Origin of the sequence: Pararhodonellum marinum (assembly GCF_015354735.1) — a bacterium.
Classification (GTDB): Bacteria; Bacteroidota; Bacteroidia; order Cytophagales; family Cyclobacteriaceae; genus Pararhodonellum; species Pararhodonellum marinum.
This window is the reverse complement of sequence record NZ_JACEFJ010000003.1, coordinates 288,357-519,042: the sequence shown is the minus strand read 5'-3', so window position 1 is coordinate 519,042 and position 230,686 is coordinate 288,357. Positions and strand designations below refer to the sequence as shown.

Annotated in this window: 186 protein-coding genes, 1 pseudogene and 1 riboswitch (2 of these 188 only partly in view); of the genes and pseudogenes, 89 read left to right on the top strand and 98 right to left on the bottom strand. The window is 42.1% G+C overall.

All coding sequences use genetic code 11. The annotated features are described in order from the left end of the window. The 11 genes and pseudogenes from H1A14_RS09255 to H1A14_RS09210 all read left to right on the top strand — a co-directional run. Positions 1-2,079, top strand: the 3' end of a protein-coding gene (locus H1A14_RS09255; RefSeq protein ID WP_194775947.1) for a PAS domain S-box protein. It extends 2,256 nt beyond the left edge of the window; the window shows 2,079 of its 4,335 coding nt (coding positions 2,257-4,335); the start codon falls outside the window, past its left edge; the stop codon is at positions 2,077-2,079. A 55-nt stretch (positions 2,080-2,134) separates the two neighbouring features. Then, a complete protein-coding gene (locus H1A14_RS09250) occupies positions 2,135-3,457 on the top strand; it encodes a hypothetical protein (protein WP_228527697.1) in 1,323 nt (440 codons plus the stop codon). A 97-nt stretch (positions 3,458-3,554) separates the two neighbouring features. Continuing rightward, positions 3,555-3,654, top strand: a riboswitch (SAM riboswitch). A 66-nt stretch (positions 3,655-3,720) separates the two neighbouring features. Beyond that, on the top strand, positions 3,721-4,767 hold the full coding sequence (locus H1A14_RS09245) for a homocysteine S-methyltransferase family protein (RefSeq protein ID WP_194775946.1): 1,047 nt from the start codon (positions 3,721-3,723) through the stop codon (positions 4,765-4,767). Positions 4,768-4,774: 7 nt separating this feature from the next. Beyond that, the gene (gene metH, locus H1A14_RS09240) at positions 4,775-7,489 is read left to right on the top strand and encodes a methionine synthase (protein ID WP_194775945.1); all 2,715 of its coding nucleotides are present in this window, start codon (positions 4,775-4,777) and stop codon (positions 7,487-7,489) included. Then, the gene (gene metF, locus H1A14_RS09235) at positions 7,486-8,439 is read left to right on the top strand and encodes a methylenetetrahydrofolate reductase [NAD(P)H] (protein ID WP_194775944.1); all 954 of its coding nucleotides are present in this window, start codon (positions 7,486-7,488) and stop codon (positions 8,437-8,439) included. Before metH ends, metF begins: the two co-directional genes overlap by 4 nt. A 414-nt stretch (positions 8,440-8,853) precedes the next feature. Next, positions 8,854-9,438 (top strand): hypothetical protein, encoded by a 585-nt coding sequence (locus H1A14_RS09230; protein ID WP_194775943.1) that lies wholly within the window; start codon positions 8,854-8,856, stop codon positions 9,436-9,438. Positions 9,439-9,462: 24 nt separating this feature from the next. Continuing rightward, positions 9,463-9,579 (top strand): annotated as a pseudogene (locus H1A14_RS23415) (hypothetical protein); the annotation flags it as partial. A 9-nt stretch (positions 9,580-9,588) separates the two neighbouring features. Then, a complete protein-coding gene (locus H1A14_RS09225) occupies positions 9,589-9,996 on the top strand; it encodes a hypothetical protein (protein ID WP_262893963.1) in 408 nt (135 codons plus the stop codon). A gap of 187 nt (positions 9,997-10,183) precedes the next feature. Beyond that, on the top strand, positions 10,184-10,804 hold the full coding sequence (locus tag H1A14_RS09220) for a hypothetical protein (protein ID WP_194775941.1): 621 nt from the start codon (positions 10,184-10,186) through the stop codon (positions 10,802-10,804). A 526-nt stretch (positions 10,805-11,330) separates the two neighbouring features. Next, positions 11,331-11,873 carry a hypothetical protein gene (locus tag H1A14_RS09215; protein WP_194775940.1) on the top strand — a complete coding sequence of 181 codons (543 nt, stop codon included), beginning with the start codon at positions 11,331-11,333 and terminating at the stop codon, positions 11,871-11,873. Positions 11,874-12,491: 618 nt separating this feature from the next. After that, positions 12,492-12,671 carry a hypothetical protein gene (locus H1A14_RS09210; protein ID WP_194775939.1) on the top strand — a complete coding sequence of 60 codons (180 nt, stop codon included), beginning with the start codon at positions 12,492-12,494 and terminating at the stop codon, positions 12,669-12,671. A gap of 549 nt (positions 12,672-13,220) precedes the next feature. On the opposite strand, the gene H1A14_RS09205 is transcribed toward H1A14_RS09210, so the two are convergent. After that, positions 13,221-14,711 carry a M28 family peptidase gene (locus tag H1A14_RS09205; protein WP_194775938.1) on the bottom strand — a complete coding sequence of 497 codons (1,491 nt, stop codon included), beginning with the start codon at positions 14,709-14,711 and terminating at the stop codon, positions 13,221-13,223. Positions 14,712-15,093: 382 nt separating this feature from the next. On the opposite strand from H1A14_RS09205, the gene H1A14_RS09200 reads away from it, so the two are divergent. The 5 genes from H1A14_RS09200 to H1A14_RS09180 all read left to right on the top strand — a co-directional run bounded on the left by H1A14_RS09200 (position 15,094) and on the right by H1A14_RS09180 (position 20,119). After that, entirely contained in the window at positions 15,094-15,807 is a 714-nt protein-coding gene (locus tag H1A14_RS09200) for an esterase family protein (protein WP_194775937.1), read from the top strand. A gap of 14 nt (positions 15,808-15,821) precedes the next feature. After that, positions 15,822-16,778, top strand: a complete 957-nt coding sequence (locus H1A14_RS09195; RefSeq protein WP_194775936.1) for an ATP-grasp domain-containing protein — start codon at positions 15,822-15,824, stop codon at positions 16,776-16,778. A gap of 45 nt (positions 16,779-16,823) precedes the next feature. Next, entirely contained in the window at positions 16,824-17,930 is a 1,107-nt protein-coding gene (locus tag H1A14_RS09190; RefSeq protein WP_194775935.1) for a carboxylate-amine ligase, read from the top strand. 159 nt (positions 17,931-18,089) lie between these two features. Continuing rightward, positions 18,090-18,917: a type 1 glutamine amidotransferase gene (locus tag H1A14_RS09185; protein WP_194775934.1), complete on the top strand. Its 828-nt coding sequence runs from the start codon at positions 18,090-18,092 to the stop codon at positions 18,915-18,917. Positions 18,918-18,928: 11 nt separating this feature from the next. Continuing rightward, positions 18,929-20,119, top strand: a complete 1,191-nt coding sequence (locus tag H1A14_RS09180; protein ID WP_194775933.1) for a hypothetical protein — start codon at positions 18,929-18,931, stop codon at positions 20,117-20,119. 39 nt (positions 20,120-20,158) lie between these two features. Here the strand turns inward: H1A14_RS09180 and dprA are convergent, their stop codons facing one another. Next, positions 20,159-21,280, bottom strand: a complete 1,122-nt coding sequence (gene dprA, locus H1A14_RS09175) for a DNA-processing protein DprA (RefSeq protein ID WP_194775932.1) — start codon at positions 21,278-21,280, stop codon at positions 20,159-20,161. Then, entirely contained in the window at positions 21,261-21,614 is a 354-nt protein-coding gene (locus H1A14_RS09170) for a MerR family transcriptional regulator (RefSeq protein ID WP_194775976.1), read from the bottom strand. Before H1A14_RS09170 ends, dprA begins: the two co-directional genes overlap by 20 nt. Before the next feature lie 596 nt (positions 21,615-22,210). On the opposite strand from H1A14_RS09170, the gene H1A14_RS09165 reads away from it, so the two are divergent. Next, on the top strand, positions 22,211-23,689 hold the full coding sequence (locus H1A14_RS09165) for a S10 family peptidase (protein WP_194775931.1): 1,479 nt from the start codon (positions 22,211-22,213) through the stop codon (positions 23,687-23,689). Positions 23,690-23,834: 145 nt separating this feature from the next. On the opposite strand, the gene H1A14_RS09160 is transcribed toward H1A14_RS09165, so the two are convergent. From H1A14_RS09160 to gndA, 7 genes are all read right to left on the bottom strand, one after another. Further along, entirely contained in the window at positions 23,835-24,761 is a 927-nt protein-coding gene (locus tag H1A14_RS09160) for an SMP-30/gluconolactonase/LRE family protein (protein WP_194775930.1), read from the bottom strand. Positions 24,762-24,854: 93 nt separating this feature from the next. Next, entirely contained in the window at positions 24,855-25,823 is a 969-nt protein-coding gene (locus H1A14_RS09155) for a transketolase family protein (RefSeq protein ID WP_194775929.1), read from the bottom strand. Positions 25,824-25,897: 74 nt separating this feature from the next. After that, the gene (locus H1A14_RS09150) at positions 25,898-26,749 is read right to left on the bottom strand and encodes a transketolase (RefSeq protein ID WP_194775928.1); all 852 of its coding nucleotides are present in this window, start codon (positions 26,747-26,749) and stop codon (positions 25,898-25,900) included. Between the two features lie 11 nt (positions 26,750-26,760). Next, entirely contained in the window at positions 26,761-27,210 is a 450-nt protein-coding gene (gene bcp / locus H1A14_RS09145; protein WP_194775927.1) for a thioredoxin-dependent thiol peroxidase, read from the bottom strand. 33 nt (positions 27,211-27,243) lie between these two features. Next, positions 27,244-29,109 (bottom strand): M23 family metallopeptidase, encoded by a 1,866-nt coding sequence (locus H1A14_RS09140; RefSeq protein WP_228527695.1) that lies wholly within the window; start codon positions 29,107-29,109, stop codon positions 27,244-27,246. Then, the gene (locus H1A14_RS09135) at positions 29,096-29,707 is read right to left on the bottom strand and encodes a fumarylacetoacetate hydrolase family protein (RefSeq protein ID WP_194775926.1); all 612 of its coding nucleotides are present in this window, start codon (positions 29,705-29,707) and stop codon (positions 29,096-29,098) included. Before H1A14_RS09135 ends, H1A14_RS09140 begins: the two co-directional genes overlap by 14 nt. A gap of 123 nt (positions 29,708-29,830) precedes the next feature. Continuing rightward, positions 29,831-31,738: an NADP-dependent phosphogluconate dehydrogenase gene (gene gndA, locus H1A14_RS09130; protein ID WP_194775925.1), complete on the bottom strand. Its 1,908-nt coding sequence runs from the start codon at positions 31,736-31,738 to the stop codon at positions 29,831-29,833. 129 nt (positions 31,739-31,867) lie between these two features. Between gndA and H1A14_RS09125 the strand changes: the two genes are divergently transcribed. Continuing rightward, positions 31,868-33,616, top strand: a complete 1,749-nt coding sequence (locus tag H1A14_RS09125; RefSeq protein WP_194775924.1) for an ABC transporter ATP-binding protein — start codon at positions 31,868-31,870, stop codon at positions 33,614-33,616. Between the two features lie 57 nt (positions 33,617-33,673). On the opposite strand, the gene H1A14_RS09120 is transcribed toward H1A14_RS09125, so the two are convergent. Genes H1A14_RS09120 through H1A14_RS09095 form a run of 6 tightly spaced genes read right to left on the bottom strand, consistent with a single transcriptional unit; the run spans position 33,674 to position 38,637 of the window. Further along, positions 33,674-34,015 carry an L-rhamnose mutarotase gene (locus tag H1A14_RS09120; RefSeq protein WP_194775923.1) on the bottom strand — a complete coding sequence of 114 codons (342 nt, stop codon included), beginning with the start codon at positions 34,013-34,015 and terminating at the stop codon, positions 33,674-33,676. Next, positions 34,005-35,330, bottom strand: coding sequence for an L-fucose:H+ symporter permease (gene fucP / locus H1A14_RS09115; RefSeq protein ID WP_194775922.1), 1,326 nt, complete (start codon positions 35,328-35,330; stop codon positions 34,005-34,007). The genes H1A14_RS09120 and fucP overlap by 11 nt, the downstream gene beginning before the upstream one ends. Then, positions 35,327-36,121 (bottom strand): L-fucose dehydrogenase, encoded by a 795-nt coding sequence (locus H1A14_RS09110; protein WP_194775921.1) that lies wholly within the window; start codon positions 36,119-36,121, stop codon positions 35,327-35,329. The genes fucP and H1A14_RS09110 overlap by 4 nt, the downstream gene beginning before the upstream one ends. 24 nt (positions 36,122-36,145) lie before the next feature. Further along, a complete protein-coding gene (locus H1A14_RS09105) occupies positions 36,146-36,979 on the bottom strand; it encodes an amidohydrolase family protein (RefSeq protein ID WP_194775920.1) in 834 nt (277 codons plus the stop codon). Between the two features lie 2 nt (positions 36,980-36,981). Beyond that, positions 36,982-37,839 (bottom strand): fumarylacetoacetate hydrolase family protein, encoded by an 858-nt coding sequence (locus tag H1A14_RS09100; protein ID WP_194775919.1) that lies wholly within the window; start codon positions 37,837-37,839, stop codon positions 36,982-36,984. Positions 37,840-37,884: 45 nt separating this feature from the next. Continuing rightward, complete coding sequence (locus H1A14_RS09095; RefSeq protein WP_194775918.1) at positions 37,885-38,637, bottom strand: SDR family NAD(P)-dependent oxidoreductase; 753 nt, start codon at positions 38,635-38,637, stop codon at positions 37,885-37,887. Positions 38,638-39,164: 527 nt separating this feature from the next. Between H1A14_RS09095 and H1A14_RS09090 the strand changes: the two genes are divergently transcribed. From H1A14_RS09090 to H1A14_RS09080, 3 genes are all read left to right on the top strand, one after another. Continuing rightward, a complete protein-coding gene (locus H1A14_RS09090; protein WP_194775917.1) occupies positions 39,165-39,602 on the top strand; it encodes a hypothetical protein in 438 nt (145 codons plus the stop codon). Positions 39,603-39,726: 124 nt separating this feature from the next. Beyond that, positions 39,727-41,007 carry a metal-dependent hydrolase family protein gene (locus H1A14_RS09085; RefSeq protein ID WP_194775916.1) on the top strand — a complete coding sequence of 427 codons (1,281 nt, stop codon included), beginning with the start codon at positions 39,727-39,729 and terminating at the stop codon, positions 41,005-41,007. A 60-nt stretch (positions 41,008-41,067) separates the two neighbouring features. Then, a complete protein-coding gene (locus H1A14_RS09080) occupies positions 41,068-41,490 on the top strand; it encodes a hypothetical protein (protein ID WP_194775974.1) in 423 nt (140 codons plus the stop codon). A 70-nt stretch (positions 41,491-41,560) separates the two neighbouring features. On the opposite strand, the gene trpS is transcribed toward H1A14_RS09080, so the two are convergent. Further along, positions 41,561-42,535 carry a tryptophan--tRNA ligase gene (gene trpS, locus H1A14_RS09075; RefSeq protein ID WP_194775915.1) on the bottom strand — a complete coding sequence of 325 codons (975 nt, stop codon included), beginning with the start codon at positions 42,533-42,535 and terminating at the stop codon, positions 41,561-41,563. Positions 42,536-42,605: 70 nt separating this feature from the next. On the opposite strand from trpS, the gene H1A14_RS09070 reads away from it, so the two are divergent. The 9 genes from H1A14_RS09070 to H1A14_RS09030 all read left to right on the top strand — a co-directional run bounded on the left by H1A14_RS09070 (position 42,606) and on the right by H1A14_RS09030 (position 52,448). Next, a complete protein-coding gene (locus tag H1A14_RS09070; RefSeq protein WP_194775914.1) occupies positions 42,606-43,703 on the top strand; it encodes a DUF1573 domain-containing protein in 1,098 nt (365 codons plus the stop codon). A gap of 338 nt (positions 43,704-44,041) precedes the next feature. Beyond that, positions 44,042-44,863 carry a DUF1684 domain-containing protein gene (locus H1A14_RS09065; protein ID WP_228527694.1) on the top strand — a complete coding sequence of 274 codons (822 nt, stop codon included), beginning with the start codon at positions 44,042-44,044 and terminating at the stop codon, positions 44,861-44,863. A 213-nt stretch (positions 44,864-45,076) separates the two neighbouring features. After that, positions 45,077-45,547 (top strand): rhodanese-like domain-containing protein, encoded by a 471-nt coding sequence (locus tag H1A14_RS09060; RefSeq protein ID WP_194775913.1) that lies wholly within the window; start codon positions 45,077-45,079, stop codon positions 45,545-45,547. Then, positions 45,540-46,157 (top strand): TIGR04282 family arsenosugar biosynthesis glycosyltransferase, encoded by a 618-nt coding sequence (locus H1A14_RS09055; RefSeq protein WP_194775912.1) that lies wholly within the window; start codon positions 45,540-45,542, stop codon positions 46,155-46,157. Before H1A14_RS09060 ends, H1A14_RS09055 begins: the two co-directional genes overlap by 8 nt. 199 nt (positions 46,158-46,356) lie before the next feature. Then, positions 46,357-47,112, top strand: coding sequence for a DUF547 domain-containing protein (locus H1A14_RS09050; protein WP_194775911.1), 756 nt, complete (start codon positions 46,357-46,359; stop codon positions 47,110-47,112). A gap of 192 nt (positions 47,113-47,304) precedes the next feature. Next, positions 47,305-48,681: an NAD(P)/FAD-dependent oxidoreductase gene (locus H1A14_RS09045; RefSeq protein WP_194775910.1), complete on the top strand. Its 1,377-nt coding sequence runs from the start codon at positions 47,305-47,307 to the stop codon at positions 48,679-48,681. A 2-nt stretch (positions 48,682-48,683) separates the two neighbouring features. After that, entirely contained in the window at positions 48,684-50,228 is a 1,545-nt protein-coding gene (locus H1A14_RS09040) for a 4Fe-4S binding protein (protein ID WP_194775909.1), read from the top strand. Beyond that, positions 50,228-51,694, top strand: a complete 1,467-nt coding sequence (locus H1A14_RS09035) for a cellulose synthase family protein (RefSeq protein WP_194775908.1) — start codon at positions 50,228-50,230, stop codon at positions 51,692-51,694. Before H1A14_RS09040 ends, H1A14_RS09035 begins: the two co-directional genes overlap by 1 nt. Before the next feature lie 40 nt (positions 51,695-51,734). Next, positions 51,735-52,448: a glycosyltransferase family 2 protein gene (locus H1A14_RS09030; protein ID WP_194775907.1), complete on the top strand. Its 714-nt coding sequence runs from the start codon at positions 51,735-51,737 to the stop codon at positions 52,446-52,448. Between the two features lie 489 nt (positions 52,449-52,937). On the opposite strand, the gene H1A14_RS09025 is transcribed toward H1A14_RS09030, so the two are convergent. The 28 genes from H1A14_RS09025 to H1A14_RS08890 all read right to left on the bottom strand — a co-directional run bounded on the left by H1A14_RS09025 (position 52,938) and on the right by H1A14_RS08890 (position 114,946). Then, complete coding sequence (locus H1A14_RS09025; protein WP_194775906.1) at positions 52,938-54,977, bottom strand: S9 family peptidase; 2,040 nt, start codon at positions 54,975-54,977, stop codon at positions 52,938-52,940. Positions 54,978-54,990: 13 nt separating this feature from the next. Then, the gene (locus H1A14_RS09020) at positions 54,991-58,638 is read right to left on the bottom strand and encodes an ABC transporter permease/M1 family aminopeptidase (RefSeq protein WP_194775905.1); all 3,648 of its coding nucleotides are present in this window, start codon (positions 58,636-58,638) and stop codon (positions 54,991-54,993) included. Positions 58,639-58,649: 11 nt separating this feature from the next. Continuing rightward, the gene (locus H1A14_RS09015) at positions 58,650-59,537 is read right to left on the bottom strand and encodes an ABC transporter ATP-binding protein (protein WP_194775904.1); all 888 of its coding nucleotides are present in this window, start codon (positions 59,535-59,537) and stop codon (positions 58,650-58,652) included. 64 nt (positions 59,538-59,601) lie between these two features. After that, a complete protein-coding gene (locus H1A14_RS09010; RefSeq protein WP_194775903.1) occupies positions 59,602-62,025 on the bottom strand; it encodes a poly(ethylene terephthalate) hydrolase family protein in 2,424 nt (807 codons plus the stop codon). A gap of 74 nt (positions 62,026-62,099) precedes the next feature. Then, the gene (locus H1A14_RS09005) at positions 62,100-65,333 is read right to left on the bottom strand and encodes a S41 family peptidase (protein WP_194775902.1); all 3,234 of its coding nucleotides are present in this window, start codon (positions 65,331-65,333) and stop codon (positions 62,100-62,102) included. 172 nt (positions 65,334-65,505) lie between these two features. Next, positions 65,506-66,003: a DUF4199 domain-containing protein gene (locus H1A14_RS09000; protein ID WP_194775901.1), complete on the bottom strand. Its 498-nt coding sequence runs from the start codon at positions 66,001-66,003 to the stop codon at positions 65,506-65,508. A gap of 62 nt (positions 66,004-66,065) precedes the next feature. After that, entirely contained in the window at positions 66,066-66,392 is a 327-nt protein-coding gene (locus tag H1A14_RS08995) for a nucleotidyl transferase AbiEii/AbiGii toxin family protein (RefSeq protein ID WP_194775900.1), read from the bottom strand. A 245-nt stretch (positions 66,393-66,637) separates the two neighbouring features. Next, the gene (locus H1A14_RS08990) at positions 66,638-66,940 is read right to left on the bottom strand and encodes a DUF6922 domain-containing protein (protein ID WP_194775899.1); all 303 of its coding nucleotides are present in this window, start codon (positions 66,938-66,940) and stop codon (positions 66,638-66,640) included. A 187-nt stretch (positions 66,941-67,127) separates the two neighbouring features. After that, positions 67,128-69,329, bottom strand: a complete 2,202-nt coding sequence (locus tag H1A14_RS08985) for a carboxypeptidase-like regulatory domain-containing protein (RefSeq protein WP_194775898.1) — start codon at positions 69,327-69,329, stop codon at positions 67,128-67,130. A 169-nt stretch (positions 69,330-69,498) separates the two neighbouring features. Beyond that, a complete protein-coding gene (locus tag H1A14_RS23330; RefSeq protein ID WP_317174864.1) occupies positions 69,499-71,556 on the bottom strand; it encodes a sensor histidine kinase in 2,058 nt (685 codons plus the stop codon). 258 nt (positions 71,557-71,814) lie between these two features. Next, positions 71,815-72,750 (bottom strand): pepsin/retropepsin-like aspartic protease family protein, encoded by a 936-nt coding sequence (locus H1A14_RS08975; RefSeq protein ID WP_194775897.1) that lies wholly within the window; start codon positions 72,748-72,750, stop codon positions 71,815-71,817. 550 nt (positions 72,751-73,300) lie between these two features. Continuing rightward, positions 73,301-74,149, bottom strand: a complete 849-nt coding sequence (locus H1A14_RS08970) for a nuclear transport factor 2 family protein (RefSeq protein ID WP_194775896.1) — start codon at positions 74,147-74,149, stop codon at positions 73,301-73,303. Positions 74,150-74,387: 238 nt separating this feature from the next. Next, positions 74,388-75,374, bottom strand: a complete 987-nt coding sequence (locus tag H1A14_RS08965; RefSeq protein WP_194775895.1) for an MlaD family protein — start codon at positions 75,372-75,374, stop codon at positions 74,388-74,390. A 2-nt stretch (positions 75,375-75,376) separates the two neighbouring features. Continuing rightward, a complete protein-coding gene (locus tag H1A14_RS08960) occupies positions 75,377-76,111 on the bottom strand; it encodes an ABC transporter ATP-binding protein (protein WP_194775894.1) in 735 nt (244 codons plus the stop codon). Between the two features lie 10 nt (positions 76,112-76,121). Further along, positions 76,122-76,901, bottom strand: a complete 780-nt coding sequence (locus tag H1A14_RS08955; protein ID WP_194775893.1) for an MlaE family ABC transporter permease — start codon at positions 76,899-76,901, stop codon at positions 76,122-76,124. Positions 76,902-77,074: 173 nt separating this feature from the next. Then, positions 77,075-78,295 carry a radical SAM protein gene (locus tag H1A14_RS08950; protein ID WP_194775892.1) on the bottom strand — a complete coding sequence of 407 codons (1,221 nt, stop codon included), beginning with the start codon at positions 78,293-78,295 and terminating at the stop codon, positions 77,075-77,077. Positions 78,296-78,301: 6 nt separating this feature from the next. Beyond that, on the bottom strand, positions 78,302-79,939 hold the full coding sequence (locus tag H1A14_RS08945) for a hypothetical protein (RefSeq protein ID WP_194775891.1): 1,638 nt from the start codon (positions 79,937-79,939) through the stop codon (positions 78,302-78,304). Between the two features lie 509 nt (positions 79,940-80,448). Next, a complete protein-coding gene (locus tag H1A14_RS08940) occupies positions 80,449-81,819 on the bottom strand; it encodes an ATP-binding protein (RefSeq protein WP_228527693.1) in 1,371 nt (456 codons plus the stop codon). A 423-nt stretch (positions 81,820-82,242) separates the two neighbouring features. After that, positions 82,243-84,231, bottom strand: coding sequence for a sensor histidine kinase (locus H1A14_RS08935; protein WP_194775889.1), 1,989 nt, complete (start codon positions 84,229-84,231; stop codon positions 82,243-82,245). Next, on the bottom strand, positions 84,231-85,286 hold the full coding sequence (locus H1A14_RS08930) for a sensor histidine kinase (protein WP_194775888.1): 1,056 nt from the start codon (positions 85,284-85,286) through the stop codon (positions 84,231-84,233). Before H1A14_RS08930 ends, H1A14_RS08935 begins: the two co-directional genes overlap by 1 nt. After that, the gene (locus H1A14_RS08925) at positions 85,287-86,450 is read right to left on the bottom strand and encodes an FIST signal transduction protein (RefSeq protein ID WP_194775887.1); all 1,164 of its coding nucleotides are present in this window, start codon (positions 86,448-86,450) and stop codon (positions 85,287-85,289) included. After that, positions 86,447-94,618: an ATP-binding protein gene (locus H1A14_RS08920; protein ID WP_194775886.1), complete on the bottom strand. Its 8,172-nt coding sequence runs from the start codon at positions 94,616-94,618 to the stop codon at positions 86,447-86,449. Before H1A14_RS08920 ends, H1A14_RS08925 begins: the two co-directional genes overlap by 4 nt. A 1-nt stretch (position 94,619) precedes the next feature. Beyond that, entirely contained in the window at positions 94,620-102,263 is a 7,644-nt protein-coding gene (locus tag H1A14_RS08915; protein ID WP_194775885.1) for an ATP-binding protein, read from the bottom strand. A 29-nt stretch (positions 102,264-102,292) separates the two neighbouring features. Beyond that, positions 102,293-102,676, bottom strand: coding sequence for a response regulator (locus H1A14_RS08910; protein WP_194775884.1), 384 nt, complete (start codon positions 102,674-102,676; stop codon positions 102,293-102,295). An 11-nt stretch (positions 102,677-102,687) separates the two neighbouring features. After that, positions 102,688-106,578, bottom strand: coding sequence for a sensor histidine kinase (locus tag H1A14_RS08905; RefSeq protein ID WP_194775883.1), 3,891 nt, complete (start codon positions 106,576-106,578; stop codon positions 102,688-102,690). A gap of 748 nt (positions 106,579-107,326) precedes the next feature. After that, positions 107,327-110,632 carry an ATP-binding protein gene (locus tag H1A14_RS23325; protein ID WP_194775882.1) on the bottom strand — a complete coding sequence of 1,102 codons (3,306 nt, stop codon included), beginning with the start codon at positions 110,630-110,632 and terminating at the stop codon, positions 107,327-107,329. A gap of 124 nt (positions 110,633-110,756) precedes the next feature. Next, positions 110,757-114,554 (bottom strand): sensor histidine kinase, encoded by a 3,798-nt coding sequence (locus H1A14_RS08895; protein ID WP_194775881.1) that lies wholly within the window; start codon positions 114,552-114,554, stop codon positions 110,757-110,759. Between the two features lie 53 nt (positions 114,555-114,607). Beyond that, positions 114,608-114,946 carry a hypothetical protein gene (locus tag H1A14_RS08890; RefSeq protein ID WP_194775880.1) on the bottom strand — a complete coding sequence of 113 codons (339 nt, stop codon included), beginning with the start codon at positions 114,944-114,946 and terminating at the stop codon, positions 114,608-114,610. Positions 114,947-115,418: 472 nt separating this feature from the next. Here H1A14_RS08890 and H1A14_RS08885 point away from each other — a divergent pair, with 472 nt between their 5' ends. Both H1A14_RS08885 and H1A14_RS08880 read left to right on the top strand, forming a co-directional pair. Next, entirely contained in the window at positions 115,419-118,682 is a 3,264-nt protein-coding gene (locus H1A14_RS08885) for a S41 family peptidase (RefSeq protein ID WP_194775879.1), read from the top strand. Positions 118,683-118,839: 157 nt separating this feature from the next. Further along, positions 118,840-119,577, top strand: a complete 738-nt coding sequence (locus H1A14_RS08880; protein WP_194775878.1) for a hypothetical protein — start codon at positions 118,840-118,842, stop codon at positions 119,575-119,577. Between the two features lie 276 nt (positions 119,578-119,853). Here the strand turns inward: H1A14_RS08880 and H1A14_RS08875 are convergent, their stop codons facing one another. Then, the gene (locus H1A14_RS08875) at positions 119,854-121,074 is read right to left on the bottom strand and encodes an MFS transporter (RefSeq protein ID WP_194775877.1); all 1,221 of its coding nucleotides are present in this window, start codon (positions 121,072-121,074) and stop codon (positions 119,854-119,856) included. A gap of 320 nt (positions 121,075-121,394) precedes the next feature. Between H1A14_RS08875 and H1A14_RS08870 the strand changes: the two genes are divergently transcribed. The 5 genes from H1A14_RS08870 (at position 121,395) to H1A14_RS08850 (ending at position 125,807) form a co-directional block, all read left to right on the top strand. Next, positions 121,395-122,288 carry a hypothetical protein gene (locus H1A14_RS08870; RefSeq protein WP_194775876.1) on the top strand — a complete coding sequence of 298 codons (894 nt, stop codon included), beginning with the start codon at positions 121,395-121,397 and terminating at the stop codon, positions 122,286-122,288. Next, complete coding sequence (locus H1A14_RS08865; protein WP_194775875.1) at positions 122,285-123,625, top strand: glycosyltransferase 87 family protein; 1,341 nt, start codon at positions 122,285-122,287, stop codon at positions 123,623-123,625. Before H1A14_RS08870 ends, H1A14_RS08865 begins: the two co-directional genes overlap by 4 nt. Before the next feature lie 16 nt (positions 123,626-123,641). Then, a complete protein-coding gene (locus H1A14_RS08860; protein ID WP_194775874.1) occupies positions 123,642-124,418 on the top strand; it encodes a hypothetical protein in 777 nt (258 codons plus the stop codon). After that, positions 124,415-124,897, top strand: coding sequence for a GNAT family N-acetyltransferase (locus H1A14_RS08855; RefSeq protein WP_194775873.1), 483 nt, complete (start codon positions 124,415-124,417; stop codon positions 124,895-124,897). The genes H1A14_RS08860 and H1A14_RS08855 overlap by 4 nt, the downstream gene beginning before the upstream one ends. A 157-nt stretch (positions 124,898-125,054) precedes the next feature. Beyond that, on the top strand, positions 125,055-125,807 hold the full coding sequence (locus tag H1A14_RS08850) for a DUF6503 family protein (RefSeq protein WP_228527691.1): 753 nt from the start codon (positions 125,055-125,057) through the stop codon (positions 125,805-125,807). A gap of 7 nt (positions 125,808-125,814) precedes the next feature. On the opposite strand, the gene H1A14_RS08845 is transcribed toward H1A14_RS08850, so the two are convergent. Together H1A14_RS08845 and msrB are read right to left on the bottom strand one after the other, a co-directional pair. Further along, positions 125,815-127,161 (bottom strand): hypothetical protein, encoded by a 1,347-nt coding sequence (locus H1A14_RS08845; RefSeq protein WP_194775872.1) that lies wholly within the window; start codon positions 127,159-127,161, stop codon positions 125,815-125,817. Between the two features lie 283 nt (positions 127,162-127,444). Next, positions 127,445-127,837: a peptide-methionine (R)-S-oxide reductase MsrB gene (msrB, locus tag H1A14_RS08840; RefSeq protein ID WP_317174863.1), complete on the bottom strand. Its 393-nt coding sequence runs from the start codon at positions 127,835-127,837 to the stop codon at positions 127,445-127,447. Between the two features lie 303 nt (positions 127,838-128,140). Between msrB and H1A14_RS08835 the strand changes: the two genes are divergently transcribed. Further along, complete coding sequence (locus tag H1A14_RS08835; RefSeq protein ID WP_194775870.1) at positions 128,141-128,848, top strand: hypothetical protein; 708 nt, start codon at positions 128,141-128,143, stop codon at positions 128,846-128,848. A gap of 112 nt (positions 128,849-128,960) precedes the next feature. On the opposite strand, the gene H1A14_RS08830 is transcribed toward H1A14_RS08835, so the two are convergent. The 5 genes from H1A14_RS08830 to H1A14_RS23410 form a co-directional block, all read right to left on the bottom strand. Beyond that, positions 128,961-129,668: a LytR/AlgR family response regulator transcription factor gene (locus tag H1A14_RS08830; RefSeq protein WP_194775869.1), complete on the bottom strand. Its 708-nt coding sequence runs from the start codon at positions 129,666-129,668 to the stop codon at positions 128,961-128,963. Beyond that, positions 129,661-131,100 (bottom strand): sensor histidine kinase, encoded by a 1,440-nt coding sequence (locus tag H1A14_RS08825; protein WP_194775868.1) that lies wholly within the window; start codon positions 131,098-131,100, stop codon positions 129,661-129,663. Before H1A14_RS08825 ends, H1A14_RS08830 begins: the two co-directional genes overlap by 8 nt. A 111-nt stretch (positions 131,101-131,211) precedes the next feature. Further along, positions 131,212-132,678 (bottom strand): SLC13 family permease, encoded by a 1,467-nt coding sequence (locus H1A14_RS08820; protein ID WP_194775867.1) that lies wholly within the window; start codon positions 132,676-132,678, stop codon positions 131,212-131,214. 142 nt (positions 132,679-132,820) lie between these two features. Then, a complete protein-coding gene (locus tag H1A14_RS08815; protein ID WP_194775866.1) occupies positions 132,821-133,405 on the bottom strand; it encodes a DUF5034 domain-containing protein in 585 nt (194 codons plus the stop codon). A gap of 147 nt (positions 133,406-133,552) precedes the next feature. Further along, the gene (locus H1A14_RS23410) at positions 133,553-133,639 is read right to left on the bottom strand and encodes a DUF1731 domain-containing protein (protein WP_394355328.1); all 87 of its coding nucleotides are present in this window, start codon (positions 133,637-133,639) and stop codon (positions 133,553-133,555) included. A gap of 79 nt (positions 133,640-133,718) precedes the next feature. Between H1A14_RS23410 and H1A14_RS08805 the strand changes: the two genes are divergently transcribed. Next, positions 133,719-134,075, top strand: coding sequence for a YbjQ family protein (locus H1A14_RS08805; protein WP_194775865.1), 357 nt, complete (start codon positions 133,719-133,721; stop codon positions 134,073-134,075). A 69-nt stretch (positions 134,076-134,144) separates the two neighbouring features. Here H1A14_RS08805 and H1A14_RS08800 read toward each other — a convergent pair whose 3' ends face one another. Further along, positions 134,145-134,612, bottom strand: coding sequence for an RES family NAD+ phosphorylase (locus H1A14_RS08800; protein WP_194775864.1), 468 nt, complete (start codon positions 134,610-134,612; stop codon positions 134,145-134,147). 2 nt (positions 134,613-134,614) lie between these two features. Beyond that, positions 134,615-135,160 (bottom strand): antitoxin Xre/MbcA/ParS toxin-binding domain-containing protein, encoded by a 546-nt coding sequence (locus H1A14_RS08795; protein WP_194775863.1) that lies wholly within the window; start codon positions 135,158-135,160, stop codon positions 134,615-134,617. A 379-nt stretch (positions 135,161-135,539) separates the two neighbouring features. Between H1A14_RS08795 and H1A14_RS08790 the strand changes: the two genes are divergently transcribed. Together H1A14_RS08790 and H1A14_RS08785 are read left to right on the top strand one after the other, a co-directional pair. Then, positions 135,540-137,393: a WG repeat-containing protein gene (locus tag H1A14_RS08790; RefSeq protein WP_194775862.1), complete on the top strand. Its 1,854-nt coding sequence runs from the start codon at positions 135,540-135,542 to the stop codon at positions 137,391-137,393. After that, positions 137,394-138,047, top strand: coding sequence for a DUF2306 domain-containing protein (locus H1A14_RS08785; RefSeq protein ID WP_194775861.1), 654 nt, complete (start codon positions 137,394-137,396; stop codon positions 138,045-138,047). Between the two features lie 58 nt (positions 138,048-138,105). On the opposite strand, the gene H1A14_RS08780 is transcribed toward H1A14_RS08785, so the two are convergent. Then, positions 138,106-138,582 carry an SRPBCC family protein gene (locus H1A14_RS08780; RefSeq protein ID WP_194775860.1) on the bottom strand — a complete coding sequence of 159 codons (477 nt, stop codon included), beginning with the start codon at positions 138,580-138,582 and terminating at the stop codon, positions 138,106-138,108. 100 nt (positions 138,583-138,682) lie between these two features. Then, positions 138,683-139,144, bottom strand: a complete 462-nt coding sequence (locus H1A14_RS08775; protein WP_194775859.1) for a cold-shock protein — start codon at positions 139,142-139,144, stop codon at positions 138,683-138,685. Between the two features lie 340 nt (positions 139,145-139,484). Between H1A14_RS08775 and H1A14_RS08770 the strand changes: the two genes are divergently transcribed. Further along, entirely contained in the window at positions 139,485-139,841 is a 357-nt protein-coding gene (locus H1A14_RS08770; RefSeq protein ID WP_194775858.1) for a hypothetical protein, read from the top strand. Here H1A14_RS08770 and H1A14_RS08765 read toward each other — a convergent pair whose 3' ends face one another. From H1A14_RS08765 to H1A14_RS08755, 3 genes are all read right to left on the bottom strand, one after another. After that, a complete protein-coding gene (locus H1A14_RS08765; RefSeq protein WP_194775857.1) occupies positions 139,842-140,327 on the bottom strand; it encodes a hypothetical protein in 486 nt (161 codons plus the stop codon). Between the two features lie 94 nt (positions 140,328-140,421). Next, on the bottom strand, positions 140,422-140,706 hold the full coding sequence (locus H1A14_RS08760; protein ID WP_194775856.1) for a TIGR03643 family protein: 285 nt from the start codon (positions 140,704-140,706) through the stop codon (positions 140,422-140,424). Positions 140,707-140,962: 256 nt separating this feature from the next. Beyond that, positions 140,963-142,213, bottom strand: a complete 1,251-nt coding sequence (locus H1A14_RS08755) for a hypothetical protein (protein WP_194775855.1) — start codon at positions 142,211-142,213, stop codon at positions 140,963-140,965. A gap of 428 nt (positions 142,214-142,641) precedes the next feature. Between H1A14_RS08755 and H1A14_RS08750 the strand changes: the two genes are divergently transcribed. The 3 genes from H1A14_RS08750 to hrpB all read left to right on the top strand — a co-directional run bounded on the left by H1A14_RS08750 (position 142,642) and on the right by hrpB (position 147,711). Next, a complete protein-coding gene (locus tag H1A14_RS08750) occupies positions 142,642-143,787 on the top strand; it encodes a Gfo/Idh/MocA family protein (RefSeq protein WP_194775854.1) in 1,146 nt (381 codons plus the stop codon). 832 nt (positions 143,788-144,619) lie between these two features. Beyond that, positions 144,620-145,135 (top strand): DUF2911 domain-containing protein, encoded by a 516-nt coding sequence (locus H1A14_RS08745; RefSeq protein WP_228527689.1) that lies wholly within the window; start codon positions 144,620-144,622, stop codon positions 145,133-145,135. Positions 145,136-145,212: 77 nt separating this feature from the next. Then, positions 145,213-147,711, top strand: coding sequence for an ATP-dependent helicase HrpB (hrpB, locus tag H1A14_RS08740; RefSeq protein WP_194775852.1), 2,499 nt, complete (start codon positions 145,213-145,215; stop codon positions 147,709-147,711). Positions 147,712-147,737: 26 nt separating this feature from the next. On the opposite strand, the gene H1A14_RS08735 is transcribed toward hrpB, so the two are convergent. The 3 genes from H1A14_RS08735 to H1A14_RS08725 all read right to left on the bottom strand — a co-directional run bounded on the left by H1A14_RS08735 (position 147,738) and on the right by H1A14_RS08725 (position 149,653). After that, on the bottom strand, positions 147,738-148,331 hold the full coding sequence (locus H1A14_RS08735; RefSeq protein ID WP_194775851.1) for a hypothetical protein: 594 nt from the start codon (positions 148,329-148,331) through the stop codon (positions 147,738-147,740). 78 nt (positions 148,332-148,409) lie between these two features. Continuing rightward, positions 148,410-149,039 (bottom strand): hypothetical protein, encoded by a 630-nt coding sequence (locus tag H1A14_RS08730; protein ID WP_194775850.1) that lies wholly within the window; start codon positions 149,037-149,039, stop codon positions 148,410-148,412. Between the two features lie 83 nt (positions 149,040-149,122). After that, the gene (locus H1A14_RS08725; protein WP_194775849.1) at positions 149,123-149,653 is read right to left on the bottom strand and encodes a HEAT repeat domain-containing protein; all 531 of its coding nucleotides are present in this window, start codon (positions 149,651-149,653) and stop codon (positions 149,123-149,125) included. A gap of 90 nt (positions 149,654-149,743) precedes the next feature. Between H1A14_RS08725 and H1A14_RS08720 the strand changes: the two genes are divergently transcribed. Together H1A14_RS08720 and H1A14_RS08715 are read left to right on the top strand one after the other, a co-directional pair. Then, positions 149,744-150,451 (top strand): hypothetical protein, encoded by a 708-nt coding sequence (locus tag H1A14_RS08720; protein ID WP_194775848.1) that lies wholly within the window; start codon positions 149,744-149,746, stop codon positions 150,449-150,451. Between the two features lie 263 nt (positions 150,452-150,714). After that, a complete protein-coding gene (locus H1A14_RS08715; RefSeq protein WP_194775847.1) occupies positions 150,715-151,347 on the top strand; it encodes a hypothetical protein in 633 nt (210 codons plus the stop codon). 41 nt (positions 151,348-151,388) lie between these two features. On the opposite strand, the gene H1A14_RS08710 is transcribed toward H1A14_RS08715, so the two are convergent. The 14 genes from H1A14_RS08710 to H1A14_RS08645 all read right to left on the bottom strand — a co-directional run bounded on the left by H1A14_RS08710 (position 151,389) and on the right by H1A14_RS08645 (position 164,472). Continuing rightward, positions 151,389-151,823, bottom strand: coding sequence for a hypothetical protein (locus H1A14_RS08710; protein WP_194775846.1), 435 nt, complete (start codon positions 151,821-151,823; stop codon positions 151,389-151,391). Between the two features lie 9 nt (positions 151,824-151,832). Beyond that, positions 151,833-152,906 carry a 6-bladed beta-propeller gene (locus H1A14_RS08705; RefSeq protein ID WP_194775845.1) on the bottom strand — a complete coding sequence of 358 codons (1,074 nt, stop codon included), beginning with the start codon at positions 152,904-152,906 and terminating at the stop codon, positions 151,833-151,835. A 704-nt stretch (positions 152,907-153,610) separates the two neighbouring features. Beyond that, positions 153,611-154,024, bottom strand: a complete 414-nt coding sequence (locus H1A14_RS08700) for a hypothetical protein (protein ID WP_194775844.1) — start codon at positions 154,022-154,024, stop codon at positions 153,611-153,613. 280 nt (positions 154,025-154,304) lie between these two features. Beyond that, a complete protein-coding gene (locus H1A14_RS08695) occupies positions 154,305-155,783 on the bottom strand; it encodes a sulfatase family protein (protein WP_194775843.1) in 1,479 nt (492 codons plus the stop codon). A 69-nt stretch (positions 155,784-155,852) separates the two neighbouring features. Next, a complete protein-coding gene (locus H1A14_RS08690; RefSeq protein WP_194775842.1) occupies positions 155,853-156,518 on the bottom strand; it encodes an N-acetylmuramoyl-L-alanine amidase in 666 nt (221 codons plus the stop codon). Between the two features lie 62 nt (positions 156,519-156,580). Then, entirely contained in the window at positions 156,581-156,793 is a 213-nt protein-coding gene (locus tag H1A14_RS08685; protein WP_194775841.1) for a PLDc N-terminal domain-containing protein, read from the bottom strand. Positions 156,794-156,850: 57 nt separating this feature from the next. Further along, positions 156,851-157,420, bottom strand: coding sequence for an NADPH-dependent FMN reductase (locus H1A14_RS08680; RefSeq protein ID WP_194775840.1), 570 nt, complete (start codon positions 157,418-157,420; stop codon positions 156,851-156,853). A gap of 60 nt (positions 157,421-157,480) precedes the next feature. Further along, the gene (locus H1A14_RS08675; RefSeq protein WP_194775839.1) at positions 157,481-158,116 is read right to left on the bottom strand and encodes a chromophore lyase CpcT/CpeT; all 636 of its coding nucleotides are present in this window, start codon (positions 158,114-158,116) and stop codon (positions 157,481-157,483) included. 51 nt (positions 158,117-158,167) lie between these two features. Continuing rightward, positions 158,168-159,127: an aldo/keto reductase gene (locus tag H1A14_RS08670; protein WP_194775838.1), complete on the bottom strand. Its 960-nt coding sequence runs from the start codon at positions 159,125-159,127 to the stop codon at positions 158,168-158,170. Positions 159,128-159,438: 311 nt separating this feature from the next. After that, positions 159,439-160,386: an aldo/keto reductase gene (locus H1A14_RS08665; protein WP_194775837.1), complete on the bottom strand. Its 948-nt coding sequence runs from the start codon at positions 160,384-160,386 to the stop codon at positions 159,439-159,441. A 1-nt stretch (position 160,387) separates the two neighbouring features. Further along, entirely contained in the window at positions 160,388-161,770 is a 1,383-nt protein-coding gene (locus H1A14_RS08660; RefSeq protein ID WP_194775836.1) for an NAD-dependent epimerase/dehydratase family protein, read from the bottom strand. After that, positions 161,771-163,015: an NAD(P)/FAD-dependent oxidoreductase gene (locus H1A14_RS08655; RefSeq protein ID WP_194775835.1), complete on the bottom strand. Its 1,245-nt coding sequence runs from the start codon at positions 163,013-163,015 to the stop codon at positions 161,771-161,773. Positions 163,016-163,101: 86 nt separating this feature from the next. Beyond that, entirely contained in the window at positions 163,102-163,302 is a 201-nt protein-coding gene (locus H1A14_RS08650; protein ID WP_194775834.1) for a dodecin family protein, read from the bottom strand. Positions 163,303-163,590: 288 nt separating this feature from the next. Beyond that, complete coding sequence (locus tag H1A14_RS08645) at positions 163,591-164,472, bottom strand: bile acid:sodium symporter family protein (protein WP_194775833.1); 882 nt, start codon at positions 164,470-164,472, stop codon at positions 163,591-163,593. A gap of 382 nt (positions 164,473-164,854) precedes the next feature. Between H1A14_RS08645 and H1A14_RS08640 the strand changes: the two genes are divergently transcribed. The 4 genes from H1A14_RS08640 to H1A14_RS08625 are packed head-to-tail and all read left to right on the top strand — an operon-like array spanning position 164,855 to position 168,975. Next, positions 164,855-166,027 (top strand): alpha/beta hydrolase, encoded by a 1,173-nt coding sequence (locus H1A14_RS08640; protein ID WP_194775832.1) that lies wholly within the window; start codon positions 164,855-164,857, stop codon positions 166,025-166,027. Continuing rightward, complete coding sequence (locus H1A14_RS08635; protein WP_194775831.1) at positions 166,024-167,460, top strand: leucyl aminopeptidase family protein; 1,437 nt, start codon at positions 166,024-166,026, stop codon at positions 167,458-167,460. Before H1A14_RS08640 ends, H1A14_RS08635 begins: the two co-directional genes overlap by 4 nt. A gap of 4 nt (positions 167,461-167,464) precedes the next feature. Further along, positions 167,465-168,682 carry an ATP-grasp domain-containing protein gene (locus tag H1A14_RS08630; RefSeq protein WP_194775830.1) on the top strand — a complete coding sequence of 406 codons (1,218 nt, stop codon included), beginning with the start codon at positions 167,465-167,467 and terminating at the stop codon, positions 168,680-168,682. A gap of 5 nt (positions 168,683-168,687) precedes the next feature. Then, a complete protein-coding gene (locus tag H1A14_RS08625) occupies positions 168,688-168,975 on the top strand; it encodes a hypothetical protein (RefSeq protein WP_194775829.1) in 288 nt (95 codons plus the stop codon). A gap of 83 nt (positions 168,976-169,058) precedes the next feature. On the opposite strand, the gene H1A14_RS08620 is transcribed toward H1A14_RS08625, so the two are convergent. From H1A14_RS08620 to H1A14_RS08600, 5 genes are read right to left on the bottom strand one after another with little or no spacing between them, the layout of a single operon-like run. Beyond that, positions 169,059-169,748, bottom strand: coding sequence for a TrmH family RNA methyltransferase (locus H1A14_RS08620; protein ID WP_194775828.1), 690 nt, complete (start codon positions 169,746-169,748; stop codon positions 169,059-169,061). Between the two features lie 36 nt (positions 169,749-169,784). Further along, the gene (locus tag H1A14_RS08615) at positions 169,785-172,427 is read right to left on the bottom strand and encodes a DNA gyrase/topoisomerase IV subunit A (RefSeq protein ID WP_194775827.1); all 2,643 of its coding nucleotides are present in this window, start codon (positions 172,425-172,427) and stop codon (positions 169,785-169,787) included. 38 nt (positions 172,428-172,465) lie between these two features. Next, on the bottom strand, positions 172,466-174,373 hold the full coding sequence (locus H1A14_RS08610; protein WP_194775826.1) for a DNA topoisomerase IV subunit B: 1,908 nt from the start codon (positions 174,371-174,373) through the stop codon (positions 172,466-172,468). A gap of 15 nt (positions 174,374-174,388) precedes the next feature. Then, positions 174,389-174,796: a VOC family protein gene (locus tag H1A14_RS08605; protein ID WP_194775825.1), complete on the bottom strand. Its 408-nt coding sequence runs from the start codon at positions 174,794-174,796 to the stop codon at positions 174,389-174,391. Beyond that, entirely contained in the window at positions 174,793-175,287 is a 495-nt protein-coding gene (locus H1A14_RS08600; RefSeq protein WP_194775824.1) for a DNA topoisomerase IV, read from the bottom strand. The genes H1A14_RS08605 and H1A14_RS08600 overlap by 4 nt, the downstream gene beginning before the upstream one ends. Positions 175,288-175,409: 122 nt before the next feature. Here H1A14_RS08600 and H1A14_RS08595 point away from each other — a divergent pair, with 122 nt between their 5' ends. Together H1A14_RS08595 and H1A14_RS08590 are read left to right on the top strand one after the other, a co-directional pair. Next, positions 175,410-176,651, top strand: coding sequence for a sterol desaturase family protein (locus tag H1A14_RS08595; RefSeq protein ID WP_194775823.1), 1,242 nt, complete (start codon positions 175,410-175,412; stop codon positions 176,649-176,651). 1 nt (position 176,652) lies between these two features. Then, positions 176,653-177,042 carry a hypothetical protein gene (locus H1A14_RS08590; RefSeq protein WP_194775822.1) on the top strand — a complete coding sequence of 130 codons (390 nt, stop codon included), beginning with the start codon at positions 176,653-176,655 and terminating at the stop codon, positions 177,040-177,042. Here H1A14_RS08590 and H1A14_RS08585 read toward each other — a convergent pair. Both H1A14_RS08585 and H1A14_RS08580 read right to left on the bottom strand, forming a co-directional pair. Further along, positions 177,023-177,955 carry an ROK family protein gene (locus H1A14_RS08585; RefSeq protein ID WP_194775821.1) on the bottom strand — a complete coding sequence of 311 codons (933 nt, stop codon included), beginning with the start codon at positions 177,953-177,955 and terminating at the stop codon, positions 177,023-177,025. The genes H1A14_RS08590 and H1A14_RS08585 overlap by 20 nt on opposite strands. A gap of 47 nt (positions 177,956-178,002) precedes the next feature. Next, a complete protein-coding gene (locus tag H1A14_RS08580) occupies positions 178,003-178,491 on the bottom strand; it encodes a YkgJ family cysteine cluster protein (protein WP_194775820.1) in 489 nt (162 codons plus the stop codon). A gap of 107 nt (positions 178,492-178,598) precedes the next feature. On the opposite strand from H1A14_RS08580, the gene H1A14_RS08575 reads away from it, so the two are divergent. Then, positions 178,599-178,958: an arsenate reductase family protein gene (locus tag H1A14_RS08575; RefSeq protein WP_194775819.1), complete on the top strand. Its 360-nt coding sequence runs from the start codon at positions 178,599-178,601 to the stop codon at positions 178,956-178,958. Between the two features lies 1 nt (position 178,959). Here H1A14_RS08575 and H1A14_RS08570 read toward each other — a convergent pair whose 3' ends face one another. Then, positions 178,960-179,787 (bottom strand): CvfB family protein, encoded by an 828-nt coding sequence (locus H1A14_RS08570; RefSeq protein ID WP_194775818.1) that lies wholly within the window; start codon positions 179,785-179,787, stop codon positions 178,960-178,962. Positions 179,788-179,972: 185 nt separating this feature from the next. Between H1A14_RS08570 and H1A14_RS08565 the strand changes: the two genes are divergently transcribed. The 3 genes from H1A14_RS08565 (at position 179,973) to H1A14_RS08555 (ending at position 182,446) form a co-directional block, all read left to right on the top strand. Continuing rightward, positions 179,973-180,863: a 3-hydroxyacyl-CoA dehydrogenase family protein gene (locus tag H1A14_RS08565; protein WP_194775817.1), complete on the top strand. Its 891-nt coding sequence runs from the start codon at positions 179,973-179,975 to the stop codon at positions 180,861-180,863. 168 nt (positions 180,864-181,031) lie between these two features. Further along, positions 181,032-181,649: a deoxynucleoside kinase gene (locus H1A14_RS08560; RefSeq protein ID WP_194775816.1), complete on the top strand. Its 618-nt coding sequence runs from the start codon at positions 181,032-181,034 to the stop codon at positions 181,647-181,649. A 200-nt stretch (positions 181,650-181,849) separates the two neighbouring features. After that, positions 181,850-182,446 (top strand): YceI family protein, encoded by a 597-nt coding sequence (locus H1A14_RS08555; RefSeq protein ID WP_194775815.1) that lies wholly within the window; start codon positions 181,850-181,852, stop codon positions 182,444-182,446. Between the two features lie 81 nt (positions 182,447-182,527). Here H1A14_RS08555 and H1A14_RS08550 read toward each other — a convergent pair whose 3' ends face one another. Continuing rightward, the gene (locus H1A14_RS08550) at positions 182,528-183,142 is read right to left on the bottom strand and encodes a DUF7255 family protein (RefSeq protein WP_228527687.1); all 615 of its coding nucleotides are present in this window, start codon (positions 183,140-183,142) and stop codon (positions 182,528-182,530) included. A 44-nt stretch (positions 183,143-183,186) separates the two neighbouring features. Further along, positions 183,187-183,648, bottom strand: a complete 462-nt coding sequence (locus tag H1A14_RS08545; RefSeq protein WP_194775813.1) for a DUF2452 domain-containing protein — start codon at positions 183,646-183,648, stop codon at positions 183,187-183,189. A gap of 374 nt (positions 183,649-184,022) precedes the next feature. Between H1A14_RS08545 and H1A14_RS08540 the strand changes: the two genes are divergently transcribed. The 6 genes from H1A14_RS08540 (at position 184,023) to H1A14_RS08515 (ending at position 190,061) form a co-directional block, all read left to right on the top strand. Then, complete coding sequence (locus H1A14_RS08540; RefSeq protein WP_228527685.1) at positions 184,023-184,355, top strand: Hpt domain-containing protein; 333 nt, start codon at positions 184,023-184,025, stop codon at positions 184,353-184,355. A gap of 31 nt (positions 184,356-184,386) precedes the next feature. Then, the gene (locus tag H1A14_RS08535) at positions 184,387-186,750 is read left to right on the top strand and encodes a S9 family peptidase (protein WP_194775812.1); all 2,364 of its coding nucleotides are present in this window, start codon (positions 184,387-184,389) and stop codon (positions 186,748-186,750) included. Between the two features lie 5 nt (positions 186,751-186,755). After that, positions 186,756-188,453, top strand: a complete 1,698-nt coding sequence (gene ggt / locus H1A14_RS08530; RefSeq protein WP_194775811.1) for a gamma-glutamyltransferase — start codon at positions 186,756-186,758, stop codon at positions 188,451-188,453. A 259-nt stretch (positions 188,454-188,712) separates the two neighbouring features. Further along, complete coding sequence (locus H1A14_RS08525; protein WP_194775810.1) at positions 188,713-189,321, top strand: energy transducer TonB; 609 nt, start codon at positions 188,713-188,715, stop codon at positions 189,319-189,321. 26 nt (positions 189,322-189,347) lie between these two features. Next, on the top strand, positions 189,348-189,845 hold the full coding sequence (locus tag H1A14_RS08520; RefSeq protein WP_228527683.1) for a nuclear transport factor 2 family protein: 498 nt from the start codon (positions 189,348-189,350) through the stop codon (positions 189,843-189,845). Between the two features lie 24 nt (positions 189,846-189,869). Further along, positions 189,870-190,061 carry a hypothetical protein gene (locus H1A14_RS08515; RefSeq protein WP_194775809.1) on the top strand — a complete coding sequence of 64 codons (192 nt, stop codon included), beginning with the start codon at positions 189,870-189,872 and terminating at the stop codon, positions 190,059-190,061. Between the two features lie 41 nt (positions 190,062-190,102). Here H1A14_RS08515 and H1A14_RS08510 read toward each other — a convergent pair whose 3' ends face one another. From H1A14_RS08510 to H1A14_RS08490, 5 genes are all read right to left on the bottom strand, one after another. Beyond that, positions 190,103-191,764, bottom strand: a complete 1,662-nt coding sequence (locus H1A14_RS08510; RefSeq protein ID WP_194775808.1) for an OmpA family protein — start codon at positions 191,762-191,764, stop codon at positions 190,103-190,105. A 1-nt stretch (position 191,765) separates the two neighbouring features. Continuing rightward, positions 191,766-192,737 carry a deoxyhypusine synthase family protein gene (locus tag H1A14_RS08505; RefSeq protein WP_194775807.1) on the bottom strand — a complete coding sequence of 324 codons (972 nt, stop codon included), beginning with the start codon at positions 192,735-192,737 and terminating at the stop codon, positions 191,766-191,768. A gap of 102 nt (positions 192,738-192,839) precedes the next feature. After that, the gene (locus H1A14_RS08500) at positions 192,840-193,466 is read right to left on the bottom strand and encodes an OmpH family outer membrane protein (protein ID WP_194775806.1); all 627 of its coding nucleotides are present in this window, start codon (positions 193,464-193,466) and stop codon (positions 192,840-192,842) included. 1,217 nt (positions 193,467-194,683) lie between these two features. Continuing rightward, positions 194,684-195,586 (bottom strand): histone deacetylase family protein, encoded by a 903-nt coding sequence (locus H1A14_RS08495; RefSeq protein ID WP_194775805.1) that lies wholly within the window; start codon positions 195,584-195,586, stop codon positions 194,684-194,686. A 64-nt stretch (positions 195,587-195,650) separates the two neighbouring features. Further along, complete coding sequence (locus H1A14_RS08490; RefSeq protein ID WP_194775804.1) at positions 195,651-196,217, bottom strand: hypothetical protein; 567 nt, start codon at positions 196,215-196,217, stop codon at positions 195,651-195,653. A 145-nt stretch (positions 196,218-196,362) separates the two neighbouring features. Here H1A14_RS08490 and H1A14_RS08485 point away from each other — a divergent pair, with 145 nt between their 5' ends. After that, positions 196,363-196,863 (top strand): AlbA family DNA-binding domain-containing protein, encoded by a 501-nt coding sequence (locus H1A14_RS08485; RefSeq protein ID WP_194775803.1) that lies wholly within the window; start codon positions 196,363-196,365, stop codon positions 196,861-196,863. On the opposite strand, the gene H1A14_RS08480 is transcribed toward H1A14_RS08485, so the two are convergent. Further along, a complete protein-coding gene (locus H1A14_RS08480; protein ID WP_194775967.1) occupies positions 196,801-197,142 on the bottom strand; it encodes a phage holin family protein in 342 nt (113 codons plus the stop codon). The genes H1A14_RS08485 and H1A14_RS08480 overlap by 63 nt on opposite strands. A 67-nt stretch (positions 197,143-197,209) precedes the next feature. After that, entirely contained in the window at positions 197,210-197,920 is a 711-nt protein-coding gene (locus H1A14_RS08475; RefSeq protein ID WP_194775802.1) for a DsbA family oxidoreductase, read from the bottom strand. Between the two features lie 447 nt (positions 197,921-198,367). Between H1A14_RS08475 and H1A14_RS08470 the strand changes: the two genes are divergently transcribed. The 11 genes from H1A14_RS08470 (at position 198,368) to H1A14_RS08420 (ending at position 210,568) form a co-directional block, all read left to right on the top strand. Further along, entirely contained in the window at positions 198,368-199,642 is a 1,275-nt protein-coding gene (locus H1A14_RS08470) for an aminotransferase class V-fold PLP-dependent enzyme (protein ID WP_194775801.1), read from the top strand. Between the two features lie 453 nt (positions 199,643-200,095). Further along, on the top strand, positions 200,096-201,055 hold the full coding sequence (locus tag H1A14_RS08465; protein ID WP_194775800.1) for a hypothetical protein: 960 nt from the start codon (positions 200,096-200,098) through the stop codon (positions 201,053-201,055). 188 nt (positions 201,056-201,243) lie between these two features. Continuing rightward, positions 201,244-202,194 (top strand): HamA C-terminal domain-containing protein, encoded by a 951-nt coding sequence (locus H1A14_RS08460; protein WP_194775799.1) that lies wholly within the window; start codon positions 201,244-201,246, stop codon positions 202,192-202,194. After that, positions 202,191-204,701: a DEAD/DEAH box helicase gene (locus H1A14_RS08455; protein ID WP_194775798.1), complete on the top strand. Its 2,511-nt coding sequence runs from the start codon at positions 202,191-202,193 to the stop codon at positions 204,699-204,701. Before H1A14_RS08460 ends, H1A14_RS08455 begins: the two co-directional genes overlap by 4 nt. 162 nt (positions 204,702-204,863) lie before the next feature. Then, a complete protein-coding gene (locus H1A14_RS08450; protein WP_194775797.1) occupies positions 204,864-205,739 on the top strand; it encodes a CBS domain-containing protein in 876 nt (291 codons plus the stop codon). 578 nt (positions 205,740-206,317) lie between these two features. Further along, a complete protein-coding gene (locus H1A14_RS08445; RefSeq protein WP_194775796.1) occupies positions 206,318-207,247 on the top strand; it encodes a DUF5996 family protein in 930 nt (309 codons plus the stop codon). A 41-nt stretch (positions 207,248-207,288) separates the two neighbouring features. Beyond that, positions 207,289-208,242: an AraC family transcriptional regulator gene (locus tag H1A14_RS08440; RefSeq protein ID WP_194775795.1), complete on the top strand. Its 954-nt coding sequence runs from the start codon at positions 207,289-207,291 to the stop codon at positions 208,240-208,242. Positions 208,243-208,297: 55 nt separating this feature from the next. Continuing rightward, positions 208,298-209,053, top strand: coding sequence for an SDR family oxidoreductase (locus H1A14_RS08435; RefSeq protein ID WP_194775794.1), 756 nt, complete (start codon positions 208,298-208,300; stop codon positions 209,051-209,053). A 70-nt stretch (positions 209,054-209,123) separates the two neighbouring features. Further along, on the top strand, positions 209,124-209,480 hold the full coding sequence (locus H1A14_RS08430; RefSeq protein WP_194775793.1) for a DoxX family protein: 357 nt from the start codon (positions 209,124-209,126) through the stop codon (positions 209,478-209,480). Positions 209,481-209,590: 110 nt separating this feature from the next. Beyond that, on the top strand, positions 209,591-209,914 hold the full coding sequence (locus tag H1A14_RS08425) for a nuclear transport factor 2-like protein (RefSeq protein WP_194775792.1): 324 nt from the start codon (positions 209,591-209,593) through the stop codon (positions 209,912-209,914). A gap of 498 nt (positions 209,915-210,412) precedes the next feature. Further along, a complete protein-coding gene (locus tag H1A14_RS08420) occupies positions 210,413-210,568 on the top strand; it encodes a hypothetical protein (protein WP_194775791.1) in 156 nt (51 codons plus the stop codon). A gap of 93 nt (positions 210,569-210,661) precedes the next feature. Here H1A14_RS08420 and H1A14_RS08415 read toward each other — a convergent pair whose 3' ends face one another. From H1A14_RS08415 to H1A14_RS08405, 3 genes are all read right to left on the bottom strand, one after another. Next, positions 210,662-211,693, bottom strand: coding sequence for an HAD family hydrolase (locus tag H1A14_RS08415; protein ID WP_194775790.1), 1,032 nt, complete (start codon positions 211,691-211,693; stop codon positions 210,662-210,664). Positions 211,694-211,823: 130 nt separating this feature from the next. Continuing rightward, positions 211,824-213,170, bottom strand: a complete 1,347-nt coding sequence (locus H1A14_RS08410; RefSeq protein WP_194775789.1) for a metal-dependent hydrolase family protein — start codon at positions 213,168-213,170, stop codon at positions 211,824-211,826. A 107-nt stretch (positions 213,171-213,277) separates the two neighbouring features. After that, a complete protein-coding gene (locus tag H1A14_RS08405; RefSeq protein WP_194775788.1) occupies positions 213,278-214,030 on the bottom strand; it encodes an outer membrane protein in 753 nt (250 codons plus the stop codon). Positions 214,031-214,246: 216 nt separating this feature from the next. On the opposite strand from H1A14_RS08405, the gene H1A14_RS08400 reads away from it, so the two are divergent. From H1A14_RS08400 to H1A14_RS08350, 11 genes are all read left to right on the top strand, one after another. Beyond that, entirely contained in the window at positions 214,247-214,972 is a 726-nt protein-coding gene (locus tag H1A14_RS08400; RefSeq protein WP_194775787.1) for a hypothetical protein, read from the top strand. A gap of 182 nt (positions 214,973-215,154) precedes the next feature. Next, positions 215,155-215,862, top strand: a complete 708-nt coding sequence (locus H1A14_RS08395) for a class I SAM-dependent methyltransferase (RefSeq protein WP_194775786.1) — start codon at positions 215,155-215,157, stop codon at positions 215,860-215,862. 404 nt (positions 215,863-216,266) lie between these two features. Beyond that, positions 216,267-216,947: a GNAT family N-acetyltransferase gene (locus tag H1A14_RS08390; protein ID WP_194775785.1), complete on the top strand. Its 681-nt coding sequence runs from the start codon at positions 216,267-216,269 to the stop codon at positions 216,945-216,947. Positions 216,948-216,956: 9 nt separating this feature from the next. Beyond that, positions 216,957-218,150, top strand: a complete 1,194-nt coding sequence (locus tag H1A14_RS08385; RefSeq protein WP_194775966.1) for an argininosuccinate synthase — start codon at positions 216,957-216,959, stop codon at positions 218,148-218,150. Beyond that, positions 218,143-219,111, top strand: a complete 969-nt coding sequence (argC, locus tag H1A14_RS08380; RefSeq protein ID WP_194775784.1) for an N-acetyl-gamma-glutamyl-phosphate reductase — start codon at positions 218,143-218,145, stop codon at positions 219,109-219,111. Before H1A14_RS08385 ends, argC begins: the two co-directional genes overlap by 8 nt. A gap of 9 nt (positions 219,112-219,120) precedes the next feature. Next, the gene (locus H1A14_RS08375) at positions 219,121-220,275 is read left to right on the top strand and encodes an aspartate aminotransferase family protein (protein WP_194775783.1); all 1,155 of its coding nucleotides are present in this window, start codon (positions 219,121-219,123) and stop codon (positions 220,273-220,275) included. Positions 220,276-220,345: 70 nt separating this feature from the next. Beyond that, positions 220,346-221,287, top strand: coding sequence for a Rossmann-fold NAD(P)-binding domain-containing protein (locus H1A14_RS08370; RefSeq protein WP_194775782.1), 942 nt, complete (start codon positions 220,346-220,348; stop codon positions 221,285-221,287). A gap of 27 nt (positions 221,288-221,314) precedes the next feature. Further along, complete coding sequence (gene argB, locus H1A14_RS08365) at positions 221,315-222,115, top strand: acetylglutamate kinase (RefSeq protein WP_194775781.1); 801 nt, start codon at positions 221,315-221,317, stop codon at positions 222,113-222,115. Positions 222,116-222,154: 39 nt separating this feature from the next. Next, complete coding sequence (locus tag H1A14_RS08360) at positions 222,155-223,258, top strand: M20 family metallo-hydrolase (RefSeq protein WP_228527681.1); 1,104 nt, start codon at positions 222,155-222,157, stop codon at positions 223,256-223,258. Between the two features lie 77 nt (positions 223,259-223,335). Further along, the gene (gene argH, locus H1A14_RS08355) at positions 223,336-224,670 is read left to right on the top strand and encodes an argininosuccinate lyase (protein ID WP_194775780.1); all 1,335 of its coding nucleotides are present in this window, start codon (positions 223,336-223,338) and stop codon (positions 224,668-224,670) included. Between the two features lie 113 nt (positions 224,671-224,783). Beyond that, positions 224,784-225,875 carry a 6-phosphofructokinase gene (locus tag H1A14_RS08350; protein ID WP_194775779.1) on the top strand — a complete coding sequence of 364 codons (1,092 nt, stop codon included), beginning with the start codon at positions 224,784-224,786 and terminating at the stop codon, positions 225,873-225,875. Between the two features lie 675 nt (positions 225,876-226,550). On the opposite strand, the gene H1A14_RS08345 is transcribed toward H1A14_RS08350, so the two are convergent. Then, a complete protein-coding gene (locus H1A14_RS08345; RefSeq protein WP_194775778.1) occupies positions 226,551-227,570 on the bottom strand; it encodes a LacI family DNA-binding transcriptional regulator in 1,020 nt (339 codons plus the stop codon). A 266-nt stretch (positions 227,571-227,836) separates the two neighbouring features. Here H1A14_RS08345 and H1A14_RS08340 point away from each other — a divergent pair, with 266 nt between their 5' ends. The 3 genes in view from H1A14_RS08340 to H1A14_RS08330 are tightly spaced (at most 1 nt apart) and all read left to right on the top strand, a layout consistent with a single transcriptional unit that may run on beyond the window. Beyond that, on the top strand, positions 227,837-229,426 hold the full coding sequence (locus tag H1A14_RS08340; protein ID WP_194775777.1) for a sodium:solute symporter: 1,590 nt from the start codon (positions 227,837-227,839) through the stop codon (positions 229,424-229,426). Continuing rightward, positions 229,411-230,583: an amylo-alpha-1,6-glucosidase gene (locus H1A14_RS08335; protein ID WP_194775776.1), complete on the top strand. Its 1,173-nt coding sequence runs from the start codon at positions 229,411-229,413 to the stop codon at positions 230,581-230,583. The genes H1A14_RS08340 and H1A14_RS08335 overlap by 16 nt, the downstream gene beginning before the upstream one ends. 1 nt (position 230,584) lies before the next feature. Beyond that, on the top strand, positions 230,585-230,686 hold the 5' end (the start) of the coding sequence (locus H1A14_RS08330) for a carbohydrate kinase family protein (protein WP_194775775.1). 822 nt of this gene lie beyond the right edge of the window; only the first 102 of its 924 coding nucleotides appear in the window; the start codon lies at positions 230,585-230,587; the stop codon falls past the right edge of the window.

Genomic DNA, 230,686 nt, shown 5'->3' with positions numbered 1-230,686 from the left:
AATCAAAACAACAAAGGTATTCCGGCTTTTTCGGGAGAATATAGGTTCATGATGGCAGATGGAACATTTCGATGGATGGAAGATAAGAGCCGGGAGATCTGTGATCAGGATGGAAACATATTATTTCATGAGGGGCTCTTTCAAGACATAACAGAAAGAAAAAAAGATAGGGAGCAAATTGAAAAAAACGAAAAACGTTACAGGGTTTTGGCTTCCAATATTCCCTTTACCAATGTTTTCCTGATAGACAAAAACCTGAAATACATCGTTGCCGAAGGTCCAAACTTCAAAAACTGGGGATTGGAATCCAGGTTCTTTGAAGGAAAATCATTGGAGGAAGTACATCAGAATCACCTGGAAAGTGTGGAGCCGGTCATATTCAAAGCCTTAAAAGACAAAAAAACTGTTCAGAAGAATCTCACTTACCTTAAAAGAACCTACGAATTGACGGCCAAGCCTATTTTAGGCGGTAACGAAGTAGAATACGTGTTGGGTATTGTAAGGGATATTACAGAGGAATTCCAGGCCAAAAAAGCTTTGGAAAGAAGTGAGGAAAAATATAGAACGCTGGTAGAGGAATCTACGGAAATTATTTTTTCTCTCAACCTGGAACTGGAGTTGATTTACGTTTCTCCCAATGTCAGCCAATACATGGGTTTTAAGCACTTGGATGTTCTGGGTCATTCTCTTACTGAATTCCTTCACCCAGAAGATTTGGATGTTTTTTCCGAATTGCTAAAAAGCAGGGATACCCTTAATCTCAACAATCAATACCTGGAATTTAGGTTATTACATAGCAATGGAGACTACAGGATTTTCAGCTCAAACGGTAAAGTCATCAAAGATGAGTGGGGGGATTTTAAATATTATTCGGGAATAGCCAAAGACATCACCAAACTTAAGGAAGCTCAAAAGGAACTCTACCTAGCGAAAGAACGCGCAGAACAAGCCAATATGGTCAAGTCTCAATTTCTTTCCACCATGAGTCACGAGATCAGAACCCCTATGAATGCCGTGATCGGTATGGCGCATCTGCTGCTTGAAGGAAACCCCAGGCATGATCAATTGGAAAATCTGAGAACATTGCAGTTTTCCGCGGAAAATCTGCTTGGGTTGATCAATGACATTTTGGACTACAGCAAAATTGAATCCGGAAAAATTGAACTGGAGCACGTTCATTTTGATTTAAGGACAGTTTTGAACAGAATTACACATTCCCATACTTTTCAGGCTAGAGAAAAATCATTGGAGATAATTTGTGAGGTGGACGATGACATCCCTAATGTCATGGTGGGTGATCCAGTCAGGCTGAGCCAAATTTTCAATAACCTAATCTCCAATGCCATCAAATTTACTGATGAGGGTTTTGTAAAAATTTCCATTCATAAAATTTTTGATACCGCCAAGGAAGTCAAAGTCAAGTTTTTGTTCGAGGATACAGGAATAGGTATTCCTTCCCATAAAATAGAGTCGGTATTTGAAGCCTTTACACAGGCGAGTACGGATACCACCCGAAAATATGGAGGAACAGGTTTAGGCTTGGCCATCGTGAAAAAATTAATCAGGTTGTTTGATTCAGACATCAGGGTTATTGATAAAGAAGGAAAGGGTACCATATTTGAATTTGACCTTTCTTTTGAAAAAATATTGCTTGGTTCCTCACCTAAAACCGCTCCAGGAAGAGCAAAGGTCCACAACCTTAAATTGGCTAAAATTCTCGTCGCAGAGGATAATCTGGTCAATCAGATCATGATCAAAAAATTCTTGGATAAATGGGAGGTTGGGGAAGTCATCATTGCAAACCATGGGATAGAGGCCATGGAAGCGATCCATGCACATGATTTTAATTTGATCTTATTGGATCTGCAAATGCCTGAAAAAGACGGGTTTGAAGTCGCGAAGTATATGAGGCAAATGATGAATGATTCCAAAAAGAACGTACCTATAATTGCACTCAGTGCTTCATCTCTGATAGAGGTCAAGGATCAGATAGAAGAAGCCGGGATGAATGATTATATTCCGAAGCCTTTTAATCCGGATAACCTTTACGCAAAGATCATCAAATATATACGAGATTGATTTTTACTGGAATTCACTTTAAATATCCATTTTTTTCAGCTTATTTTTGCGAGCAATGAAACCTATCTATCACTTGATTGTTTTTTGTTTGGTTTTGGGGATGTTTAACCCCAATTCCACTGTGGCCCAATCGGATCTCGGGCAAAGGAGTACTTTATATTTTACCTACGGCCGATCTGGTGCGGTTTTAAGGGAATTCAATGAGCTTTTGGCTGATCGGAATAGAGGTCCCCTTACCAACGGATATTCCAATTTTGGTTTGGGTTACCAAAACAGGTTCAATGATTTTATCGTTGGGGTTGAGATTTTTCAAAACTCCGGAAGATCTTATGATTACGATCAATATCGGATAGATTACAGGACGTCCAGGCTTCTTCTCAATATCGGTTATTCTTTCACTGAGGAAGGCCGGTTTCAATTGATTCATTACATGTCAGTTGGAGCTGGTTTTATCAATTTTGAAATGATGAAGGATGCCAACAACCAAAGCATGGTTGACTTTTTGCAAAATCCTGCACAAGGTTATATCCTTAGGAAAAGAAACATTCACAAAGGAAGTCAGTTTTACGGAGGCTTTTTGACAGAAATAGGATTTCAAATGGGATATGACATCTATGTTCCTGGGATGGAGGAATCCATTGCTTTGATGGCCAAGTTTGGTTATTCTTTCAGCCCATTCGAAAGGGCTTGGGATATCAATGGGGTTTCTTTTGACAATTTACAGAGTGGGGCATTCTTACGTGTAGGAGCTGGAATTTCATTGCCCGATCATAATTTCTTTTACAAAGACGCCACTATCGGTGTGCATCTCACTTATAGTTTACATTATACTCGGCCCGAACAGCTCAATTCTTTTTTGGAATCCTATGGCTATGCCCCATTTATCGGAAGACCTAATAATTGGGGATTAAAGGTGCTCGGCAACAGTAAACAAATGCTTTATGGTTTGGACATTTTTAATGTGGCGCACCGGGGAAATGCGCGTTTCAATTATGAACATACACTAAACAGCATTCGGTTTTATGGAAATTATGGTTTAAAATTCTTTCAGAGAAAGAATCTAGAATTGGGCGCCTTGGGTGGGCTGGGATATGGAAATCTGAGGTATTCCCTTTTGGCCATTAATAAATTGAATTTTCCTGAGTTGATGGATGATCCGGATTTTGATGGTTACCTGAGAACAGGGGGACTGATGTTCAAACCTGAGGCATTCATCGGTTATGCCATGCCATTAAGCAAAAAAAACAACCTTAGCCTGGTGTATTCTGTCCATGCAGGATATGAATTCCCTATTGGTAATTACACCTTAGCGGATCTTAATATGTCCAAATTCATGGCAGGGCCATATTTGCAATTTGGTCTTGGGATCAGACCTTAATCTATTGTAATCAGTGAGTTTGGATGAGAAGTCCAAAGAATCTAATTTTTTTGACGATTTCCCGAAATTTATCGATTATATCACTTATTTTTGTTTTTGCTTATCGAGAAAGACTGAGGGATGGGCCCTGTGAAGTCTTAGCAACCTGAATGCAAGGTGCTAACTCCCATTTCGGATATGCCGAAAAAAGATGAGCGGTTATAGAAATACCTTCATTTTTGTATCCCGAGCTCGATAATGCTTTTTAATCAGATCGAATTATCATGTTGAGCAGAACAAATTTACTTCTTCAAAAACTAAATACCAGAATCCTTATTCTGGATGGAGCCATGGGCACCATGATTCAGCGGTATAAATTGGCTGAAGAGGACTTTAGGACCCCTTCCCTAAAAGACCATCCCAAATCATTAAAAGGAAACAATGATTTACTTTCCCTAAGCCGGCCTGAAATCATCAAGGAAATCCACCAAGCTTACCTGGATGCAGGATCAGACATCATTGAGACCAATACCTTCAGTGGAACAAGCATTGCACAGGAAGATTACAAACTGTCCCACTTGGCTTATGAACTCAATTATCAATCGGCCAAAATTGCCAAGGAAGTAGCCCTGGCTTACAGTGAGCAGACACCTGATAAACCACGATTTGTTGCAGGAGCACTTGGACCTACCAACAGAACAGCTTCCATCTCCCCGGATGTCAATGATCCCGGGTACCGGGCCATTACTTTTGACCAATTGGCTGAAGCCTATGCGGAACAGGTAAAGGGACTGTTGGACGGTGGTGCGGATATATTATTGGTCGAAACGATTTTTGACACACTGAATGCAAAAGCTGCCCTTTACGCCATTCAGGAGGTTTACGAGGAGCGGAACATTCCATTGGACCCCACCGAGGGCGGGATTCCCATCATGATTTCAGGTACCATTACCGATGCTTCTGGCCGAACGCTATCCGGACAGACCACCGAGGCTTTCCTGATTTCCATGTCTCATGTTCCCTTGTTGAGCATAGGCTTAAATTGTGCACTCGGTGCCAAGGAACTGAGGCCCTATCTCAAGGTTTTGGCAAAAAAAGCCCCGTTTTTTGTGAGCGCTTATCCCAATGCGGGATTGCCGAATGAATTTGGGGCTTATGATCAAGGTCCTGATGAGATGGGGAATCAAGTGGAAGTGTTTTTAAAAGAAGGATTGATCAATATTTTGGGAGGATGTTGCGGCACCACCCCTGACCATATCAAGGCATTGGCCGATTTGGCTGCAAAATATCCACCCAGGAAAATCTCTGATTTGGAGCTTACCGAAAACTAAATTTTCAATGGTTAAACATAATCACGACACTTATTTACAGCTTTCAGGGTTGGAGCCTTTAATCTTTACCCCTGAAATCAATTTTGTAAACATCGGTGAAAGGACCAACATCACGGGTTCCAAACGCTTCTCCCGTTTGATTCTCAATGGCCAATATGATGAGGCCTTAGAGGTGGCCCTGGATCAGGTAAGGGGTGGGGCCCAGATTTTGGATGTGTGTATGGATGAGGGGATGTTGGACGGGGAAGCAGCCATGGTGAAATTCCTGAATTTAATTGCTTCCGAACCTGAAATCAGCCGGATACCCATCATGATTGACAGCTCCAAGTGGCCCATTATCCTGGCCGGCTTGAAGTGTGTACAGGGAAAAGGGATAGTCAATTCCATCAGTCTCAAAAACGGAGAGGAAGAATTTCTCCATCAAGCCAAAACCATCAAGAAATTCGGGGCTGCGGTGGTGGTAATGGCCTTTGATGAAAAAGGGCAGGCTGATTCTTATGAAAGAAGGATTGAGATCTGTAAAAGAAGTTATGACCTCATGGTTGAAAAGGTCAAATTTAATCCGCAAGACATCATTTTTGACCCCAATATTTTCCCTGTAGCCACAGGCATGGAAGAACATAGGACCAATGCTCTGGACTTTTTCAGGGCAACCAAATGGATCAAGCAAAACCTTCCGGGTGCCAAAATAAGTGGGGGAGTCAGCAATGTGAGTTTTTCATTTAGGGGAAACAACCCGGTGAGAGAAGCCATGCATGCTGCTTTTCTGTACCATGCCATCAAACACGGCATGGACATGGGCATCGTAAATCCCACCATGCTGGAGGTATATGATGATATCCCTAAAGACCTATTGACCCATGTAGAAGATGTCCTGTTGGATAGGAGAGAAGATGCCACCGAGCGGCTTCTTGAATTTGCCGAAACGGTAAAATCAGGCGATAAAAAAGAGTTGGTCAATGAGGCTTGGCGCTCGGATCCTGTAGAGAAAAGGATCGAACATGCCTTGGTCAAAGGAATCTTGGATCACATCATAGAAGATACAGAAGAAGCCAGAGTAAAGCTTCAAAATCCCCTGAAGGTAATAGAAGGGCCTTTGATGGATGGGATGAATGTAGTCGGAGATCTTTTTGGTGAAGGGAAAATGTTTTTGCCTCAGGTGGTCAAATCCGCCCGGGTGATGAAAAAGGCAGTGGCTTACCTGGAGCCTTTTATGCCGAAAATAGGGGATGTGGGTTATGATGCCGAGCAAAGCTCCATCAAGAAAATTCTACTTGCCACGGTGAAAGGGGATGTGCATGATATCGGAAAAAATATCGTGGGAGTCGTTTTGGCCTGCAACAGCTACCAAATCATAGATTTGGGTGTGATGGTGGATGCTCAGACCATCATTGATGAGGCCATCAAAAACAAAGTACACATCATTGGATTAAGCGGTTTGATCACGCCTTCCTTGGACGAAATGGTCAATGTGGCGGCTGAAATGGAGAGACAGGGACTGCACATTCCATTGCTGATAGGAGGGGCAACGACCTCAAGAATTCATACGGCCGTTAAAATCGACCCCGTTTATTCAGGTACGGTAGTCCATGTGACGGATGCCTCAAAATCCGTCCCCATCGCAGGAGAGTCCATCCAAGAGGATACCAGGGAAAATTATCACCACAATATCAAAGCAACTTACCAACAGCTCAGGATTGATCATGAAGCCAAACAGCAGGCCAAGCAAATGGCCACCTATGAGGAAGCCAAAGCCAACCCTACTCTGATTGATTGGTCAGGCCATTCCCCAAAAATTCCGAACAAGTTGGGATTGAGTGTTTTTGAAGACCTGGATCTGTCTGAAATCCGAAAATTCATTGACTGGACGCCATTTTTCAGTACCTGGATGCTGAGCGGCAAATACCCTAAGATTTTAGAGGATCCGGTTATCGGTAAGGAAGCCAAAAAATTATACAATGATGCCAACACCATGCTCGATGCGATCATAGCTGAAAACTGGTTGCAAGCCAAAGCAGTGGTAGGTTTATTTCCTTGCAAAAGGGAAGAGGATGATGTTAAGATCCAGGATGAAAACGGAAAAGACATTACTTCCTTTCATTTTCTCCGTCAACAGGGTAAAAAAGGCAAAGGCGTTCCTAACAGGTGTCTCACTGACTTTTTGAACCCCGGTCAAAAAGATTATATTGGCGGATTTGCAGTCACGGCGGGAATTGGCATTGAGAAGAAACTGGAGGAATTCAAGAAAAAGGATGATGACTACAATGACATCATGTTGAAATCCATGGCTGACCGCTTGGCCGAGGCTGGGGCGGAGTACCTGCATCAGCTGGTGAGAAAGGAAATCTGGGGATATTCTCCTGATGAATCCTTGGCCAATGAGGATTTGATCAGAGAATCTTATACCGGTATCAGACCTGCTCCGGGCTATCCTGCTTGCCCTGAGCATTCGGAAAAAAGAACCTTATTTGAACTTCTGGAAGTTGAACAGCGCATCGGCATTTCTTTGACAGAAAGTTTTGCCATGTACCCGACTTCTTCTGTGAGTGGATTTTATTTTGGTCATCCGGAAAGCAAATATTTTGGACTGGGAAAAATAGCCCAGGATCAAGTGCAAAGCTATGCCCAGAGAAAAGGGATTAGTCTAGAACAGGCCGAAAAGTGGCTTTCACCCAATCTCGCCTACAACCCTCAAACCTTATCCGTCAATCAAGCCATATGAAAATAGTAGACTATATCCATCAAGCCAAAAAACCCCTTTTTTCTTTTGAAATTTTACCGCCACTTAAGGGGCAGTCTTTAAATGAACTGCTCGATGGGATTTCGCCTTTGATGGAATTCAAGCCTCCCTTTGTGGATGTAACTTACCACAGGGAAGAGTTTATTTATAAAAAGCATCCGAACGGCTTGCTTGAAAAAGTCAGTACCAAGAAACGACCGGGAACAGTCGGCATCTGTGCTGCCATCATCAGTCGTTTTCAGGTGGATGCCTGTCCCCACTTGTTGTGCGGTGGGTTTACCAAAGAGGAGACAGAAAATGCGCTGATAGACCTGAGCTTTATCGGGGTCCAAAATGTACTTGCCTTGAGAGGGGATGCCCCCAAATCGGAAAACAAATTTACGCCGGAGGAAAATGGCCACAGCTACACAAAGGATCTCGTCAAGCAGATTATCGGGATGAATCACGGCCGGTATTTAAATGAAGAAACGGAATCAGGTTTTCATACCGATTTCTGTGTGGGGGTGGCAGGTTATCCGGAAAAGCATTTTGAAGCCCCAAGTATGAAATTTGATCTGAAGTACCTGAAAGAGAAAATCGATGCGGGAGCAGAATACATTGTAACGCAAATGTTTTTTGACAACCGGAAATTCTTTGAATTTGTACGGAAGGTACGGGAAATGGGTATTGAGGTTCCCATCATTCCAGGATTAAAGCCCATCACCACCCTTTCCCAGATCACCATGTTGCCCAGAACCTTCTTTCTCGACCTTCCTGATGACCTGATGGACGAGTTGGAAAAATGCAAGAACAATGCAGATGTAAAAGCGGTGGGAATAGAATGGGCCATCCATCAGAGCAAAGAATTGCTGGACAACGGCGTTCCCTGCCTCCATTACTATACCATGAGTAAGGCGGATGCTACTTATAAGATTGCCAAGGAGATATTTTAGACCACTACCGATCGACTGAAAAATGAATGTAAGGCTTGGCATGGTAGAAGTGCATTGACAATTATCGGTGGTGTTCTATTACAGACATTATCGTTTAAGCTAATTAGGGAATGTATTATAGAATAATGTTGAAAAAATTTCGATCCATAATATTATTATTGATTGTGTCAACAATTATTCAATTTTACTGTAATGATTTCCGCCTTTCGAATGCAATTGGTGGAATAGTTTTTCAATTTATTGCATCAGGCCTTTTAGGTTGGGTTTTCACCCAATATTATAATAAATACTTTAATTCATCTAGGATTACGTGGTGGGCTAGATTTTATACATTGATGATTATAGGAACCATAGTTGTTTATTTTTTAGGGATATAACAAAAAAAGTAGATTGGACGTGAGTAAAATGAAGAAAATGAAAAAAATTAACTGTTTCTTTATTTATTCAATATTGTCAATTACTTTTTTAATATTTTCTTGTTCTAATACCACAACTCCTGATGAATATCTAAACGATTTTAAAATTTTAGATGATGAAACTTATGCTCATGATATTTCAATCATGGCCAATAGTATAATGGATTTTTACGATTCAATTCGTTTAGTTACGGTCGCAAAAGGTGGAAAGAAGAGTAAAACGGTAGAAATAATTGTTGATACTGTTTTTTATGGACCTGATAATAAAGTTGTATTTCTAGCCTTAAGGAAGGTTGAAAATATATTTGTTATTAATAATGATCAAAAAAAGCCATTTGAAATTACATATTCGGGAGAGTGCTATATAGGAATTAAAAACGGCTCAAATAATAAAATCAGTGATTTAAGAAAACTCAAATATTCAGTAACTTCCAGAAGTTATGAGGATGCAAAAAGAAGGCTGGAAACAATGTATCTCAAAGAGATGAAAGATATTGAAGATATGTATAATATTAACGATAAACGCATTTGGAATATCTTAGTTTGGGAAAACCTTCTCTACTATTGCAAGGAGGAACAGTAGGACTGGGCTGTTTTTGATTATGGGGCCAGGATGTACGATGTGCGGATAGGAAGGTGGCAGGTGATTGATCCATTGGCAGAGCAAATGCGAAGGCACTTACCTTACAATTATGCCTTCAATAATCCTATCAGGTTTATTGATCCGGATGGGATGAAGCCAAAAGACCAGACCCGTGAAGAATGGGTAGCCGAAAATAAAGCAGAATGGGAAGCTGTTGAAAAATACGGAAGTATTGCTTTTACAGGCTTATTTAATCTTAACAATGGTAATGATAAAAAGAAGAAAGAGAAGGAGGAAAAGGGTGAAACTAATAATGCTGATAACAGTAAACTAAATGGAGAATTAGATTTCCAGAAATATCCCGTAGGTGCTGACTTATATGATAAACCTGACAAATTACTTCAGAATCTTTTAGAAGTGTTTGATTGGCTACAACGCAAAAATGGGCTAATTAGGCAGCCTGGGAATGAAAATCCAGATGCTAAATTCTTTCATATTACTCAACTTATCAAAAATATACCAATCAATAAAAAAGGAGACACGTTTAATCAAACTTAAACTAGCGATATGTTGGTAACCTCCACAGGCATAAGGTTCACCTGGGCCATAAAACCAGCACAGGTTGCCATGCCAGGAGAATTTTATCAAAATGGTTATATACATAGCATTAAACCTCGTCCTCAAGGCCAATTAGGTCAGCTTTCTATGGAGAATTTCTCAAACTCATTATTTACATTGTCAATATATGATAAAAAATATGTTAGTCCTTGGAATAAAATATTTAAAGGTAAAAGACACTTTTAAAAATTTAATTTTTCTAATGATTTTTATTTTATCTTGTACTTCTTCACCTGTTGAAGATAAATACGAAGAAAATAAAGTTTTGCAGGAATTCCAGATAATTTATCCCTATTTGGGGATCATAGATTCAACCTGGAATATCAGTTATATATATGATTCTGAAGAACATGTTCAATTTGAAGCATCAAAAGAGGACAGTACACTTCAGTATAACTTTGTTAACCTATTAAAAATAAGGTTTGAAGAAGAAAGTTTTCCCTATCCGAGTACCTCATATTGCTACTATGTAAATTTTATTTCCTATAGATGGGAGGATGAAGAAATAGATATGCACATCGATTATTCTGACAAATTGGATACTATTTATCATTATTATTGGGAAAAAGGGAAGAGTTATACGGAGGATCCGATATTTATCCGAGGAAAATACACCTATTTATTTTATTACAATAGGCTTACAGGAGGTCAGATGGAGTATTATCAAGCTCATAAGGATTCTTTATCAAGAATAATGGGAAATGATGTGGCAGATTTACCGGAATATTCTACAAAAATGGAAGATTAAACAATGTACATACGGAGGAGGGGAAGCACGGACCACTCCAGCATAGCCCTGCACTCGTAGAAAGCCGCCCTCATCCACTCAATGCAAAATAGCCATCTCATCCGGGGAAGGGTCATCGTACTTCCCGAGATCACCCCTCCCACATCATCCTTTGAAAAACAGCAAAAACCGTTCAATAAAGTGCTCTGAGGGCTGCCGGAAAACCGAGGGGGAACAAGCTTGAAGGTAAAAGCTCAAAGCAGGTAACCAGTTAAACAGAGTAACAGATAAACTGGATAACAGATAAACAGTATATCATATGAAAAGCTTGAAGATGAAAGTTCCAAGAAGCCAAACCTAATCACCCCGGCCTTAAAGAATTATCTGGCTGAATTTGTGTATAAGCTCAACAGAAGGTATTTTGGTAAAAAGTTGTTCAACAGATTAATTTTTGCAGCCATTTATCCATACGTGCAACATTCCGAGAAGTCAGATTATACTATACTTTAAAACATTATGTCTGTTAATTTTTTTAGATTTTAATTTTATGAAAAAGCCAAAACAGGAAGAATTTCCGAGATCTGTGATTAAAGGAAGTGGTGTTGTACACGCTGACTTGAGTCCACTTAATGGAAAGGGAAGCTTACTTTTTGTGAGTCCTCAATGTGTTGTTGTAGGTCTGAACGATTTTCCCTATAAGCTGTTTACAACTCCTGAATTTAGGAAAATTGATTTACCAACAAACATCAAGGAAAGTATTTTTGAAGTAAAGGAACTTGTATTTCAGGCAACTTTTTCAATAGAAGGTTTGGATTCATTTATATATTGCCCAATACCAGATTGGGTAAAAAAATTTAAAGTAATTCACTCTGTCCGGTTTGAATATATCGAAATAGACAATTTAATCGCCGTAAAAGATTTGCCAATTCAACAATTAGTTTTGAAAAAAATCAGGTATAAAGATTGTAATTCTATACTAGCCACTATAAAGCAGTTTAAGGATTTAAAAGAAATTTTTTACGACCATTCTATTTCATCCGATTTAGAAGCGTCTCTCATAGCACTAAGTTTAAAAATGATTAAGGAGTAAACCGAATTATCCCGCAGTTTCTCGGGTCTGGAGATACTAAAGTCTATTGAAAATGATTTTGTTTGAGTATATATTTTACAGGGTGTCTTTTTATTATCTAAACAGGTGGAAAGAAGATACTGTGTAGGTGGTTCTGTTTTATCAAAGCCTGTCCCGTGGAACAACGGGAAAAAAAGAACAGAGGAATTTGCGTATCAGAAAACAATTTTTCCAATCAAAAAGAATTATGTTAATTGAAAAAAGGAAATTTAGCCATTGCAAATGGCCTAATACGGTTGATTTCTCAGCGATCGATAGTCTGATAGAGTAGTGTAGTTGCAAACTACACCAAGTGGGGATCACGGAAAAAAAAGGTGAGTTAGCGTATCAAAAACCAAATTTCCCAATGGAAAAAGTACTATGCCAATTGAAACAAAAAAATTAGCCATTACAAATGGCCTGTTACGCATGATTTCTCAGCGATAGATAGTCTGATAGAGTAGTGTAGCTGCACCCCAATGGCCATCTGGATACAGCCAGCTTTCCCCCAAGGGCTAGCCTGCACTGAGGAGCGATTATTTGGCCATCAAATTTTAAGTAAAATTGCCGTGTAGCATAATTATTTAGTAAATTGATCTTATGGAAATCCATTTTCAAACCAAAGAGGAAAGTAAAAAGCGTCAAAGGGAAGAATTCTTAAAACTGAGTCCGGGAGAGCGATTTATGGCATTTTTGGAGCTCAGCAGGAAGGTCAATCAATTCCCAACCTCAAGGAAAAAAGATAAAATCAACCAATACATCATCTCCAAACCGCAATAAATGATCAGTGGAAATCCAACGTGGACCAATTCATTTTTCTTTCTGAAAAGGTCGGGGTGAAAATGATCATGGTGGGAGGAGGTGCGGTGAAAAGCTGAAATTAGAAAATCGGTTAAAAAGATAAACTGGAAATCGGAGGAAAAGCTCGAAGCAAAAAGCTCAAAGCTCAAAGCTCAGAGTAAGTAAATAGATAAACAGATAATCAGATAAACTGAAAAACAGACATCCCGACAACTAGACAACAAGAATTAAGCTCAAAGCTGAAAGTAGTTAATCGGTTAAACAGATAAAATGGAAAACAGACAACCCGACAACTAGACAACAAGAATTAAGCTGAAAGCAGTTAATCGGTTAAACAGATAAACTGAAAAACAGACAACCTGAAAACCCGACAACTAGAGAACAGGAATAAGCTCAAAGGCGAAAGCTGAAAGTAGTTAATCGGTTAAGCAGAGAAACTGGAAAACAGACAACCCGACAACCCGACAACTAGACAACAAGAATTAAGCTCAAAGCTCCGAATTCGTAACTCGTAAATCATAATTCCATTCACTCCCCATACAAAGCCTTCCCCGCCTCCTCATATTTATCTCCGGCTACCCATTTTGGGCGCTCTTCCAGATTGGCGATGTTTTCTACCGAGAGCAAATAAGACTTCCAATACAGCATGGCATAATCCAGGTCAAAATTATCCACCTGATCAGAGGGCTGATGGTAATGTTGGGTGATTTCTTCATCAAAGGCCGTAAAACCCAGACTAAAGCTGGGAGCGGGGATGCCCTTTCTGGCAAAATTGACATTATCCGAACGATCATACAGACCTTGTTCAGGCGCAGGGTCCGAAATGGCTTTTAGCCCAAACTCATCCACTGCTTTGATGATTTGGTCATCAGCAGTAGTTCTTCCCAATCCGATCACCGTGATGATGGAAGTATCATTGTAACCGCCATTGTCAATGTTGAAGTTATAAATGATCTGTTCAAGGGGAATTAGCGGGTTTTCAGCAAAATAGCCACTGCCCAAAAGCCCTTTTTCCTCAGCCGTCCAAGCACACAGCAAAATGGATCTTTTCGGTGGGTTTTGGGCGAAGTATTTGGCGGCATTGATGACAGCCACCGTTCCCACTGCATTGTCTCTTGCTCCATTGTAAATGGAATCCCCTTCAGCATTGGGCCTACCTACGCCTACATGGTCATAATGAGCCCCCAGCATGACATACTCATGCTTCAAGACTGGGTCAGTGCCTTCTATGTAGCCCACCACATTCTTCCCCTGAATTTTTTTGTTGACTTTTCCTGTGATTTCAAAAGCAGCATTTTTTATGCTGCCTTCCCCAATGGCATTGACAAATTTGTTGTCCAAATCCTTGATCCAAATATAGGTCAGGGGATTGGTGTCATCAGGGTTTTGATCAATGGTCAACTGGGTTCGGTTAAGAAAATTGGCCGCAAGATTCCAAGGTACAGTAGGTACATTGTACATTTCCATGATCCCCTTTGCGCCTTTGGATTTAGCTAATTGCGTTTTCTCCCGACCCAATGAGAACAGATCATTTGGAGTCAGCCTATTGGGAGCGCCGACTTTTACCACCACAATTTTTCCATTGACGTCAAGATTTTGGTAATCCTCTTCTAAGCCAAAACCTGCAAAAATCAATTCATGGGTGCCTTCAAGTCCGGAACCATCCAATACCAGCATGTCTTCACCTTGTTGCAATTGCTTGTCACCTAATTTGATTTCCCCTTTGGTAGGTGGTGCAGACATTCTAAATGGAACAATTTGAAAATAGTCTTGACCTCCAGCTACCTCCTTGACTCCATATTTCCAAAACTGTTCGGAAATATATCTTGCTGCCAATTCAATTTCAGGCCTAATTGGATCCCGACCCATCATTTCGTCTGAGGCGAGGTAGCGAAAATGTGAAATGGCTTCCTTTTCATCGATGATTTCTTCTATTTTTTCCTTTTGGGCCATGCACAGCCCAGTATGAAACAAGAGGACAGTGATACTAAGCCACAAACACGCAGTTGGGTTTTTCATTTTTTGATGATTTGTTTCAATTAATTATTGGGAAGCAGATGAGTTATTTTGAAATAATAACGTCATTATATCGCTGTCCAAGATACGAGAAAATACAATGTAAGTTTAAATCTCATGGTTGTTTTGAGCCATTTGAGTGGCTTCAAGCTTTACTTTAAACCTGATTTTTCACAATGACCTCCTCATTTTTGGATAAGGTTATTTGATTGGTATTTTCTTAAAAATCTTAAAATCAGATTGTTATAGAGGATTTATGAAATTTACGGATGAAATCAATCGAAGGCTATGGCATATCCAGTGAATTTATTTTTAATTCAGCCCTCATAATGTTTGTTAATCCACGCCCATACCGTTATTTTTAATATTTACAGCTCGACAATCTATGAAAGAAGAATATTTAAAATGGTATTCCCCGCACCTGCATAGGGACGTGGAAATGCTTGTTTTTGGTCATGCAGGCTATCCGGTGGTGCTTTTTCCTACCTCCAAGGGGAGCTTCCATGAAAACAGAGACATGGGTTTGATCGGGTCAGCACAATGGTACCTTGATCAGGGTTTGATCAAAATCTATTGTCCGGAAAGCAATGATGCACAAAGCTTCTATAACCGAAACATCCATCCCCATGACCGGATTCAAAACCATGTGGCCTATGATAAAATGATATGCCATGAAGTGGTGGAAAGAATCAGGCTCAGGACCGCAGTCGGCAAAGTGGTCATGGCAGGTTGCAGTTTCGGAGGATACCATGCGGCTAACTTTGCTTTTAGGCATCCGGGTTATGTCAGTCATATGTTTTCCATGAGTGGTGCATTTGAAATTCGTAACTTTATGGATGGTTATAACCATGATGACATTTATTACAACAGCCCGCTCGAGTTCCTGCCGGGGCTGACAGATGGAGCTTTATGGCACATGGATATCATATTAGGAACTTCCAATTGGGACATTTGCTTTGATGCCAATCTCAAACTGCACCATTCCCTCAACCAAAAGGGGCTTCCGCATTGGCTTGATGTGAGGCCTGACCGCAACCATGATTGGCCGGTTTGGAAGGAAATGTTTCCCCATTATTTATCAAGAATCAAATTTGACTAACTAAAATTTTAAACATGAAAAAGATAGGAATATTGTTTGGCATGGAGGATACCTTTCCCCAAGCTTTTATAGATAGGGTCAATGAAAAAAATGTGAAAGGAATCACCGCAGAGGCAGTGAGCATAGACAAAGTCATTCAGAACAAGGCGACTGATTATGCGGTGATCATAGACAGGATTTCTCAGGATGTACCTTTTTATAGGGCTTATTTAAAAAATGCAGCGCTTACAGGCTGTGCTGTGATCAACAATCCCTTCTGGTGGAGTGCGGATGACAAGTTTTTTAACAATGCCTTGGCGGATGAATTGGGAGTGCCGCTTCCAAATACTGTCATCCTTCCTTCTGCCGAACACCCTACAGACACCACAAGCAAATCGTTCCGAAACCTCAAAATGCCTTTGGATTGGGAAGGCATTTTCGAATACATTGGCTTTCCTGCTTACATGAAGCCCTATGCAGGGGGAGGCTGGAAAAATGTGTACCGCCTGGAAAACCAACATGAGTTTTGGGAAAAACACAGAGAAACCGGTCAGTTGGTGATGTTGTTGCAGGAAGAGATCGTTTTTGAGGAATATTTCAGAGTATATTGCTTGGGTGGCAAAGCAGTCAGGATCATGCCGTATGAACCCAGGAATCCACACCATTTAAGGTATGTGGTGGATGGACCGCCCACCTCCAAAAAGCTACTGTCTACCATCAAGGATTATACCATCCGACTTTGCAAAGGTTTGGGCTATGATTTTAACACCGTTGAATTCGCCGTAAAGGACGGAGTACCTTTTGCCATTGACTTTGGCAATCCCGCACCGGATGCGGATATCAATTCTGTGGGGAAGGACAACTTCGAATGGGTAGTGGAAGAGGCGGCGAAAATGGCCATAGCCTATGCCAAAGCCCAAAAGCCCGGCAAGATGAACCTCACTTGGGGCAGTTTTATGAAAGATGGCGTGAATGAGTCACCAAGATTTTAAACTCAGGTTCCGTCAGCTCATTTTAAACATTAACCACCGTCGTCCATGAAGAAATTACCCGTATTCACCTTAGGTGTAGAAGAAGAATATCAAATTATAGATCCGGAGACTCGAGAACTACGGTCTCATATGTCCAAGATTGTAGATGGAGCCAAGATCATTTTGAGGGAGCAGGTGAAGGCTGAAATGCACCAATCCGTTGTGGAAGTGGGTACTAACGTCTGCAAAACGGTAAAAGATGCCAAAAATGAGATTGTCTTTCTCAGAAAAAAGATTGCAGAACTTGCAGATGCCCAAGGATTGATTGTCGGTGCAGCAGGAACACACCCTTTTTCAAAATGGCAGGAGCAGGCCATCACCGATGATCCAAGGTACCACATCATTGTCAATGAGCTTCAGGATACCGCAAGGTCCAACCTCATTTTTGGGATGCACTGTCATGTAGGCATAGAAAGCAGGGAAATCGCTCTTCAGCTGATGAATCAGGCCTGCTATTTCCTTCCTCATATTTATGCGCTTTCGACCAATTCACCATTTTGGGAAGGACGGAATACGGGATTCAAAGCCTTTAGAGCCAAGGTTTTTGCCAAATTCCCTAGGACGGGTTTGCCGGAATATTTTGATTCGGTGCAATCCTATGACAACTTTTTGGATATTCTCGTAAAGACCAATTGCATAGACAATCCAAAAAAAATATGGTGGGACTTGAGGATGCATCCTTTTTTCAGTACCATTGAATTCAGGATCTGTGACATGAGCCTTGGAGTGGATGAAACCATTTGTTTGGTAGCACTCATTCAGGCCGTGGTGGCCAAGCTCTATAAGCTTTTGATGCAAAATACCAGTTTCAACATTTATAGAATTGCGCTGATCAAGGAAAACAAATGGCGGGCAGCAAGATATGGCTTGGAAAACAATATGATTGATTTCGGACTAAAAAAAGAGGTGCCCACCAAAGCGCTGATCATGGAACTCCTTGAATTCATAGATGATGTAGTGGATGAATTGGGTAGCAGGGAGGAAATCAATTATGTACATACCATCCTTGAGCAGGGTACCGGAGCGGATAAACAGCTCGCTGTATTTCAAGAATCCGGAGAATTGAAAAAGGTAGTGGATTTTATTACCGGTGAATTTACCAAAGACCTTTGAACCAATTGCTGCTAGTTTGGAGTTAATGTTGTAATTTTGCACACCTTTTAAATGTGGTTTTGTAAAATTCACCCAAATTCAGCAAACCCAATTTCCGGTTATTTTATTTCAGCATATCAATGTTTTGCTAGAAATACCCTTTAGAAGAATGTAAAAAGAATGGAAAGTCCAATAAAAATGGCTATTTTGGATATGTATGATGGTGAACCCAATCAGGGAATGCGCTGCATCATAGACATAGTCAACAGATTTAGAAGTGAGGTTAACTTCAAAGTATACGATGTAAGAGGAAAATCTGAGTTGCCTGCTTTAGCCAATTATGACGTGTTTATTTCATCAGGAGGGCCGGGAAATCCTTTGGATGGAGATGGTCTTTGGGACCGTGCCTATTTTGCTTTTTTGGATGAATTGTGGGCCTGGAACAAGGAAAGTGAACAAAAAAAACACATGCTCTTTATCTGTCATTCCTTTCAGATGGCCTGCAAACATTTTGGTTTGGCTGAAATCACCAAAAGAAAGTCCACCTCATTTGGGGTTATGACTATTCATAAAACCCCGGAGGGTACCATAGACCCGTTGTTTGAAAATCTGGATAATCCCTTTTATGCGGTAGATTCCCGTGATTACCAAGTAGTACAGCCTCGTCTAAAGAAATTCAGAGACAAGGGAGCTACCATTTTGGCCCTTGAAAAAATAAGATCCCATGTGGAATATGAAAGGGCCATCATGGGCGTCCGATTTTCTGATTACATTGTCGGTATACAGTTTCATCCGGAAGCAGACCCGATAAGTTTCGTTATGCATCTCAAAAAGAAAGAAGCCAGAGATAAAATCATCGCCTTGAAAGGCAGAACTAAATTCCGCAATATGCTGGAAGATCTGGTAGACGAAAATAAAATTTTTAAAACCAACGAAACGCTGATTCCGAATTTCATCAAAAATGCCCTCAAACAGGTAAAAGAAAACAAAAGCATGTTAAGTCTATAAGTTTTTTTAAGATGATCAAAAAATACAGAGACCGGTTCAACGAGGCCTTTTCAATAGAAAAGTATAAGGCTTTTCAGGAGGATGTCACCGCTGATTTTGATTATTTGCCTACGTTCAGGATGGCGGAAAGCCCTTTTTTTATCAACCGGGAATTCAAACAAAAACTGGTACAGGCTACCGAAGCGGTGATCGAATTCGTAAAGGCACCTGGATTTCTGGAATTGACTGACAAATCCCTGGATTTTGGAAACAGGGTACCCAATGAAAATCCACATCCGAATTTCCTGGCTGTGGATTTTGGCGTTTGTGAGGAAGAAGGGGAGTTGTTGCCCAAATTGATCGAAGTGCAGGGTTTTCCCTCCATTTTTAATTTTCAATATAACCTTTTTGAAAAATTCAAAAACCAATACCCATTTTTATCGGAATTGACTCCCTATTTTGATGGGATCGATCAAAGCAATTACTTACCCATACTGAGGGATACCATCTGCAACGGTCATCCTGAAGAAAACGTCATATTGTTGGAAATCGAACCCGAAAAGCAAAATACCAAAATAGATTTTTACTACTGTCAAAGAGATCTGGGCATTCCGGTAATCTGTGTTACTGAGGTGATTAAAGAAGGCAAAAAGCTATTTTACAAGGATAAAACCGGCCAAAGCATACCCATCAAAAGGATTTATAACCGTGTCATTTTTGATGAACTTGACCTTCGAAAAGATTTAAACCTTCAGTTTGATTTCAGAGAAGAACTTGAGGTGGAATGGGCTGGCCATCCAAATTGGTTTTTCAGGATCAGTAAATTCATTCTCCCTTACCTGAAAGGGCCCTATTTTATAGAGACGACCTTATTGAGTGAACTGAAAAGTATCCCCAAGGACCTTGAAAACTATGTGCTCAAACCTCTTTTTTCCTTTTCCGGGAGCGGAGTGGTTTACCATGTAAAAGAATCTGACATCGAGGCTGTAAGAGAAAAAGACTTATATATCCTTCAGAAAAAGGTTCACTATTCACCGGTTCTTCAGGCTCCGGACGGCAAAGTGAAGGCCGAAGTGCGCATTTTGGCCGTTTGGCCGGATGGAAGGGATAACCCCATTTTAATGGGTAACCTGGTTCGCCTAAGTAGAGGAGAAATGATCGGAGTGAAATTCAACAAAGACAAAGATTGGGTAGGAGGTACTTTGGGTTTATTTGAAAAATAATTACTGAACTGATTTTTAAACAATTACCACAATAATTCTTCAACTTACTTTATATCTTTTTCCCGGCAAGGATTTTACGAATCCCTGAAATTCCAGATTCAATAATTTAGAGGCCAACAGATAAATGGGTATCTGGGTCTGCCAACTGATCCGGTCGATATCCAATTCTTCATTGCCTTCCATCAATGCCATGATTTTTGCCTCTTCTTCATCCAAGGTACTATAGTCCCTTACTTTTTGGGGAGGTTGCTGAGCATTAATTGTGTCTTTGCTCCAAGAAAGACTGTCCTCCAGATCTTTAGGACCTGTATAAATGGCCGCTTTCATGGATCTGATCAGGTTGTTGCAACCTTCACTGTAAATGGATTGCAAGTTTCCGGGAACAGCAAGTACCTCTTTGTTATAGCTATAAGCGATTTCTGCGGTGATTAATGCACCTCCTCTCTTAGCTGCTTCTACCACAATCAATGCATCGGATAGTCCTGCAATGATGCGGTTCCTTTGGGGGAAATTTCCAGGAACCATTTCAGCTCCGAGTCTGAATTCGCTCACGATACCCCCATTTTCCATCATGCTTTCTGAAGTGGATTTATGGGCAGCAGGATAAATTTTATCTAAAGGTGAACCCAAAACGCCAATCGTGGACATATGATGCTTAAGGGATGACCTGTGGGCTTCAATGTCAATTCCGTAAGCTAGACCACTGATGACAAGTGGCTGATAGGGCAGGAGGTCTTCCACTATTTTCTGTGTGATGGCTTTGCCGTATTCAGTGGCATTTCGGGTCCCTACGATTCCTATTGTTCTGAATGCATTGAAATCTACATTGCCTTTGGAATAAAGAATTACAGGTGCATCCTCTATGGGTTTGAGTCTTTCAGGATATCCGGGATCTAGGTAGCTGAAAATGTGAATGCCTTTTTTCTGGCAATCCAAAGCCAACTTTTCGGCATCTCTAAGCAGTTGGTCTTTTTGTTTACGGATAGACAATAGTTTTTCCCCTATGCCTGGAATTTTGGCTGCTTTCCCGGCTGGTAATTTGAAAAAACCCTCTGCTGAACCACTGTAGCTGATGATGTTTTTGTAAACTCCAGGCCCTATTTTATGCCCCAGGCTAAGGGCCAAGCGATACAAAAAAGTTTCATTGATTGTTTGATCCATTGATGTTATTCCTGAGGTCTTCTAAAAATCCTTTGATTTCATGCAACTTGCCGATGATCCCGGCTTTGTCATTGATCTGATGCATGTCCTTTTTGATGATTTCCTGTGCTCCCTGAAGGGTGTAACCTTTTTCTTTGACAAGGTGATAGATCAACCTGATTTTCTCTATGTCCTCTTTGGTAAATCTTCTGTTGCCTTTCTTGTCTTTTTTCGGCTTGATGATGTCAAATTCGCCTTCCCAATAACGAATAAGGGAGGTAGCTACCTTGAACATAGCTGCCACTTCCCCTATGGAGTAATATTTCTTTTCGATTTCTTTTTCCTTGTATGGCACAGCTCTAAAAATTGGTTCATTCAAAATTAAGGAAAAGTAAGGAAATTAAAGCATTAAGTCCCTTTGAATTTGACCTTTATAACTCAATATCTAGATTAAGTTTTGGACTTGAAGCTAAATTTAACTTTAACCCAAATCAAAATCCTTGTTGGGTTTAACCTTACAGGGTACTTTTGTCCTTTGCTTCAGTTATTGCATTTGGGAAATTGGGTCTATTGAATAAAATGCAATCAGCGAACTTTCTTTTCCTATTGCAGACTGCATGCTTTTACCATAAATACGTTGATTGATTGCATGTGTCCCATCTATCCATTTGAAGAGGTGTATGGTCTCCTTTTTTTTGAGATTTTCCGGGGAAAATCTTCCGGCTAGCCCATAATTTCCTTTCTTTACATAATCTTTCGCAAAATTCGATGAAAAATACCTACAAAGCAGAGGGTGAATAATAGGATGATCATCTTAACAATCGTTTTTTTCTAAACTGAATCAAACCTCCCTTTTAAATTCAACCACTGGTGTAAAATAAACGCTGATCGTTGTGGCTGAATCTCTAATTCTCTTATTTTTAACGTTCAATCCCTTTAATTAAATCTCATATGAAAATATTTGTACCAATTCTGGTTTTCTGCTTGTTTTTTTCCGGATTAGCGATAGGTCAGGAACGCAAACTTGATGTTGAATCTGTGGTGCAAACCAAAGGTCAGGTAAGTATAAAAGGCAGAAATGTATCTTACACAGCCATTACTGGGACCCAGCCGGTTTGGGATCAGGATGGCAAGCCCATCGCGTCCCTTTATTTTACCTATTATGAGCGAAATGATGTTTCGGACCGAGATAAAAGGCCCTTGGTCATTTCTTTCAATGGGGGGCCTGGTTCTGCGTCAGTGTGGATGCATTTGGCCTACACAGGTCCCAAAATACTGAAGATTGATGACGAAGGGTATCCCATTCAGCCCTATGGTGTCAAAGACAATCCCCATTCGATCTTGGATGTGGCTGACATTGTCTTTGTCAATCCAGTCAATACAGCCTATTCCAGAATCGTGGATCCAGATGCCAAAAAAGAACAGTTTTTTGGGGTCAATCAGGACATTAAATACCTGGCTGAATGGATCAACACTTTTGTGTCCAGATACAATAGATGGCCCTCACCCAAATATTTGATCGGAGAAAGTTATGGCACTACGAGGGTTTCAGGTTTGGCTTTGGAACTTCAAGAAGCCCAATGGATGTATCTGAATGGGGTAATCCTGGTCTCACCTACAGGTTTGGGCATCGAGAGAAACGGTCCGGTCGGGGCGGCCAATCGATTGCCCTATTTTACCGCTGCAGCATGGTATCATCAAAAACTCCCAAGTGACCTTCAGACCAAAGATTTGGATGAGGTATTGGAACTGTCTGAACAATACACCCAAAACACTTTATTACCAGTTATGGCCAAAGGGGCTTGGTCCACTGAAGGAGAAAGACAAGAAGCCATTAAATCCTTCAGTAGGTTCTCTGGACTTAATGAGTTGGTAGTAGCCCAATATGGCCTGGATGTTCCAAACAATTTCTTTTGGAAAGAGCTGCTCAGGGAAGATGGATTTACCATTGGTAGGTTGGATTCCAGGTACAAGGGTTTGGATAGAAATGACGCCGGAAGCAGCCCGGATTTCAATGCAGAACTGACTTCATGGCTTCATTCCTTTACTCCAGCCATCAACCATTATATCAAAAATGTGCTAAAGTACGAGACAGATATTAAATACAATATGTTTGGCTCAGTGAGTCCTTGGGATAGGAGTGGAGACAATACCGGAGAAAACCTTCGAAAGGCGATGGCCCAGAATCCCTATTTGCATACGATGATTCAGAGTGGCTTCTTTGATGGGGCGACCACCTATTATGATGCCAAATACACCATGTGGCACATTGATCCCAGTGGCAAAATGAAAGACAGGTTCTCTTTCAAAGGTTATCGCAGTGGGCACATGATGTACCTCAGATCAGAGGATCTGAAAAATGCCAATGACGACATCAGGGATTTTATTCAGAAAACGCTCCCAGGAGAGGGGGTTCCCGCAAAATACTGAAAGACTAAAATTTTGCCCCAATTACTGTATTTCAAAAAATCATAAATACCTCATTATTATATAATTAATTGATTTTACTTAGAATAAAAAAAGGCCATCAATTTTTGCTTGATGGCCTTTTAATTTGCTCTTACAGGCAGGAAGTTTACCAAACCCCTCTGACTTTCATATCCAGTTTATATACAGCATCACTTGCGGTGATAAAAAGAGTTTTTCTATCGCCTCCGCCAAAACAAACATTGGAAGTCCAACTGGCGCCCGTAGGGATATGGGCAATTTTATCACCCTTGGAATTGAAAACCGTCACACCGTCACCAGTAAGATAAACATTGCCTTTGTGATCAATGGTCATGCCATCAGAACCCATCTCTACAAACAGTCTTCTGTTGGATAAATAACCATCCTCTTCAATGTCATATACATAGGTTTTTTTGTCCCCAATGTCTGCTACGTACAGTTTTTTTCCGTCAGGCGTTCCCACCAAACCATTGGGCTTGACCAGGTTCTCATCAACCGGGAAAAATTGGATTTTGTCCGGGCTAAGAAAATAGAGGTGTTCTCCGCTTACCTGCATGTTGGGGTCTCTATCCCAATAAGCTCTTTTGTACAGTGGGTCTGAAATGTAAATACCACCCAAAGGAGAAATCCAAAGATCATTGGGGCCATTTAAGCGATTGCCTTTAAAATTTTCGATCAAAACAGTTTTATTTCCTTTTTCATCAAATGACCACAATTGGTTCTCCATATCGACACATGCGATCAGGTTACCACCCAATTCAAAATACATTCCGTTTGCTCTTCCAGCCTCTTCCACAAAAGTGGTTACTTCTCCTGTGAGAGAGGACCATTTGTGAATTTTGTCATTGGGTTGGTCGGTGAAAAAGACATCACCGATACGGTTAACTGCAGGCCCTTCAGTAAATTTAAATCCATCTTTGATTTTGGTCACTTCCGCGTTTTTGGCAATGATGCTTTTTCCGCCTTCAATTTGGGAAATGGCATTTTGCTGGGTAAATACTAAAATCAACAATAGCAAGATTGAGCAGGAAGGTATAGGTTTGGGGAAGTTCATGATTTTTGGGATAGGGTTTGATGTTTGTTAAAAATAAAAAAAAATCTACCCTTAGCATGCTAAAGGAAGATTTTTTACATGAATAGCAATTGCTTACTTTCTTGCGATGGCCTTTTTTACAGATTTCACAATATTTTCGGCATTCAATCCATATTTCTGCAACAAGTCAGTTGGAACCCCTGACTCACCGAAGGAATCGTTTACAGCGACCATTTCCATAGGAGCAGGATGGTTTCTGATCAAGGTTTGGGCGATACTGTCTCCCAAGCCACCATTCATCTGATGCTCTTCAGCAGACACACAGCAACCGGTTTTGGCTACAGATTCCAAAATGGCTTCTTCATCCAGAGGTTTGATGGTATGGATGTTGATGACTTCTGCGTGAATGCCTTCTTCTCTGAGCATGGCTTCAGCCACCACCGCTTCCCACACCAAATGACCCGTAGCAAATATGGTTACATCCTTGCCATCAATCATTTTCCAGGCTTTTCCGATTTCGAATTTTTGGTCAGCTGGGGTAAAAATGGGCCAACTTGGTCTTCCGAACCTTAAATATACCGGTCCTTCATAATCAGCGATGGCAATGGTGGCCGCTTTGGTCTGATTGTAATCGCAAGGATTGATTACCGTCATGTGTGGCAACATTTTCATCATACCCAAATCCTCCAGAATTTGATGGGTAGCCCCATCTTCTCCCAAAGTCAATCCGGCGTGGGATGCACAGATTTTAACGTTTTTATCAGAATAGGCAATGGATTGTCTGATCTGATCATAAACCCTTCCTGTGGAAAAATTGGCAAATGTACCGGTGTAAGGTATTTTTCCATTGATGGAAAGTCCTGCAGCGATGCCCATCATGTTGGCTTCCGCAATTCCTGTCTGAAAGAATCGTTCCGGGAATTCATTTTGAAATGCCCCCATTTTAAGAGAACCTATCAAGTCGGCACAGAGCCCAACCACATTGGGGTTTTTCCTTCCAACTTCCAAGAATCCATCTCCAAATCCGGATCTTGTGTCTTTTTTTTCTGTATAGGTGTATTTTAAATCAAGTGTTTTTTCCATCTTTTGTTAAGGTTTTTCTAATGTCAGGTGAGCATTATAGGTTCGTTTTGAAAGCTTTAATGATTATAGAATTTTCAGAAATCACCCAAGGTTTCTTCCAATTGAGCCAAGCCATTTTCCAGCTGTTCGTCGGAGGGGGCAATACCATGCCATTTGTGGGTACCTACCATAAAGTCAACTCCGTATCCCATATCTGTATAAAGTAAATTAAGAACAGGTTTGCCCTTGCCGGATAGACGCTTGGCTTCTTTTAAACCTTCCAACACCGCTTCAAGGTCATTACCCGATTTGGTTTCTACCACCTGCCAGCCGAAAGCTTCATATTTGGCCTTCAGACTGATAAGGTCCATGATTTTTTTGGTAGGCCCGTCTATCTGTTGTCCATTATAATCAATGGTGGCAATCAGGTTATCCACTTTGTGATGGGCAGCATACATGGCTGCCTCCCATATTTGGCCTTCTTGCTGTTCCCCGTCTCCCATAAGGACGTAGACGGTTTTGTCATCTCCATCTATTTTTTTGGCTTGTGCTGCACCTATGGCTACAGAAAGTCCTTGTCCAAGAGAACCGGAAGCAACCCGGATGCCTGGAAGGTTTTCTTCAGTGGCGGGATGACCTTGTAGCCTTGAATTTATCTTACGAAATGTTTTCAGTTCCTCCAGATCGAAGTATCCGCTTCTGGCCAAAATACTGTACCAAACCGGTGAAATATGGCCATTGGATAGAAAAAAGAGGTCTTCACCTTTACCCTCCATCTTAAAGTCAGGATTGTGTTCCATCTGTTTAAAATAAAGCGCTACGAAGAATTCAGTGCAGCCAAGAGAAGCCCCGGGATGTCCTGATTGAACCCCATGGACCATCCTAAGAATATCTCTTCTTACCTGTGAGCAAATTTCTTTTAACTGGTCAATTGATTTTTTTTCCATTGTGGAGAGTTTTATTTGAGTATTTGATTGGTGTGGTCTTTGGTTTTTACTTTATCGATGATTTCCGTAATGATACCTGATTCATCAATGACGAAGGTGGTTCTTGCAGTCCCCATGTATTTTCTGCCGTACATGGATTTCTCTACCCATGTGCCGTACGCTTCATGCACCTTCAAATCCTCATCCGAAATCAAGGAAAACGGCAGAGATTGCTTTTCGATGAATTTTTGGTGTGATTTTTCCGAATCACTGCTCACCCCAAGGATCTCATAACCTGATTTTTGAAGTGCTTCATAGTTGTCCCTCAGGTTACAGGCTTGCGCTGTACATCCCGGTGTATTGTCTTTGGGATAAAAATAAATGACGACTTTTTTTCCTTTAAAATCGGAAAGTTTTACGAGGTTTCCATCTTGGTCTTTGGCCTCAAAATCAGGGGCTTTTTTTCCTACTTCTACTGACATTTTGATATTTGTTTTGTGGTTAAGTTCATTCGTTCAGATTTTGGAATTAAAAATCCTTTCATTTCCTGCCTTGTCCCTTACTTTCAGCTCAATATCGCCCTTGAAAGGTTCATTTCTCAGTTTATCCGTCCATATTAAATTGGATTTGTACTCATAGCGAAGTTGAATCCATTCTCCATTGACTTTGAGTTCGAATAGATCTATCCCCGAAAGATCATCCTGTATGTTGAACATCATTTCCCTGGAGTTGATCCGAACGGGCCTTATGGTTGGTGGATTGTTGTCCCGAGCTAAAACAAAAGTACCAAAATTTCTGGTCTTGAAACTGATTTTATCCGAGTTCCACTCTCCACCAACGAAATTTTTTCGGTTCGGGGCATGCAACTGATAAACGTGGAGTTGATTTTTTTCCTCCTGAAAACCGGGCAAATTCATTTCAACTTCCATGTTTTGCCAAAGGTACTCGAATTCATCGTTGATCGTCACCCCTGGATAACCACGGTGTTCGGTAGATTCTACCCGAATGAATGTGTCTGCCAGCAGGGTTTGGTCTCTAAAATGAATTTCGATATTTCCATCAGAGAAAAAGAAGGATTCTCTGGCCGGAATTTTTGCAACTATTGGTGGGAAAACGGTCTCTGTACAAATGTCCACGGAATCCGGAAGGCCTAATTCCATGTCCCAGAGATAAGTTCTTTTGTTGGTCCCTTGGTAAACCGGTGGAATCTCCAAGACCAACCCGCCTACATGTACCTTTGCCAGGTTTTCCTGACCGTTTCGGATCCCATTGATGATCAAGTGGTTTTTATCATAATCCAAAGTTGCTCCACTTGAAGTGCTGTTGTTCCTTCGCAATTCGAATTCTATCGGTTCACCTTGCAGGAGAAATTCAATTTTACTAGAATTGCCGGACACATCCTGCATTAGGATTTCAATTTCTTTTTTTTCTTCAGGAAGAAGGCGAATGGAACCGCTCAGTGTGCTGTCCGGATGGTAAAAATCCATCAGGTTTTGATTTTCCTTATATAGTTTGGTAAATGTGTTTCGGTGCGTGTGCATCAGGAGGAACCTGCCCGTATTGAAATCAATTTTATCGACATCCAAATGAAATATCGGCTTTTTGTCCACCGAAAGCTTGAATATCGGAAAGCCGTTCCTGTTGTGCGCATCATTTAATTGATCATAGGCATATACCTCAACACCTATGTTACCACTCACCCGGATATTTTCTCTCACTACATATTTATTCCCCTCAAGGTACACTGGGTAGGTTTTTCTCTGGAACAATCCCTCAACTCGGCTGTCTATATCCAAAGGCTTCAAAGCAATCCTGACCGCTCTAGGTGGGATGTCGTCTTTGATTTCGTCAAACCCAAATTTCATAGGGTCCAATGCTCTATCGAGGCTATCCCTGATTTCGAAATGCAAATGAGGACCCGCAGAACTTCCCGTATTTCCGGAATAGGCAATGACATCTCCTTTTTTGACAGGAATGCTTCCGGCTTCCGGGAAATACTCAAATTCATTCAGCTGCAGTTCATACATTTTTTCTTTCATGATTTGCCCTATTTCAGGAACAAAGTCTTTGAGATGGGCATAGACAGTGTATTGCCCATTTGGATGTCTCAGGTAAATGATGTTGCCATAGCCAAAAGAGGAGATTTTCATCCGGCTTACATAGCCATCAGCCGCAGCATACACCGGTAATCCCTGTCTGCCCTCGGTTTTGATGTCAATCCCGCTATGGAAATGGTTGGGTCTGATTTCCGCCATATTTCCTGACAGATAATTGACCATTCCGGAGCGGATGGGGAATTGGTAGTAGCCTTTTTCGATGGGTGCAAATCCTACAACAACTACACCGATCAACAAAATCAGTGCAGCCTTATTTAATTTCAAAGTCGAGCAGTTTTCTGTTTTCTACAAATGCCTCCAACCGGTCACCCAAATTGACTTTGGCTACTCCTGCAGGCGTTCCAGTAAAAATAAGGTCTCCTTTTTTTAAGGTAAAAAAGCGACTGACGTACGCTAAAATGGTCTCAAAATCAAATAGCATCATGTTGGTATTCCCTTTTTGTCGAACTTTGCCGTTTACCTGCAGATGGAAATTGATGTTTTTGAGGTTTTCAAATTCATCGAGGGGCAGGAATTTCCCAACAGGCGCAGAACCATTGAACGCTTTGGCAATCTCCCAAGGCATGCCTTTTTCTTTACACTGTTGTTGGAGGTCCCTTGCTGTAAAATCAATGCCGATACCGATCTGATCAAAATACCGATGGGCAAATTCTTTTTGTATGTACTTTCCTTCTTTGCACACCTTAAGGACCAATTCAACCTCATGGTGGATATTTTCTGAAAAGTCAGGATGATAAAAAGGCTGGTTGTTTTTTAATAAGGCTGTGTCGGGTTTTAAGAACACAACGGGGGACGAGGGCCTTTCATTGTTGAGTTCCTGAATGTGCTCGGCATAGTTTCTGCCGATGGCAATTATTTTCATGATTAAGGGCTTGGCGGGTCAATTCAATCGATGTACAAAGAAACCACATTGAGTTGGATTATGAAAATCTAAAGCCAGCCAATTGAAGGTGCTGTTTAAATATTCCATGAAATTTTCGGCAAATCAATCTCCTGATTTTTTCCATTCGGTATGAAAGTATTCGTCTGGACCTTTATCGACTCTCTGATACGTATGGGCACCAAAATAATCTCTTTGGGCCTGAATGAGATTGGCAGAAGAACTTGCTGTGACCCTGCCCAAAAAATACTGAAATGCAGCAGACATCACTGGTATGGCCACCCCTGCATTTATGGAAGCTGAAATCACCTTGCCAAGACTTTTGTGGTCAGACCTGAGTAAGCTGACATAGTCATCCATTTCCAAAATGTAACTATTTTCATCCAATAATGTGGATAACTTCATCATCAAATCAGAGCGTATGATACAACCATTCGTCCAAATCCCGGCAATTTTCGCTAAATCTAGTGACCATTTATGGTCATCTGAGGCTTGTTTTATGAGGGAAAAGCCGATTTCATGATTCAGAATCCTTACTGTCCGGTAAGCATTTTTAAGGTCTTCCAACAATTCCGAATAATCAAAGTCGCCCTTGGGTTTTTGGATTCCATACAGGTTGGAAAGGGCAAGCCTGTTTGATTTTTGCGAAGATATGATGCGTGCCATTACCGCTTCCACTAAGGGCCCGTAGGGTACGGCATGTTTCAGGGCTGCTTCAACCGACCAGCCGCCGGTTCCTTTTTGTGCCGCCTGATCCAGAATTTTATCCAATAAATATTCCTGCCCTTCTTTGGTCCTCATAATGTCAATGGTGATTTCCAGCAGGTAACTCGATTCTCCCTGATTAAGCCATTGCTCCAGAATTTCAGCAATCTGAGGAGGGTGCATGGCAAAGTAATATCGCATCAATCCATAAACTTCTGCCAAAAGTTGCATTTCACCATACTCAATGCTGTTGTGCACCATTTTAACAAAATGCCCAGAACCCTCCGGTCCTATGTATGCCACACAAGGTTCTCCGTTGGTGTTCTTGGCTGCAATTTTTTCAAAAATAGGCAGTAAGCCTTTGACTGCCTCACGGTCTCCGCCGGGCATCATAGACGGACCCTTTCGGGCACCTTCCTCACCTCCCGATACACCCATAGCGACAAATCTCAGTCCGTTTTTTTCTAGGAAAGCTGCTCTTCTGGATGAATCTTCATAATGTGAATTTCCTCCATCAATGATCACGTCTCCATCCTCCAAAAAAGGAATCAATTGTTGTATTTGTTGATCAACAGCCTCACCGGCGGGGATCATCAAAAGTATCTTTCTGGGGACTTCAAGGTTATGGAGAAAAACCTGTAGCTCATCAAAAGGGATCAAATGGCGCATCTGCGGGTTATCTTTTACCACATTTTGTGCAATCTTCTCTTCCTTGCCTGGAACATGCCGGTTGTAGATGGCGGTTTTTATTCCCTTTTCCGCACAATTCAGTGCCAGACTTTTCCCCATCACACCCATACCGAGGATGCCGATTTCTGAAAGGTTTTGGTGTATGTTCAAGGCTTGTAAAATATGTTGAATGATGGATTGGGGGTCTCTTTCAATAGGTGCATGTATGCCATAAGAGGGGATTTCCAAAGCTTCAAACTGGGAATCCAATAGCCCTGCCTTCATGTAGTGGCCAAGCCTTGCTTGCATCCTGTTGCCGATCAGATCTTTGTTTCCATCGAGATAAATCCAATTGATTTTTTTATTAGACCCCAGTATTTGTCTGTATTTTTCTTTCAATGCTGAACATGCCAAGACTGCACCTTTATGCTGCTCCCAATCAATGATATGTTGGGCCAGTTTTTCAAGCCAGGGCTGCCGATCCAAATCGTCCAAAGGAATGCCTGATGCCATTTTTTTTACATTGAAATCAGGATGGAAATCATCCGCATCAAAAAAAGGCAGAGAAAGCTTGGCTGCAAGCAATTTGCCGATGGTAGTCTTTCCGCTACCGGATACACCCATTACAACGATTATCATCGCCGAAGATAAAAAATATTGACTCATTGTAAAAGTCAGGTCACCCTTTATATCATCAGAAAGTGATTAGACCTGAACTTTATTTGGAAAGCCATGGTTAATTCGGCATATTTTTCCCCACTCTTACTTATGTCCAAAAACAAATCAGCTGAAAAGGTTACCATTGCCCACGTTTTCAAGACCATCATCTGGCCAAGAAAAAAACAGTTGTTTTTGGGTTTGTTCCTGATCATCATCAGCCGATTGGCTGGATTGGTATTACCGGGGGCCAGCAAACTGTTGTTTGATAATGTCATCCCCAGCAATGACCTTCAGATGTTGAAATGGCTGATCGGTGGGGTAGTGGCCGCTATTATAATCCAAGCTACCACTTCCTATGCCTTAACGCAAATTCTCAGCGTGGAAGCCCAGCACCTCATCTCGCAACTGAGAGCTAAAGTTCAAAAACACATTCTCCAACTACCGATCCGTTTTTTCGACAATACCAAAACTGGAGAGTTGGTATCCAGAATCATGACAGATGTGGAAGGGGTAAGAAACTTGGTAGGTACCGGTTTCGCCCAGATGATAGGAGGGGTTTTGACTTCCATCATTTCCTTGGGACTTTTGATTTATATCAGCCCATTGATGACCCTTTATGTTTTGGTTCCGGTGATTATTTTCGGCCTGATTTCCATGAAGGCGTTTGGAAAGATCCGGCCGATATTCAGGGAGAGAGGAAAAATCAATGCGGAGGTAACCGGTAGGTTGACTGAAACTTTGGGCGGGGTGAGGGTCATCAAGGGATTCAATGCCGAAGAACAGGAAATCGCGGTTTTTGAATCTGGTGTGGAGCGTTTGTTTCAAAATGTAAAAACCAGCCTCACAACTACCAGTTTGGTAACCAGTTCTGCTACTTTGCTTTTGGGTTTGGCCTCGGCTGGGATCATGGGCATAGGTGGATACATGATCATGGAAGGGGACCTGACCTTTGGAGATTTTTTGGCTTTCACCTTATACTTAGGTTTTATGATTGCACCTATCGTACAGATGAGCAATATAGGCAGTCAATTGACCGAGGCGTTTGCTGGTCTTGACCGTACGGAAGAAATCATGAATACGCCACTGGAAGATGATGGAAGTATCCGTAACATTCAATTGCCTAGCATCGTGGGAAATGTGGTGTTTGATGATGTATCCTTTGCCTATGAGGAAGGTAAAGAGGTGGTCAAAAGCATCAGCTTCAATGCGCCTGCAGGTTCTGTTACCGCTTTGGTCGGCACCTCGGGATCCGGCAAAACCACAATAGCAGGTTTGGCGGCTTCTTTTCTCAATCCTGATTCCGGCATCATCACCATGGACGGGGTGGACCTGAGCAAGGTTTCTCTGAAAAGTTACAGGAGTCAGTTAGGAGTAGTGCTTCAAGATGACTTTCTTTTTGAAGGCACCATCAGGGAAAACATTCTATTCCCACGACCTGATGCCACAGCCGATCAATTGAAGGAGGCAGTTTACGCTGCCCATGTTCAGGAATTTACCGATCGCTTCGAAGATGGTCTCGACACCCTGATAGGAGAGAGAGGGGTGAAGCTTTCGGGAGGGCAGCGGCAAAGAATTGCCATAGCAAGAGCCATATTGGCCAATCCCAGAATACTGATACTAGATGAAGCCACCTCAAATTTAGATACTGAAAGTGAGTCATTTATACAGGCTAGTTTAAAGCAACTTATGCAGGGTAGGACCACTTTTGTGATTGCCCACAGGCTGAGTACCATCCGCTTGGCAGACCAGATTTTGGTGATCGAACAGGGTAGGATAGTGGAAAGGGGTACTCATGAGGAGCTGATTCAAACCAAAGGTAGGTATTACCAACTCTATACCTATCAGGCAAGGATATAATCCCAAAAGATGGGGATTATTTTTCAAACAAGGTTGGGAAGCTTTGAATCAAAAGCATCAGGTTTCATATTCAAAAATATGTTTCATCAATTGCCATTTTTCTCCCGGCTTACTTCCAGGTAGTGACTTTTGGTATTGCCACAACAACTTTTCCCATTCCTGAACTTTGGCATTTGAGGCATCCAGTTTTGCTTTCTTTTCAAAACTGAATTCCGGCAAAGTTTCCATAATCATAAACAACCTTGTTTCCCAACGATAAATGTGCATCGAAGTGATTCCAGCGGCTTCGATGCTTTGCAGAATCTCTGGCCAAACTTTTTCATGGTATTGTTCATAAGCTGATATGGCCAAGGGATCATTTTTCAGATCTAAGGTCAAACAATATCGGTTAGTTTTCATAATTGCCTCTTTGGTGAATGAATAAAACCCTGTAGCTAAAAAGAGCTACGAAAATGAAACAGACCAAGGGAAGAACAAATGAAAAATTCACTTCAGGCACTCCCAGAATCCTGACATCATCATAAGCTGTCCCTCCGATATCCAAAATCATGCCTTGCAAAGTAGGCATGATGGCACCTCCTACAATGGCCATCACCAGAAAAGCAGCGCCGAATTTGGCGTCATCCCCGAGCCCTTCAAGAGCAATACCGTAAATGGTAGGGAACATCAATGACATAAAAAAAGATATGCCTACCAAGCAGTACAATCCACCCATACCTTGAATGAAAATGGTTCCTAAGCTCATCAGGATAGCCATTAGGGAAAACACCATTAACAAAAAGCCGGGTGACCAAAACCTCAGAAAGTAAGTGCAAATCCATCTTCCTGCCAAAAAAAGTACCAAAGCAGTGTAGCCGAAATTTACAGCCGTAGCATTGTCAATACCCAATACCTCGGCATATTGGTAAATGTAAGTCCAACACATGATTTGTGCCCCCACATAAAACATCTGCGCAAACACACCCTCAACAAAATGCTTGTTTCCCCACAATCTATCGAAGGATTTTTTGATGTCAAGAGATGCCCCTTTGTTCTGATTTTCAGGCATCTTAACCACTGCTATCAAAACAAGCATGATAATGACCACCAAACCCAGCCCTACATAAGGATTTCGGATCACCATCAGATCCCCGGTTCTAATTACAGCCTTTGCACCTTCATCCAATTGTTCAAAAATCAGATTGCCTTGATCATCAAGGTTATTGGACTGAAGCCTGTTGAGAATAAATTCTTTTGCAACAAACAAGCCGGCTAAAGCCCCCATGGGATTGAATGCCTGGGCGAGGTTCAATCTTCGTGTGGCCGTTTCAGGTGGCCCCATAGACAGGATGTAGGGATTGGCAGTGGTCTCCAAAAATGCCAGTCCGAAAGTTAGAATATACAAAGCTGCGAGAAAAAAAGCGAAATTTTCCCAGGCAGCAGCAGGGTAGAAGAGAAGGGCCCCGAAAGCATAGAGGCACAATCCAAGCATAACCCCTGATTTGTAGCTGTATTTCTTAACAAAAAATGCCGCAGGCAGGGCCATGGTAAAGTAACCACCGTAAAAAGCCATCTGTACCAAGGAGGCCTGAAAGTTATTTAATTCCAGCACCCTTTTGAATGCTGCCACCATGGGATTGGTGATATCATTGGCAAAACCCCACAGGGCAAACAAAGCGGTAATGAGGACAAAAGGCAATAACAAGGATCTGGGAACCAATGGTTTATGGTTCATGGGTTTAAAGTGTTTAAAGCCCTGTCCAGATGTGTGTATCCACCATCCACAAACAAATGCTGACCTGTAATATGAGTAGCACGCGCTGAGAGTAAAAAAACTACCATGTCCGCAATTTCCTGTGCTGTTGTCATCCTGTTTCCCAAAGGAATTCTGGATTCGATTTCTTTTAACTTGGACTCAGGGTTATCATAGGTATTGATCCACTTTTGGTACAAGGGGGTAAATACTTCAGCCGGAATAACTGCATTTACCCGGATGCCATATTTCAGTAGCTCCACAGCCCATTCCCGGGTCAAGGCCAATTGGGCTCCTTTCGCTGCAGCATAGCCGGAAGTGCTTCCCTGACCGGTCAGGGCAGTCTTACTGCTAATGTTTACAATGCTGCCTTTGGATTTGATAAGATGGGGCAAAGCAAAGTGGGTCAAATCATAGTAGTGATTCAGATTTTTTTGTATGGATTGGGAAAAGGCTTCGGGAGAGCCATCTTCTAGTCCAACCCCGTCATTCACCCCAGCATTGTTCACCACCCCATCGATTCGGTCAAAAATTGAAAGTGATTCATTAATTACTGATTTACAGGTATTTGAATCAGTCAATCTCTTGCAAATATGAAGAGCAGTTCCTCCAGATGCTTCTAATTTTTTCAATAAGTTAGCTCCTTCAGTCTCAGATGGATCAATGATGACTGGAATACCACCTTCGGCTGCAATGGTCATCGTTATGGCTTCGCCTATGCCTTTGGCACCACCACTTATGAGAAATACTTTATCTTTTAAGTTTAAATCCACAATTTTTTAGGTTTTAGGAATATGTCAATCTAAGTCTATTTTATAAAAATTACAGGCATTGAGCCCCATAATGCTTGCCTTTTCGGTAGCTGTCAGTTTATTGACATAATTCTTCAGAATGGTTTGGGTCTGCTGATATGCTGCAGCCAATAGACAAACCGGCCAATCAGATCCATACATGAGCCTTTCTGTTCCAAAGAGTCCAAAAACAACCTCTAAAAAATAGTAAAAGTCTTCTTCCTGCCATTTGTACCAATCTGCTTCTGTTACCAAACCCGATAGTTTACAGGAAACATTTGGAAATCGGGCAATCTTGGCCATACCATTTAGCCAGTTTTCTACTTCACCTGTTTTTATGTTTGGTTTGGCCAAATGATCAATGACAAATGGCTGCTTAGGAAAATCCTTCACAAGATCTACCGCAGCTTCCAGATGTGGTGGATAAATCAATAAATCATAGGTAAAACCATGTTTAGACAAATTGACTAGGCCCTTTCTGAACTGTTTTCCGTACATATATTCAGGTTCTTTGTCCTGTAAGACATGGCGAAAACCCACCAGTTTTTCATTTTGGGAAAGGGTTTCCAATTGTTCTTCTAGATCCGATGCTTCGAAGTCAACCCATCCCACCACTTTTTTGATAAATGGATACCGTAGAGCAAGTTCCAGGAGAAAGTTGGTTTCGGTCAGCGATTCATCGGCTTGTACAGCCACTGTACCATCCATTCCATATCTTTTCAAGAGCGGCTCCAAATCTTCCGGCATAAAGTCTCTGCGAATTTTAGCCATACTTTGGTCGATCCATGCGTGTCGGTCAGGTTGGTATTGCCAAAAATGTTGGTGGGCGTCTATTTTCATGTTTATTCGCTGTAGTCTCTGACCTTTTGAGAAGATATTCCAAGTCCTTCCACACCGAGTTCTACCACATCTCCCGCCTTCAAGTATCTCGGTGGCTTCAAGCCAAGGCCTACGCCAGAGGGGGTTCCCGTAGAAATGATATCCCCTGGCAAAAGGGTCATGTACTGGCTGATATAGCTTACTAAGGTGGGAATATTAAAGACAAGATCCGATGTGGAAGAGTCTTGCAAGGTTTCTCCGTTGACTTTCAGCCAGAGTCGAAGCTGATGGGGATCGGGTATTTCATCCTTGGTGACCAAATAGGGTCCCAATGGTGCAAAACTATCGGCGCTCTTTCCCTTTACCCACTGACCTCCGTGATTCAATTGAAAATCCCGCTCGCTAACATCATTATGTAACACATACCCAGCCACATGATTCATGGCATTTTCATTTGAGACATAGCTTGCTTTTTTTCCTATCACCACCGCCAATTCCACTTCCCAATCTGTTTTCACTGAGTTTTTGGGGATGATGATATCATCAAAGGGCCCACAAATCGAGGAGGTAGCCTTCATGAACAAAACCGGTTGCTCCGGAACAGCCATACCGCTTTCTTTGGCATGAAGGGAATAATTCAACCCCACACAGATGATTTTAGACGGACGCTGCAAGGGAGGCCCAAGCCTTTCTTCAGATGGTATTTCCCTGCAAGAATTTTCATGCTCTTTCAACCAGTTTTCGAGTCTCCTCAAGCCGTCTTTTTCCAGAAATGTTTCCGACCAGTCTTCCCCAAAGGTGCTGCAATCCAATCTTTTTCCTTCTTTTGTTTCTATGCCCGGCTTTTCATGACCGCTTGGTCCAAATCGTATCAGTTTCATTCAGTTAAGTTTTAAATTTGCTTCAATTGATAATTTATAATATGGTTACATTTTGAGTCCTAAGAAACCTCCATCGATCGGGAAATTGGTACCTGTAATAAACGAGGCTTCAGGAGATGAAAGGTAGAGGGCCAGGGCCGCAATTTCTTCTGGTTTCCCCATGCGCCCGATGGGCTGACTGGCCGCAAGTTTGTCAAACATTTCTTTTTCCTTACCGGGATAATTTTTGGAAAGAAAGCCATCCACAAAAGGCGTATGAACCCTCCCAGGAGAAATACAGTTGCATCGAATACCATATTCCACATAATCCCTTGCAATGGATAGGGTCATGGACAATACAGCCCCTTTGGTCATCGAATAAGCAAATCGGTCTGGCAAACCCATGCTGGCGGCTACTGAACACATATTTAGGATTAGCCCTTTGCCTTGTTCCTTCATTTTAGAGATTGCCGCCTGACTGCAGTTAAAGACTCCTTTTACATTGACTTGGAAAAGTCTATCAAAATCTTCTTCCTGCGTGGTGCCTAAGTTTCCCACATGTGAAATACCGGCATTGTTGATCAAAATATCCAAAGGGCCTATTTTGTTAATAATGTCTTGCATTTGTTCACGGTCGGCTACATTGCCATGAATAAATTGAACCTCTTGATTAAGATCAACAAGTGCTGCCTGCAATTCCATGCCTGATTCCTTGTTGAAATCAAGGAAATAAACTTTGTATTGTTTGCTTGCAAACGCCTTGGTTAAAGCAAGACCAATTCCGCTCGCACCTCCGGTTATCAAAACGCTTTGCTTCATGTGGTTTTTTTGTCAATGATGAACTAGATTGATTTTAAAATTAATGGTTTTGATGGTGAATTCGATGAACTATTTGACTTTTTGAAAATAGGACCAGAGGCGATTGGCTCCATTTCATTAAAAAACTATTTATTTGAATTAATTTTTGCCTTCCATATGAGGCTGGTAGTTGAAGTAGTCATTTCAATATTTGAAGGAACTATCACTATTGAAATAATGAAGACAAGGATCACAATTTCTTAACATTGAAAAATTTACTGTATTTCATGGTCTCTTTTATGAATTATGAGGTCAAAAAAAACTTTTTCAAATCAAAAATCGTTAAGACCGAGAGACTTATCAACAGGGTATGTGGAAAAATTGTTGGGGTCAAAATGAAAATTACGTTGTCTACACGCTTTTATTTTTGTAATTTTCATGAGTATTGATTGCATTCCATGAGAATTTGACTTGAAAACTGAAAGCTTTAAATTTTCTTTTTTCAGATAAGAATAGATGAAATAAGTAAAGCCCTAAATGTTTTGAATATGATATCTAAAGAGAATCATGGAATTGCCTTGGAAGAAGTTCTAAATTACAGGCAAAACGTATCTAAAGAAAACTTAAAAGAAGTCATGGGATTTATCCCGCTGATGGAGAGTGAATTTAACAAAGTGGAACGGGTAATTGGGAAAGAACTGACCAAAGAGGCGGCATATCACTATTATGATTTCTATGACATGTCATTTAGCTTGAAGCAAGAAGTCAAAAGGTTGTCACAAAAGATCGCTTATTTTCCTCCAACAGACCTGTATATTTTAGACCATCCACAAAAATTGTCAGATTGGTCTTTGCTAAGGCTTAGTCATTTACTGATTTTCCTTTACAGGATGGACCTATCAAACCACGGGTATTTTGAACAAAAGATGAAAGATAAATCCGTACTTCATATTTTGAAAGCCATGCGGAATTCGCCTATCATTTAATTTATTGTAGTAAAAGTTGCTTGTTTAATGCCGGTCTATCCTTGACCGGTATTTTTTTGTTTCATAGAATCCATCTATGCGAGCTATTATTGATATCTTGTAATTTCAAACAAACACCTTAATCATGCCAAAAGCCTGTTTTCTTTTCCTCACCTGCCTATTTTTTTCAAGTTTTACCTTAGCGCAAAAAACCTACATTCACGCCGGTAACTTAATTGATGTAAATGCTTTGAAAGTGTTGAACGAAATGACGCTCATCATTGAGGATGGTGTCATAATCGGCCTTGAAAAAGGTTTTAAAGCCGGAGGTGAAGATGACTCAACCATCGATTTAAAAGATAAGACAGTACTTCCTGGATTAATGGACATGCATGTACATCTGGAAAGTGAAACTGGTCCAAGTCAATACCTGGACCGATTTACTTTAAATGAGGCTGATGTAGCCTACAATGCGTTAATTTATGCCAAAACAACCTTGCATGCAGGGTTCACGACCGTGAGGGATTTAGGGGGCAATGGAGTGAATATCGCATTGAGAAATGCGATAAACGCAGGCAAGGTAGAGGGGCCTAGAATTGTTGCGGCAGGAAAATCAATAGCCCCGACAGGTGGGCACGCAGATCCTACCAATGGCATGAAAAAAATGCTGATGGGAGATCCGGGACCAGAGGTAGGGGTAATCAATGGGACAGCTGATGCGAGAAAAGCAGTCAGGCAACAAGTTAAGAACGGGGCCGATGTCATCAAAATTACAGCAACCGGCGGGGTGCTGAGTGTGGCCAAAGACGGTTCGGCACCCCAATTTCAGCAAGATGAGATTGATGCAGTGATAGAAACAGCGAAGGATTTTGGTATTCATGTAGCTGCACATGCCCATGGAGACGAGGGGATGAAAAGGGCAGTAAAAGGAGGAATTCATTCCATAGAACATGGTACCATGATGTCAGAAGAAACCATGGACATGATGATCGAAGCCGGCGTTTGGTATGTGCCGACCATCACCGCGGGGATGTCTGTAGCTGAATATGCCAAAATTCCGGGATACTACCACCCATCTGTAAAAGTCAAAGCGGAAGCCATAGGTCCTCAAATCCAAGGTACATTTGAAAAGGCCTACAAAAGAGGGGTTAAAATAGCCTTTGGAACGGACGCAGGGGTTTTTCCACATGGTGAAAACTATCGGGAATTTATTTATATGACCGAGGTGGGCATGCCAAACCTTGAAGCCGTTCAAGCAGCGACCATAAAAGGAGCGGAATTGTTGGGAATACAAGACCGCCTTGGATCCTTGGAAGTCGGAAAGATTGCCGATATCATCGCTGTGGATGGGGACCCATCAAAAGACATCAACGTAATGGGAAAAGTGGTTTTTGTGATGAAAGAAGGTGTTGTGGTGAAAAATTAATTCAAGGTTGGATTCCCTGCACAAACTCTATAAATTTGCATGATCATAAAAAACCATTCCATGGATTACAACAAGCTTGATAAAGACCTTACAGAAATAGTAGAAAAAAGAATCCTTTTGAGCAAAAAAAGCTATGCAGATCCCGATTACGATGATATTGAGGAAGAATTGCATGATTTGGAAGATGATTTTAATGATGAATTCGGAGACGAATTGGAAGCTGTCTTAGAAAAAATCTATGACAAGCTTCAATCAGACACCGATATCCTTTTGGCTTCTGCTTATTTGGCCAATCATTATACACCCATGCTCCCTGATTCCAATGGGATAGTTTCCTATGAGGTCAAAGGAAAAGAAGGTGTTCCTATAGATTCAGAACAATTTGACGGGCAGGATGTAAGGATTGTTTTGGTTCCCAATCCAGCGCGTTTCACCATGCAGATCAATGGCAAGTCCTTAAAGGATTTGTGGCGCTCCAGATAAATAAATGAGAGGTTTTTGTTCCTTTTAAAAGGAATTTTCGATTGTTGTTAAAATCCCTTTTTCTGTCAATTTACCTGTACCCTAGTATCACTCGGATTTCATCTAAAACGGTATTGGCAATCAACTTGGCTTTAGATTCACCAATGGACAGCTTTTCCTCTATGATTTCGGGATTTGCCATGAGGTGATCATAAGTAGCCCTCATCTTTCCATATTTCTCCAGTAACAGATCCAGGAATTCTTTTTTCGCATGGCCATATCCATAGTTGCCTGCCAAATACTTCTCTCTCATTTCAGCAACCTGATCAGGTTCAGCCACAAGCTTGTAAAGTTTGAATAAATTACAGGTTTCCGGGTTTTTGGGGGCTTCTAAAGGGGTACTGTCTGTGATTATTTTATTGACGTTTTTTTTCAACTCTTTTTCAGGAAGAAAAATATCGATAAAATTATTGTAGGTTTTGCTCATCTTCTGACCGTCCGTGCCGGGGACAATCATAACATCCTCGGAAATTTTTGCCTCCGGAAGCACAAGTATTTCAGCCCCCATGCGGTGATTAAAGGCATTGGCAATGTCTCGGGTCATTTCAAGATGTTGTAACTGGTCTTTGCCAACAGGAACCAAGTCAGCCTGATAAAGCAGAATATCAGCAGCCATCAGAACCGGATAGGTAAATAGCCCGGCATTTACATCCGCCAACTTATCCGATTTATCCTTGAAACTGGTGGAATTGGCCAACATGGGATAGGGGGTAAAGCAGCTAAGGTACCAAGTTAACTCAGCCACTTCCGGAATCCTGGATTGTCGATAAAATATGGTTTTATCCACATCCAATCCGAATGCCAGCCAAGTGGCAGCAGTGGCATATACATTGCGCTTTCTTGCTTCTCCGTCCTTCAAACTGGTCAGGGAATGGAAATCGGCTATAAAAATAAAGGATTCATTCTGATGGTCTTGTGTCAGTCGTATGGCCGGAATGATTGCACCTAAAATGTTGCCTAAATGGGGTATTCCTGAACTCTGAATTCCTGTTAAAACTCTTGACATGATTTGAAATTTGGTGCAAATTAAACAAATAAAAAAACATGAAGTGATATTTTTCCCGTTATTTGCAACCATGAAGAAAACATGTATTTCAGCTTTGATGTCCATTATGTTGGTAGGGTTTACCCTTGACCTTTCTGCACAAAAACTTACAGACCGGGCATTGATCTGGGAAAAGAATCTAGTGGATCTGGGCACTGTTTTGGAAGAGTATGGCGAAGTATACGCAGAATTCTTTGTAGTCAACAAAGGCCTCCTTCCGGTGGTCATGCAAGAGGTGATCACTGACTGTGGCTGTACCACCGCCCATTTTACCAAAGATACCCTTCATCAAGACCAAATAGGTAGTGTGGTGATTTCCTACGACCCAATTAACCGCGGGGGCAAATTTTCCAAAATGGTTGTGGTAAAAACCAACCTGGATCTTGGTGGCGACACAATTTTTGTTCAAGGAAATAATGTCCCCTTACCTGAGGATTTTTATGCCCATTACGCCTACAAAGTGGGAGATATGGGTTTTAAATTTTCCTCCATCAACATGGGTGAAGCATTTACAGGACTGAAAAGAACCAAGCATGTGGATTTCTATAATTTTAAAGACCTTCCCATTACCATTGATGAATTTAAAACAAATCTTCCTCCTCATATAGAGGTAAATATGGTACCCGCTTTGGTGCCTGCCAAATCCAGAGGGATTTTAGAAATCACTTATACTGCTGAAGGGGTTGATTTTTTGGGTTTTCAGGATGAAATCATCTCCTTCCATTTGGAATCAGAAAAGGAGGAGGAAGTCAACCTCAGGCTTTTAACAACTGTCCATGAATACTTTGACCCCATCACGGCTAGTGAAGCAGCTAATTTACCTAAATTGGCCATTTCTGAAGTAAACCTTGATCTCAAGGAAATTAAATCCGGTTCCACAGTACACAGAAGCATCACCCTTAGCAATATGGGTAGCCAGCCTGTTAATATCCGCAAAGTCATAGCAAATTGTGAATGCCTTACACTTGAATTGGCCAAAAACGACTTGATGCCAGGCGATAAAACTGAGCTCAAATTTTCTTTTGATACCCATTCGAGAAAAGGAATCGATCACAAACACATTACGGTATTTAGCAATGACCCGCTTAACCCTACCAGAACAATTGTGATCAAAAGTACCATAAAGTGATTTAGCATTTAATTTATATAAGTACTTATAAATCATTTTTTTAAATATGATATTTTTTCATATTGAACAGGCTAGTTACCTCTCAAAATCACCAATGTTGAAAATGAGAGGCCAGTGACTTAACTTAAGTAGGCCCAAGATACGATTCAAGGAGATCTGATATGATGAAAATGCCTAATCCGGAGAGATTTTAGAGGTAATTTTCAATTTTTTTTTCTTAGCTTGAACCTTCACACCGATTTTCATTTTATTGGTTTATGGTAAAATCTGAATGCTATTGCTTATTAGCCGTTTTCATTTTGATCGCCTGTTCTTCAGGTGTGCAGGAATCGGAAAATATGAATCCCGAAAAGTACCAAAATGAAGTAGCAGCATGGCACAAGGATCGATTGGAATTTCTTAAATCCCCAGAGGGTTGGTTAAACTTGATTGGTTTGGCAAAACTCAAAGAAGGACCTAACCGCATGGGGTCAGGTTCAGATATGGATATCCAACTGATACCTGGCTACCCAGAATATTTGGGTGATGTTAAAGTGGAGGTCAACCAGGTATTTTTTGAGCCTGCCAGAGAGGGCATTAAAACGTCTGAAGGCGCTGAGGTTGTAGATAAGTTTTTGATATACAAGGAAGGCGGTCAGGCTTTACTTTCATTTGGCAATTTAAGGTGGTTGCCTATTAAAAGGGGAAATCAATTCTTTTTGAGAATCAGGGATTTAGAGGCCAAAAGTTTAATGGAATTTAAAGAAATTGAACGATTTCCTACTGAATTACAGTGGCGCTGGGTAGTGGATTTTGTTCCCTATGAGCCTGTTAAAGAAATTCCCATCACCAATGTTTTGGGACAAACGATACCTAATCTATCTCCCGGTTACCTTTCCTTTGAACATGAAGGTAAATCCTACAAAATGGATGTCATCGATGAAGGGTTATCAGAATACTTAGTGATTTTTGCGGATCAAACGAGTGGAGAAAGTACCTATGGTGGGGGACGATACGTTTATGTTCCGAAGCCGGATCGCAATGGAAAGACTGTTTTGGATTTTAACAAAAGCTATAATCCTCCCTGTGTATTTACCGATTATGCTACCTGTCCTTTGCCTCCCAAGAGCCATTTCTTGGATTTTCCCATATTGGCCGGAGAGAAAAATTATGCTTACTGATGTATCAAAAGGAGGCGTTTAAGAGAATAGGAAAACTTTTTCATCAAAAAAATCCTTATTGAATCAAATAGGAATTAAATCCAAGGAAGTTGACCATTGCGTAAGTAGGCAATAGGAACCATTATGATATATCCGAAACCTAAAGAGTTACTTTTAACAAACAAAAATTACTTTCGAATTGGTAAATCCATTATTGTAAGCACAGGAACAATCATGATGCTTTATTTCATATCGGTTGTACCTCTTTTTGCTCAAAATACTGCTTTCAAAGCTTTGCTCAACACCATTTATGAAAAGGATTTTCCGGTTATTTATCCCGAAGAACTGGCAGATAAAAAAGATTGGGTGGTTTTAGATGCCAGAGAATTGAGAGAATTTGAAGTCAGTCACTTACCCCATTCCATATGGGTAGGCTATGAGGCATTTGATTTAAGCAAGGTGGAAATGTTCAATAAGGACCAGCCTATAGTAGTTTATTGCACAGTGGGTTACCGCAGTCAAAAGGTAGGTGAACAACTGAGAAGTGCTGGATTCCGTGAAGTTTACAATCTTTATGGTGGCATAATCCATTGGGTCAACGAGTCCAATCCGGTATATAAAAATCAAGTGGAGACGGAAGAAGTCCATGTTTACAGCCGTACCTGGGGCATTTGGCTACAGAAAGGAGTAAAGATACATGACTGATACCTTGGTGGTAATTTTTTTGAAACCATTTATTTTAGGCACTGTCAAAACAAGACTAGCCAAGGAAATAGGATCAAAACAAGCGTTGGCAGTTTATCAGCACTTGGTAAAAATGACTTTGGCAGAAGTAGAAAAGGTAAATAAGCCCATTGATGTTAAATTGTTTTATAGCCGAGTGTCAGAATCAAGTTTGCATCCACCTTCAGGCTTTTCATCTGAAATTCAAACCGGCCAGGACTTGGGTATTCGAATGTATAATGCCATGCGGTATGGAAAAGCCCATGGTTATGAGAAAGTCATTATCATAGGATCTGATTGTCCAGAAATGAAATCGGATTGCTTAGAAAATGCCGTAGAAATGCTGGATCGATTTGATTTGGTTTTGGGCCCGGCTTCAGATGGGGGTTATTATCTGATAGGTGCTAAAGAAGCCCACCAGGACATTTTCCAACAAATGCCCTGGAGTACCGACAAAGTTTTGAGCGAAACCTTATCAAGATCGAAAGCAGTTGGGCTCCATTCCTTTCTACTGCCAACCCTTTCAGATATAGATGAATTGGATGACCTCAAAGCCTTTCCTGAACTTATGGCATTAATAGCTAAATATTAGGTTAGGCTTGAGAGAAATAATTTTAAGTCTTTTCGCCTCATTTCCATTTAGTCAAAATAGATTTTAATCATGTACCTTTTGGATAAAACGGATATAAACAACGTATTTTTACCGATAAACCCGAGTCGAAATAGCTTTTGTCAGTTAAAAGACATTCGAGTTATCTAATCCTCTTTAATTTTGTTTTAAATCACGGAATATGAAAAGATTAATTGTATTTGCTTGCTTGTCTTTTGTTGTTTCCTGTCAAGGCTCAGATCTTGGACAAAATGGGACGAAGCCTCCTTCCCATGAAATCTGGGATGGATTGTTGAGAAAACATGTGGATGGGGAAGGAATTGTGGATTACAAGGGTTTCATAGCTGATATGGATCAATTGGACAATTACCTGTCTCTTATCAGTAAAAATGCGCCGGATAGGCAAACATGGTCTGAACAAGAGCAATTGGCCTATTGGATCAATGCTTATAATGCATTTACAGTAAAATTAATTGCAGACAATTATCCGGTGGAAAGCATTCAGGACCTGCATCCCAAAATAAAAATTCCTTTGGTCAATACAGTCTGGCACATCAAATTTTTCCAAATAGGGGGGGAAGATGCTAACCTGGATGAGATTGAACATAAGATCCTGAGGAAGGAATTTGACGAGCCAAGGATCCATTTTGCCATCAACTGTGCCTCATTCTCCTGCCCACCCCTCCGCAATGAGGCTTTCGTGGTCAGTAAATTGGACCAACAGCTTGATGATATGGCCAAGCGCTTCATCAATGACCCCAAAAGAAACCGGATCCAAAAAAACCAGGCAGAAATCAGTAAGATATTTTCATGGTTCAAAGGTGATTTTACAAAAAATGGATCCCTAATCGATTATCTTAACCAATATTCCACCATCAGGCTCGATCCCAAGGCCAAAATCTCTTACATGGAATATGATTGGAGTCTCAATGAATGATTTTCTGTTTATAAAATCTGGATGAACCTTGAAAATCATTTAAGGATCACTTACAATTAAATTGAAGGATTTATTTGTAAATCAAAGTGGCCCAATTGCCTTTCAAAGGATTTCTAGTTATAAGAAAAGTAAATTAGTATTATTTTCTTCCTAAATGATTTAAATTTCAGTATACATTCTCCAAAGGTATTCATGCATTCAAATTCCCAAGATTTTTGTAATCGAAACCCAAACCGACGCATTGTAATCATTGGGAATGGTATTGCTGGGGTCACCTGTGCCAGGCAGATCAGAAAAATGGATAATTCGGCAAGGATTACCATCATTTCCGGGGAAACCAAACATTTTTTTTCCAGAACTGCGCTGATGTACATTTACATGGGGCACATGAAATACGAACATACCAAACCGTATGAGGATTTCTTTTGGGAGAAAAACCGCTTGGAACTCAAGCAGACATGGGTAAAAAAGGTTGATTTCGAAGCTAAGAATGTAATCTTTGAAGATGATGAGCCTTTAAATTATGACATTCTGGTATTGGCAACTGGTTCTAAGAACAACAAATATGGTTGGCCCGGACAAGAATTGGCTGGTGTACAGGGACTCTATTCCAAACAAGACCTTGACCTCATGGAAACCCAGACCAAAGGCATCAAGAAGGCTGTTATAGTAGGTGGGGGCCTGATCGGCATCGAAATGGCCGAAATGTTAAGAAGTAGGAATGTTGAAGTGACCTTTTTGGTTAGAGAAAACAGCTTTTGGGACCATGTCCTGCCGCCTGAGGAATCCGACATGATCAACAGGCATATCCGAGAACACCATATCGACTTGCGGTTGAACACTGAATTGAAGGAGATTCTGGATGATGGACAGGGTAGGGCAAAGGCTGTACTGACCAACCACGGGGAAACCATTCCCTGTGAATTTGTTGGCCTTACCATTGGGGTCAGTCCAAACATAGATTTCCTGATAGATTCAACATTGGCTACCAAAAAAGGCATACTTGCGGATCTTTATTTCAAAACCAATATTCCAAATGTCTTTGCCATTGGGGATTGTGTGGAATTCCATAAAGCTCCCGCCTCAGATAGAAAAAATATTGAACAAGTCTGGTATACGGGTCGCATGCATGGAGAAACGTTGGCGCACAATCTTTGTAATGAACCTGTAAAATATCAGCCCGGCGTATGGTTCAATTCGGCCAAATTTTTCGACATAGAGTACCAGACTTACGGTTGGGTTCCTCCACTTTGGGATTCGGATTTCAATTCATTTTACTGGGAGCATCCAGAAGGCAAAATAGGCTTTAGGATGCTTTTTGAATCACAGTCAAAAATCATCAAAGGAGTCAATGCATTTGGCCTCAGATTAAGTCATGCTTTTTTTGATCAGGTCATTAAGGAAAGATGGAACGCCGATAAGGTGATCCAACATTTGGGCAAAGCCAATTTCAATGCGGAATTCTATGAAAAAGTCCATAAGGATATTTCTAAGCGTTATGATTTGGAAATGGGAACCAATGTGTCAAATCCAAAAAGAAATTTCTTAAAGCGCATCATGAATAAATAGGCATGAAAAACATACAAATAATAGGCTTGGCCATCTTTGTTCTTGGACTTGCGATATTCTCTATCATTCCTTTTCTGGGGTCCTATCAATTGGAAAAGGAAATGGTTGCTGACACCGTTAAGGAAGAGCATCAGGAAATTCTCCTCGATATTTTACAACCCATGTATGGGAAAACCTATTTTTCCAACTTTGCCTTTGTCAGCGATTACAGAAACTATTTTGACCAGTTCAATGGAGAACTGAAAGAAAAGGAAGCCTGGGATGAGGTGATATGGGATGACTATGCTTTTGCCTTGACAAAAGCATCTACGAAAAGTGAGGTGAAAAACCAGCCTTTTCTGTTTCTTGGTATTTCTATTTTTGCTTCAGTAATTGGGGCCCTGCTTTATATTTTCCCGCTTTACAGGCATCAACCTGAAGGTATAAAAAATGACGGTATCTATCATTCTTCGATGAAATCAAGAGGGGTTTTGGGAATCATCACAGGAACCTACCTAATCCTTTTCTATATCATTTTGTATTGGTTTCCTGAGTACATGACCAATTTGGTCTGGATGGTGGACCCCATCAGTATGGGTTTGTCCGGTAATCCTGCGACCCAATGGTTTTTATATGGACTGATGTACACTTTGGCCATTTTGGTCATGGGAATCCGCATGTTTCGAAAGTACAGAGGCAACAAATACCAGACTTTACGTACGGCATCGGTGATGTTTTTTCAAATTTCCTTCGCTTTTTTGATTCCCGAAATCATGGTGCTGCTCAACAAACCCTGGCATGATTTTAAAAACATATGGCCTTTAGACTATTCCTTCTTTTACGATTACCGAATGGAAGGCATGCTCAGTAGTGGAGCCATAGGCATGTTTATGTTGGTATGGGGAATCATCTTGATTGTCATCGGGGTTCCTTTGTTAACCTATTTCTACGGCAAAAGGTGGTATTGCTCTTGGGTCTGTGGTTGTGGAGGACTGGCTGAAACCCTAGGAGATCCTTACCGGCAATTATCCGATAAATCCCTAAAAGCTTGGCAAGTTGAACGTTACATGGTGCATGGAGTGTTGGTATTGGCGGTGGTGATGACGGCAGTGACCATTGCCAATTATTTTTCAGGCTTTGGTTTATTGGGAAATGCCACAAACCAATTACATTCGTTTTATGGATTTGCCATTGGATCGGCTTTTGCAGGAGTTATAGGAACGGGTTTTTATCCCTTAATGGGCAACCGGGTTTGGTGCCGTTTTGGATGTCCCCTTGCGGCTTACTTGGGTATTGTGCAGCGTTTCAAATCCCGCTTCCGCATCACCACCAACGGAGGACAGTGTATTTCCTGTGGAAATTGTTCTACCTATTGTGAAATGGGCATAGATGTAAGGTGGTATGCACAGCGAGGGCAAAATATTGTCAGGGCATCCTGTGTGGGTTGCGGAGTGTGTGCAGCGGTGTGTCCAAGAGGGGTATTAAAACTGGAAAACGGGCCCGAAAAAGGGCGAGTCAATGACTTGCCGATCATCATAGGAAATGATTCCATTACGGTAAAAAACTAATGCTTTTGATTTATTTCTTTCTATTGATTTACGTTTTGGCGATGCTGTTTATCCTTTTTTACAGTTTTGCCCAAGCCCACCTGCTTTATCATTTTTTCCGCTTCAAAAACAAAAAATGTGCTTATCCTATACCTGCATGGGAAGATTTGCCTAAAGTGACGGTTCAATTGCCGATATACAACGAAAAATATGTGGTAGGCCGACTGATAGCGGCGGTGTCACTTTTTCGGTACCCCAAAGAAAAACTTGAAATTCAGATTTTGGATGACAGCACAGATGAAACCGGGGAACTTATCACCCAAGAAATTTTAAAGTATCCGGAGGTAAATTTCAAATACATCCATAGGAAAAACAGAGTCGGATATAAAGCTGGGGCTCTTAGGGAGGGTTTGGAACAGGCAAACGGTGATCTGATAGCTATCTTCGATGCTGATTTTGTGCCGGATCCGGAGTTTTTGTTAAAGACCGTCGGGCATTTTACCAATCCCAAGGTAGGTATGGTGCAGACCCGTTGGACCCACCTCAACGAAGGGTATTCCATATTGACGCGGTTACAGGCTTTTGCTTTGGACGCCCACTTTATGGTAGAACAAATGGGCAGAAATGAACAGGGCGTTTTTATCAATTTCAATGGTACAGGAGGCATTTGGCGCAAATCATGCATCTTTGAAGCAGGAAATTGGCAAGACGATACCTTGACCGAAGACCTTGACCTGAGTTACCGTGCACAGCAATTGGGCTGGCAATTTATATACCGACCGGACATCCAATCCCCGGCAGAACTACCCCCGGTGATGTCGGCGATCAAATCCCAGCAATTCAGGTGGACCAAAGGAGGTGCAGAATGTGCCGCCAAGCATCTCGGAAACGTACTTAAAAAACCATTTGGCCTTAAAACCAAACTGCATGCTACGGCGCATCTTTTGAATGCTGTCATTTTCATTGCTGTATTGATCGTCAGTTTGAGTAGTATTCCGGTTTGGTTGGCCTTTTACATGAACTGGATCCCAGAAAGCTACTTTCAGGGTGCTGCGGTTTTTTTGGTAGGATTCGTGATCATCGCTTTGGTCTATTTCTTTGCAAACCTGAGTTTGGTAGCTTATTCCTGGAAGGGTTATGTTAGATTTTTCTGGGAACTGCCCCTATTTTTATCCGTTTCTATGGGCTTGGCTGTTCACAATGCCCAAGCGGTTTGGGAAGGATTAAGCGGCAAAAAATCCCCCTTTATCCGGACCCCGAAATACAACCTTTCCACGCTCAATCCATCTTGGGCGAAGAACACCTACCATATTTCTAAAATTCCTTTAACGACTTATGCAGAAGCTACTCTTGCTCTGGTGTTTACGATTATGGTGATGCTGTCTTTTTATACCCAAACCTATGAGATGCTGGTCTTCCACCTGATGCTGGCAGTAGGCTTCAGTCTGGTCAGTTGGGAGTCTTTCAGAAGTTACGGAAAAGCATGACTTTACTTCATTTTCAATCATAATTTACCTCGTTTCCTGAATGCTGCCTATAGATCATTCGCAATACCCAGTTCCCATCATCGATGTCATCATTCCGGCCTTCAATGAAGAAAATGCTGTTGGAAAAGTGGTTAAAGATCTGCCCAAGGTGGTCAGGCACATCATTGTGGTGAACAACAACTCCAAAGATGATACAAAAAGACAGGCCCAAGCAGCAGGAGCCATTGTGGTGGATGAACCTCAGCAAGGCTATGGGAAAGCCTGCCTAACGGGGATGGCCTACCTCCGAAGCCTTTCCCCGCAGCCTGATGTGGTGGTATTTGTGGATGCGGATTACAGTGATCATCCTGAGCAACTTTTAGACTTGATCAAGCCCATTCAGAAAGGGGGATTTGATATGGTGATCGGTTCACGTGCAAGGGGGCAGAAGGAAAAAGGCTCCATGACCTTCCCGCAGGTTTTCGGAAACTGGCTGGCTACTTCCTTGATGCGGAGGATCTACAAGACAACTTACACTGATCTGGGACCTTTTAGAGCCATTAAATGGGACAAACTAGAGGCATTGGGTATGGTGGACGAAAATTACGGTTGGACCATAGAGATGCAGATCAAAGCAGCAAAAGCCGGACTCAAAACCACAGAGGTCCCGGTAGATTACCGACAAAGAATCGGCGTATCCAAAGTCAGCGGCACCCTCAAAGGGGTTTTTGGTGCAGGCTATAAAATTTTATGGACCATTTTTAGGTATTGGTAAAACAAACCAACAAAATCATATTTGGGTTACCTTGGAAAGTTCTCGGTAAAAATTAAATGTGGGGAGAATTTATCCGAACATAATTTACTCTCTTTAATTTATTATTTGTGAAAATCGTCCCATATGAGGCGCGTTGGGTTGCCGGAAAACTGAGGGTGCGTCGGGTCTTGTGTGCGGAAGGATTTTTCCAGGCTTGATTTTTTCCAGCCTGCTGCACGGCTGTCAGGGGTTACTTTTTCATCAAGGAAAAAGTAACAGAGGATATAAACATAAAATGCCAATATCAACTAGCCAAAAAATTAAAGTGGACAAATTTAGAAAAGTTGTAAACTTCCAAATTAGAGAAAACTTGATATTCCTATTAAAATGAAATTTGGCTGATGTAATCATTACATTCTCACAAGACAAATCACCTAAAATGCTTTTATGATTAAGAAAAACCGGGTCAATGAAGGCAATCATTGACCCAACTACATCCCCTAATCCCTACTACTCCTTCCGATACCTATCAAACCATGTCAAAATAGCCGCTACCTTGGCCACCAGCATACTGGGCCGATCGGCGAGGGCATGGGAGGAATTGGGGATCCGGACCAAGGCTGATTCCACTTCCTGGATTTTTAAAGCCGCATAATACTGTTCTGATTCCCCTATGGGTGTTCTGAAATCCTGTTCTCCCGTAAGCAACATGGTAGGCGTTTTGACATTACCTACCAAAGAAATAGGGGAGCGGTTCATGTAATGTGCAGGATCTTCCCAAGGCTTACTAGGGAACCAATAGCGGTAAAAGAAAGCCGGCGCATCAGCATAAAGCACATGGCTGTACCAATTGATTACGGGCTTGGCAACCACTGCCGCACTGAAGCGGTCCGTCTTGCCTATAATCCATGCACTCAGAAGTCCACCTCCGCTTCCTCCAGTGACAAAAAGCTGCTCTGAATCCACATAACCCTTTTCCAGTACAGCATCCACTCCGGACATCAGGTCATCATAATCCTCGCTGGGATAGTTGTGATGGATCAGATTGCCAAATTCCTGTCCATATCCCGTGCTACCTCGGGGGTTGGTGTAAAGCACCACATAACCTGCCGTGGCAAAGAGTTGGATTTCGGCTGAAAAGACAGAACCGTACATGGCAAAAGGTCCGCCGTGAATTTCCAGAATCAAGGGGTATTTTTTATTGGGATCAAAGTCAGGTGGAGTGACCACCCAGCCTTGGATTTTTCTTTGGTCGTGGGAAGATTCCCACCATATTTCTTCCACCTTTCCCAATTTACGGAAAGAAAAAAGGTCATCATTTAACCGGGTAATCCGGTTGACATTCCCACCACTCCAAGTAGCAAGATCGGCAGGGTGGTCTGTTCCTCCCAAGGTATAGGCAAACCGGTTGTTGGTGGACACGCTAAAGGCGGAAGCATTGTAGGGCCTGCCCAATTCCATTCCCCCAAGCCCATCCGTGATGTCCCTGACTTTTCCGGTAAGGGCAACATGCCCGATTTTGGTATCTCCCAGATCATTGTATTGAAAGTAAATACCCCGGTTGTTGCCTTCCCATTGGATGCCCTCCACATCTCTGTCAAGGGCTGAAGCGAGCTTTTGAAGACCTGTGCCATCTGTATTCATTACATACAACTCAGTAACCTGATATCCCTGGAAGCTGTCATCAAATCCCAAAAAGGCTATTTTGCTCCCATCCGGTGACAAGACAGGATTGCTATCCGGCCCAAAACGACTGGTCAAGGCCTGGATTTCCCCATCAGCCAGATTTAACCTGTAGATTTCGGTATTTATCGGTTCCAACTCATGCTTTTCATGCAGGTTGGCTGAGAAGTAAAGGTGGTTGGCATCCTTTGACCAAATAGGGGCCCCATGGTTAAACTCCGAAAATGTCAATTGTCGGGGAGTGCCACCATCGAGCCCAATGGTAAACAGCTGAGTATGTCCTCCTTTGAGGTAACCTGCACCATCTGACCGGTAATTCATGTCATTGATATAGATGGGATCTGTATTCCATTGAGCCCCTTCAGGTTTGGAGGGCATTTTAATGGCTGAGGCTTTGGCGGAAGGAACAAACATATTGAAAGCCAGTTGTTGTCCGTCAGCAGACCAGGCCACCTGACCGGGTGCCTGAGGGGTATTGGTCAATGGCATCGACTCTTTGGTATCCATCCACATCAAAAAGAGCTTGACCTTTTCGTCCTGTTTGTTGGACTTGAAGACAATTTTACTCCCATCCGGTGACCATTTGGGCATAAAGTCCCTTTGGTTTCCTGTGGTAAGTGGTCTGTTTTGGCTTCCGTCAAAATTGACCATCCACAGATTGGATAGATCCCTGTCTGTCATTACATCTTTGAAATTGCGGACATAGATGATCTTGCTGCCATCCGGTGAAATCTGTGGATCGGATACATACTCCATGTCAAAGAGATCCAGTAATTCCAAATTGGACTTTACTTGCGTCAGCCCATCAGTGACGATGAGCAAACATAACATTAGGGATAATATGGAACTGAAATTTCTAATTTTCATGATTTTTCATTTTTTATAAGATAGACACATTGACCACATTGTCATCCGGAACTCGGTCGATGAGTTTGTTGTAGGGATCTATGCCTGCTTTTATCGGTTCACCTTTTACTGGAATGGTCAGGGTATGTTCTCCGGGTTTGATCTTGTGTTTTTGAAGGTACAGGGGATTGGTTCGGTTTCTGCCGTTTTCATCCTTGTCCTCTTTGGCAAAAATCCCAATATCAATGTAATCCCCATCATAGGTTGCGGGAGTTTCCATGCCTAAGCTGTCTGCATAGATTTTTTGTGATTTGAAATTTAATGTGACTAGATATTCTCCATTTTCAGCTTTTTTGGCCTCCGCATCTACTGCTTTGTTTTCATAAAGCGTGATTTTATGCCAGGTGTCATCCAAGTAATAGGCTAAGCTATCAGGTGTATGGGCTGCCAGGTGCCTGAGCAAATCAGGGCTTCCAGGAAAGGGAGGGTCCTGTCTCATGGCAAATTCGTCTGCAAAACCTCTCAAGGCACTGTCCATAGCCGTATCTCCTATATAATCCCGCAAGGCATACAGTATCAACGACCCTTTGTAATACCATTGATAAGGTCGGTTACAATTGATGAAAACATTTTCCTTTTTGCCTTCGTTGGACCTTCCGCTTAAATATTTATCCAACTCATCTTTCAAAAAGCGTTTCATGTTGTCACTTCCATAAGCCCTTTCTGTAAGGATAAGCGCAGAGTATTCTGCCAAGGCCTCAGAGATCAAATTGGAACCTCTTGTATAATTGGGTACCACCTGATGTCCCCACCATTGGTGGGCCAGTTCATGGGCAGTGACAAAATAGACATAATCAAAAGCATTGGGATCACTGAAATTGGCAATCCACCCAAAACTCTCGGAAAAAGGCACCGTATTGGGAAAGGACTGGGCAAATCCGGCATACCTAGGAAATTCCAACAGGCGCATCTGCCTATACTGAAAAGGGCTGTACGCTTCGGAGAAATATTCCAGGCCATCTTTGTAGGCTGCCATGAATCGGTCAAGGTTGGCTGTATGTTGTGGGTGGTGGAAGATCTCCAAATTCACTTCATTTCCATCCGCCAACATAATTTTATCTTGCATTACCTCATATTCAGCAGATACGATGTTGAAGAAGTATTGGATAGGGGTGTCCTGCACATAGTGGAAATAACGCCGATCATCTTCAATCCATTCTTTTTGCAAATAGCCCGGTGCCACTGCAATCTGATTGACAGAGGTGCTCAATACTGCCTCGAACTGAATGAAGTCAGCTTCCTTGGCAAACAATAGGGTATTTCTCCCGTATTCGTCATCATGTGGTGGCAAGTCCTGGTCCTTTTCCGGTAATCCGTATTTCCTTCTTTTCTCATCGCTGGAAAGCTCTCCGTTGGAATTGTATCCGATGGAAGGCAAACTTCCTCCTATGAAAGTGCCATTATGAACCAGTTCCCTGCCATAACCGCTGTTGGGAAAACCTCTATTGATCATGCTTCCGGTGATTTGGACATCCAAGGTATCCCCGGGTTGCATGGTTTTGGGTAGGGGGTAAATCCTGTAGTTGTCTTTCGGTTTTCTTTTTTTGATCCACTGCATCTTTGCAGGTTCTAGAACCAAAGGAGCCCTATAATTAAGTTTTTGACCTTCATAGTGCAAATGAAAACTACTCATGGTTTGGCTGCTGAGGTGAATGGAGTCTATGGGTTCATCCGTCTTGTTGACGAGTCGCACCTCAGCGCTGAAGTAGGCGTTCCGGTCTTCGGGAAAAATGTCTGCATTCATTTTTACCGCGATGACCTTCGGCTGGGGCAGGTATTCATATTTTTTGAGTTGTTTCTCATATTCAGCCTGCCGTTTGTCATTTTCTTTATTGGTAAGATACGTATTGGTATAGGCTACATTTTTGTAAATATATGCTGCTGAACCAATGGCCAAGGCCAAAAAGCCATAAGATAAAAGTGTAGCAGGTTTTCCCAGTTTTTGTCTGGCTGCTTTCCATCGGCTTTTAAAGGAATCTTCTACACCTCTGGTAAAAAAGATACTGAAAAACAAAATAAGAAACAGCCCAAAGGCTGTCCAATAGATATTGAACCAAAACAAGGGTTTGCCAAAGTGACCCAACCCATTCATTTCCGACCACATGTAGTTGGGTTTATAGGAATAGAAAAAGAGGTTGAAATCAAATTCGGCAAAATTCCGCAAAATGATCATCACCAACCAAACCCCGATTGCGGCAGCATGACCGGCAAATTTATTGTTGACCAACAAGTGCACCGCAAAAACCAACATGACCATCTGCAGGGTGTCGGGTAAGGCAATCAGAAAACTATCTACAAAATAGGTGTAAAAATCATATTGAAAATAGCCTTTCAAAGTCTGGATGATTACGCCCACCAAGATGGGAATCGCAGACAAAATGACACAGATTAACGCAATTCCTAGAAACTTGGAGGCAATCACAACGCCATCTTTTACCGGAAAGGTGTCACTGATGATGGCATATCCGGTGGATTTGTTGCGGTGCAGGGTTTCTCCTGTGAAAAAGACCAGAATGATAAAGACAAATAGATTGTAATCATAACCCTTGAATTCCATCAGAACGGAGGTAACAGGAAAATTAGGTACACTGAATAAGGTCTGACCTATCCAAAAATCCAAAACCAAAAATATCAATCCGCCCAACAAAATGGACCTAAAATAGACATCTTTCACAATGTTAGCTACTTCGATTTTTGTAAGGGTAATTAGGCTGCTAAGTTGGTATTTTCTTGAGAAATCACTGGCTATTTTTCTTCCCCTGTCTTCAGAAAAAACCTCTACTTTGTCTGATTTTTTACTTTTGGATTGGTTGATCTGAAAAAACTGTTTGAAGCTGAACCTGAAATATGCGGCCAGAAAAAATACGATACCCAGGGCTGTCCATAGTAACCTGTTGAGCAAAAGATTTCCTGTGATGGACAAAAGAAAATTATTCTGTTCAAATGGAGTTAGGTATCTGGTCTGGTAATCGAAGGTATTGAGACCAAATGGATCCAGCAATTGAACCAGATCTTTATTTTCAACGTCTTGGGAAAGAAAATTGGCCAAGAGGTAGGCAATAAACAAAACAATGCCACCCGAATAGATGGACTTGATGTTGCGAGTGAAGACAATCAGGGCAAAGAAGAGGCTTCCTGCCAACCATAAATTGGGCACCACCATGGTCAACCAAGGCTGAAAGTAATGGACCAAATGGTTGGGACCATACCTTACCGCCTCTGTCCATCCCGTAGCAGGGCCTAGGATGCTTCCCAGATAAATACCAAAAAGAGTTCCCAAGGAAATAAACAGCAGGGTCACAAAGGAGCCCCAAAAACGACCCATAAAATAGGCAGTTTTGCTGATGGGGTAGCTGAAGAGGAAAGTGCCCGTTTTGTGTTCCAAATCCCTATAAATGGGCACACCCATCACTGCTGAGGCAATCAGGATCCCAAAAATCGAGAAAATCAACTGAAGCTCAGCGATGTTGATGGGGCTGTTGTGATAGACTTTTTCTGAGGCAGGCGTATTTCCTGAAGCAATAAGCAAAAACGCTACGATAAACAATACCGCAAAGTATATGTAGGTGGCAGGTCTGGTGAATCGGTAGCGAAGTTCGAAAGTGAAAATATTCCAAAACATAATTCAGGGGATCAAATGGTGATGGGATCTACTTTTCTGGAAATATGGCTGAAATACACATCTTCCAAGTCTGCATTGGCGAGCACAAACCCTCCGTCCAGCATTTCCGGGCTTTCCACGCGCATGCTCAGATTGCCTTCGATCAATTTGGTAGAAATCACCTGATATTCGTGTCTATATTGCTCCAACTCATCTTTTCGGATGGTCTTTTGGTATATCCTTCCCTGAATAGCCTCTATCCCTTCCCTGGGTTTTCCTTCCATCAACAATTCCCCTTCGCAAATGATGGCCATTCTGGAACAAAGCGTACTTACATCTTCCACAATGTGGGTTGAAAGGATGACGATGGTATTTTCGCCCAACTCACTGAGGAGGTTGTAAAACCTGTTACGTTCTGAAGGATCAAGACCGGCCGTAGGTTCATCCACAATGATAAGAGAAGGGTTGCCCGCCAAGGCCTGGGCGATTCCAAACCGTTGACGCATCCCACCGGAAAAAGTACCCAATGCCTTTTTTCTGTCTTTGTAGAGGTTAACTTTTGTCAACAGGCTTTCGACCAGATATTTGCGGTCCGACTTATCATTTACACCTTTCATTTGAGCAATGTGGTTTAGCATCACTTCCGCACTGATCCGGGGATAAAGCCCGAAGTCCTGTGGAAGATAGCCTAGTCTTTCCCGGATGGCCTGCTTGTTGGCCAAGACATCCAAGTCATCCAGCATGATACTGCCGGAATCTGCATCCTGTAAAGTGGCAATGGTCCGCATCAGGGTGGATTTGCCCGCACCATTGGGTCCTAGTAAGCCAAACATGCCCTGTGGAATCGTTAAGCTGATGTCATTCAGGGCTTTCACCCCATTGGGATAGGTTTTGGAGAGGTTTTTAATAATGAGTTGCATGGTGTATGGATTTTAAGATTTGGGAATTCAATTATTTAAAAATATAGAGGTGCTTAGGTTAATGTTATCCATCATCAGAAAACTCTTCCTCAGGAAAGGGTTTCATCCAACCCAGGTTGTCTAGAATGATCACTCCTTTGGGACTTTTGTCAAACACAAAGCGGATCACGCCCAAACGGTTAGGATTAAATTCAGGATTTATGCTATTTAACTTTTCGAAATCAAAAATGAAATTTTGAAATACCATTTCTGATTGTTTGTCCCCCTTGATAAAATCCGATTTCCAGATGGCTACTTCCAATTGGTTTTGAAGGGCAGCATAGTTGCTGAGCGGGAATCTGATTTTTTGACCTTCAAAATCTTCCAATTCGATTGAAAAGTCTATGGGATGTTTTTTTGGTTTTTCATCTTTGTCTACTTTGTCTGCCTTGGTTTTTAAATCGTCTTTTTCAGGTTCATTTTTCTCTTTCTCGTTTTCTTTCTCTTTGGCTTTTACCCATTTTCCTTGACTTTTGGGATTGCTTTCTTCGGTAGATTCAGCCAATGAAAAAACCAATAAGTCATTCGATTTTAGCGCGTTGAATCCTGTATCCAATAAAATGGTATAATTGGCTATCAGGGAATCCGGAAAATCAGGGCCTATGGATTTCAGAGCGGTGGAATCTTTCAATGCCGCTTCGTAATGCCAGCCCAACACGGCTGCTTTTGTTCCCATTTTACCCCATTTGAGACTAAGCTCTTTTTCTTTCCAAACGGTAAGGTTTTTAGCGTCTATTTTTCCTTGATCGAGCGTTGTAGTACTTAGGTCAAAATCTTCTTCAAAATCACAGATGTATTGGGTTTGTGAGTCCTCAAACTGGCTCAGGTAAACCGTTTCTGGAAGCCAATTTTTCCCATACCGTGCATCCTTGAATAGGGGCAGATATTCCATTTTATCCATCAAGGTATTTTGAAGGAAAGCACTGATGTACACTTTGGCAATATTCCGTTGAGATTCACCGGACATGAGTTGCTGGAGATTGAGTAGGCCCAAAAACGGGGTGCCTACGTCATTGTTTCCCCAAGAGGTGTTGAACTGTCCATGGTTAGCGCCATAGATATATAGCCCTGATTTGAAATGGTAGGTATCTCTGTCTTTAAAATTTATCCGATGGTATTGCTGAGCGCCCAAGTAGGAGGTGACATCTGCATCCTGTGAGCCATGCAAAACAAAATAGTTAAGGTCTTCAAGGCTTGTTTTACGATCACTCGGCATGTATTGTCCATCTACCGGGGCAATGGCTACAATGGATTGTATAGAAAAGTTATAATCAAATGCCACGGACGCATCATCCGGATAGTAGGGCAGCGTATTGAAAAGTGCGGCATGTGCCACTGCTTCTCCGCCTCTTGAATGTCCGATCAAGGCAATGTTCTCCAAATCCGCTTTTTGAAACAAGGGATGTTCCGCCTGTTCTTTCCAATGCTTCCATAGTTTCAAGTGCTCCAACAACAACCAAGCTCTGGCATCATTTTCCTTTTCCAAGCTCCCAAAAATATTTGACCAGGAAGCATTGATGAAATTCTGATCCACAGATACCAAAATCATGCCCTGAGAAGCCAATAACTCGCCCAAATAGGCATAGCCCGGGTCTGAAAAATCCTGCATCAGGTGGTTACCATGGACGATTAAGACCAAGGGAAAAGGACCATCACCCTCCGGATACCAAACCCGACCATTCAATGGCAGGTTACTTTCATCAAAACCCCAATATTTTTCTCTCCACCATCCACTGATGCCTTTCCAGTTGTCTATAAACGGCAAACCATTGACTGCGCTTGTTTTGAGGTCTGCGCTTTCCCCGAACTCAATGCGGTGCTTATCTTCTCCACTGCCGTAATTCAAAGTACTGATAGCATAAGGCCCCTGTTCGGCAGGAGAATCAATTGGTAAAGGTTGAATTTCAGAATCCGCATAAAGCGCCGCATTGGTAGGTGGATCCATTTCAATCCCTCTCAATTGGTAAAAATACAATACGGCGAGTAAACCGGAAATTCCAAGCACCAATCCAATCAGAAGGATAGATTTCTTTGGTCGGGTCAGATTAGAATAGCCAGTATATTTAAAAACTCCATAAGCGGCCCCCAGCAACAATCCCACCCATAAAACAGTCACTATAATGACCAGCTGAAGAGGAAATGAAACCAACCAAAGGGGTATGGAGAAGAGCAGGGCCAAGATCAATGCTTTAGGAAAGGAGAGCAGTAGCTTAAATATCCACCGACCTATAAAGGCAAACAAAACCGCAATTACTAAAATCCCAAAAGCAAGTACCAGAATCCATGGATCTCCGACTGCAAATGTGAAAATTGTTATGAACAGCAGATAGATGACTAAGGTAAGCAAAGCCAATCCCCAAGCAGCCCCTTTGATTGCATTAGTCCCAGGTTTGACCAATAAGGTTTTTGCCTTAATCCAGCCCCAGATTTTTTGAAATCGCTTTTTCATGGATGAAAAAAAATGGACGGAAGTATTCAACTTTTTATTTTAATAAGTAAATTCAAAATATTATAAACAATAGATTATGGCCTTACCCTTTTAGGATAGGGTGGGGTTTCCATTTTTTCTTTAGGTTCGGCTTCCAATTGCTCGAGGATCAGTTCGATAGCCTTTTCCAATTGGGGATCTTTGCCTTGGATGACTTCCGCAGGCCATTGTTCCACCTCAATATCCGGCTCCACTCCTTCGTTTTCGATCACAAAACCCCTTTCATCATAAAAGGCCAAGTTAGGGGCAGTTACGCTTCCACCATCTATGAACTCGGGAAATCCAAGTACGCCAACTAAACCACCCCAGGTGGTTTTGCCAACGATGGTTCCAAGTTCAGCTTGCCGGAATAGATAGGGGAGGTAATCCCCTCCGGAACCGGCAGTTTCATCGATAAGCATCACTTTTGGTCCCTGAATGGAGGCATTTGGCGCCTTTTGGTCTTTCCCATACCGGTAATTCCAATAAGACTGCACAGGTCTTTTTAAAATGTCGATGTAGTAATCCGCCAATTGACCACCTCCGTTGAACCTTTCATCAATGATGATGGCTTCTTTATCTGCCTGGGGGAAAAAATACCTTTTGAAATATTCGTGACCCAATGTCGTGGTATTGGGTACATAAACATAGGCAACCCTTCCATTGGTGGCTTGGTGTACTTTTGCCATGTTTCCTTCCACCCAATCTCTGTTTCTCAGTGCCATCTCTGATGCTAGGGGAGTTACAGTGACTTTACGGGAACCTGCCAGTTCAGGCTTGGAATTTACAGTCAATACAGTCAACTTATCAGCCGTGTTTTCAAAAAAGCTGTAGAAATTATCAGAGGCTGTCAACGGCTTACCATTGACTTCCAAGATAAAATCTCCCTCATTGATGTCTACTCCCGGTTCGGTAAGCGGAGAACGCAGTTCAGGGGTCCAGTTCAGTCCACCATAGATTTTCTTGATCCGGTACCTGTTGTTGGAGATTTCATAATCTGCGCCCAGTAATCCACCTTTCACATTTTTTGAAGAAAAAAGGTCATCTCCCCGGCTGCTGAAGCGATGGTGACCTACAGCCAGCTCACTGAACATCCACTCCATGACCCGGTAAAGGTCTGATTTGGTTGCCAGGTCAGGGATAAAAACTTTGTATTTTTCCTTCATGGCCTCCCAATCAGCCCCATGCATCCCCGGGTCATAAAAATAATCCCTATTCACCCGCCACGCTTCTTCAAATATATTGGGCCATTCCCTCAAAGGATCAATTTTGACTTCAATTTGGTCTAAATTGACCAAGTTATCATTGTCTGGTTTTTTTCCAGTCTCTGTGATCCCCCACTTGCCTTGACTTTGGTAGAGCATTTTATCCCCTTGGGAGGCGATGATAAAGTTGTCAGCGGGCATGATGGGCTCTTCCTTCCGCTTCTCCAAATCATAGTGATGCAACATGCTTTTACCGTTGTCCATTGATTGGGCAAGGTAATACAGTTTGCCTTCTTTGGGAACCTGCAACTGACTGTACCTGCCGGCAGATATGGGGATGTTCAATATCCTGTTTTGCAGTCCATCAAAATCTATCCTGACTGGCTTCACCCCCTCAACTTTAGCCACTTCTTTTTGCTCGGCTTTTTCCTCATCATTTTCTTTAGGCAATGGGGATTTGACTTCTTTCTGAAGTGTGACCAAATATACCGTATTGCTGTAGTTCATGTCTTGATTGGACAGGTCAAACCAATTGACCACCGGGCCAGCATCGGTAGAAGCCAAGAGATACAGGTATTTCCCACTCGGATCAAACATAGGGTGGGTCACATTGGAAAGTCCGTCGGAAATGGGATAGGATTTGTTTTCCTTGACCGAGTAAACATAGGCTTGCTCAAAGTTGGTCGGAGTCAGGACAGTATAAGCGATCCAAGCCCCATCAGCAGACCAGCTGCCAAACAATTCCCGGAAAACCCCGGGGACATAAACCGCGTCAGAAGCAATCTTGGTGGATATGCCACTGTTGGTATCTATCACAAAGAGGCTACGGCTGTTGTCCACCAAACAAATGTATTTGTCATCCGGTGACCAATGCAGGTAGGCATAAAATCCAGCGCCATCCAGTCCAATCCGTTTTATGTCTCCCTGACCATCTTGGTTTTGGATGTGCAGGGCATACTCTCCGGAAGCATCCGATAAGAAGGCTATTCGTTTACCGTCATGAGACCATGCAGGGTTTTTTTCATGGGCTCCCGGGGTTTGGGTTAGGTTCAATGGATCTCCTTTTTTTGCTGGCACCGTAATGATTTCGCCCCTGAAATCCACCACCATTCTGGCACCGGAAGGGGAGATATGGGCACTTCTGACATATTTACTGCCCGAAACAAACCTGGGGCGGTGTTCCAGCAAATCTGTAGCGATCCCAACGCTCAGTTGACGCGGTTTGGTTTGATTGGCGGACAAGATGTGGAGATAACCCGCTTGTTCAAAAATGATTTCGGAATCAGATGCGCCGATATTCGCCACATGAAAATCCTCAAAATCGGTATGTTTTTGAACCTCCCGTGTTTCGGGGTCAAAACTGTATAAGTTAAACTCCCCGTCCCGGTCGCTTCTGAAGTAAACCTTTCCATCCATCCAAACCGGTTGGGTGTCATTGCTGCCGGTTTCAGGTTTAGGGATTTCGGTTACGGCATGGTTTTCCACATTGTAGAGCCAGATCCGCGTCATGGTGCCTCCCCGGTAATTTTTCCATTGGCCAAAACGATCGCCAAGAGGGGTATAGGCAAGGTATTTTCCATCTGAACTGTAGGTTGCCCAAAAGGCATTGGGAACCGGAAGGGCAGTTTCTTTACCAGTATCTATGTCAACGGTGTAGAGTTTGGTGTAACGATTGGTAAACACCTCTCGCTGTGAGGCAAAGAGAACCGATTTGCCATCCGGTGTAAAGCCCCTCACCAAATCAGGGTAGGGATGCCAGGTAAGCCTTTTGGGGACTCCACCTTTAGATGGCACCACAAAAACATCCCAATTCCCATCATATTGTGCATTGAAGGCTATCATACTACCATCTGGAGAAAATACGGGATTGGACACCATGCCTTGGTCAGCTGTCATCCTTCGGGGATTAGATCCGTCCTTCCGGGCTACCCATAGGTCGGAGGCATAAATGAAGGCAATCTGATCTTTACTGACGGCTGGTTCTGAAAGCAACCTTGTGTTACTTGGATCGATTGCTAGTAGGGATTGGATGAACAAAAGCTGAAAAAGTACGAAAACGAACACTTGACTGGAAATTACTTTCATTATTTATCGTTTGAAGGGTCCAATTTCCAATTTACAAAATAATATTTGACATTTCCCAACCCTGACACTTCCTAATTAAGGAACTTCCTAAAAATTTAGAAATTTTAAGGAATAGGATAAATCATATAATCTATCCTTCCTTTTTAACCTATAAAGATTGCTTTAGCTCTCGTCAGGCTGAATTAAGAATTTTGGGTTCTTTTCGGGTAAATAAGGCCACAATCAGTGAAGTAAACAGGCCCATCAAAGGTGCGCCTATTACCCCTTGAATGATGTAATTCGACAGTGAAAAATAATTTCTGGCTTCTGTTTCTTCCATCTTGTTTTCTGAAACGGCAAATTGAATGGCATTTTCAAAATAGTGCGGAGTGATCCATAGACTGGTCAAAATCTGGGCAAGTGGACTCAACAGGGTGACCAAAAGTGTGAGGATGATTCCACACCTGAACCCCTGTATGTAAGTCATGTATCCCTGATAATGGTTTTTTCGCTTATCCAATAAAGCAAATACATAAACCGCTATGGCAGGGATGGCAAAAAAATTGGTGTACACCAAATGCTGATCAATGTGTTCGTCATGAAGCCCAAACAACCTTTCTCCCAACATCCAGACTAATGTGACCAAGAAAAAAACAATGGCCCATTTGATTTCAATTTTTATCCTTTTCATGCACAGTTTTCTTCGGATGAATACTGAATGTAGGAAATTTTTAGCAAAAATTAAAGGGCTGATTAGATCAAATACAACCTGACTTTTTCCTGAATGACTTTTTGGATCGATTCCCAGGTCTGCCCTTTTAGGCTGAGTGGATTTTCATCCTCTTCTGCTTGGGCGAAATAGGCGATGGCTTGGGGAACGGTGATCAGTAAGTTTTGGGTGCTGTATTTTTCCCTGTGATACCTGACAAAATCCGCCACTGTGTTTATTTCCAAAAGCTGTGCAATGTCCCAAAAGTCTTTTTTTCTGGCCCTACCCAATACGGCCTGAACTTTCATCGCAATGATATTCTCATCTGAAAAAAACCTGATGCCTTCAATTTCCTTTACGGGACGAATCATGGGGTGGGGGTGTCTGACGATATCTTCTTTGACATTTTTGATAAGGCAAAAAACGCCTACCCGGGGATTATTTGTTCTTACATGAAAATCATTGACAAAAGTCTGATCGAGAACTGAAAAATTTTCAAAAGCTTGGTCTGAAAAAAATTCTCAATCAATCGATGTCCTATGCCCAAATAAAAGAGATAATGCTGTTCCTCTAACCAATGAAAATTCATTTAGTTGGGGAATTTGCATGAGTGCTTTTAATATGGAAAAAGTTCCGGGTTCGACTGTCTGAGTTTGAAACATCTAAATTCAGTGACTGTTTTACTTATCACAGCACTTGCAAGGTACATGGTGACTTCGGAAAGAAACTTTGCACTCAATAATACCGCAGAAATTTTTTCGTCACCATAGTACCGCCTGCAATTTCTGATGTCCTCCACATCCCCGCGTTCGAAGACGCGTTCTATGACAAATCTAAATTTGACATCGTAATCGATGTGATCAAAATCCACATCCCAGAAAATCCTTTTTTCGAAGATTGGTTTGGCTTTATCGGTCATGTCTCAAAGTTAAGTTAGGTTTTGAGTAAATGAAAAGGTTTCGTTTGAATAACGAACGACAATTTTGAATTTAAAGCCAAATGTTGTCTACAATTTTTAATCATAGAGAATGCTATGCCATTAAGTTAGATTTTATCTGAAACAAGGTAGCAACAGGAAAAACTTCAATCTAAACCTAAAACAAACCTTATCTCGCCAGAGGATCAGGTCTTAGCTGAAAATGATATACCTTGCTTGTGGTTCCTTTTCCACCTTCCATATGAAAGGGGGTTCGCGTGCTGATCGTGGCCCAGATTCCTCTTCCCTTCCAGCCGGCATCAGGATCATCAATGCGGCCGTCCATCCATTTGGTATAAAAACCCAAAGGATAGGGAACCCTTAGGATGACCCATTCACCGTCCTTAAGTGCAAGAAGGCCCTCTGAGCCATTTCCTGTATTGATGGGAATATTTTCTCCAAGACCCAAGGTGTTGAATTGATCTACCCAAGTGTAATAGCTGGATTCTGCGCTGCCCGATTCCTCCAGCCCTTGCAACTGTGGCAGGGGTTCGGTATAAAAAGTCCATCCCTCAGGGCAATGTTGACCGGTAGCCTCCGGACCATTGAGGGGTCCATTGCATTTCTTCCTGTCAAAACTGGCCATATGTCCGCTTGCCAAAGCTACCCATGCCACCCCATTGCGGTCTACATCCATGCCTCTTGGAGAGTATCCCTCAATCGGATTTCCGGATTCATCCAGTGGTAGTTCATAGTACTCTACCAAAGCTGTTTCCACAGGATTGGAACCGGGCTCCAATCTGATCACGGCACCGGGATATCCCAATGAAGAACCCCAAACAGAACCATCCGGTGCTGGAGAAACAGCATACAAGCCTTTAGAAATGCGTTTATCTTTATCGGGATCGGTGGGTTGATCGGGTTCGACATACTCATCTCTTTTTCCATTGCCGTTGGTATCCAAAATCAATGGAGTCCAGCCTTGGGAGGCCTCTTCATCTCCTGTTTCCTCGTACATTTTGGTATCCAGCCATCCGATGACCTGACCTCCGCCGCTTGTCCACAGCGTGTTGTTTTCATCTTCTGCAAACATCAGATGGTGGGTACTGTAACAGGTGCTGATGTGTTTGTATTCATCCGTCTTGGGATCATAGACACCCAAGTGCCGGCTTGACCTGCCGAGGGGGAATGCTTTGGCAGAAGGATGGTCGGATCCTTCCAAACAAAAAGACGGATTTTCAAATGGTCTGACAGCTGCCGTGATCCACACCTTACCTTTGTCGTCGAACATGGGGTTGTGTACATTGGCCTGACTGGTCCAGATGGCTTCATCACCCCAATAGGGAGAAGAGGCTGCCACATCAGTTCCGGCCGCTATTGGAGTTTTGGGATCTCTTACGGTCAAGGGCACTTGGCTGGATTCATGACTGGAAGGATCAAGAACGGGCAAATAATCCGCACTGGCTTCAAGGGCCCCATACACCGGCCCGTTGGCATTTAAGGTGGGGTTCCTCCGGTCAGTGGAAACCACATCATGGAGGTAGGCTTTGGGATCAGCCCAGTCCCATTGGGTGATGACCACATTTCTTTCTAAACCTTGAGGCCTGGGAGGGGTTTCCGGTATTTCACCCTCCTCGATCCGATCCGTCCAATCTGCAAACATTTTCAGCACCCCATCTCTGCCTAAATGGTTTACTCCTCCAATCATACTGGCACCAGCCTGTCCCGATTGAAGCCTGCGTTCCCAAGCTTCTACGGATGAATCGAAATCTCCAAGGTTATCAGGTATTTCTCTGGTGCCTATACTGCCCATTTGGTGGCAAGCCATACAATTACCTGATTTGATGTTTCTGACAAAGTCTGCACGGGTTTTGATATTGGGAGAAAAGCCATTTCCATCAGGTCCTGTGCCTGGAAAATCGATTTGCTCGGGGGCACGCAACAGTGAAAACCAGTAACCTCCGGGATAATAAAATGCGGCCGCCTGAGGATCAGGGGCAAGCACAGCTTCCAGATCTATGTTTTTCCCGGGTGTCACCTGTTTTTTTGGAGAATCAACCAGTCCATATCCTCGCACCCAAAGGGAGTAGTTTGCTGAAGGCAATTCAGGGATAAGAAACCTTCCCTGATCATCCGTAACCACGATTTTGGCATATCGGGTAGGCAAATCAAAGGTTTCAGCAATTACCCAAACACCGGCTTCCGGTCCATTTGGACCTGTCACCACCCCAGCAATATCCGTATCACCAACTTCTATTTTTTCTGAGGAAGAGTCACAGGCAGTCCAAATCAGCAAAAGAAAAATCCAAAGCCAGTGGATTTGGAGAAAGGAGAACCGATTTGGAAGCCAATCGAAAGAACTAAGGTAGGAGATTTTCAGGTTATTTGACATAGGCGAAGATTTTTGGAAAATGACTTATTGGGCTTTTTAAACCCCTTATAATCAAATTTACCCCATTCATAGATTTTTACCTACAGCTTTTATGTCAATGGTAAGCTTATCCCTTATTTTATTCTGAGGTCCTCCCCTCCAAGTAAATTTCGAAAAAATCTTTTTGGAATCAATATGATGGTGCTTTAACAGGAAGTTTGATAAAAAATTCCGTTTCATTTCCCGCCTCGCTCCTCAATGTGATTTCCCCACCATGCGCCTTCACTATATCATAACTCAGACTCAGCCCCAGCCCCGTTCCCTGTCCAGTAGGTTTTGTGGTAAAGAAAGGCTGAAAGACTTTGGCTTTGATGGCATCGGGAATACCGGGGCCGGTGTCGCTTATCGATATCTTAATGGCATTTCCTGAATTTTTGGTGGAAAGAGTGACTTGAGGTTTTTTTTGAATATCGAATGTCGAATTTTGAATGTCGAATTTTGAAGGGTCAGTACTGTGGGAATTTAAAGTACAGGCGTAGAATGCATTATTCAGGATATTCAACAATACCTTGCCGATTTCGGGTCGGACCAGTTCTATTTTTGGTAGTGATGGATCAAAGTCTGTGATTAGTTCAATATCAATACCTGTATTTTTGGATTTAAAACTTTGGTAGGCAAGGTTCAGATATTCCACTGCCAAAGCATTGATATCGGTCAGTTCTTTTGTCCCGGAACCGGTTTTGCTATGTTCCAGCATGCTCTTCACTATCGCATCAGCCCGCTTGCCATGGTAATTGATCTTTTCCAGATTTTGAGCTACATCATTTAGCAACTCGGCTTCAATACTTTCGTCCCTTTCACCTTCGACCTTTAACCTTTCACTTTTTACTTCTTCCATCAACTCTGAACTTACCTCCGAAAAATTATTCACAAAATTAAGCGGATTCTGTATCTCATGGGCAATGCCAGAGGTGAGCTCTCCAAGCGATGCCATTTTCTCAGACTGAATCAATTGGGCTTGAGTAGATTTCAGTTCGTCCAATGACTTTTCCAGATCATAGGTTCGCTCCTTGACCATGAAAGATAAATTGCTCAGCAAGTCAATGTTTTGTCTTGCGATGTAGAAAGTGGTCAAAACAGGAATCGCTACATATACTGAAATTATCAATAGAGTGAACAAATTGTTTTCTTGAAGAAAACTATTTAAATCAAAGTTAAAGTAGTTTCCAAGCACTTGAATGGTAAAAGCCAACAGCACTATGCCAATTGGTGTTATATAAGTCAGGGCTACAATACCCCGATATTTAATTTTCAGTTTATAGGCCTTGACGATTATTTGTATTAACCAACCAAGAGAAATAGCCATAATTCCAAGATATAAAACCCAATATCCCCAAGAAGTAGTGCCTACAAAAAGGACAGTTACAATTAACGAGCTTAGGGCAATGACAATCAGCATGATGAATTTCTGATTGCTTAATGGAAAAGGAAGTCCAAGCATGGAAGAAGCCAACCATGGGAAAAACATAAATAGTAAAAGAAACAAAGGATTAAACAACAATGTATCAATCAAAATGCTGTTGACAGAGTATCCAAAGATATGGGGATGCGAAACAAATAAATGGATCAATAAAAAAAGGGAAACAAAAAAGATTCCTCTGTTCAGGCTGTTTCCGGTGTACCACCAGCTGAACGCCTGTATGGCCATTACAAGTAAAAGTAATCCTGCCCCAAAAAAAACACGCAGGTAGGATTGATTGATATCATCATACCATGTAGGAGCAAAATCTGTTGACTTTAAAACCACATTTGGTCCATATTCTTTGAAAGTCCCAGGAAACATCTTGCTGATCTTGATGGTCTTGTGCGCTGACCAACGGATTGCTAAAACTATTTTTTCCTTTTTTTCTAAAATAGGAAGCATGACAAAAGGCGGCTCATTTGCATAAAATACAGGCGAGACTTCTGCTTTACTATCAGGGGAAGGATGGCCAAAAGCTGTCAGCAATTTACCATCTAAATATATTTCACCTGGGGAAACCGAATAATAATAAATCCACCACGGAAGCGCATAAAATGAAGAATCAGTTTGGATGGTCAACCGGAGCCATACAAATTGATCCCATGCCATGACTGAAGAAAGAGAATCCATAAAACCTTCGATGTTACTACTCGGCCAACTGGAATCATCAAAATCCGGATTAGCAAACTCAGGATTGTCTTCTATAGAAAATTTCCATTGTTTCACTTGGAAGATATTAAAGGAAAGACTTTCGTTGTGTCTTGCCAAAATCAAAGAATCCTTAAGTAGGAACGAAGAATTATCGTTGTTCTGAGCCGATAATGATGATAGGTTTAACAGGTTGACAACCAAAAAAAAATTGTACTTCAGATAATTCTTGATCATCATACAATTAAAATAGAAAAAGATTATCCAGCAATTTTTATTTCCACAAAATTTTAAAATTTAAAAAACTCATTAAAATACAAATGAAACAAGTAAAGATCAATGATTATCCTTACCACTAGATGCAATATCCCACTGAAATTCAACGGTCTTCCGGTCCCAAAGGTATATCTCCTTTTTTCGGTAATTGATGGCTACCCGGAAATTACTCAGAAATTCATATCCCAAAATGCCATCTACTTTCATTCCGCTTTGATTTTTATTGAAATGATCCAAATTGACAAACATTGTTTTCATGGGCGGACAGGAAAGTTTGCCTACATTAAAATCCTCCATCAATAGAGATTTTACGGAAACTTCACTGGAACCGAAACTTGCCAATGCTTGCGTTTTTACCTGAGTAGGAACTGAGGTATGCCTGTCAATATTCTGAATATCCATCAAATTGGCTGTTGCCCCGGAATCCACACGCATTTTAAATCGCTTTCCGTTCCTTTCTACTTCTATCAATGGGATGCCATTGCTAAAAGTAAAGGAGAGGGTATCCAGTGGAACCAAGTGAATGTTTTTTGAAGATTGGCGGTTACCTTTTTTATCGAGTTCATATATGGTAACCTCCTTGAAAATATAGTCAAAAACCAATTCACAAAGTCTAAAAACACTGTTTCCGATAACGCCTAACAATTCCAAACCGGAGTTTTTCTCCAGGGCAGAGAAATCGGTCACTATGGCAAATCCCTGCTTCTCGAATCCCCCAAGGTTAATTCTGATGAAATCCACGGCTTTGTCCATCTCACTGCCGTTGATACCATAGAATTTATCACCTGTCGGTTTCCCATTGAAATACCGGTCATTTAAAATAATCTCTGAAACACCCGTATCCATGATAAAATAACCGTATTTCCCATTGACTGATGCTTCCACGATTACCAGATTTCTGATGAGTTGAAAGGGAACCCTTGTGACATCTGGATTTGAAAAACTGAATAGAGACAACAAGAGGTCCATGATGATGGCTATGAAAATCGTTTTCATCTTTTGAAAAGTTAGGTTGTTGAAAAATCAGTTAAAAACGTGAGGGAGTTTTTAGGCACTCAACTTTATATCCATGGGGATGTCTTCTTGTTACCAAGCCATATCCATTTATACAGGATTTAAATTGATCAATTCAAAATGGTTGTTCATTGACTAATCATGTTCAAATAAGACGGAGAGTTCAACAAATGGACAGAGCCTGTACCTGTTGGATCGACCTTGCTTTTTGGAAAAAAAATTAGATAATGTGATGCAAAAAAGTATTTATTCTGAAAAAGGAGGAAGGGGAAAAAGTATTTACCTTGAAAATTAAAAAAACAACTTGCTCAGGTCATGCCTTGGGTTAACCCAATTCCCATAAGAATACCTCGAATAAAAAAGTTTGACTACACTTTTAAAAATCGGTATCTCAGGGATTTTTGACTATTTTATAAGACCTGAAAAATGTCCCTCTTAGGTAAAAATTAAAAAAATGCCGACTGATTTAGACCAATCGGCATTTTTTTGAAATCCAAAGCAAGAATAAATTAAATTTCTAGTAGGATATTTTTCACACCAGATGTTCATAGGTCTCCTTGATGGCATCCCCTTCCTCCAGTCGCACAAAAAAATCCTCACCTCGCAGTTTTGCTTCTCTGATTTCGATAAAGGTTTGAAACTGGGTCAAATCGACAACGTAGGGTTTGATAAAACCTCCTTCGGGATTGGTTACAAAGTCGGTATAGGCTGTATCATACTCATTCCATACATTAAATCCTGTAGTCCATGTTTCAATTCCTAATTCACGGACCTGCTGAAAAAGTAAAGTGGCCACATTTTCCAATTCATCACTGTCCTGCATGACCATGGTTCGTCCCCTTACCTTTTCTAGCGCAGCTTCTATTTCTAGTTCCCTTTTTTTTTGCTCCAGTTCAGTAGTCTGTCTTTGGAGGAGGTTAGTGAGTTTCTTATTCTCAGCACTGAGTATTTCTGAGGCCTTGGTTTCCCCATCCTCATTGCTCAATTGAGGGAAGGAAACATTTTGCTGCACCATTTTCCAACCGGATGCTGTCTCCCTGATCAAACTGGAAATTCTGATTTTGGAGTGGAAACTCCAAGTTTCTGCTCTCAAAACATGAATTTCGCAGCACTCCCTGACAAGAAACAAACTGTTAATAGGGACCAAGTTGATTTCCCGATTTCTCATTTCAAGCTTTTCCAAAGCTCCTTGGATTTGAGCCTTTAAAAAACCAAGACCTTGAAAATTGTGCTCACAGACTTCTGATTTGGGTGCACCATTCATTTCAAAAACCTCATCCAAAGTGGATACAAAGGTATCCTTGTCTCCTTTCAAATAGCTGTCCCAGTATAGCTCATATACTTGACGGGCATAGACATCATTTTGAACAACTGGCTTCATAGTCATACCAAAATAAATCAGAAAAATACAGATCTATACTAAAGATACATTTTTTAATAAATACCTGACTATCAAAGAAGTAATAAAATAATTAAAATTATCTCAATTGACTTGAAGATAAAAAAGGTTGAAAGTTTTTAGGGGAATAGTGTGGTAGGCAGATAAGTTTCTCCTATCTGCAGTCAGTAATGAATGAATCAAAGCTGAGTAATTTCTGTTTTTAGGTTTGATCCATCAGTTATTGTGCTTGATTCCCGGATTTTTTTTGTTCTTTTTCCAATCTTCGGAAATGACGCCTGAACAAAAAATTACTTCTCAATGCCTCCATGTTCTCATTGAATAAATCTGTGCCTTCCTCAATGTTCAGCATGCTGTTCATCACCGCCTCCCTAAGCACAGTGTCCTGAAGCAATAGCCCGGCTGTTCCTTCACCTGATTTTAACTTTGACACCAAGCCTTTCAGCTCAAAAAGGATTTGATTGGCTTGTTGACTGCTTTGAAGAATTTCTTCCATTGACTTTGAAAATTGCGATGCAAAAAGGGAATCAGTAAAGACTTTGGCCAAAAGACCCTCTCCCTCTTCAAAAGTATCCAGCAATTTTTTGCCAGTCAAGGCCATATCAGATGCTCTTGTTCCAGCCAACCTGATTTGCGCCACTGCAGCGCGTATATCCTGGGTAAGGAGGCTATCTGACAGCAGTTCCCATACCTGCTTGCTTTCATTAAGTTTGGTAGTAATCTCATACAAATTTACTGAAGTCTTTTCGAAGTATTCTCCTATGCCGTCTAACCGCTGTAAGAGTTCCTCTGTACCTGCAGGATCAAGTGCATAAATAACATCTCCTTCTTCAATAGCAGGTGCCATCCCTTCCTGGGGTACGATTTGCAGCATTTTGTTGCCCATCAATCCATCTGTACTGATGCTGGTTTTGGCATTGTTCCGGATATAAGGCTTCATTCTTTTTTGTATGTAGAGGTGTACAATTATACTGGAGTCACTGACCATTTCTATGGATTTGACCGTACCTACATCCATTCCTTTAAAACGTACATTATTACCAGGCACCAAACCGTTGACATGGTCCACAAGTGCGGTGATGGTAATGGAAGCACCGAAGATGTTTTGATTTCTGCCTATCATATACAGACTAAAAACCAAAAACAACGTTCCGGAGAGGACCAGTATCCCTAATTTTGCATGGTCTAATTTCTTTTTGTCTTTCATAATTACTCAAAAAACTCTCTGATTTTAGGGTCTTTGGATTTGATTAGGTTTTCATAAAGGTCTTCTGCATAGCAGGTACCATCGATAAGCATGATTACCCGGTTGGATGTGATGCGGATACAGTTCATATCATGGGAAATGATCACCGATGTGGAATGATACTTTTCCTGTACCTCTACCATCAAATTGCTGATTTCCCTTGACGTGGCCGGATCCAAGCCAGTGGTGGGCTCATCATATAGAATGACTTTTGGTTTTAGGATAAGGGAACGCGCCAAAGCTACCCTTTTCCGCATCCCACCGGAAAGTTCAGAAGGCATCAAATCCACCGTATGGGCCAACCCTACATCTTCCAAAGCTTCCATCACTGCCTGTTCAGAGCCTGCTTCCCTTTCTTGCTTGCTCCAATGCCTTCTTAGGGGAAATTCCAGGTTTTCCCGGACTGTCATGGAATCGTAGAGGGCATTGCTTTGAAACAGAAAACCCACTTTTGATCTCAATTGGTCAAGTTCTTCCTCCTCTCTTTCCATAATGGGCTCGTCGAGAAGGATGATTTTACCGCTGTCGGCTTCGATCAGTTTGATGATACATTTGATCAAAACAGACTTACCGGAGCCGGATTTCCCCAAGACTACCAGGTTTTCTCCCTGCATGACCTGCATGGAAAAATTCTTCAACACGTGGTTGGAACCAAAGGACTTATTGACTTTTTCTACCGTGATGACCGGCATTTCCATATTTTTTCATTTAGGTGAGTCCAAGTAAATCAGTGATTTGAACCGCTATTAAATCTATGATAAATACCAATAAGGAAGCCACAATCACCGCCGTCGTGGCTGATCGGCCTACGCCCTCTGTGCCTTTTTTGGAATAATATCCTTTAAAACATCCTATGATGCCTATGGCAAATCCAAAAAAGAAAGTTTTTATGATTGCGGGAATGATGTCTCCAAAACTCAAAGCATCAAATACCTGAAACCAATACAGGTGCCAGCTTACCTGCCCGCGAATATTCACACCCAGATACCCTCCATATAGTGCTATGGCATTGGCCATACTGGATAGGACAGGGACCATCAGGGTGGCTGCCATCACACGGGTCACGACCAGGTATTTGAATGGATTGGTTCCGGAAACCTCCATGGCATCAATCTGTTCCGTTACCCGCATCGATCCCAGTTCCGCTCCGATACCAGAACCGATTTTGCCGGCACATATCAATGCAGTGATCACAGGGGCTATTTCCCTGATCAAAGATACTGATACCATGGCTGGCAAAAGCGACTCCGCACCGAACTCAACCAAGGTAGGTCGGGATTGTATGGTCAAGACCAAGCCCATGATAAAAGCGGTGATGCCTACCAATGTCAATGTTTTGTAGCCAATCCAAAAACACTGATGGACAAATTCCTCATATTCCTGTTTGGGTTTATTTATTTCTCTGAAAAACCGCATGGTAAACCGCCAAATCTCTCCGATTTCGGTTAAGAACGTATTGTCTTTAATATTTAAAAAACCAATTTTCATATTGTCCAATACCAAAATTGAAAAGAATAATGATCAAAAATACCAATGATAATCCTTTGATTTTATGATGTTTATCATGTTTTAAAAATTCAGCTCATTAATATAAACTATCAAACTTTTAAAAAAAGGAAACATACCATTCCTTTGGTAAAAAAATTATTCTAATCAATTCATCAGCAACTTGTTTCAGAAGTGTATGATTTACAAGCCGTTACAGGTATCTTATTGGTGTCATTGGCTTCCAACCATTCTGTGATTTTGAAATCAGAAGAGTGGCAGAATGGACAGGAATGTACCATTCCTCTTGCATCGATATAAAAACTGAATTTTCCGCCCGACAAACAGCCCATTCTCCTCTGATAATAGCCATGATACATGAGATGTGGAATATGGTTGTAGGTTTTATCCTGGTTGAGGGACACATATACGCTCTCCATTTCATTGATCTGCTCTTGACTCAAAGTGACCTCTTTGCCTCTGTAATGCCCTTCGGGCTTCGGTTCCAGCCACTGGATAAAATCGCATCCCCATTTGGCAGCAAGCGATGCATGCTGGATCAAAAAGGCAGCATTTGCGGTTTCTCTTGTCACACAAAGGGAAATGGCCAATACCAAACCGGCCTTGTTGCTGGCATAGGCGGCCCTTTCGGCCAACTGAAATGCCTGTGGATGTCCTCTGAAAATATTGTGACTATCCGGGTCAAAATGATCCAAACTCACAATGACTCCTGTAGCTCCAGCTTCTTTCAATTTTTTGGCCTTGTCTTCGTCCAGGTTAAAACCTGAGGTCAAAACCCAAAATGGGGTGCTTTTTTCCGCATCACGAATCAATTCAAGCATGTCCTTAAACCGGGCCATGGGTTCACCGCCGCTCAATGAGATCTGTCCAACCCCTTTTTGTTGAAGTTGACTGACAATTGATTTAAGTTCCTCCAAACTGAAAGTTTCCTTCAGATTTAAGTTATCCCATTCGAAACAGTGTTCACAGCGCATGGGACATTTGGTGGTGATGGCATAGTTGATCTGTTGGTAGGCATTGACTGGGCGGCTATGGGGAACATAACGGTTCATTTCTGTTTGGACATATCGATCAAAGTTTTTGGAAGGAAAAGGGGGAAGGTAAAGCCCAAACCAATATTTCCCGTTTTTTACACCAAATTTTCTTTTTCCCGCAAACATTTTAAACCTGAACTCATCAAAGGCAACAAATACCCTTTTTACTTTTTTAATGGAACCATAGATTTTAATAGCCATCCATAACATATGCAACCTGATCCATTTCCTTACCCAAAATTCAGTAAAGCTGTTGGGTCTGGAAGAATATGTTGGCTTATGAAATTCAGGAAAAATGTTCTTTGTTGACTTTTCCTCTGCAGTTGATTTTAACACTTCCATAGGATATTATTGAGCACTTAGGTAGTTTTCTTGATTGATTTCCAAATAACGCTTCAAACTGAAAGAGGGGAGGGCCTGAGGATTTTTGAATTGGACCAAGAATTTTCTATCCGCCTTGCCCTCAAACTCCCTTATGGGTTCATAATACCCTTTGGATAGTAAGAAAGCAGCATAGGTTTGCAAGGGATCAAAATCCTCCACCTTATAAGTCAAATAAGCTCTATTACCAATGTGGTGTTGCTCCAGATAGTGGCCATCCATGTTCAAAATAGGAGCCAATACATCTTGTCCATGTTCATCATAAGCCTCAGAAGGCTTAATCCACTGAATTTCCTGTTCGGAAACAGGGGAGACTTCAGCCAGGTTGATTCTGTCCAGTTCCCAAAACATAAACCCTGTTCTAAGCCTGATTTCAACCTTATCGCCTTTCAAGTCAAATCCTTCCAAGGGAACAGCCACTTCTCTGTTCATGAGTGGGCCAATGGTCTTTAATTTAGTCACCTCTTTCCAACCTTTATCCGTTTTAGCTTCCACAGTGAGCAGCATTTCCTGTGATTCCATCCAATCCGTAATAAATTCGGGCGACCTGTCCTTTTGCTTGGCCGCAAATTTGGCATATTTGTTTCCAAAAGCTGAATAAAACTCCGCAATCACATATTCTAACCAATAAGAATTTCTCAGGTCCAAGAGTAAACTGAGCTCCTTTTCAGTTTTGGGTTTTTCAAATTCCAGATAGAGTTCGTTAACAGGAGGATGGTCGGTATCATTGAAGGAACAGGCTATGTTATCTGTAGCAGTGAGAGGAAATAACATATCCAGGTTTTGGTTGAGATTGGCTATCAGTGGAGCATGAAGGTTTTTCCCTCTGTATAGTTTGCCATTGGAAGCCATCATGATTTTCTCCCCTGGGTCATGGGATACCAAAATGAGGTCCGCCAAATCAGTATATTGTCTTTCCTTCAACTCATTGCTGATCATTATTTTTACTTCAGGTCCGATGTGGGCAAGTGGCAAAGGCAAAAAATCTTCTCTGGCCAGGGCAGGAACAATGGCACCACCAAAAGTCTCCCCCTGCAATGCATATCCCTCTCCATCATATACACTGATAAAAGGGCAGGAACTCTTGGTCAAAAGAGCTATTATCATCACCAAAGCAAAAACACCCAAAGTAATCACTAAGGCTGATAAAATAGTTGTAGCAGTACTTCTACTTTGGTCTCTTTCAATGATCTCAAGCTTGAAAAGATCATCAACTGGCAGAATAATCTGTTCCCCTAGATTTTCAGTAAAGTTCCTTTCAGTGTACAAATGGACTTCTTCGAGTACCTCTTGCTGGCTTTTTGTATACTGGTACGTTTTCTTTACGTCATTTACATATACTAAATGTTCCGGTGGAATTGAAGAGAGGGTTCCTTTTACAATTTGCTCCTTAGGTTCTATGGTGAAATTTCGTAGAAGAAAATCTCCATTAGGCGTCCTCAAAATAAATGTTTTTGTTCTCAAACTTTTCATATCATCCCCTTTATCTTCTGCCGAAGCAGAGACGGATCGGGTTACAGGTTTGTAGTAATTGCAACTATTGCCCAAAAGGATCAAACACAATCCGATAGAAAGGAAACAACAGGCTTTGGAACTTTTCTTCATAGTACAAAAGGTTAGGAAAAATCATTTAAGTTGAATTCTTATTCTTATTGGAGAAAATTACAATAGGGAAATACCCTCTATCGAACACAATATTTAAAGCACTCATTATCAGTTGCTTTCAATTAAATTTAAACAATATTTCTATTTGTTTTTCCAGAGAAATTCCAAATAAAAAAGTTTGAAAAACATGAACTTGACTATCGTTCAATGAAATGAGGGAAAAGTTTAATCCAAACTATTAATGAATAGTTTTTAATCAATTTATTGTGGTTATTATCTTGCCTTTTTAGGTATTTTTTTTTGGCATATTTTACTAATTTGCTTTGTGGCACTTCACATTGGATCAAATTTGGTTTTTCAAAGGTTTAGACTTTACAGAAAAACGCAGTGGGCAATTGGTTTTAGGTTTATCTTGAACTGCTCAAGTAGCACTAAAAAAGTCCAATACCAATTGCTATCACTTACATTTCAGGGCATTAGCCGTTTAATTAAAGATTGGGATAGCTCAATCAATGATTTTTTTGTACGGGCAAAATGACAAAAAATGTTGACCCTTCATTGTCTTCGGATGTGACTTCGATAGTTCCCCCATGCGCTTTTATGATGTCATGGCTCAAAGACAAACCCAAACCAGTTCCCTGTCCGGAAGGCTTGGTGGTAAAGAAAGGCTGGAAGATTTTGTCTTTGATGGAGTGGGGGATACCTAAGCCGTTGTCGCTTACCGATATCTGGATTGTATTTCCTGAATTTTTGGTAGTAACAGTGACTTGAGGTTTTTTTTGAATATCGAATTTAGAATTTTGAATGTCGAATTTCGAAGGGTCAGTACTGATCGAAGTCGAAGTACAGGCGTAGAATGCATTGTTGAGGATATTCAACAGCACCTTACCAATATCCGAACGGACGATTTCCATCTTTGGTAGCGATGGATCAAAGTCACTGATCAACTTGATGTCAACCCCTTCATTTTTGGATTTGAAGCTTTGGTAGGCAAGGTTCAGATATTCCCCTGCCAGTTTATTGATGTCGGTCAGTTCTTTCTCACCCGAACCGGTTTTGCTATGCTCGAGCATCCCCTTTACAATCGCATCTGCCCGCTTGCCGTGGTGATTGATCTTCTCGAGATTTTGAGCAATATCATCCAATAATTCGCCTTCAAGAATTTCATCCCTTTTACCGTCCACCTTTGACCTTTCAACTTTTAACTCTTCTACCAATTCGGCACTTACCTCAGAAAAATTATTTACAAAATTGAGCGGATTCTGGATCTCATGTGCAATTCCGGCTGTCAATTGGCCAAGGGAAGCCATTTTTTCAGATTGGATGAGTTGGGATTGGGTTGATTTAAGCTTCAAAATGGTGTTTTCAAGTTCTTGATTTGTATTTTCCAAATCAACCGTTCTTCGCTTTACTGCATCTCTCAGTTGAATGTTTTCAGCTGTAATTTTCTCAAGAGCAACGGTTTGTCCTTGATCCGTTCTGCAATCAGGAAATGAAATATGCTGCTGAACAAACTTCCAATCTGTTTCTTTTTTTTGCAATAATGAAGATACCCTTACCTTATCATAATAGGCCCATATGCCATCAATATTCACAAAACAATCAGCTTGCTCAATGATGACCATGAGGTTATCGACTGCTTCCATGTTGATATCCCTGTTTCTAAATTCAATTTTCCCTGCCACGGGTCCCACATTTTTCTCCAAATATTTTCCCGATTCATTTTTACTAAACCATACCTCTTCCAGAGTGGTGCCGATTTGTTTAAAGTCATCAGTCATAAATGACATGTATCTTTTTGTATCCACATGAAACAGGCTTTCAAAGAATATTTCATACAGCTGTTTCAGTTCTTCCTCTAAGTCTTTTGTCAGTTCCATATTCATTCATGGTTTGATCATACCTTTTGTTATCCTATTATGGATTGAAATAAATTCTGAATTTCTATGCTTTTTGCTTTAAACCATAAGTGAAGTTCCTTGAGAATGCAATGCGGTATTCAATCATTGAAAAACTTAAACTAATCAATGATAATCTTAGCGTAATATCCTGATTTACTTCTTTTTTTGATTTAAAAACATGCTTAGGACTCAATCAAATTGCAGCCAAACTAAAAGTAATTTTCCTTTTCGATTTTAAAAGGTTATGATATGCTATATTACATATAAAGTACTGAAAATTAGTAACATAATCAAAAAAATTCTTGATTGTCTTCAATTGAAAATACCTTTTACTTAGTTTGAAAAATGTAGACGAGATGAACTACCGGATGTCTTGTCAAAATCAATGGAAATAAGTGGAATTTAATTTATAAAATTGGGAGATAAACGGTAATCATTGTGGATTCTCCCTCTTTCGATTCCACCGTGATTTGCCCCACCATGCGCCTTCACAATATCATAGCTCAGAGACAGGCCTAATCCAGTTCCAGAACCCGTTGGCTTGGTGGTAAAGAAAGGTTGAAAGATTTTGTCTTTGATGGAGTCGGGGATGCCGGGGCCGTTGTCAGAAATCGAGATCTGGATTGAGTCGCCAAGGTTTTTGGTGGTAATACCAACGGTCGGATGATTTAAGGGAATATCGAATTTGGAAGTGTCAGTACTGATTGAAGTTGAAGTACAAGCATAAAAAGCATTATTAAGAATATTCAACAATACCTTGCCGATATCGGCTCGGACCAATTCTATTTTGGGGATTGCTGGATCAAGTTCTGTGATCAGCTCGATTTCAACCTCTTTGTTCTTGGATCTGAAGCTTTGGTAGGCAAGGTTCAGATATTCCCCTGCCAGTTTATTGATGTCGGTCAGTTCTTTCTCCCCCGAACCGGTTTTGCTATGCTCCAACATCCCCTTAACTATGGCATCTGCCCGCTTGCCGTGGTGATTGATCTTCTCGAGATTTTGAGCAATATCATCCAACAATTCGCCTTCAAGAATTTCATCCCTTTCACCTTCCACCTTTGACCTTTCACTTTTTACCTCTTCCACCAACTCCGCACTCACCTCCGAAAAGTTATTCACAAAATTCAACGGATTCTGGATCTCATGGGCAATGCCGGCAGTCAGTTCCCCGAGGCTTGCCATTTTTTCGGATTGGATGAGTTGGGCTTGGGTGGATTTGAGCTGATGCAAAGCGGATTGAATTTCCTCTTTTTGCCTGGCAAGCAGCAGGTTAGCTTTTTGTTTTTGGCGATTGGCACGAATAAGGATGCCCCCTATGAACAAAAATACAATCAGTACAAACACAAATAAATAAGTTCGGTATCTACTCTGAATAGCAAGATTTTCTTTTTCGAGGTTTGCGAGTTCTCGTTCTCTGATCAAGAGAACTTGTTGAAAAGCAGCCATATTGGCAAACTTTCTTTTGGTCAAAACTGATCTTTCTACCTGAGCCTGTTCCAAATATCTGAATGCACTGTCAGGCTGGTTAAAATGACGAAAATGCCCGTAAAGGTTTTGATAAGCCGAGGCAATATCTATTTCAAACATCTGGATCTCTCGGATTCTCCTTAATTCATTTATGGATTGTCTTGCAAAAAAGTAACTGGAATCCATATTATTGAGATATCTGTAGGTCTCTGATAATCCAAGATTATTTGTGGCTTTGCCCACAGGATAGTTCTTTTCAATGGCATCCTCAAGACCATCCCAAAAAGCGTTTAATGCAGGTTCATACAGCTTCAATCTAAGCTTGATTGCACCATCAATGTATTTAATTTCAGGATATCCTTCGAAATTGTATAATTCCGGTGGATAGGACCTTGCTTCTTCAATTTTCATCTGAGCTGAATCCAATTCATTATTCGTGAGATATACAAAGGCCAATCCAGTTAAGGAAAAAACAGTATTCATCATATCTTCCTGTTCTTTGGCTATCTGATAAGCTTTTTGATAGTAGTAAAGCCTCTCTTCGATATTTCCTGTTGCCCCCATCAGGTGGCCATAATTAAAAGTTAAATTGGCAAGAATGCTCCAGTAGCTTTTTTCATATTCATTATCATGCTTGACTTTCTCAAAAAGTTTGATGGTTTCTGGATTTTCCCAAAAATCAAAAGCCTTCCTGAAGGCTTCATAAGCCCCAGCAAATTGACCCGTATTGGTTGCAATCCAAGCTTTGTTGCCCAACACAGCCATTAATTTTATGGCCGTCTGAACTCTGACAGAATCCAAAGAGGCATTTTTATATTGAATTTGCAGACTATCAATTCTTCTGTCCAATTGCCTTAGGTTTTGACCAAGGCAATAATCCTGGATCAAAAAGAAAAACAAAACCATTAAAATTCTTTGCTTCATCACTTTGGTTGTATTGGTAATTGAATGATAAACTTCGTTCCTGTTCCAACTTTACTCAACACGCTTAATTCTCCCCCGTGGGCTTTAATAATATCATTTGTAATACTCAGCCCAAGACCAGTTCCCTCAGTTCCTTTTTTGGTCGTAAAGAAAGGCTGCAGGATTTTGTCCTTGATGTCGTCAGGGATGCCAGGGCCGTTGTCTTCAACTTCGATCAGGAGTTTTTCTGATTGGAGTTTTGTCCTAATTGTAAGTTTCGGTGGTCGGATTTCAACTGTTGCCCGAAGGGCATCGAAAGCATTATTGCATAAGTTCAAAATCACCCGGCTAAAATCTTCTCCAATCAGGTGGACTTTGTCGATCCTGTCATCCAAGTCCAATTGGATATCTACATTAACAGGATTCTTTCCTGCCCGCATACCATGAAAACTCAGATTGACATATTCCTTGATAAGGGCATTGAGGTCAGTCGGTTCTTTCTTCCCTGATCCACCTCTTGAATGTTGTAGCATGGATGTCACAATACCATTTGCCCGAGAACCATGCTCGTGGATTTTCTCCAAATTGGCTTTTATATCCTCCAAAATCTCATCCTCAATTTCGTCCTCCTCCGTCTTGGGTCTTATGTCTTGTGTCTTGAGTCTTGTGTCTTGAATCTCTTCAATCATCTCCATTGACACCTCCGAAAAATTATTCACAAAATTCAGCGGGTTCTTGATCTCATGGGCGATGCCTGCAGTAAGCTGACCGAGAGAGGCGAGTTTTTCCTGTTGGATAAGTTGGGCTTGGGTGGCTTTGAGTTCTTCCAAAGATCGTTGAAGTGCCGAATTGGTTTCTTCAATGGCTTTCCTTTTCAGTTCAAGCTCCTCTATGGTTTCTTCAAGTAAAATGGCCGTGGTCCTTTTTACCTTTTCCGTACGGTCCAGTTTGAAGGCAAGGATATCAAATTCTTTTTTTGCCGTATTCAACACACCCAACAACATTTCCTTCTTATCGGCTTCAATGTGCGGATGAGACTTGACGAATTCGATCACGGTTTGGAGGCTGATTTCCATTTATTTCTCTTTCAATGCTACCCAGCAGCAGGTCATGTTATGAAATTCATTGTTGCCACCCGTGGCACGCCCATATTCCCCATAAGAAAAGAACCCCGCCATGGGCACATTATACACACTTTGTATTCCTTGCAATTCTTCGGAAGTCATAGGACCAAAGGCATCAATGCGTCCAATACAGGAAAACATAACAAGGGCATCGGCTTCGGTCATTTCTGTTTTCTGAAACTGTTTTGCATTTTCGCTGACCTCGGTCAATACATCAAAATCGGGCAAGAATGTGAATCTGAATTTATCACCGGTCTTTATTTTACCTGATACTGTAATCCCTTTAGTGTCCATGTTAAAGCCCATAGTAGCGCGAATTATGCTACTACTATCTTCCCTCATCAGGTTTAAAAAAATGTTCTTTAGGTTGAAATCCTTGAAATCTTCCGGAGAAAGATTTTCGCCCATATATTTCATCACAAGGTCAGTGGCAGGCTGGTTATCAATTTCAAGAATCCAGCTTCCTTCGGACTTTGTGATTACCTTTTCAGTACCAAAAGGCTTCATGCCAGTAGCGGCCCTTCCCTTTACCAATATCTTGTCTTCATTCATCACCAGCATCAGGATACCTTTGTTGCTAATGTTGGTGTTAGTGAATACAAAAGTTTCTTTGAACATCAGGTCGTCGCCTGCGGCACCACCCCAGATGGTTATATCATTTCCAGCCACATAGCCAACGGATTTTACAATTTTTTCACCCAATCCAATATCCTGAGGTTTTTCGACGCTGTTGCTTAGTAAAAAAGCCGGCTTTTCAAAAATCGTCAATGCTTGCGCTGTCATTGCCTTAGCTACTTCCACGACATCACTACCCGCATACTCATCATACCATATCCGGAAGTTGGCCGGGTCCATATCCATTAAAAGGATGGAAATCGCTTCATGACTGATGTCGCTATCTGAAATCTCACCACTAGTGGTGGCTCCAAAAACCTGAATATTTTCTCCGTCAAGTATGCTGATAATGGTATCTATATCTTGCTTTACAGAAATAAAGACCAGAGCAAGCGTTGGTTTAAATCCCTGCCCGTCAGGCAGGTGGGCTTCGGCCATACTTTCAGCTAGTGCTGTTTTAATTTCTTCGGCAGATCTTCCTTTGATTGATTTTGCTTTCATGTGTTTAGTTTGATTATAAACTTTGTCCCTTTGTCGATTACAGTTTCAATTTCCAATTCACCGCCATGCGCCTTCACAATATCATTAGTAATACTCAGCCCAAGCCCTGTTCCTTCTGTTCCTTTTTTGGTAGTGAAGAAAGGCTGAAGGATTTTGTCTTTGATGTCATCTGGGATGCCGGGGCCGTTGTCGGCTACTTGGAGAAGGATGTGGTCCTTTTCGGAGTTGGTGCGGACGGTAAGTTTTGGATGGTAGGCTTCAAGACCTGGCAGGTTTTTAGACTGAACCTTACTTCTCAGAGCATCAAATGCATTATTGCACAGATTGATAATCACCCTGGTAAAGTCCTCTTTGATCAGGGAAACCATACCCAAATCAGGATACAGATCCAAAGCGATCTCCACATTGATTGGGTTTTTTCCTGCCCGCATCCCGTGAAAACTCAGGTTGACATATTCCTTGATCAAAGCATTCAGATCAGTAGGTTCCATTTTCCCTGAACCGCCCCTGGAATGCTGTAGCATCGATGTCACAATACCATTGGCCCGAGAACCATGCTCATGTATTTTCTTCAAGTTTATTTTTATATCCTCCAAAATCTCATCTTCCATCTCCTCAAATTCCTCCCTTTTCATTTCATGATCCTGTCTGTCCGGCAGAAAGGTCTTGACTCTCGTCTCTCGTCTCTCGTCTCTCGCTTCTAATATCTCCTCAATCATCTCCATCGACACCTCCGAAAAGTTATTGACAAAATTCAGCGGATTCTTGATCTCGTGGGCGATCCCGGCGGTGAGTTGGCCGAGTGAGGCGAGTTTTTCTTGCTGGACGAGTTGGGATTGGGTGGCTTTGAGTTCGCTCATGGCGGATTCCACTTTGGCTTTGGCTTGTTCCAGCTTGACAAAATCCTCATAGCGGGCATAGGCAGTTGAGAAAGCATCAGCGACCGACTGAACCAATTGCAGATTTTCATTAGTCAGTGCGGCAGTGTTTCCTACATATACTATTCCTTGTAAAAACGGTACATAATGAAGATAAAGGCCACCTTTTGGAACACTATTCAAATATTGTTCACGGTTGATTAGCTGCCCTTCCTTGACCAATGAATCTGCGAGTGCTGAAAATTCTTCTGTGTCCCAGTGGGAAATATGAATTTTTTTTGCCCGCCATTCTTCAATGGCATTAAAAAAAGGATTGGAAGTATAAGGCAGATGAAATGCTGCAATGGCCTTGCCATCGGGCGTAGATAGAAATGTATGGATGAGTTCTTCCTTTTCATCCATGATGAACACCCCACACCGGAGAAACGGAATACCCAATGTGGTAAGTTCTTTCCAGATAAGTGGGGTGATCCGTTCCAGGTCATTGGCGGTACGCATGGAGGCGATCTCTGCCCGGACCCGGTCTAGGGAAGCTTGCTTGACCGCTTCTTTTTCCCGGTATTCGGATTCTAAAAGGTCTTTATAACGGCGGTAGGTTATCTCCACGACACGTGAAAATTTCTTTAAAATGCCGATCTGTCCTTCCGAGTGCGGTTCGGCCGACCAGGCGTATAGACATCCTTCTTTGAAATAGAGGAAGCAGCCAAAGTGTTTTGTATCAGTTCCCTGTCCCTGCACATTCACATACCCCTGTAGCGCCGCATAGTAACTATTTATTTCCTCCCCTTCCAGAATGGGGAAGTAATCCTGTTGCTGCTTAAAGTGATCGTAACAACTATCAAGAACCGGGTGACCTTCTAACCTGAACTTTCCGCTCACTTCAAGAATATGGTCTTTCCCGTCAATTCGGGATGTGACTATTTCACCTTCTGGACGATCCGGATTGACCAATCCCAGTCCTAAGCGGATTGTTTTAATATTTAATCCCTTCAGTTCCTCAAAAATGGCGGTAATCGTCTGCCGTAGATCTTCCGAATTGTGCATGGCCAAGGCTTTGGCACGGACCCGTTCCAGAGATGCCTCGATTTGTGATTCCCTGGCTTGATTTTCAGCTTTTTGAAGATCGAGGAAGCGGGTATAAGTGAGGTCAAAAACCTGAGCGAAGCGCTTGAAAATTTCTTCCGCTTCACAGGGAACTTCGGTAATGATGACCAGGTAACCGGTCTTAAAGTAGGCCGCGTGTAGTCGCTGCCAGTTTGGCCTGGAAATGCCTGAGGCTTCCATTTCCTCAAATATCTTCCTGGATATTGGAATATTCATCAACCAATCGTAATGTTCCTGTAGTACTTCATCTTGCAGTGTTACTGTCCGATAGCTTTCGCCTTTTATCCATCCTTTATAGAGGCTTTCATGCGCATAGTCTCCAATATTGGGGAGGAAGAACGGTTGAATCAAACCATTATTTAAGCTCAGCCACCACTCATCTTCTTGGCGATTAGGTTCGCAGAGCACAAAACCGCAAGTCCAAAGATTATCAACCAGCGCATTCATCTCTCTAAATAAAACCGTGGCGACTTCTCCCAACTCCTCGGCTTTTTGCATGGCCATGGTTCGGGAGCGCACTTTTTCGAGGGCTACCTCGATTTTTGCCTCTTTGGCTTGAGCTTCTGACTTTTTAAGATCGAGGAAGCGGGTGTAGGTTTGGTCAAAAACTTTAGCAAAACGTGTGAAGATATCGTGGGCATCGGGAATAGGGTCAAGCGTAATGAACAGAAGGTTACCGTGTGAGAAGTGGGCTGTATGGTGTACTTGCCGCTCAGGCATCAGGTGGCCGGCAGATTCAGATTTTTTAAATGCCTCGTCCAGTAAAGGAAAAGATCGTAAATACTGGAAATACGACTTCATCTCTTCACCGTTCAGGTCTTTTACGATGAAATCGTCTCCCTTTTTCCAGCTATCATACTGTTCTTCATGCCATTTTTCTTCTTCAATAGGCATCCGGAAGGGTGGATTCATGGAGCCATCCGCATTACACATCCAGGAAACAAGGTGCCCCTGTTTTTCATCCCAAATAGTGAATCCGCTGCTATATGTATGAACACCCAACGCTTCCATCTGCTGAAACAACAGGGAAGAAGCTTCAGCCAATTCATCACTATTGTGCATAGCCATGGTCCTGGCGCGGACACGCTCCAAGGCTAACTGAATTTCAGATTCTCTTGTCTGGGCTTCGGCTTTTTGCAAATCTTCAAAACGTTTATAGGCCAAATCGAACGCAGCTCCCATTTTGGTCAAAAGGGTTTCCATTTCATCCGGTGGTGGATTTAATAAATCAATGACCAATTTTCCATTGTTCAGTTTTTTGACGGCATGATGTAACTTATTTATTTGTGTGGACTCAATAAATTCCTCTACTTCATCTGCCACTACATTTTTATTGTTTTCTCGCAGCCATTCGATAAATCTTTTAAAGTCTTTTGTTTCCTCTACTTCCAAAAAGTAATTTTCTGGATTTTCCCAGACACGCTTTACATATAGATTTGGATCTCTTTTTTTGAATTTAAAAGAAAGGACAAAAGGTATTTCATCACCATAACTATTTTCATCAAGCGAAGACAAATCCCACATTCTTACCTTGTCTTCACCTTCTTTAAGGATAATTGTAGCAGCAATCACGTCTGGAATATCCAATGCCATTACCTCATTTTTTAGTTTAGTTACAACCCCTAATATTTCTTCAGATTTAAACATAGCCAGTGCCCTGGCCCTAACGCGTTCCACGGCAAGGTTGATTTGTGCTTCACGGGTCTGTTCTTCTGCTTTTTGAAGATCCAAGAAGCGTTGGTAAGCCCTTCCGAATTCATTGGCAAATTTTACGACTATTTGTTCTTCTTTTTCGGTTGCAGGTCGCACCTGATTCATTCCTATGTATCCAAATGGATGCTTACCTGCTGTATGGTAAATACCATCGGGATAATCATCCGGCGTAATCTTTGAACCTTCGGGCATGGAAGCAAATGACTCGTGAAAAACTTCCCAAACCTGTGGAAGTGTTTCTTTGGGGAAATGCAGCCTGTTGATGGAATAAGGATCGGCGCTTTTCCAACTTTCCACCATTTCTTTCCAAGTATCCATGGCATCCAGTGCAACGGTTTGTTCACCAAAACTCCTGTTGCCGAATTTCCCGGTTTCTCTGAAGGTAAATTTGTTATTGGCAATATCAAGTACGGTCATGTGGGTTGACATGGGAAAAATACCGAGTGTGTCAAACTGCTCACATAAAACGGCCAATACTTCATCCAACTCATCTGAATGATGCATAGACATTGCTTTGGCACGAATTCTTTCCAGCGAAGCTTCTATCTGCGCTTCTCTTGCTTGGGCTTCTGCTTTTTGAAGGTCGAGAAAGCGGATAAAGGACTGTTCAAAAACTCTTGCAAAACGAATCAGGATTTCTTTTTCATCTTCGGATGGCAGATCACCCTGAATGGAAGGTATCATAATGGCAGAATTTTTAGCCCAGGCCCAGGCAATACCATGGTTTTTGCTCTCTAAAATGAGTTTTTTGTAATCTTCTGAGAGTTGCCGGTAATCGGAATGCTCAAAGGCATGGTTGAAGAAGGTATTTTTGACTTCAAAAGAAAACACTTTAGCAAAATAGCTATCGCCCCTTTCTTTTGATTCCCAGGCTTCATCGAACAATTCATCTTTGAAATAGGGCAATAAAAAAGCAATTGAAGGGTTACAGGGATCTTCGCTAGCTGTCCAGTGTAGCACATCTTTAGAATCCTGGAAATAGGTACAAATTACAGCGCCCCATGTATCAAGGATTACCCCCGTGTTCTTTAACTCTTCAGCCACAACCCGCACTACTTCCTGTAATTCATCGGTTTTGTGCATCGCCATGGAACGTGACCTTACACGCTCCAAAGCCGCTTCGATCCTTGCTTCCCTTGCCTGTGCTTCGGCTTTTTGAAGATCAAGGAATCGGGTGTAGGATTGTTCAAAAACATTGGCGAATCGTTTGAAAATATCATGGGATTCAGGGGCCGGTTCATAGGTGATGAAGAGGACATAACCATATTTGAAAAATGCCACATGGTCAATCTGGGAAGCTGGAAATGGGATTCCGGCGGCCTTCATTTGAAGCAATTGCTCTCCTACTCCCGGCAAGCTGCACAGGTATTCGTAATGCGCAGGACAAGCTTCCTCCCCGATTTCATTGACCAATAATGTCTCTCCTCTTTGACCAGCTTCAAAATATTGCAGAAATAGGCCTTCCCTTGGAGTTCTATAAGTAGGAAAAGTACCCTGACCATTGCTTCCCCATTCCACAGAACCCCTAGGGTCATCATCGTAGATGTTAAATGCACAAAACCAGCTTTCCATTCCCAGAACTTGCACTTGCTTGACCAACTCAAGTGAAATATCAGCCAGTTCCTCACTTCGGTGCATGGCGAGGCTTCGGGCTCTCACCCTTTCCAATGCCAACTGAATCTCTGCTTCTCTTGCTTGCGCTTCTACTTTTTGTAGATCTAGGAAGCGGGTGTAAGCCTGCTCGAAAACTTTACCAAAGCGTTCGAGGATCTCCAAATCATCTTCAGTTATTGGATTGAGACTTACTGTTTGTAATCCGCTATACTTAAAGAATGTAAAGCCCGCTACATAGCGTTCTAGAGCTTTATTTGCATCTTGGACATGCTTTGGAAAACGCCTGAATTCAGTTTCAGAATAGAGGTATTCATCATAGATTTTTTTTTCTTCGCCTTCTATGATGTACACAAATCGCTTTTTCTGAGCTTTCCAAGCATCCCACATGGCGTGATGGAAGGGATAATCTTCAAATTTCATGTAATAGGATTCCGGGTCTTTCCCGGTTTCGGGGTTAGCTGCCCACACCGTATTGCTCATGTCTTGTTCATCAATCAAATTGATGATACAGAAGGTAAGGGTAAATTCAAGATTGGTGAATTCCCCGAGTAGTGTATCTACCACCGCGGATAATTCTGAGGAATGATGCATGGCCAAACTGCGGGACCTGACTCTTTCTAATGCCGACTCTATTTTGGCTTCCCTTGCCTGCGATTCGGCTTTTTGAAGATCGAGGAAGCGGGTGTAGGATTGCTCAAAAACATTTGCGAAACGCTTAAGAATGGATCGGTCATTATCTGTAATATCCTCATTCTTTGCCATTGCTATCACCCCATATTTATGGTTACAATCGACAATTTCCACGCGTTTCATACGTTTCTTTTTCTGGATTTGATGAAAACTTGGATGATTCGTCAGCGCAGACAACTCCTTCATCACTTTATCCACTTCCCTTAGGCCATTCCATGATAAATAGGAAAACTCTTCACCAGCTTTCCAGGTTTTTATTGATAGATTCTCAAAGGGTTCAAGGGGTACTAGAGCGGTGTATGCTTCATTAATTACTCCCTTTACGGGAGAAAACCAACAGTCGGAGACTCCTTCTTCCAAGCGGAAAATATTGATCCATACTTGATAAAAATCAAGGTCCAATTCAGAGAACTGTAAAAAAAGCATTTCTACCACTTTTCCCAGTTCATCGGTTTTGTGCATTGCCATTGAGGCTGATCGTACCCGCTCTAATGACACTTCTATCTGCGCTTCCTTTGCCTGCGCTTCTGCTTTTTGAAGATCGAGGAAGCGGCGATAAGCCAAATCAAATGCAGCCCCCATTTTTGGCAAAATAAATTCCATTTCAACAGGAGGTGGAACAGTAAAATCCAGATTAAGTTTTCCCTTTTCCAAATGAACAGTTGGGTGCCAGGTGTGCTCTATTTTTGCAGCTCTAATAAATTCTCTGTAATTATCTGCTGCGGTTTCATCAAACTCCCTAATCCATTTTTCGCATTTGATAAAGTCGTCGCCACTCATTTCTATCACACTATATTTTTCACTCGCATTCCAAATTCTTCTCACCCATAAGCCTGGGTCAGTATCTTCTAATCTAAATGTGAAATCAGAGCTTAGCTGCGGTCCTTGTTCCGATTCTTTTAATTCTGTAATATCCCATACTCTAATTTTGTTGTCATCGTGCTCAAGGTAAATGGTTGCAGCTGTTACTCCGCTTAAATTCAATCCTTCCATTTGTTCTTTGAGCGTCATTGCCACCTGCAGAATCTCTGTTGATTTATGCATGGCGAGTGCTTTTGCCCTAACTCTTTCAACGGCAACTTCAATTTGGGCTTCCCTTGCCTGTGATTCGGCTTTTTGTAGGTCGAGAAAACGGATATAGGCTTGCTCGAAAACTTTGCCCACCCTTTTCATGATTTGAATATTTTCAGGCGTAGGAAGTTTGCCTTCAAAACTGGGAATGCATATTCCCGAATTCTTAGCAAGTGTGATGGCAATGGCATAGCCTGGAGCCTGGAGTAAAGAGGATTTAAATGCTACAGGAAGGTCTTTGTAATCCGTATGCTCAAAACCATGTGCTAGCCAGGTATTCTTTTCTTCGAGCGTATAAATCTTTGTGAAAAAATCTTCCCCACTTTCCTTTGCATCAAAAAGGTCGGAAGAGATCGGGTGGTCAAAATAGGGTACACTGAGTGAAGAAACCCCATCAGGCAAGGGCAGCCATTGCCTGATATTCCTTGATACATCTTCAAAAATAAAAATGCTTACCGTTGCAAAACCCATGTCCACGCTTAGCCCTTGCATTTGTTCAAACAGCACCTTCACTACCTCTCTTAGGTCCTCAGTTTTTTGCATGGCCAAAGAGCTGGAACGGATTTTTTCCAAAGCAGCCTCAATCTGTAATTCACGGTTATTTTGCTTTAATGCCGCTGTCTGCTCATCAACTAATTGTTGAAGCTTCTCTTTTTCCCTTTTCCACTCCTCCATGTGCCATGGATCATTTTCCGTATCTACTGGGGTTGAAGTGTGCCAATGGGTGAGTTTCCATTGGTTGTCCAGGTATTCCATCACACAGGTGGCCCGCATAAAGATGGTATGAATTTCTTCATCAGAAGAAAGAGTTAATGTAAATTCTTCAATGATGCAGGCATTGTTTCCACCGTTAGATATTCGCTTGGCAATTCTTTTGCGATCAAAAGCAGGCTTCATGTTTCCCATTTGTTCATACTGGGATTTGAATAAAGCCTCCACACCTTCAAAGGACAGGATCCTCTCATCTTTTGCAGTGCCATATACCATGGGGTCGGGGCCTATGATATCCGATATATCTTCATAGGGAACTATACAGAAGCCTACATTTAAGATCCGTTCATAGGTCTCTTCGAGGTCATTTTTCTTCTTAGCGTCCATGCTATACCTTTTTTTCTAATTGAATGATGAAGGCAGTACCTTCACCTATTTTGGTTTCCAACTTCAATTGCCCTCCATGGGCTTTAATGATATCATGCGTAATACTCAGCCCCAGCCCTGTTCCCTCAGTCCCTTTTTTGGTGGTAAAGAAAGGCTGCAGGATTTTATCTTTGATGTCGTCGGGTATTCCCGGCCCATTGTCCTCAAGTAATAACCGAACCCGACCATTCTCAAGCATTGTGGTCACCCTTAATTTCGGATCATACCGAAAATCACCAGAATCCCCATCTTGTATCTTGTGTCTTGTGTCTTGTGTCTTCATAACCTTCTCCCGCATCGCATCAAAGGCATTATTGCACAGATTGATAATCACCCTGGTAAAGTCCTCTTTGATCAGAGACACCATGGCCAAATCAGGATCCAGATCCAAGGCGATTTCCACATCGATCGGATTCTTTCCTGCCCGCATCCCGTGAAAACTCAGGTTGACATATTCCTTGATCAGGGCATTTAAATCAGTAGGTTCTTTCTTCCCTGATCCACCTCTTGAATGTTGTAGCATGGAGGTCACAATGCCATTGGCGCGTGAACCATGTTGATGGACTTTTTGCAGATTGGACTTGATATCCTCCAGATTTTCCCGAATAAGTGTCTCGTCCCTGCCTGCCAGTGAGGCAGGTCTCGCATCTTGACTTATAGGAAGGAGTGGCTTCTCCATCTCTTCCAAAGCCTCCTCAATCATCTCAATTGACACCTCAGAAAAGTTATTGACAAAATTCAGCGGATTCTTGATCTCATGGGCAATGCCGGCGGTAAGCTGACCGAGGGAGGCGAGTTTTTCCTGTTGGACGAGTTGGGATTGGGTGGCTTTGAGTTCGTTCATGGCGGATTCCACTTCGGCCTTGGCCTGCTCCAGCTTGACAAAATCCTCATAGCGGGCATAGGCAATAGAAAAAGCCTTGGCCAATGTCTGTACCAATTCCAATTCCTTTTCATCCAAAGGACTGACTGCACCAACATATAGCATCCCTTGGGTAAATGGAACAAAATGCAAATCAAGAGATTCGGGAGGTGCTGCGGTACCCTGATAAGTACTGCCATCCTGAATCTGATCTTCTTTCATCAATTGGTTGATCCACTGGATAAAGTCCTCCTTGTTCCAATGCTGCTTAAACACCTCTCCCTTCCGCCAGGCCTCCACCGTCTGATAGGTGAGTTGGCTGGCCTTGTAGGGAAGCCGCAAAACCCCAAGCGAGTTGCCTTCTGGTGAAGAAAGGTAGGCTTCGACTATTTTTTGGTTTTCCTGGATGATAAAAACCCCACAACGGATAAATGGAACACCCAGTACGGTCAGCTCTTTAAAAATCAGCGGTGTGATTCTGTCAAGGTCATCAGCATTTCGCATGGATGAAATGTCAGCGCGAACACGGTCCAAAGAAGCCTGTCGCATGGCGGTTCGGGCGCTGGCTTGGGCCATTTGCAAATCCCTGAAACGGGTATAGGCAAAAGAAAATACTGCCGTAGCTCTTTTTAAAAGTTCCCAGCTTTCTGAGGAAATCTCTCCTGGAGCTGCGGCACCGATATAGCCGTTGGAAAATTTGTACAAATGATAGGTACGATCGGGAATAGTTTCTCCATAAAAATTGCTGGTCCCAAAGAGGTCGCATTTTTCTTCACAATATCGGATCCATTCTATCCTTCCCTCACCCTGCATCAGGATGGAAGTTTGTTTTGCTTTGGACCGGTAAAATTCATCCATCTTTCGGCCCACCCAGGTATCCTGAAGGTCAATAGTCATCTGGTCTGTTATCGCTTTGTCAGGGTTATCCGGATTCTTGATGGTAAACCAACATTGGGTCAATCCGCTGCTTTCATCCTGGATGTATATGGAGCTGGTTTCCAATTCCTCTACGCCCAATGCACCCATTTCTTCCCTTAGCAGTTCCGCTACCTCAATCAGTTCATCAGGGCTTTGCATGGCCAAGGACCGGGAGCGCACTTTCTCAAGCGCATTTTCAATTTGAGCTTCTCTGGTCTGCGCTTCAGCCTTTTTCAGATCTAAAAACCGAGTGTAGGTTTGGTCAAATACCGAGGTAAAGCGTTTAAATATACCATGAGCATCCGGAACTGGCTCATAGGTGATGAACAGGAGAAATCCGTGGCCGAATTTGCAGAGGTGGTTGATCTGATAGGTGGGAAGAGAGAGTCCCTGCTCTTCAATGTTCTTAAATGTAGATTGCAGGTCGGGGAAGGTTTTCATGTAGGCATAGTGATCTTCCAACGCTTTACCACCGAGTTCCTGAACAAACATTGTATGATCACTCGGAATGAATTCACCCATTTCATCAAAAGATGCTTCACCAAACAAGCGAAGCTGAAAAGGCGTTTGCATGATTCCTTCGCTACTCATCCAGGCAGTAGCTGTTTTTTTATCTTCAGCGAGAATATTGTAGCCACAACTCCAGGCAGGGATACCAAGCGACCTCACTTCTGTAAACAGCAGGTTGGCTACTTCAGGCAGCTCATCGCTTGACTGCATGCCCATCGTTCGCGATCGGACTTTTTCGAGGGCTGCTTCGATTTTGGCTTCCCTTGCCTGGGTTTCGGCTCTTTGGAGATCGAGGAAGCGGGTGTAGGTTTGTTCGAAAACTTTGGCAAAGCGCTTAAAGATTTCCGGTTCGGGATAAGGTTCCAGCGTGATGATCAATAAATACCCCTTTGAAAAATAGGCGGCATTCCACTGCTGCTTTTCAGGAAAGGAAAGTCCTTCGTCAATGATTTTTTGGAAAAACAGCCTGACCTCCGGAAGGGACAACATGTAATCGTAATGGCTCTTGAGCGCTGCTCCTGACTTTTCAATGGATAGAAAATCAGTTTTTTTCTGCCATTCCCGATACATTTGCTTATGTGCAGGATCAGTGGTGTTCGGAATAGCAACGGGCGGGAATACCCCATTTTCATTGGCGAACCAAAATTCATCCTTTCCAACATGCTCTTGGCACAAGCCAAATCCTGTGCCCCAGAGATTGCCGCCCAATGCCCTAAGCTGTTCGAAAAGTACAAAGGCTGCATCTGCAAGTTCTTCGGACTTTTGCATTGCCATGGTGCGGGCTCGCACACGCTCGAGGGCCAGTTCAATTTGTGCTTCACGGTGTTGCCGCTCTGCGGATTTCAAATCTTCAAAACGCTTATAGGCCAAATCGAAGACTCCGGCAAAACGTATTAAGGTATCTACCGCATTTTTAGGTGGGTCTGTCACTACGCCCGGCAGGCTGTAACCGATTTCCCCGTGTGTGGTTCGTGCCATTACAAAAGTGAGGCCGCCAATATGCCGGATTTCATCCAGCGTAGGCGCTTGAGGATCCACTTGCTCAAAATCACCGAGGGTGATCATTTTGTGAACATAATCCACGGCCGTTTCTACTTCCATCGCAAGAACTACGGTGGGCTCCTTCGTCTTTTCCCAATCGGCTACCAAAGGTATATCTCCGTGGATGTGCCGGGGAAGTGTCATCACCATACCGATTTTGGTACCATCACCGGAAGTCATCGCTTTATCATACCGCTCCGGCAGCCAACGCATGTGCCAGAAGTAATGCGCTTCATGACCAAGCTTAACAAATTCGGCCCGCATGGTTACTACAATATCGAGTAAATCGGAGGATTCCTGCATGGCAGTGACCTGGGACCGGATCCGCTCAAGGGAGAGTTCTATCTGTGCCTCTCTTGCCTGTGCTTCGGCTTTTTGGAGGTCAAGAAATCGGGTGTAGGTTTGGTCAAATACTTTTCCGAAACGTTTGAGAATAGCATTTTCAGCTTCAGAAAATTTTTCTCCAAAGTGGTTGATTATAAAAATACTTGTATGCTTAGATACAGCACAAGATCGTGTATATCCGCCCGGTGCTGATAGCGTATTATTTTTCTCTTTGGCACTCAGTTTTGACCAAGGCTCGTGCTGAAATAAAAAGGTGAAAAATTCTATTTTCTCTTCTTGGGTGTATTCCTCGGTAAAAAATCCAGGACCGTTTTTTATCCCGTTTAATAGATGAGTATAGAATGGTTTTTCAAAGTGGGGGATATGGATCCTATCCGAAGTGTCTGCAGTGCCGCCCGAACCCCAACATTGGATTTCATTATCAATTTCATTGTTGATGACAATAAAAGATCCGCCAGAAATGGATATGTTCAGATTAAGCAACTCCTGATGAACGGCATGGATCACACTTTGTAGTTCAGCAGTTTTATGCATCGCCAAACTTTTGGAACGTACCCGTTCCAATCCCGCTTCAATCTGTGCTTCCCTCGCCTGTGCTTCCGCTTTCTGGAGATCAAGGAAGCGGATATAAGCCTGATCAAAAACCCTAGCAAAACGCTTGATGATGTCGATTTCACTTTCAGCTAATACCTTCCCTTCAAAATCATTTACATTAAACACTGCATTCTTAACCGCCACCATGGAAATGGTATAGGTGGTGCTATCGAATATCATGCGCTTGATATCCTCGGGCAAATGCCTGAATTCAGCAGTATGTTCAATCACATAGTTGTAGAAGGCATCTTTTTCTTCTTTTGAATAATGGCCCACATAATAATCCAATTGCTCTTCTATGGCCCCGTATAAATCTTTAGGTACCGGATTATCAAAGTAAGGAAGACGATAATTAGTGATGACCAGGCCAGCATCATTTTGACCGCAGACAAAAGCATTTAAATCTTTTGATCCTTCCATGTTTGTGGCGATGCCAACGGCAGTAAATGGGATTTGCAGGTCTTTTAATTTTTCGAAAAGAACAGAGACCACTTCTTTTAGCTCATCACTTCTATGCATGGCTAAGGACCGGGAACGGACTTTTTCCAGTGCAGCTTCTATCTGTGCTTCCCTTGCCTGTGCTTCCGCTTTTTTGATATCAAGGAAGCGGGTATAAGTTTGCTTAAATTCTTTTGCAAAACGTTCAAAAATTGAAAGTTCCTCATCTGTGAAGGGTTTCAGATCCCAGCGAACTATGGAAACGGTTACTTCCTCCAAAAACGCATCCACAATTGTTGAACCGGGATTGGAATAAACTAAACCCATAATTTTTTCTGGAACAGCAGGCGCATATTTCCAATAGTGATCCAGAAATTCGTCTTTTTCTTCTTTTGAGAAAAATTTAGTCTGAATAGGATTGCCTGTCCTTTCATACTCCTCAACAGCCTTAGCTGTTTTGGTAAAGTATGGAGTATCAATGTAGGGAATGTGAATTTTGTGTGTGAGGTTATCTGCACTTGGGACATAACTCCATAATTCCCAATCTCTAGTTTTTGTGATGGCTCCTTCAATAAAGGTAACGTCAGTGAACCTCACATCCAGATCACTAAGTTGTTGGCCGAATAATTCAATAATGCCAAGTAGGTCTGACTGGGTTTTCATCGCCATGGTTTTGGCCCGAACTCTCTCTAATGCCAATTGAATTTGTGCTTCCCTCGCCTGGGCTTCAGCTTTTTGGAGATCGAGGAAGCGGGTGTAGGTCTGTTGAAATACTTTTCCAAAGCGCATCAGAATCGCATTCTCTTCGGCCGTATAGGGAGTCATTGAATAATGCTCAAAATACAATCCCACATTGTCCAGCAATACGGTGGAGATGGCAAGTGCCGGTTTGCTGAAAATGGCTTGCCGTGCTTCTTCCGTCAATTCCGGAATCAACGCGAAAAGATCCCGGTAGAAATTGTTCTTTACTTCAAAAGGGAGCAGGTTGGCAAAGAAAGATTCTTGCCTGGCTTTGGCCTCGAGGTAACTGTTCCAATGGGGCGAATCAAAATAGGGAATGGTGATTTCGGTGGGCACTCCTTGTTGTTGGTCTGCCAGCCAAATATGCATATCTTCCCGTTCTTTGTAATCCAAAATAAATCCGGCATGATCAACATGGATATTCAATCCCACAAATTGGTCGAATACTACCTGAATGACTTCTTTGAGTTCTTCGGTATGGTGCATGGCCATGGTCCTTGCCCTAACCCGTTCCAGAGACAACTCGATTTCTGCCTCACGGGCTTGGGATTCTGCTTTAACCAAATCCAAATACCTTCTATAGGTTTGTTCAAACAGAGAACTGAAACGTTTGGTAATGTGAATCAATTCAGGTTGGAATTCATTGGGACTGAAGGCATAAAAAAATCCATGCTCAAATATGAAACAGTTTTGGATTTCCTTTTTTGGTAATTTTTCTAAAGGTATCTGTATTTTATAGTCAGGCGCATTATTGAGCATTTGGTAGTAATCCAACAAATCCTCTCCTTCCAATACATACTTGTGGAAGGAAATCTGTGCTTTCCAAGCCTGTCGGGCACTTTTCAGCAAAGGGTGCGAGGCCATATCAATATTGCCGATATGCATGTTGACTTCCTCTCCGGTTTTGCGAGCTGTCCAAAGTTGATTGTTTTCGTTCTCATGATTTAAGATTCCAATTCCAAATCGGGTCCCTCCATCCACTCCCAAGGCAGTGAGTTCACTAAACATCTTGACCACACAATTCCCCACATCCTCGCTGCTGTGCATGGCCATGGTCTGGGCCCTGACCCTTTCCAGCGCTGCCTCTATTTGTGCCTCTCTCGCCTGCGCTTCCGCTTTTTGGATATCCCGAAACCGCTGGTAAGCCAAGGAAAAAACCTGATGAAAACGCTTGAACAAAGTCAAAACATCTTCAGTAATTGGCTGATACAAAGTCAGTCCAAGTCCCCCCTCCCCAATGGACAAAAAACAATAATCCAATGCTGTGGCTTTATCCAAAAATGGATCAGGAAAATGGTTTTCTTCTTTTCGGTGTGTGCGAAAGTCTTCGAGTTCCTCACCGATTAGATTACCGATAAAAAAACCGTCCCGAGAAGCAAGCATCTGCTTGACCATGCCATGTTCTACCGGACTTTTGAGGTATTCGGTTTTTTCTATGGTGGTTTTTTCGTAAGGAGTGAAATACTGGTAGCAGAGGTATTGCCCGATGTTTTCTTCTATAATTGCAAGCTGAACATTTCGAATTTTTTCTACTCCAAAATCCTGCAACTGGTCCGAAATAATCCGACAGACATCGAGCATATCCTCGGGTTTTTTCATGCTCATGGCCACAGCTCGCACTTTCTCAAGAGCCGCTTCGATGGCCAATTCCCGGTTTTTGTTTTCCAGTTCGGCAGTGCGACGCTTGACCGCATCCTTGAGTTCAAGGTTTTCTTTGCTGATTTTCTCTAAGGCAATTGTTTCCCCTTCCTGCACCCGCATATCAGGAAACGAACCATGCTGCTGAAATACTTTCCATCCTGATTCGGTTTCTCTTAGAAAAGTGGATAATCTGATTTTAGAATAAAAATTCCATACTGAGTCCGTAAGGACATAGACATCGCATTGCTCATTGACCAGCATCAAATTGTCCACAGGAATTACATCAATTTGCCTGTTTCGCATCTCTACTTTACCAACTACCTCGTGCAGTTGGGCTTTCAAAAATTCGATCCCATCAGTTTTGGAATGGCAGACTTCAGTTTCTGAAGTTCCGATCATTTCAAAATAATCATCCAAAGTGGAGGCGAAGGTTTCCAAGTCTCCAATGGTGTAGCTTTCCCAGTAGGTATCGTAAACTTTCCGTGCGGCTAATACCTTACTTATTTCATTATGCATCAGGTAATCAAATTGATTGGGTAAATGGTTTAGGCCTGCTCCTTAAGAATTTGCTCTACCTCGTTTTTGAGTGAATCAAAATCTATGGGTTTGGTGAAAAACTCCTTTGCCCCTGAACTCATTGCCCTGTCGTGGTTTTCACTGTCTCCATAGGCAGAGATCATACTCACCTGGATCTGGGGAAATTCATCCTTCACTTTTTCCAGTAGCTCAAGTCCTGTCATCCCCGGCATATTGATGTCTGAAAAGATATAGAGAACTTCCGGAGGCTTTTGGGAACGGAGTCTTTCGAGGGCTTCCAAACCCGAAAAAGCAAATTCCAGTTCTACGGTCCCGCTTCTGATTTCTTTTCTGAGTTTTTGCCGAAACAACATCTCGACATCTTTTTCATCATCTACTATTAAAAATTTCATGTTTTATCTTTTTAAATGAGTGTAATTATAAATCTGCTGAATTGGTTAGTTTCTGATTCTATTTCCAGAGTTCCACCATGGGCCTTGATAATGTCATTGGTGATGCTCAAGCCCAATCCGGTCCCATCTGTGCCTTTTTTGGTGGTAAAAAACGGTTGTAGGATTTTGTTTCTGATTTCCGTCGGGATCCCTATGCCATTGTCTTCAAAAATGATGACCACGGCATCTCCTTTTTTCTGAGTAACCACTTTTAAACGGGCCTGATATTTTGCTTCCTCCAAGACTGATTCGTTCCCATTGGCCTTGACCAGCTTAAAATTCTCGTTATTGACCTTCCAGCTTTTCTCCTTTTCTCTGATAGCATCAAAGGCGTTGTTGGCCAGATTGACTACCAGCCTGCTAAAATCCTCTGAAATAAGCGGGATGGGTTTGAGCTGTTCATCGAGCGCAAAGACCAAATCCACATTTATCGGATTTTTGCCGGCACGCATGCCATGAAATGCCAGGTTGGTGTATTCTTTGAGCAGCAGGTTCAAATCAGTGGGCTCCTTTTTGCCTTCACCACCTCTTGAATGCATCAGCATGGATTTGACTATTCGGTCTGCACGGCTGCCATGTTCATGGATTTTGTGCAGGTTCATCTTGATATCAGTGGCCAATTCCTTGGCTTCTTCAGTGTCTCCCTTATCGAGTGCTTCCTTTAATTCTACAATCAACTCCTCACTGAGTTCCGAAAAGTTATTCACAAAATTCAAGGGGTTTTTGATCTCATGCGCTATACCTGCGGTAAGCTGACCCAGGGAAGCAAGTTTCTCCTGTTGCACCAGTTGATGCTGGGCCGCTTTCAGGTTTTCATAGGCCACTTCGATTTCCTTGGCATGCTTCAATTCCTTCTCCCTTACTTTTTCCCGCTCCCTCAGCATGATTCTGCGTCGCTGCACCCGGTCAACAGCAAAAATTGCCAAGGCAAACAAAAGCGCATAAGCCGCGTAAGCCCAGCCCGTCTTCCACCAAGGTGCGAGGATGATGATTTTGAGGGATTTTCCTGCTTCATTCCAAACCCCATCTGCATTGGAACCACGGATGCTGAAGGTATATTCGCCGGGATCAAGGTTGGTGTAAGAGGCAAAATTTCTGTTGTCATAGATCCAATCCTCATCAAAACCCTCCAACTTATGGGCAAGCTGATTCTTCTTTGGATTGGAAAAATGCAAGGCAGCAAATTCAAAACTCAGGGCATTTTGGTCATGTTTTAAAGTGATTTGATCCAAACTGCCCAAATCTGTGAGTAGGGGAGAATCATCTCCCATATCAAACACTGATTTATTGGAAACCAGTAAGTTGGATAGGATCAAATTAGGAGGGATATTGTTGGCGGCAATATTGCCAAAAGCAGTCAGTCCATGATCTCCGCCAAAATAAAATCTGCCATCCGATGTCTTGATACCTGCCAATGAAATAAAAGTATCTCCTCCCAAACCGTCATCTGAATTGTAGTTTATGAAGGTTACTTTTCCAAGGGATTCGTTGGTGACCATCTGTGAGATTCCGTTTTGTGTGGAGATCCACATCTCCCCGTTTTCCCCTGCTATGATGTCCTCGGTAAGGTTGGTAGGCAGACCGTCTTCTTCTGTGTACCGCGTGATTTGACCAGTATGGATGTCCATTTTGTTCAATCCAGCATTTGTTGTAATCCAAAGAAATCCCTTTTCATCTTCCAAAAGCCCGGTGATGAAATTGCTGCTGATCGAATTAGGGTCGCGGGGATCATGGGAAAACACCGTATAGATGAGGGTGCCTGGATCGATTCTGTTGAGTCCGTCATTGTTGGTTCCCAGCCAGTTGTATTGTGCACCGATTTCTATGGTAAAGATGTTGGCCCCACTTGTTGTCAATCCCTTGTCTTTTTGATCCATAAAAGACGTCAAGGTCTGTTCTATTTTTTGATCTGCCATTTTGATCAAGGCAATTCCATACAGGGGTATTCGATCTGGTGGATCCTCATTCCATTTGCCAAAACTATGGCTGTCATCGGTCTTGTATCGGAGGGAATATTTCCCGGCCTCGAGGGAGACTTGTTCCATAAAGATCCTGTTTTTGGCTGCCCCACCTGCATAATAGGACCTGCGAAAATCCACCAAACCACTGATGGTATCCTTGCCCTCATTTTCTAGCCAACCAAAATCTGCCATGCTTCTAAAATCCCCTTCCCCTACACTGACAACCAAGTAATTGCCTGCCTCTTTAATTTCAAGTGATTGGCTCAGATCCTGAAAATCGCCCACTTCTTCAATGGAAGCGATTTTTTGTTTACTCTCTAAAAATCCATTGACCAACTCAATGACCTCTTCGGGATAGGGGCGGGAATACGTACTTGGGATTTTTTGAACCTTTCCGGTTCTTGGGTCAAGGATATTCAGACCATTGTTGGTGCCTAGCCAGAGTTTTCCATCTTTTGCTCTTTTGATTACCCGAACCTGATTGTTGGATAGACCCGATTCGGAATCTGGAGCGATGGTATACCTTCTTTCCTCTTTAAAATTCCTGTCCAATTTGATCAAACCATCTCCCCAGGTGCCCAGCCAAAGTGTCCCATCATCGTCTTCGAAAATACCCCTCACCGAACCTCCAAACATGTCATTGACGGCATTGTATTTCACTTTGCTGAAAGTCCGGTTTTCCGGATCAAATACATTGATTCCTCCGCCTCGGGTACCTACATAAACCTTTCCGGGCTGGGCTTTGGAAGCCAAGAGTCCAAAAACTCCGTTCGGACTGATACTGTTGGGATTGGAAGGTTCATGTGAAAAATACGTAAATGGTTTATTGACAGGGTTGTATTTAATGAGACCCTTTGTGGTATTCCCAAACCAGAATATCCCACTCTTGTCAATCATGAAATCAGTGAGCGTGATATCCCATCCACCCGAAAAAATCCTATTGGCTTCGGAAAATCTCATTTCCTGAAAGGAGTCAGATAGACCATCAAATTTCAATATTCCTCTGGAGTTGTTTGAAATCCAAACATCCCCATTGGGATCTGTCTGAATGCTGTTCCAGAGGTAATCAGCTGTAAGTCTGCGCTGATCATATTCTTGGAGCACAGCAAGGGACTTGTTTTCAGGATTGTATTTATAAACCCCGTTTCGGGTCGTGATCCAAAGCATCCCCAAAGTATCCGCATAGAGGTCAGTAATAAATTCTTCATTTTCTCTAAAAAACTCTACGCCTCTAAAGGAAACTTGCTCTGGTTTAAAAGCCTCTTGGCCTTTGGGGCGATGCATCAAGCCATACAGTGAGGAACCAAACCAAAGCCCACCCAGCTTATCTTCAGTCACTCCCAAAGATAACCCCATATGGGATGGTTCATCTATCCCAGGTACTTCGTATTTGGGATATTTCCAACTGTCGGAAGCAGGGTCATAGAAAACCAGTTCAACAAACTCAGTGGTGGCCCAAATCTTTTTATCTGAATCAATGAAAATGTTGAAAGCTCTTCCAGCCCCTTCATACAAGCTGAACTCTCTTGTAAAATCATAATTGATAAAGACATTTTTCTTCCGGTCATACTTGGATACACCAAGACCACTTGCCACCCAAAGGTTATGGTCTTCATCTTCGGCCAAACCCCAGATGTCTACACTCTGCAGACTTGCAGGTTTTCCGGGGATATTTTTGAAGGATTCCCACTTCAATCCATCGTATTTCTGCAATCCATTGGAGGTAGCCACCCAGATCAGACCATACCTGTCTTGGATGACATCCCTTACGAAAGGGGAGGCCAATCCATCAGAAACGGAGATAAATTGGGTTTCAATGGTTTGTGCCCTAGTAGGGGAAAAACTGAACAGAATTAATAAAACAATTAAGCTAGCAGGGATTGGATGTTTGTGTGCGTTCATAGACTTGTCTTTTGTTTTCAGCAATGATTTCCCGTTGTCGGAACAATTAAAATGTGCCTAAAATCAGCCAGGCAAAAAAAGAAGCTTTTTTTATTCATTCATCCTATAAGGATTAGCCAAACTTAATAGCATTTAAAACAGCTTTTTTTAACCTTAACCCAGATAGAATAATCATTATTTGAATCGTTCAATAAATAATTTAATTGACCTTGTTTATCTGATTGATATTGAATTTTTAACTGCCAGATTAACATATAATATAGATATTTTACCTTGATTTATAGGCACTTGTCGGAAATAGCTTTTGCTGACAAATCCTGCTTTTTAATTTAATTTTTAAGACTTGTTCCAAATTAAAAAATGTGGGGTTTTATTCAATTGAAAAAGGATGAACACAGGGTTTTACTGTCCCAAAGTACCCAAATACTTTCCGGGTAAAATGCTCATCCATACATTTTGATGGGAAACAATGGGGCTTGGTAAATAAATGAAAAAGGCATTTGAGTACTTTGGTAAGTTTCAAAATGGGTTGACCACCTAGGGCACATAGGCCACATCGTTTTTTGAATTTTATTGATATTTGTACAATAAGTTTTGTGATGGCTTACTCCTCAAATATTCTTTTTATGATGTAAAACAATTTGATTTCAAATTATTTTGAACGGAAAAACCTCTATGTCAACTATGCTTCTATGTGGTAAATAAATGAAATAAGCCTTGGAGGAATTCTCAATCGGGGAGGAATGATTTATACAACAGGCAATTGAATAAAAAACTCTGTTCCACCACTTTCTACACTTTCCACTTTAATCTCACCTCCATGCGTCTTCACAATATCATAACTTAAACTCAACCCCAATCCCGTCCCTTGTCCAGCAGGCTTAGTAGTGAAGAAAGGCTGGAAGATTTTGTCTTTAATTTCTTCGGGGATGCCGGGACCGTTGTCTTTGATGGAGATTTCGATTTTGTCACCAAAGTTTTTGGTGGAGACGGTAACGATGGGGCGAAGACCTTCCAGATTTCTTTTATCGTCGTCTAAAAAACCTGGAAGGTCTTTCTCGTTAAGCGCCTGAAAAGCATTGTTGAAGATATTTAACAAGACCCGTCCCATATCCTGAGGCACCACATTTACCTTGGGTAGATCCGGATCGAAATGGGTCTCATATTCCACATTGAATGATTTATCCTTAGCCCGCATGCCGTGATAGGAGAGGCGCAGGTACTCATGTGCCAAGGCATTGATATCCGTTACCACTTTTTCACCTGAACTTGACCGGCTATGCTCCAACATTCCCTTTACAATTGCATCCGCCCGCTTGCCGTGGTGGTTGATTTTCTGGAGATTTTGAGCGATATCATCCAACAGTTCATCTTCAAGATTTTCGTCTCTAGCACCTTCCACCTTTGACCTTTCACTTTTTATCTCTTCCACCAACTCGCTGCTGACCTCTGAGAAATTATTCACAAAATTCAGTGGATTCTGGATTTCATGGGCGATACCTGCGGTGAGTTCACCAAGACTGGCCATTTTTTCGGATTGGATGAGTTGGGCTTGAGTGGATTTGAGGTCAGTAAGTGACCTTTCCAGCTGTAAGGTTCTTTCCAGCACCCTTTCTTCCAATATCCTATTCTCTGCTTTCAGCTTGGTGGAGCGAAATTTGACAATTGCTGTGATAATCAATATGAGCAGTAAGACATACATCAAATAGGCCCACCAGGTGGCATACCAGGGACTTAAAATGATAAACTTGTATGTGGCTTCCTCGCTTACCGTGTTGTAGATATTCTTGGCTCGGACATGAAATGTGTAATTACCAGGGGAAAGATTGGTATATTCCTTAAAGGTATTTCTACCCCAAACAGACCAATCTTTGTCAAATCCTTCCAAAAATGTCTGATAAACGGTCCTGTGCTCTTGCTCAAAAAAAGGAGAGGCAAAACCAAATCTTATTGAATTGTTTTTAAAATCCCGTTGTGGAATACTACCTTTTTCCAATTGGGGAATTCTGCTCAGGGTATCCGGTCCTGCAATAATTTCGGTAAGGTAAATGGAGAAGCTTTTATCACTTTGTAGCTTTTTATTTCCATCGATTCTAATCAGTCCTTCATCAGAGCCCAGCCAGATGGTACTGTCGGGTTCCGAATAAAAAGCAGAGATTATTTCGCCGGTAAATAAATTTATAGGATAATCTTCAAGGATATAGCTTCCGTCAGACTGTGGGATTGCGAGTTTTTTTTCAGACCCAAACAATACCAATACCCGGCCCAATTTATCCTCAATCAAAAGAGAATTTTCTGCTGATAATTCCACCTTTTTATCCGAAAAACTAAAAACAGAATCTCTTTCGAATTCATTTGTAGTTTTGTTGTAGGTCAAAAAACCTTCTGTTGTCGGGAAAAAGACTTTATCCTTGATTTTTGAAACAGATCCCGGGGCATTCTTTAATCCTTGTTCAGAACCTATCAGTTCCACTTTGGTGCTTTTCAGGTCATATTCCTTGGAGGCAGTTATTCCTAACTTGATTTTATAAACCACCTCTGCATGGGTCCCCCCCCAAATCACCCCATCTTCATCTTCCACCAGACTGTAAACATCCTTCGAAATTCCCGCAATATTTCCCAAAAATTCCCAGCCTTCTTCTCCTCCTGAGACAATGGCTCTTTTTAAAATTGAAATGCCGAAGGCACCACTACAATACATTAAATCAGGATAATATTTGGAAACCAAAACATCCAGTAGTTGAAAATCGCCTCCTATGGATTCTCTTATGGGAATTATTTTTTCATCCCTGATAGCGACAAGTCCTTCTGTGGCTATCAGTAAATCCTTTCCATCTCTCGCCATTCTGAAAATCTGGGAAAAAGGAACACCTGGAACGGACTTAATCAGCCCGTCTTTATGGTCAAGCTTCAAAACTTCGATAGGAGTTCCCAAATACAGATCATTTCCCAAACTGTTTAAAGAAATGATATTTGTATTGCTTGATTTAGAAAATGAAAAACGGGTCAAGGGAGATGAGATTTCAATTTTAGCTATCCCATTTTCAGTACCGATCCATAGTATTCCTGCCTTGTCCATGTAAACCGCATATACTGATTCATCTGGGATTCCTGTATTGAGGTCGAAGTTGTATTGGACCTCCCCATTTCTTTCTATGATATTTACTCCTGCTCCGGCAAATCCCAAAATATACCTTCCATCTGGATGAATTAACCCTTTGTATAATCTAGTGGCACCTTCAGTATTATATCCTTCTGTTGGGAAAAGTTTAAAATCTTTTCCATCGTAGAGGTACATGCCACCGGCAAACATCCCTATTAAAAGTCCGTTTGAATTTGAATTTTCAAATGAATAGGGCAGTAGCACCTGTACTCTCTCCTTACCCAAAAATTCACTTCCCGGAATCAGTTCAAGCTTGTTTTCTGATATTTTAAAAATTCCGAGTTCTTGTTGGTGTACGATGTAATCTCCGTTTTCATAAAATGCATACATGAATGCGGTGTCGGGTTTCCACACTTCCACTTTAGGTGATTCGATTCCACTTGAGATATCAATAAGGAAAATCATATCCCTAGTTTGAAAAAAAAGAATTTTTCCTACCTGATGGATGGTCCAAATATCATTGAATACCTTGAATTCATCAGGAATAAAGTCAAGCCAAGAAACCATCCTGGTGTTGCCGTATTCATCCAAGTCAAAATAACCAAGGTCACCCAAAGCACCATAAAAAATCCTACCTGTGGCATCTTTGTAAAATGCCCTGTTGCTAATCGCACTGGAAGTTTTTGGGAATTTCAATTTGTTCCAATTTGCGCCATCATACTCTAAAATACCTGCACTGGTACCGAAATACATAAACCCCCTTTCATCCTGAATGATGTTCCAGATTTGGTTGTGGCCTTTGTATTCTCTTGGGAAGTATGTGGTGATTGTTGGCAGTCCTTTACTGGAGTTTATTTGAGCAAATAATGGATGGCAATTGAAAAAAAGGAATAAAAAAATGAAGAAAGGTATAGGACAGGTGATAAAATTAGGACCTAGGTTCTTTTTCATGGTGCTATTGAAATAAAGTGCTCTGAATAAATATTCATTTATCGATGTAATAACCTCCTCATCACCAACCCTTTAAACACATTTGCATAAAATAAAAAGGAGTCGGCGGTATAATTTTAGCTTCCTAAGTTGGAATTAATACCATGAATTCGCTGCCCTCACCTTCTCTGGATTCTACTTTCAACTCACCCCCATGTGCCTTAATAATGTCATAACTCATGGACAATCCCAGGCCGGTTCCTTGACCTGCTGGCTTGGTAGTAAAGAAGGGCTGGAATATTTTGTCTTTGATATCGGGGGAGATCCCATTTCCATTGTCGGAAACTGATATTAAGATATATCCATCCTGAATTTTTGTTTTGAGGGTTACCAGGGGTTTATAAGCTTCACCATTGCTCTTACTTGAACTTTCATTGTCTTGGTTTGATAAAACAGTTTGGCTCCGCTCAGCAAAGGCACTTCGACTCCGCTCAGCACAGGCACTTCGACTCCGCTCAGCACAGGCATAAAAAGCATTGTTGATCAGATTGAGCAACACCCTTCCCATATCCTGCCTGACTACATTGACCCGTGGTAGATCGGGGTCAAGTTCAGTAATGAAATCAGCTTGAAAATCCTTGTCCCTTGCCCGGAAACCCTGATAAGAAAGCCGCAGGTATTCCTCTGCCATGGCGTTGATATTGGTTGGCTTGGTTTCGCCCGTTGTTCCCCGGCTGTGTTGCAACATCCCTTTGACAATGGAATCTGCGCGCCTTCCGTGGTGGCTGATTTTATGGAGGTTTTCACGGATATCTCTGGAGAGCGATTTAGCTTCTGCAAGGTCACCCTGATCCAATTCCGCCTCCATTTCCATCAGCAATTCAGCGCTCACCTCAGAAAAATTGTTCACAAAATTCAAGGGATTCTGGATCTCATGGGCAATGCCAGCCGTCAATTCACCCAGCGAGGCCATCTTTTCGGATTGGATCAGTTGGGCTTGGGTGGATTTGAGGTCGTTAAGCGATTTTTCCAATTGCGAGGTTCGGAGTTTGACTTTTTCTTCCAGAATCCGGTTTTCTTTTTTAAGCATATTCGATCTGACCTGGACAATGGCCCAAACGATTCCGGAGAAAATAACGGCAAATAGCAAATAGCCCCACCAGGTCAGCCACCAAGGAGGCAGGATGGTGAACTTCAGGCTAGCAGGTTCGCTCCAGATACCATTAAATCCTTTGGTAACCACCTTTAGGGTATACGCTCCGGGACTAAGGTTAAAATAACTCTTAGATTTGGCATCGGGAAGGGGATTGGACCAGCTGTCCTCATATCCCTCAAGCACGTAACTGTACAAGATGCTGCCTCGACTTTTGGATTCCGGATTATCAAAATAGAATTGAAGGGCATTTTGGTCGTGGGGAAGCGTAAGGCCTATGGGTAGATTGAAGGTTGGACTGATACTGTCCCAGTGGATTTTGTTTTGGGTGAGGTAATCATCAGAGGCGACGGGACTATCGGAAAAGTAGAACACTTTTCCGTCTGCATTCCATAAAGTATCTCCCGGCTTGACATTGCTGACAATGTCCGAGAGCCTTTTAAAGGACGTTTTTTGGTCCATGATGTCCAAGCCCGTAATAAATACCTCAGGGCTGATGGAATTGGGAATGGGTTCCTGTGTGGCTACCGCCAAAAGTGGGGTAACTCCATAAAGCGCCATGCCACTTTTTAGAAAGGAACCGGATTTTTGGTTGTGGTCAGTATATGGGTAACCGAAGCCTTTAGCGTAATTATAGAGTTGAAAGGATTGATGGTTACTTCCTTCATTTTCCATGAATTGCTTTTTAGGGATTTGAATCAAGCCATCGCTGGAACCTGCATAAAAGTATTCATCTGATTCTAACAGGTCGTATACATCTTCTGGAATAAGGCCGTTTCTGGAGGTGATATTGGTAAGCGTTTTGAAATCCTGATCGAAAATGGATATTCCTTCCATAGTTGGAATCCAAAAACCGCCATTTTGACTTGGAACAATTGTCAAAAGGTCACTGGATGCCATTCCCTCTTCTTTTCCAATATGCCAGATTTTGTTTTCAATGGGGTCAAGAATATTTAACTTGTCGTAAGTCGCTACATAAATTTTTGAATCTTTTCCTGGTAATGTGGCAGAGACGATATTGAATGATAGTCCGGAAGATTGGTCAAGCCATTTAACCGAATCAAAACTCGAATTATACCAAACAAGTCCTGAATTTGTGCCGATCCATAAATTCCCATTTTGATCCATACTACCATAAGAAGCAAGATTGAGTCGACTCGGTTTTACATTCACATTTGTAATGGAGTTCTCATCCAAATTGATCAATGAAAATCCAGCTTCTGAGGTAATGAGTACCTGGTTGTTTCTCAGATAAAATATATGCCTGAAAATTCCAGATGGTTTTCTTATTCCATGTTCTGTTCCCAAAAATTTCAATTCGTTTTTGAAAGGATCATAGATATGGATTTTGCTGTGGGTCATTATCCAAATTCTGCCTCTATTATCCTCAAAAGTTCCCCAAAATTCATTGCCATCAAATCCATTGTTTGCTGTAAAAAATTCAGGCAATGGCCCTAAAGGATCATAAAGAAATAAGCCTCCATTATTGGTGCCCAACCAAACATTCCCCCGGGAATCAGTTAAAGAAGCATTGGTGACGGGTCCATTGACGAGAGAAGAGTTGGTTTGCAATCGCTTTTGCGAATTTTTTTGAAGATCGATGACATAAGAATAGTTGTTGTCATGAATCCAGATTCGGTTTAACTGATCCTCTGCATACAAAATCCCATTGCCATCGAAACCCTGCTCCTTTCCCAGGGTGGAAATTGTTTTTTGGGCAGTAGAGATGACCTGAGCACCTTGCGATTCAATAGATTCAATCCACATATTTCCTGCCGAATCTTCAAAAAATCCTGTTTTAATACCGTCCAACAATCCCTGCTCTTTTTTGATTTTTTTAAAGGATTTTCTATCCGGGGAAATGACTGAAATATCCGACCGATTGCTTATCCATAGGTTGTTTTGTTTATCCTTTTTGATGGAAATCGCTGCATTTCCCGAATTACCTTCGAGCTCTTGGATGGGCAATCGCTTGATGGTTTCAGCTTCCGGATCCAAGATATATACTGCATCACCGATACTGGACATCCATAACAAACCATTTTCATCAGATTCTACATTGTAAATAAAATTGGGGAAGTCTCCCGGTAAATTGTAGTTTGTGATAATTTGCGTTTTGGTATTGACCCTGAAAACACCTTTACCTAAAGTTGAAATCCAAAGGTTACCATTTTGATCTCTGTTTAACTTAATGATTAAATCAGTTGATATTTCTGAAACAATGGGATAGGAAAAAAAACGATTCCCAATAACTTTGATAAGATTCTTTCTATTGGCTTGCCAAACAAAATTTTGATCGTCTAGAATCAACCCTGCAGTAGTCAAACCATAATTCCCCTTTTCAAGCATCATGTTTATGGAGCCGGAAGTTGTATTGGGTGCGATAGACTCGATGATTTCGGATACCGTGGGTTCGGGTAAAATGGAATGCTTTACTACTAGGGGAATTGAAGTGATAGTATCCAGGTTTAATGATATCTCTGGAAGATTTTCCCAATCCAAAGGCTGCACATCCATTGGTTTTTTTAGTGGCTTGAATTCATTCAAAGAAAATGGAATGGATGGCAGCTTGTCCATATCAAAAGAGACCTTAGAAACTACCACGCTGTCAGGATGGATTTCTTTCCATTCAAAGGACTTGGGTTCCGGCATTTGGAAAGGCTTGGTTTCCGGAAATTCATAACCAAACTTACTTTCGGGAAAGGAAACTTCCGCTCTTTGATTACATGAAAAAATAGAAGCAAAAGCAAAAAGGATGGCGATTAGACTTTTATTGGGTGTAGGGGTCATTCTCACTGTTTTTGGATTAAAATTGGTTTTAACGATTATGCTAAACATCCCGGCTACTTAAAATAAGCAAAACAAACATTCAGGCGATTTGATAAATGGCTACCCGAAAAAAGTTTTATTTCGATTAGGATTTTCTTAAAATAGGAAGCAAAAATTTGTTTTTTATTAGACGAGTCTCTGAAGTTAAAATCCGGGTAAGGGGTTATCTGTAAATTAAATTGTTCTCCTTTTTTCCAAATCGCTAAAGCCGACTGACCAATTTTTGTTGCTTTTGTTTTTTTCTCTATCTTATTTTCAGAATAGATCAGATGTAGATCATTTACAGTTTTGATACGCTCCTTTTCAAAAATAAATTTCAGGTATCGTTCCCTTAATCTGGGTTTTGGTTTCATGTTTGGCTGATTTATCAAATACCTTTACAAAATACAAAAAACAGTCTATATATTTCGTCTTTTTATATTTGACTTAAGAATTTGTCTATTACGATTTAAATCGCTTCTATAAAAAAAACATAATTTTTTAATGGCTAAATGAATGATGGCTCATTTCGTCTTCGATTTTATCACACAGAATAAATAAATATCACCCGATTCTTTTTTGTGTTAAAACGTGTTTTTTAAGTGATTTTTGTTCAACCGAAAAACCATTGTATTCCCTATATCGTGAAGGACCACATTTTAATAAACGTATATAGGTTAAAACCATTAATTCATTGTGAGACCTTACTCATCCATATTATTCCATTCAAAAAGTAAATGGCCTGTTAATTTCGCTTTTTTGGCTAATTTGCTTGAGACAAAAACACAACCTAATCCTAACGCCTCAAGGCTTATACAGATGAATATTACCTTTAATTTCTTCCCAATGATCCGATATCGCTACATTTCTCTTTTCTTTTGTCTGATGTTTTTTCAGGCAGTACAGAGCCAAGATGCCAAACCCTATCTGATGCAACCTGATGTACAGGGAGATCAGGTGGTATTTGTGGCTGAAGGTGACATTTGGAAAGTTATGCTTCGGGGTGGTGAGGCCGCTAGACTCACCACACATGCCGGAGAGGAGTCCTCTCCAAAAATTTCTCCCGACGGCAAATGGGTAGCCTATGCGGCCTCCTATGAAGGACCCACAGAAGTATACATCATTCCGGTGTCTGGCGGTATACCGAAGCGATTGACCTATGAGGCTAGCCCTTCCATTCCTACCGCTTGGAAATCAGCCAATGAATTGGCTTACGTCACCGGACAATATGCAACAGCACCTAGGTTGAACACAGTAACTGTCAATATTTCAACGGGAGAGAAAACCATCCTTCCCTTGGAAATGGCAGCGGAAGGCAGTTTCAGCACCGATGGTCAGACCTATTATTTTGTAAGACCTACTTTCCACAACAATGTAACCAAGCGCTACGAAGGGGGTACAGCCCGTCAAATATGGAAATATTCAGCAGGAGAGGAGGAAGCGGTAAAGCTTACCAAAGATTACAAGGGCGAAGATCACCATCCGGTGTTCCATCAGGGAAGGGTTTACTTTCTTTCAGCGAGAGACGGGATCATGAATGTATGGTCTATGACAGAATCAGGTGATGGCTTGAAGCAACATACCCATGAAAAAAGTTTTGATGTCAGAGAAGCGGCATTTTCTGCGGAACAAATGGTTTATAGGGTAGGGGCCGACCTTTATCGGATGAACCTATTGGATGGACAAAGAGAACCAATCCAAGTTCATCTGGTATCTGATTTTGACCAAATGAGAGAGAAATGGGTAACTGACCCTGAAAAGTCCATTAGCAGTGCTTCAGTGAGCAATGATGGGAAAAATGTTGTTCTAACCGCTAGGGGAAGGGCATTTGTATTGCCTGTGAAAGAAGGCAGAACCGTAAGACTGGATCGAAAAGACGGAGTCAGATTCAGGGATGCGGTTTTTTCTAATGACGGGTCAGAGGTTTTGGTTTTTTCAGATGCAAGTGGGGAATTTGAACTCTATGAATACAACAGTTTGGGTTTGGATAAAGGCAAGCCACTTACCTCAGGAGGACAGATTTTGAGGTTTGATCCAGTTCCTTCGCCAGATGACAACAAAATAGCTTTTAGGGATTTAAAACAGCAGATCTGGATCTTGAATAAAATCTCACGAAAAATAATACAAGTGACTGAAAGCGAGGAAAGTGTATCAAGTGTGATGACTTGGTCTCCAGACAGCGAATGGCTGGCTTACGGGCAGGCCGCTTCCAATGGATTTATGCAATTGTTCCTCTTTAAGGTCTCTGACCAGAAACGGATTCCACTTACATCAGACCGGGCCAACAGCCTCAATCCCCAATGGAGTCCTGATGGAGAATGGATCTATTTTCTTAGTGACAGAAATTTCCAATCCAGAATCAATTCTCCTTGGGGAACCAGACAGCCAGAGCCATTCTGGGAAAAACAAATGAAAATTTACCACATTTCTCTCCAAAAGGACCTGGTTTCACCCTTCCACTTCAACCATGAATTGAAACAGGAACCCAAGAAGCAAGAGGGGGATGTCAAAGTCACCGTGGATGAAGAAGGTTTAATGGAACGCTTGAGGGAAGTTCCTGTACCGGCTGGCAATTACAGAAATCTGTTGGTGACAGAAAAGGCTTTGTTTTATCAGGAAGTGGGACCGGGCATGGCCATCTATTCCAATCAGATGCCTTCACCGACCGGTGAAAAAACACCGATCAAGTACATCCCGATCAGTTCCAAAGCAGAGCAAAAGGTTTTTGTGGATGATGTGAAAAGCTTTAGCAGTTCACTCAACAAAAAACATATCCTGTTCACCGTTGGCAGTAACCATTATGTTGCCGAATTGAAAGACAGTCCACTGGGTGATTTGACTCCCTACAAACTTGACCTCAGCAAATGGCAGTTTTCCATCAACCCCAAGGAAGATTGGATACAGTTGTACAGGGATGCATGGCGAATGGAGCGGGATTATTTTTATGATGCCAACATGCATGGAATTGATTGGGATAAAATGTATAAAAAGTACCTGACCCTGGCCACTAGGGTAACTACCCGTAGAGAATTGTCGGATGTGATGGGAGAACTGATTGGGGAACTGAGTGTATTGCATACCAGCGTGGGGGGAGGTGATCTAAGAACCGGTTCAGACCAAGTGGACCTTGCTTTTTTAGGTGCCCGGATAACGCGAAGCAGTTCCCCAAAAGGTTTCCGCATTGTGCACATTTACCAAAGCGACCCTGATTATCCCGACGAAATGTCCCCACTTTCCCATCCCGATGTCAACCTCAATGAAGGCGATGTCATTACCCATGTGGATGGAATTGATGTCATGGAGGTGCCTGATATCCATCAGTTGTTAAGAGGCAAAGCAGGGCAACAGGTTCGGCTGTCAACCTTAAACTCCTCAGGAATAAAGAATGCAGACCGCATCCTCAAACCCATGACTGCCGGTGCAGAAGCCAACCTGAGGTACAACGAGTGGGAATACAGCAGGAAGCTTCAGACTGAGGCCGCTTCGGATGGTCAGATAGGATATGTTCACCTCCGTGCCATGACGGCCAATGACATTGGTCAATGGTACCGGGATTTTTATCCACAATACAAGAAATCAGGTTTGATCATCGATGTGAGGCTTAATAGAGGGGGGAATATAGACAGCTTTATTTTGGAAAAACTGATGCGTGAAGCCTTCTTTTACTGGAAAAGCCGAAGTGGGGCACCCTATTGGAACATGCAGTACGCATTCCGGGGGCATTTGGTGCTCTTGGTTGATGAATTTACCGCATCTGACGGGGAGGCCTTTGCAGAGGGATTCAGAAGGCTGGAACTGGGACAGGCCATTGGTGCACGTACCTGGGGAGGTGAGGTCTGGCTTTCAGGTGTCAATACCCTTAGTGATGGGGGCATAGCGAGGGCACCCATGATGGGGGTATATGGTGAAGAAGGGGAGTGGCTGATCGAAGGAGAGGGATTCATTCCGGATATAGAGGTGATCAATCTTCCGAAAGCCACCTTTGATGGCAAAGACGCCCAACTTGAAGCTGCGATCAAGCACTTACAGGAATTGATCCAAAAGGATCCGAGACCTGTTCCAGACCCACCCGCGTATCCGGATAAATCTTTTGGAAATAAAAGGGAATGATGGGTTGATTTACATGGTTTGTAATGTGTATACTCGAATTTAGCTCAATTTAGGCCTAATACGGGAAACGTAAGATATCTGAAACATTTATACAATGAGTTGTCCTTTAGACCGATTAGATGCTAATAACCTACGTTAATTTATAAAGATAAAATTCTTGAAAATTCAAAAACTACTGTTTCAAAAAAGCATCTATGTCTTTGCCGCATTCTTTATGGCCGCACTGCTTGCTTTTTGGAGGGGTTATTATGGTTATTTGGGAATGAGCTATCCATTTTACATTCATTTTCATGGTATTGCCATGACCCTGTGGTGTCTGATTTTGATCCTGCAGGCCACTTTGATCAAAACCAAGCGTTACGCGATTCATCGCCTGACCGGCAAAATCTCCATCATCTTTTTTCCTTTTTTGATCCTGGCTACGCTTTTACTGATCCACGCCACTTTGGGTTGGGAGGGCCGCGGTGAAAAATTCGAGTTGTACGAATTTGCACTGATGTTCAATGCTACCCTAGTGTTGGCCATTTTATATGGATTGGGTCTATGGTTTCGAAAAGACAGCCCCACCCATGCCCGCTTTATGATTAGTACGATATTCCCCATGTTTACTCCGGTCACAGATCGGATCATCCATATCTACTTACCCGCTTTGGTGGATTATGCTCCCAAACTGTATGACAAACCGGTGGTTCCTTTCTTCGGGTTTGCATTGGCAGATGCTTTGTTGGTTCTATTAATGCTACTGGATTTCAGATCCGGCAACAAAAAGTCGGTATTTGTCTATGTATTTGCCATACTGTTAACTTACCATGTGTCAGTTTTTGTTTTGCCTGAATGGGATCTTTGGGCAGCCTTTGCAGAATGGTTTTTCAGTCTGAACCTGACATCAAAGTGAATTTGACCAATGGTCAATAAATCTTTAAATGAACCATATATCTCCTATGTTGTAAAATATTTAATAAAGATTTTTTCAATTGATTTTCTGTTCTGCCAAAGTTTTTACCAGATAGGGCACAGTAGGTCATCTAGTTTTTCAAAATTCTTCGTTTTCCAAAAACTATATGTGAACGATGTAACTATGTGGTTTAAAAAAAAACCTTGGCTTGATTTGCTTTCATTGGGTAAGATCAAAGCTTAGACATAGGGCAAAGGATGCTATACAGGTTTTGGATCATTCTGAGACCATTTCCATTTGTCTTTTGCTTGGTACGCGCAGTTTGACCAGCAGAAGGATGCAAGAGAAAATGAAAAAAGCACCGAGCAGGGTCTCAAACAAAAGCATGTGCCGGATGCCGAAAGTATCATGCACCCATCCGTCCAATGCTGTCATGTAGACCGGCGCAAAATTACCCAGAGAAATAAAGATGGCCATTTTGGTAGAAGCCAACCCTTTTCCTACGGCATGCAAAGCGATGGCCAGGAAGCCTGCGTAGGCCATGCCAGTGGCAAATGCATAAACCAAAACTCCAGACACATACACAAAAGGAACAGAGGGTGAAAATGCCATGACCAAGGTGACCAAAGCCATCAGTCCACCTGCTCCGAAAAAAGCCCACCATTGGTCCTTTTTGTCAGCAAACCAACCTCCAAACAAACAGCCCAATACACTCACCAATGCACTCAACACCCCAGTAACCAAAGCAATGGTGTCTGCATCTACCTGCCAGTTGGAAGCCACGGAGGACCAAAGGTAGGAACCTGCCCCTATGCCGATGGGAGTGAGGATAATGGCAAGGCTGACCAGTGCTATTTTTGAATGAAATAGGCTGGAAATGTCCTTTTTGACCAGTTTGAGTCGATCAGATAGGGTGCCTTGGGTAGCTTTGATGGAAGGAAGAAAAATCAATCCCATCGCACAAAACAGGATGGCAGCTGCGATGACCATCAGGGAAGTCATGTAGTTTACATGTTCCGTCAACCAGATGCCAGCCCCTCCGCCGGCCCCCAAGCCTCCCAAATACCCAGCCTCATACCAACCGCCAGCTTTTCCCTTTTTAGAAACAGGAACCGTTTTGGCCATAAAACCACCCACCGGAATAACGCTGATGGATCCAGCCACCTGAGAAATAAAAACCACCCCCATAAATACTCCTGTCATCTCCACATCCAAAGGGATAAAACCCACGGAGATCAGAGAAAGGGCACAAAAAGCAACTCCAATCAAGTACCACCTGTGTAAGCTAAAGCTGAGATCTATGATCGGAGCCCACAAAAAATTCCACATCAATGCAGATAAGCCTATGGCCGTAATAGAAGCCGCGGTAGCCACTGAAAAGCCGTGCTGTACCAATACATAAGGAAGGGTAACAGAAACAAACCCAGAACTTAACCCATGTGGGGCCGCAAGAAGGAAGAATACCGATACAGGTACATGAGACTTGTCAATGTGCATCTTACATTTTTCAACCCATAAAAATAGGCTGATTCTTGATTAACAAAAGGAATTCCGCTATTTATCTTTGAAAAACTAACCAGAATACCTCTACTTTACTTGAATTTGGCCTTTTGGGGTGTCATATGGACTCAGACTTGAAGCCTGACCAAATCATCAGATCATATTTTGGTCCATTTTGAAGGAGTGAAATTGTACTTTATTTCAATTGAATTCAGTCAAAACATAGACAATTTTACCGATAGAAACCTTTTTTAAGGCACCACTTGTTTACTGATTGTTGATTTAATGGTATATTCCACCAAATCCAAAAAGAAATTATGACCAACCGAATTTGGAGTGCCTTGTTCTTGATCAGCTTTGCTTTGTCTGCTTGCGGACCAGGAAATAGAAGTCAAATCGATCTGGAAACATGGGGCGGCTACTGGTTTCAGGGGCAGGCTGAACTCAACAGTTATGACCTGATTCAATACCGTTATGGGGAAGCTAGGGTAGGAGAAGCCGTCCTGATATTTGTTACGGAGGATTTTTCAAAAAAAAAGCAAGTGAAATTGGATGAGCTCAAACAAGGCAGCAAGGACGGTCAAACAGTGCTTAAGATGAACCAAACACGGGAATTTGTAACTGGAATTTATCCTTATCACATGATGCTGTCCGTGTTCACACCCGTCCGGGAACACCAAAGGGCGGTTAAACTGACTTTGTCTTCTCAGGAATGGTGCGGACAATCCTTCACCCAGCTTAATCTTAAAGGAAAAGGATATCAGGGTAAACTTTTCTCTTATTTCGAGCAGGAGGGGGATGACAACTTCAGTGTAAAGGGACTGGCGGAGGACGAATTATGGAATTTGATACGATTAGGACCCCAACAGGTACCTTTAGGAAAGGTAGAGCTTATTCCTTCCTTGATACAGCAAAGGTTTACCAAAGAGGAATGGGAAGTATCTGAGGCGGAAATCAGCTTGGAAGACACAGAAGATGAAAGCTTGAGAGAACTCAAAGTGGCCTACACCAACGGCAAAAGAATCCTTAAGATTCGTTTTCAATCCATTTTTCCCTATGAAATCATGTCTTGGGAGGAAATTTCCATCAAAACTGACGGCAGCGAAGAAATCACCAAAGCAACTAGGAAAGGAAGCCTTAAACTGGATTATTGGACCAGAACCGGAAATGAAGATCAGGTTTGGCGAGATTCTTTGAACATCGGAAAATGAAGAACAAACCGATTCTGATTGGATTATTGGTTTTTTTCGTGTTGTTATTGGCTTGGCTGGCTTATGGGGTGGATAGAACTGAATTCAGTTTAGCCTTAACCTTGTATTCCGCACTCTTTTTGCTCTACCTTATTGGTTGGAATCTAATAAAAAAAGGACAAATTGAATACAGGTCAATTTTTGTTTTCGGTCTTTTAATACGCTTGACTTTACTACCATTAACTCCCAATTGGTCAGATGATTATGTGCGGTTTTTTTGGGATGGAGAAATGCTTTTGAATAGGGAAAATCCCTATTTGAATACCCCAGAACAAATCATAAACCGTGAGGATCAAGATCAGACCCATCTTCAGGAATGGTTCGGTCAACTTAACTCTCCCCAATACTACAGCGTATATCCACCCAGCAATCAATTGTTGTTCATGCTGTCTGCATGGATAGCTGATGGGGAATTGATCAAAGCAGTCATCACGCTTCGCTTACTAATCATACTTTGTGAAGGGATGGCTTTTTGGTTGTTGCTTCAATTGTTCAGGTATTTAAAGCTATCAACCAATCGCTTGTATCTTTATGCCTTCAACCCTTTGGTGATTATGGAAATCACCGGGAACCTTCATTTTGAAGGCCTTATGCTGACTTTCCTTCTGGGTGGAATCTTTGCCTTAGCCAAATCTAATGCTTCGCTAACAGGCATTTGGATGGGATTATCGGTAGCCGTAAAGTTAAACCCATTGATGCTTTTTCCTGCTGTCCTGTCTTTCTTAAGGGGAAAATATTGGCTGGGCTTTGTAGCAGTTGCCACTATTGTGATTGGGATATGTTTTGGTCCATTGTTGATACAAGGGAGCTATGAAAATGTTTGGCAGAGCATCCGGCTCTACCAGGGGAAATTTGAATTCAATGCATCGATTTATTATATATTCCGGCAGATAGGATTTTGGGTCAAAGGCTACAATCTGATAGGTACCTTAAGTCCAATCCTGTCTCTTCTCAGTCTTTTGGGCATTTTATGGGTTTCTGTACAAATGGTGGTAAAAAGTGATGTCAAAAGATTATTGGAGGTTTGGCTGATCATTTATCTGATTTACTTCTTGCTGAATCCCGTCATACATCCATGGTACCTTATTCCACCCATTGCGATTTCCATTTTGACCCATAGAATTGCCTTTTTGGCTTGGTCTTATTTGGTTTTCTTTTCCTATCAAGCTTATTCCAATGAAAATTTTCAGGAAAATCCTCTTTGGTTGTTTTTGGAATATCTTGGATTAACTTTGGCCTTGCTTTGGGACTATCGTCCGAAACCAAAGCTTTCTATCAAAACAAATTTAAATGAATAAATAATTGATTTACAATATGTTATTTGAACTTATTTCAAGTTTTTTAAATCTTTTTTCATCAAGAAGGAGCTACCTCTTTTTCTTGATATTAGGTTGGTTTTTTTTGGCTTGCGGTGATAAAAGGGACGAGGAAGCCCATCGGATTGTCAATGAATCCATCGAAGTTCACGGGAGTTGGGCAGCTTGGGAAAGCATACAAACCCTAAGCTTTGAAAAAGAAACCATACTGTTTGATGAGACAGGGAATGAAGAAAGCAGAAGATTGGAATTTCACGAATACAGATTGAATCCAATTTTTCAAGGTGAAATTAAATGGAACGTTGACAGTTTGGCCCATAGGCTATTTTATGATGGAAATGAAGTTCGGTATAGGTTGGGTGGAAATGAGATCAAGAATCCATCCTTTTTACAGGCCAAGCAAAAGGATCTGGATGCTGCTTTTTATGCCCTTGCTTTGCCATTTAAACTGAAAGATCCAGAAATAGTGTTAAGTTATCGGGGATTGGTTCAAATGCCCGATGGGGAGATGGCTGAGTGTGTTCAGGCAAGCTATTTGACTTCATCCGATACTTCCTCTGATATCCGGTTGCATTTTTTTGATCCCAATACGCATAGGTTGGTTGCGTACAGGGTCAAGACAGGAGACCACTACAATCAGGTCCACTACCTAGGATGGGATGAAAGGAAAAAAGTTTTATTTCCTTCTGAAACGGAGAGTTATAAGGTGGATTCCTTAGGTAACAGACATGATTTAAGGGCAAAATACAGGTATGCTAATTATCTTCTCAAATGAATCAGTTCAATACAACAAACCATAGATTGAACATCCACCAATGGAAAGAGGGGGAAGAAGTGCCCATTGATTTATTGTTGCTGGCAGACCCTTCTCAAAGACAAATAGAAATCTACTTAAACCAATCACAGCTATTTCTTGCAACAATAGAGGGCAACTTGGTAGGTGTCTATGTAATCATGGCTATCAATGCCCGGGCCATAGAAATCAAAAATGTAGCGGTGGATCCCAAATGGCAAGGGATGGGAATAGGGACGGCCTTACTGCGACACGCCAAAGAAACGATAAAAAAGAAAGGATTTCGCATGGCCCGAATCGCCACCGCAGATACCAGTTTGAATCAATTAAGGCTGTATAAAAAATTGGGCTTCAGTGAGTTGAATCGGGTCAAAGATTATTTCCTGAATCATTATCCCCAACCTTTATATGAAAATGGACAGCAATGCCGGGATCAGGTTATTTTGGAAATGACTCTTTGAATCCACAATTTTACTTCATTTAAATGGTCAAAATTATCATCTATTTATTTGATATTGAAGCCTTTATAATATAAAAACCTATAAACCTATTACCTGCTAGCCCGATTCGGTATTTTGATTAGTGTATTTTAAATCAGTCAATCTTAAAACCAAAATAATGAATAACATTAAGCTTACTTTATTATTCATCTTTCTAAGTTCTTGTTTTTTTTCCGCCTGTAGGTCAAGAACTTCTGCCGATAACATCATTGACCGATCCATTGAAGCACATGGAGGGACGCTTTATGAAAAAGCACATGTCAGCTTTGATTTCAGAAAGATCCACTATACCATGCATAAAAATGCAAATCAATTCGAGTATAGCCGGGAATTTTATGCCGACTCCTTGGGACAAGTCAAAGATGTGTTGAACAACAGGGGTTTTACCAGACAGATCAATGGAGAAGTGGTGAATGTCACCGCTGAAAGAGAAAAGGCCTTTTCCAACTCAGTGAATTCGGTGGCCTATTTTGCCTATGTGCCTTATGGTCTCAATGACAAGGCTGTCCGTAAAACCCAGCTTCCTGACAGCAATTTAAATGGAAATACCTACCATCTGATTCATGTGACTTTTTTAGAAGAAGGGGGTGGAGAGGACTTTGAGGACGAATTTCTATATTGGATTGACCAAGAAAGCTTTCAGATCAAATTCATGGCTTATTCTTATATCACCGATGGGGGAGGTGTAAGATTTAGAAAAGCGGTAAAAGAACATTGGGTGGATGGCATCCTTTTTCTGGATTATGAAAACTATATGCCAACAGATCCAAAAACAAAATTGGATGAAATGCAGGCGCTCTATGAAGAAGGAGCATTGGAAATGCTTTCAGAGATCAGATTAGAAAACATCCAAGTGCATTTTGAAGATTGAAACTTCCTTAAAAAGTAAAGGCAAAACCAATGGACCAGAAAAACCCAGTCCGCAAAGCACTTCCATTCACATTCCCGGGATTTTCCAAATAAGTCAGTTCAGGGTCGAAAACCGTATCCAATCGATCTACCGGCCCCGTAATGCCACCTATGTCGAAAGTTGCCTTGTATTTGGTTCCATAAGAGGCGCCTATACCATAAAGCGTGCGCCATCTAACCTTTTCTGTAAACGAAATCCCAGGGCCTAAAACCGCATGGTATCCCAATTTATCGATGTCCTGGGATAGCATTCCGTAACGAACCAAAGCCGCCATGCCGATTTCTATACCCGGGGTTTCTCTTTGTTCTATGGAATAGGAGGCATCTCCATCCGATAAAGGAGGAACTACCCGGTAAGACTCATTGCTAAGGGTACTGCCATAAAAAGCCGGCCCCACAGACCAATATTGCCGGGATAGGGGTTCCTGTATGACAATGGGCATTTCATAGGTAGCCAAGTTGAAACCCGACCTTCTGGGCTCTATTTTCAACACGGGCGGTTTGTTATTGGGATCAAAATAAAGCGGCAAAGAAATGTAATTGCCTTTTTTTTCTTTGATAAACATCAATGCATTAAGCATCTGCAAAGTGGTTTCCGGATTTAACGCCGCTGACATTCTTTCTTTGGAAGCCGACAAACTATCTAAGGCGCTCCTCAGGGACCTGTCCGCTTGATTAAATTCCCTCCAGCGGGTCACTTCTTCCCTGTATTGCGCGGTAAAAGCCAGATAACTCTCTTTTTTTTCGTTGACGTTTTGGCCAAATCTCCTCAAGTCATTCTGAACTTGATCCAAATCTCTTTTGGCCTGATCATAATTGAAGTAGCTGTTGGGAGAAGGCCCTTCTTCGAAAGCACTGATTTGCTTTTGTCGCATCATCAAGACCAAATTATTGAGCTTATCAACCAATTGATTGTGTCGGGTCAACAATTCCATCATATCCGGCTTCTGATCCTTCATTTTGGCCCCAACGATTTTAACATTGTTGCTCACTTGGGGAACTGAAAACTCTTCCCAAAAAACAAATTCTGACATTTTCTCAAAAGACAAAGAAAACCATTCCGGGGGATTGTCGAACGGGTAAGGGACCAATTCAGTATTCGGGTAAGGATTTGGCTTGTCGTCGGATATCACCGCCACCTTGTAAAGGTTCATGTTGATATTACTGACCATGATTCTATAAGCATCACCGGGTTGAAGGGTGGGCATTTTACTGCTGGTCTTGTTTTCAAAATCCACATGAATCGCTGTCTGTGCGGACAAACCTGTAAGTGTGAACAAAAAAATCAAAATGAAGCAATCCAATCTTCCTTTCATAAGCCAAGGTTTATTAATCAAAAATAGGCAAGAAACGGGGGAGAGTAAAGTGTTCTATTCAAATCCAATGATGCAAACACTTCCAATAATGATTTTACGTTTAAATCGTTTGGTTATCCCAAAGTCCATTTAATCAAATTTATACAAAATTCTGCAAATTAAAAGTGCAAAGCATTGATTTTCAAAACACCAAACCGTAGAAGTCTTCCAATAAGTGGACGAATCTGTTATTGAAATTAGGGATTGTAAGGCATAGCAAACTTCAATTTAAAATAGAAACCCATTATTTTTTCTTAAAGCCCATAGAAATCGAATTGATACAGTAGCGGATGCCTCCCTGATCCTTGGGCCCGTCCGGAAAACGGTGTCCCAAGTGACTACCACAAGCCGCACATAGAATCTCTTCACGAACCATCCCGTGGGAGTAGTCCATTTTCACTTCAATGGCAGCGTCACTTACGGGATGGGTAAAGCTCGGCCATCCACATCCACTGTCATACTTGTGTTCCGAATGGAAAATCTCATTGCCACAGGCCCTGCATTCATAGATTCCGGTATCCTTGTTCAGGTAGTATTCACCAGTAAAGGCTCTTTCAGTCCCTTTTTCCCTCAACACACGGTATTCTTCAGGGCTTAGTATTTCTTTCCATTCAGATGCTGTCTTGTCTACTTTCATTATTTTCATTCATTTTGTCTACTTTATAAAACATCAGAAAAATACAAAAGTTTATTTCCTTTACTTATTAAATTCCAATCTTAACGAAAGTATAGGAGCAATCGGAAGCACCAAAAGGTCCTTTGATTTTTGCGAAAATCATTTTTAATCATTTGATAATCAGTGAAAAATGCCAAGGAAATCAGAATTCATTTTTTTAAATTTATTTAAGTAAAAATACCCGCTCCGCTTTTAGTGGCATGATCCACTTCACCTGTACAAGGCAAGGGCTGGCATTACCTTTAACCTGTAAATTAAGATTTAATGAAAAGGGTTTTCAAACTGATCTTTTTGCTTTTTTGGCTCGAATCGAATGTAGGCCCTCAGCTGCATGCACAGGTTATCCATAATCAGGAGGGTTACCAACTGTTGTATGACATCGGTCTCGGAAAACATGTCAAATTCCGTTTTGAAAGTGACAGCACCAAGGTTGAGGGTCATCCGCTTTTGTTTGATGGCCTGATTGAAGGGATGCTGATGTATCAAGATGGCACCTTGATGGACCCAATTTATTTCAACTTTTATCCTGAAAAAAACCAGCTGTTTGTCCAAAAAGAAAACGGTCCCATTTACAAGGTAAACTTATCCAAATTGGCCTTCGTGGAAACCTATGCCCAACCCTGTAGGAAATTTCAAGCTTACCTCAAAGAAGGGCAATGGCATCTTTTTGAAGTGATCTATGAAAATATCGATGGCATCCTTCTGGCGGAAAATCTGAAGGTCAAGGATGCTTCTCTACTGGAAAACACCCATCACCGGGGTCCCAAAAAGGTGGTCTATGAAGCTTCTATCCGCTATTTTTGGCTCCAAGGCGATCAATGGACAGACCTCCCCAAAGGAAAAAAAGGGTTAAAATGGATTGCCGGAAGCCAATGGGAGAAAGGAAAAACCTACCTCAAATCCCAAAAAAACAAAGAAATGAACCCTGAAAACCTCCGGAAATTCTGCCTGTATTTGGAATCGGAAACTTAAATCATTTTAATAATCAGCACTTTTTAAAGAACATAAAGATCTAGATTAACACAAAAGTTCATTAATAATAACTACTAATACCCAAATATCCTTTCTTCATAAGATCCAAACTTCAATTACTCAACCTCCTCATCTCCGACAACCTCCCCAAAACCTCCTGCAACCCCTCCAAAAAACTGCTGCTGACGGGAACGGCTTTGCCGCCTAAATGAAGTTGATGTCTTTCAATTTTATCGATTTTCTCCGCATTGACAATAAAAGAACGGTGCGTCTGTACAAAATGATCAGGTAGCTGTTGGGCAGCTTCAGAGAGGGTCATCCGGCCCATGACTTTTTGGTTGTTCATGTAGAAAGTCACATAATTTCCGGCTGCTTCACAGAAGAGCAGGTCAGTCCAAGTGACCTTGACTTGTTCATACCCTGATTTGACATAAAAATACCCATCCGATTTGCTTTGGCTCTTCAGGTCATACAAGGTCTTGGCTTTCTGACATGCTTTTAAAAATCGGCTGAGTGGAAAGGGCTTCAAAAGGTAATCGATGGCATCCAGTTCAAAGCTTTTGACAGCATGTTCTGAATAAGCAGTGGTAAAAACCACCATAGTGGTGGCTGGAATCATCTCGGCCAGTTCCATGCCTGAGATGTCAGGCATCTTGATGTCCAGAAACAACAGTTGTACAGGGTTTTCTCTCAGATAATCAAGTGCTTGAATGGCATTGGTGAAAGTGCCTTTTAAGTGGATAAAAGGGACCTTGGAGGCATGGCTTTTGATGACCTCCAAGGCCATGGGTTCATCGTCGATGGCAATGGCTTCAAGCATTTTTGCGTGGTTTGAAATACAGGGTCAAATGTACGAAAAACTCCATGTCATTTTCCCGGATCACCAGTTCATGCTGTTCGGCATAGAGGAGCTCAAGCCTCTTCCTTACATTGGCCAAACCTACCCCTGAGGCTTCCATTTCGGGATCTTGGGCTTGTTTGGGATGGATGCTGTTGTGTACATCAAGGTCCACTTTTTGTTCCGAACAGGTCAGGTTGATCTTCACCCATGATTTGTTCTGTAGACTGATGCCATGCTTGAAGGCATTTTCCACAAAAGGAATCAGCAGCATAGGAGCCAATTCTCCCGAACAGGGTTCCTCTTTGGTTTTGAATACAATTTCTACCTTCTCCTGATCCTTGAGCCTGAGCAGCTGCAGATCCACATAATGTTGGAGGTATTCCTTTTCCCTTTCCACAGGGATTCTGTCCCGGTGGTTTTCATGCAACATAAAGCGCATCATGTCACCGAGTTTCTGAACACCCTCGGCCGTTCTCTCGGCCGATTCCTGCAGGGCAGTGCCGTACAGCGTATTGAGTGAATTGAACAGGAAATGGGGATTGATCTGTGAACGGAGAAAATCCAGGTTGGCTTGTCCCTGATCCACCTGATAAGACAACGTATTGATTTCTCCCAGAATGGCCTCATATTTTTTAAAAAACAGATTGGACAGGGGTATGATAATGACCATGATCAATAATACCATACCAACCCCAAAATAGACCGGAACAAAAGAGTGTGAATTAATGGCAACAAAAAGGGTAAGCCCAAGAACCCCGGCCAATAGCAGTATGTAATACGCATTGGCTTCGGAGGTTCTGTTGGCTTTCCGGTATTGATAGATCAAAAAGAAATTGTAAACCACTACTAAAATAAAAGCGGGTAAAATGATGGCGTAGGTGACCAAAACCGGATCTGGAAGTACGACAAACTGTAACTGAAACAAGAATATAAGGGTGAAAATGTAGATGGCCAACAACCGGAGGATATTGTAAATCAGGTAATCCTGCAGTCGGGGAGGGTGAACGAGTTCCTGCAGAATCTTGACCGCAACAAGATAACCCACATAGACCGCAATGGTATTGAAATAAAATGGCATCCAAGCATCTTGGGTGTATTCGGCATTGAAAGCAAATGCAAGGGTAAGGCCCATGGAAGCAAAAAACACCAACAGGGAGTAAATGATAAACTTTGCTTTCTTTTTGTCCTTTAGATAATTGGGAATCAGTTTGATATGGACTAGAGAAAAAGCAAGGAATAGGATGATGGGAATAAAGATATTGGCGAAATACCTGACGGTCCGTATGTAATCATCATTGTGAAAATGAGAAACATTTCCTCCTTGAAGGAAATTGCTCAGGATAATGGCCAGAAACAAAATGGTAAGCAACCACCATTCAATCTCCCTAAACTGCAAAGCTCTTGATTTCATAGGTCTTGATTTTTCAACAAGAATAGGCCAAGGGGGTAAAGTAAACAAAAATAAGTGACAGACTCCGCCATACCGGGGACGAATAGGCCCAATCTATCCCTATTTGGCCCATCAAAAGGGATTGAAGCTTAAATCGATATTCCAGAGCAAAGGCAACAGGAAATAGGTAAAAAATGCCACGAGGAGAATGGAAATAAGGTTCATCCACAAGCCGGCCCGTACCATGTCAGGGATGGTCAAGTAGCCAGACCCAAAGACCACCGCATTGGGAGGTGTGGCCACCGGCAGCATAAAGGCACAACTTGCTGCCATCGTCGCACCGACCATCAGACCATACGGGTGTATATTCATGGAGATGGCCACAGCGGAAAGAATGGGCAACAACATGGACGCAGTAGCCACATTGGAGGTAATCTCGGTGAGAAAATTTACGGAAAAAATAACAAACAACAGAAACAACCAATAGGGCAGATAGTCTAAGAAGACAAATTGTCCACCGATCCAGTCAGCCAATCCAGTGGTTTTGAAGCCTTCCGCCAAGGCCAAACCACCTCCAAATAGGATCAAAATGCCCCAGGGAATGCTTTCTGCGGTCTTCCAATCTAATAACTTAGTTTGATTATGGGAGGAGGGGAGCACAAAGAGCAGAAGGACCCCACAAACCGCAATGATGGTATCATCCAACTGTGGAATCAATCGGTTCCAGATCAGATCCCGGGTAATCCAGAAAAAGCTGACCAACAAAAAAACCACCAAGACTCTGATTTCTGCCTTGCCGATAGGGCCGAGATCATGCAGCTGCTTTTCGATTTCTGTCTGTCCACCGGCTATCTGAAGGCCTTTGGGCAGGTGATAGGCAAACCTGACCAAATACCACCAACAGATGCCCAATAGCAGCACGCTGATGGGCAAACCAAACAGCATCCACTGGGCAAAGGAAATCTCCACGCCGTAGATTTCCTTGATCACTCCGGCTAGAATGATATTGGTAGGGGTACCGATCAGGGTGGCCACACCGCCAATGGATGCGCTGTAAGCAATGCCAAGCATCAAGGCCTTTCCGATGGCTTGTGGCCGAAGGCTCTGATCCAAAGGATCGACATCCATCTGTTTGACCACAGCCATGGCGATGGGCAACATCATCAGTGTGGTGGCCGTATTGGAAATCCACATGGAAAGAAAGGCCGTGGCCACCATAAAACCCAGAATGATCATCCTAACATGGCTGCCGATCCAATGGATGATGGTCAGGGCAATGCGGCGGTGCAGGTTCCATTTTTCTATAGCTGCTGCAATCATAAATCCACCCATATACAGCAAAACCATGGGATGCGCATAATTGCTCGCCGCCTGACCGATGGGCAAGGCCCCAAGCAATGGCAGCAATACCAAAGGAAGTAAAGCAGTGGCTGCGATCGGTATGGCTTCGGTAATCCACCAGGTCGCCACCCAAGCGGTGACGGCCAACATGATGCGGGCTTCCTGAACCATGCCGGCAGGAAACCAAAACCAGAGAACAGCGAAAAATAAAACCGGTCCCAAAAAGAGACCAACCCTCGAAATGGGGGATGATTGCATAGCCATTAGGATAAGGCAATAAGATTACACAAATCCGAGCTCAAATCAAAAAAGGGAGGGATTTACAATTCTTTATTTAACATAATGTAAATTATATAACAATACATAACCTTTACAAATCCCCTTTGTAATTCTTATCATTCTATTCAGAAGGTATTAACAATACTTCAACTGGAAAAGACTCCATCGTTGTCCCATCTTCCAAGTCGGCAATCAAAATAAAAGTATGCAGGTCTTCAGTTTCTGGATTAACCTCAAAAGTAAAATAAAAATCATTCCAGTTACTTCTATTCAAATGATTATCAATAAAATCTTCTTTAGTATATTCCTGAAGAAAATGTGTAAAGTTTACTATTTCTGTCAAATCACTTCCTGCTGGAAAGGCAGGGTTGAAATCTTTGTTACTGATAAGTCTGATATTAACTGCAGGATTGATTTTATTCCAAACCGTACATTCACCATCAAGGTTAGATCCCCTATCGGGATTTTTAGCCATCTCTATCCTCATCACCAATCTGTCAATATTCAGCATATCTTCATTTCTCCAAATGCCATTACCACCATTACCACTCGGTATAGATATTGATCGAGGTGTAAGTCCAAAACGTATAATTTCAAACCTTACATTCTCACATTGTTCATTTGCACAGGCACTTATAAGCATCAAACATAGCATCTGTGAAAATACATTTGACCAAAATTTTAATTTAAATTTTAGTACTTTCATTTTATTGATTTTTGGAATGTTCAATGACCTAATGATTCCTCAAAATAATAATTAATTTTTAGTTATACAATTATGCTTTTCTTTGAATGATAATTTATTAAATCTTATCAACATGCTATCCAAAGATTAGTTTTTTTACCGGCCTACCTACTCGCAAAGATCCACTAAAGCCTCTTCTATAGTGGGAAAACGGAATTTATAACCAGCTTCAAGTAAGCGCTGGGTACCAACAATGTAACTTATTCATAAACAACCTTACCATGAAAAACACCGTTATTTCATTAACTATTCATAAATTTTCAACTCTGTCACTATGAAAAAGCACTTGCCCTTTTTGTTCGGATTTTTAATCCTTGCTATTTTTGCAAGTTGTACCTCTACCATGTCTTTATCCGGTCTGGAGGACAGTTATGAAGGCATGGAAATCTATACCGCCAAGGTGCCGGACAGAAGTTTCAGGGAGCTCAATTTTATCGAAGTAAGAAGCGGCTGGCCCATGGATGCCAATAGACTGATGGACCGCTTGGTCAAAAGAGCCAAAGATGAAGGAGCAGACGGTTTGATCAATGTCAGGCTTACCTCCTTGGAAAGGTCTTTTACCATTTCTGGTACCGCCGTTAAATTTGAAGATAGCATCCCAAAAGAAACCGGCGCTGTTCTCAATCCTTGATGACTAAGCTTCAGGCTGATCATATGTCGCTATTAAATCAAAGGGCAAAACAACTCTTCCACTTTCTACCTATACCCCCAGTTTGTAAGCAAACTTTCTTACATCCATTACCTTAAAAAAACCATGGATATCCGGAAATATAGGATTGACCAAAAGATTGTGCTCATCAGGATAAAATGAAGTGTGTAACCTGGCAGAAGGAACCTTTAAAAAGGGAAATGATTTCTCCATCAGCCAGAGTTTGCCAAATTCCTGTGTGGCCTTGCCATGGGGCAACACATCCCATTGTTCAGGAAGACTGTTTTTTTCCATGGTTCCGATCAGATTGCTGTCCTTTATTTCATAAATGACCACAAACCAAGGTTCCATGGCTACCGAGGTGCCTTTGATGCACAAATACTCCAAAGCAGCCAGGGCCGCTGTACTTCCCGCATAAATCATAGGAAAACCTTTAGGGTTCCACCTTCCCCCTGACAAAGAACAGCTATAGGGTGCTGTGTGGTATTTTTCGGACATCATGCGATAATAGTACAACATGCTTAAAGGACATTGCCAAAATGAAGGGCATCTATGGCTTCATGCACCAGCTCTATTCCTGTCATGGATACCATCAGATCGGCAGGAACCGAATTGCCCAGCGCAAAATTGGGGCTGCTAAGCCAGGCTTTCAAACGGGATTGCTGACCGAATACCTCCATGCCTTTTTTGATGGCCTCATCCATCTTGAAAAACTGATAGGATCCCGGAGTTCCAATAAGACTTTCAGCTGTCCACCTCGAAACCGTACTGGGAGAAACAGACGCTGCCTTGGACACATCCACCATCTTGAGCGCCAAAAAATCGATAATCGGTGAAATCTCTGCAAAAGTCAGGTTTTTTTCTAGCTTTTCCCCTACTTCAACCAAACTATGGGTGTCTTTCAGGTCTTTTAAGAAGTAACCAAAGCCACTTTTGACCTCATAACTGACTTGATTCCCCCCTCTACTGATCACAAAAGTATCCACAGTACCATAAGGCACTTGATAATCTGTCAGTTGCTCAGATTCTTTTGAATCTAGCTTGATATATTTTTTACCTTTTTTCATTTGACACACTAATATATGTCATTTGAAATATAATTAAAAGTATTTACTTATTTTTTCAAAGGATTTTATAAATTCCGGAAAAAGGGGAAATTCCTAAAATGGGAATAATTAATTCCACTTAATTGATGTATGTAGGCATTGTCGCCAGTAAAATGCTAATTCAATGCAATGCTCGCCGGGAAACTGAAATATCAGGGACATACCGGCCCTCCGACAGGCTGGGGTCTTCCAACTTTGTTCCGCATCCGACCCATTTGAAGTAGCATATTGGCTTACTGGCAAAGAAGCGGATAACCATAAAATATTTTTTGATCAGCCTATTCCCCCTATTTCAAATTAAGAAATTATTTGGTAGTTTTCGTTTTGTTCTGACTGACTTATGGCAAAATTTAATCTGTTCTTCCCAATGATTTGCGTCGCTGCCTTGGCAGTCTTTTCGGCCTGTGGCCATCAAACTCCTGAAGAAGAACCTGTGATGGATTTAACGGTTTTTTCCGAAGCTTTCACCGAAGAGTTTCAGGAAAAAATCGCATCGAAAAACGATGGTGAGCTTATTGCTTTTTTTAAGCTGAACCGATCCAAAGAGGCCATCACAACTTTGGTGGACATCCTAAAGAACAAAAAAAATTATAATGTACAGTGCCATCTGGATTTTGCCAATGCCAAGTTCGACCAATACAATGGAGAATCAGCCATTGCTGTGATCCCTGTGACCTTGGTAAATCCTCATTTTCCAGACCAGGAACCTGAAAGATTTACCATACAGACCAGTTTTACCAAATTCGGTGATGCTTTTTTGATCACCGAAATTGATGGCGATTTGCTCCATCAAAGGCACCATGCCTTCTATCAAAGGGATTTTTGGGCAACGGAGTTTGCTTTGGAATACGAAAAAAGAAAAGGGGTGTATGACATCGTGGAAAGGCTGCAATCCGGAGTGGATTCTATCATTTGGTTTACCAGATACCAGGACCGCCTTTACTTTTATTTCACCAAAGGTGAATGGGCAAATCCAAAATACGTCTATGATATCGAAAAAATTGATTCTACAGCAAAACCATCACCTTTCTACAAAATGGGTTTGCTGGATGAAAAGGGATCGGTTATCATTCCAGCGGAATATGATCTGATAGGTACTTTGGGATTTGATATGGCCAACCTGGTAGAAGTCAAGGACCAGGGGAAATATGGCATGTATCACCTGGAGTCAAAACTTCCCGTCATTCCGGCAGTTTATGATGTTTTGATCCCCTATTCCGGAGAAAAAAATGTGATCATTGCCAAAGATGGTAATAGAACAGGCTGGTTCAGCAGTGATTTTTTGTATTCTGAAGGCCTTCCTCCTATTGCTCAGATCGATGATTTTTTGGCAAATTACCGCTATCTGAATAAGGATCTGATCATTCAGCAAGGCAATCAGGCCATGATGGAAATCCCCAAACAAGAACATTTGGGGGATGGTTTTGTAGTACCTCCTTCCTATCTGGTGTCCATGCAGGTGATGGATACCATAGAAAACGGATTTATGACCACGAGGCATGTATTCAATGCAGGCATTGAGCGCAAGGAGTTTACAGGTTTCAGCATTCAAACTTTAAAGGACAAATTCAATGCTTTTATAGTTTTGGTCAAAGAAAAATACATGGAAGGACGCGAGGAGTTTTACCACTATAACAAGATGATGGTAACCGATGATCAAAACAAAATCCAATCCGTCCAGAAATACAGCGGGATGGACATGATGTCAATCCGGTATATTGCTGAATCCGACTTGTTCGAGGGTAAGACCACTCATCCTTACTGGTTTTGGGAAATAGATGTTCCAGAATCCGGGATCTCCAATTATTATTATTTCCAAATTGAAGAAAACGGTAATTTCCAAGACCTGCCAAATCAAAGGATCTTTGCCCAAACCAAGTTTGTAAAAATGGATAGCAGCTATTTGAAGGGGAAATATTTGATAAACATGGATGAAGGCACCTCCGTAAAAACAGATTTTTTGTCTGCCCATACCATACAGTTTATGTTGGATGAACTCTTGGCAGACAACGGGTACCTTTTTCCCGATTCTGAACGGGGTAGTTATTTTTACTATCTCAATTACCATTATGAAGAGAATGTGTTGGAAAAAGAACCCTCCCTGGAAAAAGTAGTCCAGCAATTATCCGAAATAGAAAGGCACAATTTTGATTTTTTGGGCGGCCTTCTGCCCAAGACCCTAGCCAGTAGATAAATGGAGTTTTGGAAGAAATGGCTGGTTTGGGGGTTCATCTTTTTTGCCTTTTTATGTATCGTGCCTTTGGTCTGGGTCACTTTCAGTTATTTCAATTTTTCACCCGATTTTGGATTTCTTAGGATTAAAGCTGATGCGGTGCAAACAGGTTGGTATTTACCGTTTTATTACCTTCACGTACTTCCCGCAGGCTTGGTCTTGCTTGCTGGATTGGTACAGCTTTTGCCCTTGTCAAGCAAGAGATACCGCCAATGGCACAGGTGCGTAGGAAGGTTTTATGTATACTCGGTTTTACTGTTAGTGGCACCGGGAGCCCTCGGCATGACCTTTTTTATAGGCCGTGGCATGATGGTTTTTTTGAGTTTTCTTTTCCAAAACCTGCTCTGGATCGCATTTACCTACGCTGCGGTTCTTGCTATCAAAAACAAAAATCTCATAGGTCATAGAAGGTGGGCATTAAGAAGTTTTGGTTTGGCCTTTGCCGCGGTGACACTAAGGCTTTATATTTTCGTTTTTAATTGGGACTTTGACCTCTCCAATGCCTCGGCATATGCTTTTATTGCTTGGGCAAGTTGGACCCTTAATTTGCTGGTAGTGGAAATCTATCTTGGCTCCAAAAAGGAAAAGATCTTATCCGAAAGTTTTATAAAATGAACTTTTGAAGCATCTTAATTTTCTTGACAACGATCATTAATTTGCTTAATTATTCCTCTTAATTATCTAAAATCAACTTCCACTGATCAGATTCAGCAAATTCCTTGATGACCTGGTTTCGCTTTAACAAGAAATTTGTCATGTAATTCTTAAGGATTAATCCGTCTACCAATTTACCAATGATTCCATAAGGAGATTCGAAGTCAAATCTGTCAATCATTAATGTTCCGTTGCCCTTTTGTTCAAAAATATGTTCATGTCTGAAACCTTTAAAAGACCCTTTAGTCATTTCATCCACAAAAAAAAACGGCCTTTTAAATTCGGTGATTTTAGTAGAAAGTGTCTGAACAATTCCAAAATGTTTTGCTCTCCAGGTCACAGATTCATGCAGTTCAATTAGACCAGATGTAACACCCTCTATGGCCTCCTCATTGGTATGTTGAGTCGAAATTTTATGAAAATCTATGCTTCTCGATAAATCGAAACATCGATCAATTGGAGTCATAACATGTGTTGTCAAGATAATTTTTGGCATAAAATTGTTTTGGTTCTTTCATTTCTATAACCCAAAAAACCCACCTTCAAGAAGGCGGGTGCGGCAATGGTTTTTTGACCTGTGGGGGTCAGTCGAGAGATTAAGTTTTGGGGATCAGTTTGACCTCGATGGCGCTGAGGCCTTTGGGGGTACGTTCGGTTTCAAAAGTGACCTTGTCATTTTCCTGTATGGCATCGATGCAGCCATTCAGGTGGACAAAGATGCTCTCTTGATTTTCCTGGTCTTTGATAAATCCGTACCCTTTGGAATCATTGAAAAAAGTAACGGTGCCCTTGCGGATCAGGTCTTCAGGCTCAATGTCAGCTTGCTTGGAGGTGCTGACCTGAATGCTCTCCGCTTCTATTACTCTTTTTTTGGTAGGATCCGGTGGAGTGTCGGTGATGTTACCATCTGCATCAACATAAGCAATCATGTCGTCCAGGCTACCTCCCTTGTCGGAATTGGCCCTACGTGCTTCTTTTTTCTCTTCCTTTTCCTGTTTTTTCTTCAGTCTTAGCTTTTCTTTTTCTTTTTTGTTAAAGGTTTCTCTCGATTTTGCCATGTAGTTTTTTCTGGTTAAATATTATTTTCTTCTTCCGCCTTCACGTTAACCAATTAATCATTCATGTCCCAAAATGTTCAATAAAAACAGGGTTTTATTGAGTCTGCTTATCTCAAGCTTGAAAAAATCAGGAAGAAATCAAACGGATCTATGGTAGGTCTGTTGGAAGAACTACAAATTTCCATAAAAAAACAGTTTAATCCTATTTTCTGTTAAGATAAGTTGGATTTGGCACCCATGCCGTCTGCTTTTCCTAAGCTAATCAACTTCTTCGAAAACAAAGCCTGTATTGATTGGCAATTATTCCAAAACAAAGTGAAAATTCACGTAAATTGCAGGTATGCAGGAATCGTGGAAATTTGATATACCCCAGGAAAAACTTACCGAAAAACCGGAGATCGGGCTCCGGACATTGGTGCAGTCAAGAGCCAAAGAAATGGGCATCTTTCTCTCCTATTATACCCGATCGGAAGGTGCTGTGGTCGAACAGGTGCAGATTAAAGGCCCTATACAATTTGAAAGTACTCACCGGGGCAAGTTTGAGGTTTCTTTTGTTAAAATCTTCTTCAATGCCTGTCTCAACATCCATGTGGATCAGGAAGAAATGATGGCATTGAGTTTTGCCTGGGAACCTGAAAAAGCCTTGTTGACCCTTAATGGCCCTTTGATCCCGGAAAGGGAACCCGATGAGCTTTGATCAGCGGAGGTGCTTTTTAAGCTCAGCGATGGGCTCCTCAAAATCATACCGTAAATCCTCATGGAGACCCGCAACTGCCTTTTCGATCTTGCCGATCTGCATGGCATAGAGGTTTTCCATCACTGGACTGGCATTGAACAAGTAACCGTATTCTTCCAGTTTCTGACAGAAAAACACGATCAATTCAGCCTGAATGGCCTTATCCTTGGTAAATTTGAGGTACTTGTTTAAAACCCTGCGGATTTTCTGGGCTGATTTTTTGGCATAATAGTAGTTTCTGGCGTTTCCTTTCTGAAACTCATCTTCCAGTTCTTCTTTCACCATATCCGTAAAAAGCTGCGGATTGTGCCTGCCAAAGAGAGTGAAATATAACTTCCGCTTGTTGTCCATATTGAAAGTCGCCAATTCCAGCACCAGATCCTGGAGTTCCTTTTCGGACAAAAACTTAAGCTCTTTTCTTATTTCGGCAATGCTCGCAATTTTCATGGATGATGGTATATAGATTAAAAAACGAAATTAAAGGTTTTTGCTTCACCAAAAAATCTATCCTGAGAAACTTCTACCTGAAAAATGAAGGGCTTTATCGCTTGGATATGCGATTATGGGTTATCGTACGCTGAAGGTTGGATTTAAAACGGTTGGCTTCCGGATGACCAAGCTGGGCATGTTTGGTTTTGCGGCCCTGAACACGCCTGCGCCACAACCTGAAAGAGGCTGGTTTTAGCTGTCCACGCATCAGTTCGATCACCGCTTGTTCTGCTAATCCAAACTGGAATTCAATCGCCTGAAAAGGAGTTCTGTCCTCCCAGGCCATCTCTATGATCCGATCGATTTCCGAATGGTTGATGTGTTCGGGTAATTTCATGTATATACAACCAAATGAGGGGGTTAAATGTTTAAAATGGATATTGGCATGTGTATCAGAAGTCCACAGCTTTAAATTTTTGTAGGTCAACACATTTTTTTTAACCATTGCAATATTGGATAATGGACAATATGTAGGTTCGATATTCGATGGTATTGATGCTAAAACCAATTTTTATTTTGAAATTTCAATTTATTTCCACCCCGCATGAAAAGAAACTTTGCTAATTGAACGACTACAAGTCATTTTCGGCCGCTTACTGCCTTACCCGGAACCTCCCCTCAATATCTAAAGGCCCAACTTCCCTTCCTTTGCTATCAAGAAACTTAGTGGTTTTGAGTTTGAAATAAATTTCCATCATCCCTCCCCGTCCTGGCTGATATTCCAGTATTTGAACGAATCCACTCTCAACATTTACATCCTTTTGCTTGGTAGGGTTATTGGATACTTTTATGGTATATTGTTTGTCGGATGGGTAGTATATGTTTAATTTATTGATCTGAGGTTCTTCCGAAAGGTTGATTAAAAAGCTGGTAAAATCATTTTTTGTAGAGGGAATACCATCCACATATTCCTCGTTGTTACCAAAATGAAACCTACGATATTTAGGGTAATCTTTGGGATGAAACATATCGATTTTGTTGTGCTCTCCAGCACTGTTTCTGATGATGATCTCTAGTCCATTTTCAGTGTGATAGGGTGAAGTGGTGATCCCCATCAGGCGAAAGGGATCTTGGATGCCTCTTGGTTTTTCTGACCATTCATAGGTTTTTCCATTGATGGAGTAGATAAAATAAGTTGAACCATACTTATCGGATAGTTCTTCCCTCCAGGCCGGATCGTTGTAATATTCTTCTATGCCCATGTTCAGCAGGTGATTTCTCTCCCTCATTCGGTCGGCATGTTCGAGCATCGTTCCAGTCGTGATGGAGGTATGCACTCTATCTTCCAATTCAACTACCTGACCGGCGATTTGTACTTTCTCGGTCTCTGCTTTGGCGGTACTCGCAATCAACGGCAAATTCTTAAGGACAAAATCATTGACCGCCCCATAAGACTCCCCTATCATATTTTCAAATGATCTGTTTCTTCCTATACCCGGATATAGTTTTCCTTTGAATTCAAATGAACTCGACACCATGATTTTTTGATTTACCGGGTTACGTATTTCCACTTCAAAAGCGATCCGTGGATTTCCAAGTTGGGCCTCAGACTTAAAATAGTCCTTGATGTTTCCAGTTATGATAGCCGACAATCCATCCGAAACTTGATTTTTCAAAACATTTCCCACTTCAAGACAGGTAAGTGTAAATAAATTGTCTTTTAAACCTTTGACAAATTCATTGGCGTCTGAAGCCATCAGGTTGGGTGCCGAAGTTCTGAATGTAGTGACATTTACCTTGAGAGGCTCTTCCAAAGCCAAAGTGGAACAGTCTAAGCTTTGCTGTGCATAAATGTTTGGTTGGAACATACAAAGCATTACAATTACCTTGATGCATCTCTTCATAGGTAAAACTTTAAGGTTAGAATCAAATCACAATAGCTTTTAAAAATACAATTTATGGTATTTTCAAATACATAAAATGTATTTCATAAAATAATTTTCTATTTTTGATTTAATCCCAAATGGAAATAAAGAGTAATCATCCAATTGAATTATGGGTTAAAAAATGAAGGGAGGATCACCATTTCTTTTGAATGGTAAATCCAGTAGTAAATTTTGCTCTGTGGCCGGAAAAAACCATGCCGTGAAAAAAAGGATACTTCATAAGACACAAAAAACAATCGTTTTCCCAATGTTTAATTTAGGAAAGCCCATTTAAAACTGAAACCTCTTTGCCTTCATTGCCACTTTTTCCATTTGGAAATTATAAATTGCATACCAGACAAATATTTTGATTCAATCAATTCCTAAAAAACCTAATTTAATCATTCATGAAAAAAATCAATGTGGCCATTGTCGGCACCGGATTTATCGGTCCAGCCCACCTGGAAGCCCTAAGAAGACTCCCCTATCTTGAAGTAACCGCCTTATGTGAAGTCAGCCAGGAACTGGCTGAGGCCAAGGCAGAAATCTTGGGCATCCCCCATGCCTATACTTTTGAGGAAATGCTCAAGCAAAAGGACATTGATGTGGTCCACATCTGTACACCTAACTTCCTGCATTATGCCCAGTCCAAAGCCGTTTTGGAAGCCGGAAAACACGTGGTCTGCGAAAAGCCTCTTGCCGTCAAAATCGATGAAGCCGAGGCACTCGTCGCACTGGCCAAGAAAAAAGGCTTGGTCAATGCAGTCCACTTTAACCTACGCTACTATCCCATGGTCCGTCAGATGAAGGCCATGCGGGAAAACGGTGAATTGGGTGAAGTCTATGCGGTCATGGGCTCTTACCTGCAGGATTGGCTGTATTTGAACACAGATTACAACTGGCGTTTGGAGCCGGACAAATCCGGAGACTCCAGGGCCATCGCGGACATCGGATCACACCTTTTGGACCTCACGGAATATGTTACGGGGTTGAAAATCACAGAAGTGATGGCCGATTTTTCTACCGTGCATAAAACCCGCCTTAAGCCATTAAAGGCCATAGAAACCTATTCTGGAAAAATGCTGCAGCCTTCCGATTACCAGGAAGTGCCCATCAATACAGAAGACCATGCCACAGTCATGTTGCGCTTCGACAACGGCAACAAAGGTTCTGTCACCGTCAGTCAGGTCAGTGCAGGCAGAAAAAACCGACTCAACATCGAGATTTCAGGATCGAGAAGCAACTTTGAGTGGTGTTCTGAAAAACCCAATGAAATGTGGATCGGCAAGCGGGAGACGCCCAATCAGCAGTTGATGAAAGATCCATCCTTGTTTGACAGAGAAGCGGCGGGGTTGATCAGTTTTCCCGGTGGACACAACGAAGGCTTTCCGGATACTTCCAAGCAGATGTTCAAAGAGGTGTATGCAGCAGTTAGAGAAGGAAAGCAGCCCGATGCACCCTCCTACCCTACTTTTGCGGATGGCTTAAGGGAACTTATCATCGGGGAAAGGATCATCGAAAGCCATAAAAAACAGGCTTGGGTAAAGGTGTAGATCGTAAAAGGTTTTTATTCTAATTAGTGATAAAGTTGACCTAAGAATCTTTGGTTTGAGCTTGAGGGCTGAAGAAGGATGACAGATGACGGATGTTTAATAAAGCATTACATCAGTAAAACAGGATATCGGAGATTTGGGAGATACGATTTATGAGTTACGATTTACGATTTACGATTTACGAGTTACGAATTACGAGGCATTCGATATGGCAGAAGCAGTTAAAATCCAAGAATAAGACAACTTGATAACTTCACTGACAACAATTCATAATTCAAAACGCTCCATCACCCTGTGAGCTTATGGCTAATACTCCGATATCCTGTTCTCTGGAAAAAGGAATGATGAATTTTGAATGTTGAATAATGAATCATGATTTACGAGTTTCGAGTTACGAGTTACAAGTTACGAGGCATTCGATATGCCAGAGACAGTTAAAATCCAAGAATAAGACAACCTGACAACTTCAGTGACAACACTGACAACCCTGATAACAATTTAAAACTCTCCATCCCTCTTTGAGCTTATGGCTAATACTCCGATATCCTGTTCTCTGGAAAAAGGAATGATGAATTTTGAATGTTGAATAATGAATCATGATTTGGGAGTTACGAATTACGAATTACGAGTTTCGAGGCATTCGATATGCCAGAGACAGTTAAAATCCAAGAATTAAGACAACCTGACAACTTCAGTGACAACACTGACAACCCTGACAACAATTCAAAACTCTCTATCCCCCTGCTTTCCCTTAGCGCTTTGAGCTTATTTTTATGGCAGAAATCCGTATATTCAAACCTTCGATGATTCAATTACACTAAACCAAATGACTATGAAATTAAAAAACACCATTCGCATTTTCTTTTCTCTGCTTGTGATGGGTTTGTTTGTTCAACAAACCCAGGCGCAGGAAGAAAAGCCCAGCCCGGCCAGAACGGCTAAAGGCAGTATCAACGGAGCCAACATCACAGTCAACTACAGCAGCCCAGCTGTGAAAGGAAGATCCATCTGGGGTGATCTGGTTCCTTTGGGTCAGGTTTGGAGAGCCGGTGCCAATGAGGCCACCACCTTCGAAACCGACAAAGACATCAAAGTACAGGGCGAGACCTTGCCGGCTGGCAAGTACAGCCTTTTCCTCATTCCTGATGAATATGAGCCCATGATGATCTTCAACAAGGTGCACAAACAATGGGGTGCCTTCGAATATGATCAGGCTGAGGATGCACTCAGGGTCAAAGTTTCCCCTGAAGGAAATGAAGAAATGGAGGAAAGACTGGTGTACAACGTGACCGACGATGGTCTGGAAGTAAAGTGGGAATATTGGAAAACAAAGGCTCGCATAGAATAGGGCAATTTTCTTAAGTTAAAGCCATTGCGTTTTTTCTTTATGGGAAAAATACAATGGCTTTTGTAGTTTTATACCCAATGAAGTCCAACATTTTGCTATTCGATCCCTTTAAAATCAATTTACCGGTAACGGAAATCATCCCGGAGGCCAGAGAACATTTGGCCAAAACAAACACCCTGATCCTCAATGCCCCTCCCGGAGCCGGGAAAAGCACCTTGCTTCCCCTTGCTTTTTTGGAGGAAAGCTGGTTGAAGAACAAAAAAATACTGATGCTTGAACCCCGTCGGCTGGCTACAAAAACCATAGCTGAAAGGATGGCTGAGCTTTTGGGTGAAAACACAGGAGATCAGGTAGGTTACCGGATCCGGTTTGAACAAAAAATCGGTCCCAAAACCCGTATTGAAGTATTGACAGAAGGCATCCTCACCCGCATGCTGCATCAGGACAATGCGTTGGAAGAGGTGGGAATGGTGATATTCGATGAATTTCACGAAAGAAACCTGCATGGAGAAGTGGCCATGGCCCTTTGCAGGGAAGCCCAACAAATCCTGCGACCTGATTTGAGGATTTTGGTTATGTCCGCTACCTTGGATATGCCTCAGCTTGCCGAGTTGCTTCAATCCCCTGTCATTGTTAGCAAAGGCAAACAGTATCCAGTGGAATTGATTTACACCGGAAGCAATGACGAATGGCTAATGCCTGAAATGACAGCCAAGACCATCCTTCAAGCAGCTAAGGAGAAAACGGGAGATATTCTTGCTTTTTTACCTGGCCAGGGTGAAATCAAGAAGTGCGAGGCCATTCTGAGAAAAGAACTGCCTGATTTTTCCATCCATCCCCTCTATGGTCAGCTTTCCAACAGGCAGCAGACCCAAGCCATATTGCCCAGAAAAGACGGTAAAAGAAAAGTGGTATTGGCTACTTCCATTGCAGAAACCAGCTTGACCATTGAAGGGATTTCCGTGGTGGTGGACAGTGGGTTTGGAAGAAATCCACGGTTTGATCCTAAATCAGGCCTTTCCAAACTGGTGACACAGAGGATCTCTCAGGACTCTGCAGACCAACGGGCCGGAAGAGCAGGAAGATTGGGGCCAGGCACTTGTTACCGCATGTGGACCAAAGCAACCCAAGCCAGCATGCAGCCCTTCCGCAATCCCGAAATATTGGAGGCAGACCTCACTGCCCTTGTTTTGGACATGTTGCAGTGGGGCATACAGGATATTCAGAAAATGAGTTGGCTGACTCCTCCGCCTTCGGGCAACCTTGCGCAGGCCATGGACACATTGGAGCAATTACAGGCGGTGGAAAACGGAAAAATCACCCTCCATGGCAAAGAAGTCCATGCCCTGCCCTGCCACCCCAGAATTGCCCACATGCTGATCAAAGCCTCAGCCTCTGATCAATTGGCTTTGGCTACTGATGTGGCAGCGCTGATGGAAGAAAGGGATCCCATGGGATCTGAAGCAGGTGTAGATATGAACCTGAGGATAGAGCAATTGAGAAGAGTGAGGAAAGAAAATTTGCAAGTCAAAGCCTTTCAAAAGATAGAAAAAGTAGCGGCTTCATACAGAAAAATGTTCGGTATAGCGGCTGACAACCGACCATTTGATCCTTTTGAAACAGGGGTGCTTCTAGCATATGCCTATCCGGAGCGGATCGCTTCAGCCAGACCCGGGAACAATGCCCAGTTTCAATTGGCCAATGGCAAACTGGCCATGATGGGGCATAGGGATGATTTGGCCCATGAATCCTGGATAGCCATAGCCCATGTGGATGCTAGGGACGGCGTGGGCAAGATTTTCCTTGCCGCACCCCTAAACCCCAAAGATCTCCTCCCCTTGGTCAAAGAAAAGGAAATCCTAACTTGGGATACCCGAAAAGGAGGACTGCAGGCCAGCAAAGACCTTAGGATAGGCAGCATTGTACTCCAAAGCAAACCCATCACCCACATTCCCGAAAAGGAATTGGACCAAATCCTCTCTACTACCCTCAAAGCTGAAGGTGCCCATCTGTTGGATTTCAATGAGGCTGTAACCCAATTTCAATATCGGGTGAATGCACTGAAAATTTGGCGGCCCGAGGAAAACTGGCCTGACTTTCAGACCAACGCTTTATTAGAAAATACCTTGGAGTGGCTTGCTCCCTATTGGCAAGGGGTCCGTAAAAATGAAGCCCTTAAAAAACTGCCTCTGGAAGAAATTCTATTTCACAGCCTCTCCCCAGAACAACAAAAGGCACTGCATCGATTGGCTCCTGAAAAAATTGAGGTGCCGAGTGGATCCAAAGTCAGACTACAATATGCACCCGATGGCCAAACTCCGGTATTGGCTGTCAGGTTACAGGAATTGTTTGGGATGCAGGAAACCCCGAGGGTCAACGGGGGTCAGGTACCGGTTCTGATCCATCTTTTGTCACCGGGATTTAAACCGGTTCAGGTCACCGGTGATTTGAAAAGTTTTTGGCAAAACACCTATTTCGAAGTGCGCAAAGAACTCAAACGCCGTTACCCCAAACATTACTGGCCCGATGATCCACTTCAGGCTGAAGCGGTCAGTGGGGTAAAAAGGAAAAAGTAAGTTTTGTAAAAGTTAATGAAGATAGCCTAATTTTTTGGCGGATTGATCATGATATGGGCACGGTGGGTACCGGGATCCATGATCCAAGGCATACCAGGCGCCTCCGGCTTCAAAGGAAGGCCTGTGCTTTCAACGGTGGCAAAGGGTATGTACACCACATAGCGCAGATATCCGTTTTGCACCTCTCCCGTTTTGGCATTGAAATTCTCCTCGTCAGCTGTAAAGACAAAAAGGGTCGCGCCGTCTTTGGGCATTTTCAGTTTTCCGGCCTTTACCTCTTCCTCCCGGATATCGAAAATTTCTTTGAAGGATTTACCTTCGGCTTTTAAATCCCTGCCCCTTTGCATAAATTCCTCAATGTCCTGGTGGTAGCAGGAAACTGAAAAGCCTGGTGCATTGGGATCATCTGCCAGACAGATCATTTCATTGCTGCCTTCTCTCAAGACCATAAATTCTCCCATGGCACTATGGCCGTATACTTTGGCACCGTCCCGAAAAGCTTCCGGAGAAGCCAAGAGGGCACTTTTTATCTGGGCTTCTTGAGAAGGGATTTCTACCTGAGCGACAGCGGAAAGGCAAAGCAGTCCAAATAGGCCTATTAAAAAGAATCTTGTCTTCATGGTTTTTTTCTGGGTTTGTATGGGATTTTAAATTACAAAAATTCAGCTAATAAGCATTGAAATTTTGCAAGAGATTATTCATCCTTCCTTCAATCCGTTTTCCAATACCTTTGAGAGCTCCAAGAAACTTACGATAGTCGCATCGGTAACTTGCAATTTGCGCAACTGATCAAGATATGCCCTCTTGAGGATAAGAAAGTCCCTTTTTCCAAAAAAATGAGCCAATGCCAGACCTCGATTGGCCTTGTAAGTATAATTCTGATTGACCAGTTTCTCCAAAGGATGCTCATTGAAATATCGTTCCAATACAACAGGATCGGAAAATTCATCCAGCCAGCGAAAGCCTGAGCGAATAAAAAATGCTTCCATGGTAGCCATCACCGATTCCGTTTCTTTGGTGTCATTGACCAGAAACCTACGTGGCAATTCCCCATCGATTTTGTCCAAGGTTTGGATCAGGGTAAGACTGTGGGACTCATAGTCAGACATCGATGGAAGAAATTGGTGAACCAGTTTTTCCACCCGGTCTATGCGGATGCCCAGTTGGTATTCCAGATAACTTGCGGCATTGTATTCCATAAGGTGTACTAAAATCACTTGGATGCCTTCCCCTGTCGTTTTTTGAAATTGATGGTATTTTCCTTGGTATTTGAAACCGAAATCCTCAAAAAAATCAATCAACTGGTTATTGAAATCGGATCTGGTCATGTCATAAAAACGGAGGTCAAAACAAAAGGTTATCGACTGAAATGCCTATCCAAAGAGAAGTCAAAAAGCGTTTTCTCATCACTTTACTCCTCTTCATCAAAAAGCGCCTTCATTTCACCAATCATTTCCTCCACCTCAAGCTTTTTGAGTTCAAAAGCCTCATCTTCCGGGCTGTTGTGCTGGTAATGATTCCAATGCTTTTCCATCTTTCGGATGGTTCTTGGGCTGATGTCAAATTCCACGTGGTCAAGATACTCTTTGGCCAACAGAGAAGATTTGAAGTTGCCGTAGAGATAAATCTTGAAAACATCCACCAATTTTTGGCTCAAATCAAAGCCCTCCAGTGCTTGGACAAACATGCCGTTCTGGTACCTAAGCGATTTGTCATGAATCAGTTCAAGCAGAGGATCAAGGGCATTTTGGTTGTCTTTCATGCTTGAAAGAGCCCTCGCCGCCAACATGGCATTTTCCAGGTCTTCTCCTTTGAGTATGACCAACAATTCATCCAAAACTTCCTCCCCTCCGATCTCTGCCAACTTATCGGCATATCGATAAGCTTCGGATTCATTTTTGTCGCACATTTTTTCAATCAAAGTTGCTATGGGTTGGGCCATTTTTTATTGGATTTTATCCTGTAAAGTTACCCCGTTTTCTACATAAGAAAAATTAAATGGTTTATATTCAATCTGTAAAACTGTAGGAAAATGACAGAACGCTTTTTGAATCCAAGTGAAAGTTTAGCCCTTTTGGAAAAGGTAATCCAAACCGGAATGACCCATGAATTTGATGAGCGCATGAATCGGATTGAATTTTTTCTGGAAAATGAAAAGGTCGCTACCTTCAGGTTGCCCATAACCCTAAGCTATGGAGCAGAATTGCCCCTCAAGCAACATGAACTTATCCAATATGTCCTGGTTTTGATCCGCTCAGGTACCGCGGCTGTAGGTTATTTTGATAACGGTGAAAACATCGATCACAAGGTTTTCAGGGCTTATATGGTCCGGAAGAAGCAAGGCAAAAGCCAGGTGAAATACTTGAAGACCAAAGGCAAATCAAGGGCAGGTTCCAGGGTAAGGTTGGCTGAGACCATGTCCTTCTTTGAAAACATCAATGAACGGTTGAACGATTATTTCCATCAATTCAGAGTGGATAAAATCGGTTTGAGTTGTTCAGAAACTTTGATCCCTTACTTTTTCGGAAGCAAAATCAAGGCTCCATTTGAGAAAAAAGATCCCCGTCTTTTCAGGATTCCCAAACACATTCCCAATCCCACTTACGAACATCTGTTGGAGACCAATCGATTTCTCCGCATGGGTCATTTAAAGTGGCAAAGAGTAGGAAACAGCTTGATTGAGACCCTTTTGAATAGCCCTCCGTCCACAGATATGGTTTCGGAGGAAGATGATTGGTGAGTTTATTTGATTGTTTTATCTCTTTAAATCATCCAATTTTCTTCCCAAATATGAAAAAGTTTTTAACCAAACAAAACTGCCTGGATTGGTTTAAAAAGCCCTTTTCAGTTTTTATTTTATGTAAAAACTTGAACATGATTCAAATTTTTTTTCACAAATTTTAACGAATGCGAAAAATGGAATGCTTTTTGAACCGGGTTCAAAATCCAATAAACGCTTGGGAAAAAGCAATTTTTGGAAAGGCATCTTATTTCAATGCAATCATGAAGACACACACCATCCTCTGCACGGTTTTATGTTTGACCGTCATTTCCACCACTCTCCACGCCCAGCGTTATGGATCTTCCTTTGGCATCCGTTTGGGAAACAACGATTACAGCCGCATGGTTGGTATCACGGCCCAGCAAAGGGTCTTTGACCGGGTTACTCTGGAAGGTATCGTACAATCCGATTTCAAGCTCAACTCTACTGCCCATGTTCTGGTAAAAAAACACGCGCCCATCATTTCTAAAAGGTTCAATTATTATTATGGCGCAGGGATCTCAGCCGGTGTAGAAGAGAGTTACGTCAAAAATCCGGAAACCATGCAGATCAATCAAACCTACGGCAATCCCACCATGGGTGCTGACCTGATGGTTGGAATTGAGATGACGGTACTCAACACCGTGATTTCTCTGGACTACAAACCCAATGTCAACATCGTAGGCAGGGAAGAGTTTTACCGGGGTCAGGTGGGAATATCTGCCAGAACCGTTCTGGTAAAAAGCAAGGAACAGAAAAAGAAGAAAAGGAAAAAAGCCCGCGCCAAAGCCAAGCGAAAAAAGAACGCCAACAGTAAGAACAATGCCAAGCCTTTCTTTGAAAGCATCTCCGATCCCTTCAAGAAAAAACCATAATTGATGTGATCGGTTTTCAATCAACCCACGTGACCACCACTTCAGCTTGGCAACCTGTAAAAGGCTGGAATTCTGAAAAACATCAAATGCTTGGAAAGTAGCCATTCCAGATAGATTTTATCAAAAGTCCGGTACATCATCCCTTTTAATGCAACAGCTTTTACCGGTTCTGTCATTTGGATTTCTTCCAAAAGAAAAACGACTTGGGCATGTTGTCTCACCGCTTTTTGCCGAATGGCATGGCCTGCGTAAGTCTTATTTGAATTATAATAAGAAAGCGGATTGGACCATTTGGACGCGATGGAGTCCATTCTCTGAAGCCCCAAGGTATCTTTGGGCTCAACTGTAAGCAACACCTCCTTCCAGTGTTTGGGAGATTCATTGACTTGGGCCTTCAAAGTCAAACACACAAAAACCATGGCCAATGTCAGTGCTGTTTTTTTTAAAACCAATAGATCCAAATCATTCAAAAACATCGGCTAAGTTTAAATTTTCCCAATCAACAAAATAAAATTGGCCACTTCCTTTTCCGCAGGCACCAATTTTTCTATCCGCTTTCTCTGTTCAGCACTGAGCGCATTGATGTGTTCGGGATTGAGTGCCACGATAAAACGGTTGCCATCCATGGTTCCGGCAAATCTATGGAACAAGGGAACGCCATTGTACGACAATTCACTGAATTGGAATTTGGATCCACCTTCTTTATCAATGATGTTCATGCTGGGAAATCCGGTCTGGAAATCTCCGATTTGATAAAAAACCCAATAATAATCCTCGGTTTCCAAAAGTTGGGGCGTAATCCCCGCAGGATTGGTTTTCATCAAATCAGACAATGCCCTTGTATCGTCCAATGCTTTGAGATCGTCTTTTCCCAGATGATAATCGCCCAGATCCAAGTCAATGACCCCTTGTAAATTCCCATCAGTGTTAAATTTTAAAATTTGATATTCGAGTGGTGAGATGTAAGAAATCAACTTTCCACTATGAGCCATTGTCATATTTGTTGAAAGATTTAATTTCAAATAGAGGCTATCCAATGAAAGGAATTTCTCTGATTCATGGGTAATCAAATCATACCTAAAAATCCTATGCCCCCCACTATAACCTAGATCAAAAAACAACTTATCGGCTTCATCTATCAAAACAAAAGTATGGGAAGAGAGGCCTGGATCCGTTTTGATGGATTGCTTTTCCAGGAATTTTCCATTCAGATCAAAAGTCAAAAACCCCAACTTACTTCTCTCCATCAAAAACAGTTTTTCATGCCGTGCAGAATACTGAAAATCCGACAATGACGCATATTGGTCAGGTCCACTTCCTTTGGACTGGATAAGGTGTTCAAAATTCCCCTTTTCATCAAAGACAAACACCCCACCGGTGGACCATGCATCCAAAACCAGAAACCTGCTCCCTCCTGAGATGATTTTACTGACATGGGGTACCAGTTTTGTTTCATCCAGGTGAACCACTTCATAAGCACTGAACAGATCTTCCAATTCAAAAACCTTTTTTGCAGGTGCAAGGTAAGCAGTGCCATTGAACAAACTTTCTTTAGGCAACTGACAGGAACAAACTAAAGTTGTTATAATAAAAATTAGTACAAAAGAATTTTTCATTTCAATAAATAAAATAATTAGGACAAACCATCTTGATCAAATGATGGCTTGTCACTAGATTTAACTTAATCCCCAAAGCTCGGAGGCGTAATACAAACTGTAATGCATCCTGAACCTAAGGAACAATAACTCTGACATTGATGTAGATCTGGAGCACAAGGAAAATATTCATAATGCTCAACACCTCCATTTGTCCAGTATGAAGTAAAATGAAATACATCATCAGATGCCTGAGTAATCGGAGCGAGAAACAAGATCAAACCTATAAGACTTAAAACTTTTTTCATGTTTAAACTAAATTTAGTAGATATTTTATTATTAGGCTATCTTTTTTCCTTTGATCCAATAAAAAGCGCTTACTTATTGACTTCGTTATGAAACTAAAAAAAATAGATTCAAAATATTTTGATAGTTAAATAGTTAAAAAAATTGTTTATCCGCTTCTTTGCCATTAAATAATTAAAAGTCAAATTGGCTTCGGCAAGTTAGGCCACCATTATTTTTAAGAAGTACCCAAGCTGATCAACAGGAGCAAAATTTGAATTTTCCGTATCATTTTGGAAACATTTATATTCTAAGCAGACGAACAAATTTCTATTTATCCAAGGAGATTGGTCTTGCATTAAAATTACAGCAATTCCCAATGATTACAGGGTGCCGCCAATATTCAAGTTGTTTGACATGAAAATGGCTATTCCTGTCAAGATGGCCACTGGTATCAAAATCGACACATAAGGATTAAATTTTGACCTTTTCACCTCTACCATTTTTTCAAATTCTACAAAATATTCATCTGAGATAGGTTTGGACAACCCCTCGATGTTCTTCAAGGTACCCTTACCCTTAACCCCATCTATGGACAATTCATTTAAGTTTAATACCAGCAGTTTACCATTTTGGGTTTTGATCTGGTATTGTTTGCCTTTCTCAAAATCCATTTGTGAAAAAACATATGCTTCTTTATTTTCTGTATTCTTCAGGATATCTGAGTAAGTAAAACAAGCGCTAAAAAGAGGTAAAAATAAAATCAGCGGCAATATTCTAAACAAATTATGTTTCATGGCATGTGCTTTTTTGATGAAGCAGAAAAACAAATGGAAAACGAATTTTTATCTGACCCGGCAAGCCCAAAAGGATTTGGTTTTACCAAATTTATAAAACCTAAAACTAAAAAATTTGAAATAAAGCGTAATTTATTGGGATAAATTACTAATTAAATTTTTTAAAATTGTAAAAACCAATTTGCTTTAAACTAATTGTCAAGAAATACTCAATCCATATTTAAAACTCAAATGCCCTTCAATGCCTTATATGGTTCAAAAAAATCTCCAATTCACCCAATCAATCTGTTCCTGATTCAACCCTACCCGGTTCCCTCAAATTAGCCCCTTCCCTTTCAGTCAAGGCATCACCCATGTCCTGACGGGCTATTTCAGCCAGTTCATGCATTTTTTTGACGATTTCAGGATGGTCTTCCAGCACACTGACCGATTCGGCAATATCCTCCTGCAAGTCATACAAGGCCATGTCCTGAAAGTCCAACATGTGGTATTCAATGGGCATCCCATCCTCTCTGTAGACTTGTCCGGGTTTGATGGAGCGGTACCGGTGTGGAAAAACAAGCTTCCATCTGTCCATCACCACTGCCTGAAGTTCATTTCGGTTATAGTAAATATAATAAGCCTCCTGAGGGGATACCGCATCGGATTTTCCCTGTAAAATCGGCCAGATGTTTTTTCCATCAATCGGCAATCCTGGCAAATCAGCGCCACAGAGATCAGCCAAAGTAGGCAAAAGATCAATGCTCATGGCCACCCGACTTTGCAGTCCACCTGCCGGAAGTTGGCCGGGCCATTTCATGATGGCGGGAACCCGGACTCCCCCTTCCCAAGAGGTACCTTTGCCCTCCTTGAGCGGGTCGGCGGAACCCGAATGCCCGGAGTAAGAAAGCCATGGGCCATTGTCTGACAGGAAGATTACCAAAGTGTTTTCTGTAAGCCCATTTTTCTCTAAAGCAGCTAAAATTTCCCCCACGGACCAGTCAATTTCCATGATCACATCTCCATATAGTCCCCGATCGGATTTCCCCTTGAACTTATCCGAAACGAATAAAGGAACATGGGGCATAGGATGGGCCAGATACAGGAAAAAGGGGTCATCCTTTTTGCGGTTGATAAAATCCACCGCTCTTTCTGTCAGCCAGGTGGTCAACATGCTTTGGTCCTGATGGAGCGTATCCACCACCTGATATCCTTCATACAAAGGCAAGGGTGGGTAATAGTTTTTGTTTTCGGGATGATTGGGCCACATGTCATTGGAATAGGGTATCCCAAAAAACTCATCAAACCCCTGATGGGTGGGCAAAAAAGGCTTATGATGCCCAAGGTGCCACTTGCCAAAAATGGCTGTGGCATATCCACTTCCTTTCAGCATTTCCGCAAGGGTGGTTTCCTCCGGATTCAACCCATGGGTTGCCCGGTGGTCTAAAGCTCCGTGTATGCCCAGACGATTGGGATAGGTGCCAGTCATCAAAGCTGCCCTGGAAGCGGAACATACAGCCTGTGCCACATAAAAATTGGTGTATATCATCCCCTCATCCGCCATTTTATCCAGGTTAGGCGTTGAAATGTTCGGGGAGCCAAAAACCCCCACATCATTGTAACCTTGGTCATCTGTAAAAATCAAAACCACATTAGGGGTTTTCCGCACTGCCGAGTCGACCAATTTTTCTGACTTGTCTCCACAGGCAATCATCAAAATTATCAAACCAAAAGGCAACACGGTCCCAATAATTTTTCGGTAAATCTCAGATTTAATCATGCTTATCAATGTTACATTATGTGGTCTTACTATGCTTTAAATAGGTTAAAGAATTTTCCTCTTTTCAATCTATGGAGCACCTGCTATATCTAAGTCCTTGATTCGGTTTCTCACTTTTTTCATAAATGCAGTTCCCGGATCGGTTTTCTGGGTCAGATAGTCCGGATCAGTCTCCTTCCAAAGCGGATGTCCAATAAAAGACTGGTATTCGTAGTGACCGATCACATATTGGATGTCATACTTTTTCTTAAGGTAACGGATCAAGGCCACATTGGCTTTGAGCTGTGCCTTGGTGAGCGGTTCTTCATCACTGCCGATATTTTCTACTCCAATCGCACAATGGTTCAGTCCAATCACATGTCGGGCAAAATGGGTTTCCGGCATCAGTTTGAATATGGTCCCATCTCTGTCAATCAAAAACTGGGAGCTGACATTCAAGGCACTGGCGCTCTGTATATTTTCCCTGCTCATAGGAATTCTAGGAGGATCAAATACATGAAAAGTCTGCTCCAATGTTGGAACTACGGTCCAATGGAGTACCACCACCTTTGGGTCGATAGAAATATCATCAGTCACTATGCCGTGCCTTTCCCTGAGGTATTCCAGGCTTAGGGCTTTGCGGTCATCATTGAATGTGATGGGTTTGTCAAAGGTCCTGAAGGTTGCCCGTGAACAGGAAGAAAATATCAGTACACAAACTATGAAAAAGGAAATCGGAAAGCATTTAAAATACATGAACAGGTTAAGTTGAGGTTTTCAGGTCTCAACCAAATTAATGAAAAAATCTGAAAAATGAATCAGTGTCCTGTTCTTCCGATGGTAATAAAGAGGATGGGTCCGAGAATAGGCAGCAACAAAGACCCCAAAAGCCAGAGAAATTTATCTCTCACCTGCAGCCGTTTGTTCATCAAAATCAGGACAAAAGATACCAAGAAGAGCACAAAGGCAATGGAAGATACAGTCTTGAGAATGACCCAAGCCAATTCAGAGGTAAATACGTCAAAGTTCATTTCCGGTGCTGGATTTAATGCACTTCTAAATTAGGCAAGATTCCGAAAAAAGTCCAATTAAAACTTAACTTCCTTGACCACCCCCAGTTTTTCTACCAAGCTGAGGTATTGCTTTTTGAATTTATCAAGGTTACTATTAAAGGCCTCATCAATAAGGTTTCCCTTCTCATCAATCTTTTCCTCCAGTTTAGGAGTGATCAGCATCATAGGGGATGGAATCCCAAACAAAGCCCCAGCCAACAAATACAGTTGTTGAGCAGCACGCATACCCCCCATGGCTCCGGGAGAGGCCGTAGAAAAACCAAAAGTTTTGCCTGAATAGACAGATTTGGGGAAATGGTCCAGTAAATTTTTCAAAGCCGGAGAATAGCTTCCGTTGTACTCAGGGGATACCAAAACAAACCCATGGGTATCCTCCATGATTTCGAAAAGTGGTCGGTATTCTTCCGGGGTTTTTTCCAAGCCGGTAAACACTTTTTGAAGTAAGGGAAGCTTCCATTCCCTCACATCAACCAAGGTTACGTTTAGGTCAGCTTCTTGTTCAAAGGTTTTTTTTAATAGCAGTGCTACTCGGTAGGTCAAACTTGATTCCCTGGGACTTCCGGATATGATGGTGATGTTTGTCATTGCAGTGGGTAAAACATTGGTATGATAAGTAAACCAGATCTATCCCTATATAGTTTAACCTCATTCCGATAACTTGTCAAACCTGTAAGCCCCCTTTTCTGCACCCCATACCTGTTGGTCTCCTTTATCCCAGCCCCTGTCCCAACTCCACAGGTAATCCCGGTGAATGACGACCTCTGAGGTAGCGTATGCTGCTCCCCGCAGCGAACTCAAACAGGTTTTGCCATCGGTGGAACCAATAAAAGTTCCCTCATCGGTAAGATTGAGCAGGATGGCACAACCTTGCCGGTCTATCAATTCATTCAGGTTTATCTTTCCCAAAAGGGAAAGATCTGAACAGGCACCTATATAGTCTTCGGGATTCTGCATTTCATAGACCTTGCTAGTTAACACACCTTCCTCTTCTACAAACACATGATAAATCCTTTGACGGTAAGGCTGGGCAGGTGTGCTTGCTGCGGCTTGCTCCACATAGAGCCAATGGCCTCCCTCATCAGCTGAAAATTCCTTCATACAAAGCGTGATGTGAAAGTAGTCCTGATCTTCCAAAGACTGGGCTTCACTGCTGAAAAAGCCAGTCATGTAAGCGACCAAGGTTTCAAGGGGTTCATGGTCAACATCTGACTCATTGACCTGTGCAAAAAGGGGAAGGTAAGCCCAAAAGATCAGGCCAAGACACAAGCATACTTTTTTCATCTTCATCGGATTGGTTTGAAAACAAAGATAAACCAATCCTTCGATGATGCATCAGGCATCTTCCCAAAGATCACTCAATTGGTAAGGACTGCCCTCAAAAGTGAAAAAACTGCCATCTACAAAGCGATAGGAACTTTCCATGTGGTTGAGCTTTTCCATGTCTGCTGATTCAAGTTCAATTTTCTGAGCGGCAAAATTTTGCTTGATTCTGTCTTGATTGACCGATTTGGGGATCACCACCGTGTCCCGGTGCAAGGCCCAAGCAATCAAAATCTGTGCAGGGCTGACTCCCTGTTTTTCAGCAATGCCTTTGACTACCTCATCTTCCATCAACAAAGGTTCATCATCTTTTTTCATGGAACTAGCCCGATCCGAAGAGCCCAATGGTGAATAAGCAGTGACTTGAATGTCATGCTTTCGGCAGAAGTCAACCAGGGCATGTTGAGGCAACAGAGGATGTAGCTCAATCTGATTCATTTCAGGCACCCTGTTCGCCCCTTTCATGATTTCTTTGAGTTTGAGTGAATTAAAATTAGAGACGCCGATGTGCTTGGTCAGCCCTTGCTCTTGGGCAGCTTCCATCCCTTTCCAGGTGCCTGAAAGAGGTGCTTCCTGATAAGTGAGAAAGCCGTCTTGGGTCCGTGGAAAACCCACCTCCTGCTTGAATGCAATGGGCCAATGGACCAAATAGAGATCCAGATAATCCAATTGAAGGTCACTCAGGGACTGTTCAAGAGCAGGAATCACGGCATCTTCCAGGTGGGCATTGTTCCAAAGCTTGGAGGTGATAAACATGTCCTCTCTTTTGACCAGGTTGTTTTTAAAAGCCGTATACAGGGCCGCCCCTACTTCCTTTTCATTTTGATAAATAGCCGCACAATCGATGTGACGGTACCCTGCCTCTATGGCCCAGATAACAGCCTGGTAGACTTCCCCCGGTTCAGATTTCCAGGTGCCCAAACCGAGTTTTGGCATGGAATCTCCGTTTTTGAATGTGATGTGGTTTTTCATAATGTTGGTTTTTGAATCAAATTTATTTATGTCAACTATCGCACTTTTAACCGTCACTCTGAGAGGAGCTAAGCCTGCCCGCCAAAGGAGGGAGTCTTCATATTTCCGAAGAGATACCTGCCCTAGAAAGGCGGGCTAATCCCGAAAGCTTTTAGAATAAGCATGACATTTTCGGAAATTTGAAAACTGTCCCCCCTTTTACCGTCACCCTGCCTGCCCGCCTGAGGAGGGAGCTTGCCGAAGGGTCTTCTAAAATCCGGAGGGATGTTTGATTACATTTGGCAGCCTCCCTCCATCCCCTTTCAATTAATCTACTCCCACAAATCCTCCTGTTTGTAAGGCCCATCTTCAGGGGTCCAAACATTGCCAGTGGTAAAGCGATATGGACCTTCTAGCTGATCGAGTTTGGCCATGTCCTCTTCATCCAATTGCAAAGACCATGCACCGAAGTTTTCCTTGATCCGCTTGGGATTGGTGGATTTTGGTATCACTGCAAAGCCTTTTTGAATGCCCCAGCGTAAAACGATTTGGGCCGGAGTAGCCTGGTGTTTCTCCGCCAAATCCTTGACTGCCTCAGCTTCCATCAGTACAGGTAAATCCAGCCCTTCCATCTTTATCCTGTAAGCCGCCCCCAAAGGCCCGTACGCTGTCAAAAGAATGCCATTGTCTTTACAAAACCGCGTGAGTTTGTTTTGGGGCAAAAAGGGATGAAGTTCGATCTGATTCAGTTCAGGTTTTGTCTTGGCCTTTTGCAACAGTTCATTGAGATGATTGCTGTTGAAATTCGAAACCCCGATGTGTCTCGCGAGTCCTTTTTGATGAATGGTTTCCAGGGTTTCCCAGGTCTCAATCAAGGGTACCTCTGACAATGGGACAAAATCAGATCCTTTAGTCGGGAATTCCACATCATCCTCCAATACCAAAGGCCAATGGATGAGATAAAGGTCTAAATAATCCAATTGAAGATGCTCTAAGCTGGTTTCAAAGGCGGGCCAAACCTTTTCCTTTTTATGGGCATTGTTCCAAAGCTTGGAAGTGATCCACATCTCTTCCCTTTTGACCAAACCATCCTTGAAGGCTTTGGCTAAAGCTTCCCCTATTTCCTGTTCATTTTTGTAAATATGAGCACAATCAATATGCCGATAGCCAATTTTGATGGCTTCCAGGACCGCATCATGCACTTCACCCTTGTCAGAAAGCCAGGTACCCAATCCAAGGTTGGGCATTGTATCTCCGTTTTCAAATTTTAATGCTTTCATGTTAGTTTTCTTTGAATTTTTCCAAATATTTACCAAACCTTCTCATGACCCACAGATGCACCCTTGCCTGGGTGTTTACATACAAAAGCCACGGCAATCTGGGCACAAATTCATGGATGGCTGTGATGATGTATTCTCCATTGAGTACATCCCTGAATTCCAGCCAGCCATAATCCATCCGTCTTACCAGCCAACCGCCTGTGATGTAAAACAATTGCCTTTTCTTATCACTCCGGTCCTGTATCAGGGTCAATTGCAACATGGGTTTCTTCGTTTGGGAAAGAAAAAAACAAACACTTCCTTTTTCATCCTCTTGGGCACTGACCAAGAACCGAAAAAAAGTGGGCAACCAGATCTTATACCGGTTGGCTACCCAATTTACACTTTTATGTCGGGTGTTGGGTAGCCGCTGAAAACTCCTTACCGTATTTTTTTGTCTTTCCAATGCCTTAAAGCTTGGCAAACGTGGTTTGTCTTTGGTTTCGAGGGCATAACGCACTGATTCCTCGAAATTCATGTAATCAATTTCCGCTTCATCAAAAGCAAGGTCCGGAGATACGGTCATGGTATGTCGAAGACTTTCCACTAGTGGAGAAACAAGCTGAGGTGGGCTTTCCCCGAAGAGTCCCACCCAGAATTTGGAAAAGCCCGGTGAGAAAAAAGGCACTGAAAAAATGACCCGCTTCCGGCCCATTACTTTGGCCGTTTCCTGAAGCATGTTTTTGTAAGTCATCACCTCTGGGCTACCGATCTCTATGGCCTTCCCGTAGGTGTTTTCGTTACCCATACAGATGTCCATGATCTGAAGTGTATCCCTAAGGGAAATGGGTTGGGTATCCGACTCTGTCCATTTGGGGCACATCATGACAGGTAATTTTTGCACCAGATTTTTGACCATGTCAAAGGAACTTCCTCCCGGACCTACAATGATGCTGGCCCTAAGTGTGGTAAGTGCTGCCTTTCCACTTCCCAAGGTCCTTTCCACCTCCCAGCGACTCCTCAGGTGGGTACTGGTGTTTTCTATAGGGGTCTCTTTCGGCAAAATGCCCCCCAAATAAATGATCTGTTTAACCTGATTGGCATCAGCGGCCCTGATAAAGTTGTCTGCCAACAAAAGATCTGTGTCCTCGAAATTACCCTGGTTTAGTCTGGCAGAGGCACTCATAGAATGAACCAGATAGATACAATAATCAACCCCTTTAAGGGCTTCTGTGGTGGAAGTAATCGAATACAACTCCACCTGCCGCCAAGTGACTTCTGGATAGGGATTTTGGTCTACCTCCCTCCTGCTTAGCCCTATAATATGGTATTTCTCACGAAAACGTTCTATAAACCAACGGCCGATATATCCTGTGGCGCCTGCAATGGCTACTGTTTGTTTCATCTAAAGTCTACTGTTCAATATGACGGCCTGAGCAGCTTTTCGGCCAGCTAACATGGCGGCATTGAGCGAACCGTAAAGCAGATAATCTCCTGCCAGATATATGTTGTCCCTAACTCGGGTTTCTGATGGGGCCATGTCATACCGCATTTGATCTACTTTTGGCAAAGCCTTCTCTATGACATAAGTACGTAGGTGCTTAAAATGTTCAGCTTTGATCCCTGATAATACCTCCAGCTCCAAGGTTACTTTGCTTAGGAGGTTGGTTTCCTCCGCTACATCTTTTACAATGGATACAGAAAGCAGCGAATGCTCCTTAGGCGCATAAGCCTTGCTGACATCGGTCATAAAGACCAGGTTGTTGATCAAAAAGGTTTCGTCTGGAATTAGCCCTATGATATTTTCAGCCAAAAAAGATTGATGAAGGCTGAAATAAAGGTTGACCACGTTCTGGAAGCCTCCAAATTCACCCTTTAACTGAGGTAGAATTTTATCCGGCTGACAGGCGATGATCACCTCATCCGCCGGTATGATTTCTCCGTCTTCCAACACCAAGCCACTTGGTTCAATTTTTGAAACTTTGGTGTGAAACCTTAAATGGGAGTTAAGCAGTTTGGATGCCAGTTGCTTGGGGATTTCCTGCATGCCATTTTCAGGTATGGCTGTGGCTCCTTCTGCAAACATTTTGAATACAAATTCAAACATGCGTGATGAGGTTTCAAGCTCATTTTCTAAAAAAATACCTCTAAAAAAAGGTTTGAAAAATAAATTGATGATTTTGTCAGAAAAACCCAGCTGTTTCAAATACAAATTGGTAGGAATGGATGGTGCAGCGAAGATTTCTTCCAGACTTTTCTTTTTTAGCTTTTGGCTTAGCCTAAACATTTTCCATTTGTCTCCAAATGTTCCTACCTTAGAAAAAAGCATGTTAGCGGTCTGCGAAGGGTCACGCAATGGATCGGCTATTTTAAAAATATCTCCAGGTTTAAGGATAATGGCCCCTGACTTAAAATTTTGGAGTTTAAGGGCATCATAGTCCAGGTAGTGTTTGGCCTCCGGATAGGCAGTCAACAAAACCTGAAACCCCCGATCAAACAAAAAGCCATCCTTTTGGTCCGTTCTGATCCTTCCCCCAACTGCATCCGAAGCTTCAATGATAAGCGGAGAGAAACCTGATTTCTCTAATTCCAATGCGGCCACCAGACCGGCAACTCCTGCACCTATGATACATACTTTTTTTTCCTTCATGTGAATTGGGTTTAGGGTGATTTAACAAAAAAAGACCCATGACATTTCTTTTACAAACTGTTCATGGGTCAAAATGTTAAGGCGGTTTAATCGACAACGAATGAGATTTTGGCGTTGACTCCATAGGAGACGATTTTGGTACCCTCTACTTTCGCTTTCATGTTTTCCACATACACCGATTGGATGTTTCGAACTGATTTGGAGGCCTCAGTTACTGCATTTTGGACAGCATCATCAAAACTACTTTCAGAGCTTGCAATGACTTCAATGATTTTTACAATAGACATAATACAAAATTGGATTTAAAATGGAACATTTATTGATCAATGGAGTGTATTAATGCAACTTTTTCCAATCAGCATTAAGTTAATCATTTTTATGGGATTATCCGATTTCCAATGCCTATTTTAATTGGGCTAACTCTTGATTTTTGGGTGAAAGGACTAGGAAAAAAGGGTAATTCTGAAATACTACCAATGGATTTTTTTCTTTTAGAACATAAAAAGAAGCCTGACCCAATTCAATGCAGCAACAGAATCGCTGAAGAAGTTAAATGTGGAAAATTTAGGTGGACGTTACACCACTTTTTCTTGGGTAGTTTTTTTGGACATCTTAAGACCTATGTAGATCACAAACACCGCTGTCATAAACATGATGAGGCTGTATATGGCACTTGGTATGGCCATGGCAGAATTTTTTAATAAGGTGGCCGCAACCAGGATCCCCAAAGTCCCATTTTGTATGCCTGACTCTATGGAAATGGTCAGTCCGTGTTTGGGAGATAACAAAAACAATTTGGCTACCACCAAACCCGTCAACAGAGATAGCACATTGAGCAGGAGCGTAACAGGACCGACCTGAATAAAAAACTCCACTAGATTGGCCCGCTCTTTCAAAATGGCAGCCAAGATGATCAAAGCAAGGAAAATGGCAGAAAATAGCCTTACATGCGGATCAGCCTTCTTGGCAATATCCGGCCGCTTACTTTTGATTATCATTCCTATGGAGACCGGAATGATCGTTATGACAAAAATCTGGGCAATGGTTTGCATCAAAGGAAGGAGGACACTGCCTTCTTCTCCGAAATACCGAATGGAAAAATTGACAATCAACGGGATAGTGGCCACCGTAACCAAAGAAGAAATGGCAGTTAAACTGATAGAGAGTGCGGTATCCCCTTTGGAAAGGTGGGAGATCAAGTTGGAGGTGGCACCACCAGGACAGGCAGCTATGATCATGACGCCTACTGCCAAAGCCCCACTCAAGCCGAAAAGCTTGATCAGTGCAAAACCCAAGATTGGAAGTAAAATCAACTGACAAACCAACCCTAACAATATAGCTTTTGGTTGGTAAAAAATTCGCTTAAAATCATAAATGGTCAGGGACAAGCCCATTCCCATCATGATAAAAGCCAAAGCCAGAGGCAGGAATAGGACGGTCAGAATACTTTCTTCCATAGTATGTTGTGAATAACATTGAGATTGATGTCAATCACCTAAAATAGAAAATTTTCGAAACAATTTGGGTTAGGGGGAAAGAATTTACCTGATTGATTTATATGAAGTAAGAAAACAATGGTATCATGCTCCTGCGAAATTGCAAACTGTAGTTTTCTAATTGGAGTGTTGCTGCTTTCCATGGGTATTCAAGAAGAAAAATCGTTGAAGTCTATAATTTGTCTTTTAACCTCAGTAAAAACAGCGTTGCCTGTGTTCCATTCATTTAATTCAACAAAAGTTTGATATTACGGTTTGAAAATTAAATCGAAAATTGAATTTATTCCCATCCAAAAGTCTAATTTTACCTTTTCACACCAATTTAGAATTGCTTTTGTTTAGCATGGATTTAAGTAAGCAGCGTCCAATATCAGTAGAGAAAGCCCATACTTCGACCAATCCTTTTGTGATCAAACTCCGCACGGAGGACGACGATGACAGACCCGTTTATATTTCAGGCAATTTCAACCAATGGGCCACACAAGACAGGCGTTTTTTGATGCGGAAAATCAAGGAAGGGGTGTACGAATATATGTTTCCCCATGATTTTAAGTTTCCTAAACAGTTGCTTTATAAATTCACCAAAGGGGATTGGTCAGAAGTGGAAATTGACCGGTATGGAAACAAGACAGAAAATCGGGTCTGCGATGATTTTACCCAACCCAAAGAGGAATTGGTGGCACGGTGGAGAAAAAACTGGCTGCCCTTCAGGCCCAGTCAGCTCCCTAAAGTTCATCTCATTTCAGAGGAGTTTGAAATTCCCCAGCTCAACAAAAAAAGAAAAATCTGGGCTTTATTACCTCACGATTACGAAACCTCAGATGAGTTTTATCCGGTTTTGTACCTTCAGGATGCACAGAATCTTTTCAATGAAAATGCTGCTTATGGGAATTGGGAAATTGATAAAAAATTGGCCGTTATGTCTGATTATGGCATTGGTAAGATCATCATCATCGCCATCGAACATGCCGAGAAAGAGCGGTTGCTGGAATACAATGTAGGGAGAACGATACTCGGTCAGGGAGAGGGTAAAAAGTACATCCGTTTTGTCACGGATACCCTAAAACCTTTTGTGGACCGAAATTTCCGGACAAAGTCTGCAAGGGAATATACAGGCATCGGAGGAAGTTCAATGGGAGGTTTGGTCAGTATTTTCAGTGGTGTGATGTATCCTGAAGTGTATGGCAAATTGATGATATTTTCACCTTCATTATGGGTGATTCCCAAGATGAAGCTTTCCTTTTTGGATTTTGTGGATCCCGGAGAAACCAAGGTCTACCTCTATGCAGGTGGTGACGAAAGTGAAACCATGATCAAACACGTCAAAAAATTCAAAAAAAGACTGTTGAAAAGAGAAGCGCTCAAAGATAAAATGGAAGTGAAGCTAAGCATCAATTTGGAGGGCAAGCACAATGAAAGCTATTGGAGCGCAGAGTTCCCAAAAGCGATAGAATGGCTTTTCTTTGACAAAAAATCCGGGAAGACAAAACCTGAAAGCCAAAACAAAAAACCATGACCATCAAATTGACTCAAGATATTGTTCTTTTCAGAGGAATGATCCTTATCCCAATCTTTGACAGTAAATGGGATATTTCAAAAAGCCTGAACATCGCCCTACCCATCCCTGAAATTTTTTCGGGGAAAAAAGATCAGCTTTATTTTGTGCAAGACAGTAACACAGGCAATACGCTGGCATTTTTGGGATTGGGAGATCAGGCCAATTTCAGCATTGTCAAAACTGTATTTAGACGATTGGCTGCGAAACACAGGGAGCTGTTTGGTATGGATTTATTGCTCTTGGCACCTAAAGCCCTTCTCCCCTATTTTTATGAAGCCGCGGTTTCCGGCCTTCTTTTGGGAACCTATCAACTGGGACATTTTAAGGATGGAGGGAATTTAAAACCGCACCCCCTACTTCAAAATACTTTATACCTGGCGGAATCGGATAAATCCTTTTTGATTCAGGCACAAAAAGGAGAAAAATTGGCATTGGCTCAGTTAGAAGCCATGAAAATGGTCGACCTTCCTCCCAATAAGGCAACCCCGGCTTTTTTAAGCCAGTGGGCTTCTGATTGCGGAATGAAGTTTGGAATTGAAGTGGAAGTATTGGGAAGAAAAGCCGCCGAAAAGGAAGGTTTGGCCGCTTTTATCGCCGTGGGCAAAGGAAGTGACAGGGAGCCGCAGTTTATCATCATGAAATACCGCCCCAAAACCAAAAAAGGTAAGCCTAGACACATTGGTTTGGTAGGCAAAGGCGTAACCTTTGACACAGGCGGCCTCAACATCAAAACTGCGGGAATGGTCCACATGAAATGTGACATGGGAGGAGCAGCGGCTGTTTTGGGCGCCATGCAATTGATCGCAGATTTAAAATTCCCACATTCTGTCACCGCCATCATTCCCTGTGTAGAAAATGCCATCGATAGCCATGCTTTCCTACCCAGTGAGGTCATCAACAGCTACAGCGGCAAAACCATAGAAATCATCGATACCGATGCAGAAGGCCGATTGATCCTGGCAGACGGACTCAGCTACCTGATAGACAAGTTCAAACCAGAAACCATTCTTGACTTTGCCACGCTAACCGGAAGCAGCGTAAGTACTTTTGGCTATACCTGCGGGGCCTTGTTCACCAACAATGAACCTCTGAGTAAAACCCTTCAGGAAAGCGGAATGGAAATCGGTGAAAAGGTTTGGCCCCTACCCTTGTGGGATGATTACAGCCCGGACATAGAAAGTGACATTGCGGATGTGAAAAATTACAGCGGAAAACCTTTGGCAGGAGCCATCACCGCTGCCAAATTTCTGGAATTCTTTACCGAAAAGCATGAATCATGGGCACATATGGACATCGCTGGAGTCGCTTTTGGGGATTCTGAATTCGCCAAAACCAAACATGCCACTGGCTTTGGTGTTCATTTAATTGCTAAATTTGTTGAAAACCTCTGATCATATGGCAAATACTTCAAAAACCTTTATCTGTATCTCGAATTACTTTAAGGGAGCTGACTTCCTTATCGCACTTAAAAAATGTGGTAACAAAGTATTTTTGATTACCACCGAAAATTTAAGACACAAGCCTTGGCCATTTGATTACATTGATGAAGCCTTCTATATGCCCGGACTTGATTTGGAATGGAACATGGACCAACTGCTCTATGGTGTGGCTGGATTGATGAAGGGAGAAAAAATTGAAGCCATAGTGGCCTTGGATGATTATGATGTAGAGAAAGCGACTTTCTTGAGGGAAAACCTTCGGATTCCTGGTATGGGTCAAACCACTGGACGGTATTTTCGTGACAAACTTGCCATGCGGATGCGGGCACAGTCAGCAGGAGTAAAAGTACCCGCCTTTTCCTCCCTTTTCAATGATGCTGACATCAACCATTTTGCCGACACTGTTCCGGCACCTTGGGTACTGAAACCAAGGTCAGAGGCTTCTGCGCACGGCATTATCAAGGTGCATGATAAGGATGCACTGTGGCACAATATCCATGAACTCGGGGACAACAGGATAAAATACCTGGTGGAGCAATTCAAACCCGGAGCGGTTTATCATGCTGATGGCTTAAATCTAGAAGGTAAGACCTTGTTTTGTACGGTATCCAAATACCTGGCTACTCCAATGGAAATCTCCCAAGGAGGCGGCATCTTCAGAAGTGCCAATCTGGATTATCAATCTGAGGACAGCAAAGCCATCAAAAAAGCCAACACCGAGGTAATGAAGGCATTTGGGATGAAAAGCGGAGCTACCCATACCGAATTTATCAAATGTGATGATGATGGGGAGATATATTTTTTAGAGACCTCATCGCGAGTAGGCGGCGCCCACTTGGCAGAAATGGTGGAAGCTGCAACAAATATCAACCTTTGGGCGGAATGGGCCAAAATTGAAGATGCACTTGCCAAAGGTTACACCTACAAGTTACCCAAATCCACCAAAGGCTATGCAGGGATCGTGCTTACACTTTCCAAATTTGAAAAACCTGATCTGAGTGGGTTCAATGATCCTGAAGTCTGCTTCCGGGTACCCTTGGATTATCATGCCGGTATGATCGTCAAGTCCAAGACTCGAAAAAAAGTTTTGGAGCTCCTGGACGATTATGCAGAAAGGCTGTCCCGTGATTTCTCCACCGTGGCCGAAATGGAAAAGGTGAAGAAATTTCATTAGTCCATTTGAACTTGATTTACCGGGTTTTGGGACGGAAATGGGGAGTTGGGAGTTGGGAGTTGGAGGTTGGAAGTGGGAAGTTGGGAGTTGGAAGTGGGAAGTGGGGAGTTGGGAGTTGGGAGTGGGAGGTTGGAAGTTGGGAGTGGGAAGTTGGGAGTTCGAGGTCCGAAGTTGGGAGTTGGAAGTTTGAAGTTCCGGACATTTCAGTTTGGTGTGAGACAAAACCTATCTCAAAAAAATCTGTGGAAATCCGTGTGATCTGTGAACCAAAACCTATCCCGAAAAATCCGTGAAAATCCGTGTATTCTGTGAGAAATAAAAACCTCAAAAATTCTGTGAAAATTAGTGTAATCTGTGAGATCCAATTGAAATCACATTAACCCTTTTTCTTATAAAACTCCTTTTCGTGGAGCTCCACCTGTTTGACAATACTCCGGTACCATTTATGCCGGATCACTTGTTTTTCTTCCTCAGTGAGGTAAAAATGCTTCGGGTCCAAGGCCTTGGCTTTTTTCAGCAGATCAAACAAAAAGATGGAGGCGGAAACAGAAAGATTAAAGCTGTCCGAAAACCCATACATAGGAATATGCACCAGACCATCTACTTTGGAAATGACCTCTTCACTGACCCCTTCATGTTCATTGCCAAATACCAAAGCTGTTTTTTGGTGGGGTTGCAGCTCGTGAATAGATAGGCTTCCTGATTGGGGTGAAGTAGCATAGACTTTGTAACCCTCCCCGTGAAGGTGGTCAATGCAAACTTCCACAGGATTATCCGAATCCTCCCCTTGGGTGTATTTGTAAATATCAACCCATTGGGCGGCCCCACGGGTGACATAGGGATTTATTTTGTAGGAATTTTCCCGCTCGATGATATGGACATCCTGAATGCCAAAGCAGTCCGCCGTTCGGATTACCGCAGAGGCATTGTGCGGTTTGTAGATATTTTCCAGAACCAGCGTAAGGTATCTCGTCCTTTTATCCAAAAGCTCCTCTATCCGCCTTTTTTTGTGCGCAGTAATAAAGTCACTCAAATAGTTTGAGAATTCCTCCTCCATTTGATTCATGGCTTTAAAGATCAAAAATGCCTTTTCCTTTAAACCTTAGAAAAGACCAAGTTGGTCATCATCCTCCTTTTTGATTTTGAAATCTATGGTAGCGCCTATTTCCAGGTCTTCAGCATCATCCGATGCGGTATCCAAATTTTCAGCCTCATCTGTTGCTGGACTTTTTTCCTCTGATGCCGATTTGGTCTCTACCAAGCTGATGGATTTGATTTCGTGCGAAGAAAGCTTATTGCCCAAAGCTTTCCAGCCCTTGACATCGATCAGCATATCCAAATCATATTCTACCTCTTCTTCCGTTTTATTTTTCAGCAACAACAATTTTACCTGTGGTTGCTTTTCTGTAGAAACAAATTTCAGATAGGACTGCTTGTGGTCGGAAATGAAGTTGAAATTTTTGTTCAAAGTGGAGGTTTCTATGTTGAAACGCTTGACATAAAAGGTTTTACTGCCACCGTCATAATAAACCGCAGAAATCACTTTTTCCGGATCAAATTTTTCCAAAAGCACCACTTCTTTGGATTCATAACGGTTGGTCAGTTCAAAGGTGGTGAGCTCATAGGAACCTTCTTTATAAAAAACGACGATTTTGTCATCCCCAAGGAAATTCCCTATCCGTTGGCCTCTTTGATCTGTGTTTAACCTTCCGATATGTTCATCATAAAAGATATCAATGCCTCCTAAAGTAGAAACACCCTCCATCTTGAGCTGGATTTTTCTGACCGGATACCTGGTCAATATGTTGCCTCCTGCACCCCTTCCCTTGATCTCAATGGTGCTGAATTCAAAATCAAATACCTTGATTCGGGCTTTGGCTCCCTGCGTAAGAAAAACAGTCACAATTTCAGCTTCTCCATTGGGATTGGCAGTGAAATACAGGACCTTGCTGCCTTTGGTACCCTTGGTCAGGTCGTACTCTCTGTCCCGGGTAACACTAAGAACCTGGAAACGCTTGACCATGGCCCTACCCGATTTGCCATCGAGGTAGATCAGGTTGTACACCATCCGTTCATCCCCTTTACGGTATACCGCTACATGGATGATGTCTTTACCGACAAAGCCCTTTTCCTGAATACGGCTGACGATGCAGACCCCATCTTTCCGAAAAACGATGATGTCATCTAAATCAGAGCAATCACAAACAAACTCATCTTTCTTAAGTCCGTAACCGATAAAGCCATCCGTCCGGTTGACATAGAGTTTGGCGTTGTTGGCTGCCACCACATTTGCCGCAATGGTGTCAAAGGTTCTAATTTCCGTTTTTCTCTCCCTTCCCTTCCCGTATTTATCCATCAGGTTGGTAAAAAACTTGATGGCGTAATCTGTTAGGTGTTTAAGATTGTAATTGACTTGTTTAAGTTCTTCCTGAAGCTTTTTCATCAATTCGTCCGCCTTGAAGGCATCGAATTTGGAGATCCGCTTGATTTTTATTTCCGTCAGCCTGACAATATCCTCTGTAGTGATTTCTCTATAAAATTCAGGTTTGAAAGGTGTCAAACCCAAGTCGATGGTCTCTATAACCGCATCCCAGGTTTCACATTCCTCGATATCCCTATAAATCCTGTTTTCAATGAATATTTTTTCCAAAGACGAGAAAAGCAGTTTTTCCATCAATTCCGCTTTGCGGATTTCCAGTTCCTGCTTTAGCAGCTTTTTGGTCTGCTTGGTATTGTAAGCCAGGATATCATTGACGGTAAGAAATACCGGCTTGTCCTGAATGATTACACAGGCATTGGGGGATATGCTGACTTCACAATCCGTGAAAGCATAAAGGGCATCAATGGTCATATCAGGGGACTGTCCCGGTGCCAATTGGATCTGAATCTCCACATCCTTGGCGGTATTATCGACCACTTTTTTGATCTTGATTTTGCCCTTGTCATTGGCTTTGATGATAGAATCAATCAAAGAATTGGTGGTCGTACCAAATGGTATATCCTTGATTAACAAGGTTTTGCTATCCTCCTCTTCAATTTTTGCTCTCACCTTAATCCTACCGCCTCGGAGACCTTCATTGTATTCAGTAAAGTCGGCCATTCCCCCGGTGGGAAAATCAGGCAATATGTTACTTTTGTTGCCTTGCAATATTTCAATTGAAGCTTCAATCAGTTCGCAGAAGTTGTGGGGCAAAATCTTGGTGGACAAACCTACCGCGATTCCTTCTACCCCTTGGGCAAGAAGCAATGGGAACTTGACCGGTAAGGTGACGGGTTCCTTTTTACGGCCATCGTAAGACAGCTGCCATTCCGTGGTTTGAGGGTTAAATCCTACCTCTAAGGCAAATTTTGATAAACGGGCTTCAATGTATCTGGCCGCGGCTGCTCCATCTCCCGTACGGATATCTCCCCAGTTTCCCTGGGTTTCGATCAAAAGTTCCTTTTGGCCCAAGTTGACAATTGCATCCCCAATCGAGGCATCACCATGGGGGTGATACTGCATGGATTGTCCGATGATGTTGGCCACTTTGTTGAAACGACCGTCATCCATCTCTTTCATCGCATGTAGAATCCTGCGCTGAACAGGCTTGAATCCATCCTCGATGGCTGGTACCGCCCTTTCTAAAATCACATAAGAAGCATAATCCAAAAACCAGTCCTTGTACATGCCTGTAACAGGTATGGATTCATGGAGACTGTCTTCCTTATCTTCAGGGTTATTGTTGTTGTTGTTTTCTTCGCTCATTGTTCATTCAAGTTTCCTACCACCGATGGTCAGTGCCGTTAAGCTGCTTCACTTTCCTGGGGCTCCTTGTCCGCCACCTTTTCTTCGGGATCTTCGTGGACGATGTCTTTTTCGATTTTCAGGTTACCGATGATGAAATTTTGTCTGTCAGGGGTGTTTTTGCCCATATAAAAGGACAAAAGATCCGCTATCTTGGTGTCTTTTCGCAGAATGATCGGCTCCAGTCGGATGTCTTCACCGATAAAAGTGCCAAATTCATCCGGGGATATTTCTCCCAATCCTTTGAACCTGGTGATTTCCGGTTTGCTACCCAGCTTGTGTATGGCCCTTTGTCTTTCTTCATCTGAATAGCAATAAATGGTTTCCTTCTTGTTCCGAACCCGGAAAAGCGGGGTATCCAAGATATACAGGTGACCGTTTTTCACCAAATCCGGAAAAAACTGCAAGAAATAGGTCATGATGAGCAACCGGATGTGCATGCCGTCCACATCGGCATCCGTGGCTATCACGATTTTCCGGTAACGCAGATTCTCGATGCCATCTTCTATGTTCAAAGCATGCTGTAACAGGTTAAATTCCTCGTTTTCATACACCACCTTCTTGGTCATGCTGTAACAGTTGAGCGGCTTACCCCTGAGGGAAAAAACGGCCTGGGTCTGTACATTTCGGGACTTGGTGATGGAACCGGAGGCAGAATCCCCTTCCGTGATAAAGAGCATGGTTTCATTCTTTAATTCCATGTCCGCTTTGGGATCATCATAATGAATGCGACAGTCCCTGAGTTTCTTGTTGTGCAGATTGGCCTTTTTCGCTCGTTCGTTGGCCAGTTTTTTGATTCCCGAAATTTCTTTGCGCTCTCTTTCAGATTGAAGGATGCGCTTGAGCAGAGCATCGGCAGCACTTGGATTTTTATGGAGGTAATTGTCGAGTTCCGTTTTGATGAAATCATTGACAAAAGTCCGGAGGGTGGGCCCATCAGGGCCTATGCTTTGCGAACCGAGCTTGGTTTTGGTCTGGGATTCGAACACCGGTTCCTGCACCCGTACGGCAATGGCGGCGACGATGCTTTGGCGAATGTCTGAGGCATCATAGTCTTTCTTGTAAAATTCCCTGATCGCTTTGACAATGGCCTCCCTGAATGCCGCAAGGTGGGTGCCCCCTTGGGTGGTGAATTGACCGTTGACAAAAGAGTAATATTCTTCGCCGTACTGGTTGGAATGGGTAAGGGCTACTTCTATGTCGTTGCCTTTCAGATGTATGATGGGATACCGTTGGCTTTCCTCATCCACTTTCCTATCCAAAAGATCCCAAAGCCCCCTTTCGGAAAAGAATTTTTTCCCATTGTAATTAATGGTCAGCCCGGCATTGAGAAAAGCATAATTCCAGATCTGGTTTTCCAGATATTCAGGAATAAAATGGTAATTTTTAAATACTGTGGGATCCGGAGAAAAAACGATTTTGGTCCCGTTCCTGTCCGAGGATTTCTCTACCGCTTTATCTTGAACCAACATTCCTTTCTGGAATTCGGCCACTTTGGTCTGCCCATCCCGATAGGACTGTACTCTAAAGGATTCAGAAAGCGCATTTACGGCCTTGGTACCTACTCCATTGAGTCCCACTGATTTTTGAAAAGCCCCGGAGTCATACTTACCTCCGGTGTTGATTTTGGATACACAATCGATCACTTTTCCCAATGGGATGCCCCGGCCGTAATCCCTTACCTCTACTTTATGTTCACTGATTTTGATGTCTATGGTCCTGCCATATCCCATCATGTGTTCATCAATGCTGTTGTCCAGAATCTCTTTCACCAACACATATATCCCGTCATCCTGTGCACTACCATCCCCTAATTTCCCGATGTACATCCCAGGTCTGAGCCTGATATGTTCCCGCCAATCCAGTGATTTGATACTGTCCTCGTCATACTGCACACTTTTTGCCATTGAATCTTATTTTTGCTATTGTTGACTGTTTTTCTGATTGGGTTGGATCAGGTCCCAAAGGTTTCCATACAGATCCTCAAAGACCAATACCCTGCCATAGGGTTCCGTAACCGGTCCCCTGACAATTTTAATTTGCTGTTGAAGCAGGTTTGCATACTCTTCTTCAAAATGTTGGGTATGCAAAAAAAGGAATACCCTACCTCCTGATTGTCTGCCAATGCTTTGGGCTTGTTCATCGGTAGCTGCTTTGGCCAGAAGAAACAAACAGCCTTCGCCTCCATCTGGACTCACCAAGACCCAGCGTTTGGTTTCACTTAGAGGGGTGTCTTCTATGAGGGTGAAATTAAGCTTTTCTGTATAAAAGGCAATCGCTTCATCGTAATCTTTTACAAGTAATGCGATATGTTTTAATTTGGCTTTCAATTGCTCAAAGGCATCTGTTTGAATCTCTTGGAGATAATAAGGGCAAGACCCACAAACCAAACTACAAAAAAGATGGGAATTAAATAAAAAAAGAAATTAAATTCCCCTGAACTGATTTCGTTTTGATTGTTGAGGCTGTGAAAATAAAACACGATGAGTCCCAAGGAAACATTGAGGATCCCCAGAAATGAATAGATCCAAGCCAATATATGGTCTCTAAAGGGTTCTCCTCTGGGAAAAATTCGTTTCAAATTAGGGGTAGCCTGCTTTTCGATCATTTTGGCAGGAAAGGTTAAGATCAGGTTGAACAGAACAAAAACCCCGATAGATAAATAAAAGAAAGTGCTTTTACCAACTTCTTTGAGAGGATAACCTGTTTCAGTAACCTCATATGCCACCATCTCTGTGAGCGCTGAGTAAATGTAGATCAATACAAAAAGAAAGAAAAAGATCGAAAGCACATGTGCAACTTTCCCGAAGCGATAATACATAGGTAATTAAATTAAGCTGCAAATATAAAGATTTATCGGAATAGATGTTTGAAACTGTTTTTTGCTTGAATTAGTTTTATATTTAACCTGCAGTTTAATCCAAAAGACACCTATTTGCTAAAATGAACTTAAGCCCTGTAGTCATTGCGATCCCTGTCTATTTCCTCCTGATGGGAATTGAACTGATCGTCCTCCGTTTTCAGAAAAACCCCAGTTACCGGCTCAACGATGCGATCACCAACATCAATTGTGGTGTGGTATCCCAAGTCACAGGCGTGTTCATCAAAGTCCTGTCCATTGGAATTTATACCATTCTTTTTGAAAAATTTGCCTTTTTTGAAATTCCCAGTAACATTTGGACCTTTCTCCTGCTGTTTTTCCTCTATGATTTTTGCTATTATTGGGCACACCGCAAAAGTCATGAAATCAACCTGTTTTGGGGTGGCCATGTGGTCCACCACTCCAGTGAAGAGTACAACCTTTCCGTAGCCTTGCGCCAAAGCAGCACCCAGACCATCTGGACCTTTGCCTTCTACCTTCCCCTCGCCTTTCTGGGTTTTGATCCATTGTCCTTGGTGCTGGTTTCCGGACTCAACCTGCTCTACCAGTTTTGGATTCATACAGAAGCCATTGGCAAGATGGGCTGGTTGGAAAAAGTCCTGAACACCCCTTCTCATCACCGGGTTCACCATGGCCGTGATCCCAAGTACATCGATAAAAACCATGGTGGTACCTTTATCATTTTTGACAAATGGTTTGGCACTTTCAAAGAAGAGGAGGAAAGGCCTCATTATGGCATTACAACCCCTGTGAAAAGTTGGAACCCTGTTTGGATCAACCTGGCCCACTATGCCAACATGAAAAATGAAATGGGACAGATAAAATCTTGGGGGGATAAATTCAGGTACCTCTTCAACAAACCGGGATGGCTACCGGATTACCTGGGTGGCTACAGGGCACCTCAGGATGTAGGATCAACGTACCAGAAATTTGATACCGCTATTCCCAAGCCCATGAACTGGTATGTTTTTTTTCAGTATGTGATGCTCATGCTTTTGACCGCATTTTTTCTGTTCAATCTGGACAGTTTCGATCTCATGATGAAATTAGGCCTTTCTTTTGTGATCCTTTGGAGTACGGTCAGTTTCTCAGGGGTTTTCGAACAAAGCCGGTGGTACCTATTTCAGGAGTCAGTGCGCATACTTGTCTTCGGATTTTGCCTGGCATGGACCGGAATGAAGATGCTGCCTGAACCCCTTATTTTTGGGTCGGTGTCGATTTACCTTGTAAGTTCGTACCTTTGGCTGATGCTTAATCAAAAAGTGATCAAAAATTTTCAAATTAATCTTCAAAATACCCCCTGAAATGCCTAAGCCCTTGGGATTGCTATTGTGCCTGTTGACCATATGGACAGGCTTTTCCTGTTCGGGCCGCCTGGAAGCAGGAAGCATTGACTTAGAGGCCTGGAAGCAGGATAGATATGGCTGTAAAGGTTTGCGGATCCGGGATTTGGAGGAGATCAAACGGATCAAAAATGAATTTCTGGGCAAAAATAACCAGGAACTGATCAAAACCTTTGGCAGACCTGACCGGGTGGAACTGGACACCAAAAGTCAAAGCTTTTTCTTCTACTTTTTGGAGCCATCTGATGATTGTGGTGGACTGGAAACAGAAAAAGAACCTTTGAAGGTTCTTTTTAGACTGAATGCGATCAGTAGGGTCAGTGAGGTGACCATCACAAACCTGAACCCATAAAACAGAGTGCTGCGGCACCTAAGGTCCCGGCATTGTTACCCAAAGTAGCTTTTTTCAATTTCAGGTCTTTGTGGTAGTAAGGCGTGATGTATTGCCTGATGGTTTTGTCTATGGAAGGCATCATGAATTCCAGTCCCGCTGATATTCCCCCTCCAAAATAAACTTCATTGACATCAAGGATCCTCATGGTGGATACGATAGCTTCTCCAAGTATATCCCCTACTTCCTGAAAGGCAAGCAAAGCCACCTGATTGCCGCTTTTGGCACTGTCTACCATCAAATGAGTGCCAAGTTCCTGATTCAATAATTCTTCTGCCTTTTCGGGATAGGCATTGACCATTTGGTCCAGTATGTGAAGAATGCCATCGCGTCCTATTAATTTTTCCAATGTGACATTGCCTCTGGAAAGCATGTGTCCCATCTCCATGGCATTTCCTCGAGAACCCTTGAAAATCTCGCCATCAATAACACATGCGCTTCCTATGCCGGTACCCATCGTAATGAAAAGAAAATTGGGAGAAGCTTTGCTTTTTCCAAAGCGGAATTCACCCAAAGCAGCTGCACTGGCATCATTTTCCAAAAAGAAACTTTTTCCGGGATATCTTTCCAAAAGCGCTCCTTTAAGATGAAAGCCATCCAAACTCCGAATCGCCGGAATTTCTAAGGTGGTTGTCCTGTCTTTACTGATCAGGCCAGGCAAGCCTATTCCTACCTTTTGTACCTGCTTGAATTTGGATAGGTATTTCCCTACCACTTCCACAAATCCCACATTGAAACCAGTAGGGCTTTTGCTCAATGGCTGTGTATCTTCTTTAAAAAAATCAATGATTTCTCCTTCCCTGCTTACCAATCCGATCTTCAAATGCGTTCCACCTACATCTACGCCAAGAAAGTGTTCTTTTTGATTGTCCATGGTTATTTTCAAAAGGTTTAATTTACGAAAATACTAAACTGAATTCTTTACTTCCTAAATTCTTTCGAAATCTCTTGAAAAATCTTAAAAACAGCTGGACAGACCAAGGTGTTTTGTAAGGTTAGATTCAGGATTCCATACATGTTTTTTCTGTTGGTATGCGGATACTCCCGACATGCTTTGGGCCTTTCTTCATAAACAAAACAGCGGTTGTCTTCCCCCAAAAAGGGACAGGGGGCTTGAAGCAGCACAAAATCGCCCTCTTCATCCCTGCGAAGGTAAGTTTCCACAAATTCTGACGACTTCATCCTGAATAGTCTTGCCAGTCGATCAATGTCAGGCTGTAAAAAAATGGGACTCGTGGTTTTGCAGCAATTGGCACAGTGCAGACAGTCAATCTCAGAAAAAACCTGCTCATGCATGGGATGAAACAGCTTATCCAATTGGTGGGGTTTCACTTTTCTCAGCTTATCCACAGTCTTTTTGTGGATGGAATAGGTGTTTTGACTGTTTAATTTAAAATTATCTAAATTCATAATGGCAATTACCTACTTTTTATTTTGCTAACAATAATAAATATGGATTTAAATTTTGAAAATCAAGACTTATTTCTTATATTAATCAGTTCAGCAATGAAATTGAAATGAAAATGCATCCGAGTGAACTATTTCTTTATTACAATCCGACACATTCGATTGACAAACAGGCGCGGGCTTATGCCAGGTCTGTAGCCAAATATGTGAATGAAATCAACATTGAGAAAGAAAAGATCACGGCCACAGGTTGGCGGACAATTTTGGAGAAACTCAACCTCAGGGCAAAGGATTTACTCAACAGGGCGCATCCTGATTATCAAAACCACATTGCAGGCAAAACCTGGGATGAGGAAGGATGGCTGAATATTCTTGCCCGGTATCCCCATTTGATCAGAGCACCGATAGCCATCAAACGGGACAAAGCCGTGCTTTGCATACAACCCACTGAAATCCTCAAGTTAAATTAGGTTATAAGAGCTCAATGCCTTCTTTGAGGATCCTTATTTTTTTGGCTTTATACAATTGACCGATACACTGTTTGAAGTGTTTTTTACTCATTCCCAAAGTCTTTTTGATTTCCTCAGGGGATGAATGATCATGAAGGGGCAAAAAATTCCTGACTTTTAAAGTTTGTAGGATTTTTTCAGCCCCTTCCTCATATTTCTGTCTCCCTATAGGTGTCAATTGCAGGTCCAATTTCCCATCTTCTCTTCTTTTTTTGATAAAGGCTTGAACCTGATCTCCTATGCCCAGATTTTGGAAAGTTTCATTCTTATAAATCAATCCTTCAAAGTTACCTTCTATCAAAGCCTTATACCCCAACTCGGTTTCATCAAAAACAAGGGCTTTCACTTCCTGTCCTTCTTCAAATCCCTGGGTATCGGTTTCCAGAAAAGCCTCATATTTGCTTACCCCAATCAGACGATCGGTTTGATGATCCAGACAGACCCTGATCAGGTATTTTTCACCTGCTTCCATCTTTTTGTGCATTTCTGCAGCCGGTACAAAAAGGTCTTTGGGCAGGCCCCAATCCATAAAGGCACCGAATTTGGTGATTTCTTTGGCCTCCATGACCGCAAATTCGTCCAAGATGGCCTTAGGCCTGTCGGTTACCGCCACAGGCCGGTCCTCACTGTCCGTGTAAATGAAAACTTCAACCTCCTCCCCTTCTTTTTCCTCTCCACTGAGGTAATATTTGGGCAACAGTACTTCCTCCCCGTCTCTTAAGGCCAAATAAGCACCGTTAGGTGTAAATCGATTGATTAACAATGAATTGATGGTTCCGATTTCTTTCATCCTTCAAAGTTACAAATTTATACAGTAAAAAGGGGGCTGGAGAAACAGGAACAATTGCCCTTGTCCAAAGGAAAAAGCCTTCCTTTTATTGGATTTTGGGGTTCTTTGAAATAGCTTTAGGCATTCAATTGACCCATTCATCGTATACTCAGCGGAGTTACACCTTATTTTAACCCAAATATTTTATGAACAACATCGCAGTAATCGGTTCAGGTACCATGGGCAATGGCATTGCTCATGTTTTTGCCCAATATGGCCATCAGGTGGCCCTGATTGATATTTCACAAGGCGCCTTGGACAAAGCACTGGCTACCATCCAAAAAAATATGGACCGACAGGTAGGCAAAGGACTGATCAACGAAACACAAAAAGACGAGTCCCTATCCCAGATCAAAACCTTTACACAAATCAAAGATGGCGTTCAGGATGCTGACTTGGTGGTAGAAGCCGCTACGGAAAATCTTTCCCTTAAACTGGACATCTTCAAAACCTTGGATGAATACTGTCCAAAAGAGGCCATTTTGGCTTCCAATACCTCTTCTATTTCCATCACAAGAATCGGTGCGGTGACCAATAGACCAGAACAGGTCATCGGCATGCACTTTATGAATCCCGTACCGGTAATGAAGCTGGTAGAGGTGATTCGTGGCTATGCCACTTCGGATGCCATTACCCAAAAAGTCATGGATCTTTCCCGCAAGTTGGACAAGTCCCCGGTTGAGGTCAATGACTATCCTGGTTTTGTGGCCAATAGGATCCTGATGCCCATGATCAATGAGGCGATCATTACTTTATATGAAGGTGTAGCTGGCGTGCAAGAAATAGATACGGTGATGAAACTGGGGATGGCTCATCCTATGGGTCCCCTTCAATTGGCGGATTTTATAGGGTTGGATGTTTGCCTTTCCATTTTGAGGGTCCTACATGAAGGCTTCGGCAATCCCAAATATGCACCTTGCCCGCTTTTGGTCAATATGGTGGAGGCAGGTTATAAAGGAGCTAAATCAGGTGAAGGATTTTACAAATACACTGCAGGCAGCAAAGATTTGGTCGTTTCTGAAAGATTCAAAAAGTAAAATTCAACCTACCTGTTACTTGAACAGAAGACCTTCTGCTGGCTACTGAAGCAAAAACAATTAATCCAAATAATCCCTGATCTTCCCGAACTTTCTTGGATTTTTTTGCTTTTGATTAAAGTCTACCGAGGTTATTTTATCCGGCAAGACTTCACCAACTCATTTCACATGCACATCGCCATATCAGGAAACATAGGGAGTGGTAAAACCACCCTGACCGAAAAACTAGCCAAACATTTTGGTTGGAAGGCAGAAATTGAATCTGTGGATGACAATCCCTATTTGGCGGATTTTTATGAGGACATGAAGCGCTGGGCCTTTCATTTGCAGGTGTATTTTCTAAACAGCCGCTTCAAACAGGTCCAAAACATACGAAACAGCCCCTATTCGGTGGTTCAGGACAGGACCATCTACGAAGATGCCTATATCTTTGCGGCAAACCTGTACAAGTCCGGTTACATGTCGGAAAGGGATTATCAGAATTATCTCAATTTGTTTCGTTCGATGATTGACCATGTCGAGGCACCGGATCTTTTGATTTACCTCAAGGCAGATATTCCCAAATTGGTGGGGCAGATCGAAAAGCGCGGACGCGATTACGAGAATGCCATCCGGATCGATTACCTCAAAAACCTGAACAGCCACTACGAGGATTGGATTGAATCCTATTCACACGGTAAATTGCTGATCCTTGATGTCAATCAGCTGGATTTCGTCTCCCGACAGGAGGATTTTGCCTTCATAGTTGAGAAAATAGACCGGGAAATTTTCGGGCTTTTCTCATAAGGCATTAGGTTAAAAACCCTAAGATCAGAAAGTTTATGCCAAAATAATCCGAATAAATCCAAAATTTACCTTTGAAGTAATCGGATTTTAATTTGGAGATGGGCATTAAACTTTTTTGGTTGAGAAAGGTCTAAATTTGAAAATTAAATACAGTCAGTTTTAAGACCAATTAAATCCTACATCCTCTCAATCAATTTCTTATGAAACTTAACTTACTCTTGACCATCGGGTTTTTATGGACCTTAATCCTTCCACTTGAAAAGATAGAACCTGAATCCTTATCTATTGACAAATCAGAGAGTACACTTACCTGGAAAGCCACAAAACTGACAGGTGGACACCATGGCAAAGTTTTGTTGGATGAAGCCAACTTAAATATGGATGCTGGAAAGCTGACTGGAGGTTCATTTGTCATAGACATGGCCTCTATCACCTGCGAAGACCTGACCAATGAAGCTTCCAACAAGAGATTGGTTGATCATTTGAAGTCTGATGATTTCTTCTCGGTGGATAATTATCCAAAATCCAATTTTGTGATCACTGAAGCCAAATCAAGCAATGGGACTGATTATGAAGTAACTGGAAATCTGACCATAAAAGGAGTCACCAAACCGGTTAGTTTTCCAGCCAAAGTTCAGCTGGAAAACGGAAAGTATGTAGCCCTTGCTGCCATCACCTTTGACAGGACTCAATATGACATCAAATACCGGTCCGGCAATTACTTTGAAAATCTGGCAGATAAGCTGATCTACGACGAGGTGCAACTTGATGTGAAGTTGGTGGCCATGAATCCCTGAAGTTAAAACATCCACATACAAAAAGCCTATCCAGCAAATTGGATAGGCTTTTTTGTCACTCGGACTTCAAAGCCATCATGTCTACTGAGCAATGATTCTTCGTATCCAGTTGGCCAAAGCTTTTTGATGGGTTTCCTGGGGTTGAAGCAACAGCTGATCTATTTTTTTGAGCGATCCGCCTGTAAACAGGGTTTCATACATGGGAATGCGAATAAGGATAAATCCGCTAAGCCTGCTGATCAAATCATATTGCATGTCATTGAAGGCATTGAGTTTCCATCCTGAAGAACCATTTCCATACAAATCTCCCGGATCTGAGGATGGCCCAAAGCATTTGGCGGCCAAGGGAGGTCCAAACCAGGTTCTTTCCTGCACTCCTGATTTCAGGCACTCTTTTTCACATTGCCTGCAAAGTTTACGGTAAGCAAGGACCCAAGGAAAATTGAAAGTACTATAAATATCTGTTTTTAAAGTACTTAACCTGTACCTATTAAAGTGAGAAGCACCATCATAGACAAAAAGATATCGATCAATTTTGAAATCAAACTTCAACCTTTCCAGGCTCACGGCTTCCCCTTTTCCTCCCAATTCCAGATAAGCCGTTTGAAGCATGTTCTTGGATTTGTGATCCCAAAGACCCGGGACAACATCCAGCCTGAAATCCGGTTCAAATTCCAAACCTTCGGTTTCCAGCATTTGGAGAAGATTTTTTACCTTAATTTGGTGCAAGGGGAAAGGGTTTAGGTTCCTTTTCTGATGACATCCCAGGTATGGTCTGCCAGTAATTTGATCTCAGCGACAAACTGCGTGTAGGGTTTCTTTCTCCCCCATTCCTCGGGGGCCACCATACTCAAAAAATCACTGCCATCAATCTTTTCGTAAAGGTAATAAATATGGTTGATCAGGGGTTCAAAGCTGATGGAAGCTTGATAGATTCTTTCAGAAATCTCCACCCTCTTCTGAATATTCTTGGCTTGATCAGCTAGCAACTGCATCTGCTGATAGATCTGCGCCATCTGCATGTCTGTCTGAGAATGCATGGCCGAAACAGCCCTTCCCGTGATTTTGCCCTTGTCTTCCGGACGGATCAGCCCACTGCCAGCATGATGGGCATAAGGAATCAAACCAGGTTGATCGCTGGTTTTTTCCTTCATCTTCTCCAAATCTATGTGGTCAATGTTTATCTTGTTTTTTTTGCTCATTGCTTAGGGAAGTTGAATCACTGGGTGCAATTCTTTCTTTGAGATTTCCTTTAGAACCGGGAAAAGTGGTTTTTGAAGACATATCTAATCCCACGATGATTACAATGATCATAAAAATGACCGCCAGAATTAGAAATATCAATTTGTTTTTGTTCATCGGCATGTATAACCCTAAAATTTGGCTTTCGGTTTTCCCGCATCAAAATTAGTTTAAATTTGGTGGATTAAAAACAAACTTGCCTATGTGACCAACCTGAAGGCCAACAATTACTGAACTCCAAAAGTCTATATTACCGTACCGTTATTGTAATTTTCAATTTGAAATAACTGGTTTTTGCTTAATTTTAACGTCTGCCTTAAATAAGAAGATCATTATGCTTATCAATGAACAAAGTATTTATCATTTTTTTGGAGAAGATGAGGAAATGATGCACCAAATGCTGCAAATCATCATCAATACCAATTTAAAGGAATTGAAACAACTGGAGACACTTTTTCAGAACGAAGATTACAAAATGGTCAAGAAAAAATGCCACAAGTCCAAACCAAGCATGAGCTATATCGGAGCTATCAAAACCAAGAAGATTCTGGAAGAGATAGAAGCAGATGTTTTGGGATCCTACCCAAAAAAATTCCAGGAACTTGATGACCATATCCAAACCATTGAAAGAGAATTGAATGAATTTATGGGCACACGTCTATCCTAAAATAATCTGTCGAACCCCCTTACATTTTCCTATGCTTAAAAATCATATCGCCCTGATTGCAATTATGCTTTTGGCCTTGCCAAACACCTATGGGCAATCAGACCTCAGTATTGAAAAAATCATGCAAGACCCAAGTTGGATGGGTATTTTTCCCACGGATGTCCGATGGGATGAACATGGTGAAAAAATCTTCTTTCAATATAGATCAGGAGATGACAAATCAGATTCCTTACATGCCATTGCACTCAGCAACCCAAAGCTAATCAGCAAGGTGGACATCAAGGAACAAAGAATGCTCCCTTCTGCCGGTACTTACAATCTTCAGAAAACCAAAAAATTATTTACTGAAAACGGCATCTTGTATGAATATGACTTAAGGTCCAAATCAAAAAAGCAACTTCTGGAACTGCCGGCCAGAATCACCAATCCAATGTACATGCTGGATGAAAAGTTGGTGGGATTTGAAGCCGGAAAAAATGCCTTTGTATTGAATCTGGAAACGGGAAGCATCAAAAAGCTAACCCAAATAGAAAGCGGTAAAGCCGAAAAAGAAAAAGAAGATAAGGTTGACAAAAGGGGAGATTGGTTGAAGGAAGACAATTTGGAACTTTTGGGCATCATCAAGGAAAGAGAAACTGAAAAAGAACAGGCAAAAGCCTACAGAGAAGCCACCAAGGAGGCAGAAAAATTTACTTTTTTTGCTGAAGGAAAAACCATCACAAACCTTCAGATTTCTCCAAATGGCACTTATGTGACTTTTAACCTGATATCCCAAACCGAAAATAAACGGACCAATGTACCGGATTACGTGGATGCAAGCGGCTATACCGTAAACCTACCGTCAAGAAGCAAGGTGGGCGATGATCAACTGACCGTGGATTTGGCCTTTTATCATTTGGAAAAGGATACGGTATGGATCATTAAAACTGATGAATTGCCCGGGATCAGCGATTTACCGGATTACACGGCTGATTATCCAGATCAGGAATGGGAAGCCAAACCAAGGGCGGTCAATGTTTACGGAGCTTTGTTTTCACCTAATGGCGAAAATGCAGTGGTCAACATCCGCTCTCATGACAACAAAGACCGATGGATTTGCCAACTCAACTTAGAAGATGGCAGCTTAAAAACTTTGGACCGGCAGCGGGATGAGGCTTGGATTTCCGGACCGGGTATTGGGAGTTATTCAGGACTTGGCACCATGGGTTGGTTGCCGGACAACAGGCACATTTATTTCCAGTCTGAAGAAAGCGGATATTCCCATTTGTATCTTTTTGATCTTGAAAAACAGGAGAAGAAAGCCTTGACATCTGGTCAGTTTGAGGTCTTTGGTCCCACCTTGTCCAAAGACAAAAAATCATGGTTCCTGACCACCTCTGAGGTAGATCCGGGAGAAAGGCATTTCTATAAAATGCCTGTGATGGGTGGAAAAATGGTAAAGTTGACCAGCATGACCGGCAACAATGAGGTAAGCTTATCCCCTGACGAAAAGCACTTGGCCATAAGACATTCCTTCAGCAATCAGCCTTGGGAACTCTACCTGCAGGAAAACAAGGCTGGAGCAAAACCACAAAAATTGACTGAAGGTCAATCAGAAGCTTTCAAAGCCTATGCATGGCGTGAACCTGAACTCATCCATTTTGCAGCCGAGGATGGCAATCAGGTTCCGGCCAGACTTTACCGCCCAGAAGCGTCTAAAAGCAATGGTGCAGCGGTGATTTTTGTACATGGAGCAGGTTACCTCCAAAATGTCCACAAATGGTGGTCCTCTTATTTCCGGGAATACATGTTTCACAATCTGTTGGCGGATTTGGGCTATACCGTCCTTGATATTGATTACAGAGGAAGTGCAGGCTATGGCAGGGATTGGCGTACGGGCATCTACAGACACATGGGCGGAAAAGACCTCAGCGACCAAGTGGACGGTGCAAAGCATCTCGTCGAGACCTATGATGTAGATCCTTCAAGGATTGGAATCTATGGGGGAAGTTACGGTGGTTTCATGACCCTGATGGCCTTGTTCAATGCCCCTGAGGTATTCAAATCCGGGGCCGCCCTGCGTTCGGTGACGGATTGGGCGCATTACAACCACGGGTATACCTCCAACATTCTCAATGAACCCTTCAATGATCCCATTGCTTATCGACGCTCCTCTCCCATTTATTTTGCGGAAGGCTTAGAGGGGCATCTGCTGATCGCCCATGGGATGGTAGATGTGAATGTGCACTTTCAGGATGTGGTCAGACTGGCCCAGCGCCTAATTGAACTGGAAAAAGACAATTGGGAAATGGCTGTTTATCCCGTGGAAGACCATGGTTTTGTCACCCCCAGTAGCTGGACAGATGAATACAAGCGGATTTTGAAACTGTTCAATGAAACGTTGTTGGAAGAATGATTTCTATGCTTAGAACTTTTTTGAGGTGGGTGTTTACCCTTGGACTGTTGTGCCATTTCTTTTCCTGTCAACCCAAGAAAAAGCAGGTAGTAGGGCTTATTTCGGAACAGGCCATGGTGGTCACTGCCAGGGAGGAAGCCTCGAAAATAGGATTGGACATTTTGAAAAAAGGAGGTAACGCCTTTGATGCCATGATGGCGACAGAAATGGCTTTGGCGGTTGCTTTTCCCTTTGCCGGAAATTTGGGCGGAGGCGGCTTTATGGTGTATCGTTTGGCTGATGGCAGTACAGGATGTCTGGATTATCGGGAAAAAGCCCCGATGGCAGCCCACCGGGATATGTTTTTGGATGAAGACGGGGAGGTCATTCCCAACTTAAGCACTTCTGGAGCATTGGCATCGGGAGTTCCGGGAACGGTAGCTGGTATTTTTGAAGCACATAGGAAATTTGGCACCTTATCCGTAGCCAGCATTCTCGAACCGGTGATTGCGCTCGCTGAACAAGGAGTGGTGGTCACCCAAAAACAAGCCGAACGACTGGAGAGAAACCGTGAAGCATTCATAGAGGTCAATGGAATCAACACCTTTTTTGCCCGGGTTTTTGAAGAAAAAGATACCATCCGTTATCCCGTTTTGGCCAATACCCTAAGAAGACTGGTAGCAGAAGGAAAGGATGGATTTTATCGGGGGGAAACCGCCCAAATCCTCGTTGACCACATGCAGCATATCGGAGGCATCATTACCATGGAGGACTTGGCAGGTTATGAAGCGGTTTGGAGAAAACCCATTACCTTTCAATACAAAGAATTGACCATCACATCAATGCCTCCTCCCAGCAGCGGGGGCATCACTTTGGCTCAGATCATGGGCCTGATTGAACCTTTTGAACCAGGCACCTTGGGGCACAATACGGCACCCTACATTCAGTTGCTGACCGAGGCTGAAAGAAGGGCTTATGCAGACAGGAATTATTATTTAGGCGATCCGGACTTTACTGAGATTCCTACAGAGGCCATGCTGGATAAAGATTACCTCACGGATAGAATGGCTGACTTTACCTTTGAAAAGGCAACCCCTTCCGAAGCAGTCAGCAAGGGGGAGTTACTCTTTGCTGAATCGGAAGAGACCACCCATTATTCTATCAAAGATCAGTTTGGCAATGCCATAGCGGTCACCACCACACTCAATGGTGCTTATGGATCTAAAATTTATATAGATGAGCTTGGCTTTTTTATGAACAATGAGATGGACGATTTCAGTGCCAAAACCGGTGTTCCCAACATGTTTGGCCTGACTGGTGCAGAGGCCAACAGCATTGCTCCACAGAAAAGGATGTTGAGTGCAATGACCCCAACCCTGGTAGAAAAGAATGGCAAATTGTGGATGATCGTGGGCACACCGGGTGGATCTACCATCATCACCTCAGTGCTTCAGACCATCCTGAATGTCTATGAATTTGGAATGGGCATGCAGGAAGCGGTCAATGCGCCCCGATTTCACCACCAATGGCTCCCCGATTGGGTAACCTTTGAACCTTCCGGGTTTTCTCCGGAGACCTTAGACCAACTGAGGGAGAAGAGCTATTTTATCAATGAAAACACCACGCCGATTATCGGTAAAGTAGATGCCATCCTTGTATTGGAAGATGGCAGGTTAGAAGGAGGGGCTGACCCAAGAGGAGATGATACTGCTTTGGGTTTCTGATTGTGCATTCGGCAAGCTCAGGGAGCGGGAAAATGCTAGGAAATTTATCGGAAGGAAGAAAATACTGCTCAAACCCCGTAGCCGAGCCTAACTGCTGTAGTCAGGCTTGCCGAAGCCAAATAATTGATACGTGTAACATGCCGAACCCCCAGATGTTATTATCAATTTTTTTGTAAAAAATAAGATAATAGAACTAAAATTTGAAAAATGAGATTTTTTTTACAGATTTAGGTTGTAGAAACCAAACAACCTTTTATTTATGAAAAAAACAACTATGTGTTTTGCTATGGCATTGAGTTTTGCAGTGCTTAGCTGTAATCCTGACCGATCTGCTGAATCCGAGGAGGATACAATAGAAATGGAGGAAATGGATGACATCGACGGAATGGATGACGATTATGATGATATGGATGACTTGGAAGTAGGTCCCGAGGATCCAAATGCAGGCGTGATCGAAACCTTTGATGAGTTTCAGGAAGACTTGAAGGATGCAACCTCAGAACTGAAAACAGAAGCTGAAAACACCTATGAAGATGCAAAAGGACGGACCGTGTACACCATGGTCTCAGACATGCCTTCATATGAAGGCGGAGATGCAGCCATGTTTCGTTACCTGCAAAGAAACGTCAAATATCCCAGTGAAGCGAGAAACAACAATGTGGAGGGAACTTCTTATGTGCAGTTTATAGTAGATACCGATGGCGGGGTAGATAATGTTGAGGTGGTCAAAACTTCCGGAGACATTACCTTGGATGAAGAAGCCATCCGGGTCGTTCAATCCATGCCTGATTGGAAGCCAGGCATGCAAAATGGAGCGCCTGTCAATGTGAGGTATATCCTACCTATAAAATTCCAGATGAAATCTTAAGCTTTCAAATCTCAAATACCAGCCAAATGGCTGGTATTTTTTTTATGAATGATAAAGAAAAATTGATCGAACGGTTTTATCAGTCCTTTTCAAAAAGGGACTATGAAGGTATGCAAGCCTGTTATCACAAGGCGGTGGTGTTTGAAGATCCCGCCTTTGGAATATTAAAAGGTGAAGCTGCCGGTGCCATGTGGAAAATGCTTTGCCTCAGTGCAAAGGACTTGAGCATTAGCTTTCGGGACATTCATGCTAAAGGAAGTTCCGTACAAGCGGTGTGGGAAGCTAAATATACCTTCAAAAAAACCGGTCGCCCCGTCCACAACATCATCAAGGCAGAATTTACCTTCGAGGATGGATTGATCATTTTTCACAAAGATTCCTTTCCTCTCAGAAAATGGGCCGGACAAGCTTTGGGTTGGAAAGGTTATCTTTTAGGGGGTACGGCCATGTTCAAAACCAAACTTCAGGCCCAAACCAAAGGCATGTTGGATAAATTTATGGAGGCAGAACGGGGAAAACCTTAGTTTATTTGATGGGGAGTTGGAAGTTTGAAGTTGGGAGTTGGGGGGTTGGGAGTTGGAAGTGGGGAGTTGGGGGTTGGAAGTGGGGAGTTGGAAGTTGGGGGGTTGGAAGTTGGAAGCTGGGAGTTTGAAGTGGGGAGCTGGAAGTTGGAATCTGAAGTTTATATCCAAATATCCATCCATATCTTCTTCGCTCTGAATCACGAAGAGGACGAGTAACCTTCAGTTTCTAAAATTCATTTTTTGAACCTAAGTCAAGACTATTCCTCGATGACCATTTCCACCCTTCTGTTTGAATTTCTGCCCGCCTCTGTTTGATTGGAAGTGATGGGCCTTGTTCCTCCCCAACCGGAAATCCTTACTCTTTCGAAGGTGATTCCTTCTTCCACAAGAATATCGCGTATGGCAGCAGCCCGGTCTAGAGAAAGTTCTTTGTTCAGGCCAGCATCGCCTACATTATCGGTATGCCCGTCCAGCCTTACTTTGAGGGATGGGTTTTCTGACATGAAATCAGCCAAAAACCGGATAAACCGTCTGGAATCATCATCAGCCAATTGAGAAGTTCCCCTTTCAAATAAGATGTTGTCCAAAACCATGGTGGCGCCCTTTTGGGCTGGAACAAGTGCCAGGGTTGACAATCCCGTAGCCGTATCGTTTACCTGCAATTTATTCGGCACAAAGCCAGGTGCTGAAATCACAAGGCTTTGGACGCCTTCAGGTAAGTCGATGGCATGGATCCCAGAAAGGTAATTTTCGCTTTTTACTTCATCCCCAGAAACCATTAAAATCCTCATTTGAAAAGGAATGGTTTCTTGGTTGACTTTATTGATCACCTGAAGGCGAAATGTTTCTGGGTCCTCAGCAGGAACTTCCAGTTGTTGCGTCTCCACCGGGGGCTGAGTGGTGTTTTCCTTCAAAACCTGTGAAGGATTGGTTTCAGTGGCCTGGGGAGCAGTTTTGCTTAAAGTAAAACTTGAATTGTCCCTGACTATGGCCATAGGCCGTCTTTCGACCTCCTCTCCCACCAATACGATTTCCTCTGCCTTCTGCATGATGATGTCCCCATAGCCTTCACTGTCCTTGGTTGTGGTCAGGTAGGCAGTATAGGGGCTGTTCGGATCGATGTGGTAGGCAAATTCCATCCCTGTGGAATTGATGTCCTGTAAGCGCACTGGCTGGGTCCAGTTGTCCCAGGTCTCATCCAGTCTTTCCGAGAAAAACACATCCATCCCGCTTTCGCTGTCATGTCCATTGGTGGAAAAATACAATACTTTGGTGTCCTTGGATAGAGAGGGTGTCAATTCCTGCATGTCGGTATTGATGGTTGGCCCCAGATTCTTGGGGGTGGTCCAAGTACCGTTGCCTTTGTTGAAACTCACATAGATGTCCTCGTTGCCGTAAGACCCGAAGGTATTCATGGCCATGACCAGGATATTGCCAGCAGCATCCAGACGCCCGCTAAAATGGCTGGAATTGTTTCTGAAACTGCCAAAATCCAATTTGCGCTCATATTGCCAGCCGCTGCCCTTCCTAATATATTGATGGACACCCTGAGGCCTCCCCTTTCCATCATGATAAACCAAGACATTGGTGGGATCCAAAAAGCCAATCATCAGATCATATCCTTTGGTGGACATTTCAGATACCGGAACTGCCGGCTGCCATTGATTGAAATCATTCTTGGTACTGATCCAAATGTCACCCGGGTCATAGGCCCCATGGATGGCATTGGGATGGTAGGCCACTGTCAGATAAAGTTCACCATTGGGAGAAAATACGGGATGCTGCTCATCATAGGCAGAATTGACCGCTTTGAGGTAATAGGCCTGGGAATAGGCACTGCATAAAGAGAAAAAAGCAGACACCACGAGGATGCATGCTTTTACTTGAAATTTATTCAGAAGGGTAAGCTTTTCTTTCATTTTATTGGTCTAAAACAATGGCAAATACCAAAGGAGCTACGATGGTGGCATCGGACTCTATGATATATTTTGGGGTATCCAGGCCCAGTTTGCCCCAAGTGATTTTTTCATTGGGCACCGCACCGGAATAGGATCCATAAGAGGTGGTGGAATCTGAAATTTGACAGAAATATCCCCAGAGCGGCACATTGTCCCGCTGAAGATCCTGGTGCAACATTGGAACCACGCAGATCGGAAAATCTCCAGCAATGCCGCCACCTATTTGGAAGAAGCCTACAGTTGAATCATCTGTAGCATTGCGGGTATACCAGTCTGCCAGGAAAATCATGTACTCAATTCCACTTCTCACGGTATGTACATTTTTCACATCTTCAGCAATGCAGTGGCCCGCATACATGTTGCCCAGCGTGCTGTCTTCCCATCCAGGGACGATGATCGGGAGGTTCTTCTTGGCCGCTTCAAGCAGCCAGCTGTCTTTGGGATCAATCTGGAAATCATCATCCATTTTCCCGGAGAGCAGAATCTTGTAGAAAAACTCATGGGGAAAATAGCGTTCACCGGCTTGGTCCGCTTTCATCCATTCCTCCAGAATCACATTTTCTATGCGCCGCATGGCTTCCATTTCGGGGATACAGGTATCTGTCACCCTGTTCAGGTGTCTTTCCAGCAAATCCTGTTCCTGTTCAGGTGACAACTCCCTGTAATTCGGAATTCTTTCATAATAATTGTGGGCGACAAGGTTGAATACGTCTTCCTCCAGGTTGGCACCCGTGCAGGTGATGATGTGTACCTTGTCCTGACGGATCATTTCAGCCAGAGAAATGCCCAATTCAGCAGTGGACATGGCTCCTGCCAAGGTAATCATCATTTTCCCATTGTTGTCCAAGTGGGTCTTGTATCCCTCGGCTGCATCAATCAGGGCAGCAGCATTAAAATGCCTGTAATGGTGCTTTAAAAACTCCGTAATTTTCATGATTTGCTGTTTTAAAATTCGATCCCAAAAATACCAATTTAAATTGGGACAAAAAAAAACCCAGCTTAAACTGGGTTTAATGTTTTTGATCCTGCTGTCAACTTATTTCTGTGAAGTGGTGTCTGCTTGGGTCGGCATTTTTCCACCGGATTCGGAATAGGCCTTGTTGATTCCGTCAGTCACCGATTTGGTGATGTCGAGGGCTTTATTGGCATACCATACTCCCCCACCTCGGGTGTAGGAAAGGATCATTTCATAATTGTTTTCTTCGGCATAGCCTTTCAGGTATTCCTGAATGCGATCATATACCTCATTGTACAGTTGGGATTCCTCCGAAGAAAGCTCCTGCATCAGATTATCTCTAAAGCTTACCAGGTTTCTTTCCTTCTTGATCAATTCCTCCTCCTTGGCGCGGGCCTGATTAGGTGTCATGTTCTGGGCAGTTTGCTGGAAATTGGCCACTTCCTGCTCAAAACCCCTGGCCCTTGAGGAAAGGTCACTTTCGAATTTCTTGCCTTTGTCTGCGATTTCCTCAGACCTCATCTTAAAAAAGGCGAAGTTGTTGATTACACTGTCTGTATGCACATAAGCGATTTTAAGATCGCTGATGCTTACTTCGGATAAATCCACTTCAGAATTGGCGTTACTTTGGTCAGCAGGTTGCTGACAAGCGGAAAAAAGAAGGGCTGTTACCCCAAATGCTGCTAATACTCGAGTTAGTTTCTTCACTTTATTGGTTTATTTATACAACTTGGCGCAAATATAAACATTCTATTCTTTCTTCAAATTTTATTTGCAGGATAAGCCGTTAATTATCGTTAAAGTATCGGAATCTCAGGTTGTCGGGTTGTCGGGTTGTCGAAATTTCTATCCTTTCAGCTTTCAGCTTTGAGCTTAAGGTCCTGTTGTCAGGTTGTCGTGTTATCAGGTTGTCGGGATTTCAATGCTTTCAGCTTTCACCTTCGAGCTTGGAGCTTTCTCACTGTTCTCTGCTTACCTGTCCCCCCTTTCAGCTTAAACCTTCGATCATTTTCCAGAATAGCTCCGTAGGAGCGTCCGATGTGCTAACCATGGGTTTCAACCCATGGATTCTGGACAAATTTGCTTGTTAGAAGTCCCGTAGGGACGACCGATCTGCTACAGCTACGATATCGGTCGTCCCTACGGGACTTATCCGGAAGGGGAAGTCCCCGAACCACCGGTTTAAACCGGTGGTTATTATATCGGCCGTCCCTCCGGGACTTTAACCCGTTCCCAAAGGAAAAACCCCACTTTCACCTTTCAGCTTTCAGCTTCAAGCTCATTCTCCGCTCTCCGATACCCCGTTTATCCGATTATCTACTTTCAGCTTCGAGCTCTTTCTCAGCTCTCCGATATCCTGTTTATCCGTTTATCTACTTTCAGCTTTGAACTTTGAGCTAATCATCTGTTCTCCGATATCCCGTTTATCTGTTTATCTAATTTCAGCTTCAAGCTCATTCTCCGCTCTCCGATATCCCGTTTATCCGTTTATCTAATTTCAGCTTTCAGCATTGAGCTCCTCTTTTCCCCCTAAATCCCCCAGAAGGGGGACTATATGGTAGTCGTTCATATCAAACAGAATCCGCATTCTGTTCTCCGATATCCTGTTTATCTGCTTTCAGCTTTCAGCTTTGAACTTTGAGCTAATCATCTGTTCTCCGATATCCTGTTTATCCGTTTATCTACTTTCAGCTTTCAGCTTTGAACTTTGAGCTAATCATCTGTTCTCCGATATCCTGTTTATCCGTTTATCCAATTATCTGCTTTCAGCTTTGAGCTTCTAACTTTGAGCTATTTTTCTGTTCTCCGATATCCCGTTTATCCGATTATCTACTTTCACCTTTCAGCTTCATGCTTTGAGCTCATACTCTGTTCTCCGATATCCCGTTAATCTGTTTATCAACTTTCACCTTCAAGCTCATTCTCTAAAAAAATATCTCCTGCGCCAACCGGTAGGTATTGGCATGGGCTTCTATGATCTGACTGAGTTTTTCGGAATAACCCCCTCCCATGCAGCACATGATGGGAACCTGATGCCGAAAGGCCAGATCCAAAACTTTCCTGTCCCTTTCCTTGCATCCCGCAATGCTCATGCCCAAGCGGCCCAGTTTGTCTGATTCCAACACATCCACACCCGATTGAAACACGATAAAATCGGGTTGGACCCTGTCCATAAGTGTGGGAAGATTTTTCTCCAATATCCTGAGGTATTCCTGATCGCCTGTCCTATCGGGCAGGGCGATGTCGAGGTCTGACACCTCTTTGTGCATGGGATAGTTGGACGCACCATGCATGCTGAAGGTGAAGACTTCCTTTTTGTCCTTAAAAATCTCCGCGGTACCATTGCCCTGATGCACGTCCAGGTCCACTACAAGCACCTGCTTGACCAGCTTGTTTTCCAACAGATAATTCGCTGCTATGGCTATGTCATTCAACAAACAAAATCCCTCTCCACGATCCGTAAAGGCATGATGGGTGCCTCCTGCGATGTTCATGGCAATGCCATGCTCCAATGCAAACAAGGCTGCCTGTACTGAACCATGCATGATGTGGATTTCCCTTTCGACCAATTGCTGGCTCAGGGGAAACCCGGTTTTCTTAATCTCCGCTTTGCTCAAGGACAGTTGTTTGAGTTTTTGAAAATAGTCCGAATCATGGGTATTGAGGATCCATTTATCCTCCAAGGTTTCCGGTTCAAAAAAATTTTCGTCTTTCACCGAACCCTCATAGAGCAGCTGTTCGGGCAGGATATTGTATTTTTCCATGGGAAACCTGTGCCCGTCAGGCAAGGCGTGGGCATAAAGGGGAGACCAGGCAATTTTGAGCATATGTTATAAAAAAACCACTTGTTTGTATCAACAAGTGGTCCTATAAAATGTTCCAAAAGGATGTTTAATCTTCGTCCACGTCCTCTTCTTCGGACTGAAAGGCATACAGGGTTTCATCCAGTTCCAGGGTGTCCTCATTGAAATCCTTGACGAATTTATTGATCACCCGGTCATCGATGTATTCCACATTGAGCGCAGCATCCAAGCCTATGCCATAATCATGGTTGGTATCCATATCGAGAAACTCCTGCACTTTTACGCTTTCATCCTCTTCTATTTCCATGATGATTTCGGTGATGAACCAGCCTATTTCCTCCTCTTCACTGCTGAGGGGTTTCAGGTTGCCGTTTTCATCCTCTTCGTAATTTATTCCTTTAAAATTGGGGAATTTTTGGGCAGCCTTGTGCTCCGCCAATTCGTATACTTCACTGGAGTGGTGCAATCTGAGCGTGTACAAAGCGGCATCATAAACCACCTCTTTCCCTTCATACATGCCCACAAACAGCACATTTACATATTCATCAGAATTGTCCTCAGAATTGACCATTTTGAATAAATTACCGGATGCATTGATCTCTTTTTTCAATGCCTCAATTACATCAGGATGAAATCCTTCGTTCTTGTACTGCATAACTTAAAAATTTAAAATTGTAATTAATTGGTATTGGGAGAAACGTATAAATCAACAAGACCTATATAAAATTATATGCGCTATCCATATAAGTCATTAAGCTACAATTATTTATAATAAAAAAAAATATCTTGACAAAAAAATAATGCTCAGTATAAACAAAAATAAAGACTACATCCAAGAATTGCTGCGCAGACCGGAAGATTTGACCCTGGACTTCAAGCAAGGCATTACGGATAAAGAAAAAATCGCGAAGACCCTTTGTGCCTTTGCCAATACAGCAGGGGGGCTTTTGGTCGTTGGGGTCTCCGATGACCGAAAGGTCATCGGCATAGATGTCGATGAAGAAATGTACATGTTGGAGTCCGCCAATGAAAAACATTGCCTCCCTCCTGTTTCCATAAAATTTGAAATCTATGAAGTGGAGGAAACAGAAGAGGAAGAATGGACCGGTGAGAAATACCTCTTGATGGCCGAAGTTTCCAAAAGCGAAATTGGACCTCATTTAGTGCTGAGCAAGAACGGAGAAGAAAGACATTTTATCCGGCAAAATGACCAATCTATGCTTTTCAAAACAGACCCATCAGGCCTTGCTCAAAACAGAACTGAGGAGGGAATTGATGATGGAAAGGATCAGACTGAATAACAGGGCCCACCAAAAATTGCCCACCGTAAACCCCGGTACGATCTCTGCAACAATCATCACCATCAAGGCATTGATCACGAAAAGAAACAAACCAAGCGTCAAAACGGTGATGGGGATGGTCAAAACGACCAAAATCGGCTTTACCAAAACATTCAAGAGGGCAAGCAGCGCCGCGATCACCACGCCGGTCCAAAAATCAGTAACAGACACACCAGGCAATAGATAGCCCGTAATCAAAACCGCCAAGGTGCCGATCAGTAAATTTACCAGTATTCTCATCATCCGGTAAAAGTAACAGGTTTCAGGATATTCTTAAAAATAAATGTATCAAAACCTTTCCCCAATTTCAATCACAGTTTCCTTCACTGTCACAAACACCGCCTGTTTCGCCTGATGTTATGACCAAGCTGGGTTGATTGGCCTGGAAAGCTTCCCAGGCAACTTGAAGGGTTTTTTCAAAGGCTTCTACCGGCTGTGCACCTGATATCCCATATTTTCGATCAAAAACAAAAAACGGTACACCACTGATGCCCAACTGACCCGCCTCTTTCACTTCCTCCAAGACCGCCTCTCTAAAATCATTTTTAATCAAAGCCTGATCCACCTGATTTTGGTTTAATCCAATTTCTGAAGCCAATCTGCTAAGTTCCTTAAAATCAGCAATATTTACACCTTCTGTAAAATATGCTTTAAAGAGCCTTTCCTCCATTTCATCCCCCTTGCCTTGGCTCTTGGCCAACTGGATCAGGCGGTGTGCGTCAAAGGAATTGGCCACGACGGTTTGCTCCATGTGGTATTCCAAACCCTCCTCCGCCGCCATTTCTACCACCTGCCGGGTGATTTCCAGGGTCTGCTCCATGCTCCAGCCTTTGGTTTCCGAGAGGTATTCCAACGTATTCCGGTCAGGGTCAGTGGCCATGTTGGGATTTAGCAGAAAGCTTTTCCATTCGATCTCAAGTTGATCGGCCTGAGCAAAACCTTTGAGGGCTGCCTCCAACCTTCTCTTGCCAATGTAGCAAAACGGGCACATCACATCTGACCAAATTTCAATTTTCATGGGGATTACAGTTTTGTCTGAATCCTTAATCCATTTTAGATTGAAAATGTTCCCTGCTTTCGTATTTTCGGTGCAAACAGAAATCGGTAATTCAACATCCCGCCCACACCCTCAATTTCCACTCCCAAATTCCCAACTCCCAACTTCGGACTCCCTACTTCCCAACTTCCCACTCCCAACTCCCAACTTCCACCATCCAAACCAAAAGAAATTTCGTATATAAAAATGATTTCAGATTAGTTTTAATTTTTACACGGTAATTTTTTGGGTGATTAAAAGGTCAGGATTTTCCTGGCCTATTTTTTTAACTTCTGCTTCCCTATCGAGGATCACTATGAAGTTTTGATATCTCCCTGATTTTGGTCAAATTGAAAAGCAAATCCTGGTTGGGCATGCCGATGGGAATCAGGTCCCCGAAAGCATTCAACCGGATAAAAAGATGAGGCCATGAACAAAAGATCTTTTTTGAAACAGCTTTCTTTTTTCGGATTGGGAGGCATGGCCTACCCCGGTTTGGGATTGGATGAACTTTTGAAAAGCAAAGTTCAGACCCTGCCGCAGGACCTTGCCGTGGATGAGGAGTTTTGGATGCAGGTGCGCCGGGCTTATAAGCTGAAGCCGGATTATATCAACCTTGAAAACGGCTATTACAATTTTCTCCCGGAGGAGGTTCTGGAAAAATACATCCAACACCTCAGGGAGGTCAATTACCAAGGGGCCTATTACATGCGGACGGTCCAATGGGAAAACAAAGCCCGGGTGGCCAAAAAGCTGGCCGATCAATTTGGAGCTGCTGCCGAGGAGTTGGTCATCACCAGAAATACGACCGAATCCCTGGACCTGATCATCTCGGGCTATCCATGGCAAACCGGCGACGAGGTCATCTTTGCCACCCATGATTACAGTTCCATCATGAACATGTTTGAACTGACTGCACGGCGAAAAGGCTTCAACACCAAAGTACTGCAGGTCCCGCTTCACCCCGCTTCCGATGAAGCGATCGTCAGCTTGTATGAAGCCGCCATCACAGCGCAGACCAAGCTGATCATGGTCAGTCATATGGTCAACATTACCGGTCAGATTCTACCGATCCGTAAAATCTGCGACATGGCCCATTCCCATGGGGTGGAAGTGATGGTGGATGGTGCCCATGCGATTGCGCACATTCAATTTTCGATCAGAGACCTGCATTGTGATTATTATGGGTCCAGTCTGCACAAGTGGCTGGGTGCCCCTTTGGGAGCCGGGTTGCTGTATGTGCAACAGGACAAAACCGATAAGATCTGGCCATTATTGGCCCCCTACGAACTGGACCGGGAAGGCATTGCCAATTTGAACCACGTCGGCACCCATCCGGTGGCCACGGATTTGGCAATAGCCGCGGCCCTTGATTTTTATCAGCAGCTGGGCCCGGAAAGGAAAGAAGCCCGCTTGCGTTATCTTCAGCAGTACTGGACAGAAAAAGTAAGGGGGATTGAGGGCATCAAGGTCAATACCCCGGCACAAGCTGAAAGGGCCTGTGCCATCGCCAATGTCGGGATAGAAGGCCTCCCTCCTGCCGAAATGGCCAAGACCCTGCTGGAAACCTACGGCATCTACACCGTGGCCATAGCTTATGCAGGCGTACAAGGCTGCCGCATCACCCCCAACGTGTACACCACCCCCCGGGAACTGGATCAGTTGGTGGTTGCTTTAAAGGAAATGGCTTTATCCGGGATCTGAAAGGGGTTAAAAATGGATATTCATGGATATTGGATATTGGTGGATATTGGATATTCGTGGATATTGTTTGCAAAAAACCTCCCCCTTCGCTCCTTTTTTATGGGATGCAAAAAGATAAAAATCCAACTTTCCTTTTAAAATTACATGTAAGCACCTCAGGTTTTGAGAATTTTTGGACCTATTTTGGTAAAAATACCCTGGAATGGGTATTTTTTGCTAAGCGATTAAGCGGTTAATTTATGGGGACTTGTTTAAGTGGCATCATCAATAGGGCTATTGTCAAACAACCCCGCAATCAGTTTTCATACGCTGACAAGCGTTCACTACCGGATCCTATCCAAAAATTAAAAATTGCCTATTGAGCCATTTTAATGCATTTTAGGTATTGAGATAAGTGATATAACCTCAATGGGTTGGGGTTATTTGGTAGTTGTGAGCAATTTAAACTAACCTATGAGTAAAGGCGATAATAAAAGAGAATTCCTTTTTGACAAATTTTCCGAAAATCTTTTGTTTTTAAAAGAAAACGGAATCTTGCCCAAGGAAATTGAGATTGATAAAGGAGATTACATTTGTCCAATTTGTCTTGACAAGTTCACTAAAGAACACTTGAATCAAGAACTTGAGAATCCGTTAAGTCTCGAAGATGCGCCACCAAAATCATTAGGAGGTTCTCAAATCGTTTTAACCTGCGAAAGGTGCAATAATGGAATGGGTAGAGACATTGACTGGCACTTAACAGAAAGATTAAAGGAAATGGATTTCCATAACCGAATTTCTGGAGCGGAAATGAAAGGTAAATTTACCCTAAATGTAACTGTGAATGGAAAGATAGTAGTTGAAGATAATGGCGTTACAAAAGCACATCTATCTGAAAAGAACAATAATCCAGAGGTACTAGAAAAATATATTAACATTATCAAAGGTAAAGGAACAAAAGAACCATATTGGGAACCAAACCCAACAAGAGTGGATTCGAAAAAACTGCAAATAGCACTAATCAAAAATGCTTACCTTCTAATGTTTGAAAGGTTTGGATATGCATTCTTGTTTGATAAAGAATATGACAGGATTAGAGAACAATTATTAAAACCGGAAGCTGACATTTACCCCCTTGATTGTTGGTTTCACGGACCATTTCCAGAAGAAAGAATTGGCGTTCCTTTTATAACCGAAAAAAATATCGAATCTATCTTTGCTCTATTTAAATTATCCACGAAATTAAGTAAAAGAATATTCGGTGTTGTTCTTCCATTGTCTGGTTCAAAAATTGAGAGAACCATATCGGAACTAAAAAACAGATTTGAAAAACAAAAAGAATTTTCAGTTGAAATGATGTCTTTTACCGATAATTACTTAACAAGTTTGGAATCTGTAAATTTGTTAATAAAATATATGAATAAACGAAAATAAAAAACTGCTCACAACAGGCGTTTGGCTCAATGGCGGGTGAAGTGGTTAATTGAACATTCTACCTCGCATCAAATTTTGTGGTGTATTGACAGTTTTGTGCTCCGAAATCCGCCACTGCGCCAAGCGCCAAAACGTTACCAGCTATTTCAAAAATGAAATCTATTATTAACAAATTTGAATTCTAAAAGATGAATTGGATTGAAGAAGCAATACAAAATCTACTTATAAAGGGAGAAGGAGAAATCTTTTCTAGAATTGAAACCATTGGCAGTAATTTGGAAATAGACGGAACAGAAGCTCATGCCTATTGCTATGGACTGAAACTAGATGGACAGGGTAATCCAAGGACAAAGGATTTAATTGAATTTGTAGCTTCAAAACTTATAGACTATTCAATTCCCAAAAAATTACAGGATGAAGCAAAAGAACAACTCAATAAAACAGGTTCAACCTCAAAAATAATTGAATTAGGAAAGAGAGCAAAACATCTTTTTACAGACCTTGAGAAAACTGGTGAATTTGGAGAAATATTACTTTATATTTTAGTTCAGGAGATTTTAGAATTACCTCAACTAATAAGTAAAATGTCACTAAAAACATCAGGTCAATTGCATTATCAAGGAGCAGATGGTATTCATGTCAAATTTGATGAAACAGATAATTCTCTTTCATTATATTGGGGTGAATCAAAAATGGAACAGACAATTTCTTCTGGTTTAAAAAATTGTTTTGACAGTTTAAAATCTTTTCTTCTTGATACCTATGGACACGACTCAACACAAACAAGAGATTTACATCTAATAACTAGCAATATTGCTGATAACTTAAATAATCCAAAACTAGAAGATATACTCGTTCGGTACTTTGATTTAGATGACGACTTATCAAACAAGCTCAAATACAAAGGGGTATGTTTTGTAGGTTTTGATTCTAAAAATTACCCAAAATCTCCTTTGGAAAAAAACACTAAAGAACTTATTGAAGCATTTCAGTTAGAAATGTCAAAGTGGCTTAAAAGTTCAGGTAACCAAATTAAAAAACATCAAAATTTAGAAAAATTCGAAATTCATTTATTTTTAATTCCATTTCCGTCAGTTCAAGAGTTTAGAACTCATTTTCTAAAAACAATTGCAATATGATATCTGATAAAGTTTTTAATCTTGAAAGTTTTAAAAGACAGTATAAATCAATTATTGCAATTTCGGTTAGTAGCACAATTAAGAATTTAAAATGGAAGGTTGATTTTGAGGAATTAAATGAACAAATAAATTGGAATAATATTTTAGGAATAGCAAGTATTTTGAGTCATTCTGAATCAAGTAAACATTTAGAAGCAGCACTTAGAATTGCTCAAACTTGTTTGAACTTAAATCTTGATGAAAGTCAAAAAAATGCTTCAGTTGTAATACTTGAAAACTTGACAAATATTCCAGCACTTAAACTTGCTGTAAAAAGAAATCTTATCAAAGAGAATTATGAAGATGAATTGCCGCTTCCATTCAAGTTGCAAACAAATAGAATTAAGATTGAAAACTCTATATTGTTTGAAGACCAAATTATATCATTAAATCGATTTCAAAAAAAGGTTTATGATTCGTCAAAAAAAAATAATTCAATTAGCATTTCTGCTCCAACCTCTTCTGGAAAGTCTTTTATCCTTTATCAACTTTTACTTGACGAATTAAAAAACAAGGAGAAAACAATTGTTTATATTGTTCCAACTAGAGCGTTAATTAGTCAGGTTGAGGACGATTTAAGAATTCTTTTGAAAGAGAATAATATTGATAATATAAATTTAACGACTGTTCCTCTTCATTATATTAACAATGGCGAAACAAATTTATTTGTATTTACTCAAGAAAGACTTCATTGGTATTTGTTACAATCGGAAAATCCAAAAGTAGACTTTTTACTTGTTGACGAAGCTCATAAAATTGATAACAGTAACAGGGGCATACTTTTACAAAGAAAAATTGAAGAAGTTATCGACAGAAATCCAGAAGTAAGATTGTTTTTTTCTAGCCCATTTACTTCGAACCCAGAAATACTTCTCGAAAATATTGGTAAGTCAAAATATAAGGACACAATTAATACCGAATTTGTAGCTGTAAATCAGAATTTACTCTATGTTACACAAGTAAAAAATAAACCTAAAGAATGGGAAATAGAATTAATCTTAAAAGACGAAAAAATTGAAATTGGGACTATAACGCTTCAAGATAGACCAACAAACGAAGCAAAAAAGATAGCTCTAATTACAAAAGCAATATCGGGTGAAAATAATGGAAATTTGATTTATTCGAATGGAGCAGCTGAATCTGAAAAATTTGCAAAAATTTTAACCCAATTAGTTGAAAAAGAATCTAGCAGTCCAAAAGTGAAAGAACTTATTAAGCTAGTTAAAACAACGATTCATAAAGAGTATATTCTAGGAAAGGTTTTGGAGAATAAGATTGCCTTTCATTATGGGAATATGCCTTTATTAGTTCGACAAGAAATAGAAAAACTATTCAAAGAAAACGAAATCCAGTATTTAGTTTGCACATCAACTTTACTTGAAGGTGTTAATTTGCCCGCTACTGCTGTTTTTATTAGAAAGCCGACCAGAGGGAAAGGTAAACCTTTAAACGAAAATGATTTTTGGAATCTTGCAGGGAGAGCTGGAAGGTGGGGTAAAGAATTTAGTGGTAATATCATTTGTATTGAGCCAAATTTATGGGGCATTAAACCATCACCTGACAAAAAGAAACAAAAAATAGAAAAAGCAATTGATACAATTGAAAATTCAAAAGCGGACGATTTAATCAATTATATAAAAAGTGGAAGTCCAAGGATAGAAGCAGAAAGTAATCAAGAGTTTGAGTTTGCATTTAGTTATTATTACTCAAAATATCTTCAAAATAAACTTAATCCAAATTCTAAATTCCACAGAGAATTAGAGAGTTTATTCATCTCAATTCAAGATAGTATTACTATTCCGCAAGAAATTATTTTTAGAAATCCTGGTATTTCACCAATTGCACAACAGGAACTACTCGATTATTTTAAAACAAAATCAGATTCACCAGAAGAACTTATTCCAGTTTATCCCGAAGATGTAAATAGTTACAATGAATATATTAAATTAATAGGTAGAATTGGCAAAACTTTGGCGTTTTTCCCACCACAATTAAATGCACCTAGGTCTATACTTTTGATTAACTGGATGTCAGGAAAGCCCTTGTCATATTTGATAAGTAGTTCATATAAGAATTATTTTAAAAAAGGAAAGAAAATTTCAATTGATAAAGTATGCAGGGATACTATGGATGAAGTAGAAAACTTTGCAAGATTTCGATTTGCTAAGGAATCTAGTTGTTACATCGATATTTTAAAATATTACCTAAGGAAGATTGAAAGAGCTGATTTAATTGAGTTAATACCTGATTTAAATTTATGGTTAGAATTTGGTGTTTCCCAGACAACACAACTTTCCTTACTTTCTTTAGGTTTGAGCAGAAATACTGTTATTGCTTTGACTGAATTTATTACTAATACAGAGCTTACAAAGGAACAGTCATTAAAATGGCTAGAAAATGCGGACTTAGAATTATTAAATTTATCGCCTATAATGATGGTAGACATTGAAAAAATATTAATAAAATAAGTAAAAACAGCTGGTAACAGGCGTTTGGCTCTATGGCGGGGGAAGTGGTTGATTGAACATTCTACCTCACATCAACTTTTGTGGTGTATTGACAGTTTTGTACTCCGAAATCCGCCTCTGCGCTGAGAGCCGGCACCTTACGTAAAATGTGAATAAATTTAAATGGGATTTCAACTTTGGTACTCAAAACAAACTGGAATTAGAAGAAAAGGAACCTCTTTTTCGGAATTACAGGACATCTTCATAGAAAACATTACAACAAAATATATTTTTGAGCCATTGGCTTGTTGCAAAATAACGGACAACACCTACGAAGTAAAAAAAACTTTAATACAAAGAGATTTTGATACTCTTGGAGTTGTAGATAACAATGGGCAAAAACTCGGATATGTAGTTAGAGAGAAACTTGGGACAAATTCTATTGAACATTACATTGAGCAATTTGAAATTGAAATTGTAATTTCGGAATCGACACCATTATCTGAATTATTTGAAATTCTACTTGATAAAGAATATGTTTATGTTTTGAGTAGAAATTCAGTTGATGGAATTGTAACTCGCGCAGATATCAACAAGCCAATTGTTAGAATTTACCTCTTTGGTCTAATTTCACTTTTCGAATTACATTTAAATTTCTGGATTACAAAAAACTTTAAAGGAGAAACTTGGCAAGATATTCTAAATCCAGTAAGAATAAAATTAGCAGAAAATATTTACAAAGAAAGAAAAGGCAACAATGTTCAACTAACTTTATTAGAATGCATTCAGATTTGTGATAAACGCGATATTTTAAGATCAGCAGATAAATTCAGAGAAGATTTTGATTTTTCAAAAAGCAGATTTGAACGACTACTTAAAAATACTGAAAAGATACGGAACGAATTAGCCCATAGTCAAAATTCCATAATAGCAAATTTAGAATGGACTGAATTTGTGAGCACATTAAAATCTGCGAAGGAATTTTTAGTGAAATCAGAAGAGAAGATTGAGAAAAAAAGCATTACACACAGTCGAGTAGGTAAAGGGGAATCCCACTAAACCTCTCACACCTGCCCGTCCGATCAGGCGGGGAACCGTATCCCGATGGAAAATCGGGACAGGCTGTAAATCTCTCGATTCATACGGCTCTTATTATGCAGTCGGTTATAGTCTGTTATGCTAGACTAATTTGTATCCCAGTTCCCAGTAATAGAACAAGTTTGGATAAAAAACTGTAACCTGTCTAAGCCATTTTACTGCTTTGACCTTGCTTCCTTTAAAGCTTTTGTGCTTGTTCAAAATCCACCAAATCAATCGATGGCAAAGGTAAAATTTGCAGTCTAGCTTTCCTGGATGCCTCACGGCAACCAGCTCCGATACCCGTGGACTTACCTTAAAGCTTCTCCAATTTGCCTGCCAAGGATGCCGTCATTCGTCGGCACTGGCTTTTCACCCTTTGGAATAATTTGGTATCTTAGATACCGGATGCCCATGTAAGCATACACCATATATCAGCGCACAGCGGGCGAAAGTACTGATTTTAAACGAATTGACCATTAAAAACTCTTAACGGTTTTAACAATGGTAAATTCGGGTTTATGGAGGAATGGTTTATTCAAAAATTTAAATGTATAATCATGGAGAAATTATTGAACTTACCCAAGCTGAACTACAAAGGAAATGAAGATAAAAAAATGACCCTTCATTTGTTTCTGCAGGTAATGGGAAAAATCCGTTTGAAAATGACACCGAGAAAAAATCACTGGTGGTACGTGACCCTCTACGTGAATACCCAGGGATTGACCACCGGTTCCATTCCCTACCATTCAGGTCTTGATAAATTCAGCCTTACTTTGAATGTCATTGAACACAAACTGGACGTCACGACAAGCAAAGGAGAACATGAAAGTTTCCCTTTGCACGAAGGCCTGACCATTGCGGATTTTTATACCAAGCTGAACAGCATCATGCAGCAGCTCAAGATTTCAGTTTCGATTTTGGATGTTCCTTATGATTTGGGGATCGATAAGGCTTTCAAAGAAATTACCGAGTACCACCATTATGACAAGGAGTATACCCGAAATTTTTGGCGGAGTCTGGTTTGGGTGGATGATGTTTTTACGGAATTCAGTGGCCGCTTCTATGGCAAAACCTGTCCCGTACACCTCTATTGGCATTCGATGGATTTGGCGGTAACGCGTTTTTCCGGCAAGGAAGCCCCTCCCATGGGAGCTGATGCACGGCTATCGGACAAGGATGCTTATTCGCATGAATGCATCAGTTTTGGTTTTTGGGCGGGTGATGAAAATGTTACTGAACCTGCTTTTTACTCTTATACCTATCCCGCTCCCAAAGGCATTGACCAGGAAAAATTAAGCCCTTCTTCATCTGAGTGGGTCAACAGCAACGGAAGTCCTATGGCGATTCTGAAATACAACAGCTTGTTGGAAGAAGCTGACCCCAGAAAGGCATTGCTGGATTTTATGGAATCTGCCTATCAGGCAGGAGCTAAAAGGGCACATTGGGATATTGAAAAACTAAAAGTCCCGGAACTGGACAAGCTGTAAAATCAATAACTGGACGTCATGTGAACCGTGTAAAATAAGACATGAATGAAACAAGTGAAATAGCTTTTTTTGAACGGGTAGTTGACCTGTACAATGCCCTGGAAATTCCAATCCAACAAGACAGTCAGTTTTCAATGAACAGTTTGTTGGAAATGCATCAAACCTTTCCCTACAAATCACCCGTTTTTAGAACCAATTACTATTCTTTCATATTCATAAAAGATGGAAAAGGGAATTATACCACAGATGAACAAACATTTGAATACGACTCAAGAACCATTTATTTCACAAACCCGGGTCACATCAAAGCTTTTGAGTTTTATGAATTAAAAGAGGCCTATCTAATCACTTTCAGCGAAGAATTTCTAAAAACCAATATCCATCAAAATATTTTTTTGGACTTGCCATTCCTGCTTTCCGAAACTGTTCCACCGCAAAACCCAAACAAACAACAGTATCAGGAAATAGAAACAATCTATCTTCAGATCCTCAATGAATATAGAAACAATTCTTTATACAAAGAGAAAATCATCGGCAGTTTGCTCGTTGCCTTGCTATTAAAAATAAAAGCATTGTTCTGGCAAAATTATTATCCTTTAGAAGAGGGAAACAACCAATCCAGAATTGTAAAAAGATTCAAAGAAAATTTAGAAAAGCACTATAAGGATTTAGCAGAAAATAAAGCAGACAGGGTTTTTCAGCCGCTGGATTATGCCAATCTTCAACAACTCAATTCAAGTTATTTCAGTCAGGTTATCAAAAGTAAAACCGGCAAATCACCAAGCAGTTGGATAAATGGAAGAAGTACTTCCTATGCCAAAGCGCTTTTGAAGCATACGGCAAAATCCGTTAAAGAAATAACCTTTTCATTGGGTTTTGCCGAAACAGCACACTTTAGTAATTTCTTCAAAAAGCAAACCGGGGTTTCACCATCTGCTTACCGAAAGAAAATGGCTCTAAAAAATTTACAAGACAAGCTAAAACTCACACAATAAAACTGCCTGACTTCAATCCTACCTTTGTTTCATCATTCATTCAAAAAGTAACAAAATGGCAAAGATTGATTTGAAAGACAAAGTAGTTTTAATAGCGGGAGGTGCTAAAAACCTTGGTGGATTAATCAGCAGAGAAGTTGCAAAACAAGGTGCTGACGTTGTAGTCCACTTTAACAGCGATCATACAAAACAAGCAGCCGAGGACACTGTAAAAGCAGTTGAAGGATTGGGAAGAAAAGCAATTATGGTTCAGGGAGACCTGACAGATGCTGAAAACATGAAGGCGCTTTTCCAAGAAGCTAAAAGTAAATTGGGAAAAATTGATGTAGCCATCAACACTGTTGGCATGGTATTGAAAAAGCCCTTTACGGAAACAACCGAAGCCGAGTTTGATACCATGTCAAACATCAACAGCAAAGCGGCTTACTTCTTTATTCAAGAAGCCGGCAAAAATCTAGAAGACGACGGGAAAATAATTACCCTGGCAACCTCGCTATTGGGTGCCTATACAGGATTTTATTCGACTTATGCCGGAGGAAAAGCACCTGTAGAACATTATACCCGTGCAGCTTCCAAAGAATTCGGAGCGCGTGGTATTTCTGTAAATGCCGTGGCACCAGGACCCATGGACACCCCTTTCTTTTATGGACAAGAGACGGATGATGCAGTAGCTTATCACAAATCCGCTTCGGCTTTGGGAGGTTTGACCAAAATTGAAGACATAGTTCCAATCATCACCTTTTTAGCTACTGAAGGCTGGTGGATTACGGGACAGACAATTTTGGCCAATGGTGGATACACCACAAAATAAAATCAATTCAGTATTCCAACTGCGGGCAATCAACTTGGTTGATTGCCCGTGGTACTCATATTTATAGACCATGATCTTAAAAATATCCAGTACTATCCTTATTGTTTTTGCCGTTTTGATGGGACTGAAACAAGGCTTCGCCATGCTGACCGGAAAACCCGAAATGGAGGAGATGTTTAGCCAATGGAGCTTTTCAAAAACAGCCATTATGGTAAACGGAACGGTAACAATGGCTGCCGCAATCCTGATTTTGTTCCCGAAAACCTTTGTATGGGGTAATTTTTTAATGGCAGCAGGAATTTTAATGATCGCTTGTCTTCATCTTTCAGACAAAGACTTAAAAGGTCCTCCAATAGAAATCCCATTTCTATTGCTCAATCTAATCATCATCTACCTGCAACACCCACTCAATTCAAATGAGTTATGAGAACAAAATTATTCATATCCGTTATGGCTTGTTCTCTCTCTATGACTGCTTTTGGACTAACTGCCCAAAATAAGCATCAAATTTCTTCAAACCATAAAAACCTTAACAAAATGGAATTATCAAAAATCACAAACCCAACCGTAAAAAATGCCATTGAAGCACTACAGGCAAATGACCTCAAAGCTTGGTATTCCCATTTCACCGATGAGGCAGTTTTTACGGATGATGGAAGGAATTTAGATTTCAAATCCTTCTTTGACAACGCATTTGACAAAAAAGAAAAATTCCTGACCATTGACAAAGTCGAAAATGACGGAAAAAACATTTACGGCAATTTCTATGCAGGACAGTGGGGTACTTTCAATGTGTTTTTCAAATTCACCATGAACGATGAAGGTAAAATATCACGATTAGATATTGGGCAAACAAAGTAAAAAACTTAAACCGTTTTTTGCATAAAAGAAAATAAGAGCTTTTACTAACCGCTCTTTTTCAGCACCTTTACAAGGGCATGGTTGATCCATCGCTTTAATAACCTCTCAGTTTTAGACATTCATTTTTCAGTTTAGGGAACTGCAAACAATTAAATGAATGCAACTTGGCTCAGATTATCAATAGGAAGAAGAATTGAAATTCTCAATCAGGCAACTGAGTTGACCGGTTTGCCTTTTTCTATTGGATTTATAGGGTGAAATTTTTAAATGCTACCATGAAATTCCACCTTTACCGCATGCTGATCTTTTAGGGTTGATGGATTTTCATTTACCATCCCCCCTCCTAAATTCAAAGAAACAGGGCTATTTTTGGCCTGTAATGAACAAGCCCTGATAGATGCATATAGAAATTTAAAAACAACAAATGGATTAAATCCTGAATCTACCGTTACTGAGTTATTGGAAAAATATCCTGATCAAACAGTAAATCAGGACTTAATGAACTCTTGGGAATTTTCTCAGGACAAAGAAAACGGTTGGGACTTTGTATTCATGACTAACGAAGCGTCTGAAATTGGGGAATATACCGAACTGGAAAAACCATCAACACCCATTAGGTTGACGACAAGAACAGATTGGATTACCAAACGATAATGAGAAAAATGGAGTTGCAAGTAACTTAACCAATTTCGGTTGAACGAACTGCCGCATCAAAAATCAAAAAAAACAACAATTGGATTCCGGATTTTATTCCGGATAAATTCTGGTCCAGTCATTTTTCATGTCTATGATATGCCAATTGTAATAAGCAGCACTATCCAGACCTTTGGAAAGTTGACCCATTCGCGAATCCCTGTCATAAGCAAATTCCCTGTCTCCGTCTGTGTGGTGGATCAGCATGCCAAGTCTGGGTCCATCAGCAGTGGTGGTGTATTGGAGCATTTCATAATCCCCATCAGAATTTCCTATAGCTATGACGGGTATCCTGCCTATACTTTGATGGATACCCACCGGTTTTCCTTCATTATCATTCATGAATTTTATTTCAGGAAGCTTTTTCAATTCCCCTTTCCCATCTTTGAATTCATACTTAAATCCTCCAAAGCTCCCCAGCATATGATAGGTGGGTATTTTATAGGCTTCTTCAGCCCATGCCCGCATAAAGTCCACTTCGCCTCCGGATACAATAAAGGTCTTATATCCGTGCTTTCTGAGGTATTCCATAAGTTCGATCATAGGCTGAAATACCATTTTATTATAGGGCATGTTGGTGGTTGGATGCCTTTCGGTTCTGAGCCATGACCTTACTTCGTCTTGAAATTCGTCTGCATTCATTCCTGCATGGGTGGCGGCCATGATGGCCTTTAATCCCTGTTCACCACTTGCCACCAAAGCTCCGTGATCCCCTTCAAGCATAGCTTTAAATGTTTGTTGATTTTTCCACTCCGGATGATCATTTGCGTTGGTTTTTACCTGGTCTATGGCAAACTGCAACTCAAAATAAAGAGGCTGTTCGGACCAGAGGGTGCCGTCGTTGTCAAAGCATGCAATTCGATCGGATTCCGGCACAAAATCAGGACTGCCTGCTGTGGTGGTTTTCTTAACAAATTCAATGATCGCCTTTTTATTGGACCCTTCCTGCCAGGATAACAGTTCTTCTGCCGCTTCCTCTTTGATGTCCCGCTCATTGGAAGTGGCTGGAGTACAACTGATACCTATGCAGATCATGATACAGAAGAGCAGCGATTTAAATTTAAATTTTTTGGTTTCAGATTTCATGTTTTTTTTAAATTAAGCTAGCATTCAGACTCACTTCAAGGAATTCTTAATATTGAAGGATAGATGTTTTAAATTTATGAGTTTTAGACCTTGTTCAGAATATCCTCTCTTTGGCAACTGTATGGTGTAATCAGAGCGTGTTTTTATAAACTATCCCGTCTTTCATGATTATTTTGAAGTTTTCATCTGGATTTGCAATCAGGTCAATATTTTCTATGGGATTACCATTTACCAAAATCAAGTCCGCATAAGCTCCCACTTTGATTTCTCCTAAATTTCCTGCTTGGTAGGGATTTCTCTTTCCACTCATCCTGAGCAGTTCGGCATTGGTAGAGGTACCCATTTTCAGTACTTCATAGGGCGTGTACCAACGAACCATTTTGGCCAATTGCTTTCCTTGTTTTTCTGCTAATTTGGGATCAAATAAAGTATCGGTTCCCCAGGCCGTTTTGATTTTGTATTTCTTTGCCAGAGCATAGGCATTGTCCGTTCCTTTGGTGGTTTCCAGTTGCTTCAACCTATTTGGCGAACCTTCCGGAAAAGGCACTGCGTCTTCATCATCCAAAAAAGGCTGAAGACTCCACCATATTCCTTTTTCTCCCATCATTTTGACAGTGGCTTCATCCAGTAACTGACCGTGTTCTATGCATGCCACACCACCTTCAATGGCTTTCCGAATGGCATCCGGGGTATAGGCATGAACGGTCACATAAGTTCCCCAATTTTTGGCGGCATCGGTAGCGGCTTTGAATTCAGCAACAGTGTACTGAGTCACATCAAGTGGGTCATAATCTGAGGATACCCCACCTCCTGCCATCAACTTAATTTGCGAAGCACCTTCCCTCAGCTGTTCACGCACCCTCAAGAGGACTTGGTCAGGCCCATCTGCCAAAGCAGTCATTCCCATTCTTTCCTGATAAGATTGATCCCCGATTTTTTTTGGCACATCATTAGGTAGTCCAAAATCTCCGTGCCCACCGGTCTGAGAGATAAATGCCCCACTTGGGTAGATTCTGGGTCCCTTGACGATTCCCATATCTATGCTCCGCGCCAAGGTAATTGCCCCACCTCCCAGATCTCTGATGGTGGTAAATCCCCGCATGAGCATTTTTTCCGCGCTGTGCGCAGCAAACAAATTGATAAAGGCATAATTGGCCATCAGGGCTTGTTCTTTGGGCAGGGATTCTATCATTACGTGCGCATGGGCATCAATCAGGCCCGGGATGAGATAGCCCCCTCCCCCATCAATGATTTCAACATCGGCACCGGAATCCAATTGGATTTCTGTGGAAGAAATCTGTTTGATCATCTTACCCTCAATTAAGATATTTCCCGAACTGATTTTTTCATCAATGCCGTTGAAAATGTGTACATTGGTGATCAATATTTTCTTTTGGGCTTGCTGCGCGGAATTAACACCGAATACGAATAGCAGACAAAGGCTCCATATAAGTTTGGATAGAATGGATGGTTTCATGTTGTGTGGTTTATGTTCGTGTATGTGTTTTTTATAAGTTTGATTATAGCAGATTCTGATAATGGGAAGAAACCCCCACGCATTCGGCTATGGTTTTGAAGAAGGTCTCAATGGAAATTGAATCCAGCTTTGAGGACAGGGCCTGATGATGACAAATCAAATTTGACTCTTTCATTTGCCACACCGTCCACGTAATTGATGTCCATATACCTGTAACTTATGGATAAATCAAATAACCTTGAAAAACGGTATCCGATATCCGCCTGAAACTGCCAGGTCAATACAGATCCCAACCTAAATCCCCCCACATCACCCCTAAGATTCCATCGCCAATTTTCTGAAAAAATCCCTTTAGAACGCACAACTATCAAGGGGTCAAGCCAAGTTTCTCTGACAAAACCAAAGCGGGCATTCTCTAAAGAACCACTTAAATAAATGTGGCTGTTCAATGACATTAACCTGGCGCCGATCCCGGCTTCCAGGCCAGGAACCAATTTCCGCATTCCGGTCACTTCCCACATGGTCTGATCCAATCTCAGCTCTCCCCTTTCATACGGATGACTTATCTCCAAGCCATTCTCCAAGCTGACGAATAAATAGTCTGAGGTAATGGCCCAATCTTGGTTCTCCGCCTCAAGGTACAATAAGCCTCCTCCCTTAAAGCTTCCCAGAAGTGCACGGGTAGGCTCCCTGATGTCAAATATTGGGGTATTTTCTACAGCAATTTGACCCTGAAGACTTGGTAACCATAAATAAGGTTCCACCCTAAATTTCCATGCATGGATTTCTTCTTCTGCCTGCTGTCCAAAAACCAATGTGCTGAAAAAGACTGGAATCAAAATCAAATATAAATTTTTCATGAGCTATAATAAGTGGAAAAGCAACACAAGAATCGGAGGTAAAATCAATACATTTTAAATAATAACTAACCATAAATATATAAATCAATTTCCATTTTTATAAATAAAAATAGAAATATTTTGATAATTAACTTGTAAAAAATTTGTTTTATCATCGATTAGACATAATTTTAAGGATAAAATTATCTTAATCCGCAGAACTTAATATAACTTGTGATGAAAAATAAATATAGATTGCCAATTGCATTAATTCTGGGTGCAGCATTGTTATATGCCTGTAACAACCCCAACCAAACCACCGCTACAGAGTCTGAATCCCCTGTTTTAATCGAAGAGGTGATTGAGGAAACGGAGGTTTGGATCATTCAGGAGGAATCCATAAATGATGTACCCATAGCTTCCTCCGATGTATCAACACCAGGCAAAGCCCCTAACTCCCAAACTGATGCAGATACACCTGTTGAAAAGAAATCAAATGTGGATGATTTCAAGGAGGCCCTGTCAAATTCCGTTGAGATCGAAACTGTGGAGCTTGAATCCGTGACAGAAATTGCTATCCCATTGGAAGAAACCCAAACTGTGGTAGCCTTCAACAAAAAAGGTCAGGCCAATGCCGTTATCCAGGTAGTAAGTGACATGTCAACAGGAGATATCGATTACATTACTTTTGCAGACAAACACCATTTGGATGAATATGATGTGCAGGCCGGAATGACAGTGAAAGAAATGAAAAGACTCAGAAAAGATTTAAAACACATGAAGCACAGGGGAAAAGCATTTTACTATCATGATGATTCCAATATCATGTACCTAGTAGGCGCATCGTTTTCCGATGGTTCCGAATTGGTGGAAGCAGATTTGGATGAAATGGAAATTTCAGCCATTGTTTGGAAGGACAAGAATCATGAAAACCATCCCAAACACAAGAAAAATAAAATTTAAACCCTTTTAAAATATTTACAAAAGCGGGCTTGATATCCCGCTTTTTTTTACGGCATGAAGTGAGTTGTTCCAAACTCTTAGGATTTCACAAACAAAATAAAACAAGGTTTCAAATATTCTTGTCCGGCCTGATCTGATCCAAAACCTTTCATTAAACCCAATCCAAATAGGCCTTTAAATGTATGAAAAAATCAAGCGTTGAAGATATCCGGAGTCGGTTTGACAAGGATGTGGAAAGGTTTTCAAACCTGGATACGGGCCAAGTGGCCACTGTAGATGCTGTCATTTCATTGGAAATGATAACAGATGCAGCCAAAGCATTGCAGCCCAATGCCAAAAAAATACTGGACCTGGGTTGCGGGGCAGGCAACTACACCCTGAAGCTGCTTTCCAAAATGGGGAATCTGGATTGCACTTTGATTGACCTCAGCGGACCCATGCTGGAAAGGGCTAAGCAGCGGGTGGCTGAAAAAACGCTTGGCAAAATCGAAGTCATTCAAGGTGACATCCGGGAAATTGAATTGCCCAAGGAAAAATTCGATGTGATCATGGCTGGTGCAGTGCTTCACCACTTGCGTGAAGAGGAAGAATGGGAATTGGTGTTTACAAAACTGTATGATAGCTTAAACCAAGGCGGGGGTTTGTACATCTCTGACCTGATCCTTCAGGAATCTCCCCGGATTACCGATTTGGTGTGGGACAAGTACAGGGCATACCTTGCATCCATTGGAGGGAACGACTATGCGGAAAAAGTATTGGCCTACATTGAACTGGAAGATTCCCCAAGATCCATCAATTTTCAATTGAATCTGATGCAGAAAGTAGGTTTCACGACCACCGAAGTATTCCATAAAAATCTCTGTTTTGGAGCATTTGGAGGGATTAAATAAATCAACAGCGAAAATCTTTTGCGTTTGTTCATTTGGATTAATAAAAAATACCTCAAAACAGGGATACAAATACCGAAATGACAGGATTTCATTTAATCTTTAAAATAATCCATGCTTTTTCTTGTATTTGTTTGCATTACTTGCAAACTTTACCATCGTTTTAAAAGCATGTTGAATTTTCAGCACATATCGACCCCTCCTTATTCCTCCAATGTTTTGGAATTGGTTGCTGTGTTATTTTTTGCTCCATTGAGAAGGTTTAGGAACAGCTTCAGGGCCTAGTCCCTTGTCTATTTTGTGGCATCCTACGGGGATGTCTAATTCCGAAGCCCATTTATTTCCATTCACATTGTACCATAAAACCATAGGTGATCCATCATCCTATCTTTCATTAGCTTGAACCCATGATAAAAAACATGTTTATCATACAGCCAGCAGGACTCGCCCACACCAGATATGCGGAGATCATTTCTCAGGAAATGGAAGAGTCCGCCAAAGCCCGTGGCACCGGTATAGCCAAAAGATCCCCGGAATACCTCATCAATAAAATGCTTGAGGGAAAATCCATCATTGCCCTAACCAAAACAGGGGACTGGGCTGGATTTTGTTACATAGAGGCCTGGGGCCATGGAAAATTTGTCGCCAATTCCGGTCTGATCGTTGCCCCTCCTTTCCGCCGTTCTGGTTTGGCCCGCGAAATCAAGAAAGAAATCTTCAAACTCAGCCGTAAAAAATACCCGGAATCCAAGATTTTCGGGCTTACCACAGGGGCTGCAGTAATGAAAATAAATTCCGAACTTGGATACTTTCCGGTTTCGTATTCCGATCTTACGGATGATGAGGAATTTTGGAAAGGCTGCCAAAGCTGCGTGAACTACGAAATTCTGAAAACCAAAAACAGGCAAAACTGCATCTGCACTGCCATGCTCTATGTGCCCAAAAATGCAGACAAGAAAAAGAAAGAACTGGCTCTGAGAATGGATTTCGGCAAAGATTTAAGGCTTTTCGAACGTTGGACCAGACTGAAAAGGTATGTCATGCTCAACCTCAAAAAAACCAAAAACAAAACATTGAACCTATTTTAACCATAAATGATGAAAAAAGTCGTTTTAGCCTACAGTGGCGGTTTAGACACCACCTTCTGCGCCTTGCACCTCAGCCGGGAACTGGGTCATGAAGTACATGCGGTGCTGGTCGATACTGGAGGATTTAGCTCAGAAGAACTCGAACAAACTGCTCAGAGGGCCCATGCTCTCGGGGTGGCCTCCTTTGAAGTATTGGATGTGAAACATACCTATTACAAGGAAGTCATCAAATACCTTATTTTTGGCAATGTCCTCAAAAATCAAACTTACCCCCTTTCGGTAAGTGCAGAAAGGATCCTGCAAGCCAAGGCCATAGCCAACCATGCCAAGAAGATCCAAGCGGGCGCCATTGCCCATGGCAGTACAGGGGCTGGAAATGATCAGGTTCGTTTTGACATGATCTTTCAGACCATTCTGCCTGATGTGGAAATCATCACCCCTATCCGTGACCTTAAACTCAGCAGGGAAGCCGAAATTGCCTATCTCAAAGAACACGGTGTCAGCATGAATTTTGAAAAAGCAGCTTATTCCATCAACAAAGGAATTTGGGGCACCTCGGTGGGCGGAAAGGAAACATTGACCTCGGGTCAAGGCTTACCTGATTCAGCCTGGCCAACCCCTGTGAGCAAAAGCGGAAATGAGGAATTGACGCTGGATTATGAACAGGGAGAACTGAAAGGAGTAAATGGAGAGATTTTCAATGATCCGGTACAGGCGATTCTAAAGGTTCAAAAACTGGCGGCACCCTATGGAATAGGTCGGGATATCCACGTGGGCGACACCATCATCGGTATCAAAGGACGGGTAGGTTTTGAAGCCGCCGCGCCTTTGATCATCATCAAGTCCCATCAACTTCTGGAAAAACATACCCTTACCAAATGGCAGCTGTTTTGGAAAAATCAGTTGGCTGAATTTTATGGCAACCACTTGCATGAGGGGCATTACCTTGACCCAGTGATGCGTAATCTGGAGGCTTTTCTTGCCGACACCCAGAAGTATGTCACAGGTCAGGTTAAAGTAAAATTGCATCCCTACAGGTTTGAGTTGTTGGGCATTGAGTCTGCCCATGACCTGATGGCATCCAAATTTGGCAGCTATGGGGAAATGAACAAAGGGTATACCGGAGAAGATGTCAAAGGATTTACCCGCATTCTGGGCAACCAAACTGCTATTTTCCATCAAGTAAACCAAAACGATGACTAAATTCAAAACGGCCATCATCGGCGCTGCCGGATACACGGGTGGGGAGTTGCTGCGCCTTTTGGTTCACCACCCGAACTGTGAACTGGACTATGTACACAGCAACAGCCAAAAAGGGAAAAAGGTAACCGATACCCATCCCGATCTTCTTGGCGATACAGATCTGGTATTTACAGATAAAGTGGAAACCGATCAACTGGATGCTGTATTTTTAGGTTTGCCGCATGGTGAAACCAAAGGGTTTTTGGAGAAGTATCCTTTTGCTGATCACACGCTTATCATCGACCTGAGTACGGATTTCAGAGATGAAAGCCAAGGTTTCCTGTACGGCTTGCCAGAAATCAATAAAGAAAAGATCAAAAAATCAAAAAGAATCGCCAACCCCGGCTGCTTTGCCACAGCCATACAGTTGGGCTTGGCCCCTGCCCTATCCACATGCTGGATCAAGGACGCGGTCCATATTTCAGGAATCACAGGGAGTACCGGGGCGGGAAAAAAGCTGAGTGAAACCACCCATTTTTCGGAAAGAAACCAAAATCTTTCCGTGTACAAGCTTTTCAATCATCAGCACCTGAATGAAATCAAGCAGACTTTTGGACAGATACAGGCGGGATTTGACCAAGAACTTCTCTTTGTGCCCTATCGAGGCAATTTTAGCAGGGGAATCTGGATCACCAGTTATTTTCCATTTTCAGGGTCCTTGGAGGAAGCCATTGATGTTTACAAAACATTTTACCAAGATGCTCCTTTTACCCATGTTTCTGAACAGGAGATCACACTCAAACAAGTGGTCAACACCAACAAATGCCTGATCCATTTGAGCAAAGAACAAGGGCAGTTGGTCATCTATTCCGCTATCGATAACCTGCTCAAAGGGGCCTCCGGTCAGGCCGTTCAAAATTTTAACCTTGCCCTTGGCCTGGAGGAAAAAACCGGTTTGAATTTGAAAAGCATTGCATTTTAAGAAAAAAGCATGGACTTATTTGACGTTTACCCCCTGATCAATGTAACCCCCGAGAAAGCCCAAGGGGCAAATCTATGGGATGCTGATGGGCAGGAGTACCTGGACCTATATGGGGGGCATGCGGTAATTTCCGTAGGCCACTCCCACCCGCATTTCAATCAGAGGATCAAGGACCAATTGGACAAAATCGCTTTTTACTCCAATTCCGTCCACATTCCGCTTCAAAAGGAAATGGCCCAAAAGCTCGGCGAAATGTCTGGATATCCCGAGTTCAGCCTTTTTCTATGCAATTCAGGAGCTGAGGCCAATGAAAACGCACTCAAACTGGCCTCCTTTGCCACCGGTAAATCCGGATTCATTGCTTTCAAAGGATCGTTTCATGGAAGAACATCAGGGGCGGTGGTGCTGACTGACAATCCCAAAATCATTGCCCCAAGCAACCAAAGGGAAGATGTGTACATTTTGCCATGGGAGGATCTGGAAGCGGTAGAGCATCAGCTTAAACAAGGGAATATTGCCGGAATCATCATTGAAGGAATCCAGGGAGTTGGGGGAATTCATGTCCCTTCTTCGGTATTTTTGCTTGGCCTTTCCGATTTAGGGAAAAAATACGGAGCAAAACTGATCCTGGATGAAGTGCAATCCGGCTATGGACGGACCGGCCGGTTTTTTGCCCACCAATGGACCGAAGGGCTTGTACCTGACCTGATTTCCATGGCCAAGGGTATGGGGAACGGGTTCCCAATAGGCGGGATTCTGATTCATCCTGATTTTAAAGCAAGTTATGGGCTTTTGGGCACTACCTTTGGTGGCAATCACCTGGCATGTGCAGCAGGACTAGCGGTGCTGGAAATCATTGAACAGGAGCAACTTTTGAACCACGCCGAAGCGATGGGCAATTACCTTATCCAGAGCTTACCGGAACTCCCTGGTATCATCGGGGTTAGGGGAAAAGGACTGATGATCGGGCTGGATCTTGACCGGGAAGCGGGAAAGGTACGTTCTGACTTAGTGACCAAATACAAAATATTTACAGGCAGTGCTGCAGGAAAACAGACCATTCGTTTGCTTCCTCCTTTAAATATTAAAATCAATCAGTTATCTTTATTTTTAGCTGGGCTTGAAACTTTACTGAATCAAAGCAGTTTTGATGTAAATGACTGAGCTCAACTTGAGTACAACCAATCCAATGACTCGTTCTATAGGCTAGTCATAAAGAGGAATCCAAGCATCCATGAAGAATTTTACACAATTTGAAAGTACAACTATTGCTCAGGGTTTGATAGAAAAGGCCATCGCCTACAAGCATGACCCGAGGGCAGACTTTGGAAGAGGTACGGGCAAAAAAATAGGCCTTATTTTTCTCAATCCCAGTCTCAGGACCCGGGCGAGTACACAGATTGCGGCTTATAATCTCGGCATGGATCCCATTGTGATCAATATGGACAAAGAGGGTTGGGCACTGGAAATGAAAGAAGGTGCTGTGATGAACAAAGGCAGTATTGAACACATCAAGGATGCCGCAGGCGTCTTAGGCACTTATTTTGATATATTGGCCATAAGGGCATTTCCTTCTTTGACCAACAAGCAGGACGATATCTCGGATTTTATATTAAACCAATTTATCCGATACAGTGGCATACCGGTGATCAGCCTGGAAAGTGCCATTCGCCATCCCCTGCAAAGCTTGGCCGATATGGTAACCATCCAAGAAAACTGGAAGGGAACTAAGCCCCCGAAGGTGGTGCTCAGCTGGGCACCCCATATCAAAGCCATTCCGCATGCAGTGGCCAATTCATTTGCAGAATGGACCTTGGGTTGTGGATTTGACCTGACAATTACCCATCCTGAAGGATATGAACTAGATCCCATGTTTACCAAGGGGGCTACGATTGAACCTTTGCAGAAGAGGGCATTGGAAAAAGCTGACTTTGTCTATGTAAAAAACTGGTCGGCTTTCAGCGAATATGGAAAAATCCTCAATATGGATTCCCATTGGATGATAACGGAGAATCACTTCCAAAAGAATCCTTCTGCAAAGGTCATGCACTGTTTGCCTGTCAGACGAAATGTGGAACTGTCAGATGAAATCTTGGATGGCCCGAGAAGTCTGGTTCAAAAGCAAGCGGAAAACAGGATCTATGCAGCTCAGGCTGTCATCGATCATTTACTTTAATTGAAAACCTATTAAACATTAGTATACATGAAGTTAAGTATTATAAAAGTTGGTGGTAACGTCATCGATGATCCGAAAAAACTAGATGAATTTCTTTTCTTATTCAGTAAGTTTCCAGGCAAGAAAATACTGGTTCATGGAGGAGGCATCATGGCTTCCAAATTCGGTGAATCGCTGGGTGTGATGCCTGAAATGGTGGACGGCAGACGGATCACAGATCAGGAAACCCTTGATGTCGTCACCATGGTTTATGCCGGGCTGATCAACAAGCAGATTGTGTCCAAACTTCAGGCCCACCAAGTCAATAGCCTTGGTCTGACCGGAGCAGATGGAAACCTAATCCTGTCTAAAAAAAGACCCGTCAAAGACATTGATTATGGATTTGTAGGTGATATTCAGGAAGTAAACACCGAACTGATCAAGACACTGCTTCTAGAAGACATCGTGCCAGTGGTGGCCGCTATTACCCACGATCAAAAAGGTCAGTTGCTCAATACCAACGCAGATTCCATTGCATCCGAAATGGCCATGGCCCTTTCAAAAAAGCACACGGTAAACCTTTATTACTGTTTCAGTAAAGCCGGCGTTTTGATTGATGAAAAAAACGACAGCTCTTTTATCCCGCTGATCAATGAGGATATTTACGATGAATTGAAAAAGGAAAATGTCATCCATTCCGGTATGATTCCCAAACTGGACAATGCCTTTGCTGCCCTATATCAGGGGGTGAACCAAGTGTGGATTGGAAAAGCGGAGAACCTTCTTTTGGCAGCAAAAGGAAAATCCTCCGGCACCAACATTGAAAAACAACGCTACGACTTGTATTGAATTCAAAACTTCCCCTACTTTAAAGACTGAATTTATCGGATGGTTGACCACAATCCTGCTTCCTTGAGTGCCACTCAGTTGGGTCAAATGGCTGACGAAGCTGTGGCCTTATTGGAAAAATTAATTGCGATCCCTTCCATCAGTAAAGAAGAAACCCATACGGCAGCACTCATTCAGGAATTTTTTCAGGACAAAAACATTCCGTTCCATAGAAAATACAACAACATCTGGGCTTTTAACCAGCATTTTGATCCCAAGAAGCCATCCCTTTTGCTCAATTCCCACCATGATACGGTGAAACCCAATCAGGGATATTCCCGGGATCCTTTTCAACCGATCAAAGAAGACGGTAAACTCTTCGGTCTTGGAAGCAATGATGCAGGCGGGGCATTGGTTTGTTTGATAGAAACATTCTTATATTTTTATTCAGCCAAGCTACCCTACAACCTGATTTTGGCTGCTACTGCCGAAGAAGAAATATCCGGGGACTTGGGAATTGCCAGTGTTTTACCCGAGTTGCCCGAGTTGGAGCTGGCAATCGTCGGTGAACCTACCTTGATGGATTTGGCGGTAGCTGAAAAAGGGCTGATGGTAGTAGATGCCACAGTTATCGGTAAGGCAGGCCATGCTGCTCGAAATGAAGGAGAAAACGCCATATACAAGGCACTGGAAGACTTGATGGCTATTCGGCGCTTCCGCTTCAAAAAAACCTCGCCATATCTTGGTGAGAGCAAAGTGACCGCGACCATTATCCAAGCCGGTCAGCAACACAACGTGGTTCCGGACAGGTGTACGTTTACTTTGGATGTGAGGGTAACAGAAAGTTATACACTGGAGGAGGCTTTGGCTGAGTTAAAGGAAAGCCTCAAAGCAACCCTAGTGCCCAGGTCTTTGCGCCTGCAGGCTTCCAAACTTCCCGGTGGTCATAAAATTCAGGAGGTGATTTTGAAAATGGGGCTAAAAACCTATGGTAGCCCTACCCTTTCTGATCAGGCTCTGATCCCCTACCCTTCGGTCAAATTGGGGCCTGGAGACTCCGCACGCTCTCATTCACCTGATGAATTCATTTACATTACCGATATCGAAAAAGGAATTGAAGGGTACATCAATTTGTTGAGTACCTACATTTTTTTTAAAAAGTGAGGGTAGAATATAGAATTAAAGGGTGAAGCATAGGCCATGGCATTTTAGAAACACATGATTTAAAAATTGATTCAGGCATGAAACTTTGGCAGAAAGACATAGATAGCAAGAAAGAGGTAGAGCAATTTACGATCGGAAAAGACCCTGAATTTGACCTTGTTTTGGCACCATTTGATGTCATAGGCTCCCTAGCACATGCCATTATGCTCGAAAAGGTAGGGCTTTTGACTAAAGAGGAGCTCATATTGCTCCGAAAAGGCCTAAAAGACATTTACCTTGAAATAGAAAAAAACCAATTTCAGATTGGAGAAGGTGTGGAAGATGTCCATTCGCAAATTGAATTTTTATTGACGCAGAGACACGGAGAAGTTGGTAAAAAACTCCACAGCGGTCGTTCCCGCAACGATCAGGTATTGGTGGATCTGAAACTCTATTACAGGGCAGCGATTAGGGAATTGGTGGAAGCAGTACAAGAGCTCTTTGAATTGCTGCAAAACCTTTCTGAAAAACACAAAGCGGACCTTATGCCAGGCTATACGCACACACAGTTGGCAATGCCTTCTTCTTTTGGGCTTTGGTTTGGTTCATTTGCAGAGGGCCTTACGGAAGACCTGGACCTGTTGCTGGCTGCTTACAAATTGGCCAATAAAAACCCATTGGGTTCAGCGGCGGGTTATGGATCCTCTTTTCCTTTGGATAGAAGTCTGACAACCAAACTACTGGGTTTCGAAGACTTGCACCACAATGTCATCAATGCGCAGAATAGCCGGGGAAAGACCGAGAAAACACTGGCTTTTGCCCTTTCCGGAATCTGCGGTACCCTTAACAAACTGGCTTCAGATGTCTGTCTCTACATGAACCAGCATTTTTCCTTTATTAGCTTTCCAGATGAGCTGACCACAGGCAGCAGCATCATGCCCCATAAAAAGAATCCGGACGTCTTTGAGCTTATCCGGGCAAAAACCAATCAGATACAGGGAGTTCCGACCACAGTCAGTTTGATCCTGACCAATCTGACCACAGGTTACCATCGTGACCTACAATTGCTCAAAGAAGCCCTTTTCCCGGCGCTAGACTCCACCTTGTCTTGTCTTAGAATGAGTCACTTCATGCTTAAAGAAATCAAAGTCAAGTCCCATCTTCTTGACAATCCCTTTTACAAGGATCTTTTCAGTGTAGAGGAAGTCAACAAACTGGTCCTGATGGGCATCCCTTTTAGGGACGCCTACAAGCAGGTGGGGCAAGCTATAGAAAACAATGATTTCCACCCTAACCAAACAGCCATCAACCATACCCATGAGGGCAGTATTGGACAATTGAATACGAAAGAAATAAAATCAAAAATGGATATACGCCTTGCAGCATTTGATTTTGAATCTGTAAACCTTGCACTCTTAAAATTACTGGGTTAATTTGAGCAAAATTAATGCGAACATTAATCCAGAAGTAACCCTAATTATTTGCATTTCAACAAACTTGTCCTGTTTCAGGTAGCTCATTTATTAAACGTTTAAGAAATTTTTATATGAACAAATTATTGGTATTGACTGGAGGGGGAGATTGCCCCGGATTGAATGCAGTTATTCGTGGAATTTTTAAAAGGGCAAAAAAGGAAAAAGATTGGAAAATATGCGGGAGTATGGAAGCCTTCAATGGTGTAATGAGTGATCCAGTTGACATCATCAAACTCAACAAGGAAAATACCGCAGGAATCCATATCAAAGGAGGAACCATACTCAAGACGACCAACAAAGGCAATCCGCTTCAGTATCCTGTGACAGACGAAAACGGCAACATCACCCTGGTGGACCGAAGTCAGGAACTTGCTGACAAAATTAAATCCTTGGGCTTCGATGCCGTAATCAACATCGGTGGTGACGGATCACAAAAAATATCCCAGGGATTATTTGAAAAAGGGGTACCGATCATCGGTGTGCCAAAAACCATAGACAATGACCTTTCCGCAACTGATACCACTTTTGGCTTTCAGACCGCTGTCCAAATTGCAACTGACAGCTTTGATAAGTTGGTGACCACAGCAGAAAGCCACCATAGGGTCATGATTATGGAGGTGATGGGAAGAGATGCCGGTTGGATCGCTTTGCATACCGCGATTGCAGGAGGAGCTGAGATTTGTTTGATTCCTGAGTTGCCTTATGATATTCAACATGTCCTTAAGCGAATCAATTCCCGCTACAAGGATGGTAAGGGTTTTGTCAATATCGTGGTCGCCGAAGGGGCCAAACCAAAAGATGGAGAAGTGATTGGGGAAGACCGTGGAGAAGGATTTGAACACCTGAGGTTGGGTGGTATTGCCTACGAACTTTCCAAACAACTCAAAGCGGCGGGTTGCAAGGCGGAGATCAGGGAGACCGTCTTAGGTCACACTCAACGGGGAGGGACTCCTACTGCCTATGACCGGGTGTTGGCTTCCTTATTTGGAGTGAAGGCATTTGAACTGGTTTTAGAAAAGAAATTTGGACAAATGGTTTCTTTCAAAAACAACGAATTCACCCATGTGCCATTGGAGGACGCTACCAAAACCTATAATTTTGTGGACAAGGATGGATATCTGGTTCAGGCCGCCAAGGGTTTGGGGATTTCTTTTGGAGATTAAATGGACCTTTTTTGAGTGGGAAGTGGGAAGTTGGGAGTCGGAAGTTGGGAGTGGGAAGTTGGGAGTTGGATGTTGGGTGACGGATGTTTTAGGGTGAACCGGACAATTTGGTATGCTGGTGAGAATTATATTGAATTACCATTTTGCTGGCTTCATTGCGTACATACATGAAGCAGATTGTCCAAAGTGGGTACTGATTGATAATTGGTGGATACATCCCTTCCGGCTGGTAGGTTTACTTGGAAGGTTAGGGATACTCAGTTTAAAAAAAGATTTTACTATATAATTTATAACCTTATATTTTAATTATTAAGTATTGATTTATAAACTATTACCGTGTAAAAGATAAATTAAAATATAAACAAATAAACCACGGTGGAAGCTATAATATATCCAAGGAAAAACGATAAAAACAAAGGCTCCGAAAGTCTGAATTGAAGGTAGGTTGGAACAGATTTATGGCCATGCAGATGGCTGAATTTTTTCAGATACTTTTCGGGATAAAACGCTAAAATAACCATACCATAAATTGTGGTCAGCAAAATCAAGGAGAATAAAATTTCCATAGGGTTAATTACTTAGGGCATTTCTTGCAGCAAAGATAAATTCCAATTTCCAATTAACATAAAGAATGTTACTAAATCTTGACCTCTATATTACCGAATTGTTAGGGATTTAACCGGTTGATGCTCTAATGACCAAAGTGGTGGGTAAAACAACCGTTTTTGCCATTCTTGACTCATCGTTTTTTATGGATTCTAGCAATAATTCAGTGGCCTTTTGGCCAATCAAGAAACCGGGCTGATCAACCGAACTCAATGCAGGTGTGACAAATTCTGCCATTTTCCAATTGCTAAAACCCATTACCATCACATCCTCCGGTATTTTGAATGCATGATCCTTTAAATACTTCATGACGCCAAGAGCTACCAAATCCGTGATGCAGAAAAATGCATTTGGTGGATTGTCACTTTCCATCAATTCCTTGGCATAGGTGTAGCCTTCTTCTTCCGTAATGTCTTTTCCCACTTTGATCCAATCGGCATGCTGCTCGCAGCCATGGTCTTCCAAGGCTTTTTCATATCCTTTGCACCTTTCAGAGGCATTTTGAACAATAAGCCTACCTCGAATATGCGCAATCTTTCGGTGGCCCTTTTGAATCATATGGCTTACCGCTTTGTAAGCTCCATGAAAATCATCAACAGTAACTGAGGGAACTGCGAGTTTATCAGAAATTTTGTCAAATTGGACTACAGGAATATCATCTTCCAAAAATTGAAAAAGGTGTTCGAATCGGTCCGTCTCGTTGGAAAGTGAAATAAGCAGACCATCAACCCTACTGGTAAAAAGGGCATTTGCTACCTTGATTTCGTCTTCAAGTTTTTCATTCGATTGACAGATCATCAAATTGTAGCCATGCTGATTGGCAGTTTGTATCACTCCACTGATCACACTTGAAAAAAAATGATGCACAAGTTCCGGGATGATCAAACCGATGTTGTAGGACTTGTTTTGCCTGAAATTGACCGCCAATAAATTCGGAACATAATGGTGTTCCTCAGCATAGGCTTTTACGAGTTTGATGGTATCATTACTAATGTCCGGATGTTCCTTCAATGCCCTGGAAACGGTGGAAATAGAAATATTTAGGGCTTTGGCAATATCTTTTAACGTCAGTTTCTTTTTATCAGTCATATGATGGGTTTATTGAAGAATCAAATCTAAAAATAAAGGTAGAATCCAATCACAGCAACTGATAAATCATTCTCCACCTTCCTAATTTATTTAGAACAAATATAAATATATTACCGCAAATGTTTGCACAACCGTTTGCGTAAAATTTATTTTTGGATTCACAGCGATTTTTGAATTAATTAAAGGGAAATAATCATCTCAATAATAGAACATTTGTTTTTGCTTTGCCCTTATGACCGAAAAATCAATTTATCCTCCAGCCGAAAATGAATAAGGAGCTTGTCGGTTACCTGGACCTTGTCATCATGCTGGTTTACTTGGTAGGGATGATCTTGTATGGGCTTTACCATTCCAAAAGAGAAAATTCTGAAGATTATTTTCTCGCTGGGCGTTCCATGACCTGGCCCATTGTGGGCATTTCGCTTTTCGCCGCCAATATATCGTCCACCACACTGATCGGACTGGCAGGTGATGCTTACAGCACGGGTATATCCGTGTATAATTATGAATGGATGGCGGCTGTTATTCTGGTTTTCTTTAGCATATTTTTTCTTCCTTTTTATTTGCGGTCTGGAGTTTTTACAATGCCTGAGTTTCTGGAGCGAAGGTATGACAGAAGAAGTAGGTATTATTTTTCCTTTATTACCCTGATCGGTAATATTATGATCGAAACGGCGGCCGGATTGTATGCCGGAAGTTTAATTTTGAAACTGGTTTTTCCAGATATCAGCATGACTTTGATCATTATGATTCTGGCCTTTGCCGCTGCGGCTTACACCATTCCGGGAGGTTTGTCCTCGGTGGTGCATACTGAGGTGGTTCAGGCAATTCTTTTGTTTGCAGGTTCTTTGATATTGACCTGGGTGACTTTTCGAGAGGTCGGCGGATGGGAAAATGTTTTGGCAGTCACACCACCCGATATGCTGAGTCTGATCCGCCCTATTGACGATCCTTCGGTACCTTGGACAGGCTTGATTTTCGGAGTTCCTCTTCTAGGATTTTATTTCTGGGCCAACAATCAGTTTATGGTTCAGCGGGTCTTGACTGCCAAAGACCTCAACCACGGTCGATGGGGTGCATTGTTTGCAGGCCTACTGAAATTGCCGGTGCTATTCTTTATGGTGCTTCCAGGTACCATGGCAAGGGTACTTTTTCCCGAACTGGATAATCCTGATACCGTTTTCCCGCATTTGGTATTCAATTTACTCCCTGTAGGTTTGATTGGACTTTTGATGGCAGGTTTACTTGCCGCCATGTCATCCAGCATTTCAGCCACGCTCAATTCCGCCTCTACGCTCATCACCATGGACTTTGTTAAAAACCTGAAGCCTGGTTTGGATTCTAAGCAACTGGTTAGAGTTGGACAAGTGGCAACAGTTATCTTGGTGCTTTTGGCAGCGGCGTGGACCCCTCAAATAGAAAAGTTTGAATCTTTGTTTAAATACCTTCAGATGGTGGTTGGGTTGATTGCTCCTCCGGTCGTGGTGGTGTTTATATTTGGCATGTTTTGGAAAAGAGGAAATGCAGATGGGGCTTTTTACAGCTTAATGAGTGGATTTATCATTGCTGCCTCTTTGCTCGTGGTAAAGGTGGCCTTGCCGGAAGCGGGCATCAGTCAATGGCATTTTCTGCATACCGCTCCATTACTTTTTGTATTCTGTGCCATCATCTATGTGGCAGTCAGCTTAAACACTGCATGGCCACCGGAAAAAAAGATAGCTGAATATACCTGGAAAAACAGCATCTACACAGATGAAACCGCTTCTTTACAGGCTTTACCTTGGTACAAAAACTACAGGGTGCTTTCTGTCTTTCTGCTCATTTTAACCTTTACCATCGTATGGATCTTCAGATAGCGCAAAACCAGGCTCTTTCAATGATGCGGAAAGCCAGCCATCCACGGGGGTTTCTGGCATCATCTCAAACTCATGACAATTACAAAAGAGTATGGGCGAGAGATGGTATAATCACTGGGCTTGCTGCCCTATCGAGTAGAGAGGCCGATTTGATGGATACGTTCGAGGAAACCTTAATCACCCTTGGGGATTTCATCAGCCCTGAAGGCCATATTCCTTCCAATGTAGATTTAATGAATGGTCAGGTCAGCTATGGAGGTTTGGCAGGCCGAGCAGATACTGGTACCTGGTGGATGATTGGACTTTGCTTGTTTGCTAAATACACGGGAAAGACGAAGCTCCTGGAAAAATTTGAATCAGAGGTTAACCGCATTCACCAACTCTATAAAGCCTGGGAATACAATAACAGAGGACTCATTTATGTCCCTATTGCAGGTGATTGGGCTGATGAATACGTATTACAGGGATATGTACTGTATGATCAGGTGCTGAGATATGGGGCTTTAAGGTTATCTGGTGAGGCCTTTAATAGAAAAGACTGGTTGGCCCAGGCCGAAAAACTCCACGTCAGTATTGTTGAAAATTATTGGTTAGATGAAGGTATGCTGGAAAAAGGCATTCATCCTGTGGCCAAAAAAAGGCTCTGGGAAGTACAAGGGGAATTACCCTATTTGATGGCTTCATTTCATCCTGCTGGATACCAAACTTACTTTGATGCCCTTGGCAATGCCTTGGCGATTCTTTTTAACATTCACCCCAATCCTCAAAAAACCATCAAAGCATTCAGTCATAACGGATTTAATTTGGTCCCAGCATTTTCCCCTGCCATCAGCCCTCAGGATCCCGATTACCGCCTGTTGGAAGAAAACTACAGATTTAAGTTTAGGAACCATCCGAACGAATTTCATAACGGAGGCATATGGCCCATGGTCAATGGATTTTGGGGTATGGCAGTATACAAAGAAGTTGGGAAAGCGGAAGCTATGGAGATATTAAAGAAACTGATTGAAAAGAATAGTGAGGACAGTTGGGAATTCAACGAATGTTTTCATGCACTGACAGGAAAACCTTGTGGAGTCCCCTCCTGTACATGGAGTGCTGCAGGCCAGGTACTTTTGCAAAATACAATTCATCATGGCTTTTATCTATTAGACTAAAATGGATCATAAAGTGGAAATAATTGTGGTTGGAGAGATTTTGGTGGACTTGATTGGCCACGAGATCAGGGAAGAGATTTTTAGGACACATAGCTTTAGACGT

What these genes read in the sequence shown, in the direction of transcription:
- H1A14_RS09250 (WP_228527697.1), top strand. Translation starts at nt 2,135, where the DNA reads ATGAAACCTATCTATCACTTGATTGTTTTTTGTTTGGTTTTGGGGATG.
- H1A14_RS09245 (WP_194775946.1), top strand. Translation starts at nt 3,721, where the DNA reads ATGTTGAGCAGAACAAATTTACTTCTTCAAAAACTAAATACCAGAATC.
- metH (WP_194775945.1), top strand. Translation starts at nt 4,775, where the DNA reads ATGGTTAAACATAATCACGACACTTATTTACAGCTTTCAGGGTTGGAG.
- metF (WP_194775944.1), top strand. Translation starts at nt 7,486, where the DNA reads ATGAAAATAGTAGACTATATCCATCAAGCCAAAAAACCCCTTTTTTCT.
- H1A14_RS09230 (WP_194775943.1), top strand. Translation starts at nt 8,854, where the DNA reads ATGAAAAAAATTAACTGTTTCTTTATTTATTCAATATTGTCAATTACT.
- H1A14_RS09225 (WP_262893963.1), top strand. Translation starts at nt 9,589, where the DNA reads ATGAAGCCAAAAGACCAGACCCGTGAAGAATGGGTAGCCGAAAATAAA.
- H1A14_RS09220 (WP_194775941.1), top strand. Translation starts at nt 10,184, where the DNA reads ATGATAAAAAATATGTTAGTCCTTGGAATAAAATATTTAAAGGTAAAA.
- H1A14_RS09215 (WP_194775940.1), top strand. Translation starts at nt 11,331, where the DNA reads ATGAAAAAGCCAAAACAGGAAGAATTTCCGAGATCTGTGATTAAAGGA.
- H1A14_RS09210 (WP_194775939.1), top strand. Translation starts at nt 12,492, where the DNA reads ATGGAAATCCATTTTCAAACCAAAGAGGAAAGTAAAAAGCGTCAAAGG.
- H1A14_RS09205 (WP_194775938.1), bottom strand. Translation starts at nt 14,711, where the DNA reads ATGAAAAACCCAACTGCGTGTTTGTGGCTTAGTATCACTGTCCTCTTG.
- H1A14_RS09200 (WP_194775937.1), top strand. Translation starts at nt 15,094, where the DNA reads ATGAAAGAAGAATATTTAAAATGGTATTCCCCGCACCTGCATAGGGAC.
- H1A14_RS09195 (WP_194775936.1), top strand. Translation starts at nt 15,822, where the DNA reads ATGAAAAAGATAGGAATATTGTTTGGCATGGAGGATACCTTTCCCCAA.
- H1A14_RS09190 (WP_194775935.1), top strand. Translation starts at nt 16,824, where the DNA reads ATGAAGAAATTACCCGTATTCACCTTAGGTGTAGAAGAAGAATATCAA.
- H1A14_RS09185 (WP_194775934.1), top strand. Translation starts at nt 18,090, where the DNA reads ATGGAAAGTCCAATAAAAATGGCTATTTTGGATATGTATGATGGTGAA.
- H1A14_RS09180 (WP_194775933.1), top strand. Translation starts at nt 18,929, where the DNA reads ATGATCAAAAAATACAGAGACCGGTTCAACGAGGCCTTTTCAATAGAA.
- dprA (WP_194775932.1), bottom strand. Translation starts at nt 21,280, where the DNA reads ATGGATCAAACAATCAATGAAACTTTTTTGTATCGCTTGGCCCTTAGC.
- H1A14_RS09165 (WP_194775931.1), top strand. Translation starts at nt 22,211, where the DNA reads ATGAAAATATTTGTACCAATTCTGGTTTTCTGCTTGTTTTTTTCCGGA.
- H1A14_RS09160 (WP_194775930.1), bottom strand. Translation starts at nt 24,761, where the DNA reads ATGAACTTCCCCAAACCTATACCTTCCTGCTCAATCTTGCTATTGTTG.
- H1A14_RS09155 (WP_194775929.1), bottom strand. Translation starts at nt 25,823, where the DNA reads ATGGAAAAAACACTTGATTTAAAATACACCTATACAGAAAAAAAAGAC.
- H1A14_RS09150 (WP_194775928.1), bottom strand. Translation starts at nt 26,749, where the DNA reads ATGGAAAAAAAATCAATTGACCAGTTAAAAGAAATTTGCTCACAGGTA.
- bcp (WP_194775927.1), bottom strand. Translation starts at nt 27,210, where the DNA reads ATGTCAGTAGAAGTAGGAAAAAAAGCCCCTGATTTTGAGGCCAAAGAC.
- H1A14_RS09135 (WP_194775926.1), bottom strand. Translation starts at nt 29,707, where the DNA reads ATGAAAATAATTGCCATCGGCAGAAACTATGCCGAGCACATTCAGGAA.
- gndA (WP_194775925.1), bottom strand. Translation starts at nt 31,738, where the DNA reads ATGATAATCGTTGTAATGGGTGTATCCGGTAGCGGAAAGACTACCATC.
- H1A14_RS09125 (WP_194775924.1), top strand. Translation starts at nt 31,868, where the DNA reads ATGTCCAAAAACAAATCAGCTGAAAAGGTTACCATTGCCCACGTTTTC.
- H1A14_RS09120 (WP_194775923.1), bottom strand. Translation starts at nt 34,015, where the DNA reads ATGAAAACTAACCGATATTGTTTGACCTTAGATCTGAAAAATGATCCC.
- fucP (WP_194775922.1), bottom strand. Translation starts at nt 35,330, where the DNA reads ATGAACCATAAACCATTGGTTCCCAGATCCTTGTTATTGCCTTTTGTC.
- H1A14_RS09105 (WP_194775920.1), bottom strand. Translation starts at nt 36,979, where the DNA reads ATGAAAATAGACGCCCACCAACATTTTTGGCAATACCAACCTGACCGA.
- H1A14_RS09100 (WP_194775919.1), bottom strand. Translation starts at nt 37,839, where the DNA reads ATGAAACTGATACGATTTGGACCAAGCGGTCATGAAAAGCCGGGCATA.
- H1A14_RS09095 (WP_194775918.1), bottom strand. Translation starts at nt 38,637, where the DNA reads ATGAAGCAAAGCGTTTTGATAACCGGAGGTGCGAGCGGAATTGGTCTT.
- H1A14_RS09090 (WP_194775917.1), top strand. Translation starts at nt 39,165, where the DNA reads ATGATATCTAAAGAGAATCATGGAATTGCCTTGGAAGAAGTTCTAAAT.
- H1A14_RS09085 (WP_194775916.1), top strand. Translation starts at nt 39,727, where the DNA reads ATGCCAAAAGCCTGTTTTCTTTTCCTCACCTGCCTATTTTTTTCAAGT.
- H1A14_RS09080 (WP_194775974.1), top strand. Translation starts at nt 41,068, where the DNA reads ATGGATTACAACAAGCTTGATAAAGACCTTACAGAAATAGTAGAAAAA.
- trpS (WP_194775915.1), bottom strand. Translation starts at nt 42,535, where the DNA reads ATGTCAAGAGTTTTAACAGGAATTCAGAGTTCAGGAATACCCCATTTA.
- H1A14_RS09070 (WP_194775914.1), top strand. Translation starts at nt 42,606, where the DNA reads ATGAAGAAAACATGTATTTCAGCTTTGATGTCCATTATGTTGGTAGGG.
- H1A14_RS09065 (WP_228527694.1), top strand. Translation starts at nt 44,042, where the DNA reads ATGAATCCCGAAAAGTACCAAAATGAAGTAGCAGCATGGCACAAGGAT.
- H1A14_RS09060 (WP_194775913.1), top strand. Translation starts at nt 45,077, where the DNA reads ATGATGCTTTATTTCATATCGGTTGTACCTCTTTTTGCTCAAAATACT.
- H1A14_RS09055 (WP_194775912.1), top strand. Translation starts at nt 45,540, where the DNA reads ATGACTGATACCTTGGTGGTAATTTTTTTGAAACCATTTATTTTAGGC.
- H1A14_RS09050 (WP_194775911.1), top strand. Translation starts at nt 46,357, where the DNA reads ATGAAAAGATTAATTGTATTTGCTTGCTTGTCTTTTGTTGTTTCCTGT.
- H1A14_RS09045 (WP_194775910.1), top strand. Translation starts at nt 47,305, where the DNA reads ATGCATTCAAATTCCCAAGATTTTTGTAATCGAAACCCAAACCGACGC.
- H1A14_RS09040 (WP_194775909.1), top strand. Translation starts at nt 48,684, where the DNA reads ATGAAAAACATACAAATAATAGGCTTGGCCATCTTTGTTCTTGGACTT.
- H1A14_RS09035 (WP_194775908.1), top strand. Translation starts at nt 50,228, where the DNA reads ATGCTTTTGATTTATTTCTTTCTATTGATTTACGTTTTGGCGATGCTG.
- H1A14_RS09030 (WP_194775907.1), top strand. Translation starts at nt 51,735, where the DNA reads ATGCTGCCTATAGATCATTCGCAATACCCAGTTCCCATCATCGATGTC.
- H1A14_RS09025 (WP_194775906.1), bottom strand. Translation starts at nt 54,977, where the DNA reads ATGAAAATTAGAAATTTCAGTTCCATATTATCCCTAATGTTATGTTTG.
- H1A14_RS09020 (WP_194775905.1), bottom strand. Translation starts at nt 58,638, where the DNA reads ATGTTTTGGAATATTTTCACTTTCGAACTTCGCTACCGATTCACCAGA.
- H1A14_RS09015 (WP_194775904.1), bottom strand. Translation starts at nt 59,537, where the DNA reads ATGCAACTCATTATTAAAAACCTCTCCAAAACCTATCCCAATGGGGTG.
- H1A14_RS09010 (WP_194775903.1), bottom strand. Translation starts at nt 62,025, where the DNA reads ATGAAAAAGCGATTTCAAAAAATCTGGGGCTGGATTAAGGCAAAAACC.
- H1A14_RS09005 (WP_194775902.1), bottom strand. Translation starts at nt 65,333, where the DNA reads ATGAAAGTAATTTCCAGTCAAGTGTTCGTTTTCGTACTTTTTCAGCTT.
- H1A14_RS09000 (WP_194775901.1), bottom strand. Translation starts at nt 66,003, where the DNA reads ATGAAAAGGATAAAAATTGAAATCAAATGGGCCATTGTTTTTTTCTTG.
- H1A14_RS08995 (WP_194775900.1), bottom strand. Translation starts at nt 66,392, where the DNA reads ATGATTCGTCCCGTAAAGGAAATTGAAGGCATCAGGTTTTTTTCAGAT.
- H1A14_RS08990 (WP_194775899.1), bottom strand. Translation starts at nt 66,940, where the DNA reads ATGACCGATAAAGCCAAACCAATCTTCGAAAAAAGGATTTTCTGGGAT.
- H1A14_RS08985 (WP_194775898.1), bottom strand. Translation starts at nt 69,329, where the DNA reads ATGTCAAATAACCTGAAAATCTCCTACCTTAGTTCTTTCGATTGGCTT.
- H1A14_RS08975 (WP_194775897.1), bottom strand. Translation starts at nt 72,750, where the DNA reads ATGAAAACGATTTTCATAGCCATCATCATGGACCTCTTGTTGTCTCTA.
- H1A14_RS08970 (WP_194775896.1), bottom strand. Translation starts at nt 74,149, where the DNA reads ATGAAGCCAGTTGTTCAAAATGATGTCTATGCCCGTCAAGTATATGAG.
- H1A14_RS08965 (WP_194775895.1), bottom strand. Translation starts at nt 75,374, where the DNA reads ATGAAAGACAAAAAGAAATTAGACCATGCAAAATTAGGGATACTGGTC.
- H1A14_RS08960 (WP_194775894.1), bottom strand. Translation starts at nt 76,111, where the DNA reads ATGGAAATGCCGGTCATCACGGTAGAAAAAGTCAATAAGTCCTTTGGT.
- H1A14_RS08955 (WP_194775893.1), bottom strand. Translation starts at nt 76,901, where the DNA reads ATGAAAATTGGTTTTTTAAATATTAAAGACAATACGTTCTTAACCGAA.
- H1A14_RS08950 (WP_194775892.1), bottom strand. Translation starts at nt 78,295, where the DNA reads ATGGAAGTGTTAAAATCAACTGCAGAGGAAAAGTCAACAAAGAACATT.
- H1A14_RS08945 (WP_194775891.1), bottom strand. Translation starts at nt 79,939, where the DNA reads ATGAAGAAAAGTTCCAAAGCCTGTTGTTTCCTTTCTATCGGATTGTGT.
- H1A14_RS08940 (WP_228527693.1), bottom strand. Translation starts at nt 81,819, where the DNA reads ATGGAACTGACAAAAGACTTAGAGGAAGAACTGAAACAGCTGTATGAA.
- H1A14_RS08935 (WP_194775889.1), bottom strand. Translation starts at nt 84,231, where the DNA reads ATGAAGCAAAGAATTTTAATGGTTTTGTTTTTCTTTTTGATCCAGGAT.
- H1A14_RS08930 (WP_194775888.1), bottom strand. Translation starts at nt 85,286, where the DNA reads ATGGAAATCAGCCTCCAAACCGTGATCGAATTCGTCAAGTCTCATCCG.
- H1A14_RS08925 (WP_194775887.1), bottom strand. Translation starts at nt 86,450, where the DNA reads ATGAAAGCAAAATCAATCAAAGGAAGATCTGCCGAAGAAATTAAAACA.
- H1A14_RS08920 (WP_194775886.1), bottom strand. Translation starts at nt 94,618, where the DNA reads ATGGACGCTAAGAAGAAAAATGACCTCGAAGAGACCTATGAACGGATC.
- H1A14_RS08915 (WP_194775885.1), bottom strand. Translation starts at nt 102,263, where the DNA reads ATGCATAATGAAATAAGTAAGGTATTAGCCGCACGGAAAGTTTACGAT.
- H1A14_RS08910 (WP_194775884.1), bottom strand. Translation starts at nt 102,676, where the DNA reads ATGAAATTTTTAATAGTAGATGATGAAAAAGATGTCGAGATGTTGTTT.
- H1A14_RS08905 (WP_194775883.1), bottom strand. Translation starts at nt 106,578, where the DNA reads ATGAACGCACACAAACATCCAATCCCTGCTAGCTTAATTGTTTTATTA.
- H1A14_RS23325 (WP_194775882.1), bottom strand. Translation starts at nt 110,632, where the DNA reads ATGAAAAAGAACCTAGGTCCTAATTTTATCACCTGTCCTATACCTTTC.
- H1A14_RS08895 (WP_194775881.1), bottom strand. Translation starts at nt 114,554, where the DNA reads ATGACCCCTACACCCAATAAAAGTCTAATCGCCATCCTTTTTGCTTTT.
- H1A14_RS08890 (WP_194775880.1), bottom strand. Translation starts at nt 114,946, where the DNA reads ATGAAACCAAAACCCAGATTAAGGGAACGATACCTGAAATTTATTTTT.
- H1A14_RS08885 (WP_194775879.1), top strand. Translation starts at nt 115,419, where the DNA reads ATGATCCGATATCGCTACATTTCTCTTTTCTTTTGTCTGATGTTTTTT.
- H1A14_RS08875 (WP_194775877.1), bottom strand. Translation starts at nt 121,074, where the DNA reads ATGCACATTGACAAGTCTCATGTACCTGTATCGGTATTCTTCCTTCTT.
- H1A14_RS08870 (WP_194775876.1), top strand. Translation starts at nt 121,395, where the DNA reads ATGACCAACCGAATTTGGAGTGCCTTGTTCTTGATCAGCTTTGCTTTG.
- H1A14_RS08865 (WP_194775875.1), top strand. Translation starts at nt 122,285, where the DNA reads ATGAAGAACAAACCGATTCTGATTGGATTATTGGTTTTTTTCGTGTTG.
- H1A14_RS08860 (WP_194775874.1), top strand. Translation starts at nt 123,642, where the DNA reads ATGTTATTTGAACTTATTTCAAGTTTTTTAAATCTTTTTTCATCAAGA.
- H1A14_RS08855 (WP_194775873.1), top strand. Translation starts at nt 124,415, where the DNA reads ATGAATCAGTTCAATACAACAAACCATAGATTGAACATCCACCAATGG.
- H1A14_RS08850 (WP_228527691.1), top strand. Translation starts at nt 125,055, where the DNA reads ATGAATAACATTAAGCTTACTTTATTATTCATCTTTCTAAGTTCTTGT.
- H1A14_RS08845 (WP_194775872.1), bottom strand. Translation starts at nt 127,161, where the DNA reads ATGAAAGGAAGATTGGATTGCTTCATTTTGATTTTTTTGTTCACACTT.
- msrB (WP_317174863.1), bottom strand. Translation starts at nt 127,837, where the DNA reads ATGAAAGTAGACAAGACAGCATCTGAATGGAAAGAAATACTAAGCCCT.
- H1A14_RS08835 (WP_194775870.1), top strand. Translation starts at nt 128,141, where the DNA reads ATGAAAAGGGTTTTCAAACTGATCTTTTTGCTTTTTTGGCTCGAATCG.
- H1A14_RS08830 (WP_194775869.1), bottom strand. Translation starts at nt 129,668, where the DNA reads ATGCTTGAAGCCATTGCCATCGACGATGAACCCATGGCCTTGGAGGTC.
- H1A14_RS08825 (WP_194775868.1), bottom strand. Translation starts at nt 131,100, where the DNA reads ATGAAATCAAGAGCTTTGCAGTTTAGGGAGATTGAATGGTGGTTGCTT.
- H1A14_RS08820 (WP_194775867.1), bottom strand. Translation starts at nt 132,678, where the DNA reads ATGCAATCATCCCCCATTTCGAGGGTTGGTCTCTTTTTGGGACCGGTT.
- H1A14_RS08815 (WP_194775866.1), bottom strand. Translation starts at nt 133,405, where the DNA reads ATGAAAGTACTAAAATTTAAATTAAAATTTTGGTCAAATGTATTTTCA.
- H1A14_RS08805 (WP_194775865.1), top strand. Translation starts at nt 133,719, where the DNA reads ATGAAAAAGCACTTGCCCTTTTTGTTCGGATTTTTAATCCTTGCTATT.
- H1A14_RS08800 (WP_194775864.1), bottom strand. Translation starts at nt 134,612, where the DNA reads ATGTTGTACTATTATCGCATGATGTCCGAAAAATACCACACAGCACCC.
- H1A14_RS08795 (WP_194775863.1), bottom strand. Translation starts at nt 135,160, where the DNA reads ATGAAAAAAGGTAAAAAATATATCAAGCTAGATTCAAAAGAATCTGAG.
- H1A14_RS08790 (WP_194775862.1), top strand. Translation starts at nt 135,540, where the DNA reads ATGGCAAAATTTAATCTGTTCTTCCCAATGATTTGCGTCGCTGCCTTG.
- H1A14_RS08785 (WP_194775861.1), top strand. Translation starts at nt 137,394, where the DNA reads ATGGAGTTTTGGAAGAAATGGCTGGTTTGGGGGTTCATCTTTTTTGCC.
- H1A14_RS08780 (WP_194775860.1), bottom strand. Translation starts at nt 138,582, where the DNA reads ATGCCAAAAATTATCTTGACAACACATGTTATGACTCCAATTGATCGA.
- H1A14_RS08775 (WP_194775859.1), bottom strand. Translation starts at nt 139,144, where the DNA reads ATGGCAAAATCGAGAGAAACCTTTAACAAAAAAGAAAAAGAAAAGCTA.
- H1A14_RS08770 (WP_194775858.1), top strand. Translation starts at nt 139,485, where the DNA reads ATGCAGGAATCGTGGAAATTTGATATACCCCAGGAAAAACTTACCGAA.
- H1A14_RS08765 (WP_194775857.1), bottom strand. Translation starts at nt 140,327, where the DNA reads ATGAAAATTGCGAGCATTGCCGAAATAAGAAAAGAGCTTAAGTTTTTG.
- H1A14_RS08760 (WP_194775856.1), bottom strand. Translation starts at nt 140,706, where the DNA reads ATGAAATTACCCGAACACATCAACCATTCGGAAATCGATCGGATCATA.
- H1A14_RS08755 (WP_194775855.1), bottom strand. Translation starts at nt 142,213, where the DNA reads ATGAAGAGATGCATCAAGGTAATTGTAATGCTTTGTATGTTCCAACCA.
- H1A14_RS08750 (WP_194775854.1), top strand. Translation starts at nt 142,642, where the DNA reads ATGAAAAAAATCAATGTGGCCATTGTCGGCACCGGATTTATCGGTCCA.
- H1A14_RS08745 (WP_228527689.1), top strand. Translation starts at nt 144,620, where the DNA reads ATGAAATTAAAAAACACCATTCGCATTTTCTTTTCTCTGCTTGTGATG.
- hrpB (WP_194775852.1), top strand. Translation starts at nt 145,213, where the DNA reads ATGAAGTCCAACATTTTGCTATTCGATCCCTTTAAAATCAATTTACCG.
- H1A14_RS08735 (WP_194775851.1), bottom strand. Translation starts at nt 148,331, where the DNA reads ATGAAGACAAGATTCTTTTTAATAGGCCTATTTGGACTGCTTTGCCTT.
- H1A14_RS08730 (WP_194775850.1), bottom strand. Translation starts at nt 149,039, where the DNA reads ATGACCAGATCCGATTTCAATAACCAGTTGATTGATTTTTTTGAGGAT.
- H1A14_RS08725 (WP_194775849.1), bottom strand. Translation starts at nt 149,653, where the DNA reads ATGGCCCAACCCATAGCAACTTTGATTGAAAAAATGTGCGACAAAAAT.
- H1A14_RS08720 (WP_194775848.1), top strand. Translation starts at nt 149,744, where the DNA reads ATGACAGAACGCTTTTTGAATCCAAGTGAAAGTTTAGCCCTTTTGGAA.
- H1A14_RS08715 (WP_194775847.1), top strand. Translation starts at nt 150,715, where the DNA reads ATGAAGACACACACCATCCTCTGCACGGTTTTATGTTTGACCGTCATT.
- H1A14_RS08710 (WP_194775846.1), bottom strand. Translation starts at nt 151,823, where the DNA reads ATGTTTTTGAATGATTTGGATCTATTGGTTTTAAAAAAAACAGCACTG.
- H1A14_RS08700 (WP_194775844.1), bottom strand. Translation starts at nt 154,024, where the DNA reads ATGAAACATAATTTGTTTAGAATATTGCCGCTGATTTTATTTTTACCT.
- H1A14_RS08695 (WP_194775843.1), bottom strand. Translation starts at nt 155,783, where the DNA reads ATGATTAAATCTGAGATTTACCGAAAAATTATTGGGACCGTGTTGCCT.
- H1A14_RS08690 (WP_194775842.1), bottom strand. Translation starts at nt 156,518, where the DNA reads ATGTATTTTAAATGCTTTCCGATTTCCTTTTTCATAGTTTGTGTACTG.
- H1A14_RS08685 (WP_194775841.1), bottom strand. Translation starts at nt 156,793, where the DNA reads ATGAACTTTGACGTATTTACCTCTGAATTGGCTTGGGTCATTCTCAAG.
- H1A14_RS08680 (WP_194775840.1), bottom strand. Translation starts at nt 157,420, where the DNA reads ATGACAAACATCACCATCATATCCGGAAGTCCCAGGGAATCAAGTTTG.
- H1A14_RS08675 (WP_194775839.1), bottom strand. Translation starts at nt 158,116, where the DNA reads ATGAAAAAAGTATGCTTGTGTCTTGGCCTGATCTTTTGGGCTTACCTT.
- H1A14_RS08670 (WP_194775838.1), bottom strand. Translation starts at nt 159,127, where the DNA reads ATGAAAAACCACATCACATTCAAAAACGGAGATTCCATGCCAAAACTC.
- H1A14_RS08665 (WP_194775837.1), bottom strand. Translation starts at nt 160,386, where the DNA reads ATGAAAGCATTAAAATTTGAAAACGGAGATACAATGCCCAACCTTGGA.
- H1A14_RS08660 (WP_194775836.1), bottom strand. Translation starts at nt 161,770, where the DNA reads ATGAAACAAACAGTAGCCATTGCAGGCGCCACAGGATATATCGGCCGT.
- H1A14_RS08655 (WP_194775835.1), bottom strand. Translation starts at nt 163,015, where the DNA reads ATGAAGGAAAAAAAAGTATGTATCATAGGTGCAGGAGTTGCCGGTCTG.
- H1A14_RS08650 (WP_194775834.1), bottom strand. Translation starts at nt 163,302, where the DNA reads ATGTCTATTGTAAAAATCATTGAAGTCATTGCAAGCTCTGAAAGTAGT.
- H1A14_RS08645 (WP_194775833.1), bottom strand. Translation starts at nt 164,472, where the DNA reads ATGGAAGAAAGTATTCTGACCGTCCTATTCCTGCCTCTGGCTTTGGCT.
- H1A14_RS08640 (WP_194775832.1), top strand. Translation starts at nt 164,855, where the DNA reads ATGGATTTAAGTAAGCAGCGTCCAATATCAGTAGAGAAAGCCCATACT.
- H1A14_RS08635 (WP_194775831.1), top strand. Translation starts at nt 166,024, where the DNA reads ATGACCATCAAATTGACTCAAGATATTGTTCTTTTCAGAGGAATGATC.
- H1A14_RS08630 (WP_194775830.1), top strand. Translation starts at nt 167,465, where the DNA reads ATGGCAAATACTTCAAAAACCTTTATCTGTATCTCGAATTACTTTAAG.
- H1A14_RS08620 (WP_194775828.1), bottom strand. Translation starts at nt 169,748, where the DNA reads ATGAATCAAATGGAGGAGGAATTCTCAAACTATTTGAGTGACTTTATT.
- H1A14_RS08615 (WP_194775827.1), bottom strand. Translation starts at nt 172,427, where the DNA reads ATGAGCGAAGAAAACAACAACAACAATAACCCTGAAGATAAGGAAGAC.
- H1A14_RS08610 (WP_194775826.1), bottom strand. Translation starts at nt 174,373, where the DNA reads ATGGCAAAAAGTGTGCAGTATGACGAGGACAGTATCAAATCACTGGAT.
- H1A14_RS08600 (WP_194775824.1), bottom strand. Translation starts at nt 175,287, where the DNA reads ATGTATTATCGCTTCGGGAAAGTTGCACATGTGCTTTCGATCTTTTTC.
- H1A14_RS08595 (WP_194775823.1), top strand. Translation starts at nt 175,410, where the DNA reads ATGAACTTAAGCCCTGTAGTCATTGCGATCCCTGTCTATTTCCTCCTG.
- H1A14_RS08590 (WP_194775822.1), top strand. Translation starts at nt 176,653, where the DNA reads ATGCCTAAGCCCTTGGGATTGCTATTGTGCCTGTTGACCATATGGACA.
- H1A14_RS08585 (WP_194775821.1), bottom strand. Translation starts at nt 177,955, where the DNA reads ATGGACAATCAAAAAGAACACTTTCTTGGCGTAGATGTAGGTGGAACG.
- H1A14_RS08580 (WP_194775820.1), bottom strand. Translation starts at nt 178,491, where the DNA reads ATGAATTTAGATAATTTTAAATTAAACAGTCAAAACACCTATTCCATC.
- H1A14_RS08575 (WP_194775819.1), top strand. Translation starts at nt 178,599, where the DNA reads ATGAAAATGCATCCGAGTGAACTATTTCTTTATTACAATCCGACACAT.
- H1A14_RS08570 (WP_194775818.1), bottom strand. Translation starts at nt 179,787, where the DNA reads ATGAAAGAAATCGGAACCATCAATTCATTGTTAATCAATCGATTTACA.
- H1A14_RS08565 (WP_194775817.1), top strand. Translation starts at nt 179,973, where the DNA reads ATGAACAACATCGCAGTAATCGGTTCAGGTACCATGGGCAATGGCATT.
- H1A14_RS08560 (WP_194775816.1), top strand. Translation starts at nt 181,032, where the DNA reads ATGCACATCGCCATATCAGGAAACATAGGGAGTGGTAAAACCACCCTG.
- H1A14_RS08555 (WP_194775815.1), top strand. Translation starts at nt 181,850, where the DNA reads ATGAAACTTAACTTACTCTTGACCATCGGGTTTTTATGGACCTTAATC.
- H1A14_RS08550 (WP_228527687.1), bottom strand. Translation starts at nt 183,142, where the DNA reads ATGCTGGAAACCGAAGGTTTGGAATTTGAACCGGATTTCAGGCTGGAT.
- H1A14_RS08545 (WP_194775813.1), bottom strand. Translation starts at nt 183,648, where the DNA reads ATGAGCAAAAAAAACAAGATAAACATTGACCACATAGATTTGGAGAAG.
- H1A14_RS08540 (WP_228527685.1), top strand. Translation starts at nt 184,023, where the DNA reads ATGCTTATCAATGAACAAAGTATTTATCATTTTTTTGGAGAAGATGAG.
- H1A14_RS08535 (WP_194775812.1), top strand. Translation starts at nt 184,387, where the DNA reads ATGCTTAAAAATCATATCGCCCTGATTGCAATTATGCTTTTGGCCTTG.
- ggt (WP_194775811.1), top strand. Translation starts at nt 186,756, where the DNA reads ATGCTTAGAACTTTTTTGAGGTGGGTGTTTACCCTTGGACTGTTGTGC.
- H1A14_RS08525 (WP_194775810.1), top strand. Translation starts at nt 188,713, where the DNA reads ATGAAAAAAACAACTATGTGTTTTGCTATGGCATTGAGTTTTGCAGTG.
- H1A14_RS08520 (WP_228527683.1), top strand. Translation starts at nt 189,348, where the DNA reads ATGGCTGGTATTTTTTTTATGAATGATAAAGAAAAATTGATCGAACGG.
- H1A14_RS08510 (WP_194775808.1), bottom strand. Translation starts at nt 191,764, where the DNA reads ATGAAAGAAAAGCTTACCCTTCTGAATAAATTTCAAGTAAAAGCATGC.
- H1A14_RS08505 (WP_194775807.1), bottom strand. Translation starts at nt 192,737, where the DNA reads ATGAAAATTACGGAGTTTTTAAAGCACCATTACAGGCATTTTAATGCT.
- H1A14_RS08495 (WP_194775805.1), bottom strand. Translation starts at nt 195,586, where the DNA reads ATGCTCAAAATTGCCTGGTCTCCCCTTTATGCCCACGCCTTGCCTGAC.
- H1A14_RS08490 (WP_194775804.1), bottom strand. Translation starts at nt 196,217, where the DNA reads ATGCAGTACAAGAACGAAGGATTTCATCCTGATGTAATTGAGGCATTG.
- H1A14_RS08485 (WP_194775803.1), top strand. Translation starts at nt 196,363, where the DNA reads ATGCTCAGTATAAACAAAAATAAAGACTACATCCAAGAATTGCTGCGC.
- H1A14_RS08480 (WP_194775967.1), bottom strand. Translation starts at nt 197,142, where the DNA reads ATGAGAATACTGGTAAATTTACTGATCGGCACCTTGGCGGTTTTGATT.
- H1A14_RS08475 (WP_194775802.1), bottom strand. Translation starts at nt 197,920, where the DNA reads ATGAAAATTGAAATTTGGTCAGATGTGATGTGCCCGTTTTGCTACATT.
- H1A14_RS08470 (WP_194775801.1), top strand. Translation starts at nt 198,368, where the DNA reads ATGAACAAAAGATCTTTTTTGAAACAGCTTTCTTTTTTCGGATTGGGA.
- H1A14_RS08465 (WP_194775800.1), top strand. Translation starts at nt 200,096, where the DNA reads ATGAGTAAAGGCGATAATAAAAGAGAATTCCTTTTTGACAAATTTTCC.
- H1A14_RS08460 (WP_194775799.1), top strand. Translation starts at nt 201,244, where the DNA reads ATGAATTGGATTGAAGAAGCAATACAAAATCTACTTATAAAGGGAGAA.
- H1A14_RS08455 (WP_194775798.1), top strand. Translation starts at nt 202,191, where the DNA reads ATGATATCTGATAAAGTTTTTAATCTTGAAAGTTTTAAAAGACAGTAT.
- H1A14_RS08450 (WP_194775797.1), top strand. Translation starts at nt 204,864, where the DNA reads ATGGGATTTCAACTTTGGTACTCAAAACAAACTGGAATTAGAAGAAAA.
- H1A14_RS08445 (WP_194775796.1), top strand. Translation starts at nt 206,318, where the DNA reads ATGGAGAAATTATTGAACTTACCCAAGCTGAACTACAAAGGAAATGAA.
- H1A14_RS08440 (WP_194775795.1), top strand. Translation starts at nt 207,289, where the DNA reads ATGAATGAAACAAGTGAAATAGCTTTTTTTGAACGGGTAGTTGACCTG.
- H1A14_RS08435 (WP_194775794.1), top strand. Translation starts at nt 208,298, where the DNA reads ATGGCAAAGATTGATTTGAAAGACAAAGTAGTTTTAATAGCGGGAGGT.
- H1A14_RS08430 (WP_194775793.1), top strand. Translation starts at nt 209,124, where the DNA reads ATGATCTTAAAAATATCCAGTACTATCCTTATTGTTTTTGCCGTTTTG.
- H1A14_RS08425 (WP_194775792.1), top strand. Translation starts at nt 209,591, where the DNA reads ATGGAATTATCAAAAATCACAAACCCAACCGTAAAAAATGCCATTGAA.
- H1A14_RS08420 (WP_194775791.1), top strand. Translation starts at nt 210,413, where the DNA reads ATGAACTCTTGGGAATTTTCTCAGGACAAAGAAAACGGTTGGGACTTT.
- H1A14_RS08415 (WP_194775790.1), bottom strand. Translation starts at nt 211,693, where the DNA reads ATGAAATCTGAAACCAAAAAATTTAAATTTAAATCGCTGCTCTTCTGT.
- H1A14_RS08410 (WP_194775789.1), bottom strand. Translation starts at nt 213,170, where the DNA reads ATGAAACCATCCATTCTATCCAAACTTATATGGAGCCTTTGTCTGCTA.
- H1A14_RS08405 (WP_194775788.1), bottom strand. Translation starts at nt 214,030, where the DNA reads ATGAAAAATTTATATTTGATTTTGATTCCAGTCTTTTTCAGCACATTG.
- H1A14_RS08400 (WP_194775787.1), top strand. Translation starts at nt 214,247, where the DNA reads ATGAAAAATAAATATAGATTGCCAATTGCATTAATTCTGGGTGCAGCA.
- H1A14_RS08395 (WP_194775786.1), top strand. Translation starts at nt 215,155, where the DNA reads ATGAAAAAATCAAGCGTTGAAGATATCCGGAGTCGGTTTGACAAGGAT.
- H1A14_RS08390 (WP_194775785.1), top strand. Translation starts at nt 216,267, where the DNA reads ATGATAAAAAACATGTTTATCATACAGCCAGCAGGACTCGCCCACACC.
- H1A14_RS08385 (WP_194775966.1), top strand. Translation starts at nt 216,957, where the DNA reads ATGAAAAAAGTCGTTTTAGCCTACAGTGGCGGTTTAGACACCACCTTC.
- argC (WP_194775784.1), top strand. Translation starts at nt 218,143, where the DNA reads ATGACTAAATTCAAAACGGCCATCATCGGCGCTGCCGGATACACGGGT.
- H1A14_RS08375 (WP_194775783.1), top strand. Translation starts at nt 219,121, where the DNA reads ATGGACTTATTTGACGTTTACCCCCTGATCAATGTAACCCCCGAGAAA.
- H1A14_RS08370 (WP_194775782.1), top strand. Translation starts at nt 220,346, where the DNA reads ATGAAGAATTTTACACAATTTGAAAGTACAACTATTGCTCAGGGTTTG.
- argB (WP_194775781.1), top strand. Translation starts at nt 221,315, where the DNA reads ATGAAGTTAAGTATTATAAAAGTTGGTGGTAACGTCATCGATGATCCG.
- H1A14_RS08360 (WP_228527681.1), top strand. Translation starts at nt 222,155, where the DNA reads ATGGTTGACCACAATCCTGCTTCCTTGAGTGCCACTCAGTTGGGTCAA.
- argH (WP_194775780.1), top strand. Translation starts at nt 223,336, where the DNA reads ATGAAACTTTGGCAGAAAGACATAGATAGCAAGAAAGAGGTAGAGCAA.
- H1A14_RS08350 (WP_194775779.1), top strand. Translation starts at nt 224,784, where the DNA reads ATGAACAAATTATTGGTATTGACTGGAGGGGGAGATTGCCCCGGATTG.
- H1A14_RS08345 (WP_194775778.1), bottom strand. Translation starts at nt 227,570, where the DNA reads ATGACTGATAAAAAGAAACTGACGTTAAAAGATATTGCCAAAGCCCTA.
- H1A14_RS08340 (WP_194775777.1), top strand. Translation starts at nt 227,837, where the DNA reads ATGAATAAGGAGCTTGTCGGTTACCTGGACCTTGTCATCATGCTGGTT.
- H1A14_RS08335 (WP_194775776.1), top strand. Translation starts at nt 229,411, where the DNA reads ATGGATCTTCAGATAGCGCAAAACCAGGCTCTTTCAATGATGCGGAAA.